We start from the raw sequence: 164,940 nt of genomic DNA, 5'->3' as shown, positions 1-164,940 counted from the left end.
ACACGGCCCTCAGCCCGCATCCATGCGGGCTGCCCCGGCCTGCCGGGAACGTCTCAGCGATTTTGAGGCCGTCAGCACCGGCAGTTTCAGCAAGAAAAGTGAATAAATTAACGACAGGTCGTACGAACGTAGGCCGGGTAAGGCGACAGCCGCCACCCGGCACAAAATCGGCTCTGTGCCCGCTGTCCTTGCCCGGCGGCGCTGCGCTTGCGCGGGCCTACAGACAGTCAGAGCCGGATGCGTTGGCCGGGTAAGGCGCAGCCGCCACCCGGCATAACACACGCGGACTCAGAATCGCGTCACAAACGGCGCGGTATCCGGCAGGGCAATGGTGGTTGAGGCTTTTAGCTGCGGCGTCCCCAGATAGAGGAAGCCGACAATTTTATCCTGTTCGCGGCACTTGAAGCCGGCCCGCACCACCGGACTCTCGGTCAATGCTCCGCTGCGCCAGATACCGTTGAATCCCTGAGCCAGGGCCGCCATCTGCATCGCCATCACCGCGCAGCCAGCGGACATTTCCTGCTCCCAGCGCGGCACCTTAGGGTGGTCTTCACAGCGCGCGACCACGGTAATAATCAGCGGCGCGCGGAACGGCGCATTGCGGGCTTTCTCAATTCCCTTCTCATCCTGGCCGGCCTCTCTGGCCCCTTTTTCCAGCAACTGGCTGAAGCGCTCGCGGCCGTCATCGGCGATAATAAAGAAGCGCCACGGCTGCAGGGTGCCATGATCCGGGGCGCGCAGCCCGGCGCGCAGAATGTTTTCCAGCTGTTCGCCCGCCGGGGCAGGTTCCGCCAGGCGGGAAGCGCTCCGGCGATTAAGCAGTAGATCGAGAGCATCCATCTGTATAACTCCTGTGATGTCATTTTTCATAAAATTAACATGCACAAGGATTTTGTTACAGCGCGGTCGGTGATTCCTGCTGACAACCGACGGCTCACTCTTTAGGATAGCCAGACGCGGCGGCCCCTGCGGCCTGCCCTTTTTAGATAACGTTAGGGAGAAGACATGCGAACCCTTTGGCGACTGATTGCCAGCTTTTTTAAATGGACGTGGCGGATACTCAACTTTATTCGCAAACTGGCCCTCAATGCGATCTTCCTGGTGCTGGTGCTGGTGTGTATCGGCATCTGGAGCCAGTTCAGCAGCACCACCAGCGAACATGCCGCGCGCGGCGCGCTGTTGCTGGATATTACCGGCGTGGTGGTGGATAAACCATCCGCCAGCAGCAAGCTCGGCGTGATTGGCCGCCAGCTGTTTGGCGCCAGCTCGGACCGTCTGCAGGAGAATTCCCTGTTCGATATCGTGCAGACCATTCGCCAGGCGAAGGATGACCGCAATATCACCGGTATTGTGCTGGATTTGAAAAACTTCGTCGGCGGCGACCAGCCATCCATGCAGTACATCGGCAAAGCGCTGCGCGAATTCCGCGATAGCGGCAAACCGGTGTATGCCGTTGGCAGCAGCTACAGCCAGGGCCAGTACTACCTGGCGAGCTTCGCCAACAAAATCTGGCTCTCGCCGCAGGGCGAGGTAGACCTGCACGGCTTCGCTACCAACGGGCTATATTACAAATCGCTGCTGGATAAGCTGAAGGTCTCCACCCATGTCTTCCGCGTCGGCACCTATAAATCCGCCGTCGAGCCATTCATCCGCGATGATATGTCCCCTGCCGCCCGCGAAGCGGATAGCCGCTGGATTGGCGAACTGTGGCAGAACTACCTCAACACCATTGCCGCCAACCGCCAGATCACCGCCCAGCAGCTCTTCCCGGGCGCCCAGGGCATTATCGATGGCCTGCGTAAGGTGGGCGGCGATACGGCGAAATATGCGCTGGACAATAAGCTGGTGGATGAGCTGGCGACCTCCACGGAAGTGGAAAAGGCGCTGACCAAACAGTTTGGCTGGAGCAAAGCGGATAACAATTACCGGGCGATCAGCTATTACGACTACAACGTGAAGACGCCGTCTGACCAGGGTTCCGCCATCGCGGTAATCTTCGCCAACGGCGCCATCATGGACGGTGAAGAGACCCCGGGCAACGTCGGCGGCGATACCACCGCAGCGCAAATTCGCGATGCGCGCCTCGATCCGAAAATTAAGGCCATCGTTCTGCGCGTAAACAGCCCGGGCGGCAGCGTAACCGCTTCGGAAATCATTCGTGAAGAGCTGGCGGCAGCCAAAGCCGCCGGTAAACCGGTAGTGGTCTCGATGGGCGGCATGGCGGCGTCCGGCGGCTACTGGATCTCCACCCCAGCGGATTACATCGTGGCGAACCCAAGCACCCTCACCGGCTCCATTGGCATCTTTGGGGTGATCAACACCGTGGAAAATACCCTCGGGTCGATTGGCGTCCACACCGACGGCGTCGCCACGTCGCCGCTGGCGGATGTCTCCAGCACCAAAGCGCTGCCGCCGGAAGTGCAGCAGCTGATGCAGTTGAGCATTGAGAATGGCTATCAGCGCTTTATCACCCTGGTGGCTAACGCCCGTAAGAGCACGCCGGAGAAAATCGACCAGATCGCCCAGGGCCACGTCTGGACCGGGGAAGATGCCAAAGCCAACGGCCTGGTCGACAGCCTCGGCGACTTCGACGACGCGGTGGCCAAAGCCGCCGAGCTGGCGAAGCTGAAAACCTGGCACCTCAACTACTATCAGGAAGAGCCGACCTTCTTCTCGATGGTGCTGGATAGCCTGACCGGCTCGGTACGCGCCTCGCTGCCGGCGGCCATTCAGGCCTGGCTGCCTGCGCCGGTCGCCGCGGCGGCCGAGACGGTGAAAGCGGAGAGCGACAAGCTGGCGGCGTTTAACGACCCGCAGAATCGCTATGCCTTCTGCCTGACCTGCGCTAACATCCGTTAATACGCAGCGGCTGCCCCGTCTCCCGGGGCAGCCTTTTTCCCTCTCCTGCCAACACTGCCACAAAGCCCGCGACCGACGCTGTATTTTTTCCTGCGTCTCTTTATACTGCGCCTGTCTACGACCAACCTAAGCGATGCTATGCAAAAAAAATCGATTTACGTTGCCTACACCGGTGGGACCATCGGTATGCAGCGCTCTGAACACGGCTATGTACCCGTTTCCGGCCATCTGCAGCGTCAGCTGGCGCTGATGCCGGAGTTCCATCGTCCGGAGATGCCGGACTTCACGATCCATGAATACCATCCGCTGATGGATTCATCCGATATGACCCCCGAGGACTGGCAGCACATCGCCGACGATATCCGCAGCCATTATGAGGAGTATGATGGCTTTGTGATCCTCCACGGAACTGACACCATGGCGTTTACCGCCTCGGCGCTGTCGTTCATGCTGGAAAACCTTGGCAAGCCGGTCATTGTGACAGGGTCACAAATTCCGCTGGCCGAGCTGCGTTCCGATGGTCAGATTAACCTGCTCAACGCCCTGTACGTCGCCGCCAACTATCCGATTAACGAAGTGGCGCTGTTCTTCAACAATCGACTGTTCCGCGGCAACCGCACCACCAAAGCCCATGCCGACGGCTTCGACGCTTTCGCCTCGCCAAACCTTGCCCCGCTGCTGGAGGCCGGGATCCATATTCGCCGTCTCGGTACTCCGCCGGCGCCGCAGGGCAGCGGAGATCTTATCGTGCACCCCATCACTCCGCAGCCGATTGGCGTGGTGACGATTTACCCCGGCATCTCCGCCGACGTGGTGCGCAATTTTCTGCGCCAACCGGTGAAAGCGCTGATCCTCCGCTCCTATGGCGTCGGCAATGCCCCACAGAATGGCGAGTTTATTCAGGTGCTGGCGGAAGCCAGCCAGCGCGGTATTGTGGTGGTCAATCTGACGCAGTGCATGTCCGGAAAGGTGAACATGGGCGGCTATGCCACCGGCAACGCCCTCGCCCAGGCGGGGGTCATCAGTGGTTTCGATATGACAGTGGAAGCGACGCTGACCAAGCTACACTATCTGCTTAGCCAGCAGCTGGACGTTGACGCCATTCGCGCGGCGATGCAGCAAAATCTGCGTGGCGAACTCACCCCCGACGAGGCTTAAGGAGGACGTATGGCACATCGAGCGCTGTTACTGGTTGATTTGCAGAACGACTTTTGCGCCGGCGGCGCGCTGGCGGTTCCTGAAGGCGACAGTACCGTCGACGTAGCCAATGCGCTTATCGACTGGAGCCTGGCGCGCGGCGAGCCCATCGTCGCCAGCCAGGACTGGCATCCGGCGGATCACGGCAGTTTCGCCAGCCAGCACCAGGTGGAACCCTACACCGAGGGCGAGCTGGACGGCCTGGCGCAAACTTTCTGGCCGGATCACTGCGTGCAGCACAGCGAAGGCGCGGCGCTGCATCCGCTGCTCAAGCAGCAGGCGATCGCCGCTGTGTTCCACAAAGGGCAAAACCGGATCATCGACAGCTATAGCGCTTTCTTTGACAACGGTCACCGGCAGAAAACCGAACTGGACGGCTGGCTGCGTGGTCAGGGGATCGTGGAGCTGACCGTTCTCGGCCTCGCCACCGATTACTGCGTTAAGTTCACCGTGCTGGATGCCCTGGCGCTGGGCTACGCGGTCAACGTCATCACCGACGGCTGTCGCGGCGTAAATCTGCAGCCGCAGGACAGCAGCCAGGCGTTTATGGAAATGGCCGCCGCGGGCGCCACGCTCTATACCCTCGACGACTGGCGGGAAACCCACGCGTAACCTGTGCCGACAGGCATTCTTCCTGTCGGCGCTTTTCTCAGGCCAGCGTTGAAATCTCCTCCAACGAGATCTTGCGCGTTTCGATGCCAAAGCAGAACAGGATTAGCGCGCAGAGCACCAGCATTACCCCGAGCACCATAAAAACCGTAATCGCCCCGGAGCGGGTCAACAGGACCGCGACACCGTAGGGGGTAAAGACGGCAACAATCCGCCCTACCGCGTTGACAAAGCCTGAACCGCGCAACCGGAGATGCGTTGGCCACAACTCAGGCACGTACACCGCCGAGGCAAAGCAGACGTACATGTACAGGAAAAAAATCATCACCAGGCCATAGCTTAAGATGGCCCACTCTGCGGTTTGAATCGAATAGAAGTAGCCGAGAAGCGCAATAATAATCAGCAACGATGAGCCAAACAATCGCCGCGGAAAACGGTCGATAATCAGCGCGGCTATAAATATACCCACCGGCGCGCCAATCATAATAATCGCGGTCATCAAGATTGACTTTGTCACGTCGATCCCCGAATTAACAAAAATTGTCGGGATCCACACCGTAATAGTATAGAGCGAAATGTTCATCGCGATGAGCACCGTAATTGCCACCAGCGTTCGCCGCAGCATGTGGCCTTTAAACAACAACCAGAAAGAGCCGCTTTCCACACCCACCTCCGCCCTATGTTCCGCGCTTTGCCAGGCCGGTAAGATAATGTTTTTCTCTTTCTCGATTTGCGACTCTACCTGCTGGAGGTGCTTTTCAGCCGCGCTTCGCTGCCCTTTACCCGCCAGCCAGCGCGGAGACTCAATAAAATATCTTCCCGACAGATACCAGGCAAGCAGCATAGCCGCGCCGCCGAGCAGAAACATTATCCGCCAGCTTAAAAAAGCAATCACCACTATGCCAATAGCCGCCGATAGCATGGGCGACCAGTTACCGACAAAAGAGAGCCGGGCGGACCATTTTCCGCGCACTGCGGGTGGAATAAACTCGGTAAATGAAGCATAACCTATCATTATTAACGCCCCCATTCCGCAGCCCATCAGACAGCGGCAAAAGATAAGCCAGTACATGTTAGGCACAAAGGTTGCCACACAAGCCGAAATCCCGACGATCAGCAAATTCAGGCGAAATGCCTTACGTCGCCCGAGATAATCACCTATAAAACCGCCGGTTAGCGAACCTATAAAATAGCCAAACATCAGCGCTGAGGTAAATGCCGCATTGAGGTAATTATTTGACCAGCCGTTGCTGACTAACTTTGCCAGCACCACGTTGCCAGAATAGCTGAGAAAACCGGTGATTAATAAACTAAAACTGATGATACCAAAAATACGAAAATGAAATCGCGATAAAGGTAAGCGGTCTAATCTTGCGCCGATAGGGTCACATTGTTCCATCAGGATGCCTCAATTTCAGCTAAAATATAAAATATGGCGACAGCGGCAGAGTCACTTTTGCCGCGCCATCCATCATCATTAAATTTTTATGGCATTACCCAGGCGCAAACTAAAATAATATTAATCGGAATAGCAATAAAGCTAATAAACGAGTTGAATATTATTCTCTTTACAAAATGCTATCCATTCCGCACCTGGTGCCTTATTGGTTATAAGGTAATTAATATGGCTAAAATCTACCAACTGGACAAAAGCTTTACGATCGAACTTAGAGTGATCGACCAACAGCGCCACTTCCGTCGCCTGGCGAATCATCGTTTTCTTGATTTCCGCTTCTGCTTCGTTGGAGTCAAGCGCTCCGTTCTTCATATCCAGCCCTTTACAGCTCATTACCATAATATCAACGTGATAACGACTGATAATTTCCTTAGTGATTCTTCCCTGCAGCGACAGCGTATTTTTATTCAGTTCACCGCCGGTAGAAACAACGTTAATTTCCGACTGCGCCAGCTCGTGAAAAGCTTCCGCCGAGTTGGTTAACAGCGTGAGATCGTTTCTTTTCTTCAGCAGTTTTAATAACTCCATCGCCGTACTGCTGGAATCAGCAGCCATAGTGGTTTTATTCTTAATAAATGGTAATGCATTACGGGCAATGGTCTGTTTCTCTTCAAAGAAAGACTTTGCGCGTTTATAAAAATGAATGTTATCGGATAATGCGGTGGTGTTTAATACCGCACCGCCATACGTACGGGTCAGAAAACCCTCATCTTCGAGCTTTTCAAGATCGCGGCGAATAGTTTCCTCCGTGACCTGAAAAATTGAGCTTAAATGAGAAACCACCACTTTCTTATCATTAGCCACCATTTGCTTGATGGCCTGAATCCTGTCTTTTGCCGCCACGATAACACCTCTGTTTCCTGCAACGTAATAATAAGACCGTAGTATCTCACAGGCTATGTTTATTTTCAAAAGAACCTGTCTGAATCACAGATTTTAATACTCTATTACACAGAAACAGAGGCCAGGCCGTTCTCCCGTTACTTCGTATCCAGCGCTACTGCCATTTCACGCATTAATAGTGAATCCTCATCAGTCAAGGCGATAGTTAATGCATCAGTATTCTCGCGAACTTGCTCTGGTGACGTTGCGCCACTCAGCAAGGTGATTAAGTCGCTCTGTTTTAAAATCCACGCCAGCGCCAGCGCGGGGATCGTGCAGTGGTATTTTGCACACAGCGGCCGCCACTCCTCGAGCATATCCATTACCCGCAGCATATTTTCCCGCTGGAACCAGACTTTGTTAGCCCGCGCGCCGCCGGGAACATAATCCCGGCCGATAGTCCCGGTCAACAGCCCCTGCTCAAGCGGTGAATAGACCTGCACAATGATGCCATTCTGCCGGCATAACGGCAGCAGTTCACCTTCCAGCGCCCGGTCAAGGATGCTGTACTTGGCCTGGATGATATCCAGCTCACCGTGTTTGAGATACTCCCTGATATGCCCGGCATCGACGTTCGCCGCACCGATAGAACGAATTTTCCCCTCTTTTTTCAGTGCGTTCAGCGTATCTACAGTTTCCGCAATCGGCGTAAAACAGGGCTCTACGGACTGCCAGTGGGTCATATAGATATCAATGGTGTCGATACCCAGCCTTTGCAGGCTGGCTTCCACCTCTTCGCGAATCGACTCAGGCGTGAGATTTTTGTACAGCTGACGATCGCCAACTTTGTTAAACAGGCTGCCCGTCCGCTCCCAGACGATGCCACATTTGGTTTCGACAACGATATCGTTACGCGGCAGCTTTTTCAGCGCCTGCCCGACAATCACTTCACTGTTGCCAAAATTGTATCCCGGCGCGGTATCAATCAGATTAATGCCGCAGCGATGCGCCTCGACAATGGTATCGATGCAAACCTGCAAATCGAGATCGCCGTTCCATGCCGGACCGCCGCCAATAGCCCATGTCCCTAATCCCATGCGGGAAAGTTTAATATCCGTACTGCCTAAAGGAATCATTTTCATCTGCCGCTATTACCCTTCGTATTCGTCGAGAAGTTGTTCAACCAGCTTTCTGTTTTTCACGCCCGTTGTGGCACCCACGCTCAGTACCGATATTGCGGCCGTTGCGTTAGCAAACAACGCGCACTCGCGCAGCGGCTTGCCTTCAAGCAGCGCGGAGATAAATCCCGAGGCAAAATTATCCCCCGCGCCGATGGTGTCGATGGCGGTAATTCCCGACACCGCAGGGACCTCCATTTTCATATCGGCACGCTTGATAAAGCAGCCTCTCTTGCCGGTCTTGATCACTACCGTTTTCACGCCGCAGTCGAGGAAGCTGTCGGCAATTTCATCCAGCGTCTCTTTCCCGGTGAGAAGTCTCGCCTCTTCAAAGTTGGGAAACAGATAATCCACGTAGCTCAGCGCATGGCGAATATCTTCCAGCGTTTCGTTAAGGCGGGGCTTAATCATATCGGCGCAAATAATTAACCGATACGCTTTCGCCTGCGTAAAAATCTCCGTTAACGCTTTACCATCGAGCAGCGGGCTATTAAAAATACTCGCCAGCGACAGCACCTTTGCCTGCGAGAAGCGGTCTAAATCAACATCGTTAATATTTAGTTTCCACAGGCTGCCGTTGCGATTGGTGACAAAAGTACGTTCACCATCGGCGGTGACTAAACCCACATTAATGGAAGTATCAATATCGGCATCCTGCTTCAGGCTCTGAATATCAATATTCTCCCGCCGACAGTGATCGACAATAAAATGTCCTGGCGCGTCATCGCCCACGCGGCTAATTAACGCCGTGCGATGACCGAGACGAGAAATAATTGTCGCTTCATTAATCGCATCCCCTCCCGTGGTCATGGCAATGCGTTCTAATGGGTAAGAGTCAACATCAAAGATATTTTTACTCACCGGTTGAAGGGGAATATCAACAATAGCTGCCCCGATACAAATAACCTCGATATTCTCCATATTGTCATTCCGCTTCACCGTCAGAGCCAAACAGTTTGATTTTCTCCATAGCGCGCACTTTAACCGCTTTGCGGACCTCGCGCTCAACGTGCAGGAAAGGCTGATTCTGATTCTCCTGCACCGCCGCCATTGCCGCCTGACACAGTTCGGTATGGATATTGATTTTCGAAATGCCTAATGAAATAGCTTTTTTGATATCCGCATCGCTAATACCGGACGCGCCGTGCAGCACCAGCGGAACGGATACCGCCTCGCGTACGCGTTTAACCACCTCAAAATTCAGTTTGGGTTCTGAGGTATAAACCCCATGCTGGTTACCAATTGCCACCGCCAAAGAGTCGCAGCCGGTACGTTCGACGAACTCCGCCGCCTGGCTCGGGTCAGTATAGTGGTAGCCCGCCAACGCTTCTTCATAAACCGTTTCATTCCCCACGTGGCCTAACTCCGCTTCAACCGGAATGCCCAGAGGGTGGAAGAAGTCCACCGCCTCTTTAGTCAGGCGAATATTTTCTTCGAAATCAAAGGCGGAGGCATCGCGCATCAGCGAATTCATACCATGGACCCAGGCGTTGTGGATAATCTCCATGCTACGCCCGTGATCCCAATGGGTAATAACCGGCACCGAGGCTTTTTTAGCCATCGATACCATCATATGCGAAAAATCTTCAAACGAGGTATTACCCACAAAACCGGTACCGAAAGAGATAATTACCGGCGATTTAGACTCTTCTGCCGCATCAATGACCCCCATTAACATTTCCGCATTCCAAACATTAAAGTGGGCAATCGCGTAATGTTTATTCTGGGCATCGCTTTCCCAATATTTAATATCGGCCAGCATGGTTGCTTCTCCCTTTTCAATAAATTAATGGTTAACTTTAATAACGCCTTTGATAATTTCGCGTTTGTTGTTAACGGACTCGTCAAACGCGCGCTGAACATCTTCATAATCATAAATATGCGTCACCATCGACTTGACATCGAAACGCCCGGAGGAAATGGCTTCAATGGTGACCGGATAGCGGTTGGCATAGCGGAAAACGGTCTGAATTGAGACTTCACGGTTAATTTTGAGAAAATTAATCGCCGAATCTCCGGGAACCGTACCAACGATCATGATTTTCCCGCCGCGCATCACCAGATACGGAGCCTGCTTCACGGTGATCGCCGAGCCGGCCGTTTCAAAAACAATGTCTGCCCCGATATCGCCGGAGAATTGCTGACAGCGGGCGACGGTGTCCTCTTTCGCACCGTTGATGACGGTCGTCGCCCCAAGCTTCCCGGCCATGGCCAGACGCTTTTCCAGAACATCGACAACGGCGATGTCGGTTGCCCCTAAACACTTACAGGCTTGCAGGGTCATTAAGCCAATACAGCCGGCCCCCAGGATGACGATTTTCTTGCCAGGCTTCACGTCAGCCAGCATTGCGGCATGCATCCCTACCGCCGCAGGCTCTACCAGCGCGCCTTCCATGGTGCCCATGTTATCGGGTAGCTTGTAAGTGAAGCTTTCCGGATGGCATAGATAGTGGGTTAGCGCGCCGCGATAGTTAGGCTGCGTGGCCATAAAGTCGACATCAGGGCAGATGTTGTATTTCCCCTCCAGACAGTAGCGGCAGTGGCCGCACGGCACGCCGGGTTCAATGTTCACCCGGTCGCCCGGTTTAAATTTACTGACGCGACTTCCCACCGCCACCACCGTACCGGCACATTCATGCCCGAGACCAATTTCCTGGTTTGGGTCTTTCGGCGGAATAAAAGGGCCCGATTCAAACCCGTGAACATCTGAACCGCAAATACCAACGTATTCAACTTTGATCAGCACTTCATGCTCTTTGGGTACCGGGATATCGGCGGCAATAATTTTCATCGTACCCGGGGTTTTTAATATCGCTTTTGAATTTTTCATTTTATTTCCCGTCAATATTATTTGCTGGTAACTGCATCAATACCGAGACTTTCGACAGAGACGCCTTTGGTTTCAATTCCGATGGTCGCAATGGCAATGGCGACAATAATGGAGACGGTTCCCAGCAGAACAAATACCCCCGTCACGCCATAACCGTTAAGCAATACCGCGACCGCATAAGGAGCGGCGATACCGCTGATACGCCCAACCGCATTCGCCAGACCGGAACCGCGAAGCTTCGCTTCTGTCGGCCATATTTCCGGAACATAGACTGCCGAGGCGTAGCAAACGTACATATACACAAACGTAATCAGAAAGAAGCCAATTAACGTAATTAATAGCATGCTGGTTTGCAGAGAATAGATATATCCCAGCCCGGCAATTAATACCAACAGCCCCACCCCCATAGTTTTTCTGGGTATTTTATCCATGACCAGCATGGCGATAAAAATCCCAAACGGCGCGCCAAACATACTCATCGTGTTTAAGACAATCGAGTCTTTAAGATTAATGCCCTGGGTCATAAATATCGTCGGCAGCCAGTTAATTAAGGTATACTGGACAACGTTCATGGCGATCAGGACAAAGGAACCTAAAATAACGCGTTTCAGCAACACACCTGTTAATAAGGCCGAATAAGGAACTGCGCGCGGGGCTTTGCCGTCATCTTCAATTACCACAGGCGGTAGCGGCTTGCCGGTCTGCAGAACAACCCCTTCTTCAATGGCACGCATTACCTTTTCAGCTTCGGCGTAGCGCCCGCGGGACTCAAGCCAACGAGGCGACTCCGGGAAACGACGCCAGGCAATAATAGTCGCCATTAGCGACAGTACGGCCGGGATCAATAACTGTACTCGCCAGTTCCATTCTGCGCTAATTAACGGCGTCAATCCCATGGCGATGAGCGAACAGAGCGGATAAGACCAGTTGCCGATAAACGAGACCCGGCTTGACCAGGTGCCGCGATTTCTGCCAGGCATATATTCGGTGAACCCGGCAAACAGGGTCACCAGGAGCGCCCCTAATCCAACCCCCATGACAAAACGGCAGGCGATCAGGAAGGTCATATTCGGTGAAAACGCCCCAACGACCATGGCAATAATATGAATCGCTTCATACAGAATAAATGCGTTTTTACGCCCGATTTTATCGCCAATGATCCCACCACCGAGCGCGCCGAGAAACATTCCCGCAGTCGTAATGGCGGAAAACGTAGCGGTGGTGGAATTATCGGTCCAGCCAAGTTCTTTTAACTGCGCGAGAATTAATCCGCCTACGGCATTACTCCAGCAGACCAGTAATCCGAAGGCGACTATGGCAAACATTGACGAATGCCAGCGACAATCTGGCAGTCGATCCAGCCTCGCGCCACAATGCGGTTTTGCTATATGTTCCATCCGGGAACCTTCCTTTAATAAATGGGCTTATTCATCAAAGTCGTAGGTCATGATGACCTTAATCGCGGTTTTATCGACCATAGCGTCAAACCCTTCGCGCCATTGCGACAGGCCGATACGGTGAGTGATCATCGGTTTGACTTTGATCGCACCGCTGGCCAGCAAGCGGATAGCATTACGCCAGGAGGTGGAGTCGTAGGCCATATGACCAATGATGCTTTTGTTCCACGCGGTAATGTCGTTGATGGAGAAATCGAGAGGTTTGAAACCCATGCCCACGCGAACCACTTCCCCGTTGGGGCGCAGCATTTCGATAGATTGTTTGAGGGCAATATTAGCGCCGGAGCATTCGATAACCAGGCCCAGGTTGTCTTTACCGCAGATTTCCTGGCAACGCGTGACCACATCTTCGGTCGAACCGTTGACGACCGCTGTCGCCCCCAGCTCTTTGGCAATAGGGAAGCGTACCGCGACATCCTCTTCCAGTCCGACCATGACGATGTTCACTGCCCCCATGATGCGCGCCATTTGCACGGAAAAGAGCCCTAATGGACCGGTACCAAAAACCACGACGTCCTGGCCAGGTAGAAATTTGGATTGTTGAGCAATAGATTTGTAAGCGTTACAGATAGGATCCAGCACCGCGGCTTCTTCATAATCAACGCCCTGCGGGATCTCCCACAGTGCATGGCGGTGAATTTTGAGAATCTCACCTGGCACCAGGCAATATTTCGAAAATCCGCCCCCCCAGGTGTTGTTATCAAGTCCTAAATTAACTTTTTCTGTACAACACAGAAAATCACCTTGTTCGCAGGCCGGACATACACCGCACACGTGCCCACTGTTGTCAGAAACCACCCGCTGACCGACTTTCCAGTCCTTGACTTTGTCGCCGATGCGGACAATTTGTCCGGCAAATTCATGGCCGCGGATGGAGTTAAATTGATCCGATCCGCTATCAACATTGTAATGCTTCATGTCAGCGCCGCAGATAGCCGCCGCTTTGATTTCAATCACGATGTCATCCGGGCCGCAAATCGGCTCCGGTACATCAATCATCTTATAGCCGCCAAAGGCCTTACCAAATCTTGCCAGTGCTTTCATTGCGTCTTCCTTTGTTGATTTGTGGTTTTGCTTCAATGGTCGTCATACTTAACCACACAATCTTCAAGGTCAACATTAAATCTTTAAAACGCAGATATAGATCTGCATTTCACAACTCAGATCACAAATACAGCAAATTTCATTATGAGAAAATGAAGGAATGACAATGACTGACCACTAAAGGATGCCTTCTGCCGCCTCGCTATTGTCCATAAATTGAACTCTCTCGCAGTTTCAACAGGTTATTGCTGCTAGTCTGGCAAGGCTGTTTTTTCGCCACGCCATTTCCGTGGCGTGGTTATTTTTATGTCAAAGAGGAACCACTATGAAACGTTTGCCCTTGCTGGCAGCTTTGTCCTTGCTTTGCGCTTCCGCGCTCTCTGCCCAACCGCTGATGTCCGTCGGCTATTTTAACGGCGGCGGCGACGTCACCGCCGGGCCGGGCGGTGATATCGATAAGCTGGACGTCCGGCAGATCACCCATCTCAACTACTCATTTGGCCTTATCTATAACGATGAAAAAGACGAGACCAATGCGGCCCTGAAGGATCCTGCTCATCTGCACGAGATCTGGCTGTCGCCGAAGGTGCAGGCGGATCTGCAAAAGCTCCCCGCCCTGCGTAAACAGAATCCGGACCTCAAAGTCCTGCTGTCGGTCGGCGGCTGGGGCGCGCGTGGTTTCTCCGGCGCGGCGGCGACCGCAGAAAGTCGCGCCGTCTTTATTCGTTCCGCGCAGAAAATCATCCAGCAATATGGTCTGGACGGCATTGACCTCGACTGGGAGTTTCCGGTCAACGGCGCCTGGGGACTGGTGGCCAGCCAGCCGGCTGACCGCGACAACTTCACTGCCCTGCTGAAATCGCTGCGTGAGGCAGTCGGTGAGCAAAAGCTGGTGACTATCGCCGTGGGCGCCAATGCCGAGAGCCCGAAAAGCTGGGTGGACGTCAAAGCGGTGGCCCCGGTGCTGAACTACATCAACCTGATGACCTACGACATGGCCTACGGCACGCAGTACTTCAACTCGAATCTGTATGACTCCAGCCACTGGCCGACGGTCGCCGCAGCGGATAAATACAGCGCCGATTTTGTGGTCAACAATTACCTGGCCGCCGGGCTTAAACCCAGCCAGATGAACCTCGGGATTGGTTTTTATGGCCGGGTACCGAAACGGGCGGTCGAGCCGGGGATTGACTGGACGAAACCGGATGCGCAAAACAATCCGGTCACCCAGCCCTATTTTGGGCCACAACAGATCGCGCTGTTTGCCTCGCTGGGCTATGACCTGAGCAAAGACACCTACGTGAAATACAATGATATCGTGGGCAAACTGCTCAACGATCCGCAAAAGCGTTTTACCGAGCACTGGGACGATGAGGCGAAGGTTCCGTGGCTGTCGGTGCAGTCCGCGGAGGGCAAGCCGCTGTTCGCCCTCTCCTATGAGAACCCGCGCTCGGTAGCCATTAAGGCGGACTATCTCAAGGCGAAGGGCCTCGCCGGGGCCATGTTCTGGGAATATGGCGCCGATGACCAGAATCAGCTGGCCCGTCAGCTGGCGGAATCGCTGGGGATCAAACACTAATCATGGCTGTTCCGCCGCATCGTCGGCACCGGGAGGCGTGACGCAGGCAGCATCGCCTGCAATGCAGGTATATCACGCCGCCCGGGATAGGTTATGATGCCTGTTATCCGCTGCGCCAGGGGTTGGCGCAGCTTAACCGTTTGACAGGAGGCAGGGGGCCATGGCCTATATCCCCAAAAATTACGCACGTCTGGAAGTGGGTTACCGCGAAAAGGCGCTCAAGCTTTTTCCCTGGGTGTGCGGACGCTGCTCACAGGAGTTTGTCTACTCCAATCTGCGCGAGCTGACGGTGCACCACATCGATCACGACCACTCCAATAACCCGGAAGATGGCAGCAACTGGGAGATGTTGTGCCTGTACTGTCACGATCACGAACATTCCAAGTACACCGAAGCCGATCAGTATGGCTCCACGGTGGTGGCAGGGGAAGATGCGCAAAAGAGCGTCGGCGAGGCCACCTACAACCCGTTTGCCGATCTGAAAGCGATGATGAACAAAAAGTAAGCGAAGCGGCTGACCGCCGGACGCGGTCATTCGACATGACGCCATCCGGCGCGCGGTTACCCGACGCCGGAACGTCTCACCGCCGGCCGGCGGTTTATTGCAGTTTAACGGTGGCGATCGGCTTCGGCACGATGCCAAAATCCTCTTTCAGCTGCTGTTTGCTCTTCATTACCATCTGCCCGCTGGTGTCGATGGTCATGTGCTGGGCGTCGGTGTTATACCGTGCCTGCCAGAGCATCACCAGCTGCAGGCTATTTTCCTTCTGCTCCGGCGTCAGCGCGACGCCATCCGGCCATTTTCCCAGCTCTACCGCCGTCGCCAGACGCTGATACACTTCCGGCGTCATACTGTCGATAATTTGCTCAATATCCATCTTCCGCTCACCTCCGCCTGGAATAATTTGCTGAATCGTTTCTTCAACCCTTGATTTGCTCGCCATTTTGCTCATCGGTGAAGCTCAGCGATGCCGAGTTGACACAATAGCCCTCGCCGGTCGGCTGCGGACCATCCGGAAACACGTGGCCGAGATGGGCATCACAGTTTCCGCAACGGATCTCAATGCGCTGCATGCCGTGCGAATTGTCGGTCAGATAGCGAATGGCCTCCGCGCTTACCGGCTCGTAGAAGCTCGGCCAGCCGCAGCCGGAGTCGTATTTAGTCTGGGAGTTAAACAGCGGCGCATCGCACACCAGGCAGTGGTACACGCCATTTTTCTTGTTGTGCAACAGCCGTCCGGTGAAAGGCGGTTCGGTGCCATGATGCTGCGTCACGTAAAACTGCATTTCGCTCAAGCCATTTTTCAGCTCTTCCGGGGTGGGTTTATTCGCCATGGGCTTACATCTCGCTTTGCAATGGACTACTTTCGCTCCAATTCTAACAAAACATTAACAATGAAGCGTACACTTTTGTTCTAAACTTATCCGGTGCCCACAGGCAGCCAGATAATTGTGACTTAAATCACGTTTTTATCTTAAATGCCCTTTAAAATTCCGCGCGCAGCCCCCATATGGAATTGGGCTCAAAGGGAAAGTGAGGCAAATCAATCGCGCAAAGGTCTGCTCAGGATTGATTTGTCGCAATGATTGACACGATTCCGCTTGACGCTGCGTAAGGTTTTTGTAATTTTACAGGCAACCTTTTATTCACTAACAAATAGCTGGTGGAATATATGACTATCAAAGTAGGTATCAACGGTTTTGGCCGTATCGGTCGCATTGTTTTCCGTGCTGCTCAGAAACGTTCTGACATCGAGATCGTTGCAATCAACGACCTGTTAGACGCAGAGTACATGGCTTACATGCTGAAGTATGACTCCACTCACGGTCGTTTCGACGGTACCGTTGAAGTGAAAGACGGTCATCTGGTCGTTAACGGTAAAAAAATCCGTGTTACCGCTGAACGTGACCCGGCTAACCTGAAGTGGGACGAAGTTGGTGTTGACGTTGTTGCTGAAGCAACCGGTATCTTCCTGACCGACGAAACCGCTCGTAAACACATCACCGCTGGCGCGAAAAAAGTCGTTCTGACTGGCCCGTCCAAAGACAACACTCCGATGTTCGTTCGCGGCGCTAACTTCGACGCTTACGCTGGCCAGGACATCGTTTCCAACGCTTCCTGCACCACCAACTGCCTGGCGCCGCTGGCTAAAGTTATCAACGACAACTTCGGTATCGTTGAAGGCCTGATGACCACCGTCCACGCTACCACCGCTACTCAGAAAACCGTTGATGGCCCGTCTCACAAAGACTGGCGCGGCGGCCGCGGCGCAGCTCAGAACATCATCCCGTCCTCTACCGGCGCTGCTAAAGCAGTAGGTAAAGTACTGCCAGAACTGAACGGCAAACTGACCGGTATGGCGTTCCGCGTTCCAACTCCGAACGTATCTGTTGTTGACCTGACCGTTCGTCTGGAAAAAGCAGCGTCCTACGAAGAAATCAAGAAAGCCATCAAAGCCGCTTCTGAAGGCGCTATGAAAGGCGTTCTGGGTTACACCGAAGACGACGTTGTTTCTACCGACTTCAACGGCGAAGTTTGCACTTCCGTGTTCGATGCTAAAGCGGGTATCGCACTGAACGACAACTTCGTGAAACTGGTTTCCTGGTACGACAACGAAACCGGCTACTCCAACAAAGTTCTGGATCTGATTGCCCACATCTCCAAATAAGTTGAGATGAAAAAGTAATCTGTAAGAGCGACTTCGGTCGCTCTTTTTTTTGTCTGCAGAGATAGGATTGCACAATGATAAATAAAATTTTTGCTCTCCCGGTGAATGAAACCATTTCTCCCGTGATCTCCCGTCGCCAGCTGGACGACCTGGAGCTGATTGTCATCGACCATCCGCAGGTGAAAGCCTCTGTGGCGCTGCAGGGGGCGCACCTGCTCTCCTGGAAACCCGCCGGTGAAGAAGAAGTTCTGTGGCTGAGCAACAACACCCCGTTTAAACAAGGCGTCGCCCTGCGCGGCGGCGTGCCGATTTGCTGGCCCTGGTTTGGTCCTTCTGCGCAGCAAGGTCTGCCGTCGCACGGCTTTGCCCGCAATCTGCCATGGACCCTGGAAGGTCATGACGAAGACGACAGCGGCGTCATGTTGACCTTTGCGCTCCAGCACAGCGCTGAAACCATGAAGCTCTGGCCGCACGAGTTCACCCTCTATGCCCGCTTTAAGCTGGGTAAGACCAGTGAAATCGAGCTGGAAGCCCACGGTGAATTCGAGACCACCTCTGCCCTGCACAGCTATTTCAACGTCGGCGATATCGCGGCGGTGAAGGTGAGCGGTCTTGGCGAGCGCTATATCGATAAAGTGAACAATGCCGAAGAAGGCGTTCTGAGCAACGGCGTGCAGACCTTCCCTGACCGCACCGATCGCGTCTATCTCAACGCCGACAGCTGCAGCGTGATCCATGACGACGCGCTAAACCGCACTATCGACGTGGTGCATCATCATCAGCACAATGTGGTGGCCTGGAACCCGGGCCCGGCGCTGTCCGTCAGCATGGGCGATATGCCGGACGATGGCTACAAAACCTTCGTTTGCGTCGAAACCTGCTGCGTAACCCAGCCGCAGAAAGCCAGCGAAGAGACGCCCTCTCGCCTGGCGCAAACCATCAGTGTGAAAAAACGCTAATAGCAAAAGCCCCGTTGGTAACGGGGCTTTTGTTTTTCTTTGCCGTGAACGATGGGTTAAACCATATCCAGCCGGGTTTTTCGCTGCGGCGGCGGATAGAGGCGGTCCAGCTGCGCGAGCTCTTCCCCACTAAGGACGATGTCGAGCGCTGCGGCATTCTGCACCACATGCTCAATACTGGCCGCTTTCGGGATCGCCAGCACTCCCGGATGACGAATCACCCAGGCGAGCAGCAGTTGCGCTACCGTAATCCCCCGCGCGTTAGCCATATTAATGATATCGCTATGCTGAAAAAGTCCATCGCGTAAGCGCCCCGCCTGCGCCAGCGGGCAGTAGGCCATCACCGGCAGACTGTGCTGCTGGCACCAGGGCAGGAGATCGTATTCAATGCCCCGCGATGCGAGATGGTAGAGCACCTGGTTGGTTGCACAGTGCTCGCCATCCGCCGTCCGCCACAGCGCCTGCATATCCTCGGTGTCCAGATTAGAGACGCCCCAGCGGCGGATCTTGCCCTCGGCCACCAGCTTCTCCATCGCCTCAACCGTCTCCTGCAGCGGGATATCCCCGCGCCAGTGCAGGAGATACATGTCCAGATAGTCAGTCTGCAGCCGGCGCAGGCTGTTTTCACAGGCGCGGTGCATCGCCGCTTTGCCGGCATGCCAGGGATAGACTTTGGAGACCAGCACTACCCGGTCGCGCAGACCGCGGATCGCCTGGCCCACCACTTCCTCCGCCCCGCCGTCGGCGTACATTTCCGCCGTATCGATCACCGTCAGTCCATGGTCGATGCCCGCCCGCAGTGCAGCCACTTCCTGCTGACGCTGCGCCGCATGTTCGCCCATATACCAGGTGCCCAGCCCGATGGCCGGCACTGCCGCCTGCTCGCCGAAGCGTACTGTTTTTTTCACCATCTTCTCCTCCTTAACCGTATGCACCACCATAAAGCAAAACAGGGCGCAAGGCCCTGTTTTGATGCATGAAGCGCACTGTAAGAATGCACAATCAGAAGGTGTAGGTGATCCCGGTGGAGATCAGACCGCTCCAGGATTTATCCACCATCGGACTGTCGGTAATTTCATCCGACAGACGCGTGTAGCGCGCCACGCCGTAAACGCTCCAGTCACCAAGGAAGCGATAGTTAGCCGACAGTTCCAGATACGGGTTCCAGCTACTGTCCGGGTCATAGCTGCGCATGCCGCTGCGGCGCGACTCGTGCCGGGAGACACCATAGTAGTATTCGTTCTGATTGTCGCTGTTCCACTCCACGCCAATACCCGGCGTCAGCGTCAGGTTACCGTTGGTGTAACGGTACAGCCAGGCGAGATCCCAGTTAATACCGTTGCTGTTATCCAGCGTATCGCCGGCAATCGTCGTGCGCAGGAAGCCATAGGGCGTGTTGTGGACATAAGAAAGACCGGCCATCACGGTCGATTTACGTTTATCCAGTCGACGCATCTGCTCGCTGTCGCTGTCGCCCGGCTTGAAGTACATTGGCGACCAGTAGGCCGTAATCGACAGTTTATCGTTGGTGTCATTCCACAGGTAGTAACCCCCGCCCAGACCGTGGAACCAGAAGTTTTCGCTCTCATAACTAATGACCGGCACCGGGTAGACATCCGCATCATATTGCTTATACGGATGCTCAACGACCCCTACGCCAGCCCCAAGAGTGAACTTCCCGTCGGCATGCGCCGCGCTGGCGGACGTCGCTATCAGCACGCCGAGTGCCAGAAGTTTGATTTTAGTCACAATCCATATTCCCGTTGTCAAATAATCAGCCCGTGCAGTGTACCGTCGTAGGTCTCATGCCTCAAATTCTTTACCCGATATGACACAAATCGTTCACTTTGCCACCCTTCTCTTACCATCCGGTGACAGCCCGATGACAACTTTACGTCCCAACGAATCAAAAAGCGTCATGTTCAGGATGAGTTATTGATATGTCATTGAAATTGATTTTCTGCGCCATGCAAGATTTCTAAATGCATCTACGCTTAAATTTAGAAGGTGTAATTGCCGGGCACATTCACGCTACCCCACCCGCAACCTGGCATAAGGGTTGCTGGATACCAGGAGAGCGATGTTCAGCTTATGTCTTCCGGGGGCCCCCACTATTCATATGAACGGCTCTCAACCTGTGCTAAAAAACGAAAGGACGGCATGCCATGAATATATTCGATCACTATCGCCAGCGCTACGAAGCTGCCAAGGACGAAGAGTTCACACTGCAGGAGTTTCTTACCATCTGCCGGCAAGATCGCAGTGCCTATGCCAATGCGGCAGAACGTCTGTTGATGGCCATTGGTGAACCCGTCATGGTTGATACGGCTCTCGAGCCGCGGCTATCCCGTCTCTTTTCAAACCGGGTTATCGCACGCTATCCGGCATTTGAAGAGTTTTACGGTATGGAAGACGCCATTGAGCAGATCGTTTCCTACCTCAAGCATGCCGCCCAGGGGCTGGAAGAGAAGAAACAGATCCTCTATCTGCTGGGGCCGGTGGGCGGTGGTAAATCGTCGCTGGCTGAACGGCTGAAAGCGCTGATGCAGCGCGTGCCCATCTATGTGCTGAGCGCCAACGGCGAACGCAGTCCGGTCAACGATCACCCGCTGTGCCTGTTCAATCCACAGGAAGATGCGCAGATCCTCCAGAAAGAGTACGGCATCCCGACCCGCTATCTCGGCACCATTATGTCGCCGTGGGCGGCCAAGCGCCTGCACGAGTTTGGCGGCGATATCACGAAATTCCGCGTGGTTAAAGTCTGGCCATCGATTCTCGAGCAGGTTGCCATCGCCAAAACCGAACCGGGTGATGAAAACAACCAGGATATTTCAGCGCTGGTCGGTAAGGTGGATATCCGTAAGCTGGAACACTATGCGCAGAACGACCCGGACGCCTACGGCTACTCCGGTGCGCTGTGCCGCGCCAACCAGGGGATTATGGAGTTCGTCGAGATGTTTAAAGCGCCGATTAAGGTGCTGCATCCGCTGCTGACCGCCACCCAGGAAGGTAACTATAACGGCACCGAAGGGATCTCCGCCCTGCCGTTTAACGGGATCATCCTTGCTCACTCCAACGAATCGGAATGGGTGACCTTCCGTAATAACAAGAACAATGAGGCCTTCCTCGACCGCGTCTATATCGTCAAGGTGCCTTATTGCCTGCGTATCTCCGAAGAGATCCGCATCTATGAAAAACTGCTCAACAACAGTGAGCTGACCCATGCGCCATGCGCCCCGGGCACCCTGGAAACCCTGGCGCGCTTTTCGATTCTGTCGCGCCTGAAAGAGCCGGAAAACTCGAGCATCTACTCGAAGATGCGGGTCTATGACGGCGAAAGTCTGAAAGATACCGACCCGAAAGCGAAGTCCTATCAGGAGTATCGCGATTACGCCGGGGTTGATGAAGGGATGAACGGGCTCTCCACCCGCTTTGCCTTTAAGATCCTGTCTCGGGTGTTTAACTTCGACCACGTCGAGGTGGCCGCTAACCCGGTGCATCTGTTCTATGTGCTGGAGCAGCAGATTGAGCGCGAACAGTTCCCACAGGAGCAGGCCGAGCGCTATCTGGAATTCCTCAAAGGCTATCTGATCCCGAAATACGCCGAGTTTATCGGCAAAGAGATCCAGACCGCTTATCTGGAATCCTACTCCGAGTATGGGCAGAACATTTTCGATCGCTATGTCACCTACGCTGACTTCTGGATCCAGGATCAGGAATACCGCGATCCGGACACCGGGCAGCTGTTTGACCGTGAATCGTTGAATGCCGAGCTGGAGAAAATTGAGAAGCCAGCCGGGATTAGCAACCCGAAAGACTTCCGTAACGAAATCGTCAACTTTGTGCTGCGTGCCAGAGCCAACAACAGCGGACGTAATCCGAACTGGACCAGCTATGAGAAACTGCGCACGGTTATTGAGAAGAAAATGTTCTCCAATACCGAAGAGCTGTTGCCGGTCATTTCGTTTAATGCCAAAACCTCAACCGATGAGCAGAAAAAACACGACGACTTTGTCGACCGCATGATGGAGAAAGGCTACACCCGCAAACAGGTTCGCCTGCTGTGCGAGTGGTACCTGCGGGTTCGTAAATCGTCCTGATGCGTCCAACCCGGCGGCACGCCGCCGGGTCAACTGCAGCTGAATGATGATAAGTAAAGTTGGCTAATGCAGTACAGGAGGGCATATGACCTGGTTCATAGACCGACGCCTGAACGGGAAAAACAAAAGCGCCGTCAACCGCCAGCGCTTTTTGCGCCGTTATAAGGCGCAGATTAAACAGTCGATCTCCGAGGCCATCAACAAGCGCTCGGTGACCGATATTGAGAGCGGAGAATCCGTCTCGATCCCGACGGACGATATCAACGAGCCGATGTTTCATCAGGGTCGCGGCGGCCTGCGCAACCGCGTCCACCCGGGCAACGACCATTTTGTGCAAAACGACCGCATTGAGCGCCCGCAGGGCGGTGGCGGCGGTGGCGGTAGCGGTCAGGGGCAAGCCAGCGCCGATGGTGAAGGAAAGGATGAGTTTGTCTTCCAGATCTCGAAAGATGAATACCTGGATCTGTTATTTGAAGATCTGGCCCTGCCGAACCTGAAGAAAAACCAGCACCGGCAGCTGAACGAGTTTAAAACCCATCGCGCGGGTTTTACCTCCAATGGGGTGCCAGCCAACATCAGCGTGGTACGTTCACTGCAGAACTCGCTGGCCCGCCGTACGGCGATGACCGCCGGCAAGCGTCGTGAACTGCGCGCCCTGGAGGAGGATCTGGAAGCCATCAGCCGCAGCGAACCGGTGCAGCTGCTGGAGGAGGAGCGCCTGCGCAAAGAGATTGCCGAACTGCGGGCTAAAATCGAGCGGGTGCCGTTTATCGACACCTTTGACTTACGCTACAAAAATTACGAAAAACGGCCGGAGCCTTCCAGCCAGGCGGTGATGTTCTGTCTGATGGACGTCTCAGGCTCGATGGACCAGGCCACCAAAGACATGGCCAAGCGCTTTTATATCCTGCTGTATCTGTTCCTCAGCCGGACTTATAAAAACGTCGACGTGGTCTATATCCGCCACCATACCCAGGCAAAAGAGGTGGATGAGCACGAATTCTTCTATTCTCAGGAAACCGGCGGCACCATTGTCTCCAGCGCCCTGAAGCTGATGGATGAAGTGGTGCAGGCCCGCTATGATCCGGCGCAGTGGAACATCTACGCCGCCCAGGCGTCGGATGGCGACAACTGGGCCGATGACTCCCCGCTGTGCCACGAACTGCTGGCGAAGAAAATTCTGCCGGTGGTGCGTTATTACAGCTATATCGAAATTACCCGCCGGGCGCATCAGACCCTGTGGCGCGAGTATGAACACCTGCAGGCGACCTTTGATAATTTCGCCATGCAGCATATTCGCGACCAGGAGGATATCTACCCGGTATTCCGCGAACTGTTTCACAACCAGTCATCTAAAAGTGAAGCTTAATTAAATACTCAGCCAGTGAGTCGAGTGACTTGCTGGCTGTTTTCCTCAGACACAAGGCCCGGTGGCACATCCATACATCATGTAAAACGGAAACAACGGGGCCAGGGCAACGGCGCCAAGCGAGCTAATCGTTTTGGTCTTATCATTGATTGATACCACAACGGGGTGCGCTAACTGGTAGGCGGCGGCCAGATCTGACGCGTCCGATGCAGTCCAAAATCCTGTCGCTTTAAACAACACCCCGAGGCGATCGTTATCAATTTGCACCGCATGATACTGATTCACCAGCTCGCTATGCTGCCCGGCATCCAGTTTGCGCTGATCCATCACCACCAGATATTCCGCCGTCACCTCATGTTGTTCCACGACAAAGTTAACCCGCACGCCGGAAGCCTGTTGGTGAAAGCGTTCATAAAAGGTCTTATACCGCTGATATTCCTGAGGCACACCGTCACGGACAAAGCGGTAACTGTATTTCGCTGAGCTGGCGACAATACCGGACTCTGTGGGTTTCATCGCCACAATGGTATCCCGAGGCGGCAAGTTTGGCGTGCTGGTACATCCTGCGAGTATCGCCACCACCACCACCAGCGATAAGACATATTTCATCATTTTCAGCCGTTCCTGTTCGCGATTTTCTCTATGACATCTGGCGTTTTTTTAACATTCCAGGTACAAATCCCTAACCCTGTGTATCATAACTGCCTAATCTGCTTCAAACATTCGCGCGATCGTCAGCGTTGAACTGTTTCTACTCTCAGGAGCCTGCTATGACCCCTTTTTATCAATTGACGGCTACCCGCCTGCGCGGCCAGCCCCTCTCCATGGCTGACTATGCTGGCAAGGTGGTTCTGGTGGTGAATACGGCCAGCCATTGTGGCTTCACACCGCAATACGCTGGCCTGGAAGCGCTCTACAAAAAGTACGCGGCTCAGGGGCTGGTAGTGCTTGGTTTCCCGTGCAACCAGTTTGGTAAGCAGGAACCCGGCGGTGCGGATGAAATCGAGCAGACTTGTCACGTTAACTACGGCGTGAGCTTCCCGATGTTTGAGAAAGTGGACGTCAACGGCCCCGCCGCACACCCGCTGTTTCGTTATCTGAAACAAGCGTTGCCCGGCGTGCTCGGCGGACGGATCAAGTGGAATTTCACCAAGTTCCTCATCGGTCGCGACGGCACACCCCTCACGCGTTTTGCGCCGTTCACGACGCCGGAGAAAATGGAAGCCTCCATTGTCGCGGCCCTCACGCGCTGAGTGTTCCCATCATGCCACGTTCACCCAGCGGCGGCTGGCTGCCCATACAAGGTAGACGTCGCTCTCACGCGGCCAGCAACCGCCTGCTGCTGGCCAATCTTCCACCTGCCCGGTCATCAGCCTACAGCGGCGACACGACCTCGACTTCATGCTGAAACACATAGGGGTCGGAGAGGAGTTCGAATGCTTCGTCGTCCGGATAGGTGACCGCGACGTGATAGTCTTCGCCAGCGAAGGCTTTGACCGCCGCGAGATCCTGCCAGTAGGTGGCAAGAAAGAAATGCGCCCATTCGCCCTGGTTTTCCTGGCGCACCAGCGCGCCTCTGTTGCCGGGGATACCCCGGGCGTGTTCCACGCCGGTCAGCTCAAGGTGGCGGGCAAACCCCTCAGCATGTTGCAATGGCACACAGCCGTGCCAGGTCCTGACAATCATTTGCGTTCTCCTGTGGTGATAAACGTCTCACCCTAACATCGACAGGCATTTCTGGGGGAGCGCAACAATGCCGCGCTGGCAACAACACAAAATTATTTTGCCGGACGGGGATATCCTCTCACTCTGCAGTATTTTCGACTGCGGGGCAGCATTGGGCCGAATATTGCGCGGCGAGTATCACTGTTAGCTGGCGCGGAAAAAATCGTGGCTCGTCAGCCTCGGGCAGTCTTATCGATACACGCCCAAGCCGCGCCCCTTCAGGGCATCGCCAGCCGATCTTGATGGTCCGCAAAGAGAGCGATGAGATGGTCGGCGAGAACCCGCACGCGTCTGGATCCGGCCAGGTCAGAATGCATCACCAGCCAGAGGGTCTGATCCGCGCCGATCTCCGGCTGCAGGCACTGCAGGCCGCTGGCCCGCGCCATAAAGTGCGGCAGGACGCCCAATCCGAGGCCCGCGGATACTGCGGAAACCTGGGCCACGAGCGTATTGGCTTCGACTTTACACGGCCGGCCGCGCAGGGTGCGCGTGATCCATTGGGCGGCCGGCAGGTGCTGGTGAGTTTCCGGCCACCCCACAAAGTCCGCCTCGCTCAGCGACAGGCCGTCCGCGCCGACCAGACAGTCGGCGGCGCCATAGACGCCAAACCCCACCGTCCCCAGCCGCTTTAACGTCAGATGCCCGGCCTCAGGCTTGACCATGCGGATCGCCAGATCGGCATCCCGACGGTGCAGGTTCACCGGCTGCACGCCGCTCAGCACCTCCACCCGCAGCTCGGGATAATGGTCCAGGAGCCCTTTCAGGGAGGGCAGAATAAAATGCGTGGCCAGGTTATCCGAGGTGGCCAGACGGACAACCCCGGCGACATGCCCCTGCAGTTGCGCCGCTTCGCCGAACGCCAGGCCAGCGTATTCCAGCGCCTCCGCCCGCGCGAGCAGGGCTTCGCCATCGTCGGTCAGGCGGTAGCCGCTCTGATGGCGGCTGAAGAGCGGAACGTTCAACGCCTGCTCCAGCCGATCCAGCCGGCGGGAGACGGTGGCAATTCCCATGTTCATCTTGTCGGCGGCGCCGCTCAGCGTTCCCGCCCGGGCGATGGCGAGGAAGATGCGCGCATCATCCCAATGAAATTCTGCTGTCATCTCTTTTCCATTTATGGAAAACGGCTCTCCGTTTTCTGCTCTTTTTTATCAATTTTGCAGGGATGATACTGCACGCCACTCGCGGAGACAACCAGGCCATCCGATCGCCTGTGCTCTCCTCACCTGAACGTCCGTGCACCGCGCGGAACGCTCCTTTCCTAAGGATACGCCTGATATGAAAGAGATTGCTTTACCCCTCCACCCGGCGCCGGCGCGCGTCTGGATTGCCGTCGTTGCGCTCGGGATCTGCGCCTTTTCGATCGTCACCAGCGAACTGGCGCCGGTGGGCATGCTCAGCGCCCTGGCGGCGGATTTTCACCAGACGGAATCCGGCGTGGGCCTCGCCGTCACCGCCTATGGCTGGGTAGGCGCCCTGGCGGCTCTGCTTTCCGGCGCAATGCCGACGCGTATTTCCCGCAAGGCGCTGCTGGTCGGGCTGATGCTGATCCTCGCGTTTTCCTGCCTCGCCGCAACCCGGTCTTATTCGATGTTCGCCCTGATGAGCGCCCGCATGATTGGCGCCCTGGCGCATGGCGCCTTCTGGGCCTTAATTGGCATTGTCGCCGCGCAGCTGGTGCCGCCGCACCGGCTGGGGCTGGCCACGGCGATCATTTTTGGCGGCGTGTCAGCGGCAAGCGTAGTGGGGGTGCCGCTGGCGAGCTTTATCGCCACCCTGGCGGGCTGGCGACCCGCGTTTATGTCGATGGCCTTGCTGTCACTAGCCGCCGCTGCGGTGCTGTGCTCGACGCTGCCCCCGCTGGCCGCCCCAGCCCCCGTCAGGCTGCGTGTTTATCGCGATATCTTCCGCAATCCGCTGCTCGGTGGCCTGTATGGCGCCACGGCCTGCATCATTACCGCTCACTTTGCCGCCTTCACCTACATTGAACCGCTGCTGATAAATCTGCAGGGAGTCCCGGCGACCGCCCTCTCCGGCCTGCTGCTGCTGTCAGGGGTTTCCGGGCTGCTGGGTAACGTTATCGCGGGTAAGCTTATCGATCGTCATCTGAAGGGGCTGATTTTCGCTGCGCTGCTGCTGAGCGGGGTCGCGCTGGCGCTCCTTGGCGCCGCCCGTCTTGCGCCACTGCCGTTCTGTTTTAGCGGGCTACTGTTAGCCCTGTGGGGCGCCGGCATCGCGATTGTGTTCGTCGGCTTACAGACCTGGTTGCTGCGCAGCGCGGGCGCGGTCGCCCAGCCGGCGTCAGCCATTTATGTGGCCATTTTTAATGCCGCCATCGGCACCGGGGCGTTTGTCGGCGGCCAGCTGATCGCCTCAGCTGGCCTGTCGGGAATGGTGTGGCTGGCGGCGGGGATCATGGTGGGCAGTACGCTGCTGATCGCCCTGCTGAAAGCGCCTCTGCCCGGTCAGGTCAGTGCGGCGACGGCAGGCGCTTAGATTTGCGCCAGCCCGCCGTCGACATAGATCTCCGCGGCGTTAATAAAGCTCGACTCATCCGACGCTAAAAATACCACCGTCCGGCCAATCTCCTCCGGCTCGCCCAGCCGCCCGAGCGGTACGCCGGCCGCCAGAGCATCGAACAAGCCCTGGCGGTCCGCCTCCGCCACCAGCCCTCCCAGACCCGGGGTACGTACCGGCCCCGGGCTGACCACATTGATGCGGATCCCGCGGTCGCTAACCTCCAGCGCCCAGGAGCGCGCCAGGCTGCGTACCGCGGCCTTACTGGCGCTATAGATGCTGAAGTTAGCCGTCCCTTTTACCGCCGCCGTAGAGCCGGTCAAAATCACCGAGGCGCCATCGGCGAGCAGCGGCAGCGCTTTTTGCACGGTGAACACCACCCCGCGCACGTTGGTGGCGAAAATCCGGTCGACGTGTGCTTCGGTGATGGCGCTCAGCGGCAGCATGTCTCCGCCGCCGGCATTGGCGAACAACACATCCAGCCGGCCGGACTCTTCGGCAATGGTCGCAAATACCGCGTCAAGGTCGCTTAACACGGCGGCGTCGGCGCGGATCCCGCGGGCGGCGGGCCCGATGAATCTTACCGCCGCATCCAGCTCCTCCTGACGGCGGCCGGTGATGTACACCTTCGCGCCCTGCTCCGCCAGTGCTTTCGCCGACGCCAGGCCAATCCCGGCGCTGCCGCCGGTGACTAACGCCACTTTATCCGCAAGTTTTTTGCTCATGGTGCATTTCCTTGGTTAGAGTATAAACAGGCCAGGCTCGCGAACGCGCCCCGCCGGGTATGGAAAGCACTGTAATCGTCCCGGCGAGGCGGAAAAATGGCCTAATCTGAAAAACACTCTTCCCCTCGGTGGATAATGACCTCCAGTAACCAGGATAAAGCGAATAATGGACCGGTTTTCAGCTCTCAAAGCCTTCACTCGCGTTGTCGAAGCCGGCAGCTTTACCCGCGCCGCGGACTCGCTGAATATGCCCAACGCCACCCTCAGCAAAACCATTCAGCAACTGGAAGCGCATCTTGGGGTTTCCCTCCTGCAGCGCACCACGCGGCGTATTACCGTGACGCCGGAAGGACGGGAGTACTATGAAAAAGCCCGCTGTCTGCTGGAAGACCTGGAAGAGATCGACGCGTCTTTCAATACCGCCCGCAATAAGCCGAAGGGCCATCTACGGATCGCCATCGGCGGGTCGACCGCGTGCGATGTGCTGATCCCGCTGCTGGCGGACTTTATGACCTCCTGGCCGGATATCCGTATCGATTTGCAGGTGGCCGATAAGCCCGCGGACCTCATCAGCGGCAATATTGACTGCGCCATCCGCGGCGGTCCGATGGAAGACTCGACGCTGATCGCCCGTAAAATCGGCGAGGCGACGCTGGTCACCTGCGCCACCCCGGGCTATCTTCAGCGCTACGGCACCCCCGCCTCGCCGGATGAACTACATCATGGCCACCGGCTCATCAGCTATCTGTCGCCGGCCAGCGGCAGAGCGTTTCCGTTTCGCTTTACGCGTCACGGCGTCAGCACCGAGCTGAAGACAGAGCCCCATCTCGGCATCAATGAGAGCAACGCGCATATTGCCGCCGGCGAGGCGGGCTTAGGCATTGTGCAGACCTTTACCTATTCGCTGAAACCGGCGCTGGCGAGCGGCGAACTGGTGGAGATCCTCAGCGCCTGGCGCCCGGCCCCCTATCCTTTTCACGTTGTCTATGCCCGGCACCGGCACGTCCCGCCCCGGCTCCGCTTCTTTATTGACTGGCTGGCGGCGGTTTTTCCGGCCGCGGTGCAGGGATAGCGCGCGTTATCTGACGCGGAGCAGGTCGCCGTATCGCGTGGTGTAGCGCGGCGAGAGCATCTCTCGCTTCATCTGCCACTGCTGCTGGATCCCCTGGCCGGCAAAATAGAGCGCCCCCCTGCCGTTTTTCGCATTCAGCTGATCGAGAACCTGCATCAGTCTGGCGCTGTTGTGCCGCGGAGCAAGCTCGTCGAACAGATTCAGCTGGGCGACGCCCTGGCTGTAGAAATCGCCGAGCATCACGCCGGCCTTCTGATAGCGATGCCCCGCTTTCCAGATGGCATCCAGACAGCTCGTCGCCGCGGCGATAATATCCCGGGAGTCCTGGGTCGGCGTCAGCAGCTTTAGCGAGGCGCTGTTGCCGTAATAGGGTTCATTCAGCGCGAAGGGGCTGGTTTTGACAAAGGCGGAGACGAACCGGCAGTACTGATGCTCACCGCGCAGCTTTTCTGCTGCCCGCGCGGCATAGCTGCAGATCGCCTGGCGCATATCCTCATAGGCCGTAATCCGATCCCCGAACGAGCGGCTGCAGATAATTTCCTGCTTAGCGGGGGCAAACTCCTCCAGCGCCAGGCAAGGCTCGCCGCGCAGCTCCCGTACCGTTCGTTCGAGCACCACCGTGAAGTGCTTGCGGATAAAGCGGATATCGCTCTCCGCCAGCTGGAGTACCGTGCCGATCCCCATCGCTTCAAGCTTTTTGCCGATCCGCCGCCCGATGCCCCAGACCTCGCTCACCGGCAGCAGCGCCATCAGCTTTCGCTGCCGCTGCGGGCAGGACAAGTCCACTACCCCGCCCGTCTGCCGCGGCCACTGCTTCGCCGCGTGGTTGGCCAGCTTCGCCAGGGTTTTGGTCTGGGCGATGCCAACGCCCAGCGTCAGATGGGTACGCTGCAGTACCGTGGCGCGGATTTCGCGGCCAAAATCGGTCAGATCTCTGCAATGACGCACACCGCTGACATCGCAAAAGGCCTCATCGATACTGTAAATTTCGCAGCGCGGGGTGAGCTCTTCCAGGGTGGCCATCACCCGGCTGGACATGTCGGCATACAGCTCATAATTACTGCTAAACGCCACGACGCCGTGGCGAAGAAACGCAGCCTTCTGCTTAAAGTAGGGTTCGCCCATTTTCACAAACGGCTTCGCCTCCGCCGAGCGGGCGATCACGCAGCCGTCGTTATTCGACAGCACCACCACCGGCCGCCCCTTCAGGTCTGGCCGGAAGGCGGTCTGACAGCTGGCATAGAAGGCGTTCACATCACAATGCGCGAACATGATCAGCCCGCCGCCTTGATGATGTAGGTTACGACGCCGAAAATATCGAGCGTCTCCTCGCGGCCGACCACGATGGGTGAATAGGCCGGGTTCATCGGGTTAAGCTGCACCCGCGGCAGAAGCTGCAGCTTCTTTACCGTAAACTCGCCGCCGACGGCGGCAATCACGATATCGCCATGCTCCGCTTTACGCGCGCTGTCCACCACCAGCAAATCGCCTTCGTCAATGCCGGCATCGATCATGCTGTCGCCAGCGGCTTTGACAAAATAGGTCGCGCTGGGATGCTGCACCAGCAGCTCGTTGAGGTCGATTCGCTTTTCAACATAGTCCTGAGCCGGGCTGGGAAAGCCGCACTGCACCAGGTCGGCAAAAAAGGGAAAGGAGACAATCTGACGTAGCTCAACCGGCGTGTAAACGTTCATTTTTCAACCCACCACACAATACTGAATATATATACAGTAGTTTTGCCAGTTTTACCGGTCAATATCGGCTCCAGCTATCAATCGCCAGCACTGAAATAACTCCTTGATGTCAATAGGGGTCTTCTTCAGCGCCAGCGAACCGTTTGCTGCTTTTGCGCGCAGCCCGCCCGCCGCGCGAGGTGGTAGATGCGCAGCGCCGCGGCATTCGCTTGACACTGTACATTAACACAGTAAAACTATCGCCCGCGATCAGCATACAGAGGACAGAAGATGTTTGTGGAACTGATTTATGACAAGCGCAATTTTGCCGGGCTGCCGGGCGCCAGAGAGGCCATTCTTAACGAGCTGACCAAACGCATGCAGCGCATTTTCCCGGAGGCGGAAGTGCGGGTGAAGCCGATGATGACGCTGCCGGCGATCAACACCGACGCCAGCAAGCATGAAAAAGAGCTGATCAGCCGCACGGTGCAGGAGATGTTTGAAGAGGCGGATATGTGGCTCACTGAAGAGTGATCCCGCCCGTCAGTCGCGGCGACCACCTCTTTAAGAGCTTTCCCGGATGTGGCAGAGCCGCGGGCAACAGTACAATAGCGGCGGTTGCAGACTGGCAATGCAACCTTCGCTCACCTGCTGGCTCTTGCATACGGCCAGCAGGTGAGCCCTACCTGTCTCCCCTCATCGCCTCACAGCGTCTCCGGTAGCGCCGCTATAATTCTATCCACTAGCCCGCGATGCTGATGGACCTTCCCGCATTTAACAATGATCTGCCTGGCGTTGTCATAGCCCGGGGCCCACAGCCGGTTATTAAGCAGAACGTCCTTATAGACCGCGATCAGCGGTTTGTTCCACGCCGCCGCCATGTGCACCACCGAGGTGTCCGGGGAGATAATCAGCTCCGCCTGGGCGATCAGCGCCATCGCATGGTGTAACGTGTTAAATGGGTTAATCACCACCTCCGGCGGCAGCGGGATGCGGATCTCGCGCCGGTGATCGAGCAGAATAACCGCGCTCCCCGGATGGCGGGCCAGCAGTTTGTCGAGCAGTTCCGCCAGCTGCGTCTGCGAGAGACTGCGGTCGGCATGGCCGGCAAAAATATTAATCACCACCGCTTTTCCGCTTAGCGACGCCAGATACTGCGCCACCTCCTGCATAATCGGCCCGGGCACCGCCAGGTCGTAAGCGTCCAGCCCGCGGGTGTCCAGTTGAAGATAATCGGCGATCAGCTCGAACGTTTTCGTCACGTGCCAGCGCTGGCAGTCAAAATCAAAAGAGTGGGAGTAGTGCTTAATCGATGGCCATTTATTAAACCCGAGCACTGATTTGGCTTTTATTTGTCGGAAAAGCCGCAGGCGATGCACGGGAATATCGAACAGCGAAGGGTCAATAATAATATCGTACTTATTATTAGCCAGTTCATTAATAACGTCGCGAGGAACGTTATGATTAAATTTACGCAAAAAATCGGCGGACGTGACCGGGTCAGCTTCATAAATATGGCGGATCCGCGGGTTATAACGCATCACCTGGCTGTTAGAGGTCGTCAGCAAAAAATCAACGATATAGCCTGACTGATGCAGGCATTTCACCAGCGCGGAATCCACCACTACATCGCCGACCGCCCCCTCATTGCGCATCAACAGGACGGTTTTCGCAGACGACAAATCTACCGGCTGACGGCGTCGGCGATCCCAGAGCGCTTTCGCCACCCCCACCCGCAGGGCATTACGTACTTTCTTAGTAAAGTAATTCCGCCGTCTGTTGAGCTCCCTTATTTTATTAAATTTCTTGCGTGGGGAACCCTGCATGGTTGCATCGTGCATCATCCTAACCTCATTACGGCAATTATTAATATTCTGTGTCGTCCGATAGAGACTGAGCGAAATAAAAAAAGTTCGATTGAAAATGAAAATCATTCTTTTTTTTATTTACAAAACTCATCTGCGCCTGCGGGATTGCACCACAGCACTGTGAAGTAATAATGAGCGAATGGTGAATTTCCCGGCCCACCGTTGGCAGGCCGGCGCAACAGCGCTAAGCTGGCTGCTTTATGATGTCAGGAGGACGCTATGCTTGAAGCAGTAGAAGGTAATATCCACCAGCGGCTGTGCGCGCTGCTCGACGAGCACCGGGCCCGCTACCGGGTGATGGCGCACGAGGCGGTCGGTCAGTGCGAAGCCGTCTCGGCAATCCGCGGCACCGCGCTTGGCCAGGGCGCGAAAGCGTTAGTCTGTAAAGTGAAAGGAAACGGCGTCAACCAGCATGTGCTGGCGATCCTCGCCGCCGATCGGCAGGCCGACCTCGCCAGCCTGGCCCGGCATATCGGCGGCAGCAAAGCCTCGCTGGCCAGCCCGGCGGAGGTGGATGCCCTCACCGCCTGCGTGTTCGGCGCCATTCCCCCCTTCAGTTTCCATCCGGCGCTGCGGCTGGTGGCGGACCCGCTGCTGTTTGAACGCTTTCCACAAATCGCCTTTAACGCCGGGCGCCTGGACCGGTCGATCATTCTCGACACCGAAGACTATTTACATATCGCCCGACCAGAGATCGCGACCTTTCGCCGTCTTAGCTAACCGGGCATCCGCCCAGATTTCCGCCGCATGGCGTAAAAATCCTGTTTATTCACGCCACGATGCGTAGAGTAAGCGGGATATTTTTGGCATTCTTATTTTGGCAAGGACCTCTGTACATGTTTGATACCACCCTGTTGATCCTGCTGGGTCTGGCGGCGCTCGGCTTTATCAGTCATAACACCACCGTGGCGATCTCCATCCTCGTGCTGATTATCGTGCGCGTCACGCCGCTGAACGCCTTCTTTCCCTGGGTTGAGAAACAGGGACTGACCGTCGGGATCATTATTCTGACCATCGGCGTGATGGCGCCTATCGCCAGCGGCACGCTGCCGCCCTCGACGCTGATCCACTCCTTTATGAACTGGAAATCGCTGCTGGCGATTGCGGTCGGGGTGTTTGTTTCGTGGCTCGGCGGGCGCGGCGTCTCCCTGATGGGCTCCCAGCCGCATCTGGTGGCCGGGCTGCTGGTCGGTACAGTACTCGGCGTCGCCCTGTTTCGCGGCGTCCCGGTCGGGCCGCTGATTGCCGCCGGGATCATCTCTTTGTTTATTGGGAAGTCGTAGCCAGGCTACCGTGATAGCGGCCCGGTGTCTGCCCGAGCCCTTTTTTAAACATGGTGATGAAGGCGGTGGTGGAATCGTAGCCCAGCGCCTGAGCCGTCTGCTGCACCGTCTGCCCGCGGATCAGCAGCTGCAGCGCGAGGATCAGCTGCAGCTGATGGCGCCAGCGGCGAAAGCTCAGCCCCGTTTCGCGCACTACCAGGCGGGCCAGATTCCGCTCGCTCATCGCAAACACCGCCGCCCACTGGCTCAGGGTCTGCCAGCGCGCCGGATCCTCAGCCATCATCGTCACCATTTGACGAATTTTCGGGTGGTTTGATACCGGCAGCTGCAGGTGCTCCTGCGGCTGGCGGGGCAGCTCATCAAACAGAACCTGCACCAGCCGGGCCGTGGCGGGGGCGGCCAGGGACTCTCCGCCGCGCTCCGCCAGAGTAAGGATCAGCTCTCGCACCAGCGGGGAAATCTTTAGCGTACAGCAGCGATCCGGCATCGGCGCGGCGCCCGGCTCGATGAACAGGAAGCATACCTGGGCGCCGGGGGTAGCGCGGTTACTGTGGGACAGCTGCCCCGGAACCCACACCGCATACTGCGGCGGCACCATCCACATTGCGTTCTCCACCTCGCAGGTCAAGGCGCCGTGCAGGGCAAGGATCAGCTGCCCCTTACGGTGGGAATGCGCCGGAATATACTGCTCCGCCTCCACCACCCGGATACGAAAGGCAATGGCCGATTCGTGGCCACTGTCCGGTTCATAGCCATCCAGCCCCAGTCCAATCATCATCTTGTCCGATATTAGCGATAATCTGTCATTTTAGCTTGATTTAAACGAGGGACAAAGCCGCTATCGTAACCCCCCTCGTTAGTTACCTTGAGAATGATATGTCTTCTGTGATCTCCTCTACCGGCCGCCGCCCCGCGCTGCTGATTGCCGGTATCCTGCTCATCGCCACCACCCTGCGCGTGGTCTTTACCGGCGCGGCGCCGCTGCTGGACGCGATTCGTAGCGACTATGGCCTGACCACCGCGCAGACCGGGCTGCTCACTACCCTGCCGCTGCTGGCCTTTGGCCTTGTCTCGCCGCTGGCGGCAGGGGTTGCCCGCCGGTTCGGCATGGAACGCAGCCTGCTGCTGGCGATGCTGCTGATCTGCGCCGGCATTGCCCTGCGCTCCCTGCCCTCCGCTGCGCTGCTGTTTATCGGCACGGCGGTGATCGGCTGCGGCATTGCGCTGGGTAACGTGCTGCTGCCCGGGCTGATTAAACGGGATTTCTCGCAGCATGTCGCGCGGATGACTGGCGCCTATTCCCTGACGATGGGCGGCGCGGCGGCGCTTGGTTCGGCGCTGGTGGTCCCCGTGGCGATGGCCGGATTCGGCTGGCGCGGGGCGCTGCTGCTGCTGATGGTCTTCCCGCTACTGGCGCTCCTCAGCTGGCTGCCGCAGTCCCGGCGCCGGGCGGAGACGCCATTGACCGGCTCAGGCGCTATGCATAACCGGGGGATCTGGCGGTCGGCGCTGGCCTGGCAGGTGACGCTGTTCCTCGGCATCAACTCGCTGGTCTATTACGTGATTATCGGCTGGCTGCCGTCGATTCTGCAGAGTATGGGCTATAGCGAAGCGCAGGCCGGCTCGCTGCATGGCCTGCTGCAGCTGGCGACCGCCGCGCCCGGCCTGGCGATACCGCTGATCCTGCATCGGCTGCGCGACCAGCGCGGGATCGCGGTGCTGGTCGCCCTGATGTGCGCCATCAGCGCCGCCGGGCTGTGGCTGTTGCCTGAGCTGGCGATCGGCTGGACGCTGCTGTTCGGCTTTGGCTCCGGAGCCACCATGATCCTCGGCCTGACGTTTATCGGCCTGCGCGCCAGCTCGGCGCATCAGGCCGCGGCGCTGTCAGGGATGGCGCAGAGCGTCGGCTATCTGCTGGCCGCCTGCGGGCCGCCGCTGATGGGCAGGATCCATGATGCCAATGGCGACTGGCATATTCCGCTGCTGGCGGTGGCGCTGATTTCGCTGGTGATGGCGGTCTGCGGCGCGCTCGCCGGACGTGACCGGGAAATTCACCCCTGAAGATGACCGGCAGCGCCCGCTGCCGGTGGAATTATTGTGCCGCGGCGCGGAGAAACGCCTGCACCAGCGGCGCGGGACGCCCGTCCAGCGCGTGACGCTCATGCTGGAACAAGGTGGCGACAAAAAACGGGTGCGTCACCAGCTCGACGGCGCGGATCTCACCCTCTTCATCCCAGCCGGTGACGCGCAGATCGCCCTGCTCCAGCTCCGCCGCAAACGCGCTGCTCACGCCGTACCGGCAGTGGTAGCCCTCTTCAATGCTCTCCCGGCCATAGGCGCGGGCAATCAGCGTATTCGCCCGCAGCTCGACGACGGCAGAGGTCTCCACCAGCGAGCAGCTGAGGGGAGCGATCACCATCCGCCCTTCGCTGTCGGTTTCCGCATGTCCGGCGTCCTGCCAGCCGAGCACGTTGCGGGCGTATTCAATCACCGCGTGCTGAAAGCCGCCGCAGGTGCCGAGGAAAGGAATGCTGTTTTCCCGGGCATAGCGGATCGCGGTAAACGCGCCTTCCGGGTGACGATACGGGCTGCCGGGAACGACCCAGATGGCATCGTACTCCGCCAGCGCCTCGCCGGAGGCGATCGACGGGGTGGCGAGCCAGTCATATTTCACCGGCTGCTCCAGCACGGCGGCGGCATCGTCTATCGCCAGGGGAATGGCCTGATGGGCAACAATATCGGGGTGATAATCGCCGACAAGGGCGAGGCGTAAAGGGGTTTTCATAGCAGGTTCCTTATGTCTGGACGAGACGGACAGCACAAGGCACGTCAGAATAGCGATCCCGCCTGTGGAACACAATCCTTATTTTCACCCCACCGCCGTGGCCGACGGGTGAGGTATACTGGAAAAAGCGCGTAAGGGAGAGAGAATGAAAAATAAGCTTTTGGTCAGCGCCTGCCTGATGGGATTCCAGGTGCGGTATAACGGTAGCGAGAAGGCACAGCTGGCGGCGACGCTGTCCCGCTGGCAGCAGGCGGGGCGGCTGGTGATCCACTGCCCGGAGCTGGCGGCCGGTCTGCCTACGCCCCGACTGCCGGCGGAGATCCTCGGCGGCACCGGCGGCGATGTGCTTGCCGGACGGGCGCGGATCGTGGAAAGCGACGGCCGCGACGTCACCGGACATTATCAGCTGGCCGCCTGGCTGGCGCTCAGCGCCGCCCGGGAAGCGGGCTGTCAGGCAGCGTTACTCACCGACGGCAGCCCTACCTGCGGCAGCAAGTTTGTCTATGACGGTTCCTTTCGCGGACGGCGTAAAGCGGGCGCAGGGGTCGCGGCCGAGCTGCTGCGCGCCCACGGCATCACGGTATTTTCCGACGGGCAAATCCCGCAGTTGCTCGCCTGGATGGCACAGAAGGAGCAGGATGATGATTCAGTGTAAACGGGTGTATGACCCGCAGGAAAGCAGCGACGGCTATCGGGTGCTGGTCGACCGTCTCTGGCCGCGGGGGATTAAAAAAGAGGCGCTGGCCTGTGATGAGTGGTGTAAGGAGTTAACGCCTTCCGCTGAGCTGCGCAAAGCCTTTCACGGCGAGGCGATCGATTTCGCCCACTTCAGCCAGCGCTATCGTCAGGAGCTCGACGCCCATCGCGAAACGGGCCTGCGGCTGGCGGCGCTGGCGCAACGCCAGCCGCTGACGCTGCTGTACGCTGCGAAGAACACCGAGCAGAATCATGCCCGGGTGTTGGCCGCCTGGCTGGCGGCCCTGCCGGTTACGATTTAGCCGGATGATCCCGGCGCCACAGCGCCCACTCGTCGAGGGTTTCGCCGCTGGGTAGTTTGCACTGGGTGCTGACGCCCTGCGGCGTTTGCACCGGCACCCGGGTGCCGCCGGATTGCTGACAGTATACCGCCGCGGGGTTGGGCATGCCGATGGTTTTCGTCGGCGCAGTGGGCTGCGGCTGGGCACAGCCGGCTAATACCAGTGGCAGAATAGCCAGTAACTTTTTCATTGTTCCTCCCTTTCCTGAATGCCCGGGGATTTTAGCCTGAATCTCCACGTTTTCTCCATCTTGCCTGCACTTTTCCCCCGTAGAGTAGCCCTGTTCTCGAACTGACCAGAGAACAGATCATTCCATAATCAATGAGTTTTTCCCCGTCGCCCCCGACGGGGCTTTTTTTCCCACCGCGTGGACAAGTATTCCCCAGACAGATGTGATAAATTTAAAAATATCACTGTTTATTTGACGCTGATGTCCGTTTGCAGCCCAATATGCTGGGGTGACGTTTGGCGTGCTGGAGCTGTATTATTCATGTCAGATTTTATTCTTGCCCGGGTGTCGCAAACCCTCGCTGCGGAACAGTCCCTGGAAACCCTGGTGCGCCAGCTGCTGGAGATGCTGGAGGCGGTGACGCGAATGGAGTCCACCTACCTCACCCGCATTGATACCAACGCCCAGCGGCAGCAGATCATGTTCGCCCACAACAGCAGCGAAATGCAGATCCCGGAAGGATTTTCCGTCCCCTGGGATGAATCCCTGTGCAAACGCGCCCTTGAGGATCAGTGTACGTTTAGCAATGACGTTGCCAACCGCTGGCACTCCTGCATCGCCGCCCAGGAGCTGGGAATCGCTACTTTTTTAAGCATTCCCGTCCGCCTGGCCGACGGCTCTCTGTTCGGCACCCTCTGCGCCACCAGCCGGCAACAACAGCCTTATAACCTCGAAGGCGAACAGGTCATGGGCCTGTTTGCGAAGCTCATTTCCCACTACGTGGAAAAAGACACCCTGGTGCAACAGCTGCAGGCGGCAAACGTCGCGCTGGAGCTGCACTCGTCTACCGATGAGCTCACCCAGCTTCCCAATCGCCGCGCGCTGTTTAAGCAGCTGGCGTTACGCTTTGCCTCCGCCCGCGCCCAGCAGCAGCAGGTCTCGCTTATTTTTATCGATCTCGATGGTTTCAAAGCCATTAACGATCGGTTCGGCCATCCGTGCGGCGACAGCTTTCTGGTGCAGGTCGGCAAACGACTCACCGCTGTCGCGCGCCGGGAAGATATCGTTGGCCGTCTTGGCGGCGATGAGTTTTTGATCGTCGGTAGCGCCCAGCAGCCTGCCGCACAGCAGGCGTATGTCACGTCTCTGCGTCAGGCTCTGTGCGGCGTCTACTTCCTCGGCGAACAGCGTATCGACTATGAGGGCGCTAGCTTCGGGGTGGTCACCTGCGATCCGCAGAGTATCGATGTTGAAGCGGCCTTACGCGCTGCCGATGAGGCGATGTACCAGGATAAGAAGTCCCGCCGCCAGGAGAATTTCATTCATATTGACTAAAGTACCGCGATATCCAGTATCATGCAGGGCATCATTCGTGGGCACAGGGACACAATCATGAAATTGGGTATTCTTTTCCCGGTGGCGATCTTTATCATCGCCGTCGTCTTTCTCGGCTGGTTTTTTGTCGGCGGCTATGCGGCGCCGGGTGGGGCATAATGAAAAAAAGCACCATTATCATGCTGGTTGTCGCCATCGTGGCGGTGGCCGGCAGCCAGTTCGGCTGGTGGTGATCGCCGCGGCGATATTGCGGATTTATCCTATCCCATCAATAAGTTAACCCTTTACACTCACGTTATCCGCCGCGGCATTCTCGGCCCCGGGGAATAAGAATAGCGGGAGAAGTAAGGATGAAAAAACCGATCGTGTTACCGTTGATTATTGCGCTGTGCACGCTGTTATCGGGATGCATTATTGACGATGGATATCATCCCCATCGCCACCACCACCATCATCACTATCATGACGACGACTAATGCTTCACGCTGTTGATAAGCCGATAAGACCGGGCGAACCGCGGTTCGCCCGTTGACGCTTAATCCTGACGATCGGCGCCGAGGAAAATAAAGCCGAGGGGGATAGCGAAGAGCGCGGTAAAGACAATGCTGTAAACCGTCACCATCGCCCCCTGCAGGAAGAACATGGACGTCGTCCACTCTGAGTACGGCATATTGTACTCGCTCACCACGCCCCCGAAGGTCGCCCGCCCCACTACCGCCAGCGCGATAGCAAACACCACCGCGAGCGACAGACAGTATTTTTTGCAGTTTTTATTGCTGAGGAGTTTTTGCAGAATCATCGGGGCTTCCTTTTTGCTGAGCGATAAACGGCTGTATATGTAACACCAATGCAATAAAAAATGAAGGGTTTTTGTTACAGGGCAGAATAAGAGACGGCGGGCCGGTCAGCGGGTAACCGGCCCGTGGGGATCAGGACTGCAGGGTAGCCAGGCGCGCGGCGAACCCGACGAAAACCAGACCAATCAGGCTGTTGCCAAGTTTAGCCAGCTTCTTGCGGGTTTTGACGTAGCGGGTGACAAACGAGCCGGAGAGGATCAAAAAGCTCATATAGCAGAAGCTAATCACCTCGAGGGTCAGCGCCAGGATAAAGAACGCCACGCCGGGGGTTTTGGCGTTGACATCGATAAACTGCACGAAAAACGACACATAGAACAGAATCGCTTTCGGATTGGTCAGGCTCAGGGTCAGGGAGCGCTTGAGGATCGCGCTCGCCGGCTCCGCGCTGGCGTCGGACTGGCCGTCGCGCTGGGTCAGCACCGCATAGAGCATTTTGCCCCCGAGCCACAGCAGGTAAATTGCCCCGAGGTAGCGCACGACGTTAAACAACACCGGCGTGGTTTTAATCAGCGTCGCCACCCCGGCGAAGGCCAGAAACATCAGCACTGCGTCGCCAATAAAGACGCCCGCCGCCGCCAGATAGCCTTTCTTCACCCCGTGGGCAATGCCCGTTTTCAGCACGAAAAACGTATTAGGGCCAGGAACGAGGATGATAAACACCGCCCCGACCAGATAGGTTAAATAATTCAGAACACCAAACTCAGCGAACACTCTGCACTCCTTCGCGCACGACTAAAACATGATCCGGCTCACGTTACCCCAACTGTCGGGATTTTGAAAGCGCAGCCTGTGCGGGAAGGTTAATAGACGGAAGGTTCGCCCAGCGGGCGGGTTTTAAAACGACGGTGTACCCACAGATACTGCTCGGGAGCGCGCAGGATCTCGCGCTCAATAACCTTGTTGATATAGCCGGCGGCGATCTGCTTATCCTCACCCGGATAGTCATTCATCACCTCGCTGATATGCAGGCTATAGCCCCGGCGATCCAGCTTACGTACCATGCTGATGCTCAACATTTTCGCGCCCGATAAGCGGGACAGGACATAGGTGCCGTTGGTGGTCGCCGCCTGCGGGACGGAGAAAAAAGGTGCAAAGACGCTGCCCTTGGGACCGTAATCCTGATCGGGCGCGAACCACACCGCTTCACCGGATTTTAAGGCATGCACCAGACCGGTCAGGTTGTTGCGATCGATCATCGCTTTGTTCGAACGCAGGCGACCGCGGGTTTGCACCCACTCCATCAGCGGGCTGTTGTGCGGCCGGTAGGTGGCCATCATTGGCCGACACAGCCCCATCGCGCGGCCGCCCAGCTCCAGCGACATAAAGTGCACGCCGACGACCATTACCCCTTTCCCACCGCTAAGCGCGTGATTAAGGTTGGCGAACCCCTCGACATCAAACCATTTTTTGACCCGCTCGTCGCTCCAGAACCAGGCCATGCCGGTTTCGATAAGCCCCATTCCCAGCGACATAAAGTTTTGATCGATCAGCGTCTCGCGCGCCGCTGGCGACATGTCCGGGAAGCAGAGTTCGATATTACGCCGGGCGATATGTTCGCGGCGTTTAAGAAAGCGACGGGAAAGGCGACCAGCGCTGGTGCCGATAAAATGCAGCAGCGGATAAGGCAGTTGCACGATTAACCAGAGGATGCCGAGCCCGAACCAGGTCAGCCAGTTACACGGGTGTAAAAGTTGTTTATTAAATACGCAGGCCATGATTTTTCCTGTAAACATTAATTATGTGGTAACGCTTAAGGAAAACAGAATCCATTTATCATCATTAGGCGGTACGTACAGCAAGTTCGACAATACTAATCCGCTGAAATTCCCTCCGGCAAGTAAAAAACAGCAAGCTGACAAAAAAACATAATTGCGGCACATATGTTACTAAATGTAAACTTAAATCTTGAGCCACGCTTAATATATTCATCATGCATATCATTTTCACGCTAATCATCAGCTTTACTAACGACAACAACCGAAAGCTGCCGCAGTGTGGCCCTGGCCGCCGGTGGCAGGCGTCCGCTGAGCCGCGCGATCGGCGGCCTGACCGCGTTGGGATGCATCGTAGTCTGTCAAAGCGAGTATTAAACGCGTCCCACTGCGAAATGCATCTTTTTTAATCCGTCAGCATAAGAAAGATTAAAACGACTTTAAGACAACAATTAAGAATAGACTTATTTAAACCTGCTTTTAAAATAAGCGCGGTGCATTGAAATACTGTGCCCGCCGGACAATAAAAAATATTTCTTTACGCCTCGTGGGAAACACAGGTGGAGTGAATGATGGGCAATCATCCGCCATCGATTTGCATGGAAGCCAGGTCATTGAGAAGAAAGCACGGCGAGGGTGTGAAAAACGCCCTCGCCGCAGAGGATCAGTAGGTATGGAAATATTGCTGAATCAGCTGCGGATCTTTAGTCTGCGTCAGCGCGGTCATCAGCAGTATACGCGCTTTTGCCGGGTTGAGGGAGTCGGCCACCAGCCCGGGCTGGCTGTCATCCGGCGGTACGACGCCGCTGCCGGTACGGGAGGCTCGCACCACCACGATGCCCGCCTGCTGCGCTTTTTTGATACCGGCGGCGCTACGTACCGACACCGACCCCGCCCCGGTTCCGGCGTAGATAATACCGTCGGCATGATGGGCGATCGCCGCATCGTACATATACTCCGGATCGTCCTGGTAACCATAAATAATCACCACCTTCGGCAGAACCTTCAGCTGACGCACATCGAACACCGAGCGCAGCGTGTGAATTTTATCCACCCGCGTCTCGAACTGGGGTTTTCCGCCCACCACGACACCAAGATAGCCCTCCTCGGGCGCCCGGAAGGTATCCAGCGAAGTGGCATTAGTTTTGGTGACAAAGCGCGCCGCGCCGATGCGGTCGTTAAGCACCACCATTACCCCGCGTCCCCGGGCATCAGGATCGGCGGCGACCGTGACCGCTTCCAGCAGGTTCATCGGCCCGTCGGCGCTGATCGCCGTCGCCGGGCGCATCGCCGCGGTAAAGACCACCGGCTTGTTGCTTTTCACCATCAGATTGAGGAAATACGGGGTTTCATCCAGCGTGTCCGTGCCATGGGTGATCACCACGCCATCGACATCGTCCCGAGCCAATAGCGCATTCACCCGCTTCGAGAGCTGGAGAATAATATCGCTGGTCATATTCTCACTGCCAATATTGGCCACCTGCTCGCCCTCGACGTGAGCGATTTTACTCATTTCCGGCACGGCGTTAATCAGCGTCTGCACCCCAATCGCCCCGGCTTTATAGCCGGTTGTTTGGGTATTGCTGGCCGCCGAACCAGCAATCGTTCCGCCGGTGGCTAAAATAACAATATGCGGAAGACGCGTCTCGCTAAACGCCAGGCTGCTCATCGTCAATAACGCAATGGCAAGTAATGCTCTAAAATTCATACAGGTCACTCCCTTCATAGACATTAATCAAACTTACGCTTGCTTAATGCAAAGGGCTTGCCAGAATTCATTTCTTTTCTGGGGGGGAAATGGTTAACTATCAGACAATAATAAGGTTCTTAGGACGATATCGCCCAACTCTGGTGCACCACTGGATCTGAAACGGGCAGAGCTATGAACCAAAACATTCTGAGGATTTACCTGTTCAGCAACACACAACACGCATTGCGATCAGATTATCGACACTTCCGTCACCGGCGAGAGCATTTTTGCCCGCCAGGTCACGCGAACGGAGAACAGAGATGCGTATTGTCCTGAAGTCGGCCCTGATGCTGACCACCAGAGTCATCCAGATCATTAACCCTGAACTGCACCGGCATATGCAACGAACGGCCTTAATCGCCCTGACGCTGGCGCAAAGGCTGGAACTGCCTGACGAACGGCAGCAGACCATTTTTTGCGCCGCGCTGCTGCACGATATCGGCGTGCTGGGGGATAAACGCACCATTCATTCGCTGGATGCTATCGATAATATCCACGACCCGCATCAGCGCCAGGGTGTGGCGATGCTGGAGGGATTAGCGACCTTCCAGCCCATCGTTCCCTTTATTCGCGATCACCATTTTAGCCCGAACCACCGGGGCTCCCGCGAACAGCACATTGTCTATTTCGCTGATGCCTTTGAACGGCTGCTGCCGGCCGATAGCCACGTTGCCGCCTGGCCCACGCGGGCGGTGGTGGAACAGTTCGTCGCTTTGCATCGGGAGATCGATCCGCCGCTCTGCGATATCCTGTGCGAGGTCGCTGAAAATGCGAACTTCTGGCAGCACCTTCACCCCGGCCATATTCAGCGGCTGCTGGAGATTATTGGCCCCATCAACACGCGCTATCTGGATATTCACGGTCTGAAGGATGTCTGCCTGCTGATTGCCAAAATCGTCGACACCTACAGCAGCTTTACCGCCACCCATAGCATCATGGTGGGGGAAATCGCCCGCCAGCTTGCCCGCTGGATGCAGCTGCCGGAGCCCACCTGTCAGCAAATACAGATAGCCGGCTATCTACACGATATTGGCAAGGTCTATATCCCACTCTCCATTCTCGAAAAAGAGGGCGAGCTGGATGATGAGGAGCTGAGTCAGGTGCGGGAGCACAGCTACATGACCGGCGAACTTCTCAGCGACTATAGCGAGCTCGGCGACATCATTAACTGGGCCTCGAATCATCATGAAAAAATGGACGGCAGCGGCTACCCTCTGCATCTCGAAAAGGAGCACCTGACCCTCGCCGACCGGATTATCTCCATCGCCGATATTTTCACCGCGCTGACCGAAGATCGCCCTTATCGTAAAGGGATGGCCTGGCAGGAAGCCTTACAGATTATGGAAGCGGATGTTATAAATGGCGCTCTGGATAGCGATGTCTTCCTCGTTTTGCGCCACCATGCGGAAACGCTACACGCCATCATTCTTCAGACCCTTGCCCCTCTGCATAGCGAGCGCCGCCTCTGAAGCGGGCCGCCGTCGTGGCGGGGGCGGAGTTCTATAATCAAAACAGCTTCATCTGCATGCAAGGAAATTCACGGTGAGAATCGCCACCATCACTAACTGGGCTTACGGGATCACCGTTGGCCTGACGCTGGCTTCCGGGAGCGCTATGCTCATGGCCTCCAGCGCCGACCGCGTCGAACGCCAGGCGGTACAGCAGCGCCAGGTCTTTGATACGCTCTCCGACGAGGTGGAAAACGACGCCTGGGCGCTGTCTGACCTCGCCCGGCTGTACGTGATAAAGCCTTCACCGGAGACGCTTACGCAATATCAGCAGCTGCAGCAGACCGACAAGAGCATAGAGCAGCGGCTGGGCGGCCTGAAAGATAACGGCGCCAGCCGCGAGGAGCTGGCGCTGCTCCAGGATGGCCTGCGGATCGCCGATGAGCTACAGGATGAACAGCAGGCGGCCCTGGCGCATGTCGCTCGCGGCGATGCGCCAGCGGCCATCGCGGTGCTGTACGGCACCGCGTACGAGACCGAACTGGAGCGCATGCAGACGCAGATCGATCGCTTCCGCCAGATGCTTGAGCATCGCGCCGCCGTCGCTATCGACCAGGCCACCGAGCGCTCGCGGATCTGGCGTACGCTGTCGGAAATCATGGTCGGCCTGACCGCCCTGATGTTTTTGTTCGTCCTCGGCTTCATTCTCAAACGCCGGGTGCTCTACCCGGTGGTTCGCCTGAGCGACGTGGTCCAGCGTCTCGCCTCCCAGGATTATGCGGTAGAGACGCCGCACTTTACCCAGGTGGATGAGATTGGTGACATGGCTCAGGCGATCCGCATTTTTCGCGAGAACGGCCTGGCCCGTCAGCGGCTGGAGCAGCAGCGCGACGCCGACTGGGCGATCCGCGAGCTGCTGGCGCGTATGACTCAGCGGCTGCAGGGCTGTGAAACCATTGAGGATGTGATTAAGGTGGCGGAGCGGTTTGCGCCGAATATCGCCCCGACGATCCCCGGTAAACTGTATGTTCTGGATACCGACCCCTGGCAGATGCGCTGCGTAGCGCAGTGGCTGTCGCCCGCCGGTGAGACGACCCCCTTTTCTCCCGACGACTGCTGGGCGATACGGCGGGGACTCAGCCATCCGCCGGTGCAGGGCGAGCCCGATATCACCTGCTATCATCTGCCGGAGACGCACGTCGGCCAGTCGCTCTGCGTACCGCTCATCGCCCAGGGCGAAGCCATTGGCCTGCTGACTTTCCAGAACGTCACCGCCAGTGACGCTCCTTCCCGGGCCTATCTCGAGCTGATGGCGGAAGCGTTGGGCCTGGCGCTGGCCAATCAGCGTTTGCGCAGCGCCCTGCTGGAAAAAGCGCTGTTCGATTCCCTGACCGGCCTGCGTAACCGCCATCATCTTGACGAAGCGCTGCATTCGCAGATGGCGCTGGCGGTCCATACCCATACTCCGCTGAGCTGTCTGATGATCGACATCGATCATTTTAAAACCATCAATGATCGCTATGGCCATGAGGCTGGGGATCTGGTGATTAAGAGCGTTGCGACCATTGTGCAGCGCGCGGTGCGCGATATCGGCATGGCTTTCCGCTACGGGGGCGAGGAGTTTTTAGTGCTGCTCCCCGGGATTGACGAAGCCGGGGCGCACCAGTGCGCCAGCGAGATCTACACCCAGGTGCGCAATATGACGCTGCGCGATGGTCTGACCGAGATAGGCCAGGTGGATGTGTCGATTGGCATCGCCAGCTACCCGCAGCACACCCAAAGCGATAGTCTGCTGCGCGCGGCGGATGCCGCGCTGTACCGGGCGAAAGAGCTGGGCCGCTCAAGGATTGTCAGCTTTGGCCGCCTGAAGACCAGCTAACCGGGACTATCGCTCAGCGGTATTAAGCAGCGAGATAACTTTCCTTACCACCGCCGAACGAATATGGCGGTGGTAAACCATGCTCAGCTCACTCTCCGCCAGCCGATCCTGGAGATCGATATACACCACGTTATCAAGGCGTAAGGCCCGCGCCGAGAGCGGAACCAACGCCACTCCCACCCCGGCGGAGACCAGGCTAATCATCGAGGTAACGTCGTTAATCCGCTGCGCCACCTGCGGCGTAAAGCCCGCGACGCGACAGGCATCCATAAAAACCTGCTCCAGTCCGGTGCCCTGCGGATCGTCAAGCGAGATCCAGTTGTCAGTGCGCAATGAGGCCAGATTAAGCGCGCCCACGCCGGCCAGCGGATGCTGTTGATAGAGCGCCAGGCAGAGCTTTTCACGTACAAACGGCCTGACCACCAGCGCGTCCGGCGGCGAGGCCAGCGGCGCGCGAATGATGGCGATATCCAGACGCAGATCCAACAGCGCTTCGTAGAGCATTTGCACATCCCCCTGCACCAGCGACAGCTCAATCCCCGGCCAGTCGGCGCGCAGCCGGCGCAGGAGCCCCGGCAGTTTACTGTCGTACATCGCGCTGGAGACATACCCCAAATGCAGCCTCCCCTGCTCGCCCCGCGCGATGCGCTGGGCGTCCAGCACCGCCTGATCGGCCATTTCCAGCGCCAGCCGCGTCTTGTGTAAAAAGGCCTCGCCCGCGGCGGTCAGAGTCAGACGGCGGTTAGCGCGGGAAAAGAGCACCACGCCCAGGCGCTGCTCAAGCTGCTTAATCTGCTGACTGAGGGCGGGCTGGGCGATATGTAACCGCTCCGCCGCCCGGTGCATATGCAACTCTTCGGCAACGACCACAAAATGGCGTAACGCTCGCAAGGACATGGTAGGACTCCTCCCTACAAATTGATAAGAAAAAGCTTATCAATAAAGCATAAATGATGCAATTGATAACCATTAGCCTGCGAAGCATACTGTGCGCATCGATACGCTAAGGAGAACATCATGACCGCACCGATTCAGGATCTGCGCGACGCCATCGCGCTGCTGCAACAGCATGACAATCAGTATCTCGAAACCGATCATCCGGTTGACCCTAACGCCGAGCTGGCCGGTGTTTATCGCCATATCGGCGCGGGCGGCACCGTGAAGCGCCCCACCCGCATCGGGCCGGCGATGATGTTTAACAATATTAAGGGTTATCCACACTCGCGCATTCTGGTGGGTATGCACGCCAGCCGCCAGCGGGCCGCGCTGCTGCTGGGCTGTGAAGCCTCGCAGCTGGCCCTTGAAGTGGGTAAGGCGGTGAAAAAACCGGTCGCGCCGGTGGTCGTCCCGGCCAGCAGCGCCCCCTGCCAGGAACAGATCTTTCTGGCCGACGATCCGGATTTTGATTTGCGCACCCTGCTTCCGGCGCCCACCAACACCCCTATTGACGCCGGCCCCTTCTTCTGCCTGGGCCTGGCGCTGGCCAGCGATCCCGACGACGCCTCGCTGACCGACGTCACCATCCACCGCTTGTGCGTTCAGGGCCGGGATGAGCTGTCGATGTTTCTTGCCGCCGGCCGCCATATCGAAGTGTTTCGCCAGAAGGCCGAGGCCGCCGGCAAACCGCTGCCGATAACCATCAATATGGGTCTCGATCCGGCCATCTATATTGGCGCCTGCTTCGAAGCCCCTACCACGCCGTTCGGCTATAACGAGCTGGGCGTCGCCGGCGCGCTGCGTCAACGTCCGGTGGAGCTGGTTCAGGGCGTCAGCGTCCCGGAGAAAGCCATCGCCCGCGCCGAGATCGTTATCGAAGGTGAGCTGTTGCCCGGCGTGCGCGTCAGAGAGGATCAGCACACCAATAGCGGCCACGCGATGCCGGAATTTCCTGGCTACTGCGGCGGCGCTAATCCGTCGCTGCCGGTAATCAAAGTCAAAGCAGTGACCATGCGAAACAATGCGATTCTGCAAACCCTGGTGGGACCGGGGGAAGAGCATACCACCCTCGCCGGCCTGCCAACGGAAGCCAGTATCTGGAATGCCGTCGAGGCCGCCATTCCGGGCTTTTTACAAAATGTCTACGCCCACACCGCGGGTGGCGGTAAGTTCCTCGGGATCCTGCAGGTGAAAAAACGTCAACCCGCCGATGAAGGCCGGCAGGGGCAGGCCGCGCTGCTGGCGCTGGCGACCTATTCCGAGCTAAAAAATATTATTCTGGTTGATGAAGATGTCGACATCTTTGACAGCGACGATATCCTGTGGGCGATGACCACCCGCATGCAGGGGGACGTCAACATTACGACAATCCCCGGCATTCGCGTTCACCAGCTGGATCCGTCCCAGACGCCGGAATACAGCCCGTCGATCCGTGGAAATGGCATCAGCTGCAAGACCATTTTTGACTGCACGGTCCCCTGGGCGCTGAAATCGCACTTTGAGCGCGCGCCGTTTGCCGACGTCGATCCGCGCCCGTTTGCACCGGAGTATTTCGCCCGGCTGGAAAAAAACCAGGGTAGCGCAAAATAAGCAATAGCCGCCGGTAAACGGCGGCATTTTTCCATGCCGCGCGATCCTGAGCGGATGGCGCAGGCAGGATTAATTGATCGCAGCGGCGAGATCTTTTTTCACCAGCTCGCGCAGCTCAGAAATCAGCACCTGGCTTACGTCGAAATGGCGATCGGGGCGTTACGCATGGGGGTATTTACAGGGAATGATCCTTCATAAAAAAGAGAGGCGCTTATCACTGCGCTAATAAAGACTATCTGTAGCAAAGGGGGTATTTAAAACTGGATAATAAAAGAATAGCAGGTAACCGAAACCAGCCCCCGGTCGGCCCTCAACCGCAAAGAAAAATATATTCTTCCTTCCAGTAGCGGCCCTGACCTATGATGTCCCCGGCAGAAGTGATTAACCGTTTTTGCTTTTCGGTTTCGATACCCTCAACGATCACATGGCCGGTCAGGGTATGAATAGACTGCAACAGACCGGGCAAAGCGGGGTCGTTTTCTTTATCCCAGAAGTAATCCTTATCCACTTTGACGCAATCGAAGCGGAATCTCTCCAGCAGCGGGAAGGAGGTTCGCCCGCGACCAAAATCATCCAGCCAGACCGGACAAAGCGCCGCCAGCGTGCTTAGCGCCGTCAGCTCGCGGCCGGCGATAAACTCATGAAAATTCTCATTTATCTCCAAAGCAATATGCTTACACGAGCGCAGAAAATCGCAGAGATAGCGGTCCGTCAGAATAAAATGGCTTAATAAATCATCGATATTGAGCGAGATCGGCTTATTATCGACCAGGGAAAAATCAAATACGGAAAGCAACTCGATTTGTCGGGTAAATAGTGCAAGCTTATCGCTTTCGGTAAGCGTGGAGAAAGAAAACGCGGGCGCTGAGGCGTTATTTCGTGCGGGTGCTATAATATCTTTAGTGAGCAATTCCCACGAGTGGCAGCTGCCATCATCGCTAATAGCAGGCTCCAGTACGAAGCGATAGGAGGTATTTTTCGCGTTTTCTTCAACCATTTAAAAAATACCAAAAATAAGAAAGGGTTAAAGCATGTCATATATTTCCCGCCAACAAAAATAGTTTAAAATGATCAATAAGAAACATTCGATAGCTAAAAACTATCAACATATAATTTATTGATCGGTAAAGTGAATTAATATAAATTAGCCACCGCTGTCGCATGCGTTTAGACAACAATTAAAATATTGTTTCAAACCAGCCAGTTACATGACGAGCCGCATCCAGTCGTAGCCACATTACGCTTTTCCCCGGCGGCAAAAAAAAGCGTGGTGTAATAAAAATCAAAAATACAAGCCGCCAGTTTTCGTCCTCTCGTATGCCAAAAGATGAATAATCTCTGGCCCAACGCAACCGCTTGCCGATAATAAAAACGCTGCCCCGGTCAACGAAACGTCATACTTTACCGCTACCTTGCTGGCAGAACAGGCGCAGCGGATAAAGGGCAGTGAAAAGAAAATACATGGTTCCACTGGCGCTAATGCTCCTCATGCTCATCGCCAGCGCATGGCTGGAACTGACCCCGCGGCCTGTCGCCAGAGGGCTGTGCGTCTGGTTCGACGGGACAATGGTCAACTGTCTGCAGAGGCAACGGCTGGGCGAAAGGTCGCCGATTCACTCGCTGGCCAGGCGGTAAACGGGCACTCGTCGGGTGGTATTGAACAAATTGTCGCTGACCTCCACCTCCGTCGTGACAATCGCCATGCCGGACCGGCGCAACTGCGCGATGTCCGCCGCCACTCGCTGACTGCCGAACCAGAACAAGGCGTCGAGAGCGGTGACCGGCAGGCCGGCGTTCAGCGCCTGGCGGAGCCGCTCCCGGGCCGGCTTTATCTCCCGGGCAATCTGCTGGTACGGGGCCGCCGTCAGCCCGGTTGCATCGACGCGACGAATGCGGTTTGCCAGGCGGTAATGAAAGGCTTCCGGTACAGCCTGTAAATCCTGTTTCAAACTATAGACGCAGCCGTAACGTTTGCCGTTGAAAACGGCGGCTTTACGGCTAAGCTGCAATGTCTCACGAACATCGGCGATTAGCTGCGGCGCGCGCACCAGCAGCAGGCGAAAAGGCAGCTCGAAGCTGGTGACATAGTCGACGTTCAGTAACGCAATGCGCAGGCGCTCCTCTGCCCCAGCCCGCAGCTGACGACACTCCAGGTATACTTCGCGCCACTGCTCCCGGAGCCGTGGCGTCTCACCGGCTTCGGTAAACTGGTATTTTTCAATATCGTAATCAATTCTCCCGGCCACCGCGCATTCCTTTCTGAATCAGTCCGCGGGTTATATTATCATCCTCCGACGCCGTCCCCTATGCCCAACGCCGCTGTCGTTGTCGATTATTTACGATAAAGATAACGGGTGATGATCACATCAAGAACAAACAGCAGGAAGATAACGCTGCTTAACCATAATAAGCCTGCGAATAAATCAAGTAATTGCATCGTTGTTCCCTCGCCGTTGGCCCTAAAAAAGACGCTCCATCACCATAAAGTAGTTAACAACCACCTTACCAGCCACAGAATAAAATTATTTAGCACGATGCCATCCCGAGCCCGCACAGATTCATTTTATTGTCATTAATTTGTCATCAAAAAATGTCTATCATCAACCGGCGCCGCAGGGTCGTCTCTGCCGTCATGGTATGGCGGACAACGCGTCGCCACGCGGTTTAACAACACGGAATAACCTCGCCCTGCCTCATTCTTACTGTCATTGCATAATTTTATATCAGGCACGTTTGTCATCCTGCTGAATAATCCGTAAAAGCGCCGTAAGCAATAAAACCCCTGCAGATTGGTTTACCATGGAGAAATAAGATGCCTAGCGAAAAAGCCCGCAGCCTTGACCATTTCTATGAATTACTGGCGACAGGACAACACCCGAAGATTGAGCTCGATTTTGATGTCGCCGCGGACGATTTTTTTAAAATCGCCACCGAGTTTGGCGATATTGGCGCGAGGATCACCCGGGTTAACGAACGATTTATTATTAAGATCAAGCCACCGAAGGCATAAACACCCGGCCCGAGTCGTTGCAGCAGATCACCGGTTTGTGCGCATCCCTCTCGGTCATCCCTGACCGGACGGCGCGACGCGCCGGCAAATCCTCACCTGCCGGCGCGAATCAGGCTCAGTGATAGCCCTCGCTGCCGGAGACTTTGCCGCGAAAGACGTAGTAGCTCCAGGCGGTATACATTAGGATCACCGGGATAATGAGCAGCGCGCCCGGCAGCATAAATACCTGGCTGGACGGCGGCGCAGCGGCATCCCACAGAGAGATATGCGGTGGGATAATGTTCGGCCAGACGCTGATCCCCAGCCCGCTGAAGCCGAGGAAAATCAGGCCCAGCGTCAGGATAAATGGGCGGGCATGGCTGGCGGGGCGCGCGCTCAGGCGCCAGATCCACAGGCTCAGAGCCAACACCAGAATCGGCACCGGCACGAACCAGAAGAAATTGGGCAGCGTAAACCAGCGTTCCGCCACGTAGCGCCAGCCCAACGGCGTCCAGACGCTGACCACCGCGATCACCACCATCAGCGCCAGCAGTACCTTGCGGGTCAGCTCGCGCATCCGCTGCTGCAGCGCGCCTTCGCTTTTCATAATCAACCACGTGGTGCCCAGCAGCAGATAGGCCACCACCAGCCCCAGACCGCAGAACAGATTGAAAGGGGTAAGCCAGTCCAGCGTCGAACCGGCGAAGCGGCGGTCAGCCACCGCAAAGCCGTTGATAAACGCGCCGACGACAATCCCCTGGCTGAAGGTCGCCAACAGCGAGCCGCCGGCAAAGGCATAGTCCCAGAAGATGCGATGCGAGGGAACCGCTTTAAAACGAAATTCAAAGGCCACGCCGCGAAAAATCAGGCCGATGAGCATCGCCGTCAGCGGGATAACCAGCGCATCGGTGATCACTGCATAGGCCAGCGGAAAGGCGCCGAACAGCCCTGCCCCGCCGAGCACCAGCCAGGTTTCGTTACCATCCCAGACGGGGGCGACGCTGTTGACCATCACATCGCGCTCTTCGCCATCATGCACCACGCTGAACAGCATCCCAATACCTAAATCGAAACCATCCATCACGATATACATCAGCGTGGCGAAGACAATGATGACAAACCAAATCACCGAGATATCGATGCTCATGATGCGTTCTCCTCATCACGCACCGGCTCAGCCGCTGAGAGCGGACGCGCCGGGGTGCCTGCGGTTTGCGAGGTCAGCTCCGTCACCGGCTGCGGCCCTTTTTTGATAAGCCGGAAAATGTAGTAATACCCCACGCCAAACACGGCGCAGTAAACCACGATAAATACCAGCAGGCTGATGGCCATCTGCAGGGTGCTGTGCAACGACACCGCATCCCGCGTGCGCAGCAACCCGTATATCACCCACGGCTGGCGGCCCATCTCGGTGGTCACCCACCCGGCGACCAGGGCAATAAGACCGGCGGGCCCCATACAGAGCGCAAACCACTGGAAGGGACGCGAGTGGTACAGCCGCCGCCGATAGCGCAGCCAGGCGCTGCAGATCCCTAAGGCGATCATCAACACGCCCATCCCGACCATGATGCGAAACGACCAGAAGACGGCGGGCGAATAGGGTCGGTCCTCTTTCGGGAAGTCTTTCAGGGCCGGCACCTGCTTATGCAGGCTGTGGGTAAGGATCAGGCTACCGAGAGCGGGGATCTCAAGACCATAGCGGGTCCGCTCCTGCTCCATGTCCGGCAGGCCAAACAGCAGCAGCGGCGTGGCCTCGCCGGGGCGATTTTCCCAGTGCCCTTCGATGGCCGCGATCTTCGCCGGCTGATGCTCAAGGGTGTTAAGACCATGCATATCCCCCACCACCGCCTGGATCGGCGCCACCAGCAGCGCCATCCACATCGCCATCGACAGCATTTTGCGGATGGCCGGCGAGTCGTTGCCGCGCAGAAGATGCCACGCGGCAGACGCCCCGACGAACATGGCGCTACTGAGAAACGCGGCTATCGCCATATGGAACAAGCGATACGGAAAAGAGGGGTTAAAGATAATCGCCAGCCAGTCCTGCGGGATGAGATGGCCATTTTCGATGATAAAACCCTGCGGCGTCTGCATCCAGCTATTGGAGGCAAGGATCCAGAAGGTAGAAACCAACGTGCCAAGCGCCACCATGCAGGTGGTAAAAAAATGCAGCGCTGGCGGCACTTTATTCCAGCCAAACAGCATCACACCGAGGAATCCCGCTTCAAGGAAGAAGGCGGTCAGCACTTCGTACAGCAGCAGCGGGCCGGTAATACTACCAGCGAACTGGGAAAATCCGCTCCAGTTGGTGCCGAACTGATAGGACATGACTAATCCGGAGACTACGCCCATGCCAAAATTGACGGCAAAGATTTTCAGCCAGAAATTGTAGAGTGAACGCCAGACATTATCCCGGGTTCGCAGCCACATCCCCTCAAGCACCACAAGGTAGCTGGCAAGGCCGATGGTGATGGCCGGAAAGAGGATATGGAAGGATACGGTAAAGGCGAATTGCAATCGGGCCAGATGAAACGCGTCGAATTCAAACATATTCCACACCCATCATTGTGAATCGCCCCGGCCGCAGCCGGGGCTCATGCGAACATCACTTAGCTGATGATGAAGTGTTTTGCTTCCCGGCGCCGAGTTCGGCGCCGGTCAAAGGATCGCCCTGCGGGTCAGACTGCGTTCGCTTCAGCATCGCTTTGCACAGCGCTTCCTGCTCTGGCGTCAGGCCGACAGAAGCACTGCCATCTCCGCCATCTACGCCCGGCTGTGGATCCTTGACATAATCGAAGTGTTTGTCACTGTTCCAGCTGCCGCGTACTTCTCCACCTTCAGACATATTGTAGTAGGTGTTAGCGTACTCGCTAATGGGCGGCAGTTTGCCCGGTGGATAGTTGTTGCGAATCGACTGCAGGGCCTTCTCAAAAGAGAGCTGATGCGCCGCTTCGCGGGTCATCAGGAAGGCCAGCGCGTCTTTCACGCCAGGATCGTCGGTCACGTTGATCAGGCGTTCATAGACGATCTTCGCCCTCGCCTCCGCCGCGACATTCGACCGCAGGTCGGCGGTGGGTTCGCCGATAGTATCAATGTAGGCCGCCGTCCACGGCACGCCCGCCGAGTTGGTCAGCGGGGTACCGCCGCCGTACAGCAGGGATGTAATATGGCTGTCATTGCCGTTGGCGGTGAGCGAACGATAGAGTTCCGCCTCGCTCTCGGTGCCCTCCGCCAGGGCTCCTTTGGCGCCTTTATTCAGCATGCCGACCAAAGTGCCAATGATCTCCAGATGGCTCAACTCCTCTGTCGCGATATCCATCAGCATATCTTTGCGGCCGGGATCGTCATCGCTTAATCCCTGGGTGAAATAACGACACGCGGCGGCCAGCTCGCCCTGAGGGCCGCCAAACTGTTCGAGCAGTAAATTCGCGAGCCCCGGATTCGGTTCAGCAACGCGTACGGTATACTGCAGTTGTTTCACATGACGAAACATAGGCCTGCCTCCTGGGTTATTTTTTCGCTTCTACGCCGTCAGCATCTGAACGCAGGAGAAACTGCTCCGTGGTCTGAGGAATATGTTTAATCAGCCAGTCGGCCATTTCCCGCTCTTCCGCCAGGATGGCTTCAATGGCTGGGATGGAGGCGGTATCGCCCGCTTTTTCAGCGGCCGCCAGCAGAGAGGTATAGCAGGCGATTTCAAACTGCTCGAAAACGTACCCGCTGATCGAGCCTTTGACGATTTCATCGGAAGGAAACATCCCGCCGATGGACTGGCCGAGAGCCGCCATTTTACTCATCGAATCTTTAATCACCGAGCGTGAAATCTCATTGCGGTCGAGGATCTCTTCCAGCACGGTAATTTGCCGTTTGGTCTCGTTAACATGCTGTTCGATTCTGGCACGGAGATCCGGATAATTATCGATACGGCCAGCCATTGATTCCAGCATGGACTCTGCCTGTTTTTCCATGGCATGCGCATCTCGTAGCCAGTCATGGTAATGTTCAACGTGATTCATCGTGATTTCCTCGTGTCAGGGAGAGTTTATTTTTCCGCTTTCTTATTAATATTACCTACCGCCAGATCGGTTAATTTCACATCGGTTTGTTTTTCTTCTTCCAGGGTTTCAGCAAGCAGTTTGGCTGCTTTTTTATAGCCCAACTGCTCTGCCAGGGTGACCAGAGTACCGTAACTGGCAATTTCGTAATGCTCGACCTTTTGCGCAGCGGCAATTAATGCAGCATCACGTACCTCATTTTTTTCCGTGCTCTCAACGACTTCATTAGCTTCTTCGATTAATCCTTCCATGGCCACGCATTTCATGCGTTTGATTTTCAGGTTGGATTCCTGTTCAATAATCTGGTCGATACGTTCGATCTGGCCCTGGGTTTCTTCAAGATGAGCATTGAACGCCGCGCTGAGTTTTTCACTGGACGCCGCTCTGGCTAGTTTAGCCAGCCCGCGGGTTAATTGTTTCTCTGCGCTGTAGGTATCTGAGAGCAGGTGAATAAATACATCTTCAATGCTTTTCATATTCATAGAAATACCTTCTGGAGTCAGAAAATAACTGCGAGTCTGTGACAGACTCGCAGGAGATACTTTCACTTCAGGGTGCAAGGAAAAGGATAATCAGGAATTATCGGACTTGCGGCCACCGCCGTGGCTATTCTGTCCGCCTTTTTTACCCGCTTCGGACGCACGCTGCGGATCATTTTTAAAGTTCCCGCCGCTGTGCTGACCACCTTTACGACCTGCTTCAGAAGCTTTTTCACGGTCTTCAGCAAAATTACCGGAACCACCACGATGCTCTGCCATATTTCACCTCATGTATATCGGTTATGTCAGTACGATACGAAAATATTCCGTATCACTCGTCGTTCGATATTTAAATCTAGCGGGTAATGCTGGTTAGTCAAATTATTATTCCGTTTTTTCGACACCTTTTAGCAGTAATTCGGAATAATTCTACAAGACACCTCAAAAATAACCAGACGGCACCTTGCCGCTAACTCACTGTGTTCAGGGAAATAATGTATGCAGATCACCTCTGCGGCAAAGAATTATCTATACCGGAGGATTACTACCGTTGGGTTATATAACGAAGCGGCAGCATTGTCCTTTGCCAGACGGAAATTAAGAATTTTCCCTGATTTTACGGATAAAAAAAAAGCCGCTGGGGAAGCGGCTAGCAAACAAAATGGAGCGAATATCATGCCCGATTAATACTGGCACACATAAGGGCAATAGGCAAATAACTCGAACAGACCAGCCGGGAAATAAGCGAAGCGTGGAATATATTCAGCTCCTGGAATATCACGCAGTTCCATTATTAGTACTCTACGCTTTATTTTTTACGATGATTTATCGGTGACGATAGCAGCCGTTCACCAGGCCGAAGAACCGCATGCTGTCAACCTTTCTCTCGAGGAGAATATTCTATGAAAGCACTCACTTATCACGGCCCGCATCATGTCAGCGTCGACACCATGCCTGACCCGGCTCTTGAGGCAGCGGACGATATTATTCTGCGCGTCACCGCGACAGCGATTTGCGGTTCCGATCTGCATCTGTACCGCGGAAAGATCCCCGGCACGCACCATGGTGATATTTTCGGCCATGAATTTATGGGGGAAGTGGTGGAAGCCGGTTCCGAGGTCACCGCGGTCCGCAAAGGCGATCGGGTGGTTATCCCGTTTGTCATCGCCTGCGGAGACTGCTTCTTTTGTCGCTTGCAGCAGTATGCCGCCTGCGAAAGCACCAATAGCGGCCAGGGAGCGACGCTCAATCGAAAAGGCATTTCGCCACCGGCGGCGCTGTTTGGCTATAGCGATTTGTACGGCGGGATCCCGGGCGGCCAGGCGGAATATGTACGGGTCCCCAAAGCCAATACCGGACCGTTTAAAGTGCCAGACACCTTACCCGATGAAAAGGTGCTGTTTCTGTCAGATATTCTGCCCACCGCCTGGCAGGCGGTTAAAAACGCCGAGGTCAAACCCGGCAGTAGCGTGGCTATTTTTGGCGCCGGCCCGGTAGGCCTGCTCTGCGCCTCCTGCGCCAGGCTCAATGGCGCAGAACAGATATTTATCATCGATCATAACGATTACCGACTCGATTTCGCGCAACAACGCTATGGCGCGATCCCGATAAACTTTGACCACCATGACGATCCTGCGCAGTGGATTATCGATAACACGCCGGGCCATCGCGGCGTCGACGCGGTGATCGACGCCGTGGGCTTCGAGGCGAAAGGTAGCCTTACGGAAACCGTCCTCAGCACCCTGAAAATCGAGGGGAGCAGCGGAAAAGCCCTGCGCCAGTGCATCGCCGCCGTGCGCCGCGGCGGCATCGTCAGCGTACCCGGGGTTTACGCCGGTTTCATCCACGGCTTTATGTTTGGCGATGCCTTTGATAAAGGACTGACCTTCAGGATGGGACAAACCCACGTCCACGCCTGGTTGCCGGATCTGCTGGCGCTTATTGAGCAAGGGCTGCTTACCCCGGAGGAGATTGTCACTCACCATATGCCGCTGGAGGAGGCCGCGCGCGGCTACCAGATCTTTGAGAAACGTGAAGAGGCGTGCCGCAAAGTGATCCTCGTACCGGGAATGCAGCCCGGGAAGGCGACCCTCTGAGAAGGCGATTACCGCGCAAGGAAATTCTCGGCGGACCGATCGCGGCATGATATAAACATAGCGTGCTTTGGCCCGCCGTCGCTGATATAGCCGTTCACCAGAGGAGAAGTTGATGCTCGAGTTACGTCCGAATTGCGAATGTTGTGATAAAGATCTGCCGCCAGACTCACCCGAGGCGTTTATCTGTTCGTTCGAGTGCACCTTTTGCCGGGACTGCATGACGACGCGACTGAACGGACATTGCCCGAACTGCGGCGGCGAACTGGTGCGGCGCCCTGTGCGTCCCGAAGAGGCGCTGCGGCGCCACCCCGCCTCCACCCTGCGCCGCCATGCGCAGTAGGCGAGACGCAGGTCTCCCGGCTAAGGTAAAAATTCACGCCCGAGGAGAGCGCGGAGCCTGAAGGCGTGACCGGTGGCAGACAACATGCTCTTTCGATTATCGCCCGGCGGCGCTTCGCTAGTCCGGGCGAGCGTTTCCGGGTTCATATTCTGCATGTCAGTAAAACGGCTTTCCCGCCCGTACTGCCCGTCGGCGATCGCTTTCATCGATAGCCGCAGCCGTAAGGGTTTATCCCCCCACATCGCGATTTCACTAAAACTCAGCCAGCCCTGTGCGCTCAGGCTGCCGTATCGCATGGCTGGCGTTCTTTTTATTCACCATCGCAATAACGCCTGGGAGCATTTCCGTTGCAATCGTTGATCTCCTGCCAGGCATATTTCGCTGCATACCGAAGCTTCCTGCTCTGACCGTCAGTAGACTGCAGGGAAATTCACCACGGAGCAGACTTATGATTGCGGTACTTTTTGAGGCCGACGCCTTACCACAAGCACAGGAAAGATATCTTCAGCTGGCGGCCGGGCTGACGCCTTTGCTATCAGACACGCCGGGGTTTATTGCCATCGAGCGCTTTCAGAGCCTGAGTACGCCCGGCAAAATCCTCTCGCTATCCTGGTGGGAAGATGAAGCATCGGTGGCCAACTGGCAGCAAAATGAGCGGCATCTGGCTGCCCAGCGCGAAGGCAAAGCATCGATTTTTTCATATTACAGAATACGCGTCGCCCGCGTGTTCCGGGATTACGCATCGGATCGGGGAGCACAGTCAGATGTATGACATTCACGTGATTCTCAGCAACTCGCCGGGCTCGCTTGGCGCAATGGGTATGGCGCTGGGTAACAACGGCGTGGGGCTCGAAGGCGGTGGCGTATTCACCACGCCTGATGCCGGACATGCGCATTTTCTGGTGGAAGACGGTGAGACAGCCCGCAGGGTGCTGACCGAGGCCGGCTTTACGGTCAGCAATGTATGCCGTCCTCTGATACGAAAGTTACCTCAGGAACGACCAGGGGAACTGGGAGACATCGCAGACACCCTGGCCCATAATGGTATTAATATTCTGGTACAGTACAGCGACCACCGTAACCGGCTCATTCTCCTTACCGATGATGACGCCCGGGCAGCGGAAGTGACCAAAAAATGGGCCATACTTTCTGAATGAATCTCCTGAAACCGCAGCAAGACAGTGAGCCAGAGGAGGCGCTGGAAACCGCTATGGCGATGGTGGCCTCCGCCCTCTCTGACTCGTCAAGGGTCAGTATTCTCTGCGCGCTGATGGACGGGCGCGCATGGACGGCAACCGAACTCAGTACGGTCGCCGAGGTGTCCGCCTCCACCACCAGCGGCCATCTTGCCCGGCTGCTCAGCAACGGACTGGTGGTGTGTCTCGCGCAGGGGCGCCACCGCTATTACCGCCTGGCCGGCTCGCATATTGCCGGGCTGCTGGAAAACCTGATGGGCGTCTCTATGCAAGCGCATAAGACGCTTCTCCCCAGCACGCCGGTTAATCTTCGCTACGCCCGGACCTGCTACGATCATCTGGCGGGCGAGCTGGCGGTCAATATTTATGAATTTATGCTGAGGGAAAAATGGCTGGCGGCAGATGGCCTGGCCCTGACGTCAGCCGGTAAAACCCAGCTTGAACGCCTTGGCGCAGTGTTTAACGCCCGCCCACGGCGTAAGCCTTGCTGCCCCTGTCTCGACTGGAGCGAAAGACGTTTTCATCTGGGCGGCGATGCCGGCTCGGCGCTAATGACGCTGTTCCTGCAAAAAGGATGGATAACCCGCGCGCCGGGATATCGGGAAGTACAAGTGACGGATAGCGGCAAAGCGGCGCTGTCCCGGCTGTTTAATCTGAAAGTGAGCGGATAGCCTGAGTTTAGGCTACAGCACATTTTCGCCGAACGGCCCCGGTTTAAGCCGGTCGGGCCATCAGTATGACGCCTGGCGTGCAATCCGTTTTCATGCGAGCTCTTACGGCAAATGGATCTCTCCCTGTCATGAGGTATATAGCTTTGTTGAACGTTGCGCTGCGGGACATTCGCCATCGCCTAATGCTTCAAGCGTCCGGCAGAATAGTTGCCTGAAGGCGAAAAAAAGCGGGAGCCCATCGGCTCCCGCTTTTACTTAATCCACCAACGGGATTACATGTTCGCGATAATCGCGTCGCCAAACTCTGAGCATTTCAGCAGTTTAGCGCCTTCCATCAGACGTTCGAAGTCATAGGTCACGGTCTTGGCGGCGATAGCGCCTTCCATGCCTTTGACGATCAGGTCTGCGGCTTCGAACCACTGCATGTGGCGCAGCAGTAGTTCTCTGCATTGCTCTTAATCCTTTGATTTTTTAAAAAAATATGTTTCTGAACACTTGTCTAGAACCATTTTTATGTTAATTCTAACATGCTGATTACATGATAAATTATCCGAGTTTTGATAACCTATTTTCTCTCAATCAGTACTCTTTTGTTTGAACCTGCTTGTTCAAATCACGCACTTGTTTTGTTAACTCCTGCACCGTAAGAACAAGATCCGCTATGATGGCCGTATGGTCTACGTTAAGGATATTGATCTTCTCGCCATCAATTTCTACATCGCCGCTTTGAAAGGTGTAAATCGGGTCAACTTTTTCAGCTTGTTGAGCAATAAATCCACGCCTACGGCGTGTTTCGCCTTTCATGTTGAACTCACATATCCCCAGCGCGTTAATACGCCTGGAGGCCCCTTCCTGGGATTCCGTAAAATCCTTTTTCAGCCGCACGTCTGAGCCAGTGGTCATAACATCGCCTTTAGGGGTGGAGATTGTCCCTCCGGTGTAAAATAGCCAGGCATCTTTTCGGCCGAAACCGTCCATATACAGTACCACCCGGTGGTTGTACCCAACGTATTCTTCAAGGTAGAAACCACCCCACGCTCCAGCCGTATCGCCGTTTCCTCCACGCCCTGACATGCGGGACCGGACTTTGCCACCGGAAATCAACGCGCCAATGGCAGGGGAACCGAAGTCGGTCTGCTGGGACACACAGTCATAGCGACACTGCATCCAGCTGCCGATGTCGGCCGCTTGCCCCACCCGCAGGTCTCTGTCTACCCGTAGATGGCTTCCCTGAACACTAAGTTGATCTGCGGCTGTAGTGATGAGGCGTGCGGTGTAGTCGTTAGCACTTTTGTTATGATGAAAGTCAATGTATGGCGTGTTCATCGACAGCTCAATCGCCTGGGTATACAGCAACCCCTTCGTCGTGTTGTCGATGTCGCCGCCGGCAATCAGCGCGCCAGGTAGTGTCGTTCGGTTGTTGGCATCAATAACGAGGATGTCATCAAAGGTGTCTGCCGGTGATACAGTGGTCGCTCTTGAACGCTGAACCCTAAACGGTGTTCCCGAGCCAACGGCAATTGTCCCGCCTTGCCCCTGTTTTTTGAGCAGAGCCAGATCTGAGTTCTTACCGAGTATAAAACCGGCATTATCGCTGGTTATAACCTGCGAGCCGTCGAGTTTGTTTCCTCCGGTGAGTTTTGCCAGCGCGTTAAGATCCGAGGCCTTCGCCATCCCGGCTATCGCCGGCACGGTCACCTGCTTTCCTGTGATCGGGTCAGTCAGGGTGATATTGCCGCTGCCGGTCAGGGCCATCGACCAGCCCTCCACTACACTACGCCAGAATGCAAACGCGCTGGCCAACTGGTTAGCAAACGACGAAGTGCTGGCGGTTTCAGCGGTAATAATGCCGTAACTGGCACCGGAAAATGCGGTGGTGATATTCCGGGTCAGCGTCAGTTGCGTGTCGCTGTCCACGGATTTGATCGCATACAGGTCAGCACTACCGCTGCGGTAGACCACTAGAATCGACCCGGGCAGTATCCCCAGCGCCTCCTGTGACCATTTTGTTGTCGCACCTGTCACCCGTGCCTGCGACGCGGCACCCGTGACGGTACCGACTTCATACATCGCCATAATAAAGTTCCTCCTGGATGGTTTTCCCTGGAAAAAGAAAAGGCCCCTTGCGGGGCCATATATTGTTATCAGGTTGATGAACCGCGAATTACGTTGTTATTGCGCGCGGCGAAGGCGTCGAATCTTGAGAGGATGGTTAATACCATCTGTCCGTTACGGTCCAGGTAACAGCCATATCGCAGAACAGCGTCGCCAGTACCGGCAGGGACGACAAATGACATGTTGTCTACGTTCATTGACTCTTGCGCCGTTAACAGGCGTGTTGCTCCACCTGTTTCATACATAAGCTCAATGCCTAGCTCCATACTGCCGCCACCAGACGTAGCGCCTGTGCCACGAAGAAGCATTGCATACGACAGATAGCCAGGATTCAGTCCGCCGTCAGCCCCTGGCGCGTAGGACATCCCCGCTCTGAGTTTCGCGCCGCCGTCGATAGTGATGCTATCCGTCTGGAGGAGTCCACCGCGAATATTGATCACCTGGTCGAAATTCTGCCGCCGGAACCGGGCCAGCTCAAACCACTGCCATGTAGCCTTCGGCACCTTGCGCGTGCGGTGCTGAGCGATGTTGATCGCAAATGACCCGATGTCGCCCTCGATGTGGTTCGCATATACCGTACCCTGGAACCAGCCGTCAGTCGCATAAACCGCACCGCGAACGATCACGTTGTTGAACTGCGAAGAGCCATCCTTGGCGATACGCCAGCCGCGTGACCCGTCAACAAAGTCATTCGAGCGGATCTCGTTGCCGATCTTCGCGTTCGTGATGGAACCGTCCGCGATTTTGGTTGAGGTCAGGGAACTGTTTTTGATACGTGCCGTATCGATATACAGCTCATTGCCTTCGGCAACCATCACCGGAACAGCCGTCGCATTATTACGGTTAAACAGCGAGAAGCGGTCAGCGTAGAGGATCATGTCGCTCGTTTCACCATTGCTGCCCAGCGTAATCCCCGCGCCAACATTCTTCCCGTTAACCGTCTCAACCTTCATCGACCACAGCGAACTCACCGTACCATTCACATCCGCCACGGTTTTGGCGGTGTTCTGAACGGAAGCGCTGAGATCCCCGACACTGGATGTCAGGGTCGTCTGCTGCGTTGCCAGCGCCTCCAGTGCCGTTGCATGCGTCTGCTGGGTACTGGTGATACTGGCCACCGATTTAATCGTGTTGTCCAGCGTCGTCTGGTTTTTGATGTTGGCGGCCGCCTGCGCGTCAATCTGCGACTGAAGCGAGGTATTCAGGCTGGCCTGTGTGCTCTGGCTGTCGCTTAGCGTCTTCGCCATGTTATCGACGCGGGAGTTGGCATTATCCACTTTCGTGGCCAGTGCCGTCTGCTGCTGCGCCTGGGCGGTGATTTTCCCTTCAGCATCCGTTACGCGAGCCGTCAGACCGCTCACGGCACTCGCCGTCGCGTCAGAGGCATCCTGTGCAGCTTTCGCATCGGTAACATCCGTGATAACCAGATCGTCGATATACAGCGAATAACCGGGGGTGCCGCTGCCGGAGGCGCCACGGGTAGAAATCCAGACCACTGCGCGTGTTCTCCCACCCCCGTTGTTACTGGCAATACCCGTAAATTTCACCCACTTATCACGCGCACCAAGAGCGGCTTCGCTGACAGTGACCGCCGACTGCCAGGAGTTTTGACCGGCAGCATTCAGTGAGTTAATGCCGACCAGCGTTGTCCACCCGGAGGATGGCGCCTGATCCGCCGGCATCATAGCCCAGAACTCAAACCGGAACTTCGCATCCTCACGGACTGACTGCCAGCTCCCAAGCTGTTTATCGCTGTTGCCGTTATTGTTCGCTCCTCGACTCACCTGCAGGCTCTTATTGCCGGTGAATTTCTGAGACGCCACCACAACGGCTGTGCCGTTCCCGCCCAGCACCTGGCCATCGCTGTAGCTTTCAAACGTACCGTCAACCCACGGATTAGCTCCCTGAGTGCGGATGGTATTGATGGTGCTGGTCAGCGACGTGATGCTCTGCGACTGGCTGGTGATGGTGTTTTCCACCTGGCTTACGCGACCGGTCAGTGAACTCACCGCGGACGTGTCAGCCTTTTTACCCAGCTCAGTATTCATCGTGGTCAGGCTGTTCTGCAGACTGGTGAGCTGCTGCGACTGCGAATCCAGTTTACCCTCGGCAGACGTCATCCGGGTGGTCAACCCGGTGACAGCGCTTTGCTCGGCCTTCTTACTGACCGCCGCATTCGTGACGGCCAGATCGCCGCTGAGTTTCGTCAGCTGCTGCGCCTGGGTGGTGATAGCCCCTTCAGCAGCGGTGACGCGGGTATTCATCTGAGAAATGGCCCCGGCATTAGCTGCGATATCCTTTTCATCCGTAACATCGAGGACATGGAAATCATCGAAATACATTGCCCCCGCGCTGAGGAAGGTCGTCAGCTGGAAACTGGCCGTCGTGGTCTTCGTGGCTTTCCAGTCAAACGTTACCAGTTGCCAGCCAGAACTAAACGGTCCGTAGTTTGAGCCGACCAGCAGGCCAGTGCTGTCGGCCACACGAAACTTCGTGTTACCCGCATCTTTAATCGTGGTTCCCGGCTCCTGCTTCGCCCATACCCCCATGCGGTAGGTACGACCCTGCGTGATACTGATTTCCTGCCCGACCAGGTTCGACTGGCCGGCGGACATTTTCAGCGCCTTGTTACCCGAATGCGGAACCTGTAAATCGGCCACCGTCGCGGTACTGCTCCAGCCGGTAAAGCCCGCCGCGCCGCGCTCAAAACTGCCGTTGACAATGAGGTTGCCCGGCATTTTCCCGCTGGCGTCAATATCCGCTGCCGTCTGGCTCAGGCTGTTACTAAGTTGCGTTAGAGAATCCCCTTGCGCACTGAGTGTTTTGCCCTGCTCAGTGACCTGGTTCTGCAGGGTGTTCATCGCGCTTGCGTCCGCTTTTTTGTTCACATTCGCATTCGTCGTGGCCAGATCGCTGCTGAGTTTTGTCAGCGCGCTGTTGGCTGCCGCGATGTCATTCCCCTGCTGCGTCACCGTGCCCTGCAGCTGCGTCACCGCTGTCGTGTCAGCCTTTTTACTCACCGTATCGTTTGTCGACCGGAGGCTGTTCTCCAGCGAGGTGGTCCGCGTGCCGATGCTGCTGAGCGTATCGCCCTGCTGGCTAACCGTGGTGGTCAGTGAATCCACCGCTTTTGCGGTCGCATCTGCGGTTTTCTGCGCACTGTTCGCCGCCGTCACGTTACGCATATGCCAGTCGGCAGCGTACCAGACAGTGCCGAACGGGCTGCTCTGATTAACCTGCAGGAACGGTCGCAGGAAGTTCGTGTCTGCCGGCACAGTAAAGCGCCAGGTGGCTCGTTTCCACGCGGTGGTGGTCTTGGTGTTTCCCCCGGACGCTCTCGCCCCAATACCACCAGTAGCAGTGGTGGCCCGACCGATGTAGAAATTAAAGTCAGCGCTGCCGGTACCACACGCTACCAGAGCAGACATTTCGTAAACGTCGCCCGGCGTCACAGCGATGTTGTTGATTTTTGGCACATGGTCTCGCCCGGCCAGCCGGACGGCATACCTGAACGGGCAGTCAGCCGGCACACCTGCAGCAGTGGTCTCCACCACGTCATAACCCATGCGGTCATACGCCGGATCAAATGACGGGTTTGGGATGTAATCATCCCCGGCAGCATTCCCGGCGTTCACCGCCGCCGTCAGGCTGACGATGTTGCTGTTGGCTGCCGTGAGGCCTGCCTCGGTTTTCTCCACCCGGCCAGTCAGCGCGTTAAGCGCCGTCTGATCCGCTTTGGTGTTGACCTTATCGGTGGTGCTGCTCAAATCGCCCTGCAGCTTCGTGATAGCCTGCCCCTGGGAGGTGATTTTGCCTTCCGCACTGGTGACCCGGCTGGTGAGATCACTCACCGACTGCGCGCTGGCCTTTTGTGCCACGTTGTTGTTGGTGGTGTTCAGGCTGTTCTGCAGATTCGTGATGCTCTGAGACTGCGCGGTCAGTTGCCCCTCGGCATTCGTCACCCGACTGGTGAGGCTGTTAATGGCCGATGTGTTCGCGGTAATACCGCTGGCCGCATCATCCGGACTCGGTGACCAGTCAGTCATCACGGTCCCGGTTTCCAGCTGAGGGCGACAGAGCCAGACTTCTTTGTCGGCAGACGTCGCGCTTTCCAGACGCGCGGCAATCAGCCGTTTGGTGCCACTGGTGGCAGGAATAACCCATTTCACCCAGTAACGCGCCCATGCGGTGGTCAGTTTCGTGACCGCCTTGCCGTCACCGGCCCCGCCTTTAACCCCCTGGCTGGTTTCCGTGGTGGTAGTGTTCGACGGGTTATAAAAATAACTCGCCATTTCCTGTCCGTTATAGGCACCTTTCGCATAGAAGCTGAATACAAATTCAGTACGCCCGGTAACATCCAGCGTCTGTTCATCCAGCTGGATATAACCGGATGCACCTTTCGCCAGCCGGGTGTAGGCCACGCGGTCGCCCAGATACGTCTCTGTGGCGTGGCGGCTGCTCCATCCCTCCAGTGTGTCCGCATTGCGGATAAGGTTGGTCCCGCCAACGGCCAGGGAGGAAAAGTTGTTTTCCAGGTTCGTCAGCGCGCTGCTTTGCGTGGTCAGATCCCTGCCATGCTGTTCAACGGTGTTCTGCAGGCTCTGCAGCGCCGTTGCATCAGCCTTCTTCGCCACATTGCTGTTAGTCGTGTTCAGGCTGTTCTGCAGGTTGGTCAGGCTGTCTCCCTGCGATTTCAGGCTGCCTTCGGTAGCCGTCACGCGGGTCGTCAGATTCGTCAGCGCGCTGGCATCGGCCTTGCCGCTGATATCCTTACCAAGTTGCGTCACATCCGACTGCAGCTTCGTGATCGCGCTGCCCTGAGACGTAATATTCTTCCCGTTCTGCGTGACTGACGCGGACAGACTGGAAAGCGCCTGCGCATTCGCATCGGCGGCATCGAGCGCCGCTTTCGCATCGGTCACGTCAGTGATGATCAGATCATCAATCAGGAAGGCGTCACCCAGGCGAACTTTTGGTGTATTCGGGATGGAGATCCTCACCATTGCCTGTTTCAGTGCGGTTCGGTTGTTGGTCAGATAGCCACTGACCTTTGTCCAGTTGTCCACCGACAACTCGGAGACTTTCACGTTCAGGCCAGGCCACGACCAGCCATTGGCAGAATCCTGGAAGGAAAATCCTAGCACCATATAAACGGTCGGATCGGCGGTCGAGCCAGCCGGCAACTTAACCCACGCCTCCACGTAATAGACCGCATTATCGCGAACCTGCATACCAGAAAAGATATGGGTATCGTTATTATCCGTCGCGTTCGGGTTGTACTCCGTACTGCGCGTAACACGCAGGCTTTTGGTCCCGCTGTGCGCAGCTTCACTGGTGATAACAGCGCGGGCATTACTGAGAACATCGCCGACGGCATAGGATTCAAAACTGCCGTCCGGCAGTACATTGGCTCCCCGTGTTGCCTGTTGCTTCAGCGATGTATTCAGCCTGGTCAGGCTGTCGGCCTGGCTACGGATATCCTTTTCAGTCTGGGTAACCCGGTTGGTCAGTGAACTGACCGCCGACGCATCAGCCTTCTTCGCCACATCGCCTTTGACCCCTTCCAGCGCGTTATTCAGCGCCGTGATGGATTGCCCCTGTGATGTCAGGGTGTTCCCCTGGTTCGTCACCGTCCCGGTCAGAGACGAAACAGCATCGCTGGTCGCCTTGATGTTGGTTTCATCGGTGATATCAAAAACCCGGACGGAATCGAGCCAGATTTCACCGTTTGTCGGATGAGAATAAAGTTTGAAGTTCTGCCCGTCCGCGCCGGCAGCCGTCAATCCGGTTTCCCAGGTGATGGTTTGCCAGTCAGTGGTCAGCGTGACCGTTTTATCCTCATACGTACTGTCCGTCTGGCCGATTTTGTTCTGGCGACGGATCAGCAGACTCATCGCGCCGGAAACACCTTTGGCCTTCACCACCACGCGGTACTTGCGCTGGCCATTCAGCGGCACCGGCTTGTTGTTGTTGGAGAAGATCCCCGGACTGGTGTTAGTCGTCCGGTTCAGCCGGACCCCCGCTTTCCCGTCCCCGAAATCGCCAAAAGTCACACCGGCTGGATACTGAATATCCCAGGCAGTGCTGCCCTGTAGAAAATCAAAGTTCGGGATCAGGTTGTCGCCAGCGTTGCGGGTGGCCGTCAGCACATTCGCCAGATTTGTCAGCTGCTGGCTCTGTGTGGTCAGTTTCCCTTCCGCCTCTGTCACCCGGTTATCGACCGAAGTCAGTGCCGTTGCATCGGCCTTCTTCGACACATTGCTGTTGGTCGTGTTCAGGCTGTTCTGCAGGTTCGTCAGCTGCTGGCTTTGCGAGGTGATAGCCCCTTCCGCTGTGCTGACCCGGCTCGTCAGTCCGGTAACGGCGCCGGCGGTGGCATCGATGTCCACCCGGTCGGTAACGTCAGTGACGTAAAAATCATCGAAGTAGCGGCTGCCATTAATCAGATAGTTGCTCAGCGTCACCGGCAGGCTGGCTGTCTCCGTCGCTTTCCAGCGACCGGAAACCAGGGTCCAGTTTGTCCCCACCGTGCCGCTGTTGTACGGACGCTCAAAGACCGGCTGGCCGGCAGAGTTACCGATCCGCAACTTGTTGTTCCCCGCGCCATTATCCGTCGTCGCTCCGGGTTCCTTGACCCACACCCCGATTTCATAGGTTCGCCCCTGAACAAACGGGATGTATTGCCCCGGAGACACGCTCCCCGGATCAACCTTCAGCGCCCGCGTCCCGCTGTGAGGAGCGGAAACCTCCACCACACTGGTCGCGGTTGACCGCCCGGTATAACCATCCAGCCCGCGTTCAAATGAGGGATTCACGACCAGGTTACCCGGTATCTGACCGCTGGCATCGATATCTGCCGCAACTTGCGAGAGACTGTTCGACAGATTCGTCAGCGAATTGCTCTGGCTCTCCAGCGTTTTACCCTGCTGCGTCACTTTCGTGTCGAGCGTGGCCAGCGCAGTCGCATCGGCTTTCTGCGCCAGCGCTTTATCGGTATTCGCCAGATTTCCGGTCAGTTTCGTGATGGCGCTGTTCGCAGCAGTCAGATCGTTGCCCAGCTGTGTGACGGTATTGGTCAAATCCTGCACCGCTGTCGCATCAGCCTTTTTGGCCACTGCGGCATTGGTGGTGGCCAGCCCGTTTTCCAGCTGGGTTGTCCGGTTGCCGGTCGAGGTCAGCAGATTAACCTGTTGCGTCACGGTGGTGGTCAGCGAGTCAACCGCCGCCGCCGTGGCATCCGCAGTATCCTGAACCTTTTGCGCCGCTGTCACATTTCGCATATGCCAGTCCGTAACGAACCATACGGTGCCATACGGGCTGTTCTGCGAGATCTGCAGGAACGGGCGGATATAACCCCTGTCTACCATCGCCTGCGTGACCTTGAAGCGCCAGGTGGTTCTCTGCCAGGTCGCGGAAGGTGATTTTCCGCCCCCCGCCATGAGTGGCGCACCGGTGCTCGTATCTGGCCGAACGGCGGTGCCAACATACAGATTAAAATTCGCCGTGCCGGCGCCGCAGGCAACCAGTGCGCTGATCTCAATCACATCGTTAAGCGTGGCCGGGAACGCGGCAAAGTTAGGATGGTGATCCCGGCTGGCAATTCTGGCCGCATAACCATACGGGCAGCCAGGAGGGACCTCCTCAGCCGTCGTGGATACGACGCTAAACCCCATCTGGTCGTAAGCCGGGTCAAATGTCGGGTTGGGAATTAAATCTCCGCCTGATGCGTTTCCGGCCCGTACAGCGGATTTCAGCGAGGTAATGTTGGCGTTAGCAGCCGTCAGCCCGGATTCCGTCTTCTCCACTCGTCCGGTTAGCGAGTTCATCGCCGTCTGATCCGCTTTGCTGGCCACGTTCGCGTCTGTCTGCGTCAGCGCATTCCGGAGTTGGGTGATGCTCTGCGAATTGCTGACCACCTCGTTGCCAATCTGGCTGACATTCGAGCTGAGCACGCCGGCTGCGTTTGCCAGCGCGCAAACCCCGAGACCGGAGTACATCTCGGCAACCTTGTCTGACAGCTTCAGGCCCAGGTTGATATACGCCTGGCCGGTCCACTGATTCACCAGAAACTCAACGGTGTTCCAGCCGGCTTTCAGTTCAAAACTGACGGTATTCCAGCTGGCGTTACCCCGGGCGACCTGAACCCCATTCACAAATATGGCGCCGGTATCATCAAAAACCCTGGCGCCGGGCGCCAGTGTGATGGTGGTATCTGCGGCCACTTTCACCTGGCAGGAATACAGCGCGATCAGATAGCTGCCGGCGGACGTAAAGTCCAGTTTGGCCGCGTCGGCCACTTCATCCACTACCGTTGGTGCCACAGCGCGAACATCGCTGAATGACGGGACTGTCCCGGCGTTAGCCAGCTGCACCGGATAGAGTCGACGGGACCAGCGATTCGGCTGGCCATTGACCAGTTGATTCGACAGGCTGGTGATGCTGTCAGTATTGCTGCGAATATCCCGTCCGTTTTGCTCTACCTGCTGCGTTAAGGCAGTGACCGCAGCCGCTTCGGCTTTCTTCGCCAGCGCGGCATTTGTCATGCCCAAATCGCTCGTCAGTTTCGTGATGGACTGACCCTGGCTGGTTATCCTGTCGCCATGCTGGGTAACAACAGACTGCAGCCCGCTCAGCGCCTCATTAGTACCAGCCAGGCCCGTTTCCGTCTGGCCAACCCGGTTAGTGAGCGATGTTAACGCGGCGCCCTGCGATGTCAGCGTGGCGCCCTGTTGCTCAACTTTCTGCGTCAGGGACGTCAGCGCGGCTGCATCGGCTTTTTTCCCGAGGCTGGTTTCCAGGCCACCGATACGGCTCGCCTGCGCGCTCTGCTCTGTCGTCAGAGAACTCAGTTCACCAGAAACAGCAGCTTTGTTGTCGTTAAACTGCGTCTGCAGGGACTCTCTGGCCTTAACTTCCGCCGAGATGGCGGTAACGCGTGCGGTTTTTTCCTGGTACAGCAGCCCGGAGGTGACTTTCTCCAGATCGCTCCCATCATAGGAGCCACGCATCTGCGCCGCCAACGTGCTGCGTGCCTGCGCTTCGGCAGTCAGCGCGTTACTCAGCGTACTGCGCACATCCTGCAAAGCCGCCGTACTGGCGCCGGGTGCTGGCCGGCCAACGGCGATCCAGTCGAATTCGATAAAGTTGCTGGCATCCTGCTGGTTCGTCAGGTCCAGGCGAATACGATCAATGTTCCCTGTCCACGGAATATCACGCACCGTCAGGGTTGCCACCCCATCGGCATATTCCGGCTCAGCAACAATGTATCGCTTCGTGTTATTGAAGTTTTCGCCGGCAAACACCCAGCGGATCTCACCCGCCCAGACTGGTTTGCCGGTTTTACGAAAGCGCAGCATGATGAAACGGTACGCCGCACCATCGACAGCCAGCCCGCCTGGAGAGGTAATGTACGGATCGGTGGCGCTGTCCGCCGGGCGTAACCAGCCATCCTGTGACACACCCGGTACGCCGGCGCTGCCGGTCCAGCCCTCGGTCGTCTGATTGTTGAAATGCCAGATAACCTGCGAATCGAACTGGATATTAGCGCCGGCAGCGAGGCTGGACATTTCCCGCGCCAGATTTTCATCGGCGGTCTTCATCACCTGGGTCAGGCTCTCGATACTCGCCTCAATCCCCTGCGTTGCCGCCAGCAGTTCATCAGCGGCCTGTGACGCCTTCGCGTTAACATCGGCGATACGATCCGCGGTCTCCTGCTTCACCGCATTGGTCAGCGTGGTGTTGACCTGAGACAGCGACTGCTTCAGGCCATTTTCGGCAGTCTTTATCTGCGCATTCAATGCGGCATCGCCGTCGGCCAGCGTTTTGCTGACCCTGGCAATCTCCAGGTCGATGGTGGCGTTGATTTCCGCAGCCGTATCGGTGACTGACTGTCTTACCTGGGTGATGCTGTCGGTCAGCGACTTGTTCACAGTTGCGATCTGCTTGTTCGCATCTGCGACGGCGGATTTTGCCTCCTGAACGCCTTTGTTTGCCTGAGCCAGACCAGAATCGAGAGCCTCATTGACCGAGGTAATCTCATCCGTGATGGTTTTATTCACGGCGGAGATCTTCCCGTCAACATCAGCCGTGATGCTTTTCGCCGATGCATCAATATCCTGGCTGACCTGCTTCGCCTGGTCTTCGGCTTCCTTACGCAGAGCTTCAGCGGTCTGCTCCAGTTCCTGCTGCGTATTGCGGATACCTTCCTGTGTTTCGCTAATGGTGCGCTGCGTTTCCTCCCAGGCAGCCGTATCCTTGATCGCGTCGGTCAGGTTTTCGTAGTAGTCATCAAAGTTATCGCTGGCCATCCCCTGGACCCAGCCGGTCCACGGGCTTTCATTGCCAAGACGATCCACAAGGCGCACCCGATACCAGAATTCTGCACCCATACTGAGGCCCATCTGCTGATAGCTTTTCCCCGGATAGGCCACGTCTGATAACGGCATCGGCGCACTGCCGTCCTGATTTTTGCTGTACTGTAGTTCCGTGCGCAGCGTATCCCCGGAGCCGGTCGGGAACTCCCAGCTAACCTGGACCCCATGAACCAGAGAACGGGTTGCCAGCGCCAGCGGTGCCAGCGGCTCGCCGACCTTGCCGGTCAGGGTTTTCTCTTCGGAATACGCCCAGCCGCTCGAGATCTCCGCCGCATTTATCGCGCGGACGCGAACCAGATAACGACCGGCATAAATGCCGCTGACCTCAAACGAGGTGGTCGAGCTGCGCGGCACATTAATCCAGTTCCCGTCGTTACGGCGCCACTGTGCCTCGTAGGCAATAGCGCCGCTGACAGCTGACCAGTTAACCTGCATCGTTTCGACGCTGATCCCCTGATTCACGACCGAGCGGGATGTGATGACAATATCGTCAGGAGGTGACTGGTTGCCCGCCGGCAATACGCTAACCGGGCGCTGGTCGATAATAGCGCCGGTATCGATGCGGGCGAATTTATCCGGGTCATGTGCCACGCCGGTGATCGTGAGGGTGGCATCGCTGTTCTCTTTTACCCCTGTAACCCGGTACTGCTGCAGGAAGAGGTCATCGGATTCAACGGCCCAGACGCATTCCCGTTCTGGTGTCTCACTGTACGCCGTTGTGACCGTAATCTGCCGGCGTCCGTTAACAGCCTGAATGGTCCGGCTCTGTGAGATACCGGATGGCAGGTTTAGCTGGAGACGGTCGCCAGGTTTGGCATCCACATCACGATCCAGAGTAATCACCCGGCCATTCACCGCGCTGATTCGCCCGCCGTTGACCCGTCCGGCCAGCAACTCATCCGCCAGGGCAATGATATAACCGGGTTGAGGAATGCGACCGTCCAGCCCCACATCAAACTCAACGACCCGGTCTTTGTTGTTGGTCAGTATGCCCCACAACCCCTTACGGTGGGCTTCGCTCTGGCGCGTACAGCCAATCGCGGTCAATTCGAGCTGGTTAAAACTGTAGCGGGAAACCAGTTCCGGGATAAACGCCGGCTCCATCGCATCAGCATAAGCATTATCCGGATCAGACCAGGAAACCAGGGCGTTGGTGTACCGAACCTGGCTGCTGCTGCTCGAATAACGAGGTTTGCCGATAATATTGGCGCGCGTATAGGTAAAATCGACATCACGCGGCATATCAGCCTGCACAACAATCTGCTCACCGTTCCAGCAGGTCATGCCCCGGAAAATGGCGGCAAAGTCTCGCAGCACGGTGTAAGCATCGTTGCGTTCCTGAACATAGACGTTACAGGTATAGCGCGGCTCCATGCCGTCACCACCACGCCCGTCAGGAACCAGCTGATCGCAGTACTGTGCAATCTGGTACAGCGTCCATTTCGAAATATTGGCGCTGCTCAGACGATTACCGAGACCAAAACGGTCAGCTATAACAATGTCGTAATAGATCCAGGCCGGGTTATCCGTCCAGGCCCATTTAAACCCGCCGGTCCAAACGCCGGTATATTCGCGGGTTTCCGGATTGTAGTTATCCGGCACACGAATCACGCGCCCACGCGGCTCACAGGAAATTTGCGGAATGGAGCCATTAAACTGGCTGGAGTCGAACTCGATATAAAGCAGCGCGGTGTTGGGATAACGCAGCTTCGCGTCAATCACTTCGGTATAGCTCTGCAGCGTCATCACGTCGCCAACTTTGACACTGTTTGCATCCGGAGAGATTTTACGCAGGCGTAGCGTCCAGGTACTGCCGGCATGGGGCAGATCAATACGATGGCTCCGCTCATAACCGGAGGTTGTTTTACCCGTGACAGCGGTTTCCAGCACCGTCTGCCAGGCGCCGCCGTCGGTCTGCAGGTCAATCGCATACTTGACGGTATTGCCCACCACGTCGCCGTCATCTTCCTGTTTCATCAGGGACGGCCATTTCAGGCGGACACGAACGGCAGAAAGCTGGGTATTAGTAAAGGTATGGGTCCAGGCTGTCTTGCTGGAAACTTCCGTTCCTACACTGATTTCATTTTCAGTACCGGGAATACCCTGAATATAAGTCTGAGCCTGCGTGCCGGGGCGAAATTCCCAGGACACGCCACTGAAGTTTTGCGAACCATCAGCATTTTCAAGCGGGGTGCCATCAAGATAAATATCTTTCCCGGTTAAACCACCTGTAAATTCACCCTCACCTAATGCGAGCAGAATTTTGGCTTTCGCAACGGACTGTAAATCATCCGGCTGTTCCGTCGGTGTACGCTGCTTTGAGCCGCCACCCTTGCGCCCTTTAATTATGTTATTTGCCATATTACGCCCATAAAAAAAGCCACCGCAAGGTGGCCTGAATTGGATGGTTTACTGAATAAAACTTATTGCTGGTCTTCTACGTAAATACCGGCAGATATAATGGCTCCGCCAATTCGGCGTTTGCCATAAAGCAAAGGGACCGGGTATCCCTGAGAGGCAGTATTCGTCACGCCCCCAAAGGCGTAGGACGCTTTATTGTCAGCGGATTCTTTTCGGGCCAGGCCTGCTGGCTGTGGGGAGAGCATCTGAACAACGCCGCCGAGCATCATAGCAGCCCCCATTTTATAACCAAATGCTGACACGGGGTTGCCAGGAACAAAGTAAGAGCCGACAGCAGAGGCAACAATAATAACTGCTCCAAGAATTGTTTGAAGCAGCCCCGCCTTTTTACTACCAATTAAAACAGGAACAATTCTGATAACTTCACCACCAACGGGGAATCCTAAATCATCCTTACCGATATTTTTCTTTCCTTTGAAAACAGCAAAGGTCAACCCTTTTTCTTTGCTGTTATTCATGAAACTTTCAAATCCAGGGATGGTTGCAGCCAGCGCTATGCCTGCTTCTTGGACTGTTGAAATCAACCGATGATGAACCTTCCCGAAAGTTTTGCCAAGAATTCCAGAAAGCTCAATTCTTGTCATTATTTCCTGCATAATAGCTCCAGCTGGTGGGAAACGAGTTAATTAATAGTGGTTGGCCTTATATCCAAATCGCCATTAGCATCCGTAAAAACTCTTGCTGCTTTTTTCTCTCCAGCTTTAATATTGAAAAATCGTTCTTGTCTCTCTCGGTTTAAACTGCAAAGTCCTTTACCTTCAAGATTAGCACCGACAGCCCACTCTCCTTCTGATAAATAAAATGTCGCTTTTTCTTTCGGATCCAGTTTCGCTACTCGTTCACCATTCAAATAAACTGTTGCATAGCATCCTGCTCCCACGAATCCTGAATCACGAACGATTGTCAGGCTACCGTTATTACCTTCGTTTTCTTGATATTTAAAAACATGCTCTTTTGAGGCGGAAATAGCTTGGCTGGGAGGTACAACTGTTGTCGAACAGCCTGTTACTGTGACAATTGCCAATGCTAGAGCTATTTTTTTCATTTCAGTATCCCTTGGATTTATAGTTAAAATTCCACAAGAGATTAACACAGAGAATGGTATCGGACGATTTTCATCGTCCTGTCTAACCAGTATCCACCATACGGCACGCGCTTGCTGAGATGGCCATACAGGTGATGCAGCAGCATATTCCCTTCCAGCAGAATCCCGGCGTGGTTCCACTTATCCGCCTGCACCTGCATGATCACCATATCACCCGGTTGCGGTGGACCATCAAACTCACGGAACCCGCATTCATACCAGCAGTCCTGATAAAAATTGTCCGGATACTCCTTTTCCCACCACGGATAATCGACGCGGTAATCGTGCAGCTCGATGCCGTGGGTTTGCCGAAAATAGCTCATCACCAGGCCCCAGCAATCGTAGTGGCCCAGCACGAATGGTCGCTCGAGGAGCGGCAACTCACCACGCGGATGGATGGTACGGAGATCGCCTTCTGGCCAGCTGATAATATGCCAGGGGAGAAAGGTCGCGTCGCATTGCGCTTTATCCAGTTCGCTCGGCTGGGTGGTGGCATCAGGATGGCTGTGAACAATACCGGTGATCGTTCCCCATTCCTCAACCTCCGCATAATCCTCCGGCGCCAGCACAAAATTATCTTTCGACTCTGTGGCCAGGTTCCGGCAGGGGAAATAACGCTCCGCTCGGCCCCTCTGGGCGACGAGGCCGCAGGCCTCGCGCGGATATTCTGCGGCCGCATGTTCCTGGATGGCCTTAATCGTTTTCTGACGCATATCAGCTCCTGATTAATGAGGTGCCGGGGAACCCGCCAAACGGCAGTTCACTATTCTCACCATGACGTAATTTACAGGCCGTGAGCGTTCCGTTGCAGACATCCTGCGACGGGTCATCAACTGGCTGATTGTTCCTGTCAAAATACCGGGTGCCGGCATAGTCGCACCCGTTACCACTGCGGTACTGATTGCGGATACACCAGGTGCAAATCGCATGCAGCTGGCGAGTGGGGATCATCATCCCCTGCAGGGCAAACGGGCTGGAGAGAGTAAATTCCACCTTCTCATCGTCTTCATAATGCTTTACGTCAATGAAGAAAAGGCGCCGTTTCTCCTGAGTCGGATCAGCTGAGGCATTCCCGTCCGGAAAGTTCTTCGCATCGAGATACTGTTTTTGCGTGTCGTGGATGACAACCCGCGCCAGAGCCAGATCGTCGTAATGAAGACAGAGCGCGGATATCTTCCCGTCGATGTTCCCTACCCGCAGCGTTGGCTGCGCGTCACTGCCCGTGGTGGAGGACTCGATCCCTTCGATTTCACATGGCCAGGCTTTATACTCCCGCCCCTGCCACCAGATGCTTTTCGCCGGCAGCTTATGCAGGTCGCCGCCAGCGGCGAGGATTTCGGCTGCAGTATGGGGAACGTTATAGCCGTGGAAATACAAAACCTCATCCAGGCCAAACGCCTGTCCATCGATCTCCAGGAGACGAACCTCATCGCCTGGCTCTAACTTCTGATAATTCGCGTTAAGGCTCATGGTTTAAATGCCTGAATAAAAGTGGCTGAAAGTGAGTAATTTCCGCCGCCCAGCGGCACCGGTTTGTATTGTTCGCAGCGGTAAAGCCCCACCTCTTCCAGAGGCGGGGTCCACTGAAACGCGCGGGTGCCGGCATGACGGTCGAAGAACTGCTTAATCGGACGGATATAGTCCTCCGTACCGACAAAACTCAGCTCCCAGTCCTGTGATCGGGTGTTAATACCATCGCCGGATACCTGCGCATACCCGTCACCGAACTGCGCCTTCCGGACACGAAAGTTAACGGTCTGCTGGGGATTAACCCGCGGACTCCAGGTGAATATCTCAATAGCCATCAACGTTGCCCTTTAACTGCATTCCAGACCATCCCGCCAGGGCGCATATCCTGCGCCATCAGCTCCCTGTATTTTTTCTCCACAAACGAGCCGATCTGCTGGCCAAACTGCTCAAAACCAGACGGCGCCTGCGTTGAGGTGTTTCCGCCTTCAATCGTGATATAGACTTTTGGCCCTTCCGACGCGCCGGCGTTCTGAACACCACCGACAGCGCGTACACCCAGCGAACCATCGCCGGCACGCGTCAGCGGCATGATGGCCTCCGGCCCGGCCTCGCCAAATACGCCGGCCCCTTTTGCGAAAGCGAAGAACTGCGGAGAGTCGTAGACCTGGTTGCTGTATGCGCTCAGCGACGGTGAGTCGTAAACGCCGCCTTTGGCGTTGAACTGGAAGTTACTGGCGGCATTCTGGATCGCCGTCCCCGAGCCTGCGCCCGCAGCGCCCGTGACAACGCTGGTCCCGACGCCCACCACGCCCATAATGGTTTGCATGACGGAACTGGTGACCAGCGCCTGAGCGGCCATATCAACGAGGTTTTTTATGATCGACTGCGTGAGCGAGGAAAACAGGTCAGCCATGTTCTCCTTAAAGCTTCTCGTCCGCGTCAGCATGCTCGTCAGGAAGTTGCTTGAGCGCTCATGGGCCGTTTCAAATAACCCGACGGCCAGGCTCTGGAATTCTCCCTGTGATCGGTATAACTCCAGTGACGTCTGATACTGCGCATCGGCGGATTCTTTCGTCGCCTTCTGCATAAGCATTTCGTACTGTTCTTTGCTGATCGCGCTGCCCTGGTAGTACGCCTGCAGCAATGCCTGCCGCTGCGCAAGCTGATTGCGCAGCGAGACCAGTGGATCAACTTCGCCGGCGATATCCAGTGCCGGCGCAGCGATTTCATCGGCATGCGCCTGCAGCAGCTCTTTCGCAGTATCTCTGGCCAGCGTTATTCGTGCGGCCTGGTACTCTTTTTCATCAAGAAGGCGGGCTTTGAAAAGCTCAGCCAGGTCCCGGCTGGCTTCCTGCTCTTTTCGCAGGGTTTCCTGGGCGGGGGAATACTGCGCGGCCAGATCCAGTCGCTGTTTCTGGTAGTTCTCTGCATTCATTAACAGCGCGCGCTGCAGGTCAGCATCACTGGCGCCATTTTTCTTCGCCGCTTCCTGCAGCTCCCTGTTGCTGTCCTTTTCCTGCAGGTTAATTCTGGCCAGGCTGGATGCATGGGCTTCTTCAATTTGCTGCCGCAGCGTTTTGAACTGGTCGACCTGGGACTTACTGCCTTTCCCCGTGCCGGTACCGCCATCGCCGCCCCAGGGATTTCCATCTCCGGTCTCTTTGGGGGGCGTGCTTAACGCTCCTTTCAGATCGTCCGTAAGGGAGGTTATTTTTCCCGATAAACCCAGCTGAGCCAGTGTTTTTGCATCACTGACACGCTTAATGTTTTCCTCGGTTTTGCGGAGTCCCTCGTTAACGCTATCGAGATCCGCCCGCGCCCGCGTCTGGTCTTTTGTCACCCCTTCCAGCTGGCCGAAGGGGTCAAACCCTTTCAGGCTGTCGATACGACTGTCGGCATCCTGAATCTCTTTTATCAGCTGGTTACGCTGCACGACCTGGTTTTCGTACTTATCCTCCAGGTCGAACTGCTTCACATTTAACTGGTTAAGCGAGAGGCGCATCAGCGCTTCACTGGTTTCCACTACGGCATCTTTTAAATCAATGGCCGATTGCCGGGCTTCTTTTGCTTGTTGATGGAAATACAGTAATGCAGAGCCAGCCAGCGTCGCCGCGCCAACCGGACCACCAACAAAAGCCAGGGCGCCTCTTGCCAGGCCCACCGCAACGGAGGCCGCACGGGCTGATATCGACAATTGCCGGTTTGCCGCTGCCAGTTTCAGTTTCGCCTGGCTGGCCAGATTGGTTTGCTCAGTTTCCTGTCGGATGAGGCGGGTAAACTCATCCTGGTAACTGATATTCATCCCGTACTGTTTAGCCGTCCGCTCCATCTGCCGGTAGTGGCCAAACTCAGCGTCGTTCTGTTTCAGGATGGCCGCTGTCGAATCCAGCGTTTTGCGGGCAATATCCGCATCAGCCTGCGCCCGCGCTTTTACCGCCGCCTGGCTTTCCCGCCAGGCCGCGATATTCTCCCGCAGCCCTGCAGTCAGTTTCGTGGATAACACGGGGATCAGGCTGTAAAGCGCCACGCTGGAGACGGTGTTGAAATTGTCTGCCAGGCTGTTCAGTGCCTCCGTGGCAACCTGAATCCCGCTGCGGAGTGGCCCGTTACTGCTCTGGCCGATCTTAATGACCATCCCTTCAAACGCACTGCTCAGCCCCAGCAAATCGCCGTTCAGGTTGTTAACCCTGATGGATGCCTGCTCATGCGCCGTTTTGGTACCGGTCAGGGAAGCGGTCAGTTCATCAAGCTTTGAACGGTTCTGGACCAGGATAGACGCCGCATTCAGGTTCTCCACGCCAAACAGTTTTACGGCCTGGGCCGTGGAGAGATTTTTCCCGGAAAGATTGGTCAGCGCCTGGCTGAGACCAACCACGGACGGCTTGAGGCTCTTGTCCGTGCCCTTTTCCAGATTCAGGATGACGTTACGCAGCGCCGTGCCGGCTTCACCGCCTTTAATTTCACGCTCTGCCAGCACCTGAATCGCGGCATTCAGCTGCTCAAAACCAACGCCGGCCTGTGCGGCTGCGACGCCACCATTTTTAATGGCGGCCGCTGTATCCACAATCTCCGACGACCCGTACTTCGCGCCGGCGGCCAGCACGTTGATATAACGATCCGCCTCCTGCGCGCTCGCCCCGTACTGGTTTAAGGAGAGCGCCAGCGTTCTGGTCGCATCGGGCAGCGTTGTGCCGGCGGCCTGCGCCAGGATAAGCGCGCTGTTCGTAGCCTTCTGCAGTCCATCGGACGTTTTTAAAAGCTCCGGTTTAGCCGACGCCATCAGCTTTAACGCCTCGGCGGCCTGGCTGGCGCTGTACTCTGTCGTGCGCCCCATTTCCTGCGCAGCCAGATCCAGCGCTTTCATTTCAGCAGCAGTCGCACCGGTGATGGCCTGCAGGTCTGATAATGCCTGTCCATATTGTCTGGACGTGGTGACGATCGTGCCGATGGAAAGGCCGGCTCCTGCCAGCCCCGCCAGCCGGCTGGCCATCCCGGATATCGACAGACCGACCTTTTTATAGGCGTCCTCCGTCTTTTTCGCGTCCGCCTGGGCATTACGGTTGAACCGTCGTGACTGGTTCTCCGCATCGCCATACGCTCCCAGCAGCTGGGATTTAAAACTGGCTGCGTTCAGGTGCAGCCCGACCGCTAAAGATGCGACGTCTGCCATTACATTAATGCCCTCATGACTGCCGCGCATTCATCATCGACCCGGGATGGCGCAGGTATGGTTTCGGTAGGTGGCGCGTTTTCATCGCCAGGACGGCGGAAAGTGCCTTGTTTCAGGAAGTAGGCTCGCCAGTGGTACAGAGTGTTGGCCGGCAATGCGGCAATTTTGGATGGGTCAGGCTCGCCCCAGCGGTCGGCCAGCCAGAAGATCAGCTCCAGCCAGGGCGAGTCACTCAGTTTTTTTCCGCTTCCTCCAGCTTGCCGATTGCGTGTTGCTTCACTTTTTCCACAGCGGCCAGCAGTTCGGGGTTTTCATGGGCCTTCAGCAGCTCGGCTGCCGTGGGTTTAAATTCATCCGGAATGGCCGTTCCATCCGGCTGAACCAGTGCATCGATGACGATCTGAATGACTTGCTCCGATGCCTCGCGCGCTGCGCCAGCTTTTGCGGTTTCAGCCATTTTCTCTTCGTAGCTGATGAGGTAATCCCCGGTCAGGCGGCGGATGAATACGGTGGCGCCAAATAACTCGGTTTTAATGACGGTTGGCTCCGATTTAAGCAACGCGGATTTCAGCGTGGACAGGTAATCTTTATCTTTCACAGGTAGTCCTTAAAAATAAAAAGCCACCCGAAGGTGGCTGTTTACAGGTTAAGTTAATCAGGCGCCGCCGGAGACAGCGACGGTTCCCCAGGTGATCTTGTTCTGTTTACCCTGAACAGTGATCTGGATGACCTCATTCGCCGGAGCGGCGATTTCATTCATCTGCCACCCGGACAGCGCCAGGAGCATCGTCGCTGTTCGCTTGTTGGGTAATTCGACGTATAACTGGATGGTCTTGCGGGCCTCTGCTGCGTTCAGCAGCGCGGCAAAATCGGTATTGCCCGGATCATCAATGAAGCCCAGCGACTTTTCAGGCCCGTCAGGCAGATCGCTGATGGACTGTTTCTGCTTATCCAGTAACGTGGTGCAGTCGACAAAGCCCCCCGTCTGCCCCATTGCACCCAGCGCTTTACAGTTAATCAGCGGTTTCAGCGCTGACGTGGCAGCGCCAGGCTCCCCGTATTTCACAATGGTGCCCGCCGGCAACATCGCATATTCAGGCGAAGTTTTATCAGCCATGTTTCTCTCTCTTTTTATACGGCAGCGGATGCTACCTGTTTTCAATGCCGTTTCGGATTTCCACGGTTAACACGCGCAAAACGGTCTGGAGGTTGTAATCCAGGGCGGGTCGGATAAAGGGGTCTGCAACCTGTTTAACCGTGCCAAACTCCTGCGCCAGCGCCTTCATATGGTGCTGCTTGCTGGGGCCAACACGGAGCGTTACAACCGCGTTCCCTTTACCCTTGCGGGTGGAAGAGCGGATTTTGATTGAGTCCCGCATGTGCGGCCCGGCAGACGTTTCGTCAAAGCCGGCATGCTGCTTCATATCTTCCTCGACGACCTTTAGCGCTTCGCGCCCGGCATCCCGCAATACCTTCGTCGCCACTTTTTCGCCCAGGGCCATTAACTGCCGCTCCAGCTCATCCAGCCCTTTAACTTCCATTCGGATCACGAGGAGTCCTCCACGTAGTGAATGATGAAATCGCGGGTCAGGCGATACTGAATGCGACGATTCGTCAGCTGGTTTTTATCCTGATGGATACCGCCTCGCTCCACATACTGAACCGGGATACCCTCCAGCTGGCCATGAACGACGGACTTCAGTTCCGTCCAGATTTTTTTATCCAGCTGCAGCAGTGAGGTGTAATCATCGAGACGGTACAGATTCACCTGGATACGGGCAGATACGATCCCCGTTCGCAACATTCCCGAGACCATTTCCGGGTCAGAGATACGCTGAAAGGTCGCACCTTCCTGGACTGTGTCCGGCAGTAAAAGCGGATACGCATTCATGCCGGTGATGCGCTCCAGCGCACCCCTAATCGCCAGCTCTATCATGCCGCCCGTCAGCCTCCCCCGTGATAATGATCCGGTCTGTTTTGCGGTCGATATTCCGGACGGTATAAACCAGATTTTTCGTCGTGATTTTCCAGTCAATATCAACCAGCACACCCGGATAGACCGTGAACAGGCAGGTTTCCACCACCTGCTGCTGATCCAGCGTGCGGACTTTTCGCCCCGATACCAGCTCCCGTTTTGCCCACGCTTTTCCCGATTCAACCTGCTTTTCCGGTAGCGGTTCGCCCAGCGGCCCACGACCGGACTGAACGTAGCTAATTGCAATGCGACAGTTCATATCACCCGGTTTCAGGCTCATAGCGTATGCTCCTGCAGGGGGAAAAGAAGATGCCTCACCGCATCGGTTTCCAGCCACTGTCCGGTATGGCCATTCAGATACGCATCGCTGACCAGAAACTGAATAGCCAGCCGGATATCTTCATCCGCGATGAATCCGCGGACGGTCTCCGGGAGCGCCTGCAGCTCTTCATCACTGGTGACCAGCTTGCAGTAGTAATCACGCTCGATGCTCCGCTGCGCGGCGTTCACCATTTGCGTGAGCATGGCATCATGCTCCGTGAAGTCCAGTTCCAGGCGTAGCTGGGTTTTCACATCATCCAATGTCAGTATCAAAATCGCTGTCTCCCGGCTTCGGTTTCAGCGCACGTTCGGCATCCTCCGGCCATACCGCGATACGCCGCTTAACCAGTTCTTCGGCGCGCGATCCTTCAAAGCACGCGATATCTCCACGGGAATAACGGTGGTGCGGCCCAAGGAACACAACGGATTTACGCTCTGCCTGTGCGACCACGGTCGCATGGTTGTCCTGTGTGCCTGTTTCTTCCGGCTCCACTGCTTTATTTTTCGCAGCCATAACATTCTCCTGAAAGGGAAAAGCCCGCATATGCGGGCCGTATTTACTGAGGGATGGGTTAGAACAGGACGCCGGTACCCAGCACCAGGCCTTCCGGATGACGGAAGCCAATATCATGCTCAGTAACAACGCGGATTAGCGACTGGTTACGGGAAAACGCAGATACCAGGGTGCCATCGGCATCGATGTAAGAGGCTTCCTTCGAGAAGTCGACTTTCATATTGCCGTCTTCAGCGATAACCACATCATTGAAGTCAGCAAAGTAAATCTCAGTCTCCTTACCCCCGGTCCCCAGATTCGCAGGGATCGCGCTGGTACGCTGAACCGGATATCCTTTAAGTAATCCCTGAGCCATTTCCGGATAGACTTTGTTGCCGTTGCCGTCACGCAGCCCAAACAACTTCATATAGGTACGGTTCGACATGCCCCAGCCGCTGCTGATCATATTGCTGTTGCCGTCCATCGCCATCAAAATGATCTTGTCCAGGTACTCGTCAACTGTGTTCAGGTTGATCGCTGCATCAGCTTCCCACGGCAGCAGGCGGTTCCACTGCGTCGCGCGCGCCTTCATACCAATCGGTGTATCGCCGGTACCGTCATCGCGCATAAAGGCTTTATCCTCACGCACTGAGATGGCGGTCAGAATATCCTGCAGGACCAGCTGCTCGACGTTGAATCCGGCGCGGCCAATCAGTGCATTGGAAATAGGCACCATCGCAATCAGAGTTTTCGCCGTAAGTTTTACATCATCAAAGCGTGTTTCTGATGTCTTGGCGTCTTTGTTTTCTCCTGTGTAGCTTGCCGTTGCTCCACCGGCCACGCGTGGTAGCGTCATATTACCGTTAGGCAGCGGAACGGGACGGGCACCCAGCTTGCGGACGATGGTTCGGTCGCTCAGTAGCTCGATCACCTCACTGTGGAGGTTCTGCGGAATAAGCACACCACCGGACGCCGCTGCGGTGGAAATGGCCATCGATACGGACTGGTCATTCAGCTCTTCTGAAGCGAATTTTGCCGCGTCCTGCAGATTCCCTGCGCCTGCGGCGACAGACATAACCAGTCGGGTCATGCCAGCACCGGTGTACTGTTTAGGCTCCTGCTTAACAATAATGCCGGGGGCCTGCTGAGTCGCTTTCACGGGTTTTGCGACCAGCGCCGCAGCACGTTCGGCGGCTTCCAGGCGTTCAATTTTGGCGCTGATATCAGTGAACTGCTGCTGCAGGTTCGCAAACTCCGTCAGCTGCTCCGCAGTCAGCGTGCTGCCGCTGGCGTCAATGGTTGCCAGGGCCTGAACCTGTTCGTTGATACCCGCACGCTGACGACGCAATTCTTCAATCTGTGGCATTTGATTTCTCTCTTTTTAGACATAAAAAAAGCAGCCTGCTGGCTGCTTAAGGTGACGCGGTTTGTGTTTGCGCCGGGTTACATTTTGGTTTGCAGGTCCATCGCGGCTGCCTGCATCTGAATGGAGGTTTTTTGACGGGGTTGCTGATACTTTGCCGCGATAGCATTGATCGCCGCGTGGGGGTCAGAGACTTCATCCGCCAGGCCGGCAGACACCGCGCCAGGGCCAAAATACAGCCCCGCCTGCGTATCAATGACGGCCTGCTGCTTCAGGCCGCGATATTCGGCCACCGACCCCGTAAACGTCTCGTACATTTCGTCGATCATGCCCTGGAACATACCCAGCGACTCTTCACTCAGTGGTTCATGTTGGGTGCCGTTATTTTTGTTATCTCCCCGGTAAATGGTGGTGAACGTCAGCCCCATTTTTTCTTCCATCTTCGACGTATCTAGGTGCTCCATGATCACACCAATCGACCCCACGCCACTGGTCTGGCTGACGATGATTTTGCTGCAGGCCGATGCGATGAAATACGCGGCGGAATACGCGCTGTAGTTCACAATCGCCGTGATGGGTTTCGTGTCGCGAGACTGATAAATGTAATCGGCCAGCTCCTTGCACCCCACCGCTGCGCCGCCGCCGGAGTTAATATCCAGAACGATTTCGCTGATTGAGGGGTCGTTTAACGCCGCCTGCAACTGCCCGCGGATCCGCTCGTAGCTGGTCAGCTCGGAGCACATCGCCGTAATCTGCCCCCGGCGTGGAACAAGAATGCCGTGAACGGGGATCACCGCCACCCCGCCGGTGGGCTGGACCTGCTCAGCAGCAGGTGATTTACCCGGATTCAGCGCCATCTGAATGACGGCATCTTCGGTGATCCCCTGAATACGGGGGATGAGCACCGCTTTCACGGAGTCCATTGTTTGCCGCGTCACGTAATGCGGCACACCAAAGACCATATCTGCCAGGTGCGGCAGGTTAATTAATTTCGTTGTCATGTTGTCTTCCAGGTCATCCCGCGCGGCGGGAAATAATCAGGCTCTGGCCAGAAGGGTTTCGATTTCGGCCAGCTGTTTTGCTGTCGGCGACTTATCGCCAGGAAGGATCTGCGCGCTGTCGACCATATTGAGCGGCGTCAGGTATTTGTCCCCGCCGGCAATTGGCGGCAGATTCTCCATACGCCGGATATCGTTAGTGGATAGCCATCCCCACTGGCGGCCCAGCGCATACGATTCATAGCGTGACTTCTGGTCGCCTCGCAGCAGCCCGGAAACGTTGAACTCGATGTACAAATCGCGGCGTTCGCTGGGCAGAAGCAGATCGCGCTGCAATGCACCCTCATGGCGTTTCAGCCAGGCCAGCAGCGTATACATCACGAACTGTAGGCCCTGGTGCTCGATGTTGTTGTTGGTCGCTTTCGCCAGCATCTGCACCATATGTGGCGGGATTTTATAGAGCCGGCAGACCTCTTCCACGCCCCACTGCCGCGACTGTAGCAGCTGCGCCTTTTCGTTATCCTGCGACAGTTGTTTGTAGCTCATGCCCTCCTGCAGCAGTGCCACAGAGAACATATTGTGAATACCGGAATGGCGCTCGGTCCATTTCGCCAGCAGGCGATCAATAGCATCCTGGCTTTTAATGGTCGCAGCCTCTTTCGGTCGCTCTATCACCCCGCTCATCGTTGTCCCGCGCCGAAATGTCGCTGCCGCATGCTCCTCAACGGCCAGATTCAGCCCCAAGACATCGGCGTTCGTCTGAATGGGGGAACTGCCGATATAGCCATCCAGAGAAAAGACCTTCACATGGTGCATCATGCGCATCGGCAAAATTTCACCGACTTCCGGGAGTTCGTAATACGGCATACCGTCCGGCCCTTTCAGCACAATGACCTTTTTCGGGTTAATGGGGATCAGCTCTTTCGGGTAGCCTTTTCCGTCCCGTTCGATGATCGAGTAGCAATTTCCCTCCAGCCCCAGCAACCCCTGCTGCTGCTCGAAATACTCGAATGAGGTGTCTTTTCTGTTGGGCTGGGAATGAATCAGGTCATAAACCGGGTGGTCCGTCGCACGCTGGCGCCCGCCATTTTTATCCCGCCGGTAAAGTTCGCACGGCAGCTGCGCGACGGACTCAGCCAGGAGGGTGACACAGGCCCGGACCGCTGAAAGTCCCAGAGCGGTTTCCGGCGTGATTATGATGCCAGTTTTGCTCTGGCTTGAACGAACCCCGCCCAGCATAGCTTCCCAGAAGCTATTACCCGAGTATTGTCGGCCCCTGAACATCTGGGGTAGGAACATTATTTACCTCCGCCATTGCTGACGCCGGAGGAAAAGGCCCGGGTTGTCATATATGACCAGCCCAGACAAATAATCCCTCCTGTTATCAATCCCACTGATGGAGAAATAAGCCAGGCACCTGCGGATAACAATCCAGCACCAGTGAGGCCGACAATAAAACTCAGAACTGAAATTAGCATGCTATATCTTCCTCATCGTATACGGATGTCATCACTGAACTGTTAAGCATGGCGCGCCCCAGCCCCATCATTAAACCAACCGCACCATCTATCTTATTCTGCCGCCCTTCTTTCCCGGGACGCACAATATCGTCACTTCCGGGAAGGTACTGGCCGACGATATTGGAAATACACCAGTTCATGACGGGGTGTCCGTCATGATGAAATCTCCCCGAGATGAGCGCAGCCTCAATCTCTCTCATAGGATCACTCATGTGGGTAAAATTTTGTCTTATCTCGACAGGCTCAAGCCCCTCTTCCTCAAGCATGTGACGTAATGAAGTCGCGCCATAAGGATCAATGGGGCATTGGGCAATTTTTACGGTATTCCGCAGCTTCAGGATCGTTTCAAATATCAGCCTGTAATCAACTTCACCACCATCGGTCGGGATCAACTTACCCTGCCGGACAAAGGACTGATAACGTTCTGCGGTACTTTTCAGCGCGGTCTCCTGCGAGTAAATGGTTTCTTCGGGTGCCCAGAACAGAGGAGAAACACAGTAAAAATGTGTTATTCCGTCTATTTCACGACGAAAAACTGGAACCACGGCATTGAGGTCAACTTTCGAGGCCAGATCGATACCCAGCCAGCATTCTTCCCCTTCAAAATCTGACAACTTAAGGTTTTTATCGGCTGCATCCATCCATTTTCTCAGGTCGTAATAAGCTGATTTTGCGCTTACCCAGCGATTGAAATGCTTGGTCAGAATCTTGTTTGTCTGCCCGGGCGTCGACATACCCAATAATTGTTTAGCCCGGAGAAAATCTGCTTTTACCGAAATGCCATAGTTGGGGTTTGCCTTGATTAATGCCTCAGGAGTCGTCCAGTCATCATCGTCATCAAGGCCATAAATCAGCCCAAATATGGTTTCATTTTCCTCGCCATTACGGGTTCTCCGCAGGATCTCGACAACCTGAGTACGCTTTTCATAGCAAGGGGATGTAATGTCATAGCCGGCGGTGGTGATGATCAGTGTCATCGGTTGTTCACGAGCCCCCATACCGGTGGTCATGGTAGTGTAAAGCGCATCAGTAGTATGTTCGTGATATTCATCAATGATGGCGCATGATGGCGAATCACCATCCCCCGGGTCACCGATCACAGGCGCAAAAACCGAACCGTCAGGGCGCGTCATTTTTTTTGCCCAGGGTTTTATCGAGAATTTTTGCCGCAATGCCGGCAGCTTTTTCACCATTTGCAGCGCCGGAGAAAATACCTTCCATGCCTGTTTTTCAGTCGTGGCGCCGCAATAGACTTCTGCACCATGCTCGCCATCTGCACAAAACATATAATTTCCTACAGCAGCGGCAATAGCGGATTTCCCGTTCTTCCTGGGCACTTCGATATAGATTTCAGAGAAACGACGCAGGCCTGTCTTCTTGTGTACCCATCCAAACGGTACGCCAAGAGCGAACTTCTGCCAGGCTTCAAATTCAATCCGGAGTTTACGCCGGGCCCATTCCCCTGAGGTATGAGGCATTTTCTGGGCAAAACGAAGAAATCGTTCTGCTTTGTTTTTATCGAAGCGGTAGGGCCAGTGGGGATCCTTTGCTCGTTCGAGGTCGTCCAGATGTCGCTGACAGGCAAGTACCGTTAACTGACACGCCAGAATCTTCCCGCCAACGATATCCCGCGCATACTGGTTCGCTGCATTGACGTTCGGATAGGTTGCCATCAGTCAAACTCATCGAATTCATTCCCGTCATCGTCCGGATCCTTTTGTCCGCTGGTCATGCGAAGACGACTGAGCGGATCTAACCCCAACAGAGAGCCCAGGCGGGCAAGCTGGGAAACCGAGTCATTCCGGACATTAACTGCAGGGTGTTTTTTCAGCCCCCCCATTTCACTTTCTGAGGTCAGTCCGCTGGCCAGCATTTTTTCGGCTTCGAGCATCAGATGAAAAGCATTGCAGTAAGCCAGCAACAAAGGTGCGTCCTCCAACTCAAACACCCCTCGGTCGATGAGTATTTTGCTTTGCGTCTTCCACATTCTTATTGCCGCCTCCCCCATTAACTCAGCGGGAGGCGCAATACGTGTTAATTTGCTTTTTTGCCCGGTGGGTAAAGTGGGTTTTCGGCCACCACCGGACGATCGAATTCCTCCGGCCATAAACGTTCCTTTGATAGATGAAACCTTCCGGAAAAAAGTTTCTTATTTCTGGCGTGTAAAAATAGACTTCAACGGGCAGTCCCGAAGCGCGAAAGGGGTCAGGGATTTGCTCCCCCCTACCCCCTGGCTGCTGCTGTCTCAGTCGAGGTGGAGGTCGTCATTCCGGCTGCGCCGGCAGCGAATATGGTTCGCACTGCGTGGGCCGGCATATATCAGACGTTCAATGAACACCAGTTGTTATACCGGCGGTCAGGATCCTGTCGCTGTAGCAGATCCTCCATCGGCCTGCAGTACGCTTTCTGGAAGCCGTTCATCTAATGGCTGGTTCTCGAAAACCTTCATCCCAAACTGACCAATCCAGGTGCTAACTGAGTTGATGTTCCCTGCGATGAAGTCGGTCACCTCGGCGATCAATCCTTTAACGACGACATCCGTGCTCTGACGCCAGTAATTCTCAATCGCGACCAGCAACGGATCGGAACCATTACTGACAGATTGTTCACCTACGCTATACGTTTTTTTCTTCGCGCTATCGGTTATACATCGCAGCTGGCTGGTCTGGACGGCTCCAACCTCTGCTGCAATTACCTGCATCGTCAACGTAGCCACTTTGTTCCCGTCTGCATCAGCGCTGGATGCATAGAACATGGAGAGCGTCAGATCCGTGCGTTTATACATCATTGCTTACCTCCCCTACGATGGCGGGAACGACGACCGCCGGGAAACGGAGATTGTTGATCCTGTACCAGCTCACCCACTAAAGGTTCCTGGGCCGACTCAGCAGCCGGTGCCGGTGCAATATCATGCGCAATCGTCAGTTTCAGCAGTGGGCGGCCGCCCTGGACATGCTCAAAATGGATGCCATGCACGGCTTCATTCATTCGTGACTGACCATCAGTCTCCAGAACGGTCAAAACGCCATCAACGTATTCAATTTTGAAACTCTTCATCGGGTTCTCTCTGTTGCTGTTTTCTTGCTGTGGCAGGTCCAGCACAATGACTCCAGATTAAAGTCATCATCGGTACCACCATGAGCTTTAGGAATGATGTGGTCGACACTTGAAGCTTTCGTGGCAATACCGTCTCGCCTGCAGTTCTGACAAAGGTATTTATCCCTCTTCATGATACGGGCCCGTTTAATTTCCCACGGACGACCATAACCACGTTCATGCCGAGTTTTTCCGGGCTGATAGTTACGCCAGCCATCACCGGCGTGTTGCTGCCGATGGATCTCACAGAACCCACTGACATCATTCGTTACTGCCGTGCATCCTTTGTGCCGGCAAGGTCGTTTAGCGCGTGGAGGCATAACTTTTTCCGAAGTTAGTGATAACGCAGTCGTTAACACCGTTTTGTGTTACAGGGATGATGCCAGGGTGAACTTGGGTGAACTTGATGCCATATTCACCCCAATAAAAAGCCCCGCATAAGCGGGGCTGTAGATTCAGAAATATGGTTTTGGCTACTGGTAGGTATATGCGAAATGCCCTTCGATCTGAGATCTGACATCAACAGTTTCGTCTAACTTTAAGGAATCATAGCCCTTAATATGGAAATGAGGCTCATATGCATAAATCGTAATAAATGCATATGACCCTTCATCTCCCGTGAAAATCTCATATTTGACGCGAGAAAGACCGGCACCAACTAACATGTATGTATCCAGAAGCTTCTGGGTATTCATCATCCATTCCTTTTCCTTTAAAAATCCTTATCAGCATACATGAATTCGATGGATGACGACTGCAATGAATTCTTGCAGGCTTCAAAAAAACCTCAATATCAGTAAGTTAATACCCATACAGCCCCCCAAATATGCCAAAAAATAAAGCAGAAAGCAGCCAGGCAAGTGCAGTCTTCTTCATTAGCACTCCGTAAAATGCTATAGACATTGCTAGACACATCGTTATAAAAACTGGCCACATAGTCAATAAAAAAAGCAAATAACCAAAAAACCCACTATTAATAGTTATATTCACCGCTAACTTAACCCTGACGTTCTAAATATGAGCTGTATCGCATGACACCATGCAATCTGTTCTTTCTGGCGAACTATAGCATTATCAAAGCCACTTAGTGAATGCTTGATGCCTTAGCCGCTGAGCTCCGTTAACTGATTTACACCCGCTACGCTTGTTATATCCGGAGTGTTGTCTAAACTATCTAATGACTTTGCTCTGCCACGACAAAGTCCGTCGTTCTACCTGTGAGCTTAGGGATGAGCCACTTCCTGTAGTATCTGGCCTTCCATTTTTTCTCAAAACCAGTAGAAAAACATCCCGCAATCTGACTATACTCCTACATTGGCTGCCCCTGCAGCACCCCGTCAATCTGTCGGATTTACTCCACGGGGTTTTTTATAACCTGAAACTGCTGGACAAAAGACTCCAAGAACTAAGCCCACCAGCAGCACATTTCCAGGATATCCATAAACAGGATACCTAAGAGTTGTTATGTCCTTCGAACATATAAGGCGCGTATGATGATTAGTTATATTCAAACCTGAGCTCATCAAGCCTTAATGGTTTTCTTATAAAAGTATTTTTGCATTAGATAATGAGTATCTGCCCCTCGCACAATGCGCAAAGCATAGGGGAGGATTCATCGTAATCACCATTTCCATCGGTGTAATTATTAACCACCCAAAGAGTGTAATCAATCGTGTCATCTCTGACAAGATTGATATTCCCAGCATTCTGTTCACCTCGTAAAATATACTTACCTTGCTTATCTTTTATACCATGAGAGAGAGTCCCACTCCTTTATTAAAATAATAGATAAAATCTTAAGTCCACCATCTGATACAAGTACTTCCAATGACAGTTTGTCACCTGAAGCTGGATCAGACATTCTTGCATAACATTTTCTAATCACAACCAACCTACTCATTTTTGGGTAGGGCATAAGCAAGGCAGGGACTGAATTCAACAAGAAAATAACCTATCGGGCTATCGCTTTATAATAAGCCTGCCAGCGGTACTTATCCAATCTCAGTTGCCGCAAGCACTGAGTGCTTTCAATATCAGCCTGCAGATCTTCGTCGCTGTCCTTCGCGGCGTCACTTGCTTTGCACGGCGGGCTCATCAAATCCGGGGATGGAGTTGGCAGCATCGATGGCGCGCTGACGCAGCTGCACAGCATCATCATCAAACCTGCATACAATACGATTCGGAGACTGAACATATTTCACCACGTCACGGGTTATTGTTTTGTAGATGACCTTACCCGCTTCGTTAGCAGTAGCGGCCTTTTCCTCTACAGGCTTAATGGTACTCTCGGCCTTCTCTCTCTTCTTTGAAGCTTGAGCATTGATGTGATCAGCGTGAGAACTCCAGCCTGAGCGCCACGAAATCACGTTAGAGGCCAGCAGGATTGTTATAGCGATGATAACGGCGGTTAAGCGACTCATCTTTGCTCCCATAAACAAACTTCACGCTCAACTTCCCTCCGGGTAATAAGTCCTTTCCACTGCTTACCTTTGGCATAGGTCCAGCGGAGCAGTTGATCGCACGCTCCTTTAGGGTCACCCTGGTTGATTTTGCGAAGCAGTGTGGAGGTCTGGAAGTTACCAGTTCCGACGTTATAGGCGAACGAGTACAAAGCCCCACGCATAGTTTCTGGGATCGGTTTTTTGATGTAAGGGTTGATCTGCCTGGCGACGGTATTCAGGTCTTTATTTAGTAGCGCCCGACACTCTGCCTCGGTATAGGTTTTGCCGAGCATGATGTCTTTACCTGTGTGGCCGTAGCAAACCGTCCAGACACCTACCACATCCTGATAAGGGTCGTATCGCACTCCCTCAAGCCCATCATTACCCGTCGGGCCAGTAATGAGTGCAGAGGCAATCGCAAAGGCTCCACCGCCGACTGCAGCAAGAACGCTTTTACGTAGTGTCGGAGACATTATTCACCTCGCACAGCTTTTCGCCGGTCTTCTTTAATTTTGAAATACAGATTCGTCAGGTATGTCAGCAAGCCAAATACCAGACTTCCCAGAACACCAATAGCGGCCCACTGGGATGGGGATACTTTGTCGAGCAATTGCAACATCCAGAACCCCGCGTTACCTGCGGACGTTCCGTAGGCAATACCTGTTGTTAGCTTGTCCATTCGATACATACTCCACCTCCGGATTAACGGGGTGCTTTGTGCGTGTAGGGGGTCAGGCCCATCGGGCTGATTTAACAACGAGCCGTATCGATGATGATTCCCGTGAGCCTGAAATGAAAAAGGCCACGCAAATGCGCAGCCTTTGAATAGATCCGCTGGAAAAGAACAGCCTACGCGTTAACGTGGGCTTGAGGTGAAGTTGTGGTGCCGGGTGCCTCCCGGTAAGCCTTTGGTCAGCCACCATGACTCGCGCATTCGGTTTAGCAATAAAACAATACTGTTTACGCCCCTCCGCTCAGGGGGATTCACCACCCATAAAACTTAACATCTCAATAACGTCTCTTCAATGCCAAACGTCGCTATGACCTAATTTTTCGGCGTAAAGCATCCTTCTGTTCCGCTTCTTATTGCTTTGAGCCTCACTCCGTTGAAGGGGAAAGGAGTTCCTGCAAATGAATCCATCGCCTTCCTTGTTTTGATGATTTATTTGGGCAGATTACGAGCAAAAAAAACCCGCCAGAGAAGCGGGAAGAAAATTGGCAACCAAGGCTGTAACGAAAGGAAGGTGCACCTAATAGTCCGAGCTACCGATTTACCAGGAAGCATTCACTTTTGCCTTTACGTTCTATAAACATAGCAGGGCAACCGCAAAAGTAAACCCACTATGAAATATTCAATATGCTTAGTGACAGTGTGGTGCCGGGTGCCTCCCGGTGAGCATGCCCCAGTCGGCATGGCCCGCGCTGCATTTACAGGTTTCTGTAACTGACTGGTCGCCCCTCCGCATAGGGGGATTCACCACATCAATAATTTAGGATGCAAACAATCAAAGTGTCAATATCTGACCATACCGCCAGCGCCTCTGCCATAATATAAGCCAGCAACAGCCCACTTAAATTGTATGCATTCTGATACTTGAAGCTATTGCAAAGCCCTGACTCAATGCAGTCACCCACTGATATCAGGTAAATACGAGGTAAGTAAAATGCTGTCTACTGATAACCAAAGAATTTCAGAGATTTTTGAACGTTTGGCAGAAATAGCAGCTAAAACTGCTGAATTAACAAGCAACCCCAATCTATCCCCTGCTCAAAAGCAGGCAGCATGTGACAGTTACTTTATCGAACATGATCAGTTAACAACCGAAGCCCTGGAGATCTTCAAAAAAATCACTAAAAATCCTCGGTGAATGCTGAAGCATGTGAGATTGCGTATGCAATACGACGATATGACAGGGGTATTGATGCAGCGCATCTCGCGAATACCCCTGTCGTATCGCCGGAAAGCAAAAACCCCGCACGGGCGGGGTCTTCGTTATATTCAGATTGTCGCTTTTTGTCGCTGCCGAGTGGCGCAGCTCTGCCAAGCATGAAGGGATTATCTAACTTTCTGGCCCGTTTTCAATACCAAACAGGAAACATAGCACTTTTTGCTAATCCGCATGAATCGCCTTATGAACGGAAAGGAAAGCTTTTGCTCTGAATATTTCAAGGCACCAGCGCACTCTTTTCCGGGCCTCACTGTCTGTTAACCATGGCGCCACCAGCTGTATTTCCCGTGTTATGTCTGAGATTTTTTTGCGGGTGGTGTAATAGTTAACGCCAACGAGATAAACCGGATCACCCGTTTCAAATATCGCCAGTACACATCGTTCAACAAATTCAACATCATCCTCAGTGATCGCAGCGTCAATGGCGACCGTTGCAGGCTTCGGCCACAAAATGGCATGCGCCCTGCTTAATGCCTGTCGCCCGCGATACCCTTCACTTCTTGCCTGCTCGATTGCTGCCGTAAAGCGTTCTAATGCTTTATCTGACCAGTGATCACCCTTCATTCCTCGCCAGCATGAATGTCCTGATGGTTTACGCGGGGCAGCACCTCCTCTCATCCCTTCCCCCCAAACAGTAAGCAGAGATTTTATCCAGGCGGACTGAATGCCATTAAGGGGAGTGAATCGGCCCAGCCAGCTTTTGCGCGGGGCGGCGGCCACTGTTTCTAATCCTGCACGGTGTAGACGGCGTTGACGTGGTGTCATTCTGTTCTTCTCCTTACTACGCCAGAACGCCGAGCGCGTATGCCCGGTCCAGCAATTTAATAATCAATACCGGCTGGGTGCCGTATTCACGCTCAAAAGCGGCAGGGTCATGGTGCAAAGCACGGTGGTGCTTGCGGCATAATGGGATCGTAAAAATATCGTGGGCCTTGGTGCCTACGCCGCCCTGCCCCCAGCCAATAAGATGATGTGCATCATCTGCAGGCTGCCCACAGCACATACACGGCTGTTTTTTAACCCATGAGATAAAGTCAGCTGATAACCATCGGCTCCGCTTAGGTCTCGCGAATAGTGTCGCCGGTGCAACAGGATCGACGTTCACTGGAACCAGAGGTTTGCCCGGCGTTGTTTTTGCCGTTGGCCTGATTGCTTTTTCGATACGGGGAGAAAGAATGCTGGTGGCCGGTACCGACGGAACGATCTCACTCTCCCTGTAAACCGATTTAATGCCATCGTCTTTAATACGCAGGGATCGGCGCGCCATTTCTTCTGTAATTTCATCGCCAATCCCGGCGCCTACCGCCCACCAGCATAGCTCCGCCAGTGACAGTGATCGCTGGGCGTCCAGCCCAAGCGCGATGCGGGCAGTGTCGATTACCCAGTCAGCGTTGTTAACACCTACCAGTTGATCGAGGGTTTGTCCCGTTTGGTTTTTCAGCTCATTATCACAGTGCCAGCATGCGATTATTACACCCGTCGAATGGCGAAACGGGACGAGCTCATGGTGATGGTAATCGGAATGTGTCCACTGACAGTTTTTAACCTGCCTACGCAACCATGACTCGAGGGCACTAACCCCACCAGCTGCAGTGATAACTGCCTTCTTCATGAAAAAAGGTCTGATCCACATATCATCCCGCAACGGCTGCCGGGCATCAGGAAGACGTCCACTGGGTATCTTTTTCATGCTTGCCGGCGGTATTTCCACAAGAACCCGGCCGGCACCGAATAACGGCATTAATTCACTACCCGGCTTAAGCAGCACAATTCCAAGATGGCGTGCAATATCCACGTTAAGCAAAGCTCGCATCAGTCCCTCCACATCTTCTGTATGTAGGTCCTGTCAATCCGTGGCGGCTTCTTCGATTCCGGCAACAGCACGCGGATCTCCCACGATGCAAAGTCTCTGGACAAGCTTTTCTCAACCACACAGTTATTTTTACGGTATCGCTCCACCAGCTCTGTAGCTTCAGCCTCTGAAAGTTGCTCGTGTAAAAACCAACTTTTATTCATGGCTGATCACCGAACAGTCGTAAAAACTCAATCGCTCTTTCACGCGCGCCGGGTTCTTCAGCGATCATTTCCTGCAGCAGCTGCACGGCGAGCACAGGCTCCTTTCGCCCGACGATAGAAATTCCTCTGGAGACACGGCGAGAGAGTTTTATAAAATTTTTTCTCTCTAACGCACGCAGATGCAACAGGACAGCATTAGACGAGCTAACGCCGAGCATATCGGCCAGCTCAGATAGCGTAGGTGGGTAGCCATGCTGATTGATATAGGCCACTAGCAGATCGAAAACTTCCTGCTGTCGAAAAGTTAGTTTTGAAGACGAAAGCAAACCGGCGCTCGATGAAGGAGCACCAGTCTGATGGGATTTTGATACTTCGGGGGTTTGCGTCATGGTTTCTCTCCGCGACGCAGCAGGTATAGGTTGTTCAGGCCTATGACGGGATTGTAACAGAACCAGGGGGAACCTGGTAACCAACTCCAGACTTAGCCTTTTCAATCATCTGTGAAAAAAGAGAGAGAGTCCCCACGATCTCATCCGGCTGCAAAGGCATAAACGAAACAGTGTCGCCGCGCCGGTACATCAGAGCGCGCTCACACACAGGAAAGGATGTCAGACGAGCAACGATCACCCCATCGTCGCATCTGATAATTGCATAGCCGGTGTTCGGCATTTCTTGTTTTTTACTCACAGCAAAATCCTCAAAATAAACCAGGTAAGCCACTGGACCTCAACTTAACAGAACCAGTCATCAGCGCTTTCCCAGGTGTCCTGCAGGATTTCCTCAATACGCTTTTTATCTCCGTCCATTCCACCAAGCACGGTCAACCCATCAGAGCTGGCCCGACGAATCACAAGACTGCAGTTATTAAAGTTTTGATCCAATCGCCGCAGTAGCTCCTTCTCAAGAGCAGGCACAGCGCCATCCGGCAATTTTTTTTGGCGATCAATTGTGATTTCCACTTTCATAACTAGCTCCTCATGCAAATACTGTATAAATAAACAGTATACTCGTTAGGTGAAATGTTCAAGCGTTTAATGCCACTTTTCTCTAACCCATGCTCATGTTTAGATTGATCTTTTCTCTACAAAGGACGAAATCCGCTATCACAGGGATACAGTCATTTTTGTGGTGATCAACACCTTTGATAAGAAACGTTGCTACCTCTGGCGTTCCAGATTCCGCTCTTGGCACGGAGCGGACCGACTGAAGCTCCCTAAGGTCTGCTACGAGCGAGGAGCGGAAGTTCTGATCAGAAAAGGACTGGAGCTCTCTGGACTTGCCATGGCAATTCTGACCTGCTCCCCGTTTCTGAAAGCTGATGAGATACCCGATTTTCTGCGTGCCTTAGACAGTTACACTGGGAGTCGGCTTGTTCAGAGTGCTACAAAATTACTGATGATTACGGGTGTAAGAACCATTGAACTACGTGCGGCATTGTGGTCAGAGTTTGATCTGGATAACGCTATTTGGGAAATTTCTGCTGAAAAGATGAAAATGCGCAGATCACATCTTGTGCCCCTATCACATCAGGCGTTAGATTTACTTAGTAAACTCAAGATAATGACAGGGAACTATCGTTATGTTTTTCCAGGGCGGAATGATCCGAACAAGCCTATGAGTGAAGCGAGTATCAATCAGGTTATCAAGAGGGTCGGCTATTGTGGGAGTCTCACTGGACATGGGGTTAGGCACACAATGTCGACTATCCTCCATGAGCAAGGTTTCAACAGTACATGGATTGAAATCCAATTGGCTCATGTGGATGAAAATACTATCCGTGGTACCTATAATCATGCATTATATTTGTCAATGCGGAAAAATATGCTGGCATGGCATTCCGATTTTAAATTTAACCATTAGGACTGCGCGTGTTTTATATAACGCGCAGCCTATTAATTTATTCACAGCAAATCTATCTGTTAAGAGAAGATAATGAATAATTCAATTGAGGCAGTATTATTTGATCTTGATAACACTCTGGTCAATACAAATTCTTTAAAGGAATACAGAGAGGGGCCAAAGGAAAAGAGGCTTACTCAGGATGAATTGAATACAACAAAATTATACCCTAAAACAAAAACAGTTTTAGAATCCTTTAAAGACTCGAATGTTTTGATGGCAGTCGTAACAAATTCCCCTAAGCAGTATGCGTTAGATATACTTAATCATCATGATATTCATTGTTATTTTAAAACCATCGTTACTTATAATGATGTTGGTCCTGGGGGAGTTAAGCCATCACCGCAAGGTATAAACATAGCCTTGAGTAACTTAAATTTAACAAATAAAAATAACATTCTATTTATTGGTGATGATGCAAAAGACATTAATGCATCTTATGCAGCAGGAGTAAAGCCTATTACACCTGCCTGGGCTTCCAAGGCTTTTATAGGACAAATGCCAGCTGCAATGATTAGTACTAGGTGCCTCAGTGAGGAAGTTGATAATTTCAACCATATTGATTTAATTGCTGATAGATGTGCTAACTTTAATTCATTTGATATTGATAAAAAATGGCTTTTTTTCATCCCCATGGATAAAGATGGAAATATTGGGGCTGTAAAGAAAAACGAAATAAACTTCCTTTGCTTAGGGCGGTATTTTAGTCAAAAAAATACACTCACAGCAAAAATCCATGAAAATCATACCCTTTCTAAAGAGATTTATAGAAAGGAGCTTGAGCCGAAATACGTCGCTCCTGAGTATTGGGTTGATCTCCTTTCATATTTTGTAGATAAAACCCCTGCGTATTTTTTTGAAGATGATTCATTTTTTGATATTGTTACAGTCATACCAGCGAAGAAAGGTAAAAATAGACGATTGGAAAATCTCCTGAATCGAATGAGTCGAAATTCAAAAAATAATCACACTCAATATATTTCGGACTTGTTTTATTTTTCGGAAGATGCTAAAAGTTTAAAAACAATGGGTCGTGATGAAAGGGCGACTGAAATACAAAATAATCTGCACTTTAATCCAAAGTATGAAAATAAAATTCAGGCATCAAAGATATTAATAATTGATGATGTGATAACTACTGGAGCAACTTTAAAGGGAGCTCAATCTCTACTGGATACAATGAATCCAGAGAGGGTGCTATCAATAGCATTGGCTAAAACTGTTAGCATTAGCGAAGATATGCATGTTTGTGGTGATTGTGGAAAGTTAATGCGTGTTATGCGTAATAAAAAAACTGGACAGCACTTTTTAGGTTGTACCGGTTTCTTTGATACTCCACAGTGTAAAAATACTATGAGCATAGATTAAAGGTTAAAGCGCGTGTTGGTTCTACCACAGGCGCTTTATTTATTAATTGGAATGACCTATAATGTTTGTAAGATTTATTGTTTTTAAGGGTGCTGAATGAAAACTGTATCTCCTGATACACAAAAGCTTTTAGCGATTAAATATTTAAAAGGTATTGGTGAAAAAACAATATCATCTCTTCATGCGATTAAAGAATTTTCAGGTCTTTCCATTGAAGATATATTAAGCTTGTCTTTAAATAAGAAAGGTAGTTATAGCGATTCAGATATTCATCAAGCGATGGAATTGGCTCAGAAACAGAGTGACATTGCTCGTGATAAAGGTCATTTCATAATATCATTTTTTGATGATGATTATCCTTCAAATCTAAAAAATGCAAGTTATGCTGCACCAATATTATTTTGCAGTGGTGATGTAAGTTGCCTTAAAAATAATAACCTGACAGTAATCGGAACAAGGGAGCCTACTGAACATGGTGTAGTAATTGCCAAGAGGGTTACTGAATGGTTTGTCAAAAAAGGCTGGGCTATAGTTAGTGGGTTAGCTTTAGGTATCGATAGTATAGCACACACCACTTGTTTAGATAATGGTGGGAGAACGATCGCAGTATTAGCTCATGGTCTTGAGAAAATTTATCCTGCAAAAAATAAAGAACTTGCAAGAAAAATTGTAAATAATGGTGGTTTGTTAATATCTGAATACCCTTACAACTCATTCGTCGGGAAATCTAATTTCGTTGAGCGGGATGCTATTCAGGCAGCTGTATCATCAGGAGTCGTTTTGATCCAAAGTGGGGTTTCTGGGGGAAGTTTACATGCATCCAGAGCTTCGCTTTTATTGAATCGACCGTTGATTGTTGCGGGGCAGTCAAAAACAGATATAAAAAATTGTGCGCAAAAAGCTAGTGGTAACATAGCATTATTAAAATCAGACTATGATGACATAAAGAAAATATTACGATTGAACAGATATGACAAAAATATGTTATTACCTCTGTATGATAGTAACCATTATGAAATTATTAATGCCAAGTTACTTGAGTTGTTAGGGAGTTCAGATAATAACAATGAGTTAATTAATGGCACCATAGGTTTGGATTTTTAAATTAAACAAATTTTTTAATTGAGAGAATTTGGTAACATGGCCATTCATTTTTATTATCTCTTATCGTAGTTGGCGCGCAATGCTCTCCCCGCTACGCCTACCCGCTTCAGGGAGCCCTTTTAATGCAGGTGCATAAAGGGCTTCAGCCCGCGCCAGTGCTAGTGCGGCGGGGGGAAAGTTCACAATTTTGCATGCAAAGCCATGTAGCGTAAGCATGCATGGCTATTTTTCTTAAAAAGACGGGTATTTTCGGGGCTTTATATGCGGTTTTTTTTGCGGGTCTGCGCGGCCTATCGGCACATGAAAATCTGACTCTGTTCAGGTGTATATTTTGCCCGGTTCTTTTCTCTGGATGCTCTGTCAGGCCGGAACCCGATGGTAGTCAGGATATCCCGGTCATCCTCTGCATAATGAAAATTTCTTCCGCTGCCCAGATGAACTGATAGCTTCACCGCGACCTCCGGCGGCCGCCCGGTAGAGAGAGCTAACAAATCGGCAGGTCCGTTGTGAGCGATCTACGGAAGTTAGTTTGTCGAAGCTTTATAAAAGTGAATCGTTCAATATAATAAGATGCTTACTTAACGTCAGCCTTGAATTTCTCTAGTGTCCTTGGCAGTAGTACCAAACTGGGAGGGACTGCAGCAGGGCAAAGTCAGGCCTGTTAAAGTCAAGCTTTGGTTTACTGGAACGTAGTGGGATTATGTATTTCCCGTTATCATAGCATACGGCGCACATGAAACATGTTTATCAACTATTTTCCAACATGAATGATTGAGAAATTTGACGCATGCAATAAGACGGCGGTTTGGCTTTTACACCGGAATTTATAAACGGTGAAAATGATGAATAAACCCTTGCTGCAATTTTAAATTATTTTTTTGTTCGATGTATGTTACTTTCGCTTCATAATACACCTATTGACTCATCCTTATAGCAATGGCAGATGAAAATGAAAAAAGAAAACCCAGTTAGAAATTTGGTAGCTAGCATCTTTGAGTTGGAATTGCAAGACATAGTGGAGAATATTGGTGCAAGCTCAGATACCCTTCACATGCTAGGTGAATTTGCTGAGTTTATGTATAGAAATGATCGCTTTACTGAAGGAGAGAAAATTAGGACTGCAAATGAAATTCTTGTCCCTTTACTATTGGAGCGATATAAATCCAGTGATGGTCCACAAAAAAATTACGAACCTTCAGATTATGTCGAGACATTTAATTTTTTGAGGGCATATAATACATTGAAAGATGCAGTGTTTTATTCATATGCCGATGATGAAGTTGTTGCGTGGAGCATGAAAAATAACAATATCAAGGTTACTTTAAATGACGATTCAATTTTAAGACAATATGCTTCGGAATTTATGACTTTTAGTTTAAACTCACGGCACGCGCCTTACGATCAAACAGAGGCTAATCCAGAAGAACTCCTTCAAGGTACTAAACATTTCGACTTAAGTAACCCTAATGTAGAAAAGGCTTTTGCCGCTATAGAGAGCATTGCGGACTGGAAAATAAATTTTTATTTTTCTTATATACCTGAAAATAGTGATGTGATGCTTGATGGATATAAGTATTCTACATTCATTGGAATTTACAAATCCTTGTTAATACTAGCGTTGTATGAACGATACTTCTCCAAAGCAAACAACGTTTCTGGAGTTATTACCTATAAGGAAGATGAACTTTTGGGGCAGGCTATGCAACAATATCCCGAAGAAAGTCCAGAGAGAGTGAAAAAGATATTCCAAGATATAGCAGTATCATCAAGATCAACATTCAACTACATAGCGTCAGAAAATAAGTATCTGCTGAACCCTACATGTTTTTCACTGGTAGATGGTATTTCAAACATGTTGAGGTATTTTGCCAAGAATAACCCAGATGGTTTTTCGAACAACATTTCTGAAATAATGGGTAAAGGATTAGTTAAGAAGATTAGGTCAAAGTTCGAGCAATATGCCAACTACAAATTGTATAGCGATGTGAAACTAGATGAATTTGATCCTAAACTGCCAGATATAGATTTATTCGCAATATCATATGAGCCATCACTCGGGTTTCATGTTTTTGTTGGCGAAGTGAAAAACAATTTACCCGCCGTGTGGGCTAAAGATTATCTCAAAGCTAATGGAGCAAAGGGCTTTATCACAAAAGCCATATCGCAAATAGAGAATATAAGTGGCTTCTTGAAAACGGATAATGGGTTAAAGTTTATTCATAAGTTCGCTGTTGAAGCATTTCCGAGCCTAGACATAGATCATCTTTTCCCACATGGAATATGCATCGTTGTTGATACAATAATAATCTCTTCTCAAAGCATAGGGATGTTTTTCCCCGAAAACACTATTCCAATTATAGATGGGGATACATTAGGTCATATTATAGATGAAAGTGATGGCGATACTAACTATATCCTGTTCCACCTAAGAGGACATAGTAAGTTTATTGATGAATGTACCAAGCGTGCAACTGAGGAAATATCTGTCGGTGATTACAAAATAGAATATGATATAATTTCTCTGGATAAGTTTTACGGCCTCGCTAATAATAAATTTGTGTCTGTTGGTGCTATTGAAAAGCTAGAGAAAGAATCTTTGGATTTGGGATATACAATGGCTGGTTCGCTGAGACACTTGGGTAATGAAGAGTATTTCATGAATAGCGAAGACTGGCCGCAAAACATATCTCTTTTTGTTATCCACTAAAGAGCTGACTTGCTCCGCTTAAACTAACATACCGTGTGCCAACAATGTCCGCTGTTGGCACTCAGCGGACATCTCAGCTTTGCTCCACCCCGGAATAATTAAACTTAGCTTTGATATCCCTTACCAGCTGCTGTTGATTCCATTTTCTGCATAATCAGCACCTCGCCGCATTGCGCAGGCAGCGGTTACGCATTTTGGCAAGCAACCAGAGTTCGTTTGCTGTTGTAGCCATCCCAAGCGTCGATGTGTAAACAGTCGCAGCCCGGCGCCACAGATTTTTATCTTCCAGCGTCTTAGCCAGGGAAAGTGCGTCCTGGACTTTTTGCACATTCTCTTCAGATAATTGTGTTGCAGCCTGCGGCAGGGAAACATCGGGAACCTCAACGCCTGCAACAATTCGGTAAACATACTGGCAGCCGTTATGTATACGATGGAGTTTTCCCACGGCATGTAGCTGCCGCAGCAAGTTACCTGCTGTACTGGCTTGCAAGTCCAGCGCATCGCAGACATCCTGCAGGACGCATTCTGGCGTCCTGCTAACGATGGCAAGCACCATCTGTGCTTTGGTTACTTTGGTTTTTGATTGTTTGGTCATGGTCAAAACTCGTTTACTTGGTTAAACCTGCCGCCTTGCGGCGTTTGTACTCTTCCATCAGAACCTGCGCTGGCGTCGGCCCTGCTGGATGCCTCGGTGCTGCCAACTGCCGACGAATCGGGGGAATCGAAAACCCGTTAGCCAGGTGTTTGGTCCATTTCGTGAGTAAGTTTTCTGCCAGTTTTTTCAGTTCTCCCTCAGTCAGGTTCCTCTCAACTCCGGTTCTGCGCATCTCAATGCAAATGTGATACATAACATCCTGTTTCCATGGGTATTTGTCGCTGCCCGAGTATCGGTAAGACTCATTCCTCCAGCGCTTGTATTCCGCCATTACAGATTCGGATGTCAGATTGAACGGGTTAGCACCGCTGGCAGATACAAGAGCAACGAATTCAGCCAGATCCGGTGGCCATGTGTTACCCGCGGCGCAGCGCTCCATGCACTGACTGCAGACCAGAGTAATCTGGGCTTCACTCATCGATCCAATCTGGGCAATCCACATATCCGAGGGCGCCGCCCCGTTCTTCTGGGTCCACCGGTTCGAAAATATTTCCCCCATGACTGTCCATAGCCGCCATGCTGTATCCGCCGCCAACAAGTCCGTTTTGCTTTTCCCAGCGTTCTCTGGCTGCCTGAATTTCCTGAACTGCCCGGGATGCGGTGTTAACTGGTTGAATTCCTGCATGGTCTTTACCTCCGGTTGCTGGTTGTGGTTTAGATTTGGCTCTGGCACTTATCACGCTGCGGGCAAATTTCTGCTCCCACTGAATCTGAGTGAACACTTTCCCCTCGGATTTCCAGTACGCGGTGAACTCTGCCAGCTCTGTCGGCAGGTATGCCGGTTCGGGAAGCGCTATACCCCAGGTAGCAGCCAGTCGCGGCCAGTCCTGTGACGGCAGCCAAAGGTCGTGCATGGCGAATTTCCCGATCGGAATATCCACTCCAGGCAGATACTGAGGTTGCTGGGGAAAATTTCTCTCCTGCGCATAGAGAGTGGGGTTTGATCCTTTTCCCTTCCCTTCCCTTCCTTTTCCGTCAGTGAGTCCTCCATGAGGATTCACCGAGTCCTCACTGAGCCCTCCTTGATTAGGAGCTCTCTTTTCTTCCTTTCCTGCCTTAGACTCAGTGAATTCTGGCGGAAGAGGTATTTTTGAGGCCGAAGGCCTGTTTATTTTTTGATGCTTAAGGAAACCTTTAATCTGCAAATAGCAGACATCATTCACTGAATACTCAGTGAGTAATCCATGAGTAATCAGTTCCTGTATTAGTGGTTCGCAATCGAGCGCGTCCGCAGGGAAGATTTGCATCTTCAACCGTTTTGGCGAACGCTCAAGGCATCCCATATCGTTGGCGAAGTTGAACAACCCGATAAACAGGAGACGCGCTGGAATTGAACATTCCACCACCTTCTCATCTGTCCAGAATTCAGGTTTAACTGTTCTGATGCGGGCCATCTGAAACCTCTTATTAACCAGCTGGTGCTGGTGGTCATTGTCAAAACTCGATTAGAAAAACTGCGGCGCTACGGCGCTGATGCTCGCCAGTAGTGGTCCCGCCGCATCTGCAGGGAGCATGTTAAAAAGTGCAATTGCAGCTTCCCGTATTTCACGCTCTAGTTTCTGCAGAGGTGCGCCAAGTAACTTGGCCTGGTGCGCTTCGCTGCATTCTTTGATTGCATTGGCCACCAGCTCAGTTTCAGTTAAGCCATGTTTTAGGCCATGTTTGCGCGCGATCTCTATCGGCATTGCATCAGCGATCGCCGCCGAAAGCTGGATGACATAACTGGTGTACTTCTCTGAACCGCCCTCGTTTTTCAGGTAGCGATACAGATTTTGTTTATTGACGCTGATACCGCGCCCGTTTTGTTTCTCCCACTGTTCGGCCACCAGCTGCGCGACGTGGTCTTGCGCACGCCCAGGTAATGAGGACTCCCATTCCTGAACGGCGGCCAAAATGGCTCGGCATTTCTTGCCGTCACGCCGACGGGGCAAATACTGATTTTCCGTTTTCAGTTGCATACTCATCACCGGAGTATGATTTTCAAAAGAGGTGGTTTGCATGGTCACTCCTTAGGTATTCCATCCGTCGGATTCGGATATAGATCAGGACGTAATTCATGAGGCGTAACGCCCGTTGCATTAAAAACCTGTAAAACTCGCGATGAAGGCACAATACCTTTTGTTTTCCACTGACTTACTGCCATGCCGCTTACTCCAAGCGTTGATGCTAATTTATTGGCTGAGCCAGCTACTCGAATTGCGTTATCAAGGGCTGTCATATCTATCTCCTCGTTAAGTTAGGCATAATAAAGCATAGGTTTATATTCAATGCAAATTTTTAATTTATTGTGACTATAAACTAAACCTTTACAATGGGCTTATGAAAAACACTGAAGAACTCAACAACCAACTGATTGCTCGTTTGGAAGAAATTACTCAAAGAGGGATCAGCAAGGCGGATATGGCTCGCATTGCTGGAGTTACACCTCAAGCGGTGAATGGGTGGTTTAAGAAAGGAGTAATCAGTAAAAAGTCCGCAATTGCCCTCGCGGAAGCTGCCAATGTGTCTGTAACTTGGTTGCTTGGAGAGAAAGTATCTGAAGATTCAGGCCTCAAGCCAAATGAGAGCAAAATGTTACGTCTGTTTAGGCAGTTACCTGAGGCTGAACAAGAGAGAATGATCGATACGTTTGAAGTTCGCCTAAAAGAAATCGATGATTATGTTGAGAAATATCTCCGTGGTCGATTTAAGGCTAGCGACACTAACTAACATCTCTGATCTCACCCCATGAAACCGGCAAATGCCGGTTTTTTTTTGCCTGCCGCGCAGCCTCAATCACTCCAACAGCTCCCCTGTCTCGATTAAAGCAAAAGTTTGCATCTGTATAAATCCAATGTTGACATCAAACATAAACCAATGCTTTAATCATTCCATCGCAGCAAGTCATCGAGGCAGGAAGCCCACGAAGTAGCTGCCGGCGGCATACGAAACACCGGATGAGATGACGACAAGAAGAATTCGCAGCAGGTTATAACGTTCCGCCGGCCGGCGTTACAGGCATGAGATAGGGCATCACTATGAGAATAGATATATCCAAGATAGGGAAAATTTACTTTTTACTCGTCTCCCCAATCAAACTCTCTGTCGCGCAGGAATTGGAGGCCCGATTCGGAGACCGCGTAATCATTGCAGCTTTTGGTACTGATATCACGTCCATGGGCCTGGCACCAGGTGATGAAATCGTAAGTGCTGGCTACCACCTTCACAGCCTGGATACCGCTGTTTTCGTAGCGCTCCACCATGCTATCGGTGCGGATACGCCAGTCGTGGTAGTCAAAGGGAAGGACGTAAGCATCTGAAAGGATTTTTTGGAATTCTTCGTAGTGAGCGGGATTTTCGTACCAGAAGACAGGTATAGGGCTACGAGACATTTTGCTCTCTTTTATTTGGCTGTGTGAGAGCGCCAAGAATACCACCGAGCCTGAAGTGGTGAAAAGACAGGCATGACGACTAGTAGGGTTTGCAATGCGGTGAATGCGGCTATGCGCACGCGACACAGTTAAAAAAGTAAACATGGCGGTTATTCACACGTTGTGGGGAAAAAGTTGTCGGCGGTAGTTGTTAACTGGCTGCCGTCACCGGGAGGCACCCGGCGCCGCATTGCAAAACCACATCCTAATACTGAGTTAACTGGAGATAACTATGAAGGATTTTGCCCGAGTACCTACCGGTAACCAGGCGACCCGCCTGAACTGGTTCGAGGTGAGACTACGCCAGCTGTGTTACTTGCTGGCGCAGAAAGGAAACCCTGAGGCTGAGGCATGAATACCCTGTTTGCCCTTGTCATCAGCGTTTGTGCTCTCACTGGTGAATGCTCTGATGTTCTGATCGGTGTTTATCCATCAGAGGCCAGTTGCAACAGCAACGCCGATGAACAAAAAGTACAGGGCCAGTGCCTCCCCTACCGAAATGCACAAAACATGGCTGACGACCAACAGCCTGCAGTGAGTTTTTGAATCGAGTTTTGACCAATGGCCGTTACGGCCGGAGAAGTGATTATGGAATTTGGAATGAAACGCGTTCTGGCATCTGTCCAGGCCGCCGCCACTTTGAATAAGCTCTATGACGGCTCGCCCGTTTCACTGACGGCCATCAGTAAAGAGTCAAAGCTGTCTACTTCATACCTTGAGCAGATCTTCAAAAAGCTGCGGGCGGGTAACCTGGTAATTTCACAGCGCGGCCCAGGTGGTGGTTATAGCCCCCGCGGCGATGACATCACAGTTACAGAAGTGATCACTGCGGTATCTAAACTGCCAGCCCATAAAACTTTTGAGCCTATCCTGCGAGCGCTTGACGACGTTCGCGTATCACAGCTGCTGCGGGGCGATTCGCCAGCCCCATAAAGCACAAAACCCGCGCAAGGCGGGTTAAGTACCCGGTCAGCCGACCAAAGCTTTCCGGAATCGAGTTTTGACCAATGACCACCACCAGGGCGGCTGCCATCAGCTGCCGGGTATCTTACAATCCAAAGGAGCCCAAACGCAATGAACAACTACCCGTATCTCATTAAAGCGAAGGCAAAAGCAAACGAAGCGAAAAGTCTCTTCTGCTGGTTCTCTGCTAAATCCGATTCTCGCGCCGAGCGCAAAATCCTGGACATCCTGGAAGACGCTGAAATTAACGTTGGCCGCGGCGCCAGCCATCAGCTGCCGATCCGCACCAACTGGCTCATCGTTGATGACTTACCGGAAGAAGGTGTACTGGATAACACCTGGTGCGATCGCTACGAGCTTGGTGGTGAAGACGGGCTGACATGGCAAAAAATCGTTGCGCCAGCGGCTGCTGAACCACAGCCCTCCAGTAAACCAGAATACGATATCTCTCCTGCAAATAGCGATGAAGAGGACTATTCGAACAATGAAGAAGCACTCTTCAACCTGGCGGAAATGTCATTCCGCACGCAGCTGCTTGCCCAGTATATGGCCGACGAGCGTCACGTGTATCACATTAGCATTCCTCATCGTAACCGCCTTTCAGCGATGGAAATGGATACGGATAATCACGGTGTGCAGAATCTACTGCTGACGGCAGAAAATATTCCGGAGCTTAAAAAATATGATATGCCTGGCCTGTGGAAATTTACCAGTGCATTTAAGAGCGTATTTCCTGTGGGGAAACGCCATGAGCTCGGCAAGCAAATTCAGTTCGCCAAATTGTGGCTTGAAACGTCGCACATTGACCGCGGGATCCTTACAAAGGAATGGGCTGCTGGAAACTATATCACCTCAATAAACAAAACAGATACCGGCGCCAATGCTGGTGGCGGTAACAAAACTGACCGCAATCCGGATTATCAGCATTCGCTGGATACTCTGGACATAGAGATCGCCCTTGCGACGATGCCTATGGATTTTGATATCTATAATTTTCCGGCATCAGTCCACCGCCGCGCGAAGGAAATAGTACAGAAGAAAGAAAGTCCATTTAAAGAATGGTCTGCAGCATTACGGAGCACACCAGGCATCCTTGATTATTCCCGTGCAGCGATTTTTGCACTGATCAGGGAAGCATCCAGTGGAATAACTCCTTTTCCAGATCGGTTGCGTGGCTACATCAACGCGAATCTGACTGAACATAAGCATGATACCCCAAGCGCTGAAACGCTTGCCAAGGCGGGGCATATTCCATCTGCTGCAGTCACTCTGGATGCAATAAACCATGCAATCGCCGGAGAGGATAGCAGCGCAAAGCTGGAAACACTCTCCTCCGACTTTAAAGCAGTTGGTACCGAACTGGTAAAAGAGGCTCAAAAGCAACGTCCGGACGCTAATCAGGTTCTGGCCTCCGAGCGCGGCGAATATGTTGAAGGGATTAGCGACCCTACGGATCCGAAGTGGGTAACCGAAGACCTTACCAAGACCAGGCAGCCTGAAGTTTCAAAAATTGGGGACGGAGTATTTTCCATTGACGGTCTTGTTGACGTTACGGGCAAGGTTAACCAAAAAGAAAAAACAGATGAAGTTGTTCATCAAACGGATGCTGTAGATATTGAATCCGGTCATCATAATAAGGAGGAAGATCAGCCAATTGATTATGTTCACGTTATGGTTGATCTGGAAACCATGGGTAAAAAACATAACGCCCCTATCGTCGCTATTGGTGCGGTTGTTTTTGACCCGGCAACCGGCTCTATTGGAGAAAGTTTCTATAAAGTCGTATGCCTTGAATCCTCTGTGAACTGGGGCGCCGTAATCGATCCATCTACTGTTATCTGGTGGCTTAAGCAGTCCTCCGAAGCACGCTCTGCGATCGTAAATGATGATGCTATCCCGTTGCTGGATGTATTACTCCAGTTCAGAGAATTTGTCTCTGATAATGTTGCTGGCGGGAGCAAAAAGGCACAGGTATGGGGTAACGGTGCGTCATTCGATAACTCCATTCTGCGTTCTTCTTACGATTGCATTGCTGAAGATTATCCGTGGGAATACTGGAACGATCGGGACGTACGAACAATGGTAGAGCTCGGCCAGGCCATTGGCTTCGACCCCAAAACAACGATCCCGTTTGAAGGTGATCGTCACAATGCCCTCGCTGATGCTATTCATCAGGCCCGCTATGTATCAGCAATCTGGCAGCGAATAATTTCCGGCAATCAGGTGCTGCAAAAATTGATGCAAAACTGATTTTTTATTTTCAGATACTGGCCCAGCAATGGGCCATAATGAGGTAAAACATATGCTCCAGATGTTAACCCTTGAAGAGTGGGCAAACGAGAAATACAGAAGCAATCCTCCAAGTGTTTCCACTCTCAGGAATTATGCTAAACAGAATATGTTTTCTCCCCCAGCCAAAAAAGAAGGTCGATTCTGGCGCGTCAGGGAGGATGCTGAGTTGGTCGGTACATTGACCACTCCTGTAGTAAAGAAAAGCGACCCTGTTCTTTTGCAGAGGATTTTGAACGATGGCTGCCAGACCACGTAAAAATAATATATCTATTCCAAATTTATACCCGCTCTACAGTAGAAAGGTTAATAAAGTATACTGGCGTTATAAGCACCCGATAACTGGTAAGTTTCATAGTCTAGGTACAGATGAAGCAGAGGCCACGGCAATAGCTATTGAAGCAAATAAAAGACTGGCGGAACAACAAACCCGCCAGATAATGGCAATCACTGACAGAATATCCACCAACTCAGGAAAATCAATATCAACTAACACCTGGCTTGAACGTTACTGGAAGATTCAGCAGGAAAGATTAAAGTCCGGAGATATTAAAGAAAACACTATCAAACAAAAAGCAAAACCAGTATCTCTGCTTAAGGAACGTGTAGGAATGAAATTAATATCCGCTGTCAATGTTCGAGATGTTGCGCAAATTCTTGATGAATATTTAGCGGAGGGACAACCCAGAATGGCTCAGGTCATTCGCTCTGTCCTAATAGATGTTTTTAAAGAAGCTCAGCATGCGGGAGAAGTACCTCCTGGTTATAACCCTGCACTAGCAACTAAACAACCTCGTAGAAAGATCACTCGCCAGCGCCTCACTCTGGAGGAATGGCAAAAGATTTTTGATATAGCCGATGAAAATCACAAATACATGGGGAACGCCATGCTTTTAGCCATAGTAACAGGACAGCGACTAGGTGATATATCCCGTATGAAATTCTCGGACATCTGGGACGATCATCTACACGTTGAGCAAGAGAAAACCGGAAGCAAAATCGCTATACCATTAGCTCTGCGTTGCAACGCAATCAACTGGAGCCTCCGAGATGTAATCAGTCGTTGCCGGGATTATGCAGTAAGCCCTTATTTGGTTCATTTCTTTAGAACCACCTCACAGGCTGAGCGAGGAGCACAGGTGAAACCCAGAACACTGACCATGAATTTCAGCAAGGCAAGAGACAGTGCAGATATTGACTGGGGACAAGGTACACCGGCAACTTTCCATGAACAAAGATCGCTTTCCGAGCGGTTATATAAAGCCCAAGGTATAAACACGAAAGATTTACTTGGACATAAAACTCAACAACAAACGGATAGGTACCATGATGATCGTGGGAAGGGGTGGACAACGGTGGCCTTATGAGGTTTTTCGGGAGGGGTTTTGATAACTTGTTTTGATAAAATTTTGATAACCGTTCGAAAACTAATAATAAAAACGGGAACCACCAGGTTCCCGTTCTGACATAATCTGGGGGCCAGATTACATGTTCGCGATAATCGCGTCGCCAAACTCTGAACATTTCAGCAGTTTAGCGCCTTCCATCAGACGTTCAAAGTCATAGGTCACGGTCTTGGCGGCGATAGCGCCTTCCATGCCTTTGACGATCAGGTCTGCGGCTTCGAACCACTGCATGTGGCGCAGCATCATCTCTGCGGACAGGATGATGGAGCCCGGGTTAACTTTGTCCTGGCCGGCATACTTCGGCGCAGTACCGTGAGTCGCTTCGAACAGCGCGCACTCGTCACCGATGTTGGCGCCCGGGGCGATACCGATACCGCCAACCTGCGCCGCCAGGGCGTCAGAGATGTAGTCGCCGTTCAGGTTCATACAGGCGATAACGTCGTATTCCGCCGGACGCAGCAGGATCTGCTGCAGGAACGCATCGGCGATCACGTCTTTCACTACGATCTCTTTGCCGGTGTTCGGGTTCTTGATTTTCACCCACGGACCGCCGTCGATCAGCTCGCCGCCGAACTCTTCGCGAGCCAGCTGGTAGCCCCAGTCTTTGAACGCGCCTTCGGTGAACTTCATGATGTTGCCTTTGTGCACCAGAGTGACGGAATCACGATCGTTGGTGATCGCGTATTCAATCGCGGCGCGCACCAGGCGTTTGGTGCCTTCTTCAGAGCACGGCTTGATGCCGATGCCGCAATGTTCCGGGAAGCGAATTTTCTTCACACCCATCTCATCGCGCAGGAATTTGATCACTTTGTCTGCTTCCGCAGAGTCGGCTTTCCACTCGATACCCGCATAGATATCTTCTGAGTTTTCACGGAAGATAACCATGTCGGTCAGTTCCGGGTGTTTAACCGGGCTCGGGGTGCCCTGGTAGTAACGTACCGGACGCAGGCAGACGTAAAGATCCAGCTCCTGGCGCAGCGCCACGTTCAGAGAACGAATGCCGCCGCCGACTGGGGTGGTCAGAGGACCTTTGATAGCAACGCGGTAGTCACGAATCAGATCGAGGGTTTCAGCTGGCAGCCAGACGTCCTGGCCATAGACATGGGTTGATTTCTCACCGGTGTAAACTTCCATCCAGGAAATTTTACGCTCGCCCTTATAGGCTTTCTCAACGGCGGCATCAACCACTTTCAGCATCGCTGGGGTAACGTCAACGCCGATACCGTCACCTTCAATGAACGGGATAATCGGATTGTGAGGGACGTTCAGTTTGCCGTTTTGCAGGGTGATTTTTTGACCTTCCGCCGGAACTACTACTTTGCTTTCCATTAACCTCTCCTTCGAGCGCTTCTGGTTCTGCTCTTCCCTCTTCACGCGAGCCTGGTGTTGGCTGAGTCGGCCAGCTTCGGCGTACCGGGTCTTCCCGCTAACCGGAGCTATCGCGTCCGTGTCGCCTTCCTGCCTGTAGTGCGAATCGGTTTGAGCAATTTTTTGTTAATAATTTGTAATGAGCATGTCAATACTACCTGAATGTTTGCGTCCATGAAAGGCATTCGTAATTAGGCTATAATGCGGCAATTGATAAAGCCTGAAAATACCATGCAGAAAACTTCATTTAGAAAACATCGCGTTGAGCGATTCAGCACACAACAAGTCACCAGACAACGTAAAGAACGCCAGCCAAAAACTGTGATCTTGTTCAACAAACCCTATGATGTGTTGCCGCAATTTACCGATGAAGCCGGGCGCAGCACGCTAAAAGATTTTATTCCGGTGGCGGGCGTCTACGCCGCAGGTCGGCTCGATCGCGACAGCGAAGGCCTGCTGGTGCTGACCAACGACGGCGCGCTGCAGGCGAAGCTGACCCAGCCGGGTAAGCGCACCGGCAAGATCTACTATGTTCAGGTGGAAGGCGAACCCACGCCCGAGGCGCTGACCGCCTTGCGCGACGGCGTCACCCTTAACGACGGCCCCACCCTGCCTGCCGGCGTAGAACTTGTCGAGGAACCCGTCTGGCTGTGGCCGCGCAACCCGCCGATTCGTGAGCGCAAATCGATTCCCACCCGCTGGTTGAAAATCACGCTCTACGAGGGACGCAACCGCCAGGTGCGCCGGATGACCGCCCACGTCGGCTTCCCCACCCTGCGGCTGATCCGCTACGCCATGGGCGGCTATACCCTCGACGGACTGGCCAACGGCGACTGGCGTAAAGCCGAATAACTGAAAAGGAAAAGCGATGTTTAAACCTCATGTCACCGTTGCCTGCGTGGTTCACGCCCAGGATAAATTTCTCATCGTCGAAGAAACCATTAACGGCAAAGCGCTGTGGAACCAGCCGGCGGGCCATCTCGAGGCCAATGAAACGCTGCTGCAGGCCGCCGAACGTGAACTGTGGGAAGAGACCGGCATTCGCGCCACGCCGCAGCACTTCATCCGCATGCATCAGTGGCTGGCTCCCGATAACACGCCGTTTCTGCGCTTCCTGTTCGCCATCGAACTTAGCGATCTGTGCGCCACTGAACCGCACGACAGCGATATCGATCGCTGCCTGTGGCTCAGTGCTGAGGAAATTCTTAACGCGCCGAACCTGCGCTCGCCGCTGGTTGCCGAAAGCATTCGCTGCTACCTGCAGGACCCGCGGCAGCCGCTGTCGCTGATTGGCGCATTTAACTGGCCGTTCACAGGGGGTGAATGAACGGTGAGCGCGTGCTAGAATACGCCGCCTCGAAGTTCAATGTAGCGAGTATTTCCATGTCAGAAAGCCAGAAAAAAGTGATCGTCGGCATGTCCGGCGGCGTCGACTCCTCGGTCTCCGCGTACCTGCTGCTGCAGCAAGGGTATAAGGTGGAAGGCCTGTTCATGAAGAACTGGGAGGAAGACGACGGCGAGGAATACTGCACCGCCGCCGCCGACCTTGCCGATGCGCAAGCGGTCTGCGATAAGCTGGGCATTGAACTGCACACCGTTAACTTTGCCGCCGAATATTGGGATAACGTCTTTGAGCTCTTCCTGGAAGAGTACAAAGCCGGCCGCACGCCGAACCCGGATATTCTGTGCAATAAAGAGATCAAATTTAAAGCCTTCCTCGAGTTTGCTGCCGAAGACCTCGGCGCCGACTACATCGCCACCGGGCACTATGTGCGCCGCGCCGATGTCGACGGTAAAAGCCAGCTGCTGCGAGGACTCGACGGCAACAAAGATCAGAGCTACTTCCTCTACACCCTTAGCCACGAGCAGATTGCCCAGAGCCTGTTCCCGGTGGGTGAACTGGAAAAACCGCAGGTGCGTAAGATCGCCGAAGAGCTGGATCTGATCACCGCGAAGAAAAAAGATTCCACCGGCATCTGCTTTATCGGCGAGCGTAAATTCCGCGATTTCCTTGGCCGCTATCTGCCGGCGCAGCCGGGCAAAATCCTCACCGTCGACGGCGAGGAGATCGGTACCCATCAGGGGCTGATGTACCACACCCTGGGCCAGCGTAAAGGGCTGGGTATCGGCGGCACCAAAGAGGGTAGCGAAGATCCATGGTACGTGGTCGATAAAGACGTTGAGAATAATATTCTTATCGTCGCCCAGGGCCATGACCACCCGCGCCTGATGTCCGTCGGTCTGATTGCCCAACAGCTGCACTGGGTAAACCGTGAACCGCTACAAGGCACCCTGCGCTGCACGGTGAAAACCCGCTATCGCCAGACCGATATCCCCTGCACCGTTACCGCGCTGGATGAAGACCGTATCGAAGTCCGCTTCGATGAGCCGGTCGCGGCGGTGACCCCGGGCCAGTCCGCAGTGTTCTATTTAGGGGAAGTGTGCCTCGGCGGCGGAATTATTGAACAACGACTGCCTCTGCAGTCCTGAACACGCGTTATTTCCGCCGGGACGAACCGCCCTGGCGGCTGACAAGGAGTATGTGTGGCGAAGAATTACTATGACATCACCCTGGCGCTGGCTGGCGTTTGCCAGGCGGCGCGACTGGTTCAGCAACTGGCGCATCAGGGACATTGCGACAGCGATGCCCTGCATGTGTCGCTGAACAGCATCATCGACCTCGATCCTGAGTCGACGCTGGCGGTGTTCGGTGGCAGTGAAGCCAATCTTCGCCTCGGTCTTGAAACGCTGCTCGGGGTGCTCAATACCAGCAGCCGTCAGGGCCTCAATGCGGAACTCACCCGCTATACCCTGAGCCTGATGGTGCTGGAGCGCAAGCTCGCCGCCAGTAAAGGGGCGATGGACACGCTCGGCAACCGCATCGCCGGCCTGCACCGTCAGCTGGAACACTTTGACCTGCAGTCCGAAACGCTGCTCAGCGCCATGGCGGGCATCTATGTCGATGTGATAAGCCCGCTGGGGCCGCGTATTCAGGTGACCGGCTCCCCTGCCGTGCTGCAAAGCCCGCAGGTGCAGGCGAAAGTTCGCTCAGCGCTGCTGGCGGGTATTCGCGCCGCGGTGCTCTGGCATCAGGTGGGCGGCGGACGTCTGCAGCTTATGTTTTCCCGTAATCGTCTGGTTAACCAGGCAAAGCAAATTCTTGCTCATTTAACCCCGGAGTTGTGATCTATGGAATTATCCTCACTGACCGCCGTTTCCCCTGTAGACGGCCGCTACGGCGATAAAGTCAGCGCGCTGCGCGGTATCTTCAGCGAATTCGGTTTGCTGAAATTCCGCGTTCAGGTGGAAGTACGTTGGCTGCAAAAACTGGCCGCCCACGCAGCGATCAAGGAAGTTCCTGCTTTTGCTGCCGACGCAAACGGTTTCCTTGATAAAATCGTCGCCGATTTCAGCGTTGAAGACGCGGAGCGCATCAAAACCATCGAGCGCACCACTAACCACGACGTGAAAGCGGTAGAGTATTTCCTGAAAGAGAAAGTCGCTGACGTCGCCGAGCTGCACGCCGTGTCAGAGTTTATTCACTTCGCCTGTACGTCTGAAGACATCAATAACCTCTCCCACGCGCTGATGCTGAAAACCGCCCGCGACGAAGTGGTTCTGCCTTACTGGCGCAAACTGATTGACGCGGTAAAAGATCTGGCGACCCAGTATCGCGATGTGCCGCTGCTCTCCCGTACCCACGGCCAGCCGGCAACGCCGTCCACCATGGGTAAAGAGATGGCGAACGTCGCCTACCGTATGGAGCGGCAGTATCGTCAGCTGAACCAGGTGGAAATCCTCGGTAAAATCAACGGCGCGGTGGGTAACTACAACGCCCACATCGCCGCCTACCCGGAAGTCGACTGGCATCAGTTCAGCGAAGAGTTCGTTACCTCGCTGGGTATTCAGTGGAACCCGTACACCACGCAGATCGAGCCGCATGACTATATCGCTGAGCTGTTTGACTGCATCGCGCGCTTCAACACCATTCTGATCGACTTCGATCGCGACGTGTGGGGCTATATCGCGCTCAACCACTTCAAACAGAAGACCATCGCCGGGGAAATCGGCTCCTCCACCATGCCGCACAAGGTGAACCCAATTGACTTCGAAAACTCCGAAGGCAATCTCGGCCTGGCCAATGCGGTCATGCAGCACCTGGCCAGCAAACTGCCGGTTTCCCGCTGGCAGCGCGACCTGACCGACTCCACCGTTCTGCGTAACCTCGGCGTGGGCATCGGCTATGCGCTGATCGCCTATCAGTCCACCCTCAAAGGGATCAGCAAGCTGGAGCTGAACCAGGATCGCCTGCTGGACGAACTGGATCACAACTGGGAAGTACTGGCTGAGCCGATCCAGACCGTGATGCGTCGTTACGGTATCGAAAAACCGTACGAGAAGCTGAAAGAGCTGACCCGCGGCAAACGCGTGGACGCGGAAGGGATGAAGCAGTTTATTGACAGCCTCGCCCTGCCGGAAGAGGAAAAAGTGCGTCTCAAAGCGATGACCCCGGCCAACTATATCGGTCGGGCAACCACCATGGTTGACGAGCTGAAGTAATCGCCCTGCCCCTCTTTCCGCCGGAAAGAGGGGCGTTTTATCGCCGGAAAGCGATCAGATCCAAACGTCGTTCACCGCCGTCCGCTCGCCGCCCTCGTGGCCGGTATTCAACACCCCGCGTGGCTCAATCAGCATCAGCTTCGCTTCCGTCTCCGCCGAGGTCTTATGTTCCACCCCGCGCGGCACGACGATCATCTCCCCGGCCTTCACCAGCACATGCCCGTCGCGGAAGTCCACGCGCAATACCCCCTCCACCACCATCAATGTCTCATCGGTTTCCGGGTGGCTGTGCCAGATAAAGTCGCCGGCGATGCGCACGACCTTGAACTGATAGTCATTCATTTCAGCCACCACTTTGGGCTGCCATTGTTCGCTGAACAGGGAAAATTTATGAGCAAGATTAACGAGTTGAACCATGGGCTGTCTCCTTATGATAAAGGCAGTCAGCATAGTTCGCCTCGCCGCGTTGACGCTTGAACGATTGTGCAACCTGCGCCGCCTTATCCGCGGATAGCCCGCAGCCAGCGCCCCGGAGAGAGGCCAAAGCGGCTGATAAACTGGCGCGTCATGTGGCTCTGGTCGGCAAAGCCCGCGTCGGCGGCAATATCCACCAGACGCTCCCCGGCGCGCATCCGCTGGCGGCAAAAATCGAGCCGGCGCATCATGACGTAGCGCCACGGGCTGGTGCCGTAAAGCGTTCTGAAATCCCGGCTCAGGCTCCAGCGGTCCCGGCCGCTGACCTGCGACAGGGTGTCGAGGGTCATATCCTGCATAAAACAGGCATGGATATACTCCCGAGCCCTCTCCGCCGCCTGATAATCAAACGCCTGGCGACGGGAACGTTGGCCGCCGACAACGGCCAGGGTCTGCGCCAGGTCGTACAGGGCGTCCTCTTCCTCCAGCGGCTCGAAGGTGTCCGTGACCGCTTTTAATAACGGCAGCGCGGCGCACCGCAGGCGCGGATCCGCCGACAGGCCGCCGGGAATAAACGGCAGTGGCCTGCCGCCGAGTATCTTCTGGATCAGCGCCGGTTCGATATAGACCATGCGGTAGTGAAACCCCGCCTCGGTGCCCGCCTCGCCATCGTGTATTTCGTCCGGATGAAGCACAATCGTTCCGCCGGGCAGGCTGTGCTGGCGTCCGCCGCGATAGTGAAAGCTCTGCACGCCGGCGATCGTCTGGCCGATGGCGTAGGTGTCATGCCGGTGCGGTTCGTAGCCGTGGCCGCCGAAGAAGGCTTCGATGCGTTCCGTCCGGCTGGGCGATTGCACCAGCCTGACCCAGTCCGCGCTCTGCTGCTGAAACATAATGGATAACCTGCGGCGTTCTTGAGGGGTGATTCCAGCACTATTACACAAAAAATTAACATCACCAACCCGCTCGCCGTTCGCATCCTGCCGCTGGGCGTTTATTGAAATTACGCATAGAATGAAGGAGTTCCATGCAGTATGCGCAAAGGGCGCCGCCGAATGCTGGCCAGCCCGGGGGCATCAGGGGCCCTTTTTATAAAAAGCTTTATTTAACAGCCGTTTATATTTTGCGTATATAATGAGCGTCAGACTACTATCGAAAATGCTAGGGAGAACAGCCATGCGCGTACTCGTGGTTGAGGATAATGCCCTGCTGCGTCACCACCTCAAAGTTCAGCTGCAGGAGCTGGGCCATCAGGTCGATGCGGCGGAAGATGCCAGGGAAGCGGACTACTATCTGGGCGAACATCTCCCGGATATCGCCATCGTCGATCTCGGCCTGCCGGATGAAGACGGTTTATCACTGATCCGCCGCTGGCGCAGCCACGACGTGTCGCTGCCGGTGCTGGTGCTGACCGCCCGCGAAGGATGGCAGGATAAAGTGGAAGTGCTGAGCGCCGGGGCGGATGATTACGTCACCAAGCCTTTCCATATTGAAGAGGTTGCCGCCCGCATGCAGGCGCTGCTGCGCCGTAACAGCGGTCTGGCCTCGCAGGTGATCTCCCTGCCGCCGTTCCAGGTCGACCTCTCCCGGCGCGAGCTGTCGGTGAATGACCAGCCGATCAAGCTGACCGCCTTTGAATACACCATTATGGAAACCCTGATCCGTAACCGCGGCAAAGTGGTCAGCAAAGATTCGCTGATGCTCCAGCTTTACCCGGATGCCGAACTGCGAGAAAGCCACACCATCGACGTGCTGATGGGTCGGCTGCGCAAGAAAATTCAGGCTGAATACCCACAGGACGTCATCACCACGGTGCGCGGCCAGGGCTATCTGTTCGAATTGCGCTGATGAAGGGACTGTTGCGGCATATCTTCCCGCTGTCATTACGGGTTCGCTTCCTGCTGGCGACCGCCGGGGTGGTGCTGGTGCTCTCCCTGGCCTACGGCATGGTGGCCCTGGTGGGCTATAGCGTTAGCTTCGATAAAACCACCTTTCGCCTGCTGCGCGGCGAGAGCAATCTCTTTTATATGCTGGCGAGATGGGAAAACGGCGCTATTGACGTCGATATCCCGGAAAACCTGAATATGGAAAGCCCGACGGTGACCCTTATCTACGATGAGCAGGGCAAACTGCTGTGGGCGCAGCGTGATGTTCCATGGCTGGCGAAACGCATTCAACCGGAATGGCTGAAACGCAATGGCTTCCATGAGATTGAAGCCGATGTCGACAGCAGCAGTATGCTGTTGCGCAATAACCATGAGATTCAGGAACAGCTGGACGCTATCCGCGAACAGGGCGACGACTCTGAGATGACCCACTCGGTGGCGATCAACCTCTACCCGGCCACCAGCAAAATGCCTCAGCTCAGCATTGTGGTGGTCGACACCATTCCGGTGGAGCTCAAGCGCAGTTATATGGTGTGGAGCTGGTTTGTCTATGTGCTGGCCGCCAACCTGCTGCTGGTGATCCCCCTGCTGTGGGTCGCCGCCTGGTGGAGCCTGCGGCCCATTGAGTCGCTGGCCAAAGAGGTGCGCGAACTGGAGGAACATCACCGCGAAAAGCTCAATCCCAACACCACTCGCGAGCTGACCCGGCTGGTCAGCAACCTCAACCGCCTGGTTCGCAGCGAGCGCGAACGCTATGACAAATACCGCACTACCCTCACCGATCTCACTCACAGTCTGAAAACGCCGCTGGCGGTGATGCAGAGTACACTGCGCTCGCTGCGCGGCGAGAAGATCAGCGTCGACGAGGCGGAGCCGGTGATGCTGGAGCAGATAAGCCGCATCTCGCAGCAGATTGGTTATTACCTGCATCGCGCCAGCATGCGCAGCGGCGGCACCCTCTTGAGCCGGGAATTACACCCGATTGCCCCCCTGCTTGACAGCCTGACTTCCGCTCTCAACAAGGTCTATCAGCGCAAAGGGGTCAATATCTCGCTCGACATCTCGCCGGAGATCACTTTTGTCGGCGAGCAGAACGATTTTATGGAAGTGATGGGTAACGTTCTTGATAACGCCTGTAAGTATTGCCTGGAGTTCGTGGAAGTTTCCGTGCGCCAGACCACCGACAGCCATCTGCACATCCTGGTGGAAGACGATGGGCCGGGGATCCCGCAGAGCCAGCGCCGGGCCGTTTTCGACCGCGGCCAGCGGGCTGATACCCTGCGTCCCGGCCAGGGGGTAGGGCTCTCCGTTGCGCGTGAAATTGTCGAACAATATGATGGAGAGATCATCGCCGGGGAAAGCCTGCTCGGCGGCGCCTGCATGGAGGTGGTGTTTGGCCGCCAGCAGATGGAAGATAAACAGAGTTAATCGTTGAGATTTTTCACGGCGCCTGCATCGCCAGGGCGCCGCATCCGTTATAATCCCTGTCAGACACCTGCAGTGGAATATCAATATGGATTATCAATTAACGCTTAACTGGCCCGACTTTATCGAACGCTACTGGCAAAAACGGCCGGTGGTATTGAAGCGCGGCTTCGCCAATTTTATCGACCCCCTAAGCCCGGACGAACTGGCAGGACTGGCCATGGAGAGCGAGGTCGATAGCCGCCTTGTCAGCCATCAGGATGGAAAATGGCAGGTCAGTCACGGTCCTTTCGAAAGCTACGATCACCTGAGCGAAAACAACTGGTCCCTGCTGGTGCAGGCGGTTAACCACTGGCATGAACCGTCCGCAGCGCTGATGCATCCGTTCCGTGCCCTGCCGGACTGGCGTATCGACGACCTGATGATCTCCTTCTCGGTGCCGGGAGGCGGCGTCGGCCCGCATCTGGATCAGTATGATGTGTTTATCATTCAGGGCACCGGCCGTCGGCGCTGGCGCGTTGGGGAAAAGGTGCCGATGAAACAGCACTGCCCGCATCCGGACCTGCTGCAGGTTGACCCCTTCGAGGCGATCATCGATGAAGAGATGGAGCCGGGCGATATTCTCTATATTCCGCCGGGATTCCCGCATGAGGGTTATTCGCTGGAAAACTCGCTTAACTATTCGGTCGGCTATCGCGCGCCGAATGCCCGCGAGCTGTTTAGCGGCTTTGCCGACTATGTCCTCCAGCGCGAACTGGGCAGCCAGCGCTACGCCGATCCGGACGTGCCGTCCCGCGACCATCCGGCGGATATTTTACCGACCGAACTCGACCGCCTGCGCGAGATGATGCTGGGTCTGATTAACCAACCGGAGCACTTTAAGCAGTGGTTCGGCGAGTTTATCACCCAGTCGCGTCATGAGCTCGACGTCGCGCCGCCGGAGCCGCCGTATCAGCCAGATGAGATTTACGATGCCCTGCAGCAGGGCGATACCCTGGAACGCCTGGGCGGCCTGCGGGTGCTGCGCATTGACGGCGAGGTATTCGTTAACGGCGAGAAGATCAACTCCCCGCACCGTCCGGCGCTGGACGCCTTAGCCACCCATCTGACGCTGCGCGCCGACCATTTTGGCGATGCGCTGGAAGATCCTTCTTTCCTCGCCATGCTGGCAGCGCTGGTCAACAGCGGCTATTGGTTCTTTGGCGACTGAGCCATCATCCTGCCCGGCGGCGCTGCGCTTGCCGGGCCTACGGGTTCCGCGCTCACCGGCTGAACCGTAGGCCGGATAAGGCGAAGCCGCCATCCGGCATCTTGTCCGACACGCGGCCTACCGGGCCACCTGAGAAGATTAATGCCCTTTGCGTGCCGCCGTCAGCTCGGCGATACGCACGATCACCTGCACCGCTTTCTCCATTCCTTCCAGGGTGACAAACTCATGTTTGCCGTGATAGTTGTAGCCACCGGTAAACAGGTTTGGGCACGGCAGTCCCATAAATGAGAGCTGCGCGCCGTCGGTGCCGCCGCGGATCGGCTTCATCTGCGGTTCAATATCGCAGTCCACCATCGCCTGGCGGGCTATATCGACCACGTGCGGATGGGCGATCACCTGCTCATGCATGTTGTAATAACTGTCCTCGATCACCAGCTCAATATAACAGTCCGGGTGCAGTCCCTTGCCGACCTTTTTGGCGATCTCCATCATCTTGCGCTTGCGCGCCTCGAAGTGCTTACGGTCAAAATCGCGGATGATGTAATGCATCTCGGCCCGATCGACGCTGCCTTTCATGCTGGTGAGGTGATAAAAACCTTCATAGCCTTCAGTGGTCTCCGGCGCTTCATCGGCCGGTACTTCGGCATGAATGCGCGCGGCCAGCGACAGCGCGTTGACCATCACCCCTTTCGCGGTGCCGGGGTGCACGTTATTACCGACAATTTTTATCGTCACCGAGGCGGCGTTGAAGTTTTCAAACTCCAGTTCGCCGACCCCGCCACCGTCGACGGTATAGGCCCAGCGGGCGTCAAAGGCCTCGACGTCGAAATGCTTCGCCCCTTTACCCACCTCTTCATCAGGGGTGAAGGCCACGCGGATATCGCCATGAGGAATATTTTTCGCCTGCAGAGTCGCCAGCGCGGTCATAATTTCGGCAATGCCGGCTTTGTCGTCCGCCCCGAGCAGCGTTTTCCCGTCGGTGGTGATCAGCGTCTGTCCCAAAAGCTGATGCAGAACCGGGAACATCACCGGGGAGAGCACCTCATCGCCGATACCCAGCGCGATATCGCCGCCGCGATAGTTTTCAACAATCTGCGGATTAACGTTTTTACCACTGAAATCCGGGGAGGTGTCGACGTGGGAGATAAAACCGATGGCCGGGATATCGCCCTCAACGTTAGCGGGCAAAGTTCCCATTACCGTCCCTTTTTCACTCAGCGTTACCTTGACCAGTCCCATTTCTTCCAGCTGCGCCTGCAACAGGCGTAACAGCTTCCACTGCCCTTCCGTGCTGGGGACCTGACGAACGCCAGGCTTTGACTGCGTGTCCAAAGAAACGTACTGCAAAAAACGCTCAAGCAATTTATCCATGTAGCCACCCTCTTCTTTTGTGACAACATTATTCATAAGCCAGAAAAGACAAATATTGCGTCAGGTCATTTTTAGCCCGTAAAGCGAAATTTAATAACGGAACCGACGTTATGGTGTAAAGGTAGACTATGCGGGCGTATCAAGGATTGGCGATTACCCTCGTTTGCCGTAGAATGCTGGCCCTTATTAAAAACGTGCAACCCCAAAGGTGGTTAATCACAAACCCCGCAGCGGCCGGAAATTTGCCGTTGCGTCTACATGGGACAGAGTCAAAAATTGAATATACAACCGCGTTCGCGTTCGCCGCTGGTGCATCTGGCGGGAATTCGCAAGAGCTTTGATGGTAAAACGGTCATCGACAACCTTAACCTGACCATCAACAATGGTGAGTTTCTCACTCTGCTTGGCCCCTCTGGCTGCGGTAAAACCACCGTTCTGCGCCTTATTGCCGGCCTGGAAAACGTCGACAGCGGACGGATCCATCTCGAAGATCACGATATCACTCATGTTCCGGCGGAAAACCGCCACGTCAATACCGTATTCCAAAGCTACGCCCTGTTTCCGCATATGACGGTGTTCGAGAACGTCGCCTTTGGCCTGCGGATGCAGAAAACACCGGCGGCGGAAATCACCCCACGGGTGATGGATGCCTTAAAGATGGTGCAGTTGGAGGCGTTTGCCCAGCGCAAACCGCACCAGCTCTCCGGCGGCCAGCAGCAGCGCGTGGCCATCGCCCGCGCGGTGGTCAACAAACCGCGTCTGCTGCTGCTCGATGAGTCTCTTTCGGCACTGGATTACAAGCTGCGCAAGCAGATGCAGAACGAACTGAAAGCGCTGCAGCGTAAGCTCGGGATCACCTTCGTCTTCGTCACCCACGATCAGGAAGAGGCTCTGACCATGTCCGATCGCATCGTGGTGATGCGTGATGGCAAAATCGAACAGGACGGCACCCCGCGAGAGATCTACGAAGAGCCGAAGAACCTGTTTGTCGCCAGCTTTATCGGCGAGATCAATATCTTTGACGCCACGGTAATTGAACGTCTCGACGAACAGCGCGTGCGCGCCCGCGTTGAAGGACGGGAATGCAACATCACCGTCAATTTTGCCGTGGAGGCCGGCCAGCGTCTGCATGTCCTGCTGCGCCCGGAAGATCTGCGCGTCGACGAGATCCACCATAACAGCGACGCCGACGGCCTGATCGGCTATGTCCGCGAGCGCAACTATAAAGGCATGACTCTGGAGTCGGTGGTGGAACTGGAGAACGGCAAAATGGTGATGGTCAGCGAGTTCTTTAACGAAGACGACCCGGATTTCGACCACTCTCTTGACCAGAAAATGTCTATCAATTGGGTGGAAAGCTGGGAGGTGGTGCTGGCCGATGAAGAACACCAGTAAATTCCAGAATGTGGTGATCGCCACTATCGTCGGTTGGCTGGTGCTGTTTGTCTTCCTGCCCAACCTGATGATCATCGCCACCAGCTTTTTGACCCGCGACGATGCCAACTTCGTCAAACTGGTCTTCACGCTGGATAACTATTCGCGGCTACTGGATCCGCTCTATTATGACGTTCTGCTGCATTCGCTAAACATGGCGCTGCTGGCGACCCTCGCCTGCCTGGCGCTTGGCTATCCGTTTGCGTGGTTCCTCGCCCGGCTGCCGCAGAAGGTACGGCCCCTGCTGCTGTTCCTGCTGATCGTCCCTTTTTGGACCAACTCGTTGATCCGCATCTACGGGCTGAAGATTTTCCTCAGCACTAAAGGTTACCTGAACGAGTTTCTGCTGTGGCTGGGGGTGATCGACACCCCGATACGCATTATGTTCACCCCCTCGGCGGTGATCATCGGCCTGGTGTACATCCTGCTGCCGTTTATGGTGATGCCGCTCTACTCCAGCATTGAGAAACTGGATCGCCCGCTGCTGGAAGCGGCGAAAGATCTCGGCGCCAGCAAGCTGCAGACCTTTATCCGCATTATCATCCCGCTGACCATGCCGGGGATCATCGCCGGCTGTCTGCTGGTGATGCTGCCGGCGATGGGGTTGTTCTACGTTTCCGACCTGATGGGCGGCGCCAAGAACCTGCTGATCGGCAACGTGATCAAAAGCCAGTTCCTCAATATCCGCGACTGGCCGTTCGGCGCGGCAACCAGCATTACCTTAACCCTGGTGATGGGCCTGATGCTGTTGATTTACTGGCGCGCGGCGCGCCTGCTGAATAAAAAGGTGGAGCTGGAATGATCGGTCGACTGCTGCGCGGCGGCTTTATGACCGCCATCTACGCGTATCTCTACATCCCTATTATTATTCTGATCGTTAACTCGTTTAACCGGTCGCGCTTCGGCATCAACTGGCAGGGGTTCACCACCGACTGGTATAGCCTGCTGATGAACAACGATAGCCTGCTGCAGGCCGCCCAGCACTCGCTGACCATGGCGGTGCTGTCGGCGACCTTCGCCACCCTTATCGGCTCGCTGACCGCCGTGGCGCTGTACCGTTACCGCTTTCGCGGCAAACCGTTTGTCAGCGGCATGCTGTTTGTGGTGATGATGTCGCCAGATATTGTGATGGCCATCTCTCTGCTGGTGCTGTTTATGCTGATCGGCGTCCAGCTTGGTTTCTGGTCGCTGCTGTTTTCGCATATCACCTTCTGCCTGCCGTTTGTGGTGGTCACCGTTTACTCCCGCCTGAAAGGCTTTGACGTGCGGATGCTGGAGGCGGCGAAAGATCTGGGCGCCAGCGAGATGACCATCCTGCGCAAAATTATCCTGCCGCTGGCCCTGCCGGCGGTAGCCGCTGGGTGGTTGCTGAGCTTCACCCTGTCGATGGATGACGTGGTAGTCTCCTCGTTCGTGACCGGTCCGGGGTATGAAATCCTGCCACTGAAGATCTATTCGATGGTCAAGGTTGGCGTTTCGCCAGAGGTGAACGCCCTGGCCACGATTTTGTTGGTTCTGTCGCTGGTGATGGTCATCGCCAGTCAGTTAATTGCACGTGATAAAACTCAGGGGACGTTAAAATGAAAAAATGGTCACGCCACCTGCTCGCGGCGAGCGCTCTGGCAATCGGCATGGGCGCTGCGCACGCGGACGATAGCAAAACGCTCTATTTCTATAACTGGACCGAGTATGTGCCGCCGGGCCTGCTGGAGCAGTTCACCAAAGAGACCGGCATCAAGGTTATCTATTCGACCTACGAGTCGAACGAAACCATGTACGCCAAGCTCAAAACCTATAAAGACGGCGCGTACGACCTGGTCGTCCCGTCGACCTACTTTGTCGACAAGATGCGCAAAGAAGGCATGCTGCAGAAGATCGATAAGAGCAAGCTGACTAACTTCAGCAACCTCGATCCGCAGATGCTGAATAAACCGTTCGATCCGAATAACGACTACTCCATCCCCTATATCTGGGGGGCGACGGCCATCGGCGTCAACAGCGAGGCGATTGACCCGAAAACTATCACCAGCTGGGCCGACCTGTGGAAGCCGGAATACAAAAGCAGCCTGCTGCTGACCGACGACGCGCGCGAAGTGTTCCAGATGGCGCTGCGTAAGCTGGGCTATTCCGGCAACACCACCGACCCGAAAGAGATTGAAGCCGCCTATAACGAGCTGAAAAAGCTGATGCCCAACGTCGCAGCGTTTAACTCTGATAACCCGGCGAACCCGTATATGGAAGGCGAAGTGAACCTCGGGATGGTATGGAACGGCTCGGCTTACGTCGCCCGCCAGGCCGGTACCCCGCTGGAAGTGATCTGGCCGAAAGAGGGCGGCATCTTCTGGATGGACAGCCTGTCGATCCCGGCGAACGCCAAAAACGTCGACGGCGCGCTGAAGCTGATTAACTTCCTGCTGCGCCCGGATGTCGCCAAACAGGTCGCTGAAACCATCGGTTATCCGACGCCGAACCTTGCGGCGCGCAAGATGCTCAGCCCGGCAGTGGCCAACGATAAATCGCTCTATCCGGACGCCGCAACCATTGAGAAAGGCGAATGGCAGAATGACGTCGGCAGCGCCAGCGCCATTTATGAAGAGTATTACCAGAAGCTGAAAGCGGGCCGTTAATCCCGCAGGGCGGAACCGCGGTTCCGCCCTTTTTTTTGCTCTCACCTTAGCCCCGCAGCGCGCGCCAGAGGAGCGCCGGCAATTTGCGCCAGCGCGGCCGATGGTAAAAATCCACCAGCCGCTGCGCCACCGCTTCCTGCCCCCGGTGGGTGATGAACCAGGGCGGCAGGGGCATCAGCGTCAGTTTGCCATGCCAAAGACTACGCGGAAACGGCCGAAACGGCGCCTCAATCACCGTGCGCTCCGTTTTCTCCAGCATAAAGCTGTTATGCACCTTGCCCCGCCCGCTCTGAATATCGTCGAGCGTGTGGCCGGGAAACGCCCCCCACGGGCAAGGGGCTAACAGGAAGGCCACCCCACTCCAGCAGTTGATCGCCACCGTGCCGTAGCGCAGCTCGGCGATCAGCGCATTAAAACGCTTACGTCCAATCGCTTTGCGGGTGCGCGGGTGGATCACAATATTGGCCCCCAGCGTGCCCTGCAGCCGCTGATTCGCATAGCCGATCGCCTGGCGCAGAAAGCTTTCCGCACTATCGGCCTCAAGACGGGTGACCGACAGCCCCGGGCCAAAGACCTCCTGCTGGCAGAACCCGGGATCATCGTCGGTATTCGCCACAATCAACGGCAGCGCGTCACCGCGGGCTATCTCCAGCGGCTGACGGGCGCGCAGGCGAAAGTCGGTCAGCCGGTTTTCAGCGCCGGGGTAGTAGTCCGGGCGGGTATTCGCGGCGATCAGTCGGTACAGCTGATTCAGCAAGGCCGTCGCAGGCTCCCAGCCTTGCTGCAGGATCAGCACCTGGCTGGCCACGCAGTTAAACCCGCCGTTGTTCATCTTCTGCGTCGCCAGCTGCTGCGCCTGAAAAGCGATGTCCGCCTCGCTCCACGGCCCGGGTACGATAATGGTGGGGCTGACGCCGCCCAGCTCCGAGGTCACCCGACGCGGGTTCAGCGGCGTCCCGGCGGCCCGACGCTGGCGAGCCGTCTCACCCTCGCCCCAGACGATGACGTCATGGGTCTCGCGGGAGCCAGTGATATGGATCTCATCGACAGCGGGATGGGTAGTCAGCCACGCTCCCGCCCGGGCGTCGCCGGTGACGATGCGGAGCGCATCCATGGCAATCACCGGCGCCAGGGCCTGGGCCAGCAGATCGTGCAGATAATCATTCACCGGATTGAGCTTCAGCAGGCAGACCTGATTCTCAATAAACAGCTTGTGTAGCACATCCAGTGGCGCAATCGAGGCCACATTGCCGGCGCCAAGCACCAGCGCCAGCTTGCCCTGCCGCGCGGCAGGCGGGATGTCGTATGCCCGCGCCGCATAGCGGTCGAGATGGGCCCGGGTGACGCCTGGCTGCATCCATATCTCAGCGCGAACACCAGACAGAAGCAGCCGATCCCAGAGCGTGCCGGGCACCACCCGCAGCGCCAGGCGGCCGTCCGCCAGCGCCCGCAGCGGGATCCGCCGCAGAAAGGTCTTCTCCTCCAGTTGCTCCAGGGTGGCGATAAGCCCGTTGCAGCCGACCATTAGCGCGCAGGGGCCCGCCAGCCACTCCTCCCCCGCCAGCGGATCGCCCGCCGGCAGCCCTTTGGCCGCCGCCGCGGCGGCCACCCACGCCGGGGCAATACCAGCCAGGGCATCCTTGATCTGGCGCAGCAGCGCCAGACGACGGTTCACTGAGGTTTCCGCCCAGCGCTGGCGCGCCGCCGACAAGGCGTGCAGGGCCGCATCATACTGAGAACAGGTCGTCAGACCGGGTCGCGCATGGCTCATTTTCCCTCACTCATTAAAATCTCTCCGTAGGCCTGGCGCAGCTGATTTTTGAGCACCTTACCCGTGGCGCTGACCGGCAGCGCATCGACAAATATCACCCGGTCCGGGATCTGCCATTTAGGCACCCGCTTCTCAAACCAGCTCAGCAGATCGGTCTCCTCCACTTCGCCCCCTTCCGCACGGACGCACAGCAGCACCGGCCGCTCGTCCCAGCGCGGATGGCGGGCGGCGATGGCCGCCGCGCTGCGCACCCCCGGATGCGCGATGGCGATATTCTCCAGCTCAACGGTGGAGATCCACTCGCCACCGGACTTGATAATATCCTTTGCCCGATCGCTGATCACCAGATAACCATTGGCGTCGAGCGTACCGATATCACCGGTATCAAACCAGCCTGCCGCGGTCAGGGCGCTCGCGTCCTGACCATAGTATTGCTCTACCACCCAGTGCCCTCTGACCTGCAGATACCCCTGGCTTTGACCATCCCGGGGCAACGGTTCGCCATCCACGTCCACCACCTGCAGTTCGATGCCGAAAATGGGCCGCCCCTGACCGGCGCGCTGCTTTTGCTGCTCCTGTGCCGGGAGCGCGTCATGTTTGCTCAACGGTGTGTTGATGGTGCCGATGGGCGATGTTTCGGTCATTCCCCAGGCGTGGGTCAGCGCAATGCCGTAATCACGCTGAAAGGCCTCGGCCATCGACGGCGGCAGCGCGGAGCCGCCGACCAGCGCACGTTTAAATTCAGGCAGCCGGACCTCTGTCCGGCGCATCGCCGCCAGCAAGCCGGCCCAGATCACCGGTACGCCAAACCCCACCGTCACCTTCTCGGCGGCCAGCAGCTGCAGCAGGCTGTCGCCATCGAGGTGCGGCCCCGGCAGCACCAGCCGCGCGCCGACCATGGCGGCGATAAACGGCGTCCCCCACGCGTTGACATGGAACATCGGCACCACCGGCAACAGGCTGTCCTTCGCCGATATGCCGGCGGCGTCCGGCTGGTTGCCGCTCAGGGCGTGCAGGACCAGCGAACGATGGGTGTTCAATACCCCTTTCGGCCGGCCGGTGGTTCCCGAGGTGTAACAGAGCGAAGCCGGAGTCAGTTCATTGAGCTGCGGCCAGCGATAGTCTGCCATCCCCTGCTGCAACAGATCGTCATAAAACAGCAATGAGGGCAGCTGGCTGAGCGCCGCTTCGCTGCGGGACTCCATCAGCACGACGTGTTTCACCGTCGGCAGCTGCGGCAGCAGCTGCGCTACCAGCGGCAAAAAGGTCTGGTCAAAAAACAGCACTTCATCGGCAGCGTCGTTGAGGATATACCGCAGATGGTCAACCGACAGCCGCGGATTGACGGTGTGCGTCACCCAGCCGCCGGAGGCGACGGCAAAATAGATCTCCAGATGGCAGCGGTTGTTCCATGCCAGCGTGGCGCAGCGGGCGCCCAGCGGCAGCCCCAGCGACGCCAGCGCCGATGCCAGCCGCTGAGCACGGCTGGCCACCTCCCCCCAGCAGCTGCGCTCCTTCTCACCGCCAGTACTCACCGAGACAATCTCGGTCTCGCTGTGATACTGCGCCGCATGGCCGAGCAGCGCGGCAGTGGTGAGATCCTGATAAATCATCGGTGACGGCATGGCGGGGTCTCCTTTACAGACGTCCGGCGGAATCGAGGGGCGCGGCGCGATCGTGCGGGCGCCTATTGAATCTGGTCTACATTTGCCGGTCTGCACAAAAAAACGTACAGAAATCAGCGGTCACGCACAAAATAGAGTGGGAAATGGTTCAGAAAGGAAAAGACAAACTCATGACCGGAAGATCATTACTCAGAGAGCGTATCGCCCGACTTCGGGCCGGGCGATAGCGGTGGGGATTTACAGCAGTGCTTTCGCTTTAGCAACCACGTTATCGACGGTGAAGCCGTACTCCTCGAACAGCTGCTCAGCCGGCGCAGACTCACCGAAGGTGGTCATGCCAACGATAGCGCCGTTCAGGCCAACGTATTTGAACCAGTAGTCAGCGATACCCGCTTCCACGGCAACGCGCGCGGTCACGGCTTTCGGCAGTACGGATTCGCGATAAGCCGCATCCTGCTTGTCGAACGCGTCGGTGGACGGCATGGAAACCACGCGCGCCTTCACGCCTTCGGCAGTCAGTTTGTCCCATGCGGCAACCGCCAGCTCCACTTCTGAACCGGTGGCGATGAAGATCAGCTCCGGCTGGCCTGCGCAATCTTTCAGCACATAACCGCCGCGGGCCACGTTCGCCAGCTGCTCTGCGGTACGCTCCTGCTGCGCCAGGTTCTGACGGGAGAGGATCAGCGCGGTCGGGCCGTCCTGACGCTCCACGCCATATTTCCACGCAATCGCGGATTCAACCTGGTCACACGGACGCCAGGTGGACATGTTCGGGGTCACGCGCAGGGAAGCCACCTGCTCTACCGGCTGGTGAGTCGGGCCGTCTTCGCCCAGACCGATCGAGTCGTGGGTGTAGACCATCACCTGACGCTGTTTCATCAGCGCGGCCATACGTACCGCGTTACGCGCGTATTCCACGAACATCAGGAAGGTGGAGGTGTACGGCAGGAAGCCGCCGTGCAGCGCGATACCGTTGGCGATAGCGGTCATACCGAACTCGCGCACGCCGTAGTGGATGTAGTTCCCGGCAGCGTCTTCGTTGATCGGCTTAGAGCCAGACCACAGGGTCAGGTTGGACGGCGCGAGATCTGCGGAGCCGCCGAGGAATTCCGGCAGCAGCGGGCCGAAGGCTTCGATGGCGTTCTGCGAGGCTTTACGGCTGGCGATTTTCGCCGGGTTGGCCTGCAGCTTCGCGATGAACTCGTTAGCTTTCGCGTCGAAGTCAGACGGCATCTCGCCTTTCATACGGCGGGTGAATTCGGCTGCTTCCTGCGGGAAGGCTTTGGCGTAAGCCGCAAACTTCTCGTTCCATGCGGCTTCTTTCGCCTGGCCGGCTTCTTTGGCATCCCACTGGGCATAGATGTCAGACGGGATGTCAAACGGCGCGTGTTTCCAGCCCAGCGCTTCGCGGGTCAGGGCGATTTCGGCGTCGCCCAGCGGCGCGCCGTGGGAGTCGTGGGTACCGGCTTTGTTCGGCGAACCGAAACCGATGATGGTTTTGCACATCAGCAGGGACGGTTTGTCGGTGACCGCCCGTGCTTCTTCTACCGCGCGTTTGATGGCGTCAGCGTCGTGACCGTCCACGCCGCGCACCACGTGCCAGCCGTAGGCTTCAAAGCGTTTGGCGGTATCGTCGGTGAACCAGCCTTCAACGTGGCCGTCGATGGAGATGCCGTTGTCATCATAGAACGCCACCAGTTTACCCAGTTTCAGGGTACCGGCCAGGGAGCACACTTCGTGAGAAATGCCTTCCATCATACAGCCGTCGCCCATGAAGGCGTAGGTGTAGTGGTCGACGATATCGTGTCCCGGACGGTTGAACTGCGCCGCCAGGGTTTTCTCGGCGATAGCCATCCCGACCGCGTTAGCGATACCCTGGCCCAGCGGACCGGTGGTGGTTTCCACGCCTGCGGTGTAGCCGACTTCCGGGTGACCCGGAGTTTTGGAGTGCAGCTGGCGGAAGTTTTTCAGCTCTTCAATCGGCAGATCGTAGCCAGTGAGGTGCAGCAGGCTGTAAATCAGCATCGAACCATGGCCATTTGACAACACAAAACGGTCACGGTCAGCCCAGGCCGGATTGTTCGGGTTATGGTTCAGGAAATCACGCCACAGCACTTCGGCAATGTCAGCCATACCCATCGGGGCCCCCGGGTGGCCGGATTTGGCTTTCTGTACAGCGTCCATGCTCAGGGCGCGCAGCGCGTTGGCGCATTGGCGGCGAGTGGTATTTGTCGTTTTCATCAGTCTTTATCCCCGCGGATTACAACATCTGCTGAATCTGTTGTTCCAGTTTCACCTGATCGACAGCAAACAGTCGGATCCCTTCCGCTAGTTTTTCCACTGCCATAGGATCCTGATGATGCTGCCAGAGGAACTCCGCCTGCGTCATCGGGCTGGGACGGGTTTCCGTCACGCAGCCGGGGGTCAACTGGCGGGTCAACACTCCTTCGCTGGCCGCCAGCTCGTCCAGCAGTGCCGGAGAGATAGTCAGGCGATCGCAGCCCGCCAGCGCCTGGATCTGCTCAATTCGACGGAAGCTGGCACCCATTACCACCGTGTCATAGCCATGGGATTTGTAATACTGATAAATCTGGCGCACAGAGACCACGCCCGGATCGCTGTCCACCTGATAGGCTGACTGCGGCTGGTGCTTCTGATACCAGTCGTAGATGCGGCCCACAAAGGGCGAGATGAGAAAGACGCCCGCTTCGGCGCACGCCCGGGCCTGAGCGAAAGAGAACAGCAGCGTCAGGTTGCAGTTTATACCGCTCTGCTCCAACTCTTCGGCAGCGCGAATGCCCTCCCAGGTGGCGGCGAGTTTAATTAGAATCCGCTCGGGACCAATGCCATTTTTTTCATATAACTGGATGAGCTTGCGCGCCTTCGCGACGCACATCCCGCGATCCCAGGCAAAGCGAGCATCCACTTCGGTGGAGATACGCCCGGGCACATGGCGCAGCGCCTCGCTGCCGATATCCACTGCCACCTGATCGCAGGCGTTAATCAATTGCGTTTCTGCGCTGCCTCCCTGGCGGCGTGCCTTGCCAATCGCATCGGCAATCAGCGGCTGATACTGCGGCAGCTGCGCGGCCTTCAGCACCAGCGAGGGGTTGGTGGTCGCATCCTGGGGTGCAAACTTTTTAATCGATTCAATATCGCCGGTATCAGCAACAACCGTGGTGTATTTTTTCAGTTCGTCTAACTGGCTCATCATCTGTTCCTTATCTTACGACTGCGGAGATTAATCTCTGGCATGCTGGTGTTCGTAATAATCAATACGTTCCACTTTGGGCGCGGATCCGCCGCCTTCATATTCGGACTCAAGCCACGCCTGAATAATTTTTTTGCCCAGCTCAGCGCCAATCACCCGCGCGCCAAGGGTAATAATCTGCGCGTTGTTACTTTTACGCGCTCGCTCGGCGGAGAAGGTATCGTGACACTGTGCGGCGCGGACCCCGGGGACTTTATTGGCCACAATACTCATCCCAATGCCGGTACCGCAGATCAGGATCCCACGCTCGTGTTCGCCCTGTTTAATCGACATCGCCACCGCATGGGCAACATCCGGATAAACGGTACTCCCCTGGCGTTTATCGCTGCTGTAATCCGCGACGTTAATTCCCAACCCATTCAAATAAGCGACGATGGAATCGCGAAAAGCATAGGCGGCATCATCCGCACCAATAGCGATTGTTTTCATGGTTATTTCCTTAATTTAACAGTACGTCTTAATGACAATTCGGGTAAAACGAAATTTGGTCGCCAGGCTGAATAATTTGTGGTGGTTCGCCGTAAAGGTGTACCGTCCCGGGTAATTCAGCGATATCTGCGCCATCAAAATTTAGCGTGATATGGCCAAGCTGTCGTAAATTTGCCGTTGCCACACGGCCTACCGCGGTCACCCGATAATTTTTATCATTTAATTTCATTTGCTGACCAGGCGATAACTCGGCGGTCAGTTCGCTGGCCTGGTGTACAGCGCAATAACTCGCAATATCGTCGGGAACGGCATCGGAGAATAAAATAAGCCGCAGCTCCCGCAGAGAGTACTCAACATATTCCCCGACGGCGGTAATCCGTAATGAATACAACGGCACGCTCATACTATTTGTGTCCTTTGGCGGCAGGGGAAGATAATGTCACGCTCTCTTCACTTTTCACCTCTTTCAGCGGTTCAGCGGCTGGCGCACGCTTTTTCAGCCGTTTATCAAACCAGGCGACCAGTATCGGCGCGGTGATCATGGTGATAATGCTCGCCGTCGCCAGCTGCGCGGTGGCGGCATCCACGTACATCGCCAGCGAAGGATCCGCCTGGGCAACCATCGCCGGCGTCAGCGCCGAGCTGGCGGCGGTGGTTCCCAGCGCGGCGCCCAGCGCGCTTTTCTTCTTCAAAAACAGGTTGTAGATAAAGTAGAACACAATCCCGGTTAGCGCGGAGATAATCCCCAACAGGATCCCGGACAGCCCGGCGGTGAACACCGTATTGATACTGGAGTTGGCGCCGATGGCGAACGACATAATAATGATCACCAGCGGCTGCGCCGCAGCGCATAACTGTTTAAAGCGTTCGTCCAGATTGCCCCACAGCATGCCAATCAGCAGTGGGATCAGCATCGACAGCAGCGCGGCGAAGGGAATATTGGCCAGGCCGCTGACGCCCAGCACCATCATGGTAACAAACGGACCATCCTTGATGCAGAATACGGAGATCGCCCCGGCATCACTGGCATCGCCATAGTTGCTGCACAATGCGATATAGAGGGAGCTGTTCGAGCTGGTCAGGCAGGCAATCAGCGCCAGGGTCGATATTCCGAGAAAACCGCTCGGGCCAAACAACGTTCCCGCAACCCACACCGCCAGTGCCCCGGCCAGACATTTGAGAAACAGCAGCACGGCGCCTTTATAGAGCGGCAACCCGGCCTGACGGATATTGATCGAGGTTCCGCAAATGAGCAAAAATATGCCCATCATGGCGCTGGAACCGACTTTAAATAAGGCGGTGGTCGGGCCGCCAATGCTGAGCACCTGGGGCGCGAAAGTATTAATTAATATAGCCACCAGCAGTGGAATAATAATTAACCCACCGGGCACCTTATTCATTTTTTCAAGTATATTAATATTCATAGGGTAACTCTTAAATTAAGATTTAACAGAGATAACGACGCAATACTACCCTGACGACCATTACGTCGTTTATTAGTTATTAGATTACTGGGTTATTGCTGTGCTTCCTGATAAATTCGGTCAACAATGATGCTAATAATATCTTCCGGTCCGGTTAGCCCTCCTTTCCCGACGCAAATTAAGCCGGCATAATCGCCGCCAATGATCCGCACCATATCGGTTTGCGGGATGACATAGTCAATCATTTCTATTCCGGTGGCGCCCAGCTCTTTTAGTACATTGACCATGGTGTCACCACCGGTCATATACAATCCTTTAATTTCACCCGACGCACAGTTAAGCACCTCGCGCACAATACTGCCCAATCCGTGGTTAATATTTTGCGCAGCCTCACCGTGGGCCAGACCAAATCGCTGCTCCTCTTCCTGAAGGTTTAGCAACCGCCCGGTCAAGGCGGACTCAAAAACAAAGAGCGCGTTGTGCTGCGCCGGAACGCACTGTCGGGCATGCTGCACCACGCGATTGACTTCAATCTCAGCGGCGTTTTTCCGGTCAACCAACAGCTCGGCATCCACCGGGATATGGCAGACCCGGGCATCATTAGCGATCAAATACTGGAGCTGTTTTTTGGTTACTGGCGTTGCGCTGCCGGCAACGATCAAAATCGAGCCGCGCTGGCCGTCCGCTGTCAGGCTCGCGGGCGCGCTGCTCCGCGCTTCGCGCATCAGGCCGCGACGAACCGCCAGCCGTTCGGTAAAGGGCCCCGGATCGACGGCCAGCACGTTCCAGTTCAGGGCCACTACCGCCCCGGCGATGGCATCGACATCGTCGACGGTTATCGCATCGACCACTATCACCCGCACGCCGCGCTGTTGTTGTTCCTGTAAATCCTGCTGGATTTGCCCTTCGCCTTTCATCACCGATGTCAGCGCGATATGCCCGACCTGATGATGGGTCTGCGCCGCCAACAGTCCCGGCACCCACGACTCGGTGACCGGGGTACGTACATCGCGAGCCACATCGGTCCGCGACAGGGCTACCGAATCAATCACCGAGTAACCGCCGACGAGAATACGCCGTGACTGCGGCATCGCCGGCACCACAACCGCCACCGTCTCCTGCGGCAGTTGTTCCAGCATGGCGTCGATTTCAAATCCGATGCCGCCGCGCAGCGTGGTATCAATCCGCTTGGTGAAGTAATGCGCGCCGCGAGCCTGCAGCTGTTTCACCGCAGCGCTCACTTTGTGCTGGGCCTCCGCTTTCGGCAATGGGCGGCTGTCGCTGCTGACCACCATCGCCGGATACTCTACCTCATTTCGGGCGAAGGATTCAGTATCGAAAAACGCGGCGGTTTTTAAACCACTGCGCGCCAGCAGCACCCCGACGGTAGTTGCCCCGGTCAGATCGTCAGCCACGATCCCAAGCTTTCCGCCTTCCCCTTGCGGCCAGACCATCTCAATGCAGGCTGGCGTCACGCCGGAGACGTAGATCCCTTCGTGTATAAATTCCGCCAGCGGGCCGCTTTTACCGGTGGGATGCAGGTTAAGGGTGGGAATTCCCCGCTTCGGATAGAGTCCGCAGCGCAACGTGCCGCCGCAGTCGATGACCATTAAACCAATCTCTTCCGCCGGCGGTTCGCCATTCTTGAATACATCAATGGAAGGCCAGCCGGTCAGTTCGCTCAGGCGGTCGACGACCGGGGGACGGATCCCCCCGGTGATGTACGCAATCTTTTTCCCCTGACCTGGCGTGATAGTCAGCGGCCCGCCCCAGCCCTTACAGCCCTTGCTAATCAACAGATGTTTTTCCATTTCTCTGTCCTCGTGATTCGCATGAACCTCAGCGATTATTGATGCTTCATTTTCCAGTAACGGGCCGCCACCAGCGTCGACTCCAGCATACTGACGGTACCCGCCTTACCGGTACCGGCGATATCAAACGCCGTCCCATGGTCGACGGAGCTGCGCATAAACGGCAGGCCGAAGGTAATGGTGATCGAACGTTCAAAGTCGAGGGTTTTGCAGGCAATATGCCCCTGATCGTGATACAGCGAGAGAATGGCGTCGTAGCGCCCCTGTTTGCCGAGATGGAACACGGAATCGGCCGGAACCGGCCCGATAGCGTTGATCCCCATCTCCTGGGCCGCTTTCACCGCCGGGATCAGATTGTCAGCCTCTTCGTGACCAAACAGACCATTGTCGGAACCATGCGGGTTCAGGGCGGCCACGGCAATGCGCGGATTTTTGATGTTCAGGGCGGTAAATTCATGGTGGATCTGCTGAACGCAGGCCAGCACTCGCGCTTTGTTGGCATAGTCACAGGCTGCTTTTAGCGCCATATGACGGCTCACGAAGAAGACGCGCAGGTTGTGGACGTGGAACATGGTCAGACCGTAATCAGATTGGGTTTCCACCTGATAGATTTCGGTATGGCCCGGGAGCTTACATCCTGCCAGCTTGATGGCTTCCTTATGAATTGGTGCAGTAGAGACCACGTCGATCAGCCCCGCTTTGCCCAGCTCGATCGACTTCATCACATAGTCCAGCGACATTTGCCCCGCCAGTTTCTGCACCTTGCCCCATTCGATACTGTCGCAATCGTAGTCGCCAGTTTCCAGAACATCCAACGTCCCCCAGCTAAAACGGGCCTCCTGCGGATGGGCAATTTTATGGATAGCAAAATCGCAGCCCATGATTTTCATCGCCCGGCTGATAATCGGTACCGAGCCGATCAGGAACGGTTTGCACTCGTCATACACGCTTTTGTCCATCATGGTGGCCACGGTGATCTCCGGGCCGATCCCTGCCGGATCGCCAATGGTAATCGCCACAACGGGTTTTTTCTCTGCTGACATCATGCGCCTCTCATTTTTTCAGTTGATTGTTCATATGTTCAATACCAAATCATATGCTCAAAACATTACCTGATGAATGAGCCGCCATGAGTGATGAAGATCACATAAAAAAATTCATAGATTTTTTTCATCGAAAAATGTGATCTAACATATGTTCATACAGTGATAAAAAGTTCAACCTCAATACAGGGTATGGCCCCGTTTCTGGCAAGCATTTGATTTTATTAAGAGGAGAAGCAATGATGACCCCGATATGGTTAGGAACCAGCTGGAAAATGAACAAGCCGCTGTCCCAGGCCATGGCCTGGTGCGAAACGCTGGCAGCGCGGATGCCGGAGGGCTGTCACCCTGCTATTCAGCCCTTCGTCATTCCCCCCTTCACCGCGATCCAACCCGTCAGCCATTTTCTGCAAACGCATCAGTTACCGCTTCTGACCGGCGCGCAGAATATGCATGAAGCGGATCAGGGCGCCTGGACCGGGGAAATCTCGGCGGCCATGTTGGCAGAAACCGGCGCCACGCTTGTTGAGCTGGGACATTCAGAACGACGCGCCGCCTTTAATGAAAGCGATGCCGCGATTAATCGAAAAGTGCATAGCGCCTTAGGTCATGGCCTGCGCCCGCTGATCTGTATTGGCGATAGCGCCGAGGAGAAACGCTGGCAGGTGTCGCGTGAAAGCGTGGTGCGGCAGATGAAGATCGCCCTGTATGGCCTGAGCCACCAGCAGGCGCTGCGGACCCTGATTGCGTATGAACCGGTGTGGGCCATTGGCGAACATGGTACGCCCGCCTCACCGCAGGAGGCGGGTGTCATTCATCAGGCGCTACGTCAGGCGCTTTGCGAGCGGTTTGGTCACGAGACGGGAACCCGTATCCCGCTGCTCTATGGCGGCAGCGTAACGCTGCAAAACGCGGTGGAATTGCTGCGCCAGCAGGAGATCAATGGGTTGTTTATCGGCCGCGCGGCCTGGGACGCGCAAGGCTATTGCGACATTGTTCAACGCGTTACACAGGAATTTATTTTGCAGGCGCAGTAATATAAAAGGGACACCAGAGATGGAAATTCCAGGCCATGATTGAACAAGACTCAGATTACGCCCTGCTCACTGAAATTGCGGTGGCTTATTACGATCAGGAACAAACGCAGGAAGAGATCGCCAAACGATTCGGCATTTCGCGTATCAAAGTCGGGCGCCTGCTGAAAAAAGCGCGCCAGGAAGGGATTGTTGAGATCAGCGTCAAATACCATCCGGTCTTCAGCTCCCAGATTGAGCAGCAGTTTATTTCGCACTTTGGCATTAAGCGCGCGCTAATTGCCCTGGATCACCATGATGAAGATGAACAGCGCCAGCAGGTGGCGGCCCTGGTCAGTAACTACCTTGCCGGGGTGTTAAAAAACGATATGACCGTCACCGTTGGTCAGGGGCGCAATGTGGCCGCGGTGGCGAATCACGTTGGCGTGTTTCCTGAGCGCCACTGCCGCTTTATCTGCGGCATCGGCGGAACCAAGCGTGACAATCAGCTGATTGACGCCGACCACATCAGCCGGAATCTGGCGCGCAAATTTAACGGCTTCAGCGAAACGCTTTACGCCCCGGCCTATGTGGAAACCCCGGAGCTGCGCGCGGCCTTTATGCAAAACCGCCTGATTAAGGCCACGCTCGAACAGGCCAGCAAAGCTGACGTGGCGATCATCGGCCTCGGCGATATGAATGAAAACAGCTTTATGGTGCAGCTCGGCTGGTTTACGCCGCAGGAAATTGCCACCGCGCGTCAGGAACAGGGGGTGGTGGGCGATCTGGCGGGGTACAGCTTTTTCAATATTCAGGGCAAACCCGTCGATACGGTGATGAATGACCGGGTCATTGGCTTAAGTCTCGAACAGCTGCGGGCCATTCCCTGCGTCATCGCTATCGCCTCCGAAAGTACGAAAGCGACGGCGATCCTGGGGGCATTACGCACCGGGGTTATCGATGTGCTGGCTACCAGCGCCTCGAACGCCCGTTCGGTCATTAATATGCAAAAGGCGCTATAAATAAGCCACGGCGCAGGCGGCGGATCAGCGTTGACCGCCGTCGTGCTGGCCTTTGCCCTTCCCTTTTTCGGCTCGCCGCTGCACAAAATCTTCAATGATGCCGACAACCCAGTTGAGAGGTTTCCACAGCACCACCAGCAGCAGCAACGGGCCGTATATTCGCACACCGCCCGTCGCGACCTGACCGGTGAACAGCAGGGCTAAGATATCCAGCAGCAGGCACAACGCGCTGCCAGTGCCGAGGAACAGACATAGCAGGAAGAGGATCGGTCGGCTATCGACATGTAGCGGTAAAGCGCGCTGGCTCCAGACGCCAACGATAATGGCCGCGATCAACATGATCGCTTCGATAACCAGCGGATTATGCATGGTCTGACTCCTGTCATGACGTGACATCCTTGTCAGCAGCGCTGCCGGCGGCCGTGGGCTGCGCCCTGGCTACCGGCAGGCGGCTTCAGTTTACAGCGCGTTTTCCTGCAGCAGCTTATCGATAAAGGCAGGCACCACTTCGCTTGCCAGCCCGTAGTGCTTCTCGGCAAACTCGCTGCCCACCTGGCTGGGCTCCAGGTTCAGTTCAACGGTATGGGCGCCGTGCAGTCGCGCCTCGTGCACAAAGCCAGCCGCCGGATAGACATGGCCGGAGGTGCCGATGGCGATAAAAATATCTGCGTCGGCCAGCGCGCTGTAGATCTCATCCATCCCCAGCGGCATTTCGCCAAACCAGACCACATGCGGACGCAGCGCCGCCGGGAACTGGCAGCAGTGGCACTTGTCCTCGGCGGTGACGTCGCCGGTCCACTCCAGCACCTGGCCGCTCCACGAGCAGCGCACCTTTAGCAGCTCGCCGTGCATATGGATCACCCGGCGGTTGCCGGCGCGCTCGTGCAGATTATCAATATTCTGGGTGACCAGCAGAAAATGGTCGCCCAGCAGATCCTCCAGACGCGCCAGCGCCAGATGCGCCGCGTTCGGCGCGATTTCCGGACTCTGCAGCTGACGACGACGGGCGTTGTAGAACGCCTGCACCAGCGCCGGATCGCGGGCGAAGCCTTCCGGCGTCGCCACATCTTCCACCCGATGCTCTTCCCACAGGCCATCGGCCGCGCGGAAGGTTTTGATCCCCGACTCTGCCGAGATGCCCGCGCCGGTTAACACCACCACTCTCGGTTTTGCCATCGCTTCAGGCTTCATCCTGTCCTCCCTAAAGAAAATCCGCTGACGCAGACGGTCACGCAACCGACGTTTATTGCGACGAAAACGGCTCAATCGATGTAAACGGCGCGACTGCATAGCTACCTCTGTGATTAATGGGTCAGGTGAAGGAAGGCCGCACCGCGCATTCCCCCGGCATCGCCGTGGCGCGCGCGCTCAATGCGCGGAACCCTGGCGACCGGCAGAAGATGGCGCGGCAATCGTTGCGCCAGCCCTTCGCTAATGGCCGTAAAGTTAGATAATCCACCGCCGAGCACCAGCAAATCCGGGTCGACAATGGTCAGTATATTCCCCAGACACACCGCCAGCAGATCGAGATAGCGCTCAACGTGCGCCTGCGCGCGCGGATCGTGCTGCTGCCACTGCGCCACAATCTCCGGCGAGGAGAGCGGTTGCTGATAAAAATGTTCGTACAGCCAGGCGAAACCGCGACCGGAGAGATAATTTTCAATACAGCCCAGCTGGCCGCAGCCGCAGCGCAGCAGCGGAAAATCGCGCCCAACCACCTCCAGGGCATCCACCGGCAGGCGAATATGACCGAACTCGCCGGTGATATAGCTATGTCCGGTAATCGATTTACCGTTCAACACCAGGCCGCCGCCCACGCCGGTGCCGAGGATCAATCCCATCACCAGCGGGTATTGCGTAAACTCATCGTCCCACGCTTCCGACAGCGCGAAACAGTTGGCGTCATTATCGAGACGCACATCGCGCCCCAACCGCGCGCTGAGGTCAGCGCGCAGCGGCCGGCCGCTGGCGGCTGGCACGTTAGCGGCATACAGCGTGCCGTCCGCCGTTTCCGGCATTCCCGGAATACCGATCCCGACCGAACCCTGCTGGTCGAAGCGCTCATCGGCCTCGCGGACCAGCGCCTCTACCGCCTGGAGAAAATCCTCATAACTACTTTTCGGCGTGGCGACGCGTTTTTCCCACTGCAGTCGCCGCTCCTGATTAAATACGCCCAGCGCTATCTTGCTGCCGCCAATGTCAAATCCATAATACATTTCAGCAATTCCTCTTGTGTCGTCAGCCAGGCCGACGATGACGATAAATTACTGGCCACTCAGCACCCTCGCCGGGTCGATGCGGCTGGCGCGGCGGGCGGGATACCAGCTGGCCAGCAAACTCAGCAACAGTGCTGTCACCAGCACATAAAAGACGTCCAGCCAGTGCAATTCTGACGGCAGGAAGTCAATAAAATAGATGTCGCCGGAGAGGAATTTATGCCCAATCAGGTATTCGATGCCGTTGATGATCGACGTCAGGTTCAACGCGCAGATCACGCCGATCACCACCCCAAACAGGCTGCCTACCGATCCGGCTAATAAACCATACCACACGAAAATCGCGCGAATTAAGCCGTCTTTTGCGCCAAGCGTGCGCAGCACCGCAATATCGCCGCTTTTGTCTTTGACCGCCATCACCAGCGTCGAGACGATGTTAAAGCAGGCCACACCGATCACCAGCACCATCGCCAGGTACATAATGGCGCGGATCATCTGGATGTCGCGATACATATAGCCATAGGTGCCGATCCAGCTCTTGATGTAGACGTAGCTGTTGGTCACCTCGCCGGCGTCGCGTACCAGCTTGTTAGCATGGAAAACGTCGGTGACCTTGATGGCGATGCCGGTCACGCTGCCACCCATCTCCAGGTACTGCTGCGCATCCTGCATCGGGATCATGGCAAAACTATGATCGAGCTGGCCGCTCAGCTGTAAAATTCCGGTCACATGCAGCCTGACGCGTTTTGGCTGCAGCAGCTGATGGTCGGCGTCGGCATTAGGGATCATGATCGACACCCAGTCCCCCTGCTTCACGTGCAGGGCATCGGCGACCCCTTTGCCCAGGATCACTTGCTGTTCGCCAGCCTTGAATCCGGCCCACGCGTTATTCTGCACAAAGGTAGGCAGCGCGCTGAGCTGGCTCTCCTGCTGCGGGTCGACGCCTTTCACCTGGATGGCGCGCATATTGCTGCCGCTCTCCACCAGGCCGGTGAAGTTAATATAGGGCGCTGCCGCGACAATCCCCTTCACCTTCTGCACCTTCGCCAGCGCTTCCTGCCAGTTATTCCACGGCTGATTCACGGGTTCGATTTCGCCGTGCGGTACCACCGCCAGCACGCGGTTATTCAGCTCGCGCTCAAAGCCGTTCATCGCGCTGAGGCCGACGATCAGCACCGCCACCCCCAGCGCAATGCCGATGGTGGAGATCACCGAGATCAGCGACACCATGCCGCCGCGCCGCCGGCCGCGGCTGAAACGCAATGCAATCAGTAACGATAACGGAGACGCCATTACTCGGCCCCCATCAGGGTCAGGTCGGCGGTCAGACGGCCATCGCGCATCTCCAGCTGGCGGCTCATGCGCTTCGCCAGCTGCAGGTCGTGGGTCACCACCAGAAACGCGGTGCGCTGCGCGACGTTCAGTTCGCCCAGCAGCTGGAAGATGCTGTCGGCGTTGCGAGCGTCGAGGTTACCGGTTGGCTCGTCCGCCAGCACCAGCCGCGGTTTATTCACCAGCGCGCGGGCAATCGCCACCCGCTGGCGCTCGCCGCCGGAGAGCTCCGACGGACGGTGATGGCTGCGGTGTTCAAGCCCGACCGCCTGCAGCATCGCTTTCGCCTGGCGTTCAATATCCGCCGGCTTCTTTTTGCCAATCAGCAGCGGCATCGCCACGTTTTCCAGTGCGCTAAAGTCCGGCAGCAGATGGTGGAACTGATAGATAAAGCCCAGCTCGCGGTTACGCAGGTCGGCGCGCGCGGCGGTGGATAGCTTGCTCATCGGCTGACCGGAGAAAATCACGTCGCCAGAGGTGGGCGTATCCAGGCCGCCGAGCAGATGCAGCAGCGTACTTTTGCCAGAGCCGGAGGTGCCGACGATAGCCATCATCTCGCCTTCACCAATGCTGAAGCTGACATTGTGCAGGACATCGGTTTGCACATTGCCTTCCTGATAGCGTTTGCACAGGTTGTCGCATTGCAGCAGGATCTTATTCATAACGTAAAGCCTCAGCGGGTTGGGTGGCGGCAGCGCGCCAGGAAGGGTACAACGTAGACAACAGGGCCAGCACCATCGCCACCAGGGCGATAACAATGACCTGCAGCGGCTCAATCGCCACCGGCAGCGCCGCGCCGTCAAGGAAGGCGCCGATGATCGGCATTAAATTATTCAGCTGGCTGGCCAACAGGGCGCCAAGCACCGCTCCCAGCAGCGCGCCGACGATCCCGGCGCTGGCCCCCTGCACCATAAAGACGGCCATAATCTGCCGCGGCGTCAGCCCCTGGGTCTGGAGGATCGCCACTTCGCCCTGCTTCTCCATCACCATCATCCCCAGCGAGGTAATAATGTTGAAGGCCGCGACGGCGACGATCAGGCTCAGCAGCAGGCCCATCATATTTTTCTCCATGCGCACCGCCTGGAACAGTTCGCCCTTGCGCTCGCGCCAGTCCTGCCACTGAGTTCCCGGCGGCAGCGTCTGCTGACTCAGGGTGTCGACCTGCAGCGGTTTATCCAGCCACAGGCGCCAGCCGGTGATATTCCCCAGCGGATAGCGCATCAGACGGGAGGCGTCGTCGATGTTGGTCAGCATCTGATAGCCATCGACTTCGCTGTTGGCGGCGAAGGTGCCGATGACCGTGAACAGACGCTGGCTCGGCACGCGGCCCATCGGCGTAAACTGACTTGCGGAAGGAACCATCACGCGAATTTTATCGCCGCGATTAACCCCCAGCTGGCCCGCCAGCTGCTCGCCGAGAATAACGTTATATTTGCCCGCCTGCAGATCGCTCTGTTTGACGTTCACCAGGTATGGAGTCAGGGGATCGTTCTGCGCCGGATCAATGCCCAGCATAACCCCGACCGCCACGCTGCGCGCACTCTGCAGCACCACGTCGCCGGTGGTGATCGGCGCTACGCGGGTTACTCCATTAAGTTTCGCTTCGCGCTCCGGCAGTTGCTGAGGGTTCACCGAACCCTGTTTGGCGCTAAGAATGGCCTGTGGCATCAGCCCCAGGATGTTGTTTTGCAGCTCGCGTTCAAAGCCGTTCATCACCGACAGGACTGTCACCAGCGCCATTACGCCAAGCGTAATACCGATAGTTGAGAGCCAGGAGACGAAACGACCGAAGCGGTCGGCTGCGCGCCCGCGCATATAGCGTAGGCCGATAAAGAGTGCGGCAGGTTGGTACATGTCATCCATCTGGTTGCTGATAGCCGATGCCCGAGTATATAAGCGATTAGGGGCAGCGTAAACGACTGATACATGACGACTTTATTAGCAATAAACCTAAAAACCAAGTAAATACAAACGGATAGATAAGTACTTACTTATTTATCTTTACGCTTATCGACAGCGCTGACCTTTCTTCACCCAATACGCGATGGCAATTCGGGTTGGCGAATCCAGACCAATCGCGGATAATCTCACTATTGAATATCAGCGAGTTGCCCTCCATATCGGCAGAGCGAATCCCTAAGAGATCATGAAACCGTCTATGCCTGAACAATATCGATACTCATTGCCGGTCAAAGCCGGCGATCAGCGCCAGCTTGGCGAGTTGACCGGCGCAGCCTGCGCCACCCTGGTGGCGGAGATGGCCGAACGCCACAACGGCCCGGTGGTGCTGGTGGCGCCTGACATGCAAAACGCGCTGCGTCTGAACGACGAGATCAGGCAGTTTACCGACAGCATGGTGATGGGGCTGGCGGACTGGGAAACGCTCCCTTACGACAGCTTCTCGCCGCATCAGGACATCATCTCCTCCCGTCTTGCCACCCTTTACCAGTTACCCACCATGCAGCGCGGCGTACTGATCGTCCCGGTCAGCACCCTGATGCAGCGCGTCTGTCCGCACAGCTTCCTTCACGGCCACGCGCTGGTGATGAAAAAGGGCCAGCGCCTGTCGCGCGATGCGCTGCGCGATCAGCTGGAGGGGGCCGGCTACCGCCATGTCGATCAGGTGATGGAGCACGGCGAATATGCTACCCGCGGCGCGCTGCTCGACCTGTTCCCGATGGGTAGCGATCAGCCCTACCGCCTTGATTTCTTTGACGATGAAATCGACAGCCTGCGCCTGTTCGACGTTGACAGCCAGCGCACGCTGGAGGAAGTGGCGGCCATTAACCTGCTGCCGGCGCACGAGTTCCCCACCGACCAGACCGCTATTGAGCTGTTCCGCAGCCAGTGGCGCGACCGCTTTGAGGTGAAGCGCGATGCCGAGCACATCTATCAGCAGGTCAGTAAAGGGACGCTACCTGCCGGTATCGAATACTGGCAACCGCTGTTCTTCAGCGAGCCGCTGCCGCCGTTATTCAGCTATTTCCCGGCCAGCACGCTGATCGTCAACACCGGCGATCTCGAGGCCAGCGCGGAGCGATTCCAGAATGAAGCCCGCGCCCGCTTTGAAAACCGCGGCGTCGACCCGATGCGCCCGCTCCTGCCGCCTGAGCTGCTGTGGCTGCGCAGCGATGAGCTATTCAGCGAACTGAAAAAATGGCCGCGCGTGCAGCTGAAAACCGAACGTCTGGCGGACAAAGCGGCAAATACTAATCTGGGCTACCAGACGCTGCCGGACCTCGCCGTCCAGGCGCAGAACAAAGCGCCGCTGGATAATCTGCGCCGCTTCCTCGAGTCCTTTACCGGTCCGGTGATCTTCTCGGTGGAAAGCGAAGGCCGCCGTGAAGCGCTGAGCGAAATGCTGGCGCGGATTAAAGTTGCGCCAAAACATGTGCTGCGTCTGGAGGAAGCCACCGGCAACGGCCGCTATCTGATGATTGGCGCTGCTGAGCACGGGTTTATCGACAGCCAGCGCGGCCTGGCGCTGATTTGCGAGAGCGACCTGCTCGGCGAGCGGGTGGCGCGCCGTCGTCAGGATTCGCGACGCACCATTAACCCTGACACTCTGATTCGCAACCTCGCCGAACTGCATATCGGCCAGCCGGTCGTTCACCTGGAACACGGCGTGGGCCGCTACGCGGGCATGACTACCCTGGAAGCCGGCGGCATCACCGGCGAATATCTGATGCTGACCTACGCCAACGATGCCAAGCTATACGTTCCGGTATCGTCCCTGCATCTTATCAGCCGCTACGCCGGCGGGGCGGAAGAAAACGCCCCCCTGCACAAGCTGGGCGGCGATGCCTGGACCCGGGCGCGACAAAAAGCGGCTGAGAAAGTACGCGACGTGGCGGCCGAGCTGCTGGATATCTACGCCCAGCGCGCGGCGAAGGCGGGTTTTGCCTTTAAACACGACCGCGAACAGTATCAGCTGTTCTGCGACGGTTTCCCATTTGAAACCACGCCGGATCAGGCGCAGGCGATCAACGCCGTCCTCAGCGATATGTGCCAGCCGCTGGCCATGGACCGCCTGGTATGCGGCGATGTGGGCTTCGGCAAGACCGAAGTGGCCATGCGCGCCGCCTTCCTCGCCGTGGAGAACCACAAGCAGGTGGCGGTGCTGGTGCCGACCACCCTGCTGGCTCAGCAGCACTATGACAATTTCCGCGATCGTTTCGCCAACTGGCCGGTACGCATCGAAATGCTCTCCCGCTTCCGCAGCGCTAAAGAGCAGGCGCAGATCCTCGAGCAGGCCGCGGAAGGCAAAATCGATATCTTGATCGGCACCCACAAGCTGCTGCAGAGCGAGGTGAAGCTGCGCGATCTCGGGCTGCTGATCGTCGACGAAGAGCACCGGTTTGGCGTGCGGCATAAAGAGCGCATCAAAGCGATGCGCGCTGATGTCGATATCCTGACCCTCACCGCCACGCCGATCCCGCGGACGCTGAACATGGCGATGAGCGGGATGCGCGATCTGTCGATCATCGCCACGCCGCCGGCGCGCCGCCTGGCGGTGAAGACCTTCGTTCGCGAATATGACGCCCTGGTGGTGCGCGAGGCGATCCTGCGCGAAACGCTGCGCGGCGGCCAGGTCTACTATCTGTTTAATGACGTTGAGAACATCCAGAAAGCCGCCGACAAGCTGGCGGAGCTGGTGCCGGAGGCGCGGATCGCCATCGGTCACGGTCAGATGAGGGAGCGCGAACTGGAGCGGGTGATGAATGACTTCCATCATCAACGCTTCAATGTGCTGGTGTGCACCACCATCATCGAAACCGGGATCGACATTCCCACCGCCAACACCATCATCATCGAACGCGCCGACCATTTTGGCCTCGCCCAGCTGCACCAGCTGCGCGGCCGCGTTGGCCGTTCGCATCACCAGGCCTATGCCTGGCTGCTGACGCCGCATCCGAAAGCGATGACCACCGATGCGCAAAAGCGCCTCGAGGCCATTGCGTCGCTGGAGGATCTCGGCGCCGGCTTTGCGCTGGCAACCCACGATCTGGAGATTCGCGGGGCCGGGGAACTGCTTGGGGAAGATCAGAGCGGTCAGATGGAAACCATCGGTTTCTCCCTGTATATGGAGCTGCTGGAGAACGCAGTCGATGCGCTGAAAGCCGGGCGTGAACCCTCGCTGGAAGATCTCACCAGTCAGCAGACGGAGGTTGAACTGCGCATGCCTTCCCTGCTGCCTGATGATTTCATCCCTGACGTCAATACGCGCCTGTCATTCTATAAGCGCATTGCCAGCGCCAAAAACGAACAGGATCTGGAGGAGATCAAAGTCGAGCTGATCGATCGTTTTGGCCGCCTGCCCGATGCCGCCCGCAACCTGCTGGATATCGCCCGTCTGCGTCAGCAGGCGCAAAAGTTAGGGATCCGCAAGCTGGAAAGCAACGAAAAAGGCGGCGTGATCGAATTTAACGAGAAAAACAACGTCAATCCGGTGTGGCTGATCGGCCTGCTGCAAAAGCAGCCCCAGCACTTCCGCCTGGACGGTCCCACGCGCCTGAAGTTCATGCAGGACCTGGAGGAGCGTAAGACGCGGATGGACTGGGTTCGCCAGTTTATGCGTCAGCTAGAAGAGAACGCCGTCGCCTGACTGGCAGGAGATACGGCCCCGCTGCCGTATCTCCCTTCCCACATACCTCGCAATCTTTACAAACATTTTGCAATCCGCCTGGATTTCCCCACACAGACTCACGCCATAATCTCATCTGCTTTTCGTATAAAAATAACCACTTACATATTTTGGAGTTATGGTAATGAGAAACCGTTTCCCCGTGACGCTTTGGCTGACGCTAGTCGCGTTAGTCGCCGCGCTGGCCCTCCCCGCGCGCGCTAACACCTGGCCCCTTCCCCCGCCGGGCAGCCGGCTGGTGGGTCAGAATCAGTTCCATGTGGTACAGGATGACGGCGGTTCGCTGGAAGCGATTGCCAAGAAGTACAATGTCGGCTTCCTGGCCCTGCTGCAGGCCAATCCCGGGGTTGACCCCTATGTTCCGCGCGCCGGCAGCGTGCTGACCATCCCCCTGCAGACGCTGCTGCCCGATGCGCCGCGCGAAGGGCTGGTGATTAACCTCGCCGAACTGCGCCTCTATTATTACCCGCCGGGCAAGAATGAAGTGACCGTCTACCCAATCGGCATCGGTCAGCTGGGCGGAACCACCATCACACCGACGATGGTCACAACCGTGTCCGACAAACGGGCCAATCCGACCTGGACACCTACCGCCAACATTCGCGCGCGCTACAAGGCTATGGGGATTGAGCTGCCGGCGGTAGTGCCTGCTGGTCCTGACAATCCGATGGGCCATCACGCCATCCGCCTCGCCGCCTATGGCGGAGTCTATCTCCTGCACGGCACCAATGCCGATTTCGGCATCGGTATGCGCGTCAGTTCCGGCTGCATTCGTCTGCGCGATAACGATATCAAGGCGCTGTACAACACTATCTCGCCGGGCACGAAGGTGAACATTATCAACACGCCGATCAAGGCGTCGGTTGAGCCGGATGGCCGCCGTCTGGTTGAGGTCCATCAGCCGCTGTCTGAGCATATCGATGACGACCCGCAGACCCTGCCCATTACGCTTAATGCGGCCATGACTGCGTTCAAACAGGCGCCGCAGACCGACGGGACGGTGATGGAGCGCGCGATGAATTATCGCTCGGGCATGCCGATTGACGTCACCCGTCATGCTGAGCCTGGACCGCAGTCGCTGTAGTCTTACGCTGCATAAAACAAAAAACCCGCCTGATGGCGGGTTTTTTGTTGGCAAGGGTCAAACAGGGGTACAACAGGGTCTTACTCATCGCCGTCCGGTGAAGGGGGCCGGGCAGCGACGCATCGGGCTTACTTGTAGATAACGGCGGTACCGTGAAGGGTATTCGGACCGGTTACCGAAGTAATACGATATGAAGTGGCGCCCATCTCATCCGCTTTCTGCGCCAGCTGGTCTTCCAGCGAGCCCAGGTTAGTCCCGGCAGAAGCAGAGATGGTGCCTACTTTATGCTGTCCTGCAGGGGTGGACTGCACCTCTACAGCGGCAAAGCTGGCGAAAGAAAGGGAACTTAAAACGGCGGCAATAGCCAGAGTATTAACGGTTTTCATGATTATTATACCTGTGCAGATGAATTTTATAGTAGGGTCGCAAGCATTAACTTAACGATCGATAGGTAAATAATAATGTGATCTATGTCACACGTCAATGCATTTTTATAACGATCGTTTAACTATTTATAAAATGCTTAAATTTCATACATATATGAATTATTTATTTTTAAACCGACAGCGCTGGCCCCGGCGATCGTTTATTTTTATAATGGCCTTTCACCAAACCAACATAGGTACAACGGCACCATGACAACTGACGTTCAAAGTTGCGCCAAAAAAAGCCGTGGCCGACCGAAGGTGTTCGACAGGGATGCGGCGCTGGACAAAGCCATGACACTCTTCTGGCAGCACGGCTATGAGGCGACCTCGCTCGCCGATCTGGTCGAGGCGACAGGAGCAAAAGCCCCCACCCTGTATGCGGAATTTGTGAATAAAGAAGGCCTATTCCGCGCAGTGTTGGATCGTTACATTTCGCGCTTTGCCGCGAAGCACGAAGCCGTGCTGTTTGCCGAGGGAAAATCCGTCGATCGCGCGTTGCGTGACTACTTCACGGCGGTCGCCACCTGCTTTACCAGCAAAGAGACGCCGGCCGGCTGCTTTATCATCAATACCTCCGCCGCGTTGGCCGCCTCCTCGACGGATATCGCCAATACCATCAAATCCCGCCATGCGATGCAGGAGCAGGCGCTAACCCAGTTTCTGCAGCAGCGGCAGGCGCAGGGCGAACTGCCCGCGGGCCGCGATGTCGCGCAGCTGGCGCAATTTCTTAACTGCGTTCTGCAGGGGATGTCGATTAGCGCCCGGGAAGGCGCGGATTTCGACAAGCTGATGCAAATCACCGATACCACTCTCCGTCTCTGGCCGCAGGTCCTCGGGTCCTGATGCGCCCTGCTTCCGGCGGTATTCTGCCGCCGGATCCGCTCTCCTGTTGGCTTTATCCCCACAAAATAGATTGATTTTTATTATCTTTTCTCGCGCAAGATAAACGCAAATGATATTGATTGCGATATTCATTATGTGCAAAATCCTTTTTTGAGTTTTTCCAGATGTTTCGCATTGTAACGAATACCGGCCGACGCCGGCCCATAACAACGACAAAGCAACTTGCTCATAAAAGGAATGGATATGAAAAAGCGCCTCTGGGTGCTCCACCCTCTGCTGCTGGCCAGCACGCTGCCTGCGCTGGCGGCTCAGTCTGATGAAGACAGCATCATCGTTAGCGCAAACCGCACCCATCGCACCGTGGCCGAAATGGCCCAAACCACCTGGGTCATTGAGGGCCAGGAGATTGAGCAGCAGGTCCAGGGCGGGAAAGAGTTCAAAGACGTGCTGGCGCAGCTGATCCCCGGCATCGACGTCAGCAGCCAGGGGCGGACCAACTATGGGATGAACATGCGCGGGCGCGCGATCGTCGTGCTGATTGACGGCGTCCGGCTCAACTCCTCACGCACCGACAGCCGCCAGCTCGACGCCATCGATCCATTCAACATCGAACATATCGAAGTGATCTCCGGAGCGACCTCGCTGTACGGCGGGGGCAGTACCGGCGGGCTTATCAACATCGTTACCAAAAAGGGGCAGCAGGATCGTCAGGTCGATCTCGAGGTGGGCAGCAAGAGCGGTTTTGCGAACAGCAACGATCATGATGAGCGCGTCGCGGCGGCCGTCAGCGGCGGAACAGACCACGCATCCGGCCGCTTGTCGGTAGCCTATCAGCGTTTCGGCGGCTGGTACGACGGCAATAACGATGCGCTGATCCTCGATAATACCCAAACGGGGCTCCAGCACTCTGACCGCCTCGACGTGATGGGGACGGGGACGATTGAGATCGATGATAACCGCCAGCTGCAGCTGGTCACCCAGTATTATAAAAGCCAGGGCGATGATGACTACGGTCTGTGGCTCGGGAAGAACATGTCCGCGGTCACCAGCGGCGGCAAAGCGTATACCACCGACGGGCTCAATTCCGACCGTATCCCCGGCACCGAACGCCATCTGATCAGCCTCCAGTACTCCGATGCCGACTTTTTCGGCCAGAATCTGGTGAGCCAGGTGTACTATCGCGATGAGTCCCTCACCTTCTATCCGTTCCCGACGCTCACGAAAGGTCAGGTCAGTAGCTTCTCCTCGTCGCAGCAGGATACCGATCAGTATGGGGCCAAGCTGACCCTCAACAGCCAACCGCTGGCGGGGTGGGATCTCACCTGGGGTCTCGACGCCGATCATGAGACCTTTAATGCCAACCAAATGTTCTTCGATCTGCCACAATCGATGGCCTCCGGCGGGTTGCACAACGAATCGATCTACACAACCGGCCGCTACCCGGGATACAGTATTTCCAATGTCGCGCCATTCCTGCAGTCCAGCTACGATCTGAACGATATCTTTACCGTCAGCGGCGGGGTACGCTACCAGTGGACCGAAAACCGGGTCGACGACTTTGTCGGCTACGCCCAGCAGCAGGATATCGCCAACGGCAAAGCGCGCTCCGCCGACGCCATCAAAGGCGGCAAAACCGATTATGACAATTTCCTGTTTAACGCCGGGATCGTGGCCCACCTGACCGAGCGTCAACAAACCTGGTTTAACTTCTCGCAGGGTGTCGAGCTACCGGACCCTGGTAAATACTATGGCATCGGTAAATATGGCGCTGCGGTGAATGGTCATCTGCCGCTGATCTCCAGCGTCAACGTCGATGACTCGCCGCTGCAGGGGATCAAAGTTAACTCGTACGAGCTGGGCTGGCGCTACACTGGCGATAACCTGCGCACCCAGCTGGCGGCGTACTACTCGACCTCGGATAAGACCATTGTCGTCAACCGCACCGACATGACCATCGACGTTCAGTCCGACAAACGGCGTATTTACGGCGTTGAGGGGGCGGTCGACTACTTTATTCCGGATAGCGACTGGAGCGTCGGCGGTAACTTTAACGTGCTGAAATCCCAGGTGCAGACCGACGGCCGCTGGCAAAAATGGGACGTCACCCTCGCCTCGCCGTCTAAAGCCACCGCCTGGGTGGGCTGGGCGCCGGATCCGTGGAGCCTGCGCGTGCAGAGTCAGCAGGTATTTGACCTCAGCGATGCCGCCGGCAACAAGCTGGAAGGCTATAACACCGTCGATTTTATCGGTAGTTACGCGCTGCCGGTGGGGAAACTGACCTTCAGTATCGAAAACCTGCTTAACGAAGACTATGTCACTATCTGGGGCCAGCGCGCGCCGCTGCTCTACAGCCCAACCTACGGCAGTTCATCGCTGTATGAGTACAAAGGTCGTGGCCGCACCTTTGGTCTGAACTACGCCTTAACCTTCTGATAAAAAAAGCCCCTCAGCCTGAGCGATTGAGGGGCTAATCACTACACAAATCTGTTTTTAGATTTTGTTGTTCAGGACCAGCTGGCCGTTGTTGTCCAGCGGGATCTGGCTGCCGGGATCGTGATCCATGCGGATTTTCCCCTGCTGATCGCCTATCTTATAGGTCACATCGTAGCCGAGCATTTTATCGGATTTGTCATACACCGTTTTGCAGCGCTGCTGGGTGGTGGTGTAAGTATCGTTGTCCTGCATCGCGCCCTGGATCTGGTTGCCTGCATAGCCGCCGCCCAGCGCACCTACAACCGTCGCCACGCTGCGTCCGTGACCGCCGCCAAACTGGTGGCCAATCACCCCGCCCGCCACCGCGCCCAGCACCGAACCGGCGATGCGGTTTTCATCCTGTACCGGACGACGATGAGTCACCGTGACATTGCGGCATTCCTGACGCGGCGTTTTCACGGTTTCTTTAATCGGTGTACTGGAGACCACTTGCGCATACTGCGGGCCGCGATCCAACACGTTGAGACCAGCGACAGCTGCAACGCCCAGCGCGGCAGCCACGCCTATCCCTATACCCGCCAACATAGATTTATTCACGGGAGTTCCTCCTTTGTTGCTGTTGATACAATTTTGCAACCGGAGCCGGGAGGGCGCAAATCAGATAGCGGATGAAAAGTGCGAGAATTCGCTGCAAATCAAAGGGATTCAGAGGATTCCGAGGGGGATCTCTGCGGTTCCAGCAGAAGAGCCCGGAGGCGCCCTCAGAGCGCGCCTCCGGGTCGCGACAGCGATTAGTGCAGCTTCAGGCGCGGGCGAATGATGCGGTTGATGCGCCCGACCAGCATCATCAGGCCGGTCTTGAAGTAACCATGCAGAGCAATCTGGTGCATACGGTACAGGGAGATGTACACGAAGCGCGCAATGCGCCCTTCCACCATCATCGAACCGCGCATCAGGTTACCCATCAGGCTGCCGACGGTGGAGTAATTTGACAGCGACACCAGCGAGCCATGGTCTTTATAGGTGTATGCCTTCAGCGGTTTGCCTTTCATCTGCGCCAGGATGTTGTTCAGCGCGCAGGTAGCCATCTGGTGCGCCGCCTGGGCCCGCGGAGGCACAAAGCCGCCTTCCGGACGGGCGCAGGAGGCGCAGTCGCCGATGGCGAAAATATCCGCATCGCGGGTAGTCTGCAGCGTCGGCTCGACCACCAGCTGATTGATACGGTTGGTTTCGAGGCCGCCGATCTCTTTCATGAAATCTGGCGCTTTGATCCCCGCCGCCCAGACCATTAGATCCGCCTCAATATATTCGCCATCTTTAGTGTGCAGGCCGCCCGCATCCGCGCTGGTGACCATGGTCTGCGTCAGAACCCGTACGCCCAGCTTAGTCAGCTCATTATGCGCTGCCCCGGAAATGCGCGGCGGCAGCGCAGGCAGAATGCGCTCACCCGCCTCGACCAGCGTGACGTTCAGCGCTTCGTTGGTCAGCCCTTTGTAGCCGTAGCTGTGCAGCTGTTTCACCGCATTGTGCAACTCAGCGGAGAGCTCCACGCCGGTGGCGCCACCGCCGACGATGGCGATATTTACTTTACCGTTAGCGCCGAGGTTAGCAGAGTATTTAAGGAACAGGTTGAGCATTTCCTGATGGAAGCGACGCGCCTGGTGCGGGTTGTCGAGGAAAATGCAGTTCTCTTTTACGCCAGGGGTATTAAAGTCATTCGAGGTACTGCCCAACGCCATGACCAGCGTGTCGTACGGCAGTTTACGCTCAGCCACCAGCAGCTCGCCTTTTTCATTGCGCAGCTCGCCGAGGGTGATGGTTTTCCCTTCGCGGTTGATATCAACCACCGAGCCCAGCTGGAACTGGAAACCGTGGTTGCGGGCATGGGCCAGATAGCTCAGCGCATCAACGCCTTCATCCAGAGAACCGGTGGCCACTTCGTGCAGCAGCGGCTTCCACAGATGGCTGTGGTTACGGTCCACCAGGGTGATTTTCGCTTTCTTATGGCGCCCTAACTTTCTCCCCAGCTGAGTTGCCAGTTCCAGTCCGCCAGCGCCGCCACCCACAATTACGATTTTTTTCAATGGCGTAGTCATGTGTACCCCTAAAATTATTAACCAATTGTTAAATAAAAGTTATTGAAATAGCCTTTATTTAACAACAAGTTACGTTAATGAAACCATTCAGCACTGTCGAGAATACCATGAACGGTGCATTGGTCATACCAAAATTGATGTGCATCAAGTTTTGTCGCGTATTTTTTCAGCGAAACCAATAAGTGTAGACATGAAAAAACCCGCGTGGTGAACCCGACGCGGGTTTGGGAACAAGGGAAAAGCAGTTAGCCGAGGGTTTTAAACGCTTTCAGCCGCTGCAGATGCGGCGAGATATTTTTAAACTTATGGGTCTGCTCTTCATCCCAGATAATTTCATAATAGTGGTGCAGGAGATCGGCGGAACGCTGGCTGTCCAACGCCTCGTCCTGGCGGGAAAGCACCACCAGGCAGCGATCGCGGTTCTTCTCGCGGAAGTTGGTCACGCACTTGGTGGCGATGTCAGCATACTCTTCCGGTCGGTCGATTTTGCCTTCCATGTTCTCATGCGGAAACAGGTTTGGATTGAACACCGCCTGGCGGATATCGCACAGAAAACCAATCCGCTCCGCCCAGTAGCCGCCAAGGCCGACGCCGCAGATCAGCGGCCGGTCATCGGCAGTGAGCTGCAGCATTTTATCGACCTCTTTCAGCAAATGCTGCATATCGTGCTTGGGATGCCGCGTGCTGTAGCTAATCAACCGCACGTCCGGGTCGATAAACTGCAGCTGCATCACCTTCTCATGGTTACCGGGGCTGTTCGAGTCAAAACCGTGTAAATAGATAATCATCGCATCCTCACCAGACAACAACGCCCCGTAGAGCGTTACGCGGACTTCGCCTCTTGCCAGCGCGCATGAAGCTGCTCCAGCTGGGCACTCACCGTTTTCCAACGGGCTGAATCCCTTAACTCCTGACGGGAAAAGGAACCTTTATGATACAATTTCGTAACACGCTCTGCTTTGATCGGCGACAGGTTATCCAGCACACTGACCGCGCCTTTACGATTATTGCAGACGAGGATCATATCGCAACCGGCGTCGAGCGATGCCTGACCGCGTTCGGCATAGCTGCCCATGATCGCCGCCCCTTCCATCGACAGATCGTCGGAGAAAATCACCCCGTCAAAGCCCAGTTCGCCGCGCAGCACCGTTTTCAGCCAGTACGCCGAGCCGCTGGCCGGACGCGGATCGAGCTCCGGGTAAATCACATGCGCCGGCATAATGGCATCCAGACGCTGCTCGGCGATAAGGCTTTTGAACACCGCCATATCATGGTCGCGGATAACCGATGCCGCCCGCGGATCGAACGGCGTCTCTTTGTGCGAATCGGCAGTCACCGCCCCGTGACCCGGGAAGTGTTTGCCGGTGGTTTTCATGCCCGCGGCGTGCATCCCGTCAATGAAGTGACGCGCCATCGTCAGCGCTTTCTGTGGATCTTCATGATAAGAACGTTCGCCGATTGCGGCGCTGATATGGCCGACGTCCAGCACTGGCGCAAAACTAATATCGATATCCATGGCGATCATTTCGCTGGCCATCAGCCAGCCGGCTTCGGCGGCCAGTTTGCCCCCCTCTTCCATCCCCAGCAGCGCGGCGAAAGACTGGGCCGCCGGTAAACGGGTAAACCCTTCGCGGAAACGCTGAACCCGCCCCCCTTCCTGATCGACCGCCACCACCAGGTGGTTCCGGGATGCGTCGCGGATCTGGCGCACCAGCTCGCGCAGCTGCGCCGGATCGTGATAATTTCGGGTAAAGAGGATCAACCCTCCCACCAGCGGATGCGCCAGAATTTCTCGCTCTTCCGCATCCAGCTCATACCCTTCGACATCCAACATCACTGGGCCCACACTGACCTCTCTTATCCTTTACGTTCGTTGTCTAACTGACACCATGTTTCATCTGCCAGCGTGATAAATTGCCGGTCCCCGCTCTGCCGCCAGCGCATTTCATACCAGCCCGCCATCAACAGCAGTACCCACGGGCGCCAGAGTACAACCTGCCGCCAAAGCAGCTGCGCGTCGATGGCCGCCCGCCGGGCATACGCTTCTACCAGCCGACGGCGCTCGCCAGGCGTGATCCACACCGCGGCCAGCTCCAGCGCGATATCGCCATCGCCGGCATATTCCCAGTCGATCAGCCTCAGGCCGGACTCATTATGAATAATATTGCCGGCATGGACGTCCATGTGCAGCGGCGCCAGCCGCAGGGGACGGGGCTCGCCCTGGCGGCGCAGCCGCTGATGCCAGCGCAGCCAACGCGGCTTGCGCCGCGCCGGATCGCACCTCTGCCAGTACTGGGCCAGCAGTGGTGTGAGGCTAACCCGCCAGCCAAACCGCGGTTGCTGATGCAAATCATACAATAAGCCTGACAGCTGCGGGGAGGCCGGTAACTCGCTTTTCACCTCCCCTGCGCAATACTCCACCACCATCCAGCAGGGTGAGTAAAACAGCGGGGTTGGCGCCAGCCTGGCAGGCAGTCGGCGGAGTGCGTGATACTGACGGCGAAAATAGTAAGTGGCGGCAGACGGATCGTGCGGCTGACGCAGCACGTGCCGCCGGTCGCCGTCGCTGATAATCACACTGCCGCCGCTGAGGCCACTCTGGCTCAGCGAGGCGACAGGATGATAATGGGGAAAGAAGCGCGACAAGAGCTCGTCGCGCGTTAGCTTATTGTTGCTGAACAGCACCTTTACCTGACCAGATAATCTCACCGGTTTGCACCAGCATGAGCTGCATTTTCAGCTCAGGCGCGTTGACGTTGCCGGTGGCATTGGAGTAAAGCACATACTGCGCGCCCACGTTGCGGGCGATGCCCATGGCTTTGCTGCGGCTGCCGAGGCTGTCCTGCGGCGACAGGCCCAGCTGCTGCTTGGCGACCGCCAGCTGCTGCGCCGATACCAGGGTAAATTTGCCGTTACCGGCCAGCGCACTACGTAGCGCAGTGGTGGCTTCTCCAGCATTCAGCGAACCGTTGGTGCGGTTGTTCACGCTGTCAACCAGCAGAATACTGCCGGCATTGACCCCACTCGCCTGCAACATCTGCCCCACCAGCGGCTGAACCGCGCCGTTCCAGTCATAATGACGCACGCGCGGCGCCGGCTGACCCGACTGCTGATCCTGATGCTCAATCGGCCCAGGCTGCGCCGGGACAGAGGGCACCGCCGGTACGGTCGGCACCGTGGGCTGCGGCTGCGCAGGCTGCTGCGGCTGCGGTTTGGCCTCTTCTACCGGCGCGGGCTGCTCCCGCAACCCCGCACAGCCTGCGAGGAATATCGCCAGTGCTGTGATTAACGCATAGCGACACATTTTCATCATTATAATTACCCCTTACAGATAAAGATAAAGGCGGGCCTTATGCGCCCCCAGGATATTGGCGCTGCCATATAACGTGACCGAGGAGCGGGCCGGTACCACGATGGTGCGCGGCGCGTCCAGCGGATGCATCTCCAGCCCTCGGGCGTCATACCAGAAAAAACGATAGTGCACGGTAACCGGCTGCTGGCGCTCGTTATATAGCGTTGAGGAGGCGGTAGCCTGAATCTCTGTCGCCACGACGGCAGGCTCGCTGGCGCTGATCCCCGCCGCCAGCACGCTCGACTCCATCACCAGCGCCTGCTGGTCAGAAACCGGGATCTCCGGGTGTGAACTACACCCGGCGAGTAGCCCCGCCGCCAGACACGCGCCCAAAAGGGTCCTGAGCATGACGTTAGCCTTTGTGCGCCAGCATCGGGCCAAGCGGACGAC

General features: G+C 55.3%; 170 protein-coding genes and 4 pseudogenes (1 of these 174 only partly in view). 66 read left to right on the top strand and 108 right to left on the bottom strand.

What is annotated here, in order from left to right:
• Positions 1-288 precede the first annotated feature (288 nt).
• Positions 289-840: an NAD(P)H nitroreductase gene (locus BHE81_RS22325; RefSeq protein WP_023302054.1), complete on the bottom strand. Its 552-nt coding sequence runs from the start codon at positions 838-840 to the stop codon at positions 289-291.
• 165 nt (positions 841-1,005) lie between these two features.
• Here BHE81_RS22325 and sppA point away from each other — a divergent pair, with 165 nt between their 5' ends.
• From sppA to pncA, 3 genes are all read left to right on the top strand, one after another.
• A complete protein-coding gene (gene sppA, locus BHE81_RS22320) occupies positions 1,006-2,859 on the top strand; it encodes a signal peptide peptidase SppA (protein ID WP_004140411.1) in 1,854 nt (617 codons plus the stop codon).
• 138 nt (positions 2,860-2,997) lie between these two features.
• Positions 2,998-4,017, top strand: coding sequence for an asparaginase (gene ansA, locus BHE81_RS22315; RefSeq protein ID WP_002901285.1), 1,020 nt, complete (start codon positions 2,998-3,000; stop codon positions 4,015-4,017).
• Positions 4,018-4,026: 9 nt separating this feature from the next.
• Positions 4,027-4,668 carry a bifunctional nicotinamidase/pyrazinamidase gene (pncA, locus tag BHE81_RS22310; RefSeq protein WP_023302055.1) on the top strand — a complete coding sequence of 214 codons (642 nt, stop codon included), beginning with the start codon at positions 4,027-4,029 and terminating at the stop codon, positions 4,666-4,668.
• 37 nt (positions 4,669-4,705) lie between these two features.
• Here pncA and BHE81_RS22305 read toward each other — a convergent pair whose 3' ends face one another.
• From BHE81_RS22305 to BHE81_RS22270, 8 genes are all read right to left on the bottom strand, one after another.
• Entirely contained in the window at positions 4,706-6,064 is a 1,359-nt protein-coding gene (locus BHE81_RS22305; RefSeq protein WP_002901278.1) for an MFS transporter, read from the bottom strand.
• A gap of 141 nt (positions 6,065-6,205) precedes the next feature.
• Entirely contained in the window at positions 6,206-6,964 is a 759-nt protein-coding gene (locus BHE81_RS22300; protein ID WP_023302056.1) for a DeoR/GlpR family DNA-binding transcription regulator, read from the bottom strand.
• 137 nt (positions 6,965-7,101) lie between these two features.
• Positions 7,102-8,085: an aldo/keto reductase gene (locus BHE81_RS22295; RefSeq protein WP_002901272.1), complete on the bottom strand. Its 984-nt coding sequence runs from the start codon at positions 8,083-8,085 to the stop codon at positions 7,102-7,104.
• Positions 8,086-8,094: 9 nt separating this feature from the next.
• On the bottom strand, positions 8,095-9,042 hold the full coding sequence (locus BHE81_RS22290; protein ID WP_002901268.1) for a sugar kinase: 948 nt from the start codon (positions 9,040-9,042) through the stop codon (positions 8,095-8,097).
• A 4-nt stretch (positions 9,043-9,046) separates the two neighbouring features.
• Positions 9,047-9,883 (bottom strand): ketose-bisphosphate aldolase, encoded by an 837-nt coding sequence (locus BHE81_RS22285; protein WP_023342880.1) that lies wholly within the window; start codon positions 9,881-9,883, stop codon positions 9,047-9,049.
• A gap of 24 nt (positions 9,884-9,907) precedes the next feature.
• Positions 9,908-10,951 (bottom strand): NAD(P)-dependent alcohol dehydrogenase, encoded by a 1,044-nt coding sequence (locus BHE81_RS22280; RefSeq protein WP_002901263.1) that lies wholly within the window; start codon positions 10,949-10,951, stop codon positions 9,908-9,910.
• Positions 10,952-10,968: 17 nt separating this feature from the next.
• Complete coding sequence (locus BHE81_RS22275; RefSeq protein WP_002901260.1) at positions 10,969-12,348, bottom strand: MFS transporter; 1,380 nt, start codon at positions 12,346-12,348, stop codon at positions 10,969-10,971.
• Positions 12,349-12,375: 27 nt separating this feature from the next.
• Positions 12,376-13,452 carry a zinc-binding dehydrogenase gene (locus BHE81_RS22270; RefSeq protein ID WP_002901258.1) on the bottom strand — a complete coding sequence of 359 codons (1,077 nt, stop codon included), beginning with the start codon at positions 13,450-13,452 and terminating at the stop codon, positions 12,376-12,378.
• A gap of 325 nt (positions 13,453-13,777) precedes the next feature.
• Between BHE81_RS22270 and BHE81_RS22265 the strand changes: the two genes are divergently transcribed.
• The gene (locus BHE81_RS22265; RefSeq protein ID WP_023302057.1) at positions 13,778-15,031 is read left to right on the top strand and encodes a glycoside hydrolase family 18 protein; all 1,254 of its coding nucleotides are present in this window, start codon (positions 13,778-13,780) and stop codon (positions 15,029-15,031) included.
• A gap of 160 nt (positions 15,032-15,191) precedes the next feature.
• On the top strand, positions 15,192-15,536 hold the full coding sequence (gene yajD, locus BHE81_RS22260) for an HNH nuclease YajD (protein ID WP_149888829.1): 345 nt from the start codon (positions 15,192-15,194) through the stop codon (positions 15,534-15,536).
• Positions 15,537-15,630: 94 nt separating this feature from the next.
• Here the strand turns inward: yajD and BHE81_RS22255 are convergent, their stop codons facing one another.
• Positions 15,631-15,909, bottom strand: coding sequence for a YeaC family protein (locus tag BHE81_RS22255; protein ID WP_002901249.1), 279 nt, complete (start codon positions 15,907-15,909; stop codon positions 15,631-15,633).
• A 43-nt stretch (positions 15,910-15,952) separates the two neighbouring features.
• Complete coding sequence (msrB, locus tag BHE81_RS22250) at positions 15,953-16,366, bottom strand: peptide-methionine (R)-S-oxide reductase MsrB (protein WP_110246671.1); 414 nt, start codon at positions 16,364-16,366, stop codon at positions 15,953-15,955.
• 338 nt (positions 16,367-16,704) lie between these two features.
• Here msrB and gapA point away from each other — a divergent pair, with 338 nt between their 5' ends.
• Both gapA and BHE81_RS22240 read left to right on the top strand, forming a co-directional pair.
• On the top strand, positions 16,705-17,700 hold the full coding sequence (gene gapA / locus BHE81_RS22245) for a glyceraldehyde-3-phosphate dehydrogenase (protein ID WP_002901243.1): 996 nt from the start codon (positions 16,705-16,707) through the stop codon (positions 17,698-17,700).
• Positions 17,701-17,774: 74 nt separating this feature from the next.
• Positions 17,775-18,659 carry a D-hexose-6-phosphate mutarotase gene (locus BHE81_RS22240; protein WP_023302058.1) on the top strand — a complete coding sequence of 295 codons (885 nt, stop codon included), beginning with the start codon at positions 17,775-17,777 and terminating at the stop codon, positions 18,657-18,659.
• Between the two features lie 56 nt (positions 18,660-18,715).
• Here BHE81_RS22240 and BHE81_RS22235 read toward each other — a convergent pair whose 3' ends face one another.
• Positions 18,716-19,570 carry an aldo/keto reductase gene (locus BHE81_RS22235; protein ID WP_004176538.1) on the bottom strand — a complete coding sequence of 285 codons (855 nt, stop codon included), beginning with the start codon at positions 19,568-19,570 and terminating at the stop codon, positions 18,716-18,718.
• Between the two features lie 91 nt (positions 19,571-19,661).
• Positions 19,662-20,408: a MipA/OmpV family protein gene (locus BHE81_RS22230; protein WP_002901236.1), complete on the bottom strand. Its 747-nt coding sequence runs from the start codon at positions 20,406-20,408 to the stop codon at positions 19,662-19,664.
• 416 nt (positions 20,409-20,824) lie between these two features.
• Here BHE81_RS22230 and yeaG point away from each other — a divergent pair, with 416 nt between their 5' ends.
• Positions 20,825-22,759 carry a protein kinase YeaG gene (yeaG, locus tag BHE81_RS22225; RefSeq protein WP_002901234.1) on the top strand — a complete coding sequence of 645 codons (1,935 nt, stop codon included), beginning with the start codon at positions 20,825-20,827 and terminating at the stop codon, positions 22,757-22,759.
• Positions 22,760-22,844: 85 nt separating this feature from the next.
• A complete protein-coding gene (locus BHE81_RS22220; protein WP_023302059.1) occupies positions 22,845-24,128 on the top strand; it encodes a YeaH/YhbH family protein in 1,284 nt (427 codons plus the stop codon).
• A 45-nt stretch (positions 24,129-24,173) separates the two neighbouring features.
• Here the strand turns inward: BHE81_RS22220 and BHE81_RS22215 are convergent, their stop codons facing one another.
• A complete protein-coding gene (locus BHE81_RS22215; RefSeq protein WP_023302060.1) occupies positions 24,174-24,740 on the bottom strand; it encodes a hypothetical protein in 567 nt (188 codons plus the stop codon).
• A gap of 158 nt (positions 24,741-24,898) precedes the next feature.
• Here BHE81_RS22215 and BHE81_RS22210 point away from each other — a divergent pair, with 158 nt between their 5' ends.
• Positions 24,899-25,381 carry a glutathione peroxidase gene (locus tag BHE81_RS22210; RefSeq protein WP_002901230.1) on the top strand — a complete coding sequence of 161 codons (483 nt, stop codon included), beginning with the start codon at positions 24,899-24,901 and terminating at the stop codon, positions 25,379-25,381.
• A 121-nt stretch (positions 25,382-25,502) separates the two neighbouring features.
• On the opposite strand, the gene BHE81_RS22205 is transcribed toward BHE81_RS22210, so the two are convergent.
• Positions 25,503-25,814: a hypothetical protein gene (locus BHE81_RS22205; protein WP_023302061.1), complete on the bottom strand. Its 312-nt coding sequence runs from the start codon at positions 25,812-25,814 to the stop codon at positions 25,503-25,505.
• Positions 25,815-25,881: 67 nt separating this feature from the next.
• Between BHE81_RS22205 and BHE81_RS28355 the strand changes: the two genes are divergently transcribed.
• A complete protein-coding gene (locus tag BHE81_RS28355) occupies positions 25,882-26,001 on the top strand; it encodes a hypothetical protein (protein ID WP_014907792.1) in 120 nt (39 codons plus the stop codon).
• A gap of 70 nt (positions 26,002-26,071) precedes the next feature.
• Here BHE81_RS28355 and BHE81_RS22200 read toward each other — a convergent pair whose 3' ends face one another.
• Positions 26,072-26,953 (bottom strand): LysR family transcriptional regulator, encoded by an 882-nt coding sequence (locus tag BHE81_RS22200; protein ID WP_004179386.1) that lies wholly within the window; start codon positions 26,951-26,953, stop codon positions 26,072-26,074.
• A gap of 175 nt (positions 26,954-27,128) precedes the next feature.
• Here BHE81_RS22200 and BHE81_RS22195 point away from each other — a divergent pair, with 175 nt between their 5' ends.
• Complete coding sequence (locus tag BHE81_RS22195) at positions 27,129-28,346, top strand: MFS transporter (protein ID WP_023302062.1); 1,218 nt, start codon at positions 27,129-27,131, stop codon at positions 28,344-28,346.
• On the opposite strand, the gene BHE81_RS22190 is transcribed toward BHE81_RS22195, so the two are convergent.
• A complete protein-coding gene (locus tag BHE81_RS22190; RefSeq protein WP_002901225.1) occupies positions 28,343-29,092 on the bottom strand; it encodes an SDR family oxidoreductase in 750 nt (249 codons plus the stop codon). The genes BHE81_RS22195 and BHE81_RS22190 overlap by 4 nt on opposite strands.
• Before the next feature lie 166 nt (positions 29,093-29,258).
• On the opposite strand from BHE81_RS22190, the gene BHE81_RS22185 reads away from it, so the two are divergent.
• A complete protein-coding gene (locus BHE81_RS22185) occupies positions 29,259-30,164 on the top strand; it encodes a LysR family transcriptional regulator (RefSeq protein WP_023302063.1) in 906 nt (301 codons plus the stop codon).
• Between the two features lie 6 nt (positions 30,165-30,170).
• On the opposite strand, the gene BHE81_RS22180 is transcribed toward BHE81_RS22185, so the two are convergent.
• Both BHE81_RS22180 and BHE81_RS22175 read right to left on the bottom strand, forming a co-directional pair.
• Positions 30,171-31,436, bottom strand: coding sequence for a Y-family DNA polymerase (locus BHE81_RS22180; protein WP_004152360.1), 1,266 nt, complete (start codon positions 31,434-31,436; stop codon positions 30,171-30,173).
• A gap of 2 nt (positions 31,437-31,438) precedes the next feature.
• Complete coding sequence (locus BHE81_RS22175; RefSeq protein ID WP_002901192.1) at positions 31,439-31,858, bottom strand: translesion error-prone DNA polymerase V autoproteolytic subunit; 420 nt, start codon at positions 31,856-31,858, stop codon at positions 31,439-31,441.
• Between the two features lie 270 nt (positions 31,859-32,128).
• On the opposite strand from BHE81_RS22175, the gene BHE81_RS22170 reads away from it, so the two are divergent.
• Entirely contained in the window at positions 32,129-32,371 is a 243-nt protein-coding gene (locus BHE81_RS22170; RefSeq protein WP_002901096.1) for a DinI family protein, read from the top strand.
• Between the two features lie 170 nt (positions 32,372-32,541).
• On the opposite strand, the gene BHE81_RS22165 is transcribed toward BHE81_RS22170, so the two are convergent.
• A complete protein-coding gene (locus BHE81_RS22165) occupies positions 32,542-33,678 on the bottom strand; it encodes a glycosyltransferase family 9 protein (protein ID WP_014907796.1) in 1,137 nt (378 codons plus the stop codon).
• Between BHE81_RS22165 and BHE81_RS28850 the strand changes: the two are divergent.
• From BHE81_RS28850 to BHE81_RS22155, 3 genes and pseudogenes are all read left to right on the top strand, one after another.
• A pseudogene (locus tag BHE81_RS28850) lies at positions 33,673-33,829 on the top strand (hypothetical protein). The gene BHE81_RS22165 and the pseudogene BHE81_RS28850 sit on opposite strands and share 6 nt — an antisense overlap.
• Positions 33,830-33,924: 95 nt before the next feature.
• A complete protein-coding gene (locus tag BHE81_RS22160) occupies positions 33,925-34,425 on the top strand; it encodes a YbaK/prolyl-tRNA synthetase associated domain-containing protein (RefSeq protein ID WP_004892876.1) in 501 nt (166 codons plus the stop codon).
• Between the two features lie 116 nt (positions 34,426-34,541).
• A complete protein-coding gene (locus BHE81_RS22155) occupies positions 34,542-34,988 on the top strand; it encodes a DUF441 domain-containing protein (protein ID WP_002901080.1) in 447 nt (148 codons plus the stop codon).
• On the opposite strand, the gene BHE81_RS22150 is transcribed toward BHE81_RS22155, so the two are convergent.
• The gene (locus BHE81_RS22150) at positions 34,972-35,766 is read right to left on the bottom strand and encodes an AraC family transcriptional regulator (RefSeq protein ID WP_004140469.1); all 795 of its coding nucleotides are present in this window, start codon (positions 35,764-35,766) and stop codon (positions 34,972-34,974) included. The two genes, BHE81_RS22155 and BHE81_RS22150, sit on opposite strands and share 17 nt — an antisense overlap.
• Positions 35,767-35,873: 107 nt before the next feature.
• Here BHE81_RS22150 and BHE81_RS22145 point away from each other — a divergent pair, with 107 nt between their 5' ends.
• Positions 35,874-37,049: a CynX/NimT family MFS transporter gene (locus BHE81_RS22145; protein ID WP_020324105.1), complete on the top strand. Its 1,176-nt coding sequence runs from the start codon at positions 35,874-35,876 to the stop codon at positions 37,047-37,049.
• A 31-nt stretch (positions 37,050-37,080) separates the two neighbouring features.
• On the opposite strand, the gene BHE81_RS22140 is transcribed toward BHE81_RS22145, so the two are convergent.
• Positions 37,081-37,773, bottom strand: a complete 693-nt coding sequence (locus BHE81_RS22140) for a CTP synthase (protein ID WP_004140471.1) — start codon at positions 37,771-37,773, stop codon at positions 37,081-37,083.
• A gap of 145 nt (positions 37,774-37,918) precedes the next feature.
• Between BHE81_RS22140 and BHE81_RS22135 the strand changes: the two genes are divergently transcribed.
• Positions 37,919-38,428 (top strand): DUF523 domain-containing protein, encoded by a 510-nt coding sequence (locus BHE81_RS22135; RefSeq protein ID WP_020802835.1) that lies wholly within the window; start codon positions 37,919-37,921, stop codon positions 38,426-38,428.
• 4 nt (positions 38,429-38,432) lie between these two features.
• Positions 38,433-38,771 (top strand): DUF488 domain-containing protein, encoded by a 339-nt coding sequence (locus BHE81_RS22130; RefSeq protein WP_014343000.1) that lies wholly within the window; start codon positions 38,433-38,435, stop codon positions 38,769-38,771.
• Here the strand turns inward: BHE81_RS22130 and BHE81_RS22125 are convergent.
• The gene (locus BHE81_RS22125) at positions 38,761-39,000 is read right to left on the bottom strand and encodes a DUF333 domain-containing protein (RefSeq protein WP_004176548.1); all 240 of its coding nucleotides are present in this window, start codon (positions 38,998-39,000) and stop codon (positions 38,761-38,763) included. The two genes, BHE81_RS22130 and BHE81_RS22125, sit on opposite strands and share 11 nt — an antisense overlap.
• A gap of 300 nt (positions 39,001-39,300) precedes the next feature.
• Between BHE81_RS22125 and BHE81_RS22120 the strand changes: the two genes are divergently transcribed.
• From BHE81_RS22120 to BHE81_RS22105, 4 genes are all read left to right on the top strand, one after another.
• Positions 39,301-40,314 carry a sensor domain-containing diguanylate cyclase gene (locus BHE81_RS22120; protein ID WP_004176549.1) on the top strand — a complete coding sequence of 338 codons (1,014 nt, stop codon included), beginning with the start codon at positions 39,301-39,303 and terminating at the stop codon, positions 40,312-40,314.
• Between the two features lie 57 nt (positions 40,315-40,371).
• A complete protein-coding gene (locus BHE81_RS22115; RefSeq protein WP_004150782.1) occupies positions 40,372-40,473 on the top strand; it encodes a YoaK family small membrane protein in 102 nt (33 codons plus the stop codon).
• Complete coding sequence (yoaJ, locus tag BHE81_RS29150; protein ID WP_004892898.1) at positions 40,473-40,547, top strand: protein YoaJ; 75 nt, start codon at positions 40,473-40,475, stop codon at positions 40,545-40,547. The genes BHE81_RS22115 and yoaJ overlap by 1 nt, the downstream gene beginning before the upstream one ends.
• A gap of 117 nt (positions 40,548-40,664) precedes the next feature.
• Entirely contained in the window at positions 40,665-40,790 is a 126-nt protein-coding gene (locus BHE81_RS22105) for a hypothetical protein (protein WP_004140488.1), read from the top strand.
• A gap of 59 nt (positions 40,791-40,849) precedes the next feature.
• On the opposite strand, the gene BHE81_RS22100 is transcribed toward BHE81_RS22105, so the two are convergent.
• The 4 genes from BHE81_RS22100 to fraE form a co-directional block, all read right to left on the bottom strand.
• On the bottom strand, positions 40,850-41,113 hold the full coding sequence (locus BHE81_RS22100) for a DUF2534 family protein (protein WP_004140489.1): 264 nt from the start codon (positions 41,111-41,113) through the stop codon (positions 40,850-40,852).
• A gap of 130 nt (positions 41,114-41,243) precedes the next feature.
• On the bottom strand, positions 41,244-41,882 hold the full coding sequence (gene leuE, locus BHE81_RS22095; RefSeq protein ID WP_004150783.1) for a leucine efflux protein LeuE: 639 nt from the start codon (positions 41,880-41,882) through the stop codon (positions 41,244-41,246).
• Between the two features lie 89 nt (positions 41,883-41,971).
• Positions 41,972-42,886 carry a kdo(2)-lipid IV(A) palmitoleoyltransferase gene (lpxP, locus tag BHE81_RS22090; RefSeq protein WP_023302064.1) on the bottom strand — a complete coding sequence of 305 codons (915 nt, stop codon included), beginning with the start codon at positions 42,884-42,886 and terminating at the stop codon, positions 41,972-41,974.
• A gap of 661 nt (positions 42,887-43,547) precedes the next feature.
• Positions 43,548-44,591, bottom strand: a complete 1,044-nt coding sequence (fraE, locus tag BHE81_RS22085) for a fructose-asparagine asparaginase (protein WP_110246696.1) — start codon at positions 44,589-44,591, stop codon at positions 43,548-43,550.
• A 302-nt stretch (positions 44,592-44,893) separates the two neighbouring features.
• Between fraE and BHE81_RS22080 the strand changes: the two genes are divergently transcribed.
• Together BHE81_RS22080 and BHE81_RS22075 are read left to right on the top strand one after the other, a co-directional pair.
• Positions 44,894-46,102, top strand: coding sequence for an HD-GYP domain-containing protein (locus BHE81_RS22080; RefSeq protein WP_110246697.1), 1,209 nt, complete (start codon positions 44,894-44,896; stop codon positions 46,100-46,102).
• 73 nt (positions 46,103-46,175) lie between these two features.
• Positions 46,176-47,960, top strand: a complete 1,785-nt coding sequence (locus BHE81_RS22075; RefSeq protein WP_023302065.1) for a sensor domain-containing diguanylate cyclase — start codon at positions 46,176-46,178, stop codon at positions 47,958-47,960.
• A gap of 6 nt (positions 47,961-47,966) precedes the next feature.
• Here the strand turns inward: BHE81_RS22075 and BHE81_RS22070 are convergent, their stop codons facing one another.
• On the bottom strand, positions 47,967-48,857 hold the full coding sequence (locus BHE81_RS22070; protein ID WP_021313530.1) for a LysR substrate-binding domain-containing protein: 891 nt from the start codon (positions 48,855-48,857) through the stop codon (positions 47,967-47,969).
• 120 nt (positions 48,858-48,977) lie between these two features.
• Here BHE81_RS22070 and BHE81_RS22065 point away from each other — a divergent pair, with 120 nt between their 5' ends.
• Both BHE81_RS22065 and BHE81_RS28350 read left to right on the top strand, forming a co-directional pair.
• Complete coding sequence (locus BHE81_RS22065) at positions 48,978-50,486, top strand: UbiD family decarboxylase (protein ID WP_110246698.1); 1,509 nt, start codon at positions 48,978-48,980, stop codon at positions 50,484-50,486.
• Positions 50,487-50,519: 33 nt separating this feature from the next.
• On the top strand, positions 50,520-50,684 hold the full coding sequence (locus tag BHE81_RS28350) for a hypothetical protein (protein WP_020804938.1): 165 nt from the start codon (positions 50,520-50,522) through the stop codon (positions 50,682-50,684).
• A gap of 112 nt (positions 50,685-50,796) precedes the next feature.
• On the opposite strand, the gene BHE81_RS22060 is transcribed toward BHE81_RS28350, so the two are convergent.
• The 3 genes from BHE81_RS22060 to BHE81_RS22050 all read right to left on the bottom strand — a co-directional run bounded on the left by BHE81_RS22060 (position 50,797) and on the right by BHE81_RS22050 (position 52,732).
• Positions 50,797-51,483 carry an EAL domain-containing protein gene (locus tag BHE81_RS22060; protein WP_004150790.1) on the bottom strand — a complete coding sequence of 229 codons (687 nt, stop codon included), beginning with the start codon at positions 51,481-51,483 and terminating at the stop codon, positions 50,797-50,799.
• 397 nt (positions 51,484-51,880) lie between these two features.
• Positions 51,881-52,060, bottom strand: coding sequence for a hypothetical protein (locus BHE81_RS22055; protein ID WP_032409986.1), 180 nt, complete (start codon positions 52,058-52,060; stop codon positions 51,881-51,883).
• Positions 52,061-52,099: 39 nt separating this feature from the next.
• Positions 52,100-52,732, bottom strand: coding sequence for a helix-turn-helix domain-containing protein (locus BHE81_RS22050; protein ID WP_004150791.1), 633 nt, complete (start codon positions 52,730-52,732; stop codon positions 52,100-52,102).
• A gap of 566 nt (positions 52,733-53,298) precedes the next feature.
• Here BHE81_RS22050 and BHE81_RS22045 point away from each other — a divergent pair.
• On the top strand, positions 53,299-53,496 hold the full coding sequence (locus BHE81_RS22045) for a hypothetical protein (RefSeq protein WP_004140506.1): 198 nt from the start codon (positions 53,299-53,301) through the stop codon (positions 53,494-53,496).
• A gap of 115 nt (positions 53,497-53,611) precedes the next feature.
• On the opposite strand, the gene cydB is transcribed toward BHE81_RS22045, so the two are convergent.
• The 6 genes from cydB to BHE81_RS22015 all read right to left on the bottom strand — a co-directional run bounded on the left by cydB (position 53,612) and on the right by BHE81_RS22015 (position 58,288).
• Positions 53,612-54,622 (bottom strand): cytochrome d ubiquinol oxidase subunit II, encoded by a 1,011-nt coding sequence (gene cydB, locus BHE81_RS22040; RefSeq protein WP_004183659.1) that lies wholly within the window; start codon positions 54,620-54,622, stop codon positions 53,612-53,614.
• Positions 54,619-56,025 carry a cytochrome ubiquinol oxidase subunit I gene (locus BHE81_RS22035; RefSeq protein WP_004140511.1) on the bottom strand — a complete coding sequence of 469 codons (1,407 nt, stop codon included), beginning with the start codon at positions 56,023-56,025 and terminating at the stop codon, positions 54,619-54,621. The genes cydB and BHE81_RS22035 overlap by 4 nt, the downstream gene beginning before the upstream one ends.
• Before the next feature lie 55 nt (positions 56,026-56,080).
• Positions 56,081-56,968, bottom strand: coding sequence for a manganese catalase family protein (locus BHE81_RS22030; RefSeq protein WP_004179357.1), 888 nt, complete (start codon positions 56,966-56,968; stop codon positions 56,081-56,083).
• A 16-nt stretch (positions 56,969-56,984) separates the two neighbouring features.
• Positions 56,985-57,491: a ferritin-like domain-containing protein gene (locus BHE81_RS22025; protein ID WP_004140514.1), complete on the bottom strand. Its 507-nt coding sequence runs from the start codon at positions 57,489-57,491 to the stop codon at positions 56,985-56,987.
• A 26-nt stretch (positions 57,492-57,517) separates the two neighbouring features.
• On the bottom strand, positions 57,518-58,012 hold the full coding sequence (locus BHE81_RS22020) for a ferritin-like domain-containing protein (protein ID WP_004148027.1): 495 nt from the start codon (positions 58,010-58,012) through the stop codon (positions 57,518-57,520).
• A 90-nt stretch (positions 58,013-58,102) separates the two neighbouring features.
• A complete protein-coding gene (locus BHE81_RS22015; RefSeq protein WP_004150795.1) occupies positions 58,103-58,288 on the bottom strand; it encodes a general stress protein in 186 nt (61 codons plus the stop codon).
• A 219-nt stretch (positions 58,289-58,507) separates the two neighbouring features.
• Here BHE81_RS22015 and BHE81_RS22010 point away from each other — a divergent pair, with 219 nt between their 5' ends.
• From BHE81_RS22010 to BHE81_RS22000, 3 genes are all read left to right on the top strand, one after another.
• A complete protein-coding gene (locus BHE81_RS22010; protein ID WP_137013050.1) occupies positions 58,508-58,696 on the top strand; it encodes a hypothetical protein in 189 nt (62 codons plus the stop codon).
• Between the two features lie 215 nt (positions 58,697-58,911).
• A complete protein-coding gene (locus BHE81_RS22005) occupies positions 58,912-60,105 on the top strand; it encodes a zinc-dependent alcohol dehydrogenase (protein ID WP_004140529.1) in 1,194 nt (397 codons plus the stop codon).
• Between the two features lie 112 nt (positions 60,106-60,217).
• On the top strand, positions 60,218-60,445 hold the full coding sequence (locus tag BHE81_RS22000; RefSeq protein WP_004140530.1) for a DUF1272 domain-containing protein: 228 nt from the start codon (positions 60,218-60,220) through the stop codon (positions 60,443-60,445).
• Positions 60,446-60,465: 20 nt separating this feature from the next.
• Here the strand turns inward: BHE81_RS22000 and BHE81_RS29045 are convergent, their stop codons facing one another.
• Positions 60,466-60,651: a hypothetical protein gene (locus BHE81_RS29045; protein WP_032428224.1), complete on the bottom strand. Its 186-nt coding sequence runs from the start codon at positions 60,649-60,651 to the stop codon at positions 60,466-60,468.
• Between BHE81_RS29045 and BHE81_RS21990 the strand changes: the two are divergent.
• From BHE81_RS21990 to BHE81_RS21975, 4 genes and pseudogenes are all read left to right on the top strand, one after another.
• Positions 60,599-60,774, top strand: a pseudogene (locus BHE81_RS21990) (hypothetical protein). The gene BHE81_RS29045 and the pseudogene BHE81_RS21990 overlap by 53 nt on opposite strands.
• A gap of 119 nt (positions 60,775-60,893) precedes the next feature.
• On the top strand, positions 60,894-61,217 hold the full coding sequence (locus tag BHE81_RS21985) for an antibiotic biosynthesis monooxygenase family protein (protein WP_004150797.1): 324 nt from the start codon (positions 60,894-60,896) through the stop codon (positions 61,215-61,217).
• Positions 61,210-61,602, top strand: a complete 393-nt coding sequence (locus BHE81_RS21980) for an amino acid-binding protein (RefSeq protein ID WP_004150798.1) — start codon at positions 61,210-61,212, stop codon at positions 61,600-61,602. Before BHE81_RS21985 ends, BHE81_RS21980 begins: the two co-directional genes overlap by 8 nt.
• Positions 61,599-62,312 carry an ArsR/SmtB family transcription factor gene (locus BHE81_RS21975; RefSeq protein ID WP_004213085.1) on the top strand — a complete coding sequence of 238 codons (714 nt, stop codon included), beginning with the start codon at positions 61,599-61,601 and terminating at the stop codon, positions 62,310-62,312. The genes BHE81_RS21980 and BHE81_RS21975 overlap by 4 nt, the downstream gene beginning before the upstream one ends.
• Positions 62,313-62,584: 272 nt before the next feature.
• On the opposite strand, the pseudogene BHE81_RS21970 reads toward BHE81_RS21975, so the two are convergent.
• The 28 genes and pseudogenes from BHE81_RS21970 to BHE81_RS21815 form a co-directional block, all read right to left on the bottom strand.
• Positions 62,585-62,755: pseudogene (locus tag BHE81_RS21970) on the bottom strand (isocitrate/isopropylmalate family dehydrogenase); the annotation flags it as partial.
• Between the two features lie 136 nt (positions 62,756-62,891).
• Complete coding sequence (locus BHE81_RS21965; protein ID WP_025368254.1) at positions 62,892-64,388, bottom strand: tail fiber domain-containing protein; 1,497 nt, start codon at positions 64,386-64,388, stop codon at positions 62,892-62,894.
• Between the two features lie 68 nt (positions 64,389-64,456).
• Positions 64,457-77,161 (bottom strand): phage tail tip fiber protein, encoded by a 12,705-nt coding sequence (locus tag BHE81_RS21960; RefSeq protein ID WP_080934643.1) that lies wholly within the window; start codon positions 77,159-77,161, stop codon positions 64,457-64,459.
• Between the two features lie 62 nt (positions 77,162-77,223).
• Entirely contained in the window at positions 77,224-77,817 is a 594-nt protein-coding gene (locus tag BHE81_RS21955) for a tail assembly protein (protein ID WP_071081087.1), read from the bottom strand.
• A gap of 26 nt (positions 77,818-77,843) precedes the next feature.
• Positions 77,844-78,266, bottom strand: coding sequence for a hypothetical protein (locus BHE81_RS21950; protein ID WP_025368256.1), 423 nt, complete (start codon positions 78,264-78,266; stop codon positions 77,844-77,846).
• Positions 78,267-78,307: 41 nt separating this feature from the next.
• Positions 78,308-79,018 (bottom strand): C40 family peptidase, encoded by a 711-nt coding sequence (locus BHE81_RS21945; protein WP_025368257.1) that lies wholly within the window; start codon positions 79,016-79,018, stop codon positions 78,308-78,310.
• A 1-nt stretch (position 79,019) separates the two neighbouring features.
• On the bottom strand, positions 79,020-79,775 hold the full coding sequence (locus tag BHE81_RS21940) for a phage minor tail protein L (RefSeq protein WP_017899000.1): 756 nt from the start codon (positions 79,773-79,775) through the stop codon (positions 79,020-79,022).
• The gene (locus tag BHE81_RS21935) at positions 79,772-80,110 is read right to left on the bottom strand and encodes a phage tail protein (protein WP_017898999.1); all 339 of its coding nucleotides are present in this window, start codon (positions 80,108-80,110) and stop codon (positions 79,772-79,774) included. Before BHE81_RS21935 ends, BHE81_RS21940 begins: the two co-directional genes overlap by 4 nt.
• Positions 80,110-83,445, bottom strand: coding sequence for a phage tail tape measure protein (locus tag BHE81_RS21930; RefSeq protein WP_040240643.1), 3,336 nt, complete (start codon positions 83,443-83,445; stop codon positions 80,110-80,112). The genes BHE81_RS21935 and BHE81_RS21930 overlap by 1 nt, the downstream gene beginning before the upstream one ends.
• Before the next feature lie 232 nt (positions 83,446-83,677).
• Positions 83,678-84,043: a phage tail protein gene (locus BHE81_RS21920; protein ID WP_014228914.1), complete on the bottom strand. Its 366-nt coding sequence runs from the start codon at positions 84,041-84,043 to the stop codon at positions 83,678-83,680.
• Between the two features lie 57 nt (positions 84,044-84,100).
• Entirely contained in the window at positions 84,101-84,562 is a 462-nt protein-coding gene (locus tag BHE81_RS21915; RefSeq protein WP_014228913.1) for a major tail shaft subunit, read from the bottom strand.
• Between the two features lie 31 nt (positions 84,563-84,593).
• Positions 84,594-84,986, bottom strand: a complete 393-nt coding sequence (locus tag BHE81_RS21910) for an HK97-gp10 family putative phage morphogenesis protein (protein WP_014907811.1) — start codon at positions 84,984-84,986, stop codon at positions 84,594-84,596.
• 5 nt (positions 84,987-84,991) lie between these two features.
• On the bottom strand, positions 84,992-85,381 hold the full coding sequence (locus BHE81_RS21905) for a hypothetical protein (RefSeq protein WP_071081088.1): 390 nt from the start codon (positions 85,379-85,381) through the stop codon (positions 84,992-84,994).
• Positions 85,362-85,700 (bottom strand): head-tail adaptor protein, encoded by a 339-nt coding sequence (locus BHE81_RS21900; protein ID WP_014228910.1) that lies wholly within the window; start codon positions 85,698-85,700, stop codon positions 85,362-85,364. Before BHE81_RS21900 ends, BHE81_RS21905 begins: the two co-directional genes overlap by 20 nt.
• Positions 85,697-86,014, bottom strand: a complete 318-nt coding sequence (locus BHE81_RS21895) for a head-tail connector protein (RefSeq protein WP_023316689.1) — start codon at positions 86,012-86,014, stop codon at positions 85,697-85,699. The genes BHE81_RS21900 and BHE81_RS21895 overlap by 4 nt, the downstream gene beginning before the upstream one ends.
• Positions 85,995-86,255 (bottom strand): hypothetical protein, encoded by a 261-nt coding sequence (locus tag BHE81_RS21890; protein ID WP_014907814.1) that lies wholly within the window; start codon positions 86,253-86,255, stop codon positions 85,995-85,997. The genes BHE81_RS21895 and BHE81_RS21890 overlap by 20 nt, the downstream gene beginning before the upstream one ends.
• 58 nt (positions 86,256-86,313) lie before the next feature.
• Positions 86,314-87,600, bottom strand: coding sequence for a phage major capsid protein (locus BHE81_RS21885; protein WP_017898995.1), 1,287 nt, complete (start codon positions 87,598-87,600; stop codon positions 86,314-86,316).
• 77 nt (positions 87,601-87,677) lie between these two features.
• Positions 87,678-88,598, bottom strand: a complete 921-nt coding sequence (locus tag BHE81_RS21880; protein ID WP_017898994.1) for a S49 family peptidase — start codon at positions 88,596-88,598, stop codon at positions 87,678-87,680.
• A 36-nt stretch (positions 88,599-88,634) separates the two neighbouring features.
• Positions 88,635-89,894 carry a phage portal protein gene (locus BHE81_RS21875; RefSeq protein WP_025368259.1) on the bottom strand — a complete coding sequence of 420 codons (1,260 nt, stop codon included), beginning with the start codon at positions 89,892-89,894 and terminating at the stop codon, positions 88,635-88,637.
• Positions 89,894-90,073: a hypothetical protein gene (locus BHE81_RS21870; protein ID WP_017898992.1), complete on the bottom strand. Its 180-nt coding sequence runs from the start codon at positions 90,071-90,073 to the stop codon at positions 89,894-89,896. The genes BHE81_RS21875 and BHE81_RS21870 overlap by 1 nt, the downstream gene beginning before the upstream one ends.
• On the bottom strand, positions 90,067-91,788 hold the full coding sequence (locus BHE81_RS21865; RefSeq protein WP_012542167.1) for a terminase large subunit: 1,722 nt from the start codon (positions 91,786-91,788) through the stop codon (positions 90,067-90,069). Before BHE81_RS21865 ends, BHE81_RS21870 begins: the two co-directional genes overlap by 7 nt.
• Positions 91,788-92,222, bottom strand: coding sequence for a phage terminase small subunit P27 family (locus BHE81_RS21860; RefSeq protein ID WP_012542168.1), 435 nt, complete (start codon positions 92,220-92,222; stop codon positions 91,788-91,790). The genes BHE81_RS21865 and BHE81_RS21860 overlap by 1 nt, the downstream gene beginning before the upstream one ends.
• Positions 92,223-92,471: 249 nt before the next feature.
• The gene (locus BHE81_RS21855) at positions 92,472-92,903 is read right to left on the bottom strand and encodes a hypothetical protein (protein ID WP_017898991.1); all 432 of its coding nucleotides are present in this window, start codon (positions 92,901-92,903) and stop codon (positions 92,472-92,474) included.
• On the bottom strand, positions 92,900-93,217 hold the full coding sequence (locus tag BHE81_RS21850) for a hypothetical protein (RefSeq protein WP_014228902.1): 318 nt from the start codon (positions 93,215-93,217) through the stop codon (positions 92,900-92,902). Before BHE81_RS21850 ends, BHE81_RS21855 begins: the two co-directional genes overlap by 4 nt.
• A complete protein-coding gene (locus tag BHE81_RS21845) occupies positions 93,169-93,531 on the bottom strand; it encodes an HNH endonuclease (RefSeq protein ID WP_017898990.1) in 363 nt (120 codons plus the stop codon). The genes BHE81_RS21850 and BHE81_RS21845 overlap by 49 nt, the downstream gene beginning before the upstream one ends.
• 1,749 nt (positions 93,532-95,280) lie before the next feature.
• Positions 95,281-95,631 (bottom strand): hypothetical protein, encoded by a 351-nt coding sequence (locus BHE81_RS21825; RefSeq protein ID WP_017898986.1) that lies wholly within the window; start codon positions 95,629-95,631, stop codon positions 95,281-95,283.
• The gene (locus BHE81_RS21820; protein ID WP_023279523.1) at positions 95,628-96,125 is read right to left on the bottom strand and encodes a lysozyme; all 498 of its coding nucleotides are present in this window, start codon (positions 96,123-96,125) and stop codon (positions 95,628-95,630) included. Before BHE81_RS21820 ends, BHE81_RS21825 begins: the two co-directional genes overlap by 4 nt.
• Positions 96,125-96,340 carry a class II holin family protein gene (locus BHE81_RS21815; protein ID WP_017880269.1) on the bottom strand — a complete coding sequence of 72 codons (216 nt, stop codon included), beginning with the start codon at positions 96,338-96,340 and terminating at the stop codon, positions 96,125-96,127. Before BHE81_RS21815 ends, BHE81_RS21820 begins: the two co-directional genes overlap by 1 nt.
• Before the next feature lie 976 nt (positions 96,341-97,316).
• Between BHE81_RS21815 and BHE81_RS21810 the strand changes: the two genes are divergently transcribed.
• Positions 97,317-97,520, top strand: a complete 204-nt coding sequence (locus tag BHE81_RS21810; protein WP_063666459.1) for a hypothetical protein — start codon at positions 97,317-97,319, stop codon at positions 97,518-97,520.
• Positions 97,521-97,763: 243 nt separating this feature from the next.
• Here BHE81_RS21810 and BHE81_RS21805 read toward each other — a convergent pair whose 3' ends face one another.
• The 5 genes from BHE81_RS21805 to BHE81_RS21780 all read right to left on the bottom strand — a co-directional run bounded on the left by BHE81_RS21805 (position 97,764) and on the right by BHE81_RS21780 (position 100,582).
• Positions 97,764-98,366, bottom strand: a complete 603-nt coding sequence (locus BHE81_RS21805; RefSeq protein ID WP_025861432.1) for a hypothetical protein — start codon at positions 98,364-98,366, stop codon at positions 97,764-97,766.
• Between the two features lie 16 nt (positions 98,367-98,382).
• A complete protein-coding gene (locus tag BHE81_RS21800; RefSeq protein ID WP_080934641.1) occupies positions 98,383-99,414 on the bottom strand; it encodes a DUF968 domain-containing protein in 1,032 nt (343 codons plus the stop codon).
• 199 nt (positions 99,415-99,613) lie between these two features.
• Positions 99,614-100,006, bottom strand: coding sequence for a DNA-binding protein (locus BHE81_RS21790; protein ID WP_049114843.1), 393 nt, complete (start codon positions 100,004-100,006; stop codon positions 99,614-99,616).
• A 40-nt stretch (positions 100,007-100,046) separates the two neighbouring features.
• Complete coding sequence (locus BHE81_RS21785; protein ID WP_050597314.1) at positions 100,047-100,286, bottom strand: hypothetical protein; 240 nt, start codon at positions 100,284-100,286, stop codon at positions 100,047-100,049.
• Between the two features lie 62 nt (positions 100,287-100,348).
• Complete coding sequence (locus BHE81_RS21780; protein ID WP_023279529.1) at positions 100,349-100,582, bottom strand: DinI family protein; 234 nt, start codon at positions 100,580-100,582, stop codon at positions 100,349-100,351.
• A 337-nt stretch (positions 100,583-100,919) separates the two neighbouring features.
• Between BHE81_RS21780 and BHE81_RS21775 the strand changes: the two are divergent.
• From BHE81_RS21775 to BHE81_RS21765, 3 genes and pseudogenes are all read left to right on the top strand, one after another.
• A pseudogene (locus tag BHE81_RS21775) lies at positions 100,920-101,477 on the top strand (tyrosine-type recombinase/integrase); the annotation flags it as partial.
• A gap of 72 nt (positions 101,478-101,549) precedes the next feature.
• Positions 101,550-102,884 carry an HAD hydrolase-like protein gene (locus tag BHE81_RS21770; protein ID WP_065422577.1) on the top strand — a complete coding sequence of 445 codons (1,335 nt, stop codon included), beginning with the start codon at positions 101,550-101,552 and terminating at the stop codon, positions 102,882-102,884.
• A gap of 96 nt (positions 102,885-102,980) precedes the next feature.
• Positions 102,981-103,988: a DNA-processing protein DprA gene (locus tag BHE81_RS21765; protein ID WP_074188101.1), complete on the top strand. Its 1,008-nt coding sequence runs from the start codon at positions 102,981-102,983 to the stop codon at positions 103,986-103,988.
• A gap of 290 nt (positions 103,989-104,278) precedes the next feature.
• Here the strand turns inward: BHE81_RS21765 and BHE81_RS21760 are convergent, their stop codons facing one another.
• Positions 104,279-104,440, bottom strand: coding sequence for a phage polarity suppression protein (locus BHE81_RS21760; protein ID WP_223602318.1), 162 nt, complete (start codon positions 104,438-104,440; stop codon positions 104,279-104,281).
• A gap of 497 nt (positions 104,441-104,937) precedes the next feature.
• Between BHE81_RS21760 and BHE81_RS21755 the strand changes: the two genes are divergently transcribed.
• Positions 104,938-106,695, top strand: coding sequence for a hypothetical protein (locus tag BHE81_RS21755; protein WP_149888828.1), 1,758 nt, complete (start codon positions 104,938-104,940; stop codon positions 106,693-106,695).
• Positions 106,696-106,849: 154 nt separating this feature from the next.
• Here the strand turns inward: BHE81_RS21755 and BHE81_RS21750 are convergent, their stop codons facing one another.
• Genes BHE81_RS21750 through BHE81_RS21730 form a run of 5 tightly spaced genes read right to left on the bottom strand, consistent with a single transcriptional unit; the run spans position 106,850 to position 109,568 of the window.
• Positions 106,850-107,290: a hypothetical protein gene (locus BHE81_RS21750; RefSeq protein WP_049114851.1), complete on the bottom strand. Its 441-nt coding sequence runs from the start codon at positions 107,288-107,290 to the stop codon at positions 106,850-106,852.
• Between the two features lie 13 nt (positions 107,291-107,303).
• Positions 107,304-107,849, bottom strand: coding sequence for a replication protein P (locus tag BHE81_RS21745; protein ID WP_223176365.1), 546 nt, complete (start codon positions 107,847-107,849; stop codon positions 107,304-107,306).
• Positions 107,761-108,744, bottom strand: a complete 984-nt coding sequence (locus tag BHE81_RS28845; protein ID WP_049114853.1) for a DnaT-like ssDNA-binding domain-containing protein — start codon at positions 108,742-108,744, stop codon at positions 107,761-107,763. The genes BHE81_RS21745 and BHE81_RS28845 overlap by 89 nt, the downstream gene beginning before the upstream one ends.
• 51 nt (positions 108,745-108,795) lie before the next feature.
• Positions 108,796-109,350 (bottom strand): toxin YdaT family protein, encoded by a 555-nt coding sequence (locus BHE81_RS21735; protein WP_014907826.1) that lies wholly within the window; start codon positions 109,348-109,350, stop codon positions 108,796-108,798.
• A 2-nt stretch (positions 109,351-109,352) separates the two neighbouring features.
• Positions 109,353-109,568, bottom strand: a complete 216-nt coding sequence (locus tag BHE81_RS21730; protein ID WP_012542199.1) for a transcriptional regulator — start codon at positions 109,566-109,568, stop codon at positions 109,353-109,355.
• Positions 109,569-109,669: 101 nt separating this feature from the next.
• Here BHE81_RS21730 and BHE81_RS21725 point away from each other — a divergent pair, with 101 nt between their 5' ends.
• Positions 109,670-110,059 carry a helix-turn-helix domain-containing protein gene (locus BHE81_RS21725; RefSeq protein ID WP_012542200.1) on the top strand — a complete coding sequence of 130 codons (390 nt, stop codon included), beginning with the start codon at positions 109,670-109,672 and terminating at the stop codon, positions 110,057-110,059.
• Between the two features lie 347 nt (positions 110,060-110,406).
• Here the strand turns inward: BHE81_RS21725 and BHE81_RS21720 are convergent, their stop codons facing one another.
• Positions 110,407-110,865 (bottom strand): hypothetical protein, encoded by a 459-nt coding sequence (locus tag BHE81_RS21720; RefSeq protein ID WP_223602317.1) that lies wholly within the window; start codon positions 110,863-110,865, stop codon positions 110,407-110,409.
• Positions 110,866-111,111: 246 nt separating this feature from the next.
• Between BHE81_RS21720 and BHE81_RS21715 the strand changes: the two genes are divergently transcribed.
• The 5 genes from BHE81_RS21715 (at position 111,112) to BHE81_RS21695 (ending at position 115,379) form a co-directional block, all read left to right on the top strand.
• Positions 111,112-111,306: a DUF1482 family protein gene (locus BHE81_RS21715; RefSeq protein ID WP_016160636.1), complete on the top strand. Its 195-nt coding sequence runs from the start codon at positions 111,112-111,114 to the stop codon at positions 111,304-111,306.
• A gap of 42 nt (positions 111,307-111,348) precedes the next feature.
• Positions 111,349-111,693 (top strand): Rrf2 family transcriptional regulator, encoded by a 345-nt coding sequence (locus BHE81_RS21710; RefSeq protein ID WP_014228879.1) that lies wholly within the window; start codon positions 111,349-111,351, stop codon positions 111,691-111,693.
• 141 nt (positions 111,694-111,834) lie between these two features.
• Positions 111,835-113,973 carry an exonuclease gene (locus BHE81_RS21705; protein WP_032444800.1) on the top strand — a complete coding sequence of 713 codons (2,139 nt, stop codon included), beginning with the start codon at positions 111,835-111,837 and terminating at the stop codon, positions 113,971-113,973.
• A gap of 52 nt (positions 113,974-114,025) precedes the next feature.
• Positions 114,026-114,271: an excisionase gene (locus tag BHE81_RS21700; RefSeq protein WP_012542206.1), complete on the top strand. Its 246-nt coding sequence runs from the start codon at positions 114,026-114,028 to the stop codon at positions 114,269-114,271.
• Complete coding sequence (locus BHE81_RS21695) at positions 114,252-115,379, top strand: site-specific integrase (RefSeq protein ID WP_032418030.1); 1,128 nt, start codon at positions 114,252-114,254, stop codon at positions 115,377-115,379. Before BHE81_RS21700 ends, BHE81_RS21695 begins: the two co-directional genes overlap by 20 nt.
• A gap of 117 nt (positions 115,380-115,496) precedes the next feature.
• Here BHE81_RS21695 and icd read toward each other — a convergent pair whose 3' ends face one another.
• Positions 115,497-116,747, bottom strand: a complete 1,251-nt coding sequence (gene icd / locus BHE81_RS21690) for an NADP-dependent isocitrate dehydrogenase (RefSeq protein WP_004150800.1) — start codon at positions 116,745-116,747, stop codon at positions 115,497-115,499.
• A gap of 240 nt (positions 116,748-116,987) precedes the next feature.
• On the opposite strand from icd, the gene rluE reads away from it, so the two are divergent.
• From rluE to purB, 5 genes are read left to right on the top strand one after another with little or no spacing between them, the layout of a single operon-like run.
• Complete coding sequence (rluE, locus tag BHE81_RS21685) at positions 116,988-117,638, top strand: 23S rRNA pseudouridine(2457) synthase RluE (protein ID WP_004150801.1); 651 nt, start codon at positions 116,988-116,990, stop codon at positions 117,636-117,638.
• A 16-nt stretch (positions 117,639-117,654) separates the two neighbouring features.
• The gene (locus tag BHE81_RS21680; protein WP_004150802.1) at positions 117,655-118,113 is read left to right on the top strand and encodes an NUDIX hydrolase; all 459 of its coding nucleotides are present in this window, start codon (positions 117,655-117,657) and stop codon (positions 118,111-118,113) included.
• A 56-nt stretch (positions 118,114-118,169) separates the two neighbouring features.
• On the top strand, positions 118,170-119,276 hold the full coding sequence (mnmA, locus tag BHE81_RS21675) for a tRNA 2-thiouridine(34) synthase MnmA (RefSeq protein WP_004150803.1): 1,107 nt from the start codon (positions 118,170-118,172) through the stop codon (positions 119,274-119,276).
• A 54-nt stretch (positions 119,277-119,330) separates the two neighbouring features.
• Positions 119,331-119,972: a high frequency lysogenization protein HflD gene (gene hflD / locus BHE81_RS21670; RefSeq protein ID WP_004140557.1), complete on the top strand. Its 642-nt coding sequence runs from the start codon at positions 119,331-119,333 to the stop codon at positions 119,970-119,972.
• A 3-nt stretch (positions 119,973-119,975) separates the two neighbouring features.
• Positions 119,976-121,346: an adenylosuccinate lyase gene (gene purB / locus BHE81_RS21665; protein ID WP_004176557.1), complete on the top strand. Its 1,371-nt coding sequence runs from the start codon at positions 119,976-119,978 to the stop codon at positions 121,344-121,346.
• A gap of 54 nt (positions 121,347-121,400) precedes the next feature.
• Here the strand turns inward: purB and BHE81_RS21660 are convergent, their stop codons facing one another.
• Both BHE81_RS21660 and BHE81_RS21655 read right to left on the bottom strand, forming a co-directional pair.
• Positions 121,401-121,763 carry a cupin domain-containing protein gene (locus BHE81_RS21660; RefSeq protein ID WP_023279125.1) on the bottom strand — a complete coding sequence of 121 codons (363 nt, stop codon included), beginning with the start codon at positions 121,761-121,763 and terminating at the stop codon, positions 121,401-121,403.
• An 83-nt stretch (positions 121,764-121,846) separates the two neighbouring features.
• Positions 121,847-122,653 (bottom strand): AraC family transcriptional regulator, encoded by an 807-nt coding sequence (locus BHE81_RS21655; RefSeq protein WP_023302068.1) that lies wholly within the window; start codon positions 122,651-122,653, stop codon positions 121,847-121,849.
• A 283-nt stretch (positions 122,654-122,936) separates the two neighbouring features.
• Here BHE81_RS21655 and phoP point away from each other — a divergent pair, with 283 nt between their 5' ends.
• The 3 genes from phoP (at position 122,937) to BHE81_RS21640 (ending at position 126,281) form a co-directional block, all read left to right on the top strand.
• Positions 122,937-123,608 carry a two-component system response regulator PhoP gene (phoP, locus tag BHE81_RS21650; protein WP_004150807.1) on the top strand — a complete coding sequence of 224 codons (672 nt, stop codon included), beginning with the start codon at positions 122,937-122,939 and terminating at the stop codon, positions 123,606-123,608.
• The gene (gene phoQ, locus BHE81_RS21645) at positions 123,608-125,074 is read left to right on the top strand and encodes a two-component system sensor histidine kinase PhoQ (RefSeq protein WP_004147969.1); all 1,467 of its coding nucleotides are present in this window, start codon (positions 123,608-123,610) and stop codon (positions 125,072-125,074) included. The genes phoP and phoQ overlap by 1 nt, the downstream gene beginning before the upstream one ends.
• An 85-nt stretch (positions 125,075-125,159) precedes the next feature.
• Complete coding sequence (locus BHE81_RS21640; protein ID WP_004176560.1) at positions 125,160-126,281, top strand: cupin domain-containing protein; 1,122 nt, start codon at positions 125,160-125,162, stop codon at positions 126,279-126,281.
• Positions 126,282-126,419: 138 nt separating this feature from the next.
• Here the strand turns inward: BHE81_RS21640 and pepT are convergent, their stop codons facing one another.
• Positions 126,420-127,652, bottom strand: a complete 1,233-nt coding sequence (pepT, locus tag BHE81_RS21635; RefSeq protein WP_004150810.1) for a peptidase T — start codon at positions 127,650-127,652, stop codon at positions 126,420-126,422.
• Between the two features lie 258 nt (positions 127,653-127,910).
• Between pepT and potA the strand changes: the two genes are divergently transcribed.
• The 4 genes from potA to potD are packed head-to-tail and all read left to right on the top strand — an operon-like array spanning position 127,911 to position 131,713.
• On the top strand, positions 127,911-129,047 hold the full coding sequence (gene potA, locus BHE81_RS21630) for a spermidine/putrescine ABC transporter ATP-binding protein PotA (RefSeq protein ID WP_004147966.1): 1,137 nt from the start codon (positions 127,911-127,913) through the stop codon (positions 129,045-129,047).
• Positions 129,031-129,888 carry a spermidine/putrescine ABC transporter permease PotB gene (gene potB, locus BHE81_RS21625; protein WP_004150812.1) on the top strand — a complete coding sequence of 286 codons (858 nt, stop codon included), beginning with the start codon at positions 129,031-129,033 and terminating at the stop codon, positions 129,886-129,888. Before potA ends, potB begins: the two co-directional genes overlap by 17 nt.
• Positions 129,885-130,670 carry a spermidine/putrescine ABC transporter permease PotC gene (potC, locus tag BHE81_RS21620; RefSeq protein WP_004150813.1) on the top strand — a complete coding sequence of 262 codons (786 nt, stop codon included), beginning with the start codon at positions 129,885-129,887 and terminating at the stop codon, positions 130,668-130,670. The genes potB and potC overlap by 4 nt, the downstream gene beginning before the upstream one ends.
• On the top strand, positions 130,667-131,713 hold the full coding sequence (gene potD, locus BHE81_RS21615) for a spermidine/putrescine ABC transporter substrate-binding protein PotD (protein WP_004140590.1): 1,047 nt from the start codon (positions 130,667-130,669) through the stop codon (positions 131,711-131,713). Before potC ends, potD begins: the two co-directional genes overlap by 4 nt.
• A 46-nt stretch (positions 131,714-131,759) precedes the next feature.
• Here potD and BHE81_RS21610 read toward each other — a convergent pair whose 3' ends face one another.
• The 9 genes from BHE81_RS21610 to pdxA form a co-directional block, all read right to left on the bottom strand.
• The gene (locus BHE81_RS21610) at positions 131,760-133,484 is read right to left on the bottom strand and encodes an aldehyde dehydrogenase family protein (RefSeq protein ID WP_023302070.1); all 1,725 of its coding nucleotides are present in this window, start codon (positions 133,482-133,484) and stop codon (positions 131,760-131,762) included.
• Positions 133,481-135,109, bottom strand: coding sequence for a long-chain fatty acid--CoA ligase (locus BHE81_RS21605; protein ID WP_023302071.1), 1,629 nt, complete (start codon positions 135,107-135,109; stop codon positions 133,481-133,483). Before BHE81_RS21605 ends, BHE81_RS21610 begins: the two co-directional genes overlap by 4 nt.
• 237 nt (positions 135,110-135,346) lie before the next feature.
• Positions 135,347-137,350 (bottom strand): transketolase, encoded by a 2,004-nt coding sequence (gene tkt, locus BHE81_RS21600; RefSeq protein WP_023302072.1) that lies wholly within the window; start codon positions 137,348-137,350, stop codon positions 135,347-135,349.
• A gap of 19 nt (positions 137,351-137,369) precedes the next feature.
• Positions 137,370-138,320, bottom strand: coding sequence for a transaldolase (tal, locus tag BHE81_RS21595; RefSeq protein WP_014599125.1), 951 nt, complete (start codon positions 138,318-138,320; stop codon positions 137,370-137,372).
• 30 nt (positions 138,321-138,350) lie between these two features.
• The gene (gene rpiB, locus BHE81_RS21590) at positions 138,351-138,809 is read right to left on the bottom strand and encodes a ribose 5-phosphate isomerase B (RefSeq protein ID WP_004179338.1); all 459 of its coding nucleotides are present in this window, start codon (positions 138,807-138,809) and stop codon (positions 138,351-138,353) included.
• Positions 138,810-138,837: 28 nt separating this feature from the next.
• Entirely contained in the window at positions 138,838-139,212 is a 375-nt protein-coding gene (locus BHE81_RS21585; protein ID WP_004140600.1) for a PTS glucitol/sorbitol transporter subunit IIA, read from the bottom strand.
• Between the two features lies 1 nt (position 139,213).
• Positions 139,214-140,233, bottom strand: coding sequence for a 2-keto-3-deoxygluconate permease (locus BHE81_RS21580; protein WP_004140602.1), 1,020 nt, complete (start codon positions 140,231-140,233; stop codon positions 139,214-139,216).
• A 92-nt stretch (positions 140,234-140,325) separates the two neighbouring features.
• A complete protein-coding gene (locus BHE81_RS21575) occupies positions 140,326-142,044 on the bottom strand; it encodes a four-carbon acid sugar kinase family protein (RefSeq protein ID WP_004224117.1) in 1,719 nt (572 codons plus the stop codon).
• 35 nt (positions 142,045-142,079) lie between these two features.
• Entirely contained in the window at positions 142,080-143,087 is a 1,008-nt protein-coding gene (gene pdxA / locus BHE81_RS21570) for a 4-hydroxythreonine-4-phosphate dehydrogenase PdxA (protein WP_004179336.1), read from the bottom strand.
• 242 nt (positions 143,088-143,329) lie between these two features.
• On the opposite strand from pdxA, the gene BHE81_RS21565 reads away from it, so the two are divergent.
• Both BHE81_RS21565 and BHE81_RS21560 read left to right on the top strand, forming a co-directional pair.
• Positions 143,330-144,124: a triose-phosphate isomerase gene (locus tag BHE81_RS21565; RefSeq protein WP_004211823.1), complete on the top strand. Its 795-nt coding sequence runs from the start codon at positions 143,330-143,332 to the stop codon at positions 144,122-144,124.
• Between the two features lie 35 nt (positions 144,125-144,159).
• Positions 144,160-145,122: a sugar-binding transcriptional regulator gene (locus BHE81_RS21560; RefSeq protein ID WP_004140612.1), complete on the top strand. Its 963-nt coding sequence runs from the start codon at positions 144,160-144,162 to the stop codon at positions 145,120-145,122.
• A gap of 24 nt (positions 145,123-145,146) precedes the next feature.
• Here BHE81_RS21560 and BHE81_RS21555 read toward each other — a convergent pair whose 3' ends face one another.
• From BHE81_RS21555 to BHE81_RS28345, 7 genes are all read right to left on the bottom strand, one after another.
• Positions 145,147-145,491 carry a hypothetical protein gene (locus tag BHE81_RS21555; protein WP_004224112.1) on the bottom strand — a complete coding sequence of 115 codons (345 nt, stop codon included), beginning with the start codon at positions 145,489-145,491 and terminating at the stop codon, positions 145,147-145,149.
• 90 nt (positions 145,492-145,581) lie between these two features.
• Positions 145,582-146,412 (bottom strand): Sir2 family NAD+-dependent deacetylase, encoded by an 831-nt coding sequence (cobB, locus tag BHE81_RS21550; protein WP_004176563.1) that lies wholly within the window; start codon positions 146,410-146,412, stop codon positions 145,582-145,584.
• A gap of 14 nt (positions 146,413-146,426) precedes the next feature.
• Positions 146,427-147,338 carry an N-acetylglucosamine kinase gene (nagK, locus tag BHE81_RS21545; protein WP_004140619.1) on the bottom strand — a complete coding sequence of 304 codons (912 nt, stop codon included), beginning with the start codon at positions 147,336-147,338 and terminating at the stop codon, positions 146,427-146,429.
• A 48-nt stretch (positions 147,339-147,386) separates the two neighbouring features.
• A complete protein-coding gene (gene lolE / locus BHE81_RS21540; RefSeq protein ID WP_004176565.1) occupies positions 147,387-148,631 on the bottom strand; it encodes a lipoprotein-releasing ABC transporter permease subunit LolE in 1,245 nt (414 codons plus the stop codon).
• Positions 148,631-149,332, bottom strand: coding sequence for a lipoprotein-releasing ABC transporter ATP-binding protein LolD (lolD, locus tag BHE81_RS21535; protein ID WP_002900798.1), 702 nt, complete (start codon positions 149,330-149,332; stop codon positions 148,631-148,633). The genes lolE and lolD overlap by 1 nt, the downstream gene beginning before the upstream one ends.
• On the bottom strand, positions 149,325-150,524 hold the full coding sequence (gene lolC / locus BHE81_RS21530; RefSeq protein ID WP_004176566.1) for a lipoprotein-releasing ABC transporter permease subunit LolC: 1,200 nt from the start codon (positions 150,522-150,524) through the stop codon (positions 149,325-149,327). The genes lolD and lolC overlap by 8 nt, the downstream gene beginning before the upstream one ends.
• Before the next feature lie 133 nt (positions 150,525-150,657).
• A complete protein-coding gene (locus BHE81_RS28345; protein WP_004140630.1) occupies positions 150,658-150,789 on the bottom strand; it encodes a hypothetical protein in 132 nt (43 codons plus the stop codon).
• 39 nt (positions 150,790-150,828) lie between these two features.
• On the opposite strand from BHE81_RS28345, the gene mfd reads away from it, so the two are divergent.
• Both mfd and ldtC read left to right on the top strand, forming a co-directional pair.
• Positions 150,829-154,275, top strand: coding sequence for a transcription-repair coupling factor (mfd, locus tag BHE81_RS21525; RefSeq protein ID WP_020802685.1), 3,447 nt, complete (start codon positions 150,829-150,831; stop codon positions 154,273-154,275).
• A 163-nt stretch (positions 154,276-154,438) separates the two neighbouring features.
• Positions 154,439-155,398, top strand: a complete 960-nt coding sequence (ldtC, locus tag BHE81_RS21520) for a L,D-transpeptidase LdtC (RefSeq protein ID WP_002900790.1) — start codon at positions 154,439-154,441, stop codon at positions 155,396-155,398.
• Positions 155,399-155,526: 128 nt separating this feature from the next.
• Here ldtC and bhsA read toward each other — a convergent pair whose 3' ends face one another.
• Entirely contained in the window at positions 155,527-155,784 is a 258-nt protein-coding gene (gene bhsA / locus BHE81_RS21515) for a multiple stress resistance protein BhsA (RefSeq protein ID WP_002900788.1), read from the bottom strand.
• A 97-nt stretch (positions 155,785-155,881) separates the two neighbouring features.
• On the opposite strand from bhsA, the gene BHE81_RS28340 reads away from it, so the two are divergent.
• Positions 155,882-156,037, top strand: coding sequence for a hypothetical protein (locus BHE81_RS28340; protein ID WP_004147941.1), 156 nt, complete (start codon positions 155,882-155,884; stop codon positions 156,035-156,037).
• A complete protein-coding gene (locus tag BHE81_RS21510) occupies positions 156,034-156,669 on the top strand; it encodes a TetR/AcrR family transcriptional regulator (protein ID WP_004211818.1) in 636 nt (211 codons plus the stop codon). Before BHE81_RS28340 ends, BHE81_RS21510 begins: the two co-directional genes overlap by 4 nt.
• A 52-nt stretch (positions 156,670-156,721) precedes the next feature.
• On the opposite strand, the gene BHE81_RS28335 is transcribed toward BHE81_RS21510, so the two are convergent.
• Positions 156,722-156,844: a hypothetical protein gene (locus BHE81_RS28335; RefSeq protein WP_009484243.1), complete on the bottom strand. Its 123-nt coding sequence runs from the start codon at positions 156,842-156,844 to the stop codon at positions 156,722-156,724.
• 68 nt (positions 156,845-156,912) lie between these two features.
• Here BHE81_RS28335 and BHE81_RS21505 point away from each other — a divergent pair, with 68 nt between their 5' ends.
• Positions 156,913-159,102 carry a TonB-dependent siderophore receptor gene (locus BHE81_RS21505; RefSeq protein ID WP_004150817.1) on the top strand — a complete coding sequence of 730 codons (2,190 nt, stop codon included), beginning with the start codon at positions 156,913-156,915 and terminating at the stop codon, positions 159,100-159,102.
• A 57-nt stretch (positions 159,103-159,159) separates the two neighbouring features.
• On the opposite strand, the gene BHE81_RS21500 is transcribed toward BHE81_RS21505, so the two are convergent.
• From BHE81_RS21500 to hinT, 8 genes are all read right to left on the bottom strand, one after another.
• A complete protein-coding gene (locus BHE81_RS21500; protein WP_002900781.1) occupies positions 159,160-159,699 on the bottom strand; it encodes a glycine zipper 2TM domain-containing protein in 540 nt (179 codons plus the stop codon).
• 194 nt (positions 159,700-159,893) lie between these two features.
• Entirely contained in the window at positions 159,894-161,198 is a 1,305-nt protein-coding gene (locus BHE81_RS21495; RefSeq protein ID WP_002900778.1) for an NAD(P)/FAD-dependent oxidoreductase, read from the bottom strand.
• Positions 161,199-161,443: 245 nt separating this feature from the next.
• On the bottom strand, positions 161,444-161,986 hold the full coding sequence (ycfP, locus tag BHE81_RS21490) for an alpha/beta hydrolase YcfP (RefSeq protein WP_002900775.1): 543 nt from the start codon (positions 161,984-161,986) through the stop codon (positions 161,444-161,446).
• Positions 161,987-162,021: 35 nt separating this feature from the next.
• The gene (gene nagZ / locus BHE81_RS21485; RefSeq protein ID WP_004147935.1) at positions 162,022-163,032 is read right to left on the bottom strand and encodes a beta-N-acetylhexosaminidase; all 1,011 of its coding nucleotides are present in this window, start codon (positions 163,030-163,032) and stop codon (positions 162,022-162,024) included.
• A gap of 23 nt (positions 163,033-163,055) precedes the next feature.
• Positions 163,056-163,883 (bottom strand): thiamine kinase, encoded by an 828-nt coding sequence (gene thiK, locus BHE81_RS21480; RefSeq protein WP_014907847.1) that lies wholly within the window; start codon positions 163,881-163,883, stop codon positions 163,056-163,058.
• Positions 163,864-164,502 (bottom strand): penicillin-binding protein activator LpoB, encoded by a 639-nt coding sequence (lpoB, locus tag BHE81_RS21475; RefSeq protein WP_014342994.1) that lies wholly within the window; start codon positions 164,500-164,502, stop codon positions 163,864-163,866. Before lpoB ends, thiK begins: the two co-directional genes overlap by 20 nt.
• Positions 164,503-164,523: 21 nt before the next feature.
• On the bottom strand, positions 164,524-164,898 hold the full coding sequence (locus BHE81_RS21470) for a YcfL family protein (protein WP_002900683.1): 375 nt from the start codon (positions 164,896-164,898) through the stop codon (positions 164,524-164,526).
• Positions 164,899-164,902: 4 nt separating this feature from the next.
• Positions 164,903-164,940: the end of a purine nucleoside phosphoramidase gene (hinT, locus tag BHE81_RS21465; RefSeq protein WP_002900681.1), read on the bottom strand. The gene runs 319 nt beyond the window's last position; the window shows 38 of its 357 coding nt (coding positions 320-357); its start codon lies off the right edge, out of view — the gene reads right to left on this strand; it ends in the stop codon at positions 164,903-164,905.

It is taken from the genome of Klebsiella sp. AqSCr, from assembly GCF_008452795.1.
GTDB classification, from domain to species: Bacteria; Pseudomonadota; Gammaproteobacteria; order Enterobacterales; family Enterobacteriaceae; genus Klebsiella; species Klebsiella pneumoniae.
This window is presented reverse-complemented; position numbering and strand designations above follow the sequence as displayed.

Excerpts from the sequence above, each read along its gene's own strand:
- BHE81_RS22325 (WP_023302054.1), bottom strand. The coding sequence starts at position 840 with ATGGATGCTCTCGATCTACTGCTTAATCGCCGGAGCGCTTCCCGCCTG.
- sppA (WP_004140411.1), top strand. The coding sequence starts at position 1,006 with ATGCGAACCCTTTGGCGACTGATTGCCAGCTTTTTTAAATGGACGTGG.
- ansA (WP_002901285.1), top strand. The coding sequence starts at position 2,998 with ATGCAAAAAAAATCGATTTACGTTGCCTACACCGGTGGGACCATCGGT.
- pncA (WP_023302055.1), top strand. The coding sequence starts at position 4,027 with ATGGCACATCGAGCGCTGTTACTGGTTGATTTGCAGAACGACTTTTGC.
- BHE81_RS22305 (WP_002901278.1), bottom strand. The coding sequence starts at position 6,064 with ATGGAACAATGTGACCCTATCGGCGCAAGATTAGACCGCTTACCTTTA.
- BHE81_RS22295 (WP_002901272.1), bottom strand. The coding sequence starts at position 8,085 with ATGAAAATGATTCCTTTAGGCAGTACGGATATTAAACTTTCCCGCATG.
- BHE81_RS22290 (WP_002901268.1), bottom strand. The coding sequence starts at position 9,042 with ATGGAGAATATCGAGGTTATTTGTATCGGGGCAGCTATTGTTGATATT.
- BHE81_RS22285 (WP_023342880.1), bottom strand. The coding sequence starts at position 9,883 with ATGCTGGCCGATATTAAATATTGGGAAAGCGATGCCCAGAATAAACAT.
- BHE81_RS22280 (WP_002901263.1), bottom strand. The coding sequence starts at position 10,951 with ATGAAAAATTCAAAAGCGATATTAAAAACCCCGGGTACGATGAAAATT.
- BHE81_RS22275 (WP_002901260.1), bottom strand. The coding sequence starts at position 12,348 with ATGGAACATATAGCAAAACCGCATTGTGGCGCGAGGCTGGATCGACTG.
- BHE81_RS22270 (WP_002901258.1), bottom strand. The coding sequence starts at position 13,452 with ATGAAAGCACTGGCAAGATTTGGTAAGGCCTTTGGCGGCTATAAGATG.
- BHE81_RS22265 (WP_023302057.1), top strand. The coding sequence starts at position 13,778 with ATGAAACGTTTGCCCTTGCTGGCAGCTTTGTCCTTGCTTTGCGCTTCC.
- yajD (WP_149888829.1), top strand. The coding sequence starts at position 15,192 with ATGGCCTATATCCCCAAAAATTACGCACGTCTGGAAGTGGGTTACCGC.
- BHE81_RS22255 (WP_002901249.1), bottom strand. The coding sequence starts at position 15,909 with ATGGATATTGAGCAAATTATCGACAGTATGACGCCGGAAGTGTATCAG.
- msrB (WP_110246671.1), bottom strand. The coding sequence starts at position 16,366 with ATGGCGAATAAACCCACCCCGGAAGAGCTGAAAAATGGCTTGAGCGAA.
- gapA (WP_002901243.1), top strand. The coding sequence starts at position 16,705 with ATGACTATCAAAGTAGGTATCAACGGTTTTGGCCGTATCGGTCGCATT.
- BHE81_RS22240 (WP_023302058.1), top strand. The coding sequence starts at position 17,775 with ATGATAAATAAAATTTTTGCTCTCCCGGTGAATGAAACCATTTCTCCC.
- BHE81_RS22235 (WP_004176538.1), bottom strand. The coding sequence starts at position 19,570 with ATGGTGAAAAAAACAGTACGCTTCGGCGAGCAGGCGGCAGTGCCGGCC.
- yeaG (WP_002901234.1), top strand. The coding sequence starts at position 20,825 with ATGAATATATTCGATCACTATCGCCAGCGCTACGAAGCTGCCAAGGAC.
- BHE81_RS22220 (WP_023302059.1), top strand. The coding sequence starts at position 22,845 with ATGACCTGGTTCATAGACCGACGCCTGAACGGGAAAAACAAAAGCGCC.
- BHE81_RS22215 (WP_023302060.1), bottom strand. The coding sequence starts at position 24,740 with ATGATGAAATATGTCTTATCGCTGGTGGTGGTGGTGGCGATACTCGCA.
- BHE81_RS22210 (WP_002901230.1), top strand. The coding sequence starts at position 24,899 with ATGACCCCTTTTTATCAATTGACGGCTACCCGCCTGCGCGGCCAGCCC.
- BHE81_RS22205 (WP_023302061.1), bottom strand. The coding sequence starts at position 25,814 with ATGATTGTCAGGACCTGGCACGGCTGTGTGCCATTGCAACATGCTGAG.
- BHE81_RS28355 (WP_014907792.1), top strand. The coding sequence starts at position 25,882 with ATGCCGCGCTGGCAACAACACAAAATTATTTTGCCGGACGGGGATATC.
- BHE81_RS22200 (WP_004179386.1), bottom strand. The coding sequence starts at position 26,953 with ATGACAGCAGAATTTCATTGGGATGATGCGCGCATCTTCCTCGCCATC.
- BHE81_RS22195 (WP_023302062.1), top strand. The coding sequence starts at position 27,129 with ATGAAAGAGATTGCTTTACCCCTCCACCCGGCGCCGGCGCGCGTCTGG.
- BHE81_RS22190 (WP_002901225.1), bottom strand. The coding sequence starts at position 29,092 with ATGAGCAAAAAACTTGCGGATAAAGTGGCGTTAGTCACCGGCGGCAGC.
- BHE81_RS22185 (WP_023302063.1), top strand. The coding sequence starts at position 29,259 with ATGGACCGGTTTTCAGCTCTCAAAGCCTTCACTCGCGTTGTCGAAGCC.
- BHE81_RS22180 (WP_004152360.1), bottom strand. The coding sequence starts at position 31,436 with ATGTTCGCGCATTGTGATGTGAACGCCTTCTATGCCAGCTGTCAGACC.
- BHE81_RS22175 (WP_002901192.1), bottom strand. The coding sequence starts at position 31,858 with ATGAACGTTTACACGCCGGTTGAGCTACGTCAGATTGTCTCCTTTCCC.
- BHE81_RS22170 (WP_002901096.1), top strand. The coding sequence starts at position 32,129 with ATGTTTGTGGAACTGATTTATGACAAGCGCAATTTTGCCGGGCTGCCG.
- BHE81_RS22165 (WP_014907796.1), bottom strand. The coding sequence starts at position 33,678 with ATGCACGATGCAACCATGCAGGGTTCCCCACGCAAGAAATTTAATAAA.
- BHE81_RS22160 (WP_004892876.1), top strand. The coding sequence starts at position 33,925 with ATGCTTGAAGCAGTAGAAGGTAATATCCACCAGCGGCTGTGCGCGCTG.
- BHE81_RS22155 (WP_002901080.1), top strand. The coding sequence starts at position 34,542 with ATGTTTGATACCACCCTGTTGATCCTGCTGGGTCTGGCGGCGCTCGGC.
- BHE81_RS22150 (WP_004140469.1), bottom strand. The coding sequence starts at position 35,766 with ATGATGATTGGACTGGGGCTGGATGGCTATGAACCGGACAGTGGCCAC.
- BHE81_RS22140 (WP_004140471.1), bottom strand. The coding sequence starts at position 37,773 with ATGAAAACCCCTTTACGCCTCGCCCTTGTCGGCGATTATCACCCCGAT.
- BHE81_RS22135 (WP_020802835.1), top strand. The coding sequence starts at position 37,919 with ATGAAAAATAAGCTTTTGGTCAGCGCCTGCCTGATGGGATTCCAGGTG.
- BHE81_RS22125 (WP_004176548.1), bottom strand. The coding sequence starts at position 39,000 with ATGAAAAAGTTACTGGCTATTCTGCCACTGGTATTAGCCGGCTGTGCC.
- BHE81_RS22120 (WP_004176549.1), top strand. The coding sequence starts at position 39,301 with ATGTCAGATTTTATTCTTGCCCGGGTGTCGCAAACCCTCGCTGCGGAA.
- BHE81_RS22115 (WP_004150782.1), top strand. The coding sequence starts at position 40,372 with ATGAAATTGGGTATTCTTTTCCCGGTGGCGATCTTTATCATCGCCGTC.
- BHE81_RS22105 (WP_004140488.1), top strand. The coding sequence starts at position 40,665 with ATGAAAAAACCGATCGTGTTACCGTTGATTATTGCGCTGTGCACGCTG.
- BHE81_RS22100 (WP_004140489.1), bottom strand. The coding sequence starts at position 41,113 with ATGATTCTGCAAAAACTCCTCAGCAATAAAAACTGCAAAAAATACTGT.
- lpxP (WP_023302064.1), bottom strand. The coding sequence starts at position 42,886 with ATGGCCTGCGTATTTAATAAACAACTTTTACACCCGTGTAACTGGCTG.
- fraE (WP_110246696.1), bottom strand. The coding sequence starts at position 44,591 with ATGAATTTTAGAGCATTACTTGCCATTGCGTTATTGACGATGAGCAGC.
- BHE81_RS22080 (WP_110246697.1), top strand. The coding sequence starts at position 44,894 with ATGCGTATTGTCCTGAAGTCGGCCCTGATGCTGACCACCAGAGTCATC.
- BHE81_RS22070 (WP_021313530.1), bottom strand. The coding sequence starts at position 48,857 with ATGTCCTTGCGAGCGTTACGCCATTTTGTGGTCGTTGCCGAAGAGTTG.
- BHE81_RS22065 (WP_110246698.1), top strand. The coding sequence starts at position 48,978 with ATGACCGCACCGATTCAGGATCTGCGCGACGCCATCGCGCTGCTGCAA.
- BHE81_RS28350 (WP_020804938.1), top strand. The coding sequence starts at position 50,520 with ATGCCGCGCGATCCTGAGCGGATGGCGCAGGCAGGATTAATTGATCGC.
- BHE81_RS22060 (WP_004150790.1), bottom strand. The coding sequence starts at position 51,483 with ATGGTTGAAGAAAACGCGAAAAATACCTCCTATCGCTTCGTACTGGAG.
- BHE81_RS22045 (WP_004140506.1), top strand. The coding sequence starts at position 53,299 with ATGCCTAGCGAAAAAGCCCGCAGCCTTGACCATTTCTATGAATTACTG.
- cydB (WP_004183659.1), bottom strand. The coding sequence starts at position 54,622 with ATGAGCATCGATATCTCGGTGATTTGGTTTGTCATCATTGTCTTCGCC.
- BHE81_RS22035 (WP_004140511.1), bottom strand. The coding sequence starts at position 56,025 with ATGTTTGAATTCGACGCGTTTCATCTGGCCCGATTGCAATTCGCCTTT.
- BHE81_RS22030 (WP_004179357.1), bottom strand. The coding sequence starts at position 56,968 with ATGTTTCGTCATGTGAAACAACTGCAGTATACCGTACGCGTTGCTGAA.
- BHE81_RS22025 (WP_004140514.1), bottom strand. The coding sequence starts at position 57,491 with ATGAATCACGTTGAACATTACCATGACTGGCTACGAGATGCGCATGCC.
- BHE81_RS22020 (WP_004148027.1), bottom strand. The coding sequence starts at position 58,012 with ATGAATATGAAAAGCATTGAAGATGTATTTATTCACCTGCTCTCAGAT.
- BHE81_RS22015 (WP_004150795.1), bottom strand. The coding sequence starts at position 58,288 with ATGGCAGAGCATCGTGGTGGTTCCGGTAATTTTGCTGAAGACCGTGAA.
- BHE81_RS22010 (WP_137013050.1), top strand. The coding sequence starts at position 58,508 with ATGCAGATCACCTCTGCGGCAAAGAATTATCTATACCGGAGGATTACT.
- BHE81_RS22005 (WP_004140529.1), top strand. The coding sequence starts at position 58,912 with ATGAAAGCACTCACTTATCACGGCCCGCATCATGTCAGCGTCGACACC.
- BHE81_RS22000 (WP_004140530.1), top strand. The coding sequence starts at position 60,218 with ATGCTCGAGTTACGTCCGAATTGCGAATGTTGTGATAAAGATCTGCCG.
- BHE81_RS29045 (WP_032428224.1), bottom strand. The coding sequence starts at position 60,651 with ATGAAAGCGATCGCCGACGGGCAGTACGGGCGGGAAAGCCGTTTTACT.
- BHE81_RS21985 (WP_004150797.1), top strand. The coding sequence starts at position 60,894 with ATGATTGCGGTACTTTTTGAGGCCGACGCCTTACCACAAGCACAGGAA.
- BHE81_RS21980 (WP_004150798.1), top strand. The coding sequence starts at position 61,210 with ATGTATGACATTCACGTGATTCTCAGCAACTCGCCGGGCTCGCTTGGC.
- BHE81_RS21975 (WP_004213085.1), top strand. The coding sequence starts at position 61,599 with ATGAATCTCCTGAAACCGCAGCAAGACAGTGAGCCAGAGGAGGCGCTG.
- BHE81_RS21965 (WP_025368254.1), bottom strand. The coding sequence starts at position 64,388 with ATGGCGATGTATGAAGTCGGTACCGTCACGGGTGCCGCGTCGCAGGCA.
- BHE81_RS21960 (WP_080934643.1), bottom strand. The coding sequence starts at position 77,161 with ATGGCAAATAACATAATTAAAGGGCGCAAGGGTGGCGGCTCAAAGCAG.
- BHE81_RS21955 (WP_071081087.1), bottom strand. The coding sequence starts at position 77,817 with ATGCAGGAAATAATGACAAGAATTGAGCTTTCTGGAATTCTTGGCAAA.
- BHE81_RS21950 (WP_025368256.1), bottom strand. The coding sequence starts at position 78,266 with ATGAAAAAAATAGCTCTAGCATTGGCAATTGTCACAGTAACAGGCTGT.
- BHE81_RS21945 (WP_025368257.1), bottom strand. The coding sequence starts at position 79,018 with ATGCGTCAGAAAACGATTAAGGCCATCCAGGAACATGCGGCCGCAGAA.
- BHE81_RS21940 (WP_017899000.1), bottom strand. The coding sequence starts at position 79,775 with ATGAGCCTTAACGCGAATTATCAGAAGTTAGAGCCAGGCGATGAGGTT.
- BHE81_RS21935 (WP_017898999.1), bottom strand. The coding sequence starts at position 80,110 with ATGGCTATTGAGATATTCACCTGGAGTCCGCGGGTTAATCCCCAGCAG.
- BHE81_RS21930 (WP_040240643.1), bottom strand. The coding sequence starts at position 83,445 with ATGGCAGACGTCGCATCTTTAGCGGTCGGGCTGCACCTGAACGCAGCC.
- BHE81_RS21915 (WP_014228913.1), bottom strand. The coding sequence starts at position 84,562 with ATGGCTGATAAAACTTCGCCTGAATATGCGATGTTGCCGGCGGGCACC.
- BHE81_RS21910 (WP_014907811.1), bottom strand. The coding sequence starts at position 84,986 with ATGGAAGTTAAAGGGCTGGATGAGCTGGAGCGGCAGTTAATGGCCCTG.
- BHE81_RS21905 (WP_071081088.1), bottom strand. The coding sequence starts at position 85,381 with ATGATAGAGCTGGCGATTAGGGGTGCGCTGGAGCGCATCACCGGCATG.
- BHE81_RS21900 (WP_014228910.1), bottom strand. The coding sequence starts at position 85,700 with ATGAGCCTGAAACCGGGTGATATGAACTGTCGCATTGCAATTAGCTAC.
- BHE81_RS21890 (WP_014907814.1), bottom strand. The coding sequence starts at position 86,255 with ATGGCTGCGAAAAATAAAGCAGTGGAGCCGGAAGAAACAGGCACACAG.
- BHE81_RS21885 (WP_017898995.1), bottom strand. The coding sequence starts at position 87,600 with ATGCCACAGATTGAAGAATTGCGTCGTCAGCGTGCGGGTATCAACGAA.
- BHE81_RS21880 (WP_017898994.1), bottom strand. The coding sequence starts at position 88,598 with ATGACAACGAAATTAATTAACCTGCCGCACCTGGCAGATATGGTCTTT.
- BHE81_RS21875 (WP_025368259.1), bottom strand. The coding sequence starts at position 89,894 with ATGTTCCTACCCCAGATGTTCAGGGGCCGACAATACTCGGGTAATAGC.
- BHE81_RS21870 (WP_017898992.1), bottom strand. The coding sequence starts at position 90,073 with ATGCTAATTTCAGTTCTGAGTTTTATTGTCGGCCTCACTGGTGCTGGA.
- BHE81_RS21865 (WP_012542167.1), bottom strand. The coding sequence starts at position 91,788 with ATGGCAACCTATCCGAACGTCAATGCAGCGAACCAGTATGCGCGGGAT.
- BHE81_RS21860 (WP_012542168.1), bottom strand. The coding sequence starts at position 92,222 with ATGGCCGGAGGAATTCGATCGTCCGGTGGTGGCCGAAAACCCACTTTA.
- BHE81_RS21855 (WP_017898991.1), bottom strand. The coding sequence starts at position 92,903 with ATGATGTATAAACGCACGGATCTGACGCTCTCCATGTTCTATGCATCC.
- BHE81_RS21845 (WP_017898990.1), bottom strand. The coding sequence starts at position 93,531 with ATGCCTCCACGCGCTAAACGACCTTGCCGGCACAAAGGATGCACGGCA.
- BHE81_RS21825 (WP_017898986.1), bottom strand. The coding sequence starts at position 95,631 with ATGAGTCGCTTAACCGCCGTTATCATCGCTATAACAATCCTGCTGGCC.
- BHE81_RS21820 (WP_023279523.1), bottom strand. The coding sequence starts at position 96,125 with ATGTCTCCGACACTACGTAAAAGCGTTCTTGCTGCAGTCGGCGGTGGA.
- BHE81_RS21815 (WP_017880269.1), bottom strand. The coding sequence starts at position 96,340 with ATGTATCGAATGGACAAGCTAACAACAGGTATTGCCTACGGAACGTCC.
- BHE81_RS21810 (WP_063666459.1), top strand. The coding sequence starts at position 97,317 with ATGCTGTCTACTGATAACCAAAGAATTTCAGAGATTTTTGAACGTTTG.
- BHE81_RS21805 (WP_025861432.1), bottom strand. The coding sequence starts at position 98,366 with ATGACACCACGTCAACGCCGTCTACACCGTGCAGGATTAGAAACAGTG.
- BHE81_RS21800 (WP_080934641.1), bottom strand. The coding sequence starts at position 99,414 with ATGCGAGCTTTGCTTAACGTGGATATTGCACGCCATCTTGGAATTGTG.
- BHE81_RS21790 (WP_049114843.1), bottom strand. The coding sequence starts at position 100,006 with ATGACGCAAACCCCCGAAGTATCAAAATCCCATCAGACTGGTGCTCCT.
- BHE81_RS21785 (WP_050597314.1), bottom strand. The coding sequence starts at position 100,286 with ATGCCGAACACCGGCTATGCAATTATCAGATGCGACGATGGGGTGATC.
- BHE81_RS21780 (WP_023279529.1), bottom strand. The coding sequence starts at position 100,582 with ATGAAAGTGGAAATCACAATTGATCGCCAAAAAAAATTGCCGGATGGC.
- BHE81_RS21770 (WP_065422577.1), top strand. The coding sequence starts at position 101,550 with ATGAATAATTCAATTGAGGCAGTATTATTTGATCTTGATAACACTCTG.
- BHE81_RS21765 (WP_074188101.1), top strand. The coding sequence starts at position 102,981 with ATGAAAACTGTATCTCCTGATACACAAAAGCTTTTAGCGATTAAATAT.
- BHE81_RS21755 (WP_149888828.1), top strand. The coding sequence starts at position 104,938 with ATGAAAAAAGAAAACCCAGTTAGAAATTTGGTAGCTAGCATCTTTGAG.
- BHE81_RS21750 (WP_049114851.1), bottom strand. The coding sequence starts at position 107,290 with ATGACCAAACAATCAAAAACCAAAGTAACCAAAGCACAGATGGTGCTT.
- BHE81_RS21745 (WP_223176365.1), bottom strand. The coding sequence starts at position 107,849 with ATGGGGGAAATATTTTCGAACCGGTGGACCCAGAAGAACGGGGCGGCG.
- BHE81_RS28845 (WP_049114853.1), bottom strand. The coding sequence starts at position 108,744 with ATGGCCCGCATCAGAACAGTTAAACCTGAATTCTGGACAGATGAGAAG.
- BHE81_RS21735 (WP_014907826.1), bottom strand. The coding sequence starts at position 109,350 with ATGCAAACCACCTCTTTTGAAAATCATACTCCGGTGATGAGTATGCAA.
- BHE81_RS21730 (WP_012542199.1), bottom strand. The coding sequence starts at position 109,568 with ATGACAGCCCTTGATAACGCAATTCGAGTAGCTGGCTCAGCCAATAAA.
- BHE81_RS21725 (WP_012542200.1), top strand. The coding sequence starts at position 109,670 with ATGAAAAACACTGAAGAACTCAACAACCAACTGATTGCTCGTTTGGAA.
- BHE81_RS21720 (WP_223602317.1), bottom strand. The coding sequence starts at position 110,865 with ATGTTTACTTTTTTAACTGTGTCGCGTGCGCATAGCCGCATTCACCGC.
- BHE81_RS21715 (WP_016160636.1), top strand. The coding sequence starts at position 111,112 with ATGAATACCCTGTTTGCCCTTGTCATCAGCGTTTGTGCTCTCACTGGT.
- BHE81_RS21710 (WP_014228879.1), top strand. The coding sequence starts at position 111,349 with ATGGAATTTGGAATGAAACGCGTTCTGGCATCTGTCCAGGCCGCCGCC.
- BHE81_RS21705 (WP_032444800.1), top strand. The coding sequence starts at position 111,835 with ATGAACAACTACCCGTATCTCATTAAAGCGAAGGCAAAAGCAAACGAA.
- BHE81_RS21700 (WP_012542206.1), top strand. The coding sequence starts at position 114,026 with ATGCTCCAGATGTTAACCCTTGAAGAGTGGGCAAACGAGAAATACAGA.
- BHE81_RS21695 (WP_032418030.1), top strand. The coding sequence starts at position 114,252 with ATGGCTGCCAGACCACGTAAAAATAATATATCTATTCCAAATTTATAC.
- icd (WP_004150800.1), bottom strand. The coding sequence starts at position 116,747 with ATGGAAAGCAAAGTAGTAGTTCCGGCGGAAGGTCAAAAAATCACCCTG.
- rluE (WP_004150801.1), top strand. The coding sequence starts at position 116,988 with ATGCGGCAATTGATAAAGCCTGAAAATACCATGCAGAAAACTTCATTT.
- BHE81_RS21680 (WP_004150802.1), top strand. The coding sequence starts at position 117,655 with ATGTTTAAACCTCATGTCACCGTTGCCTGCGTGGTTCACGCCCAGGAT.
- mnmA (WP_004150803.1), top strand. The coding sequence starts at position 118,170 with ATGTCAGAAAGCCAGAAAAAAGTGATCGTCGGCATGTCCGGCGGCGTC.
- purB (WP_004176557.1), top strand. The coding sequence starts at position 119,976 with ATGGAATTATCCTCACTGACCGCCGTTTCCCCTGTAGACGGCCGCTAC.
- BHE81_RS21660 (WP_023279125.1), bottom strand. The coding sequence starts at position 121,763 with ATGGTTCAACTCGTTAATCTTGCTCATAAATTTTCCCTGTTCAGCGAA.
- BHE81_RS21655 (WP_023302068.1), bottom strand. The coding sequence starts at position 122,653 with ATGTTTCAGCAGCAGAGCGCGGACTGGGTCAGGCTGGTGCAATCGCCC.
- phoP (WP_004150807.1), top strand. The coding sequence starts at position 122,937 with ATGCGCGTACTCGTGGTTGAGGATAATGCCCTGCTGCGTCACCACCTC.
- phoQ (WP_004147969.1), top strand. The coding sequence starts at position 123,608 with ATGAAGGGACTGTTGCGGCATATCTTCCCGCTGTCATTACGGGTTCGC.
- BHE81_RS21640 (WP_004176560.1), top strand. The coding sequence starts at position 125,160 with ATGGATTATCAATTAACGCTTAACTGGCCCGACTTTATCGAACGCTAC.
- pepT (WP_004150810.1), bottom strand. The coding sequence starts at position 127,652 with ATGGATAAATTGCTTGAGCGTTTTTTGCAGTACGTTTCTTTGGACACG.
- potA (WP_004147966.1), top strand. The coding sequence starts at position 127,911 with ATGGGACAGAGTCAAAAATTGAATATACAACCGCGTTCGCGTTCGCCG.
- potB (WP_004150812.1), top strand. The coding sequence starts at position 129,031 with ATGAAGAACACCAGTAAATTCCAGAATGTGGTGATCGCCACTATCGTC.
- potC (WP_004150813.1), top strand. The coding sequence starts at position 129,885 with ATGATCGGTCGACTGCTGCGCGGCGGCTTTATGACCGCCATCTACGCG.
- potD (WP_004140590.1), top strand. The coding sequence starts at position 130,667 with ATGAAAAAATGGTCACGCCACCTGCTCGCGGCGAGCGCTCTGGCAATC.
- BHE81_RS21610 (WP_023302070.1), bottom strand. The coding sequence starts at position 133,484 with ATGAGCCATGCGCGACCCGGTCTGACGACCTGTTCTCAGTATGATGCG.
- BHE81_RS21605 (WP_023302071.1), bottom strand. The coding sequence starts at position 135,109 with ATGCCGTCACCGATGATTTATCAGGATCTCACCACTGCCGCGCTGCTC.
- tkt (WP_023302072.1), bottom strand. The coding sequence starts at position 137,350 with ATGAAAACGACAAATACCACTCGCCGCCAATGCGCCAACGCGCTGCGC.
- tal (WP_014599125.1), bottom strand. The coding sequence starts at position 138,320 with ATGAGCCAGTTAGACGAACTGAAAAAATACACCACGGTTGTTGCTGAT.
- rpiB (WP_004179338.1), bottom strand. The coding sequence starts at position 138,809 with ATGAAAACAATCGCTATTGGTGCGGATGATGCCGCCTATGCTTTTCGC.
- BHE81_RS21585 (WP_004140600.1), bottom strand. The coding sequence starts at position 139,212 with ATGAGCGTGCCGTTGTATTCATTACGGATTACCGCCGTCGGGGAATAT.
- BHE81_RS21580 (WP_004140602.1), bottom strand. The coding sequence starts at position 140,233 with ATGAATATTAATATACTTGAAAAAATGAATAAGGTGCCCGGTGGGTTA.
- BHE81_RS21575 (WP_004224117.1), bottom strand. The coding sequence starts at position 142,044 with ATGGAAAAACATCTGTTGATTAGCAAGGGCTGTAAGGGCTGGGGCGGG.
- pdxA (WP_004179336.1), bottom strand. The coding sequence starts at position 143,087 with ATGTCAGCAGAGAAAAAACCCGTTGTGGCGATTACCATTGGCGATCCG.
- BHE81_RS21565 (WP_004211823.1), top strand. The coding sequence starts at position 143,330 with ATGACCCCGATATGGTTAGGAACCAGCTGGAAAATGAACAAGCCGCTG.
- BHE81_RS21560 (WP_004140612.1), top strand. The coding sequence starts at position 144,160 with ATGATTGAACAAGACTCAGATTACGCCCTGCTCACTGAAATTGCGGTG.
- BHE81_RS21555 (WP_004224112.1), bottom strand. The coding sequence starts at position 145,491 with ATGCATAATCCGCTGGTTATCGAAGCGATCATGTTGATCGCGGCCATT.
- cobB (WP_004176563.1), bottom strand. The coding sequence starts at position 146,412 with ATGCAGTCGCGCCGTTTACATCGATTGAGCCGTTTTCGTCGCAATAAA.
- nagK (WP_004140619.1), bottom strand. The coding sequence starts at position 147,338 with ATGTATTATGGATTTGACATTGGCGGCAGCAAGATAGCGCTGGGCGTA.
- lolE (WP_004176565.1), bottom strand. The coding sequence starts at position 148,631 with ATGGCGTCTCCGTTATCGTTACTGATTGCATTGCGTTTCAGCCGCGGC.
- lolD (WP_002900798.1), bottom strand. The coding sequence starts at position 149,332 with ATGAATAAGATCCTGCTGCAATGCGACAACCTGTGCAAACGCTATCAG.
- lolC (WP_004176566.1), bottom strand. The coding sequence starts at position 150,524 with ATGTACCAACCTGCCGCACTCTTTATCGGCCTACGCTATATGCGCGGG.
- BHE81_RS28345 (WP_004140630.1), bottom strand. The coding sequence starts at position 150,789 with ATGGAGGGCAACTCGCTGATATTCAATAGTGAGATTATCCGCGATTGG.
- mfd (WP_020802685.1), top strand. The coding sequence starts at position 150,829 with ATGCCTGAACAATATCGATACTCATTGCCGGTCAAAGCCGGCGATCAG.
- ldtC (WP_002900790.1), top strand. The coding sequence starts at position 154,439 with ATGAGAAACCGTTTCCCCGTGACGCTTTGGCTGACGCTAGTCGCGTTA.
- bhsA (WP_002900788.1), bottom strand. The coding sequence starts at position 155,784 with ATGAAAACCGTTAATACTCTGGCTATTGCCGCCGTTTTAAGTTCCCTT.
- BHE81_RS28340 (WP_004147941.1), top strand. The coding sequence starts at position 155,882 with ATGCATTTTTATAACGATCGTTTAACTATTTATAAAATGCTTAAATTT.
- BHE81_RS21510 (WP_004211818.1), top strand. The coding sequence starts at position 156,034 with ATGACAACTGACGTTCAAAGTTGCGCCAAAAAAAGCCGTGGCCGACCG.
- BHE81_RS28335 (WP_009484243.1), bottom strand. The coding sequence starts at position 156,844 with ATGCGAAACATCTGGAAAAACTCAAAAAAGGATTTTGCACATAATGAA.
- BHE81_RS21505 (WP_004150817.1), top strand. The coding sequence starts at position 156,913 with ATGAAAAAGCGCCTCTGGGTGCTCCACCCTCTGCTGCTGGCCAGCACG.
- BHE81_RS21495 (WP_002900778.1), bottom strand. The coding sequence starts at position 161,198 with ATGACTACGCCATTGAAAAAAATCGTAATTGTGGGTGGCGGCGCTGGC.
- ycfP (WP_002900775.1), bottom strand. The coding sequence starts at position 161,986 with ATGATTATCTATTTACACGGTTTTGACTCGAACAGCCCCGGTAACCAT.
- nagZ (WP_004147935.1), bottom strand. The coding sequence starts at position 163,032 with ATGTTGGATGTCGAAGGGTATGAGCTGGATGCGGAAGAGCGAGAAATT.
- lpoB (WP_014342994.1), bottom strand. The coding sequence starts at position 164,502 with ATGTGTCGCTATGCGTTAATCACAGCACTGGCGATATTCCTCGCAGGC.
- BHE81_RS21470 (WP_002900683.1), bottom strand. The coding sequence starts at position 164,898 with ATGCTCAGGACCCTTTTGGGCGCGTGTCTGGCGGCGGGGCTACTCGCC.